The sequence below is a fragment of the Vibrio sp. 16 genome (assembly GCF_963681195.1).
Lineage (GTDB): Bacteria > Pseudomonadota > Gammaproteobacteria > Enterobacterales > Vibrionaceae > Vibrio > Vibrio sinaloensis_D.
This window is the reverse complement of the sequence record NZ_OY808997.1, coordinates 1,614,800-1,843,294: the sequence shown is the minus strand read 5'-3', so window position 1 is coordinate 1,843,294 and position 228,495 is coordinate 1,614,800. Positions and strand designations below refer to the sequence as shown.

Annotated in this window: 216 protein-coding genes, 25 tRNA genes and 1 pseudogene (2 of these 242 only partly in view); 127 read left to right on the top strand and 115 right to left on the bottom strand. The window is 46.3% G+C overall.

What is annotated here, in order from left to right:
• On the top strand, positions 1 to 711 hold the 3' portion of the coding sequence (locus tag U9J37_RS08325; RefSeq protein WP_005473487.1) for a phosphopentomutase. Its footprint begins 510 nt before the window's first position; 711 of the gene's 1,221 nt are visible here — the last part of the coding sequence; its start codon lies off the left edge, out of view; the stop codon is at positions 709 to 711.
• 90 nt (positions 712 to 801) lie between these two features.
• Complete coding sequence (gene deoD, locus U9J37_RS08320) at positions 802 to 1,521, top strand: purine-nucleoside phosphorylase (RefSeq protein WP_005473519.1); 720 nt, start codon at positions 802 to 804, stop codon at positions 1,519 to 1,521.
• Positions 1,522 to 1,609: 88 nt separating this feature from the next.
• Here deoD and U9J37_RS08315 read toward each other — a convergent pair whose 3' ends face one another.
• Positions 1,610 to 2,215 (bottom strand): YtjB family periplasmic protein, encoded by a 606-nt coding sequence (locus U9J37_RS08315; protein WP_005473490.1) that lies wholly within the window; start codon positions 2,213 to 2,215, stop codon positions 1,610 to 1,612.
• A 104-nt stretch (positions 2,216 to 2,319) separates the two neighbouring features.
• Here U9J37_RS08315 and serB point away from each other — a divergent pair, with 104 nt between their 5' ends.
• A complete protein-coding gene (gene serB, locus U9J37_RS08310; protein WP_005473585.1) occupies positions 2,320 to 3,300 on the top strand; it encodes a phosphoserine phosphatase in 981 nt (326 codons plus the stop codon).
• Positions 3,301 to 3,330: 30 nt separating this feature from the next.
• Here the strand turns inward: serB and U9J37_RS08305 are convergent, their stop codons facing one another.
• Positions 3,331 to 5,676 (bottom strand): PilZ domain-containing protein, encoded by a 2,346-nt coding sequence (locus U9J37_RS08305; protein ID WP_005473468.1) that lies wholly within the window; start codon positions 5,674 to 5,676, stop codon positions 3,331 to 3,333.
• Between the two features lie 133 nt (positions 5,677 to 5,809).
• On the opposite strand from U9J37_RS08305, the gene radA reads away from it, so the two are divergent.
• Positions 5,810 to 7,189, top strand: a complete 1,380-nt coding sequence (radA, locus tag U9J37_RS08300) for a DNA repair protein RadA (RefSeq protein WP_005473514.1) — start codon at positions 5,810 to 5,812, stop codon at positions 7,187 to 7,189.
• 62 nt (positions 7,190 to 7,251) lie between these two features.
• On the opposite strand, the gene csdA is transcribed toward radA, so the two are convergent.
• From csdA to U9J37_RS08280, 4 genes are all read right to left on the bottom strand, one after another.
• Positions 7,252 to 8,463 carry a cysteine desulfurase CsdA gene (gene csdA, locus U9J37_RS08295; protein ID WP_005473574.1) on the bottom strand — a complete coding sequence of 404 codons (1,212 nt, stop codon included), beginning with the start codon at positions 8,461 to 8,463 and terminating at the stop codon, positions 7,252 to 7,254.
• Positions 8,456 to 9,061, bottom strand: a complete 606-nt coding sequence (locus U9J37_RS08290) for a DJ-1 family glyoxalase III (protein ID WP_005473563.1) — start codon at positions 9,059 to 9,061, stop codon at positions 8,456 to 8,458. The genes csdA and U9J37_RS08290 overlap by 8 nt, the downstream gene beginning before the upstream one ends.
• The gene (gene panE / locus U9J37_RS08285; RefSeq protein ID WP_005473499.1) at positions 9,058 to 9,945 is read right to left on the bottom strand and encodes a 2-dehydropantoate 2-reductase; all 888 of its coding nucleotides are present in this window, start codon (positions 9,943 to 9,945) and stop codon (positions 9,058 to 9,060) included. Before panE ends, U9J37_RS08290 begins: the two co-directional genes overlap by 4 nt.
• Before the next feature lie 101 nt (positions 9,946 to 10,046).
• The gene (locus tag U9J37_RS08280) at positions 10,047 to 10,892 is read right to left on the bottom strand and encodes a nucleoside-specific channel-forming Tsx family protein (RefSeq protein ID WP_005473475.1); all 846 of its coding nucleotides are present in this window, start codon (positions 10,890 to 10,892) and stop codon (positions 10,047 to 10,049) included.
• Between the two features lie 344 nt (positions 10,893 to 11,236).
• Here U9J37_RS08280 and U9J37_RS08275 point away from each other — a divergent pair, with 344 nt between their 5' ends.
• The 3 genes from U9J37_RS08275 to U9J37_RS08265 are packed head-to-tail and all read left to right on the top strand — an operon-like array spanning position 11,237 to position 13,121.
• Positions 11,237 to 11,836: an LON peptidase substrate-binding domain-containing protein gene (locus U9J37_RS08275; RefSeq protein ID WP_005473596.1), complete on the top strand. Its 600-nt coding sequence runs from the start codon at positions 11,237 to 11,239 to the stop codon at positions 11,834 to 11,836.
• A 38-nt stretch (positions 11,837 to 11,874) separates the two neighbouring features.
• Positions 11,875 to 12,459, top strand: coding sequence for an RNA polymerase sigma factor (locus U9J37_RS08270; protein WP_043887142.1), 585 nt, complete (start codon positions 11,875 to 11,877; stop codon positions 12,457 to 12,459).
• Positions 12,456 to 13,121: a ChrR family anti-sigma-E factor gene (locus U9J37_RS08265; protein ID WP_005473595.1), complete on the top strand. Its 666-nt coding sequence runs from the start codon at positions 12,456 to 12,458 to the stop codon at positions 13,119 to 13,121. Before U9J37_RS08270 ends, U9J37_RS08265 begins: the two co-directional genes overlap by 4 nt.
• 51 nt (positions 13,122 to 13,172) lie before the next feature.
• On the opposite strand, the gene U9J37_RS08260 is transcribed toward U9J37_RS08265, so the two are convergent.
• From U9J37_RS08260 to U9J37_RS08245, 4 genes are all read right to left on the bottom strand, one after another.
• Positions 13,173 to 14,564 (bottom strand): AmpG family muropeptide MFS transporter, encoded by a 1,392-nt coding sequence (locus tag U9J37_RS08260; protein ID WP_043887141.1) that lies wholly within the window; start codon positions 14,562 to 14,564, stop codon positions 13,173 to 13,175.
• A 70-nt stretch (positions 14,565 to 14,634) separates the two neighbouring features.
• Positions 14,635 to 15,180: a peptidylprolyl isomerase gene (locus tag U9J37_RS08255; protein WP_005473479.1), complete on the bottom strand. Its 546-nt coding sequence runs from the start codon at positions 15,178 to 15,180 to the stop codon at positions 14,635 to 14,637.
• Positions 15,180 to 15,749: a YajG family lipoprotein gene (locus tag U9J37_RS08250; RefSeq protein WP_005473590.1), complete on the bottom strand. Its 570-nt coding sequence runs from the start codon at positions 15,747 to 15,749 to the stop codon at positions 15,180 to 15,182. The genes U9J37_RS08255 and U9J37_RS08250 overlap by 1 nt, the downstream gene beginning before the upstream one ends.
• 50 nt (positions 15,750 to 15,799) lie before the next feature.
• Positions 15,800 to 16,930: a methyltransferase gene (locus tag U9J37_RS08245; protein ID WP_005473543.1), complete on the bottom strand. Its 1,131-nt coding sequence runs from the start codon at positions 16,928 to 16,930 to the stop codon at positions 15,800 to 15,802.
• Between the two features lie 138 nt (positions 16,931 to 17,068).
• Here U9J37_RS08245 and U9J37_RS08240 point away from each other — a divergent pair, with 138 nt between their 5' ends.
• The 9 genes from U9J37_RS08240 to nqrM all read left to right on the top strand — a co-directional run bounded on the left by U9J37_RS08240 (position 17,069) and on the right by nqrM (position 25,055).
• Entirely contained in the window at positions 17,069 to 17,377 is a 309-nt protein-coding gene (locus tag U9J37_RS08240; RefSeq protein WP_005473588.1) for a BolA family protein, read from the top strand.
• Between the two features lie 432 nt (positions 17,378 to 17,809).
• Complete coding sequence (locus U9J37_RS08235) at positions 17,810 to 19,150, top strand: Na(+)-translocating NADH-quinone reductase subunit A (protein ID WP_038190760.1); 1,341 nt, start codon at positions 17,810 to 17,812, stop codon at positions 19,148 to 19,150.
• Positions 19,151 to 19,155: 5 nt separating this feature from the next.
• The gene (locus U9J37_RS08230) at positions 19,156 to 20,400 is read left to right on the top strand and encodes an NADH:ubiquinone reductase (Na(+)-transporting) subunit B (protein WP_005473496.1); all 1,245 of its coding nucleotides are present in this window, start codon (positions 19,156 to 19,158) and stop codon (positions 20,398 to 20,400) included.
• Entirely contained in the window at positions 20,390 to 21,160 is a 771-nt protein-coding gene (locus tag U9J37_RS08225) for a Na(+)-translocating NADH-quinone reductase subunit C (RefSeq protein ID WP_005473481.1), read from the top strand. The genes U9J37_RS08230 and U9J37_RS08225 overlap by 11 nt, the downstream gene beginning before the upstream one ends.
• Positions 21,160 to 21,792: an NADH:ubiquinone reductase (Na(+)-transporting) subunit D gene (locus U9J37_RS08220; RefSeq protein ID WP_005473461.1), complete on the top strand. Its 633-nt coding sequence runs from the start codon at positions 21,160 to 21,162 to the stop codon at positions 21,790 to 21,792. The genes U9J37_RS08225 and U9J37_RS08220 overlap by 1 nt, the downstream gene beginning before the upstream one ends.
• 7 nt (positions 21,793 to 21,799) lie before the next feature.
• Positions 21,800 to 22,396: an NADH:ubiquinone reductase (Na(+)-transporting) subunit E gene (nqrE, locus tag U9J37_RS08215; protein ID WP_005436652.1), complete on the top strand. Its 597-nt coding sequence runs from the start codon at positions 21,800 to 21,802 to the stop codon at positions 22,394 to 22,396.
• Between the two features lie 33 nt (positions 22,397 to 22,429).
• Complete coding sequence (gene nqrF / locus U9J37_RS08210; protein WP_005473488.1) at positions 22,430 to 23,653, top strand: NADH:ubiquinone reductase (Na(+)-transporting) subunit F; 1,224 nt, start codon at positions 22,430 to 22,432, stop codon at positions 23,651 to 23,653.
• Positions 23,654 to 23,795: 142 nt separating this feature from the next.
• Positions 23,796 to 24,800, top strand: coding sequence for an FAD:protein FMN transferase (locus U9J37_RS08205; RefSeq protein ID WP_005473575.1), 1,005 nt, complete (start codon positions 23,796 to 23,798; stop codon positions 24,798 to 24,800).
• A gap of 21 nt (positions 24,801 to 24,821) precedes the next feature.
• The gene (gene nqrM / locus U9J37_RS08200; protein WP_005473545.1) at positions 24,822 to 25,055 is read left to right on the top strand and encodes a (Na+)-NQR maturation NqrM; all 234 of its coding nucleotides are present in this window, start codon (positions 24,822 to 24,824) and stop codon (positions 25,053 to 25,055) included.
• A 64-nt stretch (positions 25,056 to 25,119) separates the two neighbouring features.
• On the opposite strand, the gene U9J37_RS08195 is transcribed toward nqrM, so the two are convergent.
• Positions 25,120 to 26,337 (bottom strand): GGDEF domain-containing response regulator, encoded by a 1,218-nt coding sequence (locus tag U9J37_RS08195; RefSeq protein WP_005473504.1) that lies wholly within the window; start codon positions 26,335 to 26,337, stop codon positions 25,120 to 25,122.
• A 159-nt stretch (positions 26,338 to 26,496) separates the two neighbouring features.
• Between U9J37_RS08195 and dinB the strand changes: the two genes are divergently transcribed.
• The gene (gene dinB, locus U9J37_RS08190) at positions 26,497 to 27,564 is read left to right on the top strand and encodes a DNA polymerase IV (protein ID WP_005473465.1); all 1,068 of its coding nucleotides are present in this window, start codon (positions 26,497 to 26,499) and stop codon (positions 27,562 to 27,564) included.
• A gap of 5 nt (positions 27,565 to 27,569) precedes the next feature.
• Here dinB and U9J37_RS08185 read toward each other — a convergent pair whose 3' ends face one another.
• The gene (locus tag U9J37_RS08185) at positions 27,570 to 29,501 is read right to left on the bottom strand and encodes a RecQ family ATP-dependent DNA helicase (protein WP_005473503.1); all 1,932 of its coding nucleotides are present in this window, start codon (positions 29,499 to 29,501) and stop codon (positions 27,570 to 27,572) included.
• A 77-nt stretch (positions 29,502 to 29,578) separates the two neighbouring features.
• Here U9J37_RS08185 and U9J37_RS08180 point away from each other — a divergent pair, with 77 nt between their 5' ends.
• The 4 genes from U9J37_RS08180 to U9J37_RS08165 all read left to right on the top strand — a co-directional run bounded on the left by U9J37_RS08180 (position 29,579) and on the right by U9J37_RS08165 (position 33,981).
• Complete coding sequence (locus U9J37_RS08180; protein WP_043887145.1) at positions 29,579 to 30,055, top strand: GreA/GreB family elongation factor; 477 nt, start codon at positions 29,579 to 29,581, stop codon at positions 30,053 to 30,055.
• A 56-nt stretch (positions 30,056 to 30,111) separates the two neighbouring features.
• Complete coding sequence (locus tag U9J37_RS08175) at positions 30,112 to 30,855, top strand: YggN family protein (RefSeq protein ID WP_038139752.1); 744 nt, start codon at positions 30,112 to 30,114, stop codon at positions 30,853 to 30,855.
• 96 nt (positions 30,856 to 30,951) lie between these two features.
• Positions 30,952 to 32,475: a sensor domain-containing diguanylate cyclase gene (locus U9J37_RS08170; RefSeq protein WP_043887140.1), complete on the top strand. Its 1,524-nt coding sequence runs from the start codon at positions 30,952 to 30,954 to the stop codon at positions 32,473 to 32,475.
• 141 nt (positions 32,476 to 32,616) lie between these two features.
• Complete coding sequence (locus tag U9J37_RS08165; RefSeq protein WP_005473500.1) at positions 32,617 to 33,981, top strand: sodium-dependent transporter; 1,365 nt, start codon at positions 32,617 to 32,619, stop codon at positions 33,979 to 33,981.
• A 70-nt stretch (positions 33,982 to 34,051) separates the two neighbouring features.
• On the opposite strand, the gene U9J37_RS08160 is transcribed toward U9J37_RS08165, so the two are convergent.
• The 4 genes from U9J37_RS08160 to U9J37_RS08145 form a co-directional block, all read right to left on the bottom strand.
• Positions 34,052 to 35,146 (bottom strand): succinylglutamate desuccinylase/aspartoacylase family protein, encoded by a 1,095-nt coding sequence (locus U9J37_RS08160; RefSeq protein WP_005473464.1) that lies wholly within the window; start codon positions 35,144 to 35,146, stop codon positions 34,052 to 34,054.
• Entirely contained in the window at positions 35,106 to 36,011 is a 906-nt protein-coding gene (gene rimK / locus U9J37_RS08155; RefSeq protein ID WP_005473485.1) for a 30S ribosomal protein S6--L-glutamate ligase, read from the bottom strand. The genes U9J37_RS08160 and rimK overlap by 41 nt, the downstream gene beginning before the upstream one ends.
• Positions 36,011 to 36,451 carry an ATP-dependent zinc protease family protein gene (locus U9J37_RS08150; RefSeq protein WP_005473502.1) on the bottom strand — a complete coding sequence of 147 codons (441 nt, stop codon included), beginning with the start codon at positions 36,449 to 36,451 and terminating at the stop codon, positions 36,011 to 36,013. The genes rimK and U9J37_RS08150 overlap by 1 nt, the downstream gene beginning before the upstream one ends.
• Before the next feature lie 280 nt (positions 36,452 to 36,731).
• Entirely contained in the window at positions 36,732 to 38,204 is a 1,473-nt protein-coding gene (locus tag U9J37_RS08145) for an aminoacyl-histidine dipeptidase (protein WP_005473505.1), read from the bottom strand.
• Between the two features lie 1,029 nt (positions 38,205 to 39,233).
• On the opposite strand from U9J37_RS08145, the gene U9J37_RS08140 reads away from it, so the two are divergent.
• The 14 genes from U9J37_RS08140 (at position 39,234) to pgpA (ending at position 51,783) form a co-directional block, all read left to right on the top strand.
• Positions 39,234 to 40,523 carry an NCS2 family permease gene (locus U9J37_RS08140; RefSeq protein WP_005473593.1) on the top strand — a complete coding sequence of 430 codons (1,290 nt, stop codon included), beginning with the start codon at positions 39,234 to 39,236 and terminating at the stop codon, positions 40,521 to 40,523.
• Positions 40,524 to 40,737: 214 nt separating this feature from the next.
• A complete protein-coding gene (tet(34), locus tag U9J37_RS08135) occupies positions 40,738 to 41,202 on the top strand; it encodes a xanthine phosphoribosyltransferase (protein ID WP_005473584.1) in 465 nt (154 codons plus the stop codon).
• A gap of 98 nt (positions 41,203 to 41,300) precedes the next feature.
• A complete protein-coding gene (gene frsA, locus U9J37_RS08130; RefSeq protein WP_005473473.1) occupies positions 41,301 to 42,548 on the top strand; it encodes an esterase FrsA in 1,248 nt (415 codons plus the stop codon).
• Between the two features lie 105 nt (positions 42,549 to 42,653).
• On the top strand, positions 42,654 to 43,043 hold the full coding sequence (gene crl / locus U9J37_RS08125; RefSeq protein WP_038190735.1) for a sigma factor-binding protein Crl: 390 nt from the start codon (positions 42,654 to 42,656) through the stop codon (positions 43,041 to 43,043).
• A 167-nt stretch (positions 43,044 to 43,210) separates the two neighbouring features.
• The gene (proB, locus tag U9J37_RS08120) at positions 43,211 to 44,344 is read left to right on the top strand and encodes a glutamate 5-kinase (protein WP_043887139.1); all 1,134 of its coding nucleotides are present in this window, start codon (positions 43,211 to 43,213) and stop codon (positions 44,342 to 44,344) included.
• A gap of 10 nt (positions 44,345 to 44,354) precedes the next feature.
• Complete coding sequence (locus tag U9J37_RS08115; RefSeq protein WP_322413791.1) at positions 44,355 to 45,605, top strand: glutamate-5-semialdehyde dehydrogenase; 1,251 nt, start codon at positions 44,355 to 44,357, stop codon at positions 45,603 to 45,605.
• Positions 45,606 to 45,709: 104 nt separating this feature from the next.
• Complete coding sequence (gene nrdR, locus U9J37_RS08110) at positions 45,710 to 46,159, top strand: transcriptional regulator NrdR (protein ID WP_038139576.1); 450 nt, start codon at positions 45,710 to 45,712, stop codon at positions 46,157 to 46,159.
• Between the two features lie 16 nt (positions 46,160 to 46,175).
• Positions 46,176 to 47,282, top strand: a complete 1,107-nt coding sequence (ribD, locus tag U9J37_RS08105; protein ID WP_005473471.1) for a bifunctional diaminohydroxyphosphoribosylaminopyrimidine deaminase/5-amino-6-(5-phosphoribosylamino)uracil reductase RibD — start codon at positions 46,176 to 46,178, stop codon at positions 47,280 to 47,282.
• Positions 47,283 to 47,284: 2 nt separating this feature from the next.
• Positions 47,285 to 47,938, top strand: coding sequence for a riboflavin synthase (locus U9J37_RS08100; protein WP_005473577.1), 654 nt, complete (start codon positions 47,285 to 47,287; stop codon positions 47,936 to 47,938).
• A gap of 60 nt (positions 47,939 to 47,998) precedes the next feature.
• Positions 47,999 to 49,108, top strand: coding sequence for a bifunctional 3,4-dihydroxy-2-butanone-4-phosphate synthase/GTP cyclohydrolase II (ribBA, locus tag U9J37_RS08095; RefSeq protein WP_005473564.1), 1,110 nt, complete (start codon positions 47,999 to 48,001; stop codon positions 49,106 to 49,108).
• 170 nt (positions 49,109 to 49,278) lie between these two features.
• Complete coding sequence (ribE, locus tag U9J37_RS08090; protein ID WP_005440184.1) at positions 49,279 to 49,749, top strand: 6,7-dimethyl-8-ribityllumazine synthase; 471 nt, start codon at positions 49,279 to 49,281, stop codon at positions 49,747 to 49,749.
• Positions 49,749 to 50,216 carry a transcription antitermination factor NusB gene (nusB, locus tag U9J37_RS08085; RefSeq protein WP_005473507.1) on the top strand — a complete coding sequence of 156 codons (468 nt, stop codon included), beginning with the start codon at positions 49,749 to 49,751 and terminating at the stop codon, positions 50,214 to 50,216. Before ribE ends, nusB begins: the two co-directional genes overlap by 1 nt.
• Positions 50,217 to 50,298: 82 nt before the next feature.
• Complete coding sequence (thiL, locus tag U9J37_RS08080) at positions 50,299 to 51,264, top strand: thiamine-phosphate kinase (RefSeq protein ID WP_005473581.1); 966 nt, start codon at positions 50,299 to 50,301, stop codon at positions 51,262 to 51,264.
• A 12-nt stretch (positions 51,265 to 51,276) separates the two neighbouring features.
• A complete protein-coding gene (gene pgpA / locus U9J37_RS08075) occupies positions 51,277 to 51,783 on the top strand; it encodes a phosphatidylglycerophosphatase A (protein WP_005473486.1) in 507 nt (168 codons plus the stop codon).
• Positions 51,784 to 51,847: 64 nt separating this feature from the next.
• Here pgpA and U9J37_RS08070 read toward each other — a convergent pair whose 3' ends face one another.
• The 3 genes from U9J37_RS08070 to map form a co-directional block, all read right to left on the bottom strand.
• Positions 51,848 to 52,231 (bottom strand): DUF3461 family protein, encoded by a 384-nt coding sequence (locus U9J37_RS08070; RefSeq protein ID WP_005473565.1) that lies wholly within the window; start codon positions 52,229 to 52,231, stop codon positions 51,848 to 51,850.
• A 161-nt stretch (positions 52,232 to 52,392) separates the two neighbouring features.
• A complete protein-coding gene (glnD, locus tag U9J37_RS08065) occupies positions 52,393 to 55,014 on the bottom strand; it encodes a bifunctional uridylyltransferase/uridylyl-removing protein GlnD (RefSeq protein ID WP_322413661.1) in 2,622 nt (873 codons plus the stop codon).
• 101 nt (positions 55,015 to 55,115) lie between these two features.
• Entirely contained in the window at positions 55,116 to 55,994 is an 879-nt protein-coding gene (map, locus tag U9J37_RS08060; RefSeq protein ID WP_005473449.1) for a type I methionyl aminopeptidase, read from the bottom strand.
• Between the two features lie 377 nt (positions 55,995 to 56,371).
• Here map and rpsB point away from each other — a divergent pair, with 377 nt between their 5' ends.
• The 21 genes from rpsB to U9J37_RS07955 all read left to right on the top strand — a co-directional run bounded on the left by rpsB (position 56,372) and on the right by U9J37_RS07955 (position 78,865).
• Entirely contained in the window at positions 56,372 to 57,100 is a 729-nt protein-coding gene (gene rpsB / locus U9J37_RS08055; RefSeq protein ID WP_005473591.1) for a 30S ribosomal protein S2, read from the top strand.
• 131 nt (positions 57,101 to 57,231) lie between these two features.
• Complete coding sequence (gene tsf / locus U9J37_RS08050) at positions 57,232 to 58,074, top strand: translation elongation factor Ts (protein WP_005473579.1); 843 nt, start codon at positions 57,232 to 57,234, stop codon at positions 58,072 to 58,074.
• A 151-nt stretch (positions 58,075 to 58,225) separates the two neighbouring features.
• Positions 58,226 to 58,957, top strand: coding sequence for a UMP kinase (gene pyrH, locus U9J37_RS08045; protein WP_038139540.1), 732 nt, complete (start codon positions 58,226 to 58,228; stop codon positions 58,955 to 58,957).
• 97 nt (positions 58,958 to 59,054) lie between these two features.
• The gene (gene frr, locus U9J37_RS08040) at positions 59,055 to 59,612 is read left to right on the top strand and encodes a ribosome recycling factor (protein WP_038139537.1); all 558 of its coding nucleotides are present in this window, start codon (positions 59,055 to 59,057) and stop codon (positions 59,610 to 59,612) included.
• 99 nt (positions 59,613 to 59,711) lie between these two features.
• Positions 59,712 to 60,467 carry a polyprenyl diphosphate synthase gene (locus U9J37_RS08035; RefSeq protein ID WP_005475343.1) on the top strand — a complete coding sequence of 252 codons (756 nt, stop codon included), beginning with the start codon at positions 59,712 to 59,714 and terminating at the stop codon, positions 60,465 to 60,467.
• A gap of 11 nt (positions 60,468 to 60,478) precedes the next feature.
• Positions 60,479 to 61,321: a phosphatidate cytidylyltransferase gene (locus U9J37_RS08030; RefSeq protein WP_043887288.1), complete on the top strand. Its 843-nt coding sequence runs from the start codon at positions 60,479 to 60,481 to the stop codon at positions 61,319 to 61,321.
• Positions 61,322 to 61,362: 41 nt separating this feature from the next.
• The gene (ispC, locus tag U9J37_RS08025; protein WP_005475284.1) at positions 61,363 to 62,571 is read left to right on the top strand and encodes a 1-deoxy-D-xylulose-5-phosphate reductoisomerase; all 1,209 of its coding nucleotides are present in this window, start codon (positions 61,363 to 61,365) and stop codon (positions 62,569 to 62,571) included.
• The gene (gene rseP / locus U9J37_RS08020) at positions 62,568 to 63,926 is read left to right on the top strand and encodes a sigma E protease regulator RseP (protein ID WP_005475346.1); all 1,359 of its coding nucleotides are present in this window, start codon (positions 62,568 to 62,570) and stop codon (positions 63,924 to 63,926) included. Before ispC ends, rseP begins: the two co-directional genes overlap by 4 nt.
• 38 nt (positions 63,927 to 63,964) lie before the next feature.
• Complete coding sequence (bamA, locus tag U9J37_RS08015; protein ID WP_005475325.1) at positions 63,965 to 66,373, top strand: outer membrane protein assembly factor BamA; 2,409 nt, start codon at positions 63,965 to 63,967, stop codon at positions 66,371 to 66,373.
• Between the two features lie 19 nt (positions 66,374 to 66,392).
• On the top strand, positions 66,393 to 66,902 hold the full coding sequence (locus U9J37_RS08010) for an OmpH family outer membrane protein (RefSeq protein ID WP_005475287.1): 510 nt from the start codon (positions 66,393 to 66,395) through the stop codon (positions 66,900 to 66,902).
• Between the two features lie 6 nt (positions 66,903 to 66,908).
• Complete coding sequence (gene lpxD, locus U9J37_RS08005) at positions 66,909 to 67,940, top strand: UDP-3-O-(3-hydroxymyristoyl)glucosamine N-acyltransferase (protein WP_005475323.1); 1,032 nt, start codon at positions 66,909 to 66,911, stop codon at positions 67,938 to 67,940.
• 96 nt (positions 67,941 to 68,036) lie between these two features.
• Complete coding sequence (fabZ, locus tag U9J37_RS08000) at positions 68,037 to 68,489, top strand: 3-hydroxyacyl-ACP dehydratase FabZ (protein WP_038139751.1); 453 nt, start codon at positions 68,037 to 68,039, stop codon at positions 68,487 to 68,489.
• A gap of 1 nt (position 68,490) precedes the next feature.
• Entirely contained in the window at positions 68,491 to 69,279 is a 789-nt protein-coding gene (gene lpxA / locus U9J37_RS07995; RefSeq protein WP_005475344.1) for an acyl-ACP--UDP-N-acetylglucosamine O-acyltransferase, read from the top strand.
• A gap of 71 nt (positions 69,280 to 69,350) precedes the next feature.
• On the top strand, positions 69,351 to 70,493 hold the full coding sequence (gene lpxB / locus U9J37_RS07990) for a lipid-A-disaccharide synthase (protein WP_005475309.1): 1,143 nt from the start codon (positions 69,351 to 69,353) through the stop codon (positions 70,491 to 70,493).
• A gap of 5 nt (positions 70,494 to 70,498) precedes the next feature.
• Positions 70,499 to 71,116 (top strand): ribonuclease HII, encoded by a 618-nt coding sequence (rnhB, locus tag U9J37_RS07985; RefSeq protein WP_005475339.1) that lies wholly within the window; start codon positions 70,499 to 70,501, stop codon positions 71,114 to 71,116.
• A 91-nt stretch (positions 71,117 to 71,207) separates the two neighbouring features.
• Positions 71,208 to 74,687, top strand: a complete 3,480-nt coding sequence (gene dnaE / locus U9J37_RS07980; protein WP_005475299.1) for a DNA polymerase III subunit alpha — start codon at positions 71,208 to 71,210, stop codon at positions 74,685 to 74,687.
• A 35-nt stretch (positions 74,688 to 74,722) separates the two neighbouring features.
• Positions 74,723 to 75,682 (top strand): acetyl-CoA carboxylase carboxyl transferase subunit alpha, encoded by a 960-nt coding sequence (gene accA / locus U9J37_RS07975; RefSeq protein WP_005475319.1) that lies wholly within the window; start codon positions 74,723 to 74,725, stop codon positions 75,680 to 75,682.
• A gap of 96 nt (positions 75,683 to 75,778) precedes the next feature.
• A complete protein-coding gene (gene tilS / locus U9J37_RS07970) occupies positions 75,779 to 77,083 on the top strand; it encodes a tRNA lysidine(34) synthetase TilS (protein WP_005475327.1) in 1,305 nt (434 codons plus the stop codon).
• A gap of 65 nt (positions 77,084 to 77,148) precedes the next feature.
• Positions 77,149 to 77,463 carry a c-type cytochrome gene (locus tag U9J37_RS07965; protein WP_005475301.1) on the top strand — a complete coding sequence of 105 codons (315 nt, stop codon included), beginning with the start codon at positions 77,149 to 77,151 and terminating at the stop codon, positions 77,461 to 77,463.
• Between the two features lie 105 nt (positions 77,464 to 77,568).
• Positions 77,569 to 77,907: a nitrogen regulatory protein P-II gene (gene glnB, locus U9J37_RS07960; protein ID WP_008077534.1), complete on the top strand. Its 339-nt coding sequence runs from the start codon at positions 77,569 to 77,571 to the stop codon at positions 77,905 to 77,907.
• 88 nt (positions 77,908 to 77,995) lie between these two features.
• A complete protein-coding gene (locus U9J37_RS07955; protein ID WP_086028725.1) occupies positions 77,996 to 78,865 on the top strand; it encodes an endonuclease/exonuclease/phosphatase family protein in 870 nt (289 codons plus the stop codon).
• On the opposite strand, the gene U9J37_RS07950 is transcribed toward U9J37_RS07955, so the two are convergent.
• The 3 genes from U9J37_RS07950 to gloB form a co-directional block, all read right to left on the bottom strand.
• The gene (locus U9J37_RS07950; RefSeq protein WP_039483413.1) at positions 78,833 to 79,519 is read right to left on the bottom strand and encodes a YIP1 family protein; all 687 of its coding nucleotides are present in this window, start codon (positions 79,517 to 79,519) and stop codon (positions 78,833 to 78,835) included. The two genes, U9J37_RS07955 and U9J37_RS07950, sit on opposite strands and share 33 nt — an antisense overlap.
• Complete coding sequence (locus U9J37_RS07945; protein ID WP_038215570.1) at positions 79,516 to 81,081, bottom strand: lytic transglycosylase; 1,566 nt, start codon at positions 81,079 to 81,081, stop codon at positions 79,516 to 79,518. Before U9J37_RS07945 ends, U9J37_RS07950 begins: the two co-directional genes overlap by 4 nt.
• Before the next feature lie 70 nt (positions 81,082 to 81,151).
• Positions 81,152 to 81,910 carry a hydroxyacylglutathione hydrolase gene (gloB, locus tag U9J37_RS07940; RefSeq protein WP_322413644.1) on the bottom strand — a complete coding sequence of 253 codons (759 nt, stop codon included), beginning with the start codon at positions 81,908 to 81,910 and terminating at the stop codon, positions 81,152 to 81,154.
• A 31-nt stretch (positions 81,911 to 81,941) separates the two neighbouring features.
• On the opposite strand from gloB, the gene U9J37_RS07935 reads away from it, so the two are divergent.
• Positions 81,942 to 82,679 carry a class I SAM-dependent methyltransferase gene (locus U9J37_RS07935; protein ID WP_005475348.1) on the top strand — a complete coding sequence of 246 codons (738 nt, stop codon included), beginning with the start codon at positions 81,942 to 81,944 and terminating at the stop codon, positions 82,677 to 82,679.
• On the opposite strand, the gene rnhA is transcribed toward U9J37_RS07935, so the two are convergent.
• Positions 82,676 to 83,140: a ribonuclease HI gene (gene rnhA, locus U9J37_RS07930; protein ID WP_005475295.1), complete on the bottom strand. Its 465-nt coding sequence runs from the start codon at positions 83,138 to 83,140 to the stop codon at positions 82,676 to 82,678. The two genes, U9J37_RS07935 and rnhA, sit on opposite strands and share 4 nt — an antisense overlap.
• Before the next feature lie 56 nt (positions 83,141 to 83,196).
• Between rnhA and dnaQ the strand changes: the two genes are divergently transcribed.
• The 4 genes from dnaQ to U9J37_RS07910 all read left to right on the top strand — a co-directional run bounded on the left by dnaQ (position 83,197) and on the right by U9J37_RS07910 (position 87,571).
• The gene (dnaQ, locus tag U9J37_RS07925; RefSeq protein ID WP_005475282.1) at positions 83,197 to 83,940 is read left to right on the top strand and encodes a DNA polymerase III subunit epsilon; all 744 of its coding nucleotides are present in this window, start codon (positions 83,197 to 83,199) and stop codon (positions 83,938 to 83,940) included.
• 8 nt (positions 83,941 to 83,948) lie between these two features.
• Positions 83,949 to 85,199, top strand: coding sequence for a TIGR03503 family protein (locus U9J37_RS07920; RefSeq protein WP_005475329.1), 1,251 nt, complete (start codon positions 83,949 to 83,951; stop codon positions 85,197 to 85,199).
• Between the two features lie 189 nt (positions 85,200 to 85,388).
• Positions 85,389 to 87,059, top strand: a complete 1,671-nt coding sequence (locus U9J37_RS07915; protein ID WP_005475337.1) for an Lcl domain-containing protein — start codon at positions 85,389 to 85,391, stop codon at positions 87,057 to 87,059.
• On the top strand, positions 87,059 to 87,571 hold the full coding sequence (locus U9J37_RS07910) for an Lcl C-terminal domain-containing protein (protein ID WP_005475307.1): 513 nt from the start codon (positions 87,059 to 87,061) through the stop codon (positions 87,569 to 87,571). The genes U9J37_RS07915 and U9J37_RS07910 overlap by 1 nt, the downstream gene beginning before the upstream one ends.
• 54 nt (positions 87,572 to 87,625) lie before the next feature.
• On the opposite strand, the gene fadE is transcribed toward U9J37_RS07910, so the two are convergent.
• Entirely contained in the window at positions 87,626 to 90,079 is a 2,454-nt protein-coding gene (gene fadE / locus U9J37_RS07905; RefSeq protein ID WP_005475288.1) for an acyl-CoA dehydrogenase FadE, read from the bottom strand.
• Between the two features lie 306 nt (positions 90,080 to 90,385).
• On the opposite strand from fadE, the gene lpcA reads away from it, so the two are divergent.
• Together lpcA and U9J37_RS07895 are read left to right on the top strand one after the other, a co-directional pair.
• Positions 90,386 to 90,967 (top strand): D-sedoheptulose 7-phosphate isomerase, encoded by a 582-nt coding sequence (gene lpcA, locus U9J37_RS07900; RefSeq protein ID WP_005475341.1) that lies wholly within the window; start codon positions 90,386 to 90,388, stop codon positions 90,965 to 90,967.
• Positions 90,968 to 91,072: 105 nt separating this feature from the next.
• Entirely contained in the window at positions 91,073 to 91,918 is an 846-nt protein-coding gene (locus U9J37_RS07895; RefSeq protein ID WP_005475305.1) for a class II glutamine amidotransferase, read from the top strand.
• 73 nt (positions 91,919 to 91,991) lie between these two features.
• Here the strand turns inward: U9J37_RS07895 and U9J37_RS07890 are convergent, their stop codons facing one another.
• Together U9J37_RS07890 and tsaA are read right to left on the bottom strand one after the other, a co-directional pair.
• Positions 91,992 to 93,707, bottom strand: a complete 1,716-nt coding sequence (locus U9J37_RS07890; protein ID WP_005475270.1) for a proline--tRNA ligase — start codon at positions 93,705 to 93,707, stop codon at positions 91,992 to 91,994.
• 111 nt (positions 93,708 to 93,818) lie between these two features.
• Positions 93,819 to 94,514, bottom strand: coding sequence for a tRNA (N6-threonylcarbamoyladenosine(37)-N6)-methyltransferase TrmO (tsaA, locus tag U9J37_RS07885; RefSeq protein ID WP_005475335.1), 696 nt, complete (start codon positions 94,512 to 94,514; stop codon positions 93,819 to 93,821).
• Positions 94,515 to 94,630: 116 nt separating this feature from the next.
• Here tsaA and U9J37_RS07880 point away from each other — a divergent pair, with 116 nt between their 5' ends.
• The 5 genes from U9J37_RS07880 (at position 94,631) to U9J37_RS07860 (ending at position 97,799) form a co-directional block, all read left to right on the top strand.
• Positions 94,631 to 94,891, top strand: a complete 261-nt coding sequence (locus U9J37_RS07880) for a type B 50S ribosomal protein L31 (protein ID WP_005475290.1) — start codon at positions 94,631 to 94,633, stop codon at positions 94,889 to 94,891.
• Positions 94,892 to 94,894: 3 nt separating this feature from the next.
• Entirely contained in the window at positions 94,895 to 95,020 is a 126-nt protein-coding gene (gene ykgO / locus U9J37_RS07875) for a type B 50S ribosomal protein L36 (protein ID WP_005380299.1), read from the top strand.
• Between the two features lie 233 nt (positions 95,021 to 95,253).
• Positions 95,254 to 96,840: an AbgT family transporter gene (locus tag U9J37_RS07870; protein ID WP_005475286.1), complete on the top strand. Its 1,587-nt coding sequence runs from the start codon at positions 95,254 to 95,256 to the stop codon at positions 96,838 to 96,840.
• Between the two features lie 162 nt (positions 96,841 to 97,002).
• Positions 97,003 to 97,617: a substrate-binding periplasmic protein gene (locus U9J37_RS07865; RefSeq protein WP_269722140.1), complete on the top strand. Its 615-nt coding sequence runs from the start codon at positions 97,003 to 97,005 to the stop codon at positions 97,615 to 97,617.
• Positions 97,618 to 97,625: 8 nt separating this feature from the next.
• A complete protein-coding gene (locus tag U9J37_RS07860) occupies positions 97,626 to 97,799 on the top strand; it encodes a transporter substrate-binding domain-containing protein (RefSeq protein ID WP_005475297.1) in 174 nt (57 codons plus the stop codon).
• A gap of 60 nt (positions 97,800 to 97,859) precedes the next feature.
• Here U9J37_RS07860 and U9J37_RS07855 read toward each other — a convergent pair whose 3' ends face one another.
• The 3 genes from U9J37_RS07855 to metN are packed head-to-tail and all read right to left on the bottom strand — an operon-like array spanning position 97,860 to position 100,402.
• Positions 97,860 to 98,669, bottom strand: a complete 810-nt coding sequence (locus tag U9J37_RS07855; RefSeq protein WP_005475289.1) for a MetQ/NlpA family lipoprotein — start codon at positions 98,667 to 98,669, stop codon at positions 97,860 to 97,862.
• Between the two features lie 31 nt (positions 98,670 to 98,700).
• Positions 98,701 to 99,378, bottom strand: a complete 678-nt coding sequence (locus tag U9J37_RS07850) for a methionine ABC transporter permease (RefSeq protein ID WP_005475331.1) — start codon at positions 99,376 to 99,378, stop codon at positions 98,701 to 98,703.
• Positions 99,368 to 100,402: a methionine ABC transporter ATP-binding protein MetN gene (gene metN / locus U9J37_RS07845; protein ID WP_005475303.1), complete on the bottom strand. Its 1,035-nt coding sequence runs from the start codon at positions 100,400 to 100,402 to the stop codon at positions 99,368 to 99,370. Before metN ends, U9J37_RS07850 begins: the two co-directional genes overlap by 11 nt.
• Before the next feature lie 246 nt (positions 100,403 to 100,648).
• On the opposite strand from metN, the gene gmhB reads away from it, so the two are divergent.
• The 5 genes from gmhB to treC all read left to right on the top strand — a co-directional run bounded on the left by gmhB (position 100,649) and on the right by treC (position 105,964).
• A complete protein-coding gene (gene gmhB, locus U9J37_RS07840; RefSeq protein WP_005475291.1) occupies positions 100,649 to 101,200 on the top strand; it encodes a D-glycero-beta-D-manno-heptose 1,7-bisphosphate 7-phosphatase in 552 nt (183 codons plus the stop codon).
• Positions 101,201 to 101,242: 42 nt separating this feature from the next.
• On the top strand, positions 101,243 to 101,590 hold the full coding sequence (locus U9J37_RS07835; RefSeq protein ID WP_005475268.1) for an MliC family protein: 348 nt from the start codon (positions 101,243 to 101,245) through the stop codon (positions 101,588 to 101,590).
• A 52-nt stretch (positions 101,591 to 101,642) separates the two neighbouring features.
• Positions 101,643 to 102,590, top strand: a complete 948-nt coding sequence (gene treR / locus U9J37_RS07830) for a trehalose operon repressor TreR (RefSeq protein ID WP_005475340.1) — start codon at positions 101,643 to 101,645, stop codon at positions 102,588 to 102,590.
• A 199-nt stretch (positions 102,591 to 102,789) separates the two neighbouring features.
• Positions 102,790 to 104,214: a PTS trehalose transporter subunit IIBC gene (gene treB / locus U9J37_RS07825; RefSeq protein ID WP_038139748.1), complete on the top strand. Its 1,425-nt coding sequence runs from the start codon at positions 102,790 to 102,792 to the stop codon at positions 104,212 to 104,214.
• 70 nt (positions 104,215 to 104,284) lie between these two features.
• Positions 104,285 to 105,964, top strand: coding sequence for an alpha,alpha-phosphotrehalase (treC, locus tag U9J37_RS07820; RefSeq protein ID WP_322414050.1), 1,680 nt, complete (start codon positions 104,285 to 104,287; stop codon positions 105,962 to 105,964).
• Between the two features lie 145 nt (positions 105,965 to 106,109).
• Here the strand turns inward: treC and U9J37_RS07815 are convergent.
• The 4 genes from U9J37_RS07815 to U9J37_RS07800 form a co-directional block, all read right to left on the bottom strand.
• Positions 106,110 to 106,194 (bottom strand) — tRNA-Tyr (locus tag U9J37_RS07815).
• 71 nt (positions 106,195 to 106,265) lie between these two features.
• A tRNA-Tyr gene (locus U9J37_RS07810) sits at positions 106,266 to 106,350 on the bottom strand.
• A 71-nt stretch (positions 106,351 to 106,421) separates the two neighbouring features.
• Positions 106,422 to 106,506 (bottom strand) — tRNA-Tyr (locus U9J37_RS07805).
• Between the two features lie 118 nt (positions 106,507 to 106,624).
• Positions 106,625 to 106,709 (bottom strand) — tRNA-Tyr (locus U9J37_RS07800).
• 268 nt (positions 106,710 to 106,977) lie between these two features.
• Between U9J37_RS07800 and U9J37_RS07795 the strand changes: the two genes are divergently transcribed.
• Positions 106,978 to 108,045 (top strand): efflux RND transporter periplasmic adaptor subunit, encoded by a 1,068-nt coding sequence (locus tag U9J37_RS07795; protein ID WP_038215746.1) that lies wholly within the window; start codon positions 106,978 to 106,980, stop codon positions 108,043 to 108,045.
• A gap of 2 nt (positions 108,046 to 108,047) precedes the next feature.
• Complete coding sequence (gene vexH / locus U9J37_RS07790; RefSeq protein WP_322413465.1) at positions 108,048 to 111,170, top strand: vibriobactin export RND transporter permease subunit VexH; 3,123 nt, start codon at positions 108,048 to 108,050, stop codon at positions 111,168 to 111,170.
• Between the two features lie 56 nt (positions 111,171 to 111,226).
• Here vexH and U9J37_RS07785 read toward each other — a convergent pair whose 3' ends face one another.
• Positions 111,227 to 111,826 (bottom strand): YitT family protein, encoded by a 600-nt coding sequence (locus U9J37_RS07785; protein ID WP_039483603.1) that lies wholly within the window; start codon positions 111,824 to 111,826, stop codon positions 111,227 to 111,229.
• Between the two features lie 364 nt (positions 111,827 to 112,190).
• Here U9J37_RS07785 and glyA point away from each other — a divergent pair, with 364 nt between their 5' ends.
• Entirely contained in the window at positions 112,191 to 113,441 is a 1,251-nt protein-coding gene (gene glyA, locus U9J37_RS07780; protein WP_038139480.1) for a serine hydroxymethyltransferase, read from the top strand.
• A gap of 257 nt (positions 113,442 to 113,698) precedes the next feature.
• Here the strand turns inward: glyA and U9J37_RS07775 are convergent, their stop codons facing one another.
• The 13 genes from U9J37_RS07775 to leuS form a co-directional block, all read right to left on the bottom strand.
• Positions 113,699 to 114,028 carry a hypothetical protein gene (locus U9J37_RS07775; RefSeq protein ID WP_005476920.1) on the bottom strand — a complete coding sequence of 110 codons (330 nt, stop codon included), beginning with the start codon at positions 114,026 to 114,028 and terminating at the stop codon, positions 113,699 to 113,701.
• A gap of 140 nt (positions 114,029 to 114,168) precedes the next feature.
• Positions 114,169 to 115,134: a lipoyl synthase gene (gene lipA, locus U9J37_RS07770; protein ID WP_005476922.1), complete on the bottom strand. Its 966-nt coding sequence runs from the start codon at positions 115,132 to 115,134 to the stop codon at positions 114,169 to 114,171.
• A 23-nt stretch (positions 115,135 to 115,157) separates the two neighbouring features.
• On the bottom strand, positions 115,158 to 115,811 hold the full coding sequence (gene lipB / locus U9J37_RS07765; protein WP_038215536.1) for a lipoyl(octanoyl) transferase LipB: 654 nt from the start codon (positions 115,809 to 115,811) through the stop codon (positions 115,158 to 115,160).
• 177 nt (positions 115,812 to 115,988) lie between these two features.
• On the bottom strand, positions 115,989 to 116,267 hold the full coding sequence (gene ybeD, locus U9J37_RS07760) for a DUF493 family protein YbeD (RefSeq protein WP_008081427.1): 279 nt from the start codon (positions 116,265 to 116,267) through the stop codon (positions 115,989 to 115,991).
• 139 nt (positions 116,268 to 116,406) lie between these two features.
• Positions 116,407 to 117,585: a serine hydrolase gene (locus tag U9J37_RS07755; protein ID WP_038139473.1), complete on the bottom strand. Its 1,179-nt coding sequence runs from the start codon at positions 117,583 to 117,585 to the stop codon at positions 116,407 to 116,409.
• An 88-nt stretch (positions 117,586 to 117,673) separates the two neighbouring features.
• Entirely contained in the window at positions 117,674 to 118,453 is a 780-nt protein-coding gene (locus tag U9J37_RS07750; protein WP_005476699.1) for a septal ring lytic transglycosylase RlpA family protein, read from the bottom strand.
• A 1-nt stretch (position 118,454) separates the two neighbouring features.
• Complete coding sequence (gene rodA / locus U9J37_RS07745; protein WP_005476702.1) at positions 118,455 to 119,576, bottom strand: rod shape-determining protein RodA; 1,122 nt, start codon at positions 119,574 to 119,576, stop codon at positions 118,455 to 118,457.
• Positions 119,576 to 121,465, bottom strand: a complete 1,890-nt coding sequence (gene mrdA / locus U9J37_RS07740; protein ID WP_322413455.1) for a penicillin-binding protein 2 — start codon at positions 121,463 to 121,465, stop codon at positions 119,576 to 119,578. Before mrdA ends, rodA begins: the two co-directional genes overlap by 1 nt.
• Positions 121,466 to 121,472: 7 nt before the next feature.
• Positions 121,473 to 121,943, bottom strand: coding sequence for a 23S rRNA (pseudouridine(1915)-N(3))-methyltransferase RlmH (rlmH, locus tag U9J37_RS07735; RefSeq protein WP_005476695.1), 471 nt, complete (start codon positions 121,941 to 121,943; stop codon positions 121,473 to 121,475).
• A 2-nt stretch (positions 121,944 to 121,945) separates the two neighbouring features.
• Complete coding sequence (gene rsfS, locus U9J37_RS07730) at positions 121,946 to 122,263, bottom strand: ribosome silencing factor (RefSeq protein WP_005476693.1); 318 nt, start codon at positions 122,261 to 122,263, stop codon at positions 121,946 to 121,948.
• A 72-nt stretch (positions 122,264 to 122,335) separates the two neighbouring features.
• Positions 122,336 to 123,349 carry a DNA polymerase III subunit delta gene (holA, locus tag U9J37_RS07725; protein WP_005476692.1) on the bottom strand — a complete coding sequence of 338 codons (1,014 nt, stop codon included), beginning with the start codon at positions 123,347 to 123,349 and terminating at the stop codon, positions 122,336 to 122,338.
• 9 nt (positions 123,350 to 123,358) lie between these two features.
• A complete protein-coding gene (lptE, locus tag U9J37_RS07720; RefSeq protein ID WP_005476696.1) occupies positions 123,359 to 123,979 on the bottom strand; it encodes an LPS-assembly lipoprotein LptE in 621 nt (206 codons plus the stop codon).
• A 162-nt stretch (positions 123,980 to 124,141) separates the two neighbouring features.
• Positions 124,142 to 126,715 carry a leucine--tRNA ligase gene (gene leuS, locus U9J37_RS07715; RefSeq protein WP_322413450.1) on the bottom strand — a complete coding sequence of 858 codons (2,574 nt, stop codon included), beginning with the start codon at positions 126,713 to 126,715 and terminating at the stop codon, positions 124,142 to 124,144.
• Positions 126,716 to 126,905: 190 nt separating this feature from the next.
• Here leuS and U9J37_RS07710 point away from each other — a divergent pair, with 190 nt between their 5' ends.
• Positions 126,906 to 127,376, top strand: coding sequence for a zinc ribbon-containing protein (locus U9J37_RS07710; protein WP_005476687.1), 471 nt, complete (start codon positions 126,906 to 126,908; stop codon positions 127,374 to 127,376).
• Positions 127,377 to 127,439: 63 nt separating this feature from the next.
• Here the strand turns inward: U9J37_RS07710 and lnt are convergent, their stop codons facing one another.
• The 5 genes from lnt to miaB all read right to left on the bottom strand — a co-directional run bounded on the left by lnt (position 127,440) and on the right by miaB (position 133,072).
• The gene (gene lnt / locus U9J37_RS07705) at positions 127,440 to 128,963 is read right to left on the bottom strand and encodes an apolipoprotein N-acyltransferase (protein ID WP_005476686.1); all 1,524 of its coding nucleotides are present in this window, start codon (positions 128,961 to 128,963) and stop codon (positions 127,440 to 127,442) included.
• A gap of 38 nt (positions 128,964 to 129,001) precedes the next feature.
• Positions 129,002 to 129,901 (bottom strand): CNNM family magnesium/cobalt transport protein CorC, encoded by a 900-nt coding sequence (corC, locus tag U9J37_RS07700; protein WP_005476694.1) that lies wholly within the window; start codon positions 129,899 to 129,901, stop codon positions 129,002 to 129,004.
• 79 nt (positions 129,902 to 129,980) lie between these two features.
• A complete protein-coding gene (gene ybeY / locus U9J37_RS07695; protein WP_005476689.1) occupies positions 129,981 to 130,445 on the bottom strand; it encodes an rRNA maturation RNase YbeY in 465 nt (154 codons plus the stop codon).
• Complete coding sequence (locus U9J37_RS07690) at positions 130,445 to 131,551, bottom strand: PhoH family protein (RefSeq protein ID WP_039626082.1); 1,107 nt, start codon at positions 131,549 to 131,551, stop codon at positions 130,445 to 130,447. The genes ybeY and U9J37_RS07690 overlap by 1 nt, the downstream gene beginning before the upstream one ends.
• Before the next feature lie 96 nt (positions 131,552 to 131,647).
• Positions 131,648 to 133,072 carry a tRNA (N6-isopentenyl adenosine(37)-C2)-methylthiotransferase MiaB gene (gene miaB / locus U9J37_RS07685; RefSeq protein ID WP_038215519.1) on the bottom strand — a complete coding sequence of 475 codons (1,425 nt, stop codon included), beginning with the start codon at positions 133,070 to 133,072 and terminating at the stop codon, positions 131,648 to 131,650.
• 289 nt (positions 133,073 to 133,361) lie between these two features.
• On the opposite strand from miaB, the gene U9J37_RS07680 reads away from it, so the two are divergent.
• Positions 133,362 to 134,540, top strand: a complete 1,179-nt coding sequence (locus U9J37_RS07680; protein WP_322414049.1) for a 2-octaprenyl-3-methyl-6-methoxy-1,4-benzoquinol hydroxylase — start codon at positions 133,362 to 133,364, stop codon at positions 134,538 to 134,540.
• Positions 134,541 to 134,611: 71 nt separating this feature from the next.
• On the opposite strand, the gene crr is transcribed toward U9J37_RS07680, so the two are convergent.
• The 5 genes from crr to cysZ form a co-directional block, all read right to left on the bottom strand.
• Positions 134,612 to 135,121: a PTS glucose transporter subunit IIA gene (gene crr, locus U9J37_RS07675; RefSeq protein ID WP_038139456.1), complete on the bottom strand. Its 510-nt coding sequence runs from the start codon at positions 135,119 to 135,121 to the stop codon at positions 134,612 to 134,614.
• Positions 135,122 to 135,226: 105 nt separating this feature from the next.
• A complete protein-coding gene (gene ptsI, locus U9J37_RS07670) occupies positions 135,227 to 136,951 on the bottom strand; it encodes a phosphoenolpyruvate-protein phosphotransferase PtsI (RefSeq protein ID WP_038139454.1) in 1,725 nt (574 codons plus the stop codon).
• Positions 136,952 to 137,090: 139 nt separating this feature from the next.
• On the bottom strand, positions 137,091 to 137,348 hold the full coding sequence (locus U9J37_RS07665; protein WP_004415108.1) for an HPr family phosphocarrier protein: 258 nt from the start codon (positions 137,346 to 137,348) through the stop codon (positions 137,091 to 137,093).
• Positions 137,349 to 137,648: 300 nt separating this feature from the next.
• Positions 137,649 to 138,617: a cysteine synthase A gene (gene cysK / locus U9J37_RS07660; protein WP_038190388.1), complete on the bottom strand. Its 969-nt coding sequence runs from the start codon at positions 138,615 to 138,617 to the stop codon at positions 137,649 to 137,651.
• Between the two features lie 197 nt (positions 138,618 to 138,814).
• Positions 138,815 to 139,552 (bottom strand): sulfate transporter CysZ, encoded by a 738-nt coding sequence (gene cysZ / locus U9J37_RS07655; RefSeq protein ID WP_039476443.1) that lies wholly within the window; start codon positions 139,550 to 139,552, stop codon positions 138,815 to 138,817.
• Positions 139,553 to 139,760: 208 nt separating this feature from the next.
• Here cysZ and zipA point away from each other — a divergent pair, with 208 nt between their 5' ends.
• The 4 genes from zipA to U9J37_RS07635 all read left to right on the top strand — a co-directional run bounded on the left by zipA (position 139,761) and on the right by U9J37_RS07635 (position 145,190).
• On the top strand, positions 139,761 to 140,636 hold the full coding sequence (gene zipA / locus U9J37_RS07650; protein ID WP_005474820.1) for a cell division protein ZipA: 876 nt from the start codon (positions 139,761 to 139,763) through the stop codon (positions 140,634 to 140,636).
• Between the two features lie 167 nt (positions 140,637 to 140,803).
• Positions 140,804 to 142,813, top strand: a complete 2,010-nt coding sequence (ligA, locus tag U9J37_RS07645; protein WP_005474818.1) for an NAD-dependent DNA ligase LigA — start codon at positions 140,804 to 140,806, stop codon at positions 142,811 to 142,813.
• Between the two features lie 493 nt (positions 142,814 to 143,306).
• Positions 143,307 to 144,743 carry a hypothetical protein gene (locus tag U9J37_RS07640; protein ID WP_005474812.1) on the top strand — a complete coding sequence of 479 codons (1,437 nt, stop codon included), beginning with the start codon at positions 143,307 to 143,309 and terminating at the stop codon, positions 144,741 to 144,743.
• Positions 144,744 to 144,827: 84 nt separating this feature from the next.
• Positions 144,828 to 145,190: a DUF2799 domain-containing protein gene (locus U9J37_RS07635; protein ID WP_005474713.1), complete on the top strand. Its 363-nt coding sequence runs from the start codon at positions 144,828 to 144,830 to the stop codon at positions 145,188 to 145,190.
• A 558-nt stretch (positions 145,191 to 145,748) separates the two neighbouring features.
• Here the strand turns inward: U9J37_RS07635 and U9J37_RS07630 are convergent.
• From U9J37_RS07630 to U9J37_RS07610, 5 genes are all read right to left on the bottom strand, one after another.
• Positions 145,749 to 146,201, bottom strand: coding sequence for an NfeD family protein (locus U9J37_RS07630; protein WP_005474709.1), 453 nt, complete (start codon positions 146,199 to 146,201; stop codon positions 145,749 to 145,751).
• An 8-nt stretch (positions 146,202 to 146,209) separates the two neighbouring features.
• Complete coding sequence (locus U9J37_RS07625) at positions 146,210 to 147,133, bottom strand: SPFH domain-containing protein (RefSeq protein ID WP_005474731.1); 924 nt, start codon at positions 147,131 to 147,133, stop codon at positions 146,210 to 146,212.
• 151 nt (positions 147,134 to 147,284) lie between these two features.
• Positions 147,285 to 148,139 carry a thioredoxin family protein gene (locus tag U9J37_RS07620; RefSeq protein WP_005474742.1) on the bottom strand — a complete coding sequence of 285 codons (855 nt, stop codon included), beginning with the start codon at positions 148,137 to 148,139 and terminating at the stop codon, positions 147,285 to 147,287.
• Between the two features lie 306 nt (positions 148,140 to 148,445).
• On the bottom strand, positions 148,446 to 149,273 hold the full coding sequence (locus U9J37_RS07615) for an SDR family oxidoreductase (RefSeq protein WP_043887250.1): 828 nt from the start codon (positions 149,271 to 149,273) through the stop codon (positions 148,446 to 148,448).
• Positions 149,274 to 149,317: 44 nt separating this feature from the next.
• Positions 149,318 to 150,232, bottom strand: a complete 915-nt coding sequence (locus U9J37_RS07610) for a TIGR01777 family oxidoreductase (protein WP_005474816.1) — start codon at positions 150,230 to 150,232, stop codon at positions 149,318 to 149,320.
• Positions 150,233 to 150,457: 225 nt separating this feature from the next.
• Between U9J37_RS07610 and U9J37_RS07605 the strand changes: the two genes are divergently transcribed.
• The 5 genes from U9J37_RS07605 to yfcE are packed head-to-tail and all read left to right on the top strand — an operon-like array spanning position 150,458 to position 153,322.
• Positions 150,458 to 151,192 (top strand): DUF1538 domain-containing protein, encoded by a 735-nt coding sequence (locus U9J37_RS07605; RefSeq protein ID WP_005474822.1) that lies wholly within the window; start codon positions 150,458 to 150,460, stop codon positions 151,190 to 151,192.
• Positions 151,189 to 151,983 carry a DUF1538 domain-containing protein gene (locus tag U9J37_RS07600; RefSeq protein WP_005474773.1) on the top strand — a complete coding sequence of 265 codons (795 nt, stop codon included), beginning with the start codon at positions 151,189 to 151,191 and terminating at the stop codon, positions 151,981 to 151,983. The genes U9J37_RS07605 and U9J37_RS07600 overlap by 4 nt, the downstream gene beginning before the upstream one ends.
• Positions 151,973 to 152,323, top strand: a complete 351-nt coding sequence (locus U9J37_RS07595) for a P-II family nitrogen regulator (protein ID WP_005474733.1) — start codon at positions 151,973 to 151,975, stop codon at positions 152,321 to 152,323. The genes U9J37_RS07600 and U9J37_RS07595 overlap by 11 nt, the downstream gene beginning before the upstream one ends.
• Positions 152,320 to 152,733: a CBS domain-containing protein gene (locus tag U9J37_RS07590; RefSeq protein WP_038139422.1), complete on the top strand. Its 414-nt coding sequence runs from the start codon at positions 152,320 to 152,322 to the stop codon at positions 152,731 to 152,733. Before U9J37_RS07595 ends, U9J37_RS07590 begins: the two co-directional genes overlap by 4 nt.
• A gap of 40 nt (positions 152,734 to 152,773) precedes the next feature.
• The gene (yfcE, locus tag U9J37_RS07585; protein ID WP_005474703.1) at positions 152,774 to 153,322 is read left to right on the top strand and encodes a phosphodiesterase; all 549 of its coding nucleotides are present in this window, start codon (positions 152,774 to 152,776) and stop codon (positions 153,320 to 153,322) included.
• A gap of 27 nt (positions 153,323 to 153,349) precedes the next feature.
• Here the strand turns inward: yfcE and U9J37_RS07580 are convergent, their stop codons facing one another.
• Genes U9J37_RS07580 through U9J37_RS07565 form a run of 4 tightly spaced genes read right to left on the bottom strand, consistent with a single transcriptional unit; the run spans position 153,350 to position 155,847 of the window.
• Positions 153,350 to 153,628, bottom strand: a complete 279-nt coding sequence (locus U9J37_RS07580) for an Rdx family protein (protein ID WP_005474717.1) — start codon at positions 153,626 to 153,628, stop codon at positions 153,350 to 153,352.
• A 12-nt stretch (positions 153,629 to 153,640) separates the two neighbouring features.
• Positions 153,641 to 154,396, bottom strand: coding sequence for a sulfite exporter TauE/SafE family protein (locus U9J37_RS07575; RefSeq protein WP_005474765.1), 756 nt, complete (start codon positions 154,394 to 154,396; stop codon positions 153,641 to 153,643).
• Between the two features lie 42 nt (positions 154,397 to 154,438).
• Positions 154,439 to 154,972, bottom strand: a complete 534-nt coding sequence (locus U9J37_RS07570) for a regulatory protein ToxS (RefSeq protein ID WP_005474725.1) — start codon at positions 154,970 to 154,972, stop codon at positions 154,439 to 154,441.
• Positions 154,973 to 154,983: 11 nt separating this feature from the next.
• The gene (locus tag U9J37_RS07565) at positions 154,984 to 155,847 is read right to left on the bottom strand and encodes a winged helix-turn-helix domain-containing protein (protein ID WP_005474711.1); all 864 of its coding nucleotides are present in this window, start codon (positions 155,845 to 155,847) and stop codon (positions 154,984 to 154,986) included.
• Between the two features lie 262 nt (positions 155,848 to 156,109).
• Between U9J37_RS07565 and htpG the strand changes: the two genes are divergently transcribed.
• The 4 genes from htpG to U9J37_RS07545 all read left to right on the top strand — a co-directional run bounded on the left by htpG (position 156,110) and on the right by U9J37_RS07545 (position 161,216).
• Entirely contained in the window at positions 156,110 to 158,014 is a 1,905-nt protein-coding gene (gene htpG / locus U9J37_RS07560) for a molecular chaperone HtpG (RefSeq protein WP_005474734.1), read from the top strand.
• A gap of 307 nt (positions 158,015 to 158,321) precedes the next feature.
• Positions 158,322 to 158,966 (top strand): adenylate kinase, encoded by a 645-nt coding sequence (adk, locus tag U9J37_RS07555; protein ID WP_005474729.1) that lies wholly within the window; start codon positions 158,322 to 158,324, stop codon positions 158,964 to 158,966.
• A 131-nt stretch (positions 158,967 to 159,097) separates the two neighbouring features.
• On the top strand, positions 159,098 to 160,054 hold the full coding sequence (hemH, locus tag U9J37_RS07550) for a ferrochelatase (RefSeq protein ID WP_005474778.1): 957 nt from the start codon (positions 159,098 to 159,100) through the stop codon (positions 160,052 to 160,054).
• 466 nt (positions 160,055 to 160,520) lie between these two features.
• Positions 160,521 to 161,216: an oligogalacturonate-specific porin KdgM family protein gene (locus U9J37_RS07545; RefSeq protein WP_005474776.1), complete on the top strand. Its 696-nt coding sequence runs from the start codon at positions 160,521 to 160,523 to the stop codon at positions 161,214 to 161,216.
• A gap of 56 nt (positions 161,217 to 161,272) precedes the next feature.
• Here the strand turns inward: U9J37_RS07545 and U9J37_RS07540 are convergent, their stop codons facing one another.
• Entirely contained in the window at positions 161,273 to 161,713 is a 441-nt protein-coding gene (locus U9J37_RS07540; RefSeq protein ID WP_043887248.1) for a DUF411 domain-containing protein, read from the bottom strand.
• 8 nt (positions 161,714 to 161,721) lie between these two features.
• Positions 161,722 to 164,427 carry a heavy metal translocating P-type ATPase gene (locus U9J37_RS07535; protein WP_005474736.1) on the bottom strand — a complete coding sequence of 902 codons (2,706 nt, stop codon included), beginning with the start codon at positions 164,425 to 164,427 and terminating at the stop codon, positions 161,722 to 161,724.
• 483 nt (positions 164,428 to 164,910) lie between these two features.
• Here U9J37_RS07535 and U9J37_RS07530 point away from each other — a divergent pair, with 483 nt between their 5' ends.
• The 4 genes from U9J37_RS07530 (at position 164,911) to U9J37_RS07515 (ending at position 169,577) form a co-directional block, all read left to right on the top strand.
• Entirely contained in the window at positions 164,911 to 165,987 is a 1,077-nt protein-coding gene (locus tag U9J37_RS07530) for a porin (protein ID WP_005474810.1), read from the top strand.
• 66 nt (positions 165,988 to 166,053) lie between these two features.
• A complete protein-coding gene (locus U9J37_RS07525; RefSeq protein ID WP_005474716.1) occupies positions 166,054 to 166,695 on the top strand; it encodes a DUF2057 family protein in 642 nt (213 codons plus the stop codon).
• 99 nt (positions 166,696 to 166,794) lie between these two features.
• Entirely contained in the window at positions 166,795 to 168,222 is a 1,428-nt protein-coding gene (gltX, locus tag U9J37_RS07520; protein WP_005474749.1) for a glutamate--tRNA ligase, read from the top strand.
• A gap of 383 nt (positions 168,223 to 168,605) precedes the next feature.
• Positions 168,606 to 169,577, top strand: coding sequence for an OmpA family protein (locus tag U9J37_RS07515; RefSeq protein ID WP_005474775.1), 972 nt, complete (start codon positions 168,606 to 168,608; stop codon positions 169,575 to 169,577).
• Between the two features lie 52 nt (positions 169,578 to 169,629).
• On the opposite strand, the gene U9J37_RS07510 is transcribed toward U9J37_RS07515, so the two are convergent.
• The 3 genes from U9J37_RS07510 to U9J37_RS07500 form a co-directional block, all read right to left on the bottom strand.
• On the bottom strand, positions 169,630 to 170,136 hold the full coding sequence (locus U9J37_RS07510; RefSeq protein WP_038139392.1) for a Fe3+-citrate ABC transporter substrate-binding protein: 507 nt from the start codon (positions 170,134 to 170,136) through the stop codon (positions 169,630 to 169,632).
• Between the two features lie 109 nt (positions 170,137 to 170,245).
• Positions 170,246 to 170,322 (bottom strand) — tRNA-Arg (locus tag U9J37_RS07505).
• A gap of 51 nt (positions 170,323 to 170,373) precedes the next feature.
• The gene (locus U9J37_RS07500) at positions 170,374 to 171,468 is read right to left on the bottom strand and encodes a flagellar assembly protein FlgT (protein WP_005474712.1); all 1,095 of its coding nucleotides are present in this window, start codon (positions 171,466 to 171,468) and stop codon (positions 170,374 to 170,376) included.
• Between the two features lie 202 nt (positions 171,469 to 171,670).
• Between U9J37_RS07500 and U9J37_RS07495 the strand changes: the two genes are divergently transcribed.
• Positions 171,671 to 172,306: a FlgO family outer membrane protein gene (locus U9J37_RS07495; RefSeq protein WP_038139387.1), complete on the top strand. Its 636-nt coding sequence runs from the start codon at positions 171,671 to 171,673 to the stop codon at positions 172,304 to 172,306.
• An 8-nt stretch (positions 172,307 to 172,314) separates the two neighbouring features.
• Positions 172,315 to 172,746: a flagellar assembly lipoprotein FlgP gene (flgP, locus tag U9J37_RS07490; protein WP_005474707.1), complete on the top strand. Its 432-nt coding sequence runs from the start codon at positions 172,315 to 172,317 to the stop codon at positions 172,744 to 172,746.
• Between the two features lie 76 nt (positions 172,747 to 172,822).
• Here flgP and U9J37_RS07485 read toward each other — a convergent pair whose 3' ends face one another.
• From U9J37_RS07485 to flgA, 3 genes are all read right to left on the bottom strand, one after another.
• Positions 172,823 to 173,248: a flagella synthesis protein FlgN gene (locus tag U9J37_RS07485; protein ID WP_005474767.1), complete on the bottom strand. Its 426-nt coding sequence runs from the start codon at positions 173,246 to 173,248 to the stop codon at positions 172,823 to 172,825.
• Between the two features lie 17 nt (positions 173,249 to 173,265).
• Entirely contained in the window at positions 173,266 to 173,580 is a 315-nt protein-coding gene (gene flgM / locus U9J37_RS07480) for a flagellar biosynthesis anti-sigma factor FlgM (RefSeq protein WP_005474802.1), read from the bottom strand.
• Between the two features lie 95 nt (positions 173,581 to 173,675).
• Positions 173,676 to 174,422, bottom strand: coding sequence for a flagellar basal body P-ring formation chaperone FlgA (gene flgA / locus U9J37_RS07475; protein ID WP_005474782.1), 747 nt, complete (start codon positions 174,420 to 174,422; stop codon positions 173,676 to 173,678).
• Between the two features lie 79 nt (positions 174,423 to 174,501).
• Here flgA and U9J37_RS07470 point away from each other — a divergent pair, with 79 nt between their 5' ends.
• The 15 genes from U9J37_RS07470 (at position 174,502) to U9J37_RS07400 (ending at position 190,444) form a co-directional block, all read left to right on the top strand.
• Entirely contained in the window at positions 174,502 to 175,428 is a 927-nt protein-coding gene (locus tag U9J37_RS07470; protein WP_005474824.1) for a chemotaxis protein CheV, read from the top strand.
• 10 nt (positions 175,429 to 175,438) lie between these two features.
• Entirely contained in the window at positions 175,439 to 176,266 is an 828-nt protein-coding gene (locus U9J37_RS07465; RefSeq protein ID WP_005474806.1) for a protein-glutamate O-methyltransferase, read from the top strand.
• A gap of 233 nt (positions 176,267 to 176,499) precedes the next feature.
• Positions 176,500 to 176,898, top strand: a complete 399-nt coding sequence (gene flgB / locus U9J37_RS07460) for a flagellar basal body rod protein FlgB (RefSeq protein ID WP_043887246.1) — start codon at positions 176,500 to 176,502, stop codon at positions 176,896 to 176,898.
• Positions 176,899 to 177,315, top strand: coding sequence for a flagellar basal body rod protein FlgC (flgC, locus tag U9J37_RS07455; protein WP_005474748.1), 417 nt, complete (start codon positions 176,899 to 176,901; stop codon positions 177,313 to 177,315).
• A 17-nt stretch (positions 177,316 to 177,332) separates the two neighbouring features.
• Positions 177,333 to 178,043: a flagellar hook assembly protein FlgD gene (gene flgD / locus U9J37_RS07450; RefSeq protein WP_005474714.1), complete on the top strand. Its 711-nt coding sequence runs from the start codon at positions 177,333 to 177,335 to the stop codon at positions 178,041 to 178,043.
• Between the two features lie 47 nt (positions 178,044 to 178,090).
• Positions 178,091 to 179,407, top strand: coding sequence for a flagellar hook protein FlgE (flgE, locus tag U9J37_RS07445; protein ID WP_005474735.1), 1,317 nt, complete (start codon positions 178,091 to 178,093; stop codon positions 179,405 to 179,407).
• Positions 179,408 to 179,621: 214 nt separating this feature from the next.
• Positions 179,622 to 180,371: a flagellar basal-body rod protein FlgF gene (flgF, locus tag U9J37_RS07440; protein WP_005474764.1), complete on the top strand. Its 750-nt coding sequence runs from the start codon at positions 179,622 to 179,624 to the stop codon at positions 180,369 to 180,371.
• Between the two features lie 20 nt (positions 180,372 to 180,391).
• The gene (gene flgG / locus U9J37_RS07435; protein ID WP_005474814.1) at positions 180,392 to 181,180 is read left to right on the top strand and encodes a flagellar basal-body rod protein FlgG; all 789 of its coding nucleotides are present in this window, start codon (positions 180,392 to 180,394) and stop codon (positions 181,178 to 181,180) included.
• A 24-nt stretch (positions 181,181 to 181,204) separates the two neighbouring features.
• On the top strand, positions 181,205 to 181,987 hold the full coding sequence (gene flgH, locus U9J37_RS07430) for a flagellar basal body L-ring protein FlgH (protein ID WP_005474785.1): 783 nt from the start codon (positions 181,205 to 181,207) through the stop codon (positions 181,985 to 181,987).
• A gap of 65 nt (positions 181,988 to 182,052) precedes the next feature.
• Entirely contained in the window at positions 182,053 to 183,144 is a 1,092-nt protein-coding gene (locus tag U9J37_RS07425) for a flagellar basal body P-ring protein FlgI (RefSeq protein ID WP_005474791.1), read from the top strand.
• A 10-nt stretch (positions 183,145 to 183,154) separates the two neighbouring features.
• Positions 183,155 to 184,069 (top strand): flagellar assembly peptidoglycan hydrolase FlgJ, encoded by a 915-nt coding sequence (flgJ, locus tag U9J37_RS07420; protein WP_005474787.1) that lies wholly within the window; start codon positions 183,155 to 183,157, stop codon positions 184,067 to 184,069.
• 124 nt (positions 184,070 to 184,193) lie between these two features.
• Entirely contained in the window at positions 184,194 to 186,068 is a 1,875-nt protein-coding gene (gene flgK, locus U9J37_RS07415; RefSeq protein WP_005474715.1) for a flagellar hook-associated protein FlgK, read from the top strand.
• Between the two features lie 9 nt (positions 186,069 to 186,077).
• Entirely contained in the window at positions 186,078 to 187,271 is a 1,194-nt protein-coding gene (gene flgL / locus U9J37_RS07410; protein WP_005474762.1) for a flagellar hook-associated protein FlgL, read from the top strand.
• A 360-nt stretch (positions 187,272 to 187,631) separates the two neighbouring features.
• On the top strand, positions 187,632 to 188,771 hold the full coding sequence (locus U9J37_RS07405; RefSeq protein ID WP_038139742.1) for a flagellin: 1,140 nt from the start codon (positions 187,632 to 187,634) through the stop codon (positions 188,769 to 188,771).
• A gap of 539 nt (positions 188,772 to 189,310) precedes the next feature.
• Entirely contained in the window at positions 189,311 to 190,444 is a 1,134-nt protein-coding gene (locus U9J37_RS07400; RefSeq protein ID WP_005474783.1) for a flagellin, read from the top strand.
• A gap of 135 nt (positions 190,445 to 190,579) precedes the next feature.
• Here the strand turns inward: U9J37_RS07400 and U9J37_RS07395 are convergent.
• From U9J37_RS07395 to lolB, 25 genes are all read right to left on the bottom strand, one after another.
• Positions 190,580 to 190,664 (bottom strand) — tRNA-Leu (locus U9J37_RS07395).
• Positions 190,665 to 190,716: 52 nt separating this feature from the next.
• Positions 190,717 to 190,793, bottom strand: a tRNA-Met gene (locus tag U9J37_RS07390).
• Positions 190,794 to 190,795: 2 nt separating this feature from the next.
• Positions 190,796 to 190,880: transfer RNA gene (locus tag U9J37_RS07385), tRNA-Leu, on the bottom strand.
• A gap of 64 nt (positions 190,881 to 190,944) precedes the next feature.
• Positions 190,945 to 191,029, bottom strand: a tRNA-Leu gene (locus U9J37_RS07380).
• 48 nt (positions 191,030 to 191,077) lie between these two features.
• A tRNA-Met gene (locus U9J37_RS07375) sits at positions 191,078 to 191,154 on the bottom strand.
• A 2-nt stretch (positions 191,155 to 191,156) separates the two neighbouring features.
• Positions 191,157 to 191,241 (bottom strand) — tRNA-Leu (locus tag U9J37_RS07370).
• A 126-nt stretch (positions 191,242 to 191,367) separates the two neighbouring features.
• Positions 191,368 to 191,442 (bottom strand) — tRNA-Gln (locus U9J37_RS07365).
• A gap of 25 nt (positions 191,443 to 191,467) precedes the next feature.
• Positions 191,468 to 191,552, bottom strand: a tRNA-Leu gene (locus U9J37_RS07360).
• 126 nt (positions 191,553 to 191,678) lie between these two features.
• A tRNA-Gln gene (locus tag U9J37_RS07355) sits at positions 191,679 to 191,753 on the bottom strand.
• A gap of 29 nt (positions 191,754 to 191,782) precedes the next feature.
• Positions 191,783 to 191,867, bottom strand: a tRNA-Leu gene (locus tag U9J37_RS07350).
• A gap of 126 nt (positions 191,868 to 191,993) precedes the next feature.
• Positions 191,994 to 192,068, bottom strand: a tRNA-Gln gene (locus U9J37_RS07345).
• A gap of 29 nt (positions 192,069 to 192,097) precedes the next feature.
• Positions 192,098 to 192,182, bottom strand: a tRNA-Leu gene (locus U9J37_RS07340).
• A 126-nt stretch (positions 192,183 to 192,308) separates the two neighbouring features.
• Positions 192,309 to 192,383 (bottom strand) — tRNA-Gln (locus tag U9J37_RS07335).
• A 29-nt stretch (positions 192,384 to 192,412) separates the two neighbouring features.
• Positions 192,413 to 192,497, bottom strand: a tRNA-Leu gene (locus U9J37_RS07330).
• A gap of 50 nt (positions 192,498 to 192,547) precedes the next feature.
• A tRNA-Gln gene (locus U9J37_RS07325) sits at positions 192,548 to 192,622 on the bottom strand.
• 25 nt (positions 192,623 to 192,647) lie between these two features.
• A tRNA-Leu gene (locus tag U9J37_RS07320) sits at positions 192,648 to 192,732 on the bottom strand.
• Between the two features lie 52 nt (positions 192,733 to 192,784).
• Positions 192,785 to 192,861, bottom strand: a tRNA-Met gene (locus U9J37_RS07315).
• Between the two features lie 78 nt (positions 192,862 to 192,939).
• Positions 192,940 to 193,014, bottom strand: a tRNA-Gln gene (locus U9J37_RS07310).
• Between the two features lie 28 nt (positions 193,015 to 193,042).
• A tRNA-Leu gene (locus U9J37_RS07305) sits at positions 193,043 to 193,127 on the bottom strand.
• A gap of 37 nt (positions 193,128 to 193,164) precedes the next feature.
• A tRNA-Met gene (locus tag U9J37_RS07300) sits at positions 193,165 to 193,241 on the bottom strand.
• A gap of 268 nt (positions 193,242 to 193,509) precedes the next feature.
• Complete coding sequence (gene ychF / locus U9J37_RS07295; protein ID WP_322413398.1) at positions 193,510 to 194,601, bottom strand: redox-regulated ATPase YchF; 1,092 nt, start codon at positions 194,599 to 194,601, stop codon at positions 193,510 to 193,512.
• 10 nt (positions 194,602 to 194,611) lie between these two features.
• The gene (gene pth / locus U9J37_RS07290; protein WP_038133790.1) at positions 194,612 to 195,202 is read right to left on the bottom strand and encodes an aminoacyl-tRNA hydrolase; all 591 of its coding nucleotides are present in this window, start codon (positions 195,200 to 195,202) and stop codon (positions 194,612 to 194,614) included.
• A gap of 146 nt (positions 195,203 to 195,348) precedes the next feature.
• Complete coding sequence (locus U9J37_RS07285) at positions 195,349 to 196,293, bottom strand: ribose-phosphate pyrophosphokinase (protein WP_038133791.1); 945 nt, start codon at positions 196,291 to 196,293, stop codon at positions 195,349 to 195,351.
• Between the two features lie 29 nt (positions 196,294 to 196,322).
• Positions 196,323 to 197,195, bottom strand: coding sequence for a 4-(cytidine 5'-diphospho)-2-C-methyl-D-erythritol kinase (gene ispE, locus U9J37_RS07280; protein ID WP_322413393.1), 873 nt, complete (start codon positions 197,193 to 197,195; stop codon positions 196,323 to 196,325).
• Entirely contained in the window at positions 197,192 to 197,809 is a 618-nt protein-coding gene (gene lolB / locus U9J37_RS07275) for a lipoprotein insertase outer membrane protein LolB (protein ID WP_038193280.1), read from the bottom strand. Before lolB ends, ispE begins: the two co-directional genes overlap by 4 nt.
• Before the next feature lie 160 nt (positions 197,810 to 197,969).
• On the opposite strand from lolB, the gene hemA reads away from it, so the two are divergent.
• From hemA to ybaK, 8 genes and pseudogenes are all read left to right on the top strand, one after another.
• On the top strand, positions 197,970 to 199,223 hold the full coding sequence (hemA, locus tag U9J37_RS07270; protein ID WP_322413390.1) for a glutamyl-tRNA reductase: 1,254 nt from the start codon (positions 197,970 to 197,972) through the stop codon (positions 199,221 to 199,223).
• 46 nt (positions 199,224 to 199,269) lie between these two features.
• The gene (gene prfA / locus U9J37_RS07265) at positions 199,270 to 200,358 is read left to right on the top strand and encodes a peptide chain release factor 1 (protein ID WP_005476361.1); all 1,089 of its coding nucleotides are present in this window, start codon (positions 199,270 to 199,272) and stop codon (positions 200,356 to 200,358) included.
• 3 nt (positions 200,359 to 200,361) lie between these two features.
• Complete coding sequence (gene prmC / locus U9J37_RS07260) at positions 200,362 to 201,222, top strand: peptide chain release factor N(5)-glutamine methyltransferase (protein ID WP_005476370.1); 861 nt, start codon at positions 200,362 to 200,364, stop codon at positions 201,220 to 201,222.
• A gap of 10 nt (positions 201,223 to 201,232) precedes the next feature.
• A complete protein-coding gene (locus tag U9J37_RS07255; RefSeq protein ID WP_038133797.1) occupies positions 201,233 to 201,616 on the top strand; it encodes a SirB2 family protein in 384 nt (127 codons plus the stop codon).
• Between the two features lie 19 nt (positions 201,617 to 201,635).
• Positions 201,636 to 202,445 (top strand): SirB1 family protein, encoded by an 810-nt coding sequence (locus U9J37_RS07250; RefSeq protein ID WP_005476357.1) that lies wholly within the window; start codon positions 201,636 to 201,638, stop codon positions 202,443 to 202,445.
• 43 nt (positions 202,446 to 202,488) lie between these two features.
• Positions 202,489 to 203,340, top strand: coding sequence for a 3-deoxy-8-phosphooctulonate synthase (kdsA, locus tag U9J37_RS07245; RefSeq protein ID WP_322413387.1), 852 nt, complete (start codon positions 202,489 to 202,491; stop codon positions 203,338 to 203,340).
• Positions 203,341 to 203,717: 377 nt separating this feature from the next.
• Positions 203,718 to 205,390 (top strand): annotated as a pseudogene (gene ushA / locus U9J37_RS07240) (bifunctional UDP-sugar hydrolase/5'-nucleotidase UshA).
• Positions 205,391 to 205,472: 82 nt separating this feature from the next.
• Positions 205,473 to 205,949, top strand: a complete 477-nt coding sequence (gene ybaK / locus U9J37_RS07235; RefSeq protein WP_005476383.1) for a Cys-tRNA(Pro) deacylase — start codon at positions 205,473 to 205,475, stop codon at positions 205,947 to 205,949.
• Positions 205,950 to 205,998: 49 nt separating this feature from the next.
• On the opposite strand, the gene U9J37_RS07230 is transcribed toward ybaK, so the two are convergent.
• Positions 205,999 to 207,243 carry a uracil-xanthine permease family protein gene (locus U9J37_RS07230; protein ID WP_005476368.1) on the bottom strand — a complete coding sequence of 415 codons (1,245 nt, stop codon included), beginning with the start codon at positions 207,241 to 207,243 and terminating at the stop codon, positions 205,999 to 206,001.
• A gap of 250 nt (positions 207,244 to 207,493) precedes the next feature.
• Between U9J37_RS07230 and U9J37_RS07225 the strand changes: the two genes are divergently transcribed.
• Positions 207,494 to 208,768: a DUF2066 domain-containing protein gene (locus tag U9J37_RS07225; protein ID WP_005476373.1), complete on the top strand. Its 1,275-nt coding sequence runs from the start codon at positions 207,494 to 207,496 to the stop codon at positions 208,766 to 208,768.
• A gap of 307 nt (positions 208,769 to 209,075) precedes the next feature.
• On the opposite strand, the gene U9J37_RS07220 is transcribed toward U9J37_RS07225, so the two are convergent.
• The 4 genes from U9J37_RS07220 to U9J37_RS07205 are packed head-to-tail and all read right to left on the bottom strand — an operon-like array spanning position 209,076 to position 211,885.
• On the bottom strand, positions 209,076 to 209,504 hold the full coding sequence (locus U9J37_RS07220; RefSeq protein WP_005476385.1) for a DUF2069 domain-containing protein: 429 nt from the start codon (positions 209,502 to 209,504) through the stop codon (positions 209,076 to 209,078).
• Between the two features lie 2 nt (positions 209,505 to 209,506).
• Positions 209,507 to 210,076 (bottom strand): NAD(P)H:quinone oxidoreductase, encoded by a 570-nt coding sequence (gene wrbA, locus U9J37_RS07215; RefSeq protein WP_005476387.1) that lies wholly within the window; start codon positions 210,074 to 210,076, stop codon positions 209,507 to 209,509.
• Entirely contained in the window at positions 210,073 to 210,417 is a 345-nt protein-coding gene (arsC, locus tag U9J37_RS07210) for an arsenate reductase (glutaredoxin) (RefSeq protein ID WP_005476375.1), read from the bottom strand. Before arsC ends, wrbA begins: the two co-directional genes overlap by 4 nt.
• A gap of 16 nt (positions 210,418 to 210,433) precedes the next feature.
• Complete coding sequence (locus U9J37_RS07205) at positions 210,434 to 211,885, bottom strand: beta-barrel assembly-enhancing protease (RefSeq protein ID WP_322413382.1); 1,452 nt, start codon at positions 211,883 to 211,885, stop codon at positions 210,434 to 210,436.
• A 235-nt stretch (positions 211,886 to 212,120) separates the two neighbouring features.
• Between U9J37_RS07205 and U9J37_RS07200 the strand changes: the two genes are divergently transcribed.
• From U9J37_RS07200 to U9J37_RS07190, 3 genes are all read left to right on the top strand, one after another.
• A complete protein-coding gene (locus U9J37_RS07200) occupies positions 212,121 to 212,354 on the top strand; it encodes a sulfurtransferase TusA family protein (protein WP_038133817.1) in 234 nt (77 codons plus the stop codon).
• Positions 212,355 to 213,425, top strand: a complete 1,071-nt coding sequence (locus U9J37_RS07195) for an AI-2E family transporter (protein WP_005476379.1) — start codon at positions 212,355 to 212,357, stop codon at positions 213,423 to 213,425.
• Between the two features lie 199 nt (positions 213,426 to 213,624).
• A complete protein-coding gene (locus U9J37_RS07190) occupies positions 213,625 to 215,496 on the top strand; it encodes a methyl-accepting chemotaxis protein (RefSeq protein ID WP_005476358.1) in 1,872 nt (623 codons plus the stop codon).
• A gap of 62 nt (positions 215,497 to 215,558) precedes the next feature.
• Here U9J37_RS07190 and bcp read toward each other — a convergent pair whose 3' ends face one another.
• Together bcp and U9J37_RS07180 are read right to left on the bottom strand one after the other, a co-directional pair.
• The gene (bcp, locus tag U9J37_RS07185) at positions 215,559 to 216,029 is read right to left on the bottom strand and encodes a thioredoxin-dependent thiol peroxidase (RefSeq protein ID WP_005476367.1); all 471 of its coding nucleotides are present in this window, start codon (positions 216,027 to 216,029) and stop codon (positions 215,559 to 215,561) included.
• 12 nt (positions 216,030 to 216,041) lie between these two features.
• Positions 216,042 to 216,584 (bottom strand): glycine cleavage system transcriptional repressor, encoded by a 543-nt coding sequence (locus U9J37_RS07180; protein ID WP_005476377.1) that lies wholly within the window; start codon positions 216,582 to 216,584, stop codon positions 216,042 to 216,044.
• Between the two features lie 286 nt (positions 216,585 to 216,870).
• Between U9J37_RS07180 and dapA the strand changes: the two genes are divergently transcribed.
• Together dapA and bamC are read left to right on the top strand one after the other, a co-directional pair.
• Positions 216,871 to 217,749: a 4-hydroxy-tetrahydrodipicolinate synthase gene (gene dapA / locus U9J37_RS07175; RefSeq protein WP_005476365.1), complete on the top strand. Its 879-nt coding sequence runs from the start codon at positions 216,871 to 216,873 to the stop codon at positions 217,747 to 217,749.
• 54 nt (positions 217,750 to 217,803) lie between these two features.
• Positions 217,804 to 218,832, top strand: a complete 1,029-nt coding sequence (gene bamC, locus U9J37_RS07170) for an outer membrane protein assembly factor BamC (RefSeq protein ID WP_038133823.1) — start codon at positions 217,804 to 217,806, stop codon at positions 218,830 to 218,832.
• Between the two features lie 73 nt (positions 218,833 to 218,905).
• On the opposite strand, the gene U9J37_RS07165 is transcribed toward bamC, so the two are convergent.
• Both U9J37_RS07165 and rnt read right to left on the bottom strand, forming a co-directional pair.
• Positions 218,906 to 220,231 (bottom strand): Na+/H+ antiporter family protein, encoded by a 1,326-nt coding sequence (locus tag U9J37_RS07165; RefSeq protein WP_005476359.1) that lies wholly within the window; start codon positions 220,229 to 220,231, stop codon positions 218,906 to 218,908.
• Positions 220,232 to 220,257: 26 nt separating this feature from the next.
• On the bottom strand, positions 220,258 to 220,917 hold the full coding sequence (gene rnt / locus U9J37_RS07160; RefSeq protein ID WP_322413372.1) for a ribonuclease T: 660 nt from the start codon (positions 220,915 to 220,917) through the stop codon (positions 220,258 to 220,260).
• 226 nt (positions 220,918 to 221,143) lie between these two features.
• Between rnt and motY the strand changes: the two genes are divergently transcribed.
• Complete coding sequence (gene motY, locus U9J37_RS07155) at positions 221,144 to 222,025, top strand: flagellar protein MotY (RefSeq protein WP_322413370.1); 882 nt, start codon at positions 221,144 to 221,146, stop codon at positions 222,023 to 222,025.
• Positions 222,026 to 222,073: 48 nt separating this feature from the next.
• On the opposite strand, the gene U9J37_RS07150 is transcribed toward motY, so the two are convergent.
• The 7 genes from U9J37_RS07150 to rsxC form a co-directional block, all read right to left on the bottom strand.
• Positions 222,074 to 222,511, bottom strand: a complete 438-nt coding sequence (locus U9J37_RS07150; RefSeq protein WP_005476910.1) for a DUF2753 domain-containing protein — start codon at positions 222,509 to 222,511, stop codon at positions 222,074 to 222,076.
• A 113-nt stretch (positions 222,512 to 222,624) separates the two neighbouring features.
• Positions 222,625 to 223,041 carry a lactoylglutathione lyase gene (gene gloA / locus U9J37_RS07145; RefSeq protein WP_005476906.1) on the bottom strand — a complete coding sequence of 139 codons (417 nt, stop codon included), beginning with the start codon at positions 223,039 to 223,041 and terminating at the stop codon, positions 222,625 to 222,627.
• 11 nt (positions 223,042 to 223,052) lie between these two features.
• Positions 223,053 to 223,694: an endonuclease III gene (gene nth / locus U9J37_RS07140; protein ID WP_005476904.1), complete on the bottom strand. Its 642-nt coding sequence runs from the start codon at positions 223,692 to 223,694 to the stop codon at positions 223,053 to 223,055.
• A gap of 29 nt (positions 223,695 to 223,723) precedes the next feature.
• Entirely contained in the window at positions 223,724 to 224,413 is a 690-nt protein-coding gene (locus tag U9J37_RS07135) for an electron transport complex subunit E (protein ID WP_005476903.1), read from the bottom strand.
• Positions 224,406 to 225,041 (bottom strand): electron transport complex subunit RsxG, encoded by a 636-nt coding sequence (gene rsxG / locus U9J37_RS07130; RefSeq protein ID WP_322413365.1) that lies wholly within the window; start codon positions 225,039 to 225,041, stop codon positions 224,406 to 224,408. The genes U9J37_RS07135 and rsxG overlap by 8 nt, the downstream gene beginning before the upstream one ends.
• 8 nt (positions 225,042 to 225,049) lie before the next feature.
• A complete protein-coding gene (gene rsxD, locus U9J37_RS07125) occupies positions 225,050 to 226,096 on the bottom strand; it encodes an electron transport complex subunit RsxD (protein WP_322413363.1) in 1,047 nt (348 codons plus the stop codon).
• A protein-coding gene (gene rsxC / locus U9J37_RS07120; protein ID WP_005476900.1) for an electron transport complex subunit RsxC crosses the window boundary here: on the bottom strand, positions 226,096 to 228,495 show its 3' portion. It continues 123 nt past the right edge of the window; the window shows 2,400 of its 2,523 coding nt (coding positions 124–2,523); its start codon lies off the right edge, out of view; its stop codon occupies positions 226,096 to 226,098. The genes rsxD and rsxC overlap by 1 nt, the downstream gene beginning before the upstream one ends.

The following is a 228,495-nucleotide window of genomic DNA, read 5'->3' as shown; positions in this document are numbered from 1 at the left end:
ACTTCTGCTGACTCTGTATTCCAAATTGCGTGTCATGAAGAAACGTTTGGTTTAGACCGCCTATTAGAGCTGTGCCAAATCGCTCGTGAAGAGCTTGAAGACTACAACATTGGCCGTGTTATCGCGCGTCCATTCATCGGCCCAGGTAAAGGTCAGTTTGAGCGTACAGGTAACCGTCGTGACCTATCCGTTGAGCCGCCATCAGCAACGATTCTTCAAAAACTAGTTGATGAGAAGGGGGGTGAAGTTCACTCAATCGGTAAGATCTCTGATATTTATGCTGGCTGTGGTATCACTAAGAAGACCAAAGCAACAGGCATTCCTGCACTATTTGATGCAACAAAAGATGCCATCAAAGAAGCGGGTGACAATACCATCGTATTCACAAACTTCGTTGATTTCGACTCAGCTTACGGTCACCGCCGCGATGTTGCGGGATACGCTGCAGCGTTAGAGTACTTTGATGGGCGTATCCATGAAGTCATGGAGCTGATGGAAGAAGATGATCTGCTAATTCTTACTGCTGACCACGGTTGTGACCCTACATGGCCAGGTACAGACCACACTCGTGAGCATATCCCAGTGATTGTTTACGGCGCTAAAGTACCAGCGGGCTCTTTAGGTCTTCGTGATACGTTTGCTGATATTGGTCAGACGTTAGCAAGCCACTTTGGTACCTCACCAATGGATTACGGTAAAAACTTCCTGTAATTCTAACTCGTTACTATCAATAGAGGGCATGCCCCTCTATTGTTTTGTTTATCGCTTACTTATATCCGATTAAGAAAAGGAAATGAAATCATGGCAACTCCACATATCAACGCAGAAATGGGTGCATTCGCTGATGTCGTTTTAATGCCGGGTGATCCACTACGTGCGAAATACATTGCAGAAACGTTCCTGGAAGATGTTGTACAGGTATGTGACGTACGCAACATGTACGGTTTCACGGGTACTTACAAAGGCCGTAAGGTATCAGTAATGGGTCACGGTATGGGTATCCCATCGTGCTCTATTTACGCGACTGAGCTAATCAAAGACTTCGGTGTGAAGAAGATTATCCGTGTCGGTAGTTGTGGTGCAGTAAGTGAAGATATTAAAGTGCGCGACGTTGTGATTGGCATGGGCGCGTGTACAGATTCTAAAGTAAACCGTATTCGTTTCAAAGGTCATGACTTTGCGGCTATCGCAGACTACAAGATGGTTCGCGCCGCAGAAGATGCAGCGAAAGCTCGTGGCATTGAAGTGAAAGTGGGTAACCTGTTCTCGGCAGAATTGTTCTACACGCCAGATCCAGAAATGTTCGACGTAATGGACAAGTACGGCATCGTAGGCGTAGAGATGGAAGCGGCGGGCATCTACGGCGTATGTGCTGAGTATGGCGCTAAAGCTTTGACTATCTGTACGGTTTCTGACCACATCAAAACAGGCGAGCAAACCACGTCAGATGAGCGTCAAACAACGTTCAACGATATGATGATCATCGCGCTAGATTCTGTGTTGCTAGGTGATGCAGAATAATCAAGCTGAGTGAAGGAGGTAGCTCCTTACCTTGATTCTCGACGATTTAATCAAACAGGGTTGGCATTGTGCCAACCCTGTTTTGTTTCTACTGCATATCTTTGAGCAGTAAGTTTTCGCTTTTCGATTTGGGTTTACGACGAATCACAATAGCTAGCAGCAAGCCTGCGATAAAGCTCATTCCCACCATGGTGTACATGTAGCGATCACTTTTTCTGTAGTAGTGATCAGAAAAGGCAGTTACACGTCCGGTCTCAAAGGTGATGCGAACAAAGCCCAGGACGACGTTATCGCGAATAATGGGTTCGACTAACTGCTGTTTACCAATGCGTGCCGTTTCAAGTGGAGTATCTAAGCCTAGGATCTGACGTACAGACTTGGCACTCTCACTTGAGGCGAGACGAATCCCTTCAGCGTCATAGATTGCCGCGTCATACACAAGTGCATCTTTAGCTAACTGGTTAGTCAACTTAAGCAAGCGCTCTTGGTCTTGAGCGACGATCATATCGCCAGCAGATAGAGAGGCTTGGGAAATCAAAATTTGGGTGAGAGTCTCCAACTGATTCTGTTGGATCTGCTCGTTCCCTTTGGTGATCTTGACGCTATTTACGCCAATAATCGCAACCATTGCCACCAAAGAGAGGATGGCAAGTGCTCGTATTGCGTTTCGAAATGAAAACAGAGATGAGTCCATTTGGCACCAAAATATCCATTAAATAAGCGGATCAACATATTGAGACTTGCGCTTTCAAATTGCAATAGGTTAACGTGTTGCAAGGTTTAATAAGGATTCTAAACATGGACAGGTTTAATACATTACCCATTCGTCGTCACATTCCTCTTATCAATCGCTTACCAGAAACTCGCCTTTCTACACGGTTTGATAAAGCCAATGCAGGTTGGGTTGTCTACAGTACACACCTTTCTGCTGCAAGCTTTGAAGATGTAGACTTCTTCACTGGATTCTACAATTCTGTGGTCGATGTCTGGAAAGTCGGTCAGTATGAAGTTGCCTTGATGGAAGGGCAGTTGACGCCGGAGCATGAAGAGATTCTCCAAGCGTTAGAGCTGGATTATGCTCGACTGCAAGACATTCCGGATCTATCCAAGCCAGGTTTGGTTGTATTCGACATGGATTCAACCGCCATTCAAATAGAGTGTATTGATGAAATTGCCAAGCTTGCCGGTGTTGGGGAAGAAGTGGCCGAAGTAACCGAACGCGCAATGCAGGGGGAACTTGATTTTGAACAAAGTCTTCGCCAGCGTGTGGGCAAACTGGCTGGCGCAGATGAAGCCATTTTGGAGCAAGTTCGTTCTGTTTTACCACTGATGCCTGACTTGCCGGAGCTGATTCAAACGCTAAAACGTTTCGGTTGGAAAACTGCTATTGCTTCCGGTGGATTTACTTACTTTTCAGATCATCTGCAAGAGATGCTTTCACTGGATCACGCTCAGTCAAATCAGTTGGAGATCGTCGATGGCAAGTTGACGGGCAACGTGATTGGTGAGGTGGTGAGTGCGCAAACCAAAGCCGACATTCTCGTTCAACTGGCAGAGCAATACGACATCGAGCCACACAATACGATTGCCGTCGGTGATGGTGCCAATGATTTAACCATGATGGCGGCAGCGGGTTTAGGCGTTGCTTACCACGCTAAACCGAAGGTTGAACAGCAGGCTCAAACAGCGATCCGTTATCATGGTTTAGGTGGGCTGATCTGCGTATTATCTGCGATATTGGTCAAGCAAAGGCGAGTAAGCTTCTCTCCACTCAAATAAACAAAAAGGCGAGGAAATCCTCGCCTTTTTCTATTGAGTCAGTTCAAGTCTTATTAAGATCTCTTCTGTAATGTCGGTGAGTTCACCGTAACCAATAATGCCGTTAATTTCTTTTTCTAAGCTGCGTGCTTTGTGCAAGCTAATTTGGGCGAGCTCTTGCAAATCTTTGCGCACTAATGCGGTCATTGGATCAAATACAGGGGCGCCACAAATTCTGATCGCATAAAACTCACCAATATTCTGCGCATTCTTGATGAACTTTATCCGCTCCTTGATTCCGCTGAAATCACTTAACAGCTTTGATTCAACAGATTGAATGCGGGTCCCAAACTTCACGGCGCTTAAGTAGAGTTCATGGTATTGAGGCTCGGCACCTTCAATGTGCTTCATGGGCTCTGCCAGCAGCGTAGCAGAACGCCCCTTGTATATAGGCTCTAGTGAATAACTTTGCCCGTTGCCCAGTTTTGCAAACAGCGTCAAATAGGCAGGGATTGGGTAGTGTACACCTATCACTTTTGGCCTCATGTTGCTGCCTTTCTTCTCGACAAAGACCGGAGCGCTTACCGCTTTGTCGAGCAAAATATCATGCAGTCCTTCCAACAAATTATTGCTTGGCAACAGCTCTTTTTTCGCTATCAACTTTTCTTGGTTGTGAGATATCAATTTGCCAAAGAACGCAATGACACGCATTGTCTGGCTCTCTTCAATTATCGCAAGTTGAAGCTGCTTGCCACCTGGACTAATGCGGATAACCTTATAAGGCACAGCATCAAGCGGCAGTTTTTTATCATAGAGCTGAAGTTCTTTGAAGTTGATATTACACAGCTCGCCCGCTTTCATGCGGCTAGGCTCTGCAAGTTGAATGCTCGCCCCATGCTTTGATAGATCTAACGTCGTGCCTTGAAGTCTCTCGCCATTTTCGCTGGTGAGCTCCACTGGCGACTTAAATTGGTACCTCGGCTCTTTTCGACGAGACTTAGCATCAAAGTACAAACAAATCGGGTTGTAGCTAGGATTACGAGCGTGGCGAAATGGATTTAATTCACTGCTTGGAAGTCGAGGCTTGTCGGTCAACAAATAATCTTGGCGACTACGATGATCGGATATCTCTTGCAGCATGCCACAATGGGTTAGGCAGTTAGGTTCTAACCCCAGCTCAGTGGAATGAGCCGATAGCTCTTGACGTTCCTCTTCCGATAGCTCAAAAACGGATAAACGGAACGCTTTCCAACTCTCTTTTTTGGCTCCAATGTGCCAAAACAACTGGCGAACCTCGCGAGAGGCTTCAGGCATCATCATAGAGAAAAACAGTTGCTGGCCTTTGTGGTCGTGCGTAAACGAGTAAAGAACGTTATTGCTGCCCTTCATCCCAGGGGTAGTGAGATTCGCCATTCGTTGACTATTGAACAGACTGCTTAACGTTTGCTGGTTTCGTTCGTCCTGCCAATATTGCCATATCGAGTGGTTATTCTCAGTCATCAAGACCAGTTTGAGTTCATCCCCACTAAAGAACACAGGCAGATTACAAGTGTGCTTAAGGTAGGTGTGCTCAAAGCCTCGCGAGCGTGCGCGGATGATTTTGTCTTGATTATCATGACGTGCTTTTTGAGCGTCACTCTTGAGGTACTGCTCAATGACGATGCTAAGTGTATTGGTATCATCGAGCTTAAGCAGTCGTAAAAATTTGACCGCATCGTTCTCGTACGATTCGTCTACACCCACAATGCGGTAAGGAATGGCATCGTGAATGCCTTCGATATCACTGTTTTTCTCTAGTTCGACAAAGCGGACATTGACGATTTCCCCAAGTTTGTAGCCAAACGCTGAGGGCACTTTGAATTTTGCGCCTGAGGGGGAGAGATCGACGGTCACCGCGTGAACAATTTGTTTGTTGGCTAGCTTTATTTCGATTTGGGAGCAAATTCTTAAGCGGTTTTCGCGACGTTTTAAGTCATATCCTAGGTTGATGGGTTCGACTTCAAACGGCGAGCTTTCTGCCGTGTTGCCGCCTTTCAGTGATTGACCGCGTTGTTTCATCACGCGGAAGTTGTTGTGCGTGTTGCACAGTGCTTCCCAAACCCCTTCGGTGTAGCCACCGAATTTTCGGGTATTCTTATGGTAGGCGTTGAACGCTACGTCATCGAGCCAGTGTTTTAGGCCATCTAATTCGTATTCTCGGCATTCGCCATTGACGCGTCCGCGTAGGTCAATACTCTTAGTGCATGGAGCCATAACGCGGTTCAGTTCCATTTTGACCAAGATTTTAACCGACGGCGGTTCGCCCTCTGTCATCTGACCAAGAAGAAACTCGAAATCGTCCGCGTGATAAGCAGGAATAAGTCTTTCTGCTATAGAAAGGATTTCAGGCTGCTGCATATTTATTGTTTGAAGTACTCCATACCTAAACTATCGACCTTGATATAAAGATCTTTAGTGATATGTTGTCGCGAATCAAGCAAAATTAAGCACAAACCAATATCTCAGTTCACAAATACAAATATGAGGCGACATGGCTAAGGCGAAAAGAGCATATGTATGCAACGACTGTGGAGCAGATTTCCCTCGTTGGCAAGGTCAATGCAATGCATGTGGGGCATGGAATACGATCAGTGAAGTGCGACTAGCGGCATCTCCAGCGGCGGCGCGCAACGAACGATTGTCGGGCTATGCGGGCAATAGCGGCGAAACTCAAGTTCAGACATTGTCAGAAATTGATCTGCAGGAAGTCCCTCGTTTTACCAGTGGGTTCAAAGAGTTTGACCGAGTATTAGGCGGCGGCGTTGTACCAGGCGCGGCGATACTGATTGGTGGTAACCCTGGCGCAGGTAAATCCACATTATTGCTTCAAACCATGTGTTATTTGGCGGCGCATATGCCGACGCTCTATGTCACCGGTGAAGAGTCGTTGCAGCAAGTTGCGATGCGAGCCTCTCGATTGGGGCTACCAAAAGATAACTTAAAGATGTTGTCGGAAACCAACGTCGACAGAATTTGCCAGATTGCCGAGAAAGAGCAGCCGAAAATTATGGTGATCGACTCTATCCAAGTGATGCATGTATCTGACGTTCAATCATCGCCGGGCAGTGTTGCTCAAGTGAGAGAGTCGGCCACCGCGCTGACGCGCTACGCCAAGCAGAACAATGTCTCTGTGTTTATTGTTGGACATGTAACGAAAGATGGCACTTTGGCAGGACCAAAGGTTCTCGAACACATAATTGACTGCTCTGTGCTTTTAGATGGCGGAACAGATAATCGCTTCAGAACCATGCGCAGCCATAAAAACCGTTTTGGTGCCGTCAATGAGTTAGGGGTTTTTGCCATGACGGGGCAAGGCCTCAAAGAAGTGAGCAATCCATCGGCGATCTTTTTGTCTCGAGGTGAGGAGGAGACTTCCGGCAGCTCCGTGATGGTCGTTTGGGAGGGTACTCGTCCACTCTTGGTTGAGATTCAAGCTTTGGTCGATTACTCCCAATTGGCAAACCCTCGTCGTGTTGCTGTGGGGTTAGAGCAAAACCGGCTGTCCCTGTTACTTGCTGTGCTGCATAAACACGGCGGTTTGCAGATGGCGGATCAAGATGTCTTTGTTAATGTGGTGGGAGGCGTCAAAGTGACCGAGACCAGTGCAGACTTAGCATTGGTGATGGCGCTACTTTCTAGCTTCAGAGACCGCCCTCTGCCGAAGGATGTCGTGGTGTTTGGTGAAGTTGGATTAGCGGGGGAAATTCGCCCAGTTCCAAGTGGTCAAGAGCGCTTAAATGAAGCGTTTAAGCATGGGTTTAAGAAAGCCATTGTACCTGCGGCCAACATGCCTAAAGGGGGAATCCCGGGCATGCAAATTCATGGAGTGAAGAAGCTTTCTGAAGCGATAGAAGCGTTTGATGAGCTATAGACGAGACATGGCGAAGTGAGGGCAAGGGTTGATGTGTCATATACATCAACCCTTATCTTGAGTTAAAGCATATCAACGGCTTTCTCAACGGCGGCGACCAAACGCTTTACATCGTCCATCGTGTTGTAGATGGCGAATGATGCTCGGATAGTCCCTTTCACGCCAAGCGCATCCATCAACGGATGCGCGCAATGGTTACCCGCTCGAACGGCAATGCCTTGTTGGTCGAGTAGGGTCGCTACATCTTGATGATGAACCCCTTCAATGACGAAAGACAGCACCGATGCGTCCGGTTGATATCCGAGAATCGTTACATCGTCGATGCTATTCAACGCTTGGTATGTCTTACTGACCAAATCATGGACATGGTGTTCGACCGTGGAATGATCGAACTGTGTATACCAATCAATTGCGGTTGCGAGGGCGATGGCACCGGCGACATTCGGCGTACCCGCTTCGAACTTCCCTGGTACTTGGGTGAAGGTGGTGCCAGAAAACGAGACTTTTTCAACCATCTTGCCTCCACCATGCCACGGCGGCATCGCTTCCAATAGCGACATCTTTCCATATAAAACACCGATTCCGGCTGGGGCATACAATTTATGGCCTGAGAAGACATAAAAATCCGCATTCAGAGCAGTCATATTTACTTGCTCATGAACTATCCCTTGAGCGCCGTCTACCACGACCACGGCGCCTACTTTATGCGCCCGCTGGATAATCGCTTCAATGGGCTGACGGGTACCCGTGACATTGGTGATATGCGCTACGGCGACAATTTTCGTCTTGCTGCTTAACTGTTTTTCGAACTCAGCCATGTCCAACTGACAGTCATTGGTCATTGGAATCTTGACGACCGTTGCACCAGTTTGTTGTGCAACAATTTGCCAAGGAACAATGTTGGCATGATGCTCCATTTCCCCGACCAGTATTTCATCACCGGGTTTAAGCGTATTTCTTCCGTAAGTTTGGGCGATCAAGTTGAGCGCTTCTGTTGCGCCGCGAGTCCATATCACTTCGTTTGGCGAGGCTGCGCCGATAAAGCGAGCAACTCTTTCGCGTGCGGCCTCAAACTGTGAGGTGGCTTCAGCTGTTAGGCGATGACTTCCGCGATGCACGTTCGCATTTTGTCGCTCATAGTATTGGCTGATGGCCTCAATCACGCACTTTGGCTTTTGAGTCGTGGCGGCGCTGTCTAAATAGACTAAGCGTTGATCGTTAATAGTTTGTGTTAAAGCCGGAAACTGCTTTGCGACAAGTTGTGCATCAAACATCTTCATCACCCAGTTTGTGATATTGCAAGGTTGGAATGGTCACCATTGGCTCTGCAACGGTCCAAGCGTGCGCTTTGCCTGAGAGGTTAATGATGATTTCCATCGCGAACTCAAGGGCCGTTCCTGGTCCTTGGCTTGTGAGCAGGTTGTGATTGATGTCGTAAGTCACGCGTTTAACACGGCGGTATTTCTCGGAAATCTGCTCTTGAAAGCTTGGGTGGCACGTCATCAAAGCTTCTGTGTAGAGGTTGTGGTGCAGCAGGACTATAGCTGGCGCCGCACAGATGGCCGCGACCAGCTTGCCTTCATACATTTGTTGACGAACAATTTCGACCAATACCGTGCTGTCGCGAAATGTTTCTGAGCCTTCAACGCCACCGGGAAGGATCACGGCATCAAACTCGTCATCGGCAACATCGACTAACTTGCACTCTGCGGTTAGGGTGACACCGCGTGAGGCTTTCATGGTTAATTGGCCATCAAAATCGGCACTCGCCACAACCACGTCATAGCCCGCTCGGACCATCATATCTATGATGGTTACCGCTTCCATCTCTTCGGTGCCGGGTGCGATAGGGATCAGTACTTTCTTGTTCATGATGTCCAACTTTTTTCGATTCGTTTGATTTGTTGATAAAGCGCTTCGTTGCTAGGTACATCCAGCTGGTGGTCGTGCGCTTTTTGTATTAAATAACCAGTAATAAAGTCGATCTCGCTTAGTCGATGATGACAAATATCTTGATGCATCGACGATCGATTTTCCGCGGTCGCCTGAATCACATTATATACGTGCGTATCGAGTTCGTTGCGGGAAAGCGTTAGCCCTTCACAAGTCATCACTTGATGTACTTCATCCAACAACTGGTGCAAGGTTGGCTTGAATGCCTCGTCTACAAGTTGGCCATTTTTGACTTGATGAATCGCGGTCAACGGGTTGATTGCGCAGTTGATCGCCAGTTTTAACCACAATGCGTCAAGAATATTCTCGTTCCAGTAGACATCGGGTAAGGCGTGAGCAAAGACCTGTTGAAGAAAATCGCATTGATTGCCTTTTGAATTATAGCCGCCTAATTGAGTGCTGCCTTGCCCCGTATGCAACACCTGATGGCGTGATTGGCGCAGAGCTCCATGTGTTGTGGTTGCCAGTACGAGAGGATTATTCGGTAGACGCGATGCGACTATCTCAGCGGTTCCCATCCCGTTATGCATCAGTACCACAATACAATCTGGGTGAAGGTCGCTTCGCAGTACATCAAGTGCGGGGATGACTTGTGGCGCTTTAACGGTCACAAGCAATACATCGGCGTTTTGAAGGCTGACTGGTTGGTTATTTGCCAGAGTAATCGGAGTGTTGCCATCAAGCTGAAGGGGGAGCTTGTCGTGCTCTTGCTTGGAGTAAAGGGCGACGGTATGCCCAGCCTGATGTAAAGAATACGCCCATAGCGAACCAATGGCACCAGGGCCTAATACTACGATATTCATCTTAATTCTCTGGCAATAGAGGGGATGGCCAAGAGGATAAAGTGATCAAAAGAGAAAGCCAATAAAAATGGCACCCGAAGGTGCCATTTGTTATGCGCTGTTTAGAACTTGTACGTGACAGCGAAGTAATGACCAACGCCAGACGATTCGAATGCGCTGCTGTCTTCGATACCGTATACATCGCTGTATAGTTTAAGACCGTAACCGACAGCGAATTGATCGTTGTGCCAGTAGAGACCGTTAAACATTGCGCCACCATGGCTAGCTGAGCTGTACTCTTCTTTCATACCAAATTGGTAATCAACGTAACCTTGGTATGAAATGAATGAGCCGTTTTCAAAGAAGTAGAATGGTTTGAACCAGTTTGTCGATACTTGGTAGCCGTTCCAGTCTTTTTGTTTTACGTCGTAGTTTGCGTAAAGGTTGAACTGCATTTTACCGAACCATGGAACCATGACATCCGAACCAATACCGATCATTGATTGGAAGCCAGGCTCTTTCTCAGCGACTAGGTTTTCGCCTGTTTTAGGGTCAGTTTTGCTTAGTTCGTAACTGTATGATGAACCACCGTCAATAACGGTGTAGTTTGCGATGTATAGCTCTTGAACTGGACCGAAAGAAAGGTCTTTGCCAGTTAGACCGTCTAGTGACATACGAGGCGCGAATTTAGCAAATAGACGATCACCGCCTGCTTTATCGCTGTCGTCATCATTCGTTAAGTTGAATACATCAATGTAACCGTATAGATCGAAAATACCTGAGCGACCACCAAACTCCATTTCAAGGTAAGTGTGGTCGATGCTGCCTGGCTTTTCATTTACCGTGTGCATCAAGTTAAACTGCAGGAACTTTGAGTCATTCTTGTGAACATCGTCTGAGTAGTCTGCTGCCATTGCTGGAGCTGACATCGCTGCCACAACACCAAGAGCTAGAAGTGATTTACGCATAGTGGAACTCTCTATGTTTGTTAATTCAATTATTCATTGGATATTTGTTTAAGTGCACACTCTTTGTTGTGCTTTATGGGGCTGCATAATATCGACAAAAATCTCAAAAACCATGTGCAACGCATGTAAAAAAATCTAAAACGAGCGATCTAGATCTCATTAACAAGTTAAAAGTTGCCATGTAACGGAACTAAATATTAGTTGCATAAAAAATGTTAGGGGTAACGATTACGCAAACGCTTCACTTTTATTTGATGGTCATCACATGTTCAATTAAATGTTTCGCTGATCTTTCTTAAATACGTTGCGTACCTGTAATTAAAATGTTTACAGGAATTAGGTTGATGCAAGAAGTAATGCTGTTCCCGCTAAGTTCTATAGTTTTACCCGAAGGTAAAATGCGCTTAAGGGTGTTTGAAGCAAGGTACAAACGGTTGGTCGTTGAGGCGTTGAAAGGCGATGGCACGTTTGGTATCTGCTTGTTCCAAAAGCAGGCGAGCGCAGAGAACAGTGAGTTGTCAGTAGTCGGTACCTTGGTAAAAATCGTCGACTTTGAGCAGCTGGTCGATGGTTTGTTGGGGATCACTGTCACTGGTCTTCATCGTTTCATGATACGAAAAGTGAGAACAGAGCACGACGGGTTGCGCTTTGCAAAGATAGAACCGTTGGCAAACTGGCCTTTAATGCCGCTTTCAAAGCAGGGTGCCTCGCTCAGTCAGCAACTGCAGCAAGTTTATGCTCAGTTTGAACAGTTAGATGAGCTGTACGACCAGAAATTTTTTGATGATGAATGTTGGGTTAGCCAGCGTTGGTTAGAAATTCTCCCCTTGTCAAATAAGCAATTTGACCTCCTTGCATTAGAGTTAGATTGTACGGTAACAATAGAGTACTTGAGCCGAGCGTTAATAAATGACGAGCAAAGTGATCTCGACACTCGGCTTTAACGTACAAAGTGAATCTTAAGGGTGCAAAGGACAGTCGAATGAGCAACGTGGACACGCAAAACTTTTCGAAATCCGATTGGGCTTCGTGTATGGAGCGCGTTAAACAACAAGACAAGCAGGCGTTTGCATTAGTTTTTAAACACTTTTCTCCTCGCTTGAAGCAGTTCACTTATCGCCATGTCGGTAATGAGCAAGTCGCGATGGAGATGGTGCAGGAAACGCTCGCCACGGTCTGGCAGAAAAGTGCTCTGTTTAACAACGAGAAAAGCTCTTTATCTACATGGATTTTTACCATAGCGAGGAATCTCTGTTTCGATATGTTACGCCGACAAAAAGGTCGCGATCAGCATATTCACTCAGAAGATATTTGGCCAAATGATTATTGCCCGCCTGATATGGTAGAGCATTACTCCCCCGAAGCTGACAGGATGAAAGAGCAGGTGGTTAAGTTCCTCGATACTTTGCCTGAAGCACAAAGAAAGGTGGTACAAGCGGTCTACCTGGAAGACTTACCCCATCAGCAAGTCGCGGACATGCTTGATATACCTTTGGGGACAGTAAAGTCACGACTTAGACTTGCTGTCGAAAAACTACGAATTTCAATAGAGGCGGATAAGTTATGAGTTATCACCCACAAAGCGATATTTTACAAGCCTACGTTGAAGGTTCGTTGGACGAGGTGACGGCGTTTACCGTCGCTATACACCTAGAGTCTTGCCCGCAGTGCAAACGCAAAGTTGCGCTTGCAGAGCAGCAGTGTGGTGAAGCACTGAGCCACGCTCCGATTGAGCAAACCCCAGACAACTTTGATGACATGTTCGCTCAAATCGTGACGTTAGAGCAAAATAGCGAGCCATTCCGTGCGCCTCAGCAAGCAAAACCGATCACTGTAAATAACAAGACGTTTATGTTGCCAAGAGCTCTAGGACGTTTTAGCGACCAGATTGGCGACTGGAAAAGCTACGGCGGTAAAGTGTTTAGTGCGCCGATTGAGATCGCAGATTCATGTCGCGTGAATTTGATGTACATCGCTGAAGACGTCCAAATTCCTCAGCACACGCACAAAGGCATTGAGTCCACTTTAGTTTTACATGGGGGCTTTAGTGATGAAGATGGTCACTACGAAGTGGGGGATTATCTGGTTAAGGATGCTTCCATCAAACACAGCCCATTTACTAAACCAGGGGAAGATTGTTTGTGCTTGGCTGTGCTCACCGAGCCGATGATATTCACTCAAGGCGTCGCGCGTCTGTTCAACATGTTTGGCAAGGGGATGTACCCGTAATCCTTTGCTACGAACAAGAAAAAGGCTTGGATAACCAAGCCTTTTTTGCGTTTATGATTCGGTTGTTTCCCTTTGCGCCGACTCTTCAGCGTCACGCTTGCGTGCTTTATCCAACATGTCGGAGAAATAGTGTCGCAGCGAGTAGAGCATTAACAAACTTGGAATGACCATTACCGCGGTCAAGATAAAGAACATTGACCAATCATTGAGGTAATCGACCAACTCACCAGAGAAAGAGGCGAGAGTCGTTCGGCCAAAGTTACCGAGTGAAGCAAGCAAGGCATACTGTGTTGCCGAGAAGGCTTGTCCTGTTACCACGGTCAGGAAGGAGACAAACGCCACGGTCGAAAATGCAGAGGTAAAGTTATCCACGATTAAGGTCGCTAAGAAGAGCTGTTCATTCGGTCCAACTTTCGCCATCCAAGCAAACATGAGATTGCTTGATGCCATTGCGATACCACCAATCATCAAACCGCGGACAATTCCGAACTTCACGTTGACCATACTGCCGATTAACGTGAATAGAATGGTGAGACCCCAGCCGATCAGTTTCGAATAGTAGCCGATTTGCTCGTTGGAGAAACCGATCTCTTTATAGAAGGTGATCGACATACGACCAAGGAATGCTTCACCAATTTTGAATAGGAAAACAAACAACAACAGAGTGAGAGCCACACGAAAACCATTTCTCTTAAAGAAATCAAGGAAAGGTTCGACAACCGTTACGGTGATCCATGCAAGCACTTTATTCCCAACAACTTGGCTATGACGTTTCTCTGCTTCCGCTTGCAGCGACGCGCGATGGGTCTTGGGTTCGCCAACCAGAAGCGTAAAGATCATCAGCAAACCAACAATGGCCGCCATGCCGTAGTAGACACCATTCCAACCGATCGCATCTGCATTAATAAAGGCGATGTAACCTGGCAGCGAATAGCCTGTCCACCATCCAACGACCGCCATGGCAGAGGCTTGGGGCAATTTTGAAGGCTCAGATTTTGGGAAACTATCGATACGAAAAGCGTCAATGGCAATATCTTGGGTCGCAGAAGAGATTGCAATGCCAAGTGCAAGCATCGACGTTAGCATCAAGTTCTGAGAAGGATCGACACCAGCAATAAAGAGTGTACAAATCAGAACGATAGATTGACACAAGAAAATCCAGCTACGACGTTGACCTAAAAAGGAGTGTAAAAGAGGTAAGCGGACACGGTCGACAAGTGGAGCCCAAAGAAAGTTAATGGCATACACGGCAAACACACTGCCAAAGTAGCCGATTGCAGCGCGAGTTAATCCGGCATCTTTCAGCCAGCCTGACATGTTTGAACCAATAAGTACCCAAGGGAAGCCACTCGAGCAGCCGAGCATAAACACCCAAAGTAGCCGCTTGTCCATATAGCTTTGAATGGTTTCTCGCCAAGTCATGGAAGGGGAGTCAGAAGACATACGCAATTCCTTTTAAGAATGTAGAGTGGATAGGCTCAAGGACTATCGAGAGCCTATCTTTTGTGAGAGCTTAACGAATGAGAGTTGCGCTGGTGATGATGATAGGTTCAACAGGTACATCACGATAACGTCCAACCGAATGAGTGCGTTTTTGGCTCATGTCTTGAATGATATTGAACCCGTCAGTGACTTTACCAAATACGGCGTAACCCGGTGGGCGTTGATCATAGTCGAGGAAGTTGTTGTCGACGAAATTAATGAAGAATTGGCGAGTGGCCGAATTTGGATCGTTGGTACGAGCCATTGCAACGGTAGCCGCTTGGTTCTTCAAACCGTTTGACGCTTCGTTTTTAATTGGTGCGTACGTTGGCACCATGTTCATCTCTTTATCAAAACCACCACCTTGAGCCATAAAGCCTGGGATAACGCGGTGGAATTGAGTACCGACATAGCTGCCATCTTCAACGTAACGAATAAAGTTCTTTACTGTAATCGGCGCACGTTCTTCGTTCAGTTCAATGGTAAACGATCCCATTGTGGTACCAAATTCGACTTTAGGGCCAGCAAACACCAAGCTGGTAAAAAGCGCTAAAGAGGCTATCGCAAATTTTCCCATTAGAAACGCTCCTGCATGTAGTTTTGCAGCTCACGATCATTCGCCACTTCTTGTAACACTAGGTTGACGACATCTGAAAGAACGACTTCGATATCTTCGTTAGACGCACTCAACGCGCCAGTACGCTTCGCAGTCCCCGTGTATGTCTTAACTAATTTGCCTTGTGGGTTTTCTGCGGTAATTTCGATCACCACTTTACCATCCATTTCGTTTTCCATGATGGTGTGTTTTACGGAAACCAACGCTTCTTGCACTTCAATTTGAATGCTGTTTTCGCTGGTTACTGTGTTTCTAAACCCTTGTGACTGGAACTGTTCGAGTAGGGCATTTTCGATCGAAATACGTACGTTCTGCTTTGAATGAATCGGTTCAATGTTAGAACGGCCACTGTCAACGAGTGCGACATATTGTGCTGAGCGAACATCCTTGCTGGTCAAGCTAAATGTCGCATCTTGAACGAGATCACCATTACTCAATACCGCTTTTGGCATAAAGTTGATTTGTTCTTGTTGAGGAGCTGCGCACGCAGTGAGAAGTGCCATTGATGCGGCTAAAACCAGTTTTCTCATTGTAATTTCCTTTATTCGAAACTCTATAATCCTAGAGTTAGGATAGTGAACTATTTAGTTGCTTGTAAAATAACAAATTTCTTGTTTGCCGCAACTTGCTTAACGTTCGACTTACCAAACAGCCTTGCTAACTTTCCATCGTAGCCGAGGTGACGGTTACCGATAACTAATAATTGCCCACCAGTACTGAGAACATGCTTTGCATCACAGAACATTTGCCAAGCGATATGATCGGTAATGGCTTGTTGTTGATGAAAAGGTGGGTTGCAAACGACAAGATCGGCGCTGTGGGCTTCAAATCCATCTAAACAGTTGTTGGTTAGACATTTGGCATTTGTGCCGTTTGGAACATTCTTATCTAGATTACGCTGCGCCGAGTGTGTCGCCATAAAGCTTTCGTCAACACAGGTCAGCGTGATGTCAGGATTGAGCTGCGCAAGCTTCACGGACAACACCCCATTGCCACAGCCGAGATCAATCACTCGCTTGTTGCCAAGTCCTGTCGGTAGATTAGGCAACATAAAACGGGCGCCGAGATCGAGACTCTCTCCGGAATAAACGTTTGGTAAGTTATCAAGCTGAATATCGTGTTCCTCGACTTGCCACGAGGTAAATGGCTCAACATCCAAAGCCTTTGGTGAATTGGCGTTGGCAAAGACTAAGCGATGTTTTTTCCAAGCGAGGGAAGTTGTCGTCGCCCCCAAATATTTCTCGAACAGTTTTAGCGTCGAGGTATGGATCTCTTTGGCTTTGTTAACCGCAATAACGGGCACATCGGCGGGTAGAGCGAGCCTTAATTGCGTTAACAGCCAGATGAGATGACGATTGCTTTTTGGCAATTGCATCAAAACAAGATCGACATCTTTAGGAATCGGATCAAACGTTGAGGCCATCGTGATTGGGTTGCATTGATTTTGTTCTAGATTGGCCAACGTTGCTTGATGAGAAATGAATGAGTCACTCATCATCGTCACCTGATGTCTTTGTGAGAACCAACAACTTAATGCGCCAAAATGATCATTAAGAATCAATACATTCTTGCCATGAGCAAGAGCTAATTCTTCAACATGATTGATGAGATATTCGTCGCCAGCATCCCATGCTTGAAGGGGTTCGTTGTTTCGTTTAGGGAATCGATGGAGAGAAAGGGTGCGCTGATGTAACGTAAGCTCAGTTTTCATAATTGAGTAATTAGCTAATAAACAGTGGTCAAATTGTCGCAGATGCTAGGCAAACAGGAAACTAAAACCTTTTGCTTTACGGTGAGTACGATTATTATCTGTTCTTTAACACTGTTCATAATTAAATGGTGACACACAATGCTGCAAGAAGTGATTGAAACCAAACTGCATACAGAATTTGAGCCTGAGTACCTTAAAGTTATTAATGAAAGCTACATGCACAATGTTGCTCCAGGTTCAGAAAGTCACTTCAAAGTGATCATCGTGAGTGAGAAATTTGAAGGCGTTCGATTGATCGGCCGTCATCGACTTGTCAACCAAGTGCTCGCAGATGAGTTAGCTAATCATATCCATGCTCTTTCGATTCACACTTACACAAGCTCTGAATGGAAAGAGCAGAACGGTTTAGCACCTGATAGCCCAATGTGCTTAGGTGGTTCAAAGTAGAGAGATAGAAGGGCAGCGAGAGCTGCCTTTTTAGTGCCTGTTCAGCGTACATGTGTTAACAATGTATAAACAAATAAACTGCCCGATTAGTTTTAATTCAAAATGTTTCACGATATGAATGGATAGAAACATTGCTCAGTTTGTGGATATTGGGGTTTGTGCGATGGCTCAAAGTTATGACTATTCCTTAGCCTTTTAAACTCAAATCCTTCGAAATATCCACCTTATTACCTGCATTGGTCATGGCATCAACTTCCCAAAAGATGCTAGACTATCGCACCTGATAAATCTCGCCGTTTTCTTGTAGCGAGGTTTTTAATAGGATGTTGCGATTTTGGTGTTTGAAACGATGCCAAAACCGGACACTAGTGTCGTGTCTAAAAGTTACGCAATCAAAGAATCTTTTTCCCGATAAAAGTAGTGCAAGTGCGTATGATTACAATAAAGAAGGGTTTGGACCTGCCTATCGCAGGAACTCCTACCCAGGTGATTAATGATGGTAAGACCATCAAAAAAGTCGCCTTGCTTGGCGAAGAGTACGTCGGCATGCGTCCTACTATGCATGTCCGCGTAGGCGATGAAGTAAAGAAAGCTCAAGTTCTTTTTGAAGACAAGAAGAATCCTGGGGTGAAATTTACTTCACCAGCAGCTGGTAAAGTGATCGAAATTAACCGTGGCGCTAAGCGTGTCCTTCAATCTGTTGTGATTGAAGTGGCAGGCGAAGAGCAGGTAACGTTCGATAAGTTTGAAGCTGGCCAACTAGCAAGTCTTGACCGTGAAGCGGTGAAAACTCAGTTAGTTGATTCAGGTCTTTGGACTGCTTTACGTACTCGTCCGTTCAGCAAGGTTCCAGCAATTGAGTCTTCTACACAGGCTATCTTCGTAACTGCTATGGATACTAATCCACTAGCGGCCCAGCCTGAGTTGATCATCAATGAACAACAAGAAGCGTTCGTTGCCGGTTTAGATGTGCTTTCAACTCTGACTGATGGCAAGGTTTACGTATGTAAATCAGGCGAAAGTCTTCCTCGTTCTTCTCAATCTAACGTTGAAGAGCATGTATTTGATGGCCCTCACCCAGCAGGTCTTGCTGGCACCCACATGCATTTCCTATACCCAGTAAATGCAGAGAATGTGGCGTGGAGCATCAACTACCAAGACGTTATCGCGTTTGGTCAGTTGTTCCTAACTGGTGAACTTTACACTGATCGCGTTGTTTCTCTGGCTGGTCCAGTAGTGAACAACCCTCGTCTTGTTCGTACGACTCTAGGTGCTAGCCTAGAAGACATTACGGACAACGAGTTGATGCCTGGTGAAGTTCGTGTGATTTCTGGTTCAGTACTAACTGGTACTCATGCAACTGGTCCTCACGCTTACCTTGGTCGTTACCACGTACAGGTTTCTGTATTGCGTGAAGGCCGTGAGAAGGAGCTGTTTGGCTGGGCAATGCCTGGTAAGAACAAGTTCTCGGTAACTCGCTCATTCCTTGGTCACATCTTTAAAGGTCAGTTGTTCAACATGACAACAACGACTAATGGTAGTGATCGTTCTATGGTTCCAATTGGCAATTACGAGCGCGTAATGCCGCTAGATATGGAACCTACTTTGCTCCTTCGCGATCTATGTGCTGGCGATACTGACAGTGCAGCGGCACTAGGTGTACTAGAGCTAGATGAAGAAGACGTAGCATTGTGTACCTTTGTTTGTCCTGGTAAGTACGAGTACGGTGAACTACTTCGTGAATGCCTAGATAAAATCGAGAAGGAAGGGTAATTTTCATGGCTCTTAAAAAGTTTCTTGAAGACATCGAGCATCACTTTGAGCCAGGCGGCAAACATGAAAAATGGTTTGCTCTGTACGAAGCTGTCGCGACAGTTTTCTACACACCTGGTCTAATTACAAAGAAGAGCTCACACGTTCGTGATAGCGTTGACCTGAAACGTATCATGATCATGGTTTGGTTCGCGGTGTTCCCAGCGATGTTCTGGGGTATGTACAACGCGGGTGGCCAAGCTATCGCAGCGCTTAACCACATGTATGCTGGTGAGCAACTTGCAGCTGTAGTTGCAGGTAACTGGCATTACTGGTTAACCGAAATGCTGGGCGGCACGTTAGGTGCAGAAGCCGGTATTGGCAGTAAAATGCTATTAGGTGCGACTTACTTCCTACCTATCTACGCAACGGTATTTATCGTTGGTGGTTTCTGGGAAGTGTTGTTCTGTATGGTGCGTAAGCACGAAGTTAACGAAGGTTTCTTTGTTACTTCTATCCTGTTTGCACTTATCGTTCCACCAACGCTACCTCTATGGCAAGCAGCACTAGGTATTACCTTCGGTGTTGTGGTTGCTAAAGAGATCTTCGGTGGTACTGGTCGTAACTTCCTTAACCCAGCACTTGCTGGTCGTGCTTTCCTATTCTTCGCTTACCCAGCGCAAATCTCGGGTGACGTAGTATGGACTGCAGCTGACGGCTTCTCTGGTGCAACGGCGCTTAGCCAATGGGCACAAGGTGGTAACGGTGCACTAGTGAATACAGTAACTGGCGCTCCAATCACTTGGATGGACGCATTCATCGGTAACATTCCTGGCTCTATTGGTGAAGTATCAACACTTGCACTTATGATTGGCGCAGCGATGATCGTTTACATGCGAATCGCTTCTTGGCGCATCATTGCAGGTGTGATGATCGGTATGATTGCAACAGCAACGCTGTTTAACGTAATCGGCTCTGATACTAACCCAATGTTCAACATGCCATGGCACTGGCACCTAGTTCTTGGTGGCTTTGCATTCGGTATGTTCTTTATGGCAACAGATCCTGTATCCGCTTCATTTACCAACAAAGGTAAGTGGTGGTATGGCGCGCTAATTGGCGTGATGTGTGTACTGATTCGTGTAGTTAACCCAGCGTATCCAGAAGGTATGATGCTGGCGATTCTATTCGCGAACCTGTTTGCACCTCTGTTCGACCATGTAGTTATCGAGAAGAACATCAAGCGGAGACAAGCACGCTATGGCAAGTAATAACGACAGCATTAAAAAGACGCTGGGTGTTGTTATCGGGTTGAGCCTTGTTTGTTCAATCATCGTTTCAACAGCAGCCGTGGGTCTACGCGATAAGCAAAAAGCTAACGCTGTACTAGATAAGCAAACTAAGATTGTTGAAGTTGCTGGCATTGACGCTGAAGGTAAGAAAGTACCTGAGCTATTTGCCCAGTACATTGAACCGCGTCTAGTTGACTTCAACACAGGTGATTTCCTTGACGGTGACGCAGCAACTTACGACCAACGTAAAGCTGCTAAAGATCCTGCTGAATCTATCAAGCTAACGGCTGAAGAAGATAAAGCGAAGATCCTACGTCGTGCAAACACTGGTGTTGTATACCTAGTGAAACAAGGCGATGAAGTATCAAAGATCATCCTTCCAGTACACGGTACTGGTCTATGGTCAATGATGTACGCTTTCGTTGCAGTTGAAACTGACGGTAACACTGTGTCTGGTATCACTTACTACGAGCAGGGTGAAACTCCTGGACTTGGTGGTGAAGTTGAGAACCCAACATGGCGTGCTCAGTGGGTTGGCAAGAAACTGTTCGATGAAAACCACAAGCCTGCAATCAAGATTGTGAAAGGTGGCGCTCCGCAAGGTTCTGAGCATGGTATCGACGGTCTTTCTGGTGCAACACTAACTGGTAACGGTGTTCAAGGCACATTTGATTTCTGGTTAGGCGATATGGGCTTTGGTCCATTCCTAGCAAAAGTTCGTGACGGAGGTCTGAACTAATGTCTAGCGCACAAAACATTAAAAAGAGCATCTTAGCGCCAGTATTGGATAACAACCCAATCGCGCTACAGGTTCTTGGTGTATGTTCTGCTCTTGCAGTAACAACTAAACTAGAGACTGCATTCGTTATGACTCTAGCGGTTATCTTCGTAACTGCGCTGTCTAACTTCTGTGTATCTCTAATCCGTAACCACATTCCTAACAGTGTGCGTATCATCGTTCAGATGGCGATCATCGCATCTCTAGTAATCGTGGTAGACCAAGTGCTAAAAGCTTACCTATACGATATCTCTAAGCAGCTATCTGTATTCGTAGGTCTGATCATCACGAACTGTATCGTAATGGGTCGTGCTGAAGCATTCGCAATGAAGTCTGCGCCACTACCATCTCTAATCGACGGTATTGGTAACGGTCTTGGTTACGGTTTCGTTCTTATCACTGTTGGTTTCTTCCGTGAACTGTTTGGCTCAGGCAAACTGTTCGGCATGGAAGTACTTCCTCTAGTGAGCAACGGTGGTTGGTACCAGCCAAACGGTCTGATGCTACTAGCACCGTCTGCATTCTTCCTAATCGGCTTCCTAATCTGGGCAATCCGTATTCTGAAACCAGAACAAGTAGAAGCGAAGGAGTAAGGACGTCATGGAACATTACATTAGCTTATTAGTTAAATCGATTTTCATCGAAAACATGGCTCTGTCTTTCTTCTTGGGTATGTGTACTTTCCTTGCAGTATCTAAGAAGGTTAAGACTTCATTTGGTCTAGGTGTAGCGGTAGTTGTTGTATTAACCATCGCTGTTCCAGTAAACAACCTAGTTTACAACCTAGTACTAAAAGAGAACGCTTTAGTTGAAGGTGTTGATCTTAGCTTCCTAAACTTCATCACCTTTATCGGTGTAATCGCGGCCCTTGTACAGATTCTAGAAATGGTTCTAGACCGCTTCTTCCCGCCTCTGTACAACGCACTAGGCATCTTCCTACCGCTGATCACAGTAAACTGTGCAATCTTCGGTGGTGTATCTTTCATGGTACAGCGTGACTACAACTTTGCTGAATCTGTTGTTTACGGTTTCGGTTCTGGTGTGGGCTGGATGCTAGCTATCGTCGCTCTTGCAGGTATCCGTGAGAAGATGAAGTACTCTGACGTACCTCCAGGTCTACGTGGTCTTGGTATCACGTTTATCACTGTAGGTCTTATGGCGTTAGGCTTTATGTCTTTCTCTGGTGTTCAACTGTAAGTCGGGTAAACCGCAACAATTAAGGAATAGTCAATGGACATTATTCTTGGTGTAGTGATGTTTACTCTGATCGTACTTGCGCTAGTACTAGTGATTCTTTTCGCTAAGTCTAAGCTTGTACCAACAGGTGACATTACAATTTCTGTGAACGGTGACGACTCGCTTGCTATCGTTACACAACCAGGCGGTAAGCTTCTGGGTGCTCTAGCTGGTGCTGGCGTATTCGTTTCTTCTGCTTGTGGTGGCGGTGGCTCTTGTGGTCAGTGTCGCGTAAAAGTTAAATCAGGTGGTGGTGACATCCTACCAACCGAGCTTGACCATATTACTAAAGGTGAAGCCCGTGAAGGTGAGCGTCTAGCGTGTCAGGTTGCAATGAAAACTGACATGGACATCGAACTTCCTGAAGAGATCTTCGGCGTTAAGAAGTGGGAATGTACAGTTATCTCTAACGATAACAAAGCGACATTCATCAAAGAGCTTAAGCTACAAATTCCAGATGGCGAATCAGTACCTTTCCGTGCTGGTGGTTACATCCAGATTGAAGCACCAGCTCACCACGTTAAGTACGCTGACTTCGATGTACCTGAAGAGTACCGTGAAGATTGGGACAAGTTTAACCTGTTCCGTTACGAGTCTAAAGTAAGTGAAGAGACTATCCGTGCTTACTCAATGGCTAACTACCCTGAAGAAGAAGGCATTATTATGCTAAACGTGCGTATCGCTACGCCGCCGCCTAATAATCCTGATGTACCACCTGGTATCATGTCTTCGTTTATCTGGTCTCTTAAAGAAGGCGACAAGTGTACTATTTCTGGTCCATTTGGTGAGTTCTTCGCGAAAGACACAGACAACGAGATGGTCTTCGTTGGTGGTGGTGCGGGTATGGCGCCAATGCGTTCGCATATCTTCGACCAACTTAAGCGTCTGAAGTCTAAGCGTAAGATGTCTTTCTGGTACGGTGCCCGTTCGAAGCGCGAAATGTTCTACGTAGAAGATTTCGATGGCCTAGCAGCTGAAAACGACAACTTCGTATGGCACTGTGCACTGTCTGACCCTATGCCAGAAGATAACTGGGATGGTTACACAGGCTTCATCCACAACGTACTGTACGAAAACTACCTGAAGGACCATGAAGCGCCTGAAGATTGTGAGTACTACATGTGTGGTCCACCGATGATGAACGCTGCTGTTATCGGCATGCTGAAAGATCTAGGTGTAGAGGATGAAAACATCCTACTGGATGACTTCGGTGGTTAATCTACCTAAGTGATTGAATCTATGGCTGGCTCGATTGAGTCAGCCATTTCTTTTTCGGTTTTCCGAATTGATAGAGGCAAGGTTGATTGGCTTCAGTCTCATTCCCTCTATCCATTTAATAAACGACAATAGGAGTTAACAAGTGAAAAAGTGGCTTGTTGCATTTGCTTCTCTATTGGTTTTAGCGGGTTGTGAAAAGCCGGCTGAACAGGTACACCTAACTGGCCCAACGATGGGTACGACTTACAATATTAAGTATATTTCTGCTGATGGCGTTCCTTCACCAGAGGTATTACAAAAAGAAGTCGATCGTTTACTGGAAGAAGTGAACGATCAAATGTCGACGTATCGTAAAGACTCAGAGCTGAGTCGCTTCAACCAGAGTCAATCTGCGGATGCCTTCGAAGTTTCGCCGCAAACCGCGACGGTAGTGAAAGAAGCAATACGTTTAAACGGTCTTACTCAAGGTGCATTAGATGTGACAGTTGGACCATTGGTGAACTTATGGGGATTTGGCCCTGAAGCTCGTCCAGAGGTCGTACCTACAGATGAAGAGCTCGCGCAGCGTAAAGCGATGACGGGCATAGAGAACCTTTCTGTAGTAGGCAACACTCTTCAAAAATCGATTCCAAATCTGTATGTGGACTTGTCTACGATAGCAAAAGGGTGGGGCGTGGATGTGGTCGCAGATTACATTCAATCTCAAGGTATCCAAAACTACATGGTTGAAGTCGGTGGTGAGATGCGTCTCAAAGGGCTAAACCGTGAAGGTGTCGCTTGGCGAATTGCAATAGAGAAACCGTCAGTGGAAGAGCGCGCTATTCAAGAGATCATTGAACCGGGTGACATGGCCATCGCGACATCAGGCGATTACCGCAACTATTTTGAGCGAGATGGAGTTCGTTATTCGCACATTATTAACCCAGCAACAGGCAAGCCTATCAACCACAAAGTGGTATCGGTTACGGTGCTCGATAAATCATCGATGACAGCCGATGGCCTAGCAACAGGGCTGATGGTGCTTGGTGAAGAGCAAGGCATGAAAGTTGCCGAAGAAAACAATATCGCCGTGTTTATGATTGTGAAAACTGATGACGGATTTAAAGAGTTAGCTTCATCCGCCTATAAACCGTACATGAACAAATAAGACCTAAGTGAGCATGTCAGTATGAATACATTTCTAATTACCTTTGGTGTGTTTATGGCAGTGATTGGCGCAATGTCAATTGGCTATATTATCCAAAAGAAAGTTGTAAAAGGGAGCTGTGGTGGCTTAGGTGCAGTTGGTATCGAAAAAGTTTGCAACTGCCCAGAACCATGTGATGCGCGTAAAAAGCGCGAAGCTCGTGAAGCAGCCCGTCAAGAAAAGCTGGCGGCGTGGGAAAAAGATCGCATTGCTTAACGAAAAACGCCCAAGTTCAACTTGGGCGTTTTTGTCTCTATGTCATAGTGGACTAAATGCATAGTCAACCGGTCGCGACAATCTGATTACGCCCTCTTTCCTTCGCGACGTAGAGGCGGTCATCGGCGATTTTAATCTGCTCGTTCAGCGAGGCTTCAAGTGAGCAGACACCGATACTTATGGTTACATTGATTTCTTGTTGGTTGTGCTTGATTGGCGTCTTTTGGAGTCGTTGACGCATCTGCTCTAGCCGAGCAATGAACTCTTTATTATCCGAACATGATTGAATGCAAAACTCTTCACCACCAAAGCGAGCAACGACATCGTCAGGGAAGTAAATTTTTAAGATATTGGCGACAGTGACGAGCGCGGCATCCCCACCATCGTGACCATAGGTGTCATTGACCTTCTTGAAATGATCAATATCCAACATTGCGATACTGCGCTTCTCACACCCTGAACAAACCTGATTGAATAAGAAACGACGATTCCAAAGCCCAGTTAAAGCATCTTGGTTGGCCATGCGGTAGAGATTATCTGTGGCTTCTTTCATATCCAGCAACTGGTGAACGCGGCAGTAAAACTCTTCATGATTAAACGGTTTATTCAGGTAATCATTGGCACCCGCTTTAAGAAATCGAGCCGTCATCGTACTGTCATCACTTCCAGAGACTCCCAGAATCGCAAGACTGTTTTTATCATACTGTTGGCGAATCTCACGAGTCATGGTGATACCATCTTTGCTAGGCATATCATGGTCAGTAATGATGAAAGTGATGTCACTGTTTTCCGCTAGCTTGTGCAGAGCGTCGCTGCCATTTACGGCTTGGGTCGTTCGAATGTACTGATGCTCGAGAAGTTGGCTGACGTGGCGACGTACAGTTTGAGAGTCATCCACGACCAAAGCGTGATGGTTGACGTTGTTGATCAGACGCTTAGCCAACGGAAGTAAGTAAGACACCGAAGCCATACTGTCTTTAAGGATGTAGTCAACAACGCCCTTTGCAAGAAAATAATCGCGGGTTTGCTCGTTAAAAGTCCCGGTAAGAACAATAACTTTTTGCTGATGCTCTAGAACAAGATCGATGACCTCCCCATCTTGAGCATCGGGCAAGCAATAATCGAGCACCGCAAAATGGAACTCACCATGAGTGTCTAACGCTTGTTGCGTCTCTTGATAAGTCTCACACCCTATGACGTGACAACCTAACGACTCCAGCTGTTGAACAAGATAATTTCGGTAAGCTCGACTATCCTCGACCACCAATACTTTGTTGCCCAAACGGTGACTCCCTATCTCTAGATTCTGTTTCCTAATAATAACTGGATATTCTGATACTTCTATAAGCACAGTACAAAAATTGGCTTTTCACCACGCTATTGGCGACAGGGGGATAAAGGTTTATACTGTTTTTATATACAGTCTTTTTGGTGCGGGTGTATGAGCGAAGAAACGATCAGAAAAATCATCCATGTGGACATGGATTGCTTTTATGCCGCAGTTGAAATGCGCGACAACCCCAGTTATCGAGGGCGCCCTCTTGCTGTTGGTGGTCATGAAAAGCAGAGGGGGGTATTGAGCACGTGCAATTACGAGGCGAGAAAATTCGGTATTCGCAGCGCTATGCCCACAGCGAGAGCGCTACAACTATGCCCTCACTTGCTGGTTGTTCCGGGGCGCATGCAAGTCTATAAACAAGTATCTCAGCACATTCGAGAGATTTTTTCTCGTTACACTTCTCTTATCGAGCCTTTGTCTCTGGATGAAGCATTTCTGGATGTCACTCACTCACAGCAATGTCGCGGTAGTGCTACCTTGATCGCAGAGGCTATTCGGCGAGACATTTTTGAAGAGCTTCAATTGACGGCATCGGCAGGCATCGCGCCCGTGAAGTTTCTGGCCAAAGTCGCATCGGATATGAATAAGCCCAATGGGCAATATGTGATCACCCCTGATCGAGTCCAAGAAGAAGTCGATAAGTTGCCACTTGAGAAAATTCCGGGTGTGGGCAAGGTGAGTTTGGAGAAACTGCATCAAGCGGGTTACTTTGTGGGCAAGGACATCAAGGAGAGTGATTATAGGGAGTTATTGCTTCGCTTTGGGCGCTTGGGTGCGTCGTTGTGGAAAAAAAGCCATGGTATTGATAATCGTGAGGTCATTGTTGAGCGTGAGCGAAAATCGGTTGGCGTAGAGAGAACATTTTCTGAAAACATTTCGAGTTACGATCAATGTTGGCGTGTGATTGAGGAGCGATTGTTCCCTGAACTCGAAAAGCGCCTGATAAAAGCTTCACCAAATAAAGCCATCATTAAGCAAGGCATCAAGCTGAAGTTTGCCGATTTCCAATTAACCACGATTGAACACATTCATTCAGAGCTCGATCTCGACCATTTTAAGCAACTGCTACGAGATATCCTCAAGCGCCAAAATGGTCGAGAAATTCGACTGTTAGGCTTGAGTGTCATGCTCAAGCCAGAACTGCAAACCAAGCAGTTAAGTTTCTTCTAGTTGGTTTACTGAGTTTGTTCAACCCACTGTTTGACCTCTTCAAATGGGGTGGTCTCATATTGCCCAAATCCAGGGAGCGTACGCGCTTTAATCTTGGTAAAAAATGGAGTGGCAATTCCACATAGAAATTTCGTTTTCAGCTGTGACGTGAGTGGTCTCCTCGCTTTCTCTTCCAACTGAGTAAGCCAACCGTCAATTAAGTGCTTGTTAGAGTTTGGTTGAGAGCATTTGGGCAATACGGCGATCTCTCCTCGACAAACGCTGCAATGTCCACACTGCGTTGGGGCGGCTTTGTCTCCAAAATAGTGTGCTAGCCTTGAGCTTAAGCACTGATCCGATTGGAAAAAATCGATTAAGTGATGAATGCGCGAAATATCGCTGCTCTCTTTTTCATGGAATAGAGTTGCTAGTTTTGACACCACAGCGCTAATATTTGGCGCTTTTTCGACATGGTAAACCTCAGTCATTAACTTACTTTCAAGCTCAATCCACCCCTTCTCATTAAAATAATCGAGCGCCGCGATAGAGCGGGCGCGATCGCCTTGAAATTGATGCCACAGCGTATCAAAGTCTACCTGGCACCAAGTTCTGGCTTGTGGAGAGCAATTAAACAACGCTTGAATGAATTGGCGACGTTCAGGATCAAAGTGGTCAATAATGCGTTGCTTGTCGAGTAAGAATTTAAATCGATAATCGGCAAAATAACTATATTTAGAACGTATCACCCCTTCCATTTCCAAATAGACCAGAAGGGTTTTTAACGGCAGTTGGCGGATATTACATTCAGAAGATAGACGGCTCAGCACGATCTCCCATTGAGGGACCGATTGTTGTGCTTGTTCAATGACGCTCTGGATTTCATCGGGTTCCGGGGTGTCGCCATAGATAAAGTTTTCAAGCGTACTGATGCCATTTTGGTTGCCGAGTAAAACACAATGAGAGAGGTTGCCGTCTCTGCCTGCTCGACCGATTTCTTGAGCATAATTTTCAATAGATTTTGGTAAGTCGTAGTGGATGACTCGACGTATGTCGGATTTGTCGACGCCCATGCCAAATGCAATCGTCGCGACAATGCAGTCTATGTCACCTTTCATAAAGTGGCTTTGAATCTGCTCTCGATCGTCATTGTTCATACCGGCGTGATAGGCATTCGCATTGATACCACTATCACGAAGTAGTGTTGCTACTTGTTCAGCGGCACTTTGTAGAGTGACATAAACGATGGTTGGCGCTTTGGGATTGGATTGAAGCAGCTTGACCAGTGTTTCGGGCTTTTGGTCATCATCACAAGGTGTGACCGAAATATCGAGGTTGGGGCGGTAGAATCCAGTGGTCACGATATGGTTTGGTTCGATGGAGAACTTTTGCTGCATATCTTGAATAACAGCCTGTGTTGCCGTGGCGGTTAAAAGTAGCACTTGCTCAATGTTGAGCTCTTTCTGGTATAGCGGCAGCTTAAGGTAGTCAGGGCGAAAGTTGTGCCCCCATTCAGAGATACAGTGGGCTTCATCAACCACCAATAATGAGATGGGAACCTGCGAGATAAATTGGCGAAAACGCTCATTTTTAAGTCGTTCTACTGAAATCATCAACACCTTTATTTGCCCTTGCTTCACGCCATCCATAACCTGTCGAGATTCCTCTTTTGTTTGGCTGGAATCAATGGATGCGGCAGGTATCTGCTTGCTTTTGAGAAACTCGAGTTGGTCTTTCATTAACGCAAGAAGGGGAGACACAACCAAGGTTAAGTGCGGCAACATCACCGCGGGCAGTTGATAGCAGAGAGATTTTCCTGACCCTGTTGGAAAGATGGCGGCTGAAGAGTGACGTTCTAGGACATGCTCGATCACTTGCTGTTGCCCCAACCTGAGTGACTCGAAGCCGAAAATGCGATTCAGGGTGTGTTGAATATCCAGTTGATGGTTTGAAGGTTCCATAGCGCCTTTGCCAGTATCTTTCCGTTGCAATGCACACTATTCTAGGAGGAATCGCAGTAATGGAACATGATTTTAGTATGAATAAGTTGGATCTAAGGCAGACTATCCTCGATTCACTTGAGCAAAAGTGGCGAGTCGCCCAGAGTTCGATGCAAAGGGCAGTGGAATCAGCAACTGATGAAGAGACCGTACCGGAGCATAAATATGATACTTTGGCGCTCGAGGCCTCGTACCTAGCCCATGGTCAAGCGGTTCGTGTACAGGAGTGCGAACGGGAAATTCGAATGTTCCGAGAACTCGAATTGCCAAAATCGCCACAACACGTTGTGCTGGGGAGCTTGGCCGCGGTCGTTGATATGAGCGATCGAACTCAATATTTTTTTGTCGCTCCTTGTGCAGGTGGTTTGAAAGTTGAGCTTGATGGTACTGAAGTGCTGGTGGTGACTTTTCAATCTCCACTTGGGCTGGCGTTGAAGGGGAAGTCTGTGGGCGATGAGTTGGAATACCAAGTGTCGTCCACGACGTTTTGTTACGAAATAGAAACCATAAGCTGACAAAATAGGTATTGAGTTTTGTTATGGTAACGATGAATCAACATAGTGAGAAGAGTATGAAAAAGGTATTACTGACGCTTCCATTGCTTTTATCTAGCCACGTTTATGCGGCTCAATGCCAAGTCGATATCAAGAACGAAATTCACTTGAGTGGGGACAAACTTGAGATTCATCAAGCAAGCGGAGAGGCAGCTGTTCTAGATAAGCAGAACAACCTGATCATTCAGGGGGAAACCATCACCTTGAACTCGGAACAAAAACAGGCGGTGAGCAACTATCGTGAGAGCCTCAATGAGTACTTACCGCGCGCGAAACAAATTGCGCAAGATGGCTTAGCGTTGGCAAACGATATAGTAGATGATGTTGCAGAGAGTTTTGATGCGCCAGAAGCTTTTGATGGCGTTAAACAATCCATGAAACAGTTCTACGCTGACATTGAAGCTCGCTACTACCAAAATGGCGATCTGATTCTCCCTGCTGAGAGCTTTGACTCGCTAGCTAAGACTTGGAATGATGATTTAGATAAAGCGATGGCCCTTTTTAATCAAGAGTTTATTACGAGTGCATTCGGGGCAATGTCTGAAAAAATGAAAGCGGAAGGCGGTCTCAACTTGACAGAAATGGCCAACTCGATGGCAGAGTTGAAAGAGCGTATCGCGAATCGAATTGCTGAGCACCAGTCTCAGGTTGAACAGCAAAGCGAGGATTTTTGTGATTCGCTTGGTGAAATTGCCGAACAAGAACAGCAACTGCATCAAAAAATACCTCAACTTAAAGACTATAAGGTCTTTACCATCTAAACTTTAAGAGCACCGATAGGGTGCTCTTTTTGTAGACAATCTCGTATGGATTGTATTTAATCCCCGCTCATTTAGGAGCAGTGTATCAAGCGTTTCGTGCAGATATCTAATTTCTCGATCAAACAACTTACGGTTATCGCCTCCATCATGATGGCGGTGACCTTTGTACTTTTCTATTTAACGTTCCGATATTTTTGGACCTACGATACCGCGGTTGAGCTGGCTATTGAGCGGCAAAATGAGGAAGTTCGTCGGGTTAAGACCCTCATACACCTACAAAAAAATGATTTAGCCAAAAGCATTTCAGATTACGCTGCATGGGATGAAGTCGTCGATTTTATCGAGGGTAACAACGACGATTTGCTGGTCGATAGCATCAACGAACATTCGTTTTCGGCATTGCAGATAAACGGTGTGTTTATTTTTGATGCCGATGTGAGCCTGATGTGGGGAAGGATGTACGATTACATCTACAAGCAAGAACTTTCCTATGATGAGATTCGCTATAAATTTGGTGCGCTCTTAGCAGAGAGCCTACGATCTCGCACGGATAGAATTACGCCGTTTGTTCGATTTCTCGTTCTTAACGAACAGCCACATTTGTTAGCGACCTCGCGAGTGTGTAATAGCGATGCTATCGACTGCGACAAAGGCTACATGATGATACTCAAACCTGTGGGAGAGACTTTCAGTCGTACGTTGCAACAAGCCACAGGGCTTCAAGTTCATATTAAAACGAAGCGAGATGACGACACAATTTTGGATCACGCTCAGGATAACATCTCCATTATTGAGAAGAATGATTATAGAAATGATGAGACGGTGTTTCTTGAAATTCACCACTCAGTAAAGTTGCCCCCGTTTATCACTTGGGGAGAGCTTTCGGCCGTGTTGGCTTTTGCCGTGTTTATGTTCGCGTTTAACTTGAGTGTGGTGCACATTATGGTTCGTCCAATCAAACGGGCTCGTAGCGCGTTGGACCAATTGATGAGTGGCGAGTCCTCGCAACTGACGCAACAAGATACGTTTATTTCTTATGAAATGCGTGATTTTGTCTACCGAGTCAATGAAGTTATAAGCCAGCTCGAAAGCAAGCAGCAAGAACTTGAATGGATCGCTCATCATGACGCGTTAACCAAAGTCGGCAATCGGCGCAGTCTCCAGCAGCATTGGCAAACGTTAGTCGAAAAACAGCCGAAGCACACGAGCTTGCTTCTCATCGATATTGATTTCTTTAAACCGTTCAATGATCACTATGGACACGTTGAAGGTGACAATGTTCTTCAGCAAGTCGCCACTGCACTTAAAGAGGCACCGACTGAAAGCTCGAAGTTTGTTGCTCGCTTTGGTGGCGAAGAGTTTTGTGTGGTCTTGAGCAATGACTCACCGCTCAATAACCGGCAAGAAGCTGAGTGGCTCAGAGCTGCAGTAGAAACACTGAAGATTCGTCACCACTATTCACCGATTGCTGCCCACCTGACGGCTTCCATTGGCGTGGCCGACTGCGGTTTACAGCCCTTAGGTGACTTACAAGATCTGTTTTTGGTGGCGGATCGCGCGCTCTATGAAGCAAAAGATGCAGGACGTAACCAAGTGGTGATTCATTTCTCTGAGCGTTAAGTTCTGTGTCATCTTTTTTTTACAGATAAAGCTGACTGTTTTTTATCCCATCGACTTTAATTAAGTTCCAATATCATTGCTGATTGTAGATTTTTCTTTTATTGTACTAGTCAACTAGTTCAATGGTGCAGGTGAAGTTGTATGGCACAAGTAGATACCTCTCAATCTCGTGAACATTTTGGTTCACGTCTTGGTTTTATTCTGGCTGCGGCAGGTGCTGCGGTTGGCCTAGGTAACATTTGGGGATTTCCAACTCAAGCAGCGAGTAATGGCGGTGGTGCGTTCTTGCTTGTTTATTTGGTGATGATTCTTGTTGTTGCCTTCCCTATGCTGGTGGTCGAGATGGCGATTGGTCGCCACGGGCAAGCTAACCCTGTTGATAGCATGCGTTCGTTGACCTCGAACCCTATTGGTAAGCGTGTTGGTGCAGCGGTAGGCTGGATTGGCTTAAGTGTCCCAAGTGCGGTACTGGCGTTTTACAGTATTGTTGGTGGTTGGTTGATTTGCTTCCTGTTAGGCGCAATCACGGATGTGTTGGGCATGGAAGCTGCGACGGCTTGGTTTAAAGGTTTCAGTGTTGAACGTAACCTTTTCGGTACCATCACTTTTTACGTTCTGACGATTTTAATTGTTCAAGGCGGGGTGAAGCAGGGCATAGAGAAATGGTCGACTCGCCTGATGCCTGCGCTGTTTGTGCTGTTTGGTCTGCTTTTTATCTACATCATGACGCAAAGCGGTGCGATGGAAGGGTTAAAGCACTACTTGATCCCAGACTTTGAGAAAGTAATGGACCGCAAGTTAATCTTAGCGGCGATGGGGCAAGGGTTCTTCTCGCTGACGATTGGCGGTTGTTCGATGCTGATTTATGGCTCTTATCTGAGTAAGAAAGAGAACTTACCGAAGATGGCGATGAACGTTACGCTCGTGGATACTGCAGTTGCATTTATTGCTGGATTGGTGGTTATGCCTGCGATGTTTGTTGCGATGCAAAAGGGCGTGCAGATTTATGCTGAAGATGGTTCGCTACTCAGCTCTGATACCTTAGTGTTCACAGTGCTGCCACTGATGTTTGACAGTTTAGGCTTGCTTGGTCAACTGTTTGCCATTGTGTTCTTCTTGCTACTAACCATTGCCGCCTTGACGTCATCTATCTCGATGCTGGAGTGTCCGGTTGCTCTGGTCAGTGAGCGCTTCAATACAAAACGTACGTCAACGAGTTGGGTACTTGGTGGCTTGATTGCGCTGTTGAGTGTCATCATCGTGTACAACTTTGGGGAGCTATTTGGATTGGTGGCGATGGTTGCTACTCAATATCTGCAGCCAGCAGCAGCTTTACTATTCTGCTTATTTGGTGGCTGGGTATGGAATCGCCATTCTAAGATTAAAGAGCTAGAGCAAGGGTGCCCGGAGTTTACTCAGGGGTGGTTTGGTAAGCTATGGCCAGCTTACGTGAAGTTTGTCTGCCCGATCCTTGTCGCGACTGTTATTTGGGCATCATTTGGTTAATTGTCTAAACCTCACCAACACAAAGAGCCCGCATAGTCATATGCGGGCTCTTTGTTTTTAGCGGTTCAGTCTACTGAGTTGGAGTGTTGATTTGACCCGTCGTCAAAGGATCAACATCAAGGTCCGTCACTTCTTCAATAAACTCTTCTACGACCTGTTCGACTTCTTCGTCATCTTGCTCAAAGTAAGCTAAGTGGAAGATAGCATCGCCTTCGTTTACCAAAGGAAGTGTCTGTTGACCGATAACAATGCCGCCTTTGCGAGCCGTGAGTTCAATTTCACTGTGACCAAGAGGGGCGCTGATGTACGCCAATACTTGGCCCTTCTCTACCTTCTCACCCAGTGTGACGACAGTACGCAAGATACCATCGCTTTCCGCACGCAACCAGCTGGTGGATTTTGCAATCACATGAGGAGGCAGCTTTTTACGGCTTGAGCGTAGCATACCAATGGCTTGCATCACGCGCTGTACACCGATGAAACCTGCACTGATACAGATTGGCTCAAAGCGCAGTGCTTCGCCCGCTTCGTACGTCAGTACAGGAATGCCCAGGCGTTCAGCTTCGCTGCGCAGAGAACCGTCTCGAAGTGGAGCATCGACGATAACTGGCGTCGCAAACGCCTGAGCAATTCTTAGGGTTTCAGGGTTACTCAGATCAGCACGGATCTGAGGCAAGTTCGTGCGATGGATCGCACCAGTATGCAAATCCAGAATGTAATCACAGCGCTTCGCTACTTGAGAGAAGAAAGTATGCGCCATTCGTGATGCAAGCGATCCTTTCTCACTGCCAGGGAAGCAGCGGTTTAAATCACGTCTATCTGGTAGATAACGCGATTTATGGATAAAGCCAAATACGTTAACAATAGGAACGGCGATAACCGTCCCTTTTAGCTTGCTTGCGTCGATGGTGTTGATGAGCTGTCTAACGATTTCGACACCGTTCAGTTCGTCACCATGGATCGCTGCATTCACCATCAAAACGGGACCCGCTAAGCGGCCGTTGATGATCTCTACAGGAATTGATAGAGGTGAGTGGGTATAAAGCTTGGCAGCTTCTAGCTCAATGACCTTACGTTCACTCGGCGAGACAAGCTCGCCGAGAAATTCAAATGCGCTATTCTTTTTAGCCTTTGCCACGAGTTTTTGTCCTTTTACTTGCCGCATTCTTCTCAATAAATTCGACAATCATTCCAGCAATGTCTTTACCAGTTGCGGCCTCAATACCTTCAAGACCTGGAGATGAGTTTACTTCCATGACCAATGGGCCACGGTCTGATCTTAATAGATCCACCCCAGCCACATTTAGACCCATTATTTTCGCTGCTGCGACGGCGGTACGGCGCTCTTCAGGAGTGATCTTGATTAAAGATGCACTACCACCACGGTGTAGGTTCGAGCGGAATTCACCCTCTGCACCTTGGCGTTTCATCGCAGCAATCACTTTGTCACCAATCACGAAACAGCGAATATCCGCGCCGCCAGCTTCCTTGATGTACTCTTGCACCATAATGTTCGCTTTTAGCCCCATGAATGCTTCAACTACGCTTTCCGCAGCTTTACGAGTTTCAGCAAGAACCACACCGATACCTTGAGTGCCTTCGAGTAGCTTAATAACTACGGGTGCACCGCCGACCATTTCAAGTAGGTCTTTGACGTCATCAGGCTTGCTTGCGAACCCAGTGATCGGCATACCAATGCCTTTACGCGATAATAGTTGCATTGAGCGCAGTTTGTCACGTGAACGAGTGATGGCGACCGACTCATTGACCGGGTATACACCCATCATTTCGAATTGGCGAAGTACCGCTGTACCATAGAAAGTCACTGATGCACCGATTCGAGGAACAATCGCATCAAAACCAGATAGCTCTTCACCTTTGAAGTGTATTTCTGGCTTCTCTGAGTTGATATTCATGTAACAACGCAGCGCATCAATCACTTTCACTTCGTGGCCACGGCTTTCTGCCGCTTCAATTAAACGCTTTGTTGAGTATAAGTTCGCGTTGCGAGACAGAATACCAATTTTCATTATTTGCTTTCCTCGAAAGGGACTAAAAACGATTCAACAGGGTCGACAATGATGCGCTCGTGCATTGCAGTGCGACCTAACAACATGCGAAAAGCCATATTTTCGCGATTAGTTAATGTAATTTCGATTGGCCAACTTTTTCCGCCAATACTCAGTTCTGATTCGATCACGTAGCGTGCTTCTTCATGGCCACCTGAATCACGAACGATACGCTCATCAATGACTTTCGCTTCACAGACTGTTTCGAATTCCGTGTCATGTTGTTTTGGGTGGATCCAAAAGCGAACCCACAGAGCTTCATCCTTTTTAAAGCTCTCTACTTTGAACGCGTGTAAGCAAGACGTCCTGGCTCCGGTATCAATTTTTGCGTTAATTTCATTAATACCTAAACCTGGCAGGCTAAGAGTTTCTCGCCAGCCGACTAATAGTTTTTCTTTCATCGCAGTAACATATTTTTAGAGAGTATTTAAGATGTTCGGGTGAAGTGAACATCCCCAACATGACCGGTCGAATTTGTGCCGAGTCTTGTGCTTGAAGAGAGTAAGAATGTACCCATAGGCGCTTCAAGGAGGGGGAATTTAGCAACCGAGGTTCGGTGTGACTAACGAAAAAAACTCACCGTCACGATAAAGAAAATTTATCGAAAGGAAAGCTGAAGTATTAAAAAAGCCAGCTAATCTGAGCTGGCTTTTTGGATAAGTTGAAGTAATGCGAAATGCTTTACGCTTTTTCTGGAATAGCTTCTAGTAGAGCGACCATTTGCTCCCAGAATAGGGCAACGGTATCAATCTTCACTTTTTCATCTGGAGAGTGAGGGAACTTGATGGTTGGACCGAAAGAGACCATATCCATGTTCGGGTAAGGTTCTTTAAATAGACCACATTCTAGGCCTGCGTGGATTACCATGATGTTTGGCTTGTGGCCGTAGATGCCTTCGTACATATCACGGAAGATAGACATGATTTCAGAATCTGCATCTGGTTTCCAGCCAGGGTAAGCGCCAGAGAACTCGATACTTGCACCTGCTAACTCAGCAACTGAAGTCAACATGCCTTCCACTTGCTGACGACCTGAGTCAATAAGAGAACGCACAAGGCAGAGAACTTGAATTTTGTCTTCTTCAGTGGTGATTACACCGACATTCAGAGAAGTTTCAACGACGCCCTCGATTTCATCGCTCATACGGATCACACCATTTGGGCATGCGTTTAGAGCGGCGATGAAGCGTTGCTGATCTGCGATGGTTAAAACTTGAGCGTCGGTGTCGATGGTTTCATTAAAAGAAACAATGTCGGTTTCGACTTTACCGAGTTCAGTTTTTAATAGGTTGGTGTAGAACTCAAATAGCTCTGCCAGTTTTGCTTCGTTTTCAGCAGGAACCGCGACAGTGACGAAAGCCTCACGAGGAATCGCATTACGTAGGCTACCACCACGGAACTCCACTAGACGAAGATCAAGCTCTTGGGCGTGACCTGCAAGGAAACGTGCAACCAATTTATTTGCGTTACCACGACCTGTATGAATATCACAACCTGAGTGACCACCTTTTAGGCCTTTTAGCACTAGCTGACGAGTCACGTAACCTGCAGGGATTGCTTCACGCTTGATATCGAAAGTCATTTCACCGTCGATACCACCCGCACAACCCATGTAGACTTCGCCTTCTTGCTCTGAGTCAGTGTTCAAAAGGATCTCACCTTCCAACCAACCTGCCTCAAGACCAAACGCGCCTGTCATGCCTGCTTCTTCATCAACCGTCAGCAGAACCTCGATTGGACCGTGCTTAATATCTGTAGAGGCAAGTACTGCGAGACACGATGCCATGCCCATGCCGTTGTCAGCACCCAGAGTCGTCCCTTTCGCTGTTACCCATTCACCATCGATATACGGTTGGATTGGATCTTTAGTGAAGTCATGATCGGTGTCTTCATTCTTCTGCGGCACCATATCGATGTGCGCTTGCAGAACGACGCCTTTCTTGTTTTCCATGCCCGGTGTTGCTGGTTTTTTAATGAACACGTTGCCTGTTGGATCACGACGAACGTCTAGACCTTGCTCTGTCGCCCAATTGACAATGTATTGGGCAAGCGCTTCTTCATGTTTAGAAGGGTGAGGGATGGAACAGATCTTATCGAAAAACTGCCATAGTGGAGCAGGTGATAAGTTGCTGATTTCAGAATGGAATTCAGACACGGATGACTCCTTATAAAGAATAATGCCAGATCTTATGACTTCAACATTTCAAATTTCAGATGATTAATCTAGATGTGGCCTATTAAGTAGACGCACAGAATAGCACTCTCCGAGATTCGGGTGTAGAGAAAGAAGTGAGGATTTGTTTCGCTGCTATCACAGAATACTGATTTTATCTGCAATGCTTATGTTACCGGACTCTTATCAGGTGTAAGAAATAAAAATAATAAATTGATATATCTGTAATTAAATTACAATATTTGTTTGATCTAAGTCAATTGGTGAACTTTTTGTGACTTTTGTCACTTTTGTGCTTGTAATTAAATTTCTTTGGGGTATATTTACACCAACTTCGAAAGCGAAGAGAAAATGCTCAAAGGATGAGTCCGATTTGTCGCCTCCAAGGAACCGAGAAATCAATAGTGTTTATTTAGTTTTCATTGATTTAGAAGGTGATAGTTATGAAAGGTTTACCAAGTGCAGCGTTCTGGCTAAACAGCTCAGTTTACACAGGCAGCTTTACTTACCCAACAAGCTTCGGATACTAATCCAAGTTTGTGACTCTCGAACAAGTTTGTTCACCCCTATATATTGGAATTTTTTTACAGCTCCTATATAGCTGACATGATTCAACCGCCACTCAAATTGAGTGGCGTTTTTTTATCCCTTTTGCTTTCCGATTAAAAAGTGCACACCGATAAAGTGTTTCTTCTATCGCTTTGAGTTCCCTGCATATTATTCGCATAAACACATATTCCCTCCGCGCTTCTTACACAAATCCAACTGGTAATTTTTCTCATAAGTATAAAAAACCACCGAACGGTGTTTTATATGGTTTGCAGTCTTAGTGATTGAATTTTATCGGGTATTTTTACGCTAGATTGGTCGGTTGATCTTAAATAGACAAACTGGTTGGTAGAAATGTTGATTAGAGTGTTAATTCTATCTGGAATTTGAAATTTTATAACTTTATAATTTCGGCCAATCGATTACGCAACCGTTTACTTTTTACCCTTTTAGGATTCGATCATGTTCGAAAAACTGTTCAAACTCAGTGAAAACGGCACGAACGTTAAAACTGAGATCATCGCGGGTGTTACCACCTTTTTAACCATGGCCTACATTATCTTTGTTAACCCAGCAATGTTGGCAGATGCAGGTATGGATAAAGGCGCTGTGTTTGTCGCTACCTGTCTTGCTGCGGCAATTGGCTGTTTCATTATGGGTTTTGTTGCGAATTATCCTATCGCGCTTGCTCCAGGTATGGGCTTAAATGCCTTCTTTACCTACGGTGTTGTTCTAGGTATGGGGCATTCATGGCAGGTTGCGCTTGGGGCTGTATTTGTCTCAGGTCTCATCTTCATGGCCTTGAGTATTTTTAAGGTTCGTGAGTGGATCATCAACTCGATCCCGATGTCTCTTCGTACTGGTATTTCTGCAGGTATCGGTTTGTTCTTGGCATTTATCGGCCTGCAAAACTCAGGCATTGTTGTCGACAATCCAGCAACTTTGGTTGGTCTTGGCCATATTACTGGTCTCCAGCCTGCTCTTGCTGCTCTTGGCTTCTTTTTGACCATTGGTCTTGTCTACCGAGGCGTTCGTGGCGCGGTCATGATTGCAATTTTGATCATTACGGTGATTGGTTTGATGTTGGGTGATGTTCAGTGGGGCGGTATTATGTCTACGCCACCAAGTGTTGCACCAACATTCATGCAAATGAATATCGCCGATGTCTTCGAAGTGGGTATGATTTCAGTGGTGTTCGCATTCCTGTTCGTTGACCTATTCGATACGGCAGGTACTCTGGTTGGCGTTGCGCAAAAAGCGGACCTTATTAAAGAAGATGGCAAACTACCGCGTTTAAGCAAAGCGTTACTGGCTGACTCTACCGCGACGTCAGTTGGTGCGATGATTGGTACATCAAGTACAACATCTTACGTTGAATCAACAGCTGGTGTGGCTGCTGGTGGTCGTACTGGTCTTACTGCTGTCGTAGTAGGGGTATTGTTCCTTCTGGCTCTTTTCTTCTCACCATTGGCGGGCATGATCCCAGCTTACGCAACAGCGGGTGCGCTATTCTACGTTGCGATCCTAATGATGTCTGGATTGGTAAGTGTTGACTGGCGTGATCTGACAGAAGCGGCTCCAGTCGTAGTGACTTGTCTTCTGATGCCGTTAACTTACTCAATTGCTGAAGGTATCGCGCTTGGCTTTATCTCTTACGCAGCGATTAAACTGTTGAGCGGCCGTGGTCGTGAAGTTTCAATCAGTGTGTGGGTTCTGTCTGCAGTCTTCATTCTGAAGTACTTGTTTGCTTAATTAGACTTACCTATCACATTTTTGAGCATCGCTATGGCTGTTTCTCTGCTGTAGCGATGTTTTTTCGTTTTGAGGAGAGGTTAATCATTGGTATTACCAGTCTCATCCGTTAAAATAAACGTTTGCGTAGCTTTTCCCCAACTTGCTAAAGCACTCCAAACCGACAGTCACGCTTTGTGGGGATGCGGATTTTTCAAATTATTAGGTTATTACAATGGCTAAGAAATTCATTATCACATGGGACCAAATGCACACATTCTGTCGCGAGTTGGCTGAGAAACAGATGCCAGCGGAGCAGTGGAAAGGTATTTGGGCAGTAAGCCGTGGTGGTTTGGTTCCAGGGGCAATTCTTGCTCGTGAGCTCGGTATTCGTCACGTTGATACGATTTGTATCTCAAGCTATGACCACGACCACCAACGTGATATGACTGTTGTAAAAGCACCTGAAGGTGACGGTGAAGGCTTCCTGATCGTGGAAGACCTAGTGGACAGTGGTGATACCGCGCGTAAGTTACGTGAAATGTACCCGAAAGCAAAATTGATTGCTGTTTGTGCAAAACCTGCTGGAGTAGAACTGCTAGACGATTACGTGGTAGACATTGCTCAAGATACATGGATTGAGCAGCCATGGGACATGTCTATCCAGTACGTTGAGCCAATCAATCGCAAACAAAAGTAATCAAAATGGCACAATGCCGCTGATTCTTGATGAATGGCCCTTTATTGGGTCATTTTTTTTTATACAATTTAGAAAAGCACATTTACTAGGTTAAGCCCATGTCTGAGGAAGTCAGCAAGAATCTCTCTGAAACGTTGTTTGCGAATCATAAGCAAGCGAAAGAAACCTCGGAACTGACTCGATATATGCCAAGTAGCCAGAGCTTCTTGGATGAAAAGCGTGAGAGTGACGGATACAAGTGGTATCGAAATTTGCGTCGAATGCAATGGACGTGGCAGGGCTTAGACCCAATCGAGATTGAAGCGGTGCTCGCCAAAATCGCAGCTTCGAAGCACTCCCGAACTCATGAAGAGTGGTTAGACACCGTCATGGGGTATCACAGTGGCAACTGGACCTACGAGTGGACGAAGCTCGGCATGCTTCACCAAAAGCGTTCATCGCAACTGAAGGGCGAAGAAGCGGCTGATGAGCTTTTTAATGCGTCACTCTGTTTTAGCATTGCCGGCTACCCGCATCTAAAAAACGATAATCTGGCGACTCAGGCGCAAGTTCTAGCAAGTTCTGCTTATACCGAAGCGACCAAGAAGACGAAGTACATCGTAAAGCGGTTAGAGATCCCTTATCAGAAAAAAAGCATAATTGCTCATCTTCACCTTACCAGTACCGAAAAGCCGCAACCTGTGGTGATTGTGAGTGCTGGGCTGGACAGTTTGCAAACCGACTTGTGGACCGTTTTCCGTGACCATCTTGCGAAGAAAAATATCGCGATGCTAACCGTCGATATGCCTTCGATCGGGCACAATACCCACTGGAATTTAACTGAAGACACGTCAGTATTGCACCAAGCTGTGCTCAATGAGTTGTACTCCATTCCTTGGGTCGATCATCACAGAGTAGGGCTGATTGGTTTTCGCTTTGGTGGTAATGCGATGGTGCGTCTTTCATTTTTGGAGCAAGATAAAATCAAGGCGTGTGTCTCGATGGGGGCACCGATCCATGATGTCTTGTCATCACCCGATAAGCTCAAGAGTATGCCGAAGATGTACCTTGATGTGCTGGCGTCACGTTTAGGCAAAAACGCAGTGGATATTCATAGCCTGTCGAGTCAACTGATGGCTTGGTCGTTGAAAGTGCAGGGGATATTGTCTAGCCGTAAAACTCGTGTCCCTATTTTGGCAATGAGCTTAGAAGGAGATCCTGTTTCCCCTTATAGCGATAATCAGATGGTTGCTTTATACAGCGACTACGGTAAAGCGAAGAAAATCAGTGCAAAAACAATTACACAAGGATATGAGCAATCCCTCGATTTAGCGATTAAGTGGCTAGAAGATGAGCTAATGAGATGACATCTCAAGTATTTTAGACGACACTGATATTAGGCTGTACCTAGACTAACAAGTCCTAAAATCAGCCTTTTATAATAATTTCAGTGATGAATATGGAGATTCATAATGTCTGATACTATAAAAAAGCCGACTCACTATCGTTTGGTTTCCGTTATGAGGGCAATTGGGCCTTATTTACGCGAATCACAGTGTGAAGAAGGGGCTTATTTGTTTGATTGCTTGTCTGTTTGTGTAGACGATAAAAAGTCACCAGAAAAAAGAGAGTTTTGGGGGTGGTGGTTAGAGCTCAATCTACAAGATGGTGTATTCCAAGCACGCTATCGCACTGGGCTTTATGATGTGACTGGAGATTGGCAAGAAAAGAGCATACCGAAAAAAGTGGTTGAGGACGTCAACCGTACTCAAGTGGCGTTCCATGACAAGCTGGTTGAAACCTTGAAAAGTCAATTTGCACTAGAGGTTCAAATGCACGAAGAATCTGTCGAATTCGTCTGATTTTCATCGTTTACCCTCTACCAACAACAAAAAGGCGCGTTTTCGCGCCTTTTCTACTTGTGAATTTACCATTTGATTGCTAAAACATCAGGTCTAATCAATCTTCAGCGTCTTGTTGTGACTGCGTCGATTGTGACGGTTTGTATTTATTTCATAGTAGAAAGGCAATGAATCAAGAAAGCGGAAAAGTACTACAGTCACAGACTGTGGTAGTGAAACTAGGTACTAGTGTATTAACTGGTGGAACGCTGGCGTTAGATCGAGCTCATATGGTTGAGTTGGTTCGTCAATGCGCCGAGCTAAAAAAACAAGGCCACTCAGTGGTGATGGTTTCGTCTGGCGCCATCGCAGCTGGTCGAGAGCACCTAGGTTACCCCGCATTGCCCAACTCTATGGCCAGCAAGCAACTGTTAGCGGCCGTGGGTCAAAGCCAGTTGATTCAAACGTGGGAATCATTGTTTGCTATCTACGGTTTGAAAATTGGTCAGATGTTACTGACGCGGGCAGATTTAGAAGATCGCGAGCGCTTCTTAAATGCTCGTGACACCATCAACGCACTGGTTGAAAACGATATTATTCCCGTTGTTAACGAAAACGATGCCGTTGCGACCAGCGAAATCAAAGTTGGTGACAATGATAACTTATCGGCATTGGTTGGTATTTTGTGTGGTGCCGACAAGCTATTGCTGCTGACCGATCAAAAAGGATTGTTTACAGCAGACCCTCGTAAAGATCCTAACGCTGAGTTAATCAAAGAAGTGAAAACCATTGATGATACACTGCGTAAAATTGCTGGTGGTAGTGGCACAACGCTAGGCACTGGCGGTATGGCGACTAAGTTACAAGCCGCTGATATCGCACGACGAGCAGGTATTGAAGTTATTATCGCCGCAGGTAGCGCTCCGAATGTTGTTTTTGACTCATTGAGTGATGAGCCACAAGGTACCCGTTTCCTGCCGTGTGAAGAAGCGCTCGAAAACCGCAAGCGTTGGATCTTGGCAGGTCCTGCAGCATCAGGCGACATTGTCATTGATGATGGCGCGGTTAATGCGGTGGTAGAGAAAGGAAGCAGCTTGCTTGCCAAAGGCTTGACGGGAGTGAGCGGTGAGTTCGCGCGAGGTGATGTTGTCCGTGTCACTGACGCTCAAGGTAAGCTGGTTGCACGTGGTATCGCCAGCTACTCAAGCCAAGATATGGCTAAAATCGTCGGCAAACACAGCAAAGATATTATCGGTATTTTAGGTTACGACTACGGCAGTGAAGTGCTTCATCGTGACGATATGGTCGTAATCCAAGAATAAGGAAAGAATTGTGGAACTGATTTCTATGGGCCAAGCTGCAAAAGAAGCAGCGTTTCAACTGGCGACAGCATCAACGGCACAAAAAAACAAAGCACTCGCTATTATCGCCGATGAGCTAGAAGCCAATGCAAAGGTTATTCTTGCCGCGAATGCGAAAGACATTGAAAAAGGGCGTGAAGCAGGGCTGACAGAGGCACTATTGGACCGTCTTCAGCTTAACGAAGAGCGCTTATCTGGCATTGCGAATGATGTGCGCAATGTCATCAGTCTTAATGATCCGGTTGGTAGTGAGTTAGACAGCAAAGTACTTGAAAACGGTATGTCCCTTTCTCGTCGCCGTGTACCACTTGGCGTCGTCGGGGTTATTTACGAAGCGCGTCCAAATGTCACCATCGATATCGCAGCCTTGTGCTTAAAAACGGGTAACGCGAGTATTCTACGCGGTGGTAAAGAGACGTTCTTTTCTAACATGGAGTTGGTTAAAGTCATTCAATCTGCGTTAGCAAAAGCGGGTCTACCTGCGGCGTCGGTTCAGTACATTGAAAAGCCTGATCGTGAACTGGTTTCGCAGCTTCTAAAACTCGATGAATACGTGGATATGATTATTCCACGCGGCGGAGCTGGCTTGCACAAAATGTGTAAAGAGAACAGCACGATTCCAGTCATCATTGGCGGTTTTGGTATCAGCCACATTTTTGTTGACGAAAGTGCCGACCTTGAAAAATCGCTGAATGTGGTTGAGAACTCGAAAGTGCAACGCCCATCAGCTTGCAACTCACTAGACACGCTACTAGTGCATGAAAAGATTGCGGCGGATTTCTTACCAATGCTTGCTGAGCGTCTGGCGGACAAAGTTGCTCTAGTTGCAGAGCCAAAAGCGAAAGCCTTGTTATCAAGCGCACAAGACTTGCGTGACGCGGTTGAGGGTGATTTTGACACCGAATGGTTGAGCTACACGCTAGGCGTTAAAGTGGTTACCGATGTCAAAGAAGCCATCGATCACATGCGTGTTCACAACGCGAGCCACTCGGATGCGATCATGACAAATAGTCTAGAGAACTCGGAATTGTTCATCAATTCAGTGGGGTCTGCGGCGGTTTATGTTAACGCATCAACACGCTTTACGGACGGTGCACAGTTTGGTTTAGGTGCAGAAGTGGCGGTCTCTACGCAGAAATTGCACGCTCGTGGTCCTATGGGCTTGGAAGAGCTGACAAGCTACAAGTGGGTCGGTAAAGCGAACTACTTGCCGCGTAGTTAACAAAACAACCTAAAGATTGATTGAAAAAGGGGCTATCTAGCCCCTTTTGCTTTTCTTGTGATCCGCAAATCCGCTACACTGTCGAACACTTATATGGAGGTGATATGCATTGTCCTTTTTGTTCTGAAAACGATACTAAGGTAATCGATTCCCGTTTGGTGGCTGACGGTCATCAAGTTCGTCGTCGCAGGCAGTGCCTCGCGTGTAGTGAGCGATTTACGACATTTGAAACCGCAGAGTTGGTCATGCCCCGAGTTATTAAGTCGAATGGCAACCGTGAACCATTCAACGAAGATAAAATGGTGGGCGGACTTCAACGAGCGCTAGAGAAAAGGCCAGTCAGTGCGGATGCGGTTGATGTATCAATCAGTTTGATTAAGTCGCAGCTTCGAGCGACGGGTGAACGAGAAGTACCGAGTGAAATGATTGGTAACTTAGTGATGGACCAGCTTAAAGAGTTGGACAAAGTCGCATACATCCGTTTTGCTTCGGTTTACCGTAGTTTTGAAGATATTCGTGAATTTGGCGAAGAAATTGCCAGACTGGAAGACTAACTGCAGGTGTAAAGGAATGCCTCAATTCACTGAAACCGATTTCAACATGATGTCGCGGGCTATATGGCTAGCAAAAGGCGGCATCTATACCACTGCGCCCAATCCAAACGTTGGCTGCGTGATCACGCAAAATGGTGACATTGTCGGAGAGGGCTTTCACTACCGAGCAGGTGAGCCTCATGCCGAAGTTCATGCCTTGCGAATGGCAGGGGACAAGTCGGTAGGAGCTACTGCGTACGTGACTCTAGAACCTTGTTCTCATTACGGGCGAACGCCGCCATGTGCTGAAGGGTTGATCAAAGCGAAAGTTGCCAAGGTGATATGTGCAATGCAAGACCCGAACCCTCAAGTCGCTGGTCGCGGTATTCAAATGCTACGTGACGCTGGGATAGAGGTAGAAGTGGGCTTGTTAGAGCAAGACGCTATCGCTCTCAATCCTTCCTTCATCAAACGAATGCAAACAGGCTTGCCTTTTGTACAGCTAAAAATGGCGGCGAGTTTGGATGGACAAACGGCATTAGCCAACGGTAAGAGTCAGTGGATTACATCAGAAGCCGCGCGTCGAGATGTACAAAGATACCGAGCCCAAAGTGGCGCTATCCTTTCGACCAGCAAAACCGTCATTGAAGACAATGCCTCTCTTAGCGTCCGCTGGAGCGACTTACCCGAGTCAGTAAAAGCTCAATACTCTGAATCTCAACTGCGTCAGCCAGTCCGTGTCATTCTTGATCGCCAGAACCAACTCACCTCCGAACTTAAGTTGTTTCAAGCTGGGGGAGAGACGTTAATTGTTGGGCCTGAAGGCGACGTTGAAATGACCCTCAATGCGGATCAGCAAATCTCACTTCAAGATACGTTTGCTACATTAGCAAGCGCGCACAATATCAATCATATCTGGGTCGAGGCTGGTGCAACCTTAGCAAGCAGTTTGCTCCAGCAAGATTTAGTCGATGAACTCGTCATTTACTTAGCGCCTAAAATCATGGGTAGCGATGGTCGTGGTTTGTTAGGAGCGCTAGGATTAGAGTCAATGAGCGACGTCATTGATCTTGATATCAAAGATGTAAGACAGGTGGGTAAAGATATTCGCATTGTTGCCACCATATTAAAGAAAGAAAATTAAGCATGTTTACAGGTATTGTTGAAGCAGTCGGCACTCTCACTGCAATTACGCCTAAAGGCGAAGATATTAGCGTTACGGTCAATGCCGGTAAGCTAGACATGGCGGATGTCAAATTAGGCGATAGCATTGCGACCAATGGTGTTTGCCTGACGGTTGTGGCATTTAGCGAAAATAGCTATACCGCTGACTTATCGCTTGAAACGCTGCAGAAAACTGGTTTTGCAGATTACCAAGCGGGTGACAAGGTCAACTTAGAAAAAGCCATGTTGCCCACAACGCGCTTTGGCGGCCACATTGTCTCTGGGCACGTGGATGGCGTAGGTGAAATCGTCGAACGTAATATGGTTGGTCGCGCGATCGAGTTTTGGGTGGCGATGCCGCAAGAAATCGCCAAATACGTCGCAGAAAAAGGCTCAATTACGGTCGATGGTATCAGTCTGACGGTGAATGCATTACGTAAGAATGCCTTTAAGCTCACGATAGTGCCGCACACAGGTGAAGAAACAACCATTGCTGACTTCAATGTGGGCCGAAAAGTGAACCTAGAAGTGGATGTATTAGCACGCTACATGGAGCGCCTTCTGACCAGTCAGCAAGAGCAACAACCAGAATCAAAAATCACCATGGAATTTTTACAACAGAACGGATTTGCTTAAGTTAACCTTGCGTTGTTAACTCACTCAATTAGCCGCTAGAAGCCAAGATAGGAATGCAAAATGCCAATTAGTACCCCGCAAGAGATTATTGAAGATATTCGCCTAGGTAAAATGGTTATCCTAATGGATGACGAAGACCGCGAAAACGAAGGTGATTTGATCATGGCGGCAGAGCACGTGACGCCAGAAGCGATCAACTTTATGGCAACTCACGGCCGCGGTTTGATTTGTTTGACGATGACGAAAGAGCGTTGTGAGCGTCTTGGCTTACCTCCGATGGTGCAAGACAACAACGCCCAATATACAACCAACTTTACCGTTTCTATTGAAGCCGCAGAGGGAGTAACAACCGGTATTTCTGCGGCAGACCGTGCGCGCACGGTACAAGCGGCGGTTGCGAAAGACGCCAAAGCTGCTGACTTGGTTCAACCTGGTCATATTTTCCCACTAGCGGCTCAAGAAGGTGGCGTGTTAACCCGCGCAGGGCATACTGAAGCTGGCTGTGATCTCGCTCGTCTTGCCGGTCTAGAGCCTGCAGGCGTGATTGTTGAAATCCTTAATGACGATGGCACCATGGCGCGTCGCCCAGATTTGGAAATCTTCGCTGAGAAGCACGGCATCAAGTTAGGCACCATCGCAGACCTTATCGAGTATCGCAATAACACCGAAACGACCATCGAACGCGTCGCGGAGTGTAAGCTTCCAACCGAATTTGGCGATTTTAATTTGGTGACTTTCCGTGACACGATTGACAACCAAATTCACTACGCATTGTGCAAAGGTGACTTGACCGGTGAAGCTCCGTTAGTACGTGTTCACTTACAAGATACCTTCACAGACTTGCTTCATAGCGATCGCAATGCTGAGCGTAGCTGGACACTCGATGCTGCAATGAAGCGTATCGGGAAAGATGGCGGGGTATTGGTTATCTTAGGCAACGAAGAATCGACGGACTTGCTGATCCACCGTGTGAAAATGTTCGAAGCGCAAGACAAGGGCGAAGCTCCGACGTTGGCTAAGAAACAAGGTACATCACGCCGTGTTGGGGTGGGCTCTCAGATCCTTGCAGACCTTGGCGTCCATGATATGCGTTTATTGTCGTCAGCAAGTAAGAAGTATCACGCCCTAGGCGGCTTCGGTCTCAATGTGGTTGAGTACGTTTGTGAGTAATCGCTAACACGCATTTTGGTGAAGAGGGCAAATGTTTCAGCATTTGCCCTCTTTGTTTTCAATCTGTTGTGAACAAGGCGGGTAATGCTAAATTTCCATTAGATATTGCTCACAGATTTGTGCTAGAATCCGGCGATTCTCACTTGATGAACATAGTTAAAGGAAGGCTTATGAAAGTGATCGAGGGTGGCTTCCCAGCGCCAAACGCAAAAATTGCTATCGTTATTTCTCGTTTCAACAGTTTTATTAACGAAAGTCTATTGTCTGGTGCAATCGATACTTTAAAACGTCATGGCCAAGTTAGCGAAGACAACATTACTGTTGTTCGTTGTCCTGGCGCTGTAGAGCTTCCTCTTGTTGCTCAACGCGTAGCAAAAACAGGCAAGTACGATGCGATCGTATCTTTAGGTACTGTTATTCGTGGCGGCACTCCACATTTCGACTATGTTTGTAGTGAATGTAACAAAGGTCTTGCGCAAGTTTCTCTGGAATACAGCCTTCCAGTTGCATTCGGCGTACTGACGGTTGATACAATTGACCAAGCAATCGAGCGCGCAGGAACCAAGGCTGGTAATAAAGGTGCAGAGGCTGCACTAAGCGCACTTGAGATGATTAACGTTCTTTCTGAAATTGATTCCTAATGGGGGCCAGTGTGAAACCAGCCGCACGTCGTAATGCACGTCGATTTGCTCTACAAGCAATCTACTCTTGGCAAATTACTAAAGAAAATGTTGCTACGATTGAGGAGCAGTTTTTGTCAGGTGGCAAGTATGATGAAGAAGAACATCATGCCTCAGAGCCTGCACTTTCTACTCCAGACACAGACGTTGCATACTTCCGTGACCTACTAACAGGTGTTGTGCTAAGTCACACAGAGCTTGATAGCAAGATTCGTCCGTATACAGCGCGTCCAATGCAAGATTTGGACATGATGGAGTTAGCATTGCTTCGTCTAGCGATGTACGAAATGACACGTCGTGAAGATGTGCCTTACAAAGTGGTGATCAACGAAGCGATTGAACTTGCAAAAGTGTTCGCTGCAGAAGAGAGCCACAAGTTCGTGAATGGTGTACTTGATAAAGCGGCACCACACGTTCGTAAGAAGTAATCGAATACAGAATATAAAAAGGTCAGCAGATGCTGACCTTTTTTATAGGTATAAAGACACCCAAAACGAAAACAAGAACGCTATGTCAGGTGAATTTAATCTCATTGAAAAATACTTCGTCGGCCGTCAAAAGCAGCGCAACGATGTTTTGCTCGCCGCTGGTGACGATTGCGCCTTAGTTCAAGTACCTCTAGGTTTGTCAGTGGCTATCAGCACAGATACCTTAGTCGCGGGAACACACTTCTTGACAGGCGCCGATCCCGCTTTGGTAGCGCATAAAGCGTTGGCTTCTAATATTAGCGATTTAGCTGCGATGGGGGCGACCCCTGCCTGGGTTTCGTTCGCATTAACCATGCCTGAGCCAGATGAGGCATGGCTCGCACCATTTTGTGAGTCGTTTTTTTCACTCGCTGACTACTTTGGTATCCAGTTGATTGGCGGTGACACAACGAAAGGCCCACTTAGCTTGACCTTAACGGTTCAAGGGCTAGTGAATCCTGAAAAAGCGCTGCGTCGCAACGGTGCTAGGGTTGGCGACCGTATCTATGTCACGGGGAATCTTGGCGACAGCAAAGCCGGACTGGATGTGATCTTGTCTGCTCAGCAGGAAGATAAGCCTTATGCATCTGAGTTAGAGCAGCGACATTACCTATCGTCTCCAAGGGTGTTAGTTGGTCAAGCTCTATTGGGGCTGGCAAGCTCAGCCATCGATATTTCGGATGGCTTAATATCCGATTTAAAACACATTTTAAAACGTTCTAATGTTGGCGCGAGTATTGACGTATCAACGCTTCCTGTTTCTAATGAGTTGGTTCAGTTTCTAGGTAGTGCTGAACAAGCGCAGCAGTACGCATTGTCGAGTGGCGAAGAATACGAACTGTGTTTTACCGTCCCTGAGCAAAACCTAGGTGCTATTGAGAGTGCACTCGCGCATTGCGGCACTCAGATTACCTGTATTGGTCAAATTCGCCCAGAAGGTATGTTTGATATTCACTCTCAAGGTAAAGCGCTCGATTGGACGCTTTCAGGTTACGATCATTTCAACTAGTTAAGCAGTATTATGGCAAACCCTTTATCTCTTATTTCTCTGAAAAATCCGTGGCATTTATTGGCGACAGGGTTTGGCAGTGGCTTATCCCCAATCATACCTGGCACTATGGGAACGTTAGCTGCGATCCCCTTTTATTTATTGCTAGTGCAACTGCCTTTACCCCTTTACCTTGTCGTTGTTGCGGCCGCTTGTGTGGTTGGCGTTAAAATTTGTCAGGTCACCTCCGACGATATGCGGGTTCATGATCATGGCTCGATTGTTTGGGATGAGTTTGCTGGCTTTTGGATTACGATGCTGGTTGTGCCACTGTTTAACCTCTCGGCGACAGACTGGAAATGGTTATTAACCGGATTTGTGTTGTTCCGTTTCTTCGATATGGTGAAGCCTTGGCCAATTGGTTGGCTCGATAAACGAGTCCACGGCGGGCTAGGGATTATGCTCGATGATATCGTTGCTGGGGTGATGGCAGGCGTTGTCCTTTACACTGTAGGCAAGTACGCAGGTTGGTTAGGGTAAGCAAGAGATTATCTGCTCTAACGAAAAAGGGTTGGCATCATAACCAACCCTTTCAATCAACTATCTACTTCAGTTTATCCAGATCCGCCTCGATCTCAGCGATCTTACTTGAAACCACCTTCTCTAGATGACGCAAGTCAGACAAGATTTTCTCTTTTACATCCAACTCTGCAGATGTTTCTGGCTTAGTGATTTTATTCAGTTCATCAATAACCAAGGTTAAGTTGCGGTTGATTTCTGTCACTTCTTTGTATTTGTGACTGCCGCTGTCAACCAAGACATTTTTCACCTGTCTCGGGTATTTAAACTTAACGCTTTTCGCAAACAGCTCTCCTTTTTGCTTACGAAAATAGATTTTCAACACATCCTTATGCGCTTCTTGACGGAGTGAATAGCGCTCAATCTGTTTAGGTTCGTGAATCCCTAAACCAGTGAGGTGTGGAAACATAGGCTACCTCTTTATTTGTGTGTTATACCAATCAAGACAATACGCAATAAAGCGTTTGGTCGGGCTTGGATTATTTACTGAACACTAAATAATGTAGCAGCCTATTCACGTTGTAGATAGTTGATTTTTCGAACAGTGTAACAACTTGTGGTCAAGATCGCTTAAGGTGCTAATTCTGCCACATTGCTCACTAATAGCTCCCTTAATTGGTTTTCTTCTTGAACGGTTAATTTTCCACCGTTTTCACTCGTAATGATGAATAAATCTTCTGCGCGTTCACCTATGGTCGTGATTTTGGCTGCGTGTAAGTGAACATGAAGGTCAGCGAAGGTTGCACCGACAGTCGCCAATAAGCCTGGAGTATCCAATGCAACAAACTCCATTAAGGTACGCTTTTTACTTTTCGTTGGCAGAAAATCGACCTGAGTTTTGACGGTAAAGTGCTGCAAATTACGAGGGACGCGGCGAGTTTTGATTTTGGTCGGGCGTCCATCTTGCAAAACGTGAGTGAGGTGTTTAATGACCGCTTTGTGGCGACTCTCGTCGACGACTTCACCATGTTGATCCAACACCATGAAAGTATCGAGAACATAACCGTCTTTGCTGGTCATAACTTGCGCATCGTGAACGTTAAAGTTACGTCTATCCAACTCAGCGACCACAGTAGCAAACAGCGCATGTTGGTCTTTGCTGTAGACGAACACTTCGGTGCCCCCACGGGTCGCTTTCTTAGAAATCAGGATGAGAGGCTGAGAGTGATCTTCGTGGCGAAGAAGATGCATACAGTGCCATGCGATCTGTTTGTGTGTGTGTCGTAGGAAGTAGTCCGCTTTGAAGCGTTGCCATAGCACTTCGATTTCACGTGCGTTGAACCCCTCTTTGCGCAGTAGAGCGGAAGCCAATTGTTGGTTGTGACGAATACGCTCACGCACATCCACAGGGTTCTCTAGTCCGCGGCGCAGCGCTCGTTGGGTTGAGTAGAAAAGTTCTGCCAATAAGGTGCGTTTCCAACTGTTCCATAACTCTGGGTTGGTGGCACAAATATCGGCGACAGTAAGGCAGACGAGGTACTCTAGATATTCTTCATCGCGAACCTGTTTGGCAAACTCTGTGATCACCTCTGGGTCGTAGATATCGCGTCTTTGCGCTGTGACGGACATTAATAAGTGATGACGTACTAGCCAAGCCACAAGCTTAGCTTCAGGTTTAGAAAGCCCGTGCTCAATGCAGAAGTCATAAGCTTCCCCTTCACCAATCACAGAGTGATCACCCCCACGCCCTTTACCGATATCATGGAAAATAGCGGCAATGATCAGCAATTCTTTCTTTTGAATTCTTGGGTAGACTTCACAGCAGATCGGATGCTTATCGTGATTTTTCGCGTAGCTAAAGGTGTTGATGTGTTTGAGTAAGCGAATACTGTGTTCATCAACCGTGTATACATGGAAGAGGTCAAACTGCATCTGGCCGACAATTTGGCTCCACTGTGGCAAGTAAGCGGCAAGGACCCCCAACTTATGCATCAAACTGAAAGCTTTGTGCAGAGCATTTGGGTGGCGGCACAGCTCTAAAAACTTTTCGCGAGCTTCGGGAATCGTATGTAGGAACTTGTTCAAACGACGCCTTGCGGTTCGAAGTTGGCGCATGGTTGGAGGCGCAACCCCTTCAATGGTTGAATCGTTGGCGATATGTAAGAACATGTCGAGAATCGTTTCAGGGCGAGCTTGGAATAGGGCAGGTTTACGCGCTTCAATCAAGTGACCTCGGCGTTGAAAGTCGTCACTTAGCACTTCTGGTTCAGCTTCGACGCCATTCTCCAAGATGGCTTGATCGAACAGCTTGAGAAGCATTTTGTTTAACTCTGCGACACGGCGTAGCGTTCGGTAGAACTCTTTCATCATCATCTCGACGCCACGATTGCCTTCGCCGCTAAAGCCTAAGCTTTCGGCCACCTGAGCCTGATGAGCGAAGGTTAGGCGGTTGTCGTAACGTTTGAGTTCGATATGCAGAGCAAAACGCACGCGCCACAAGAAATCTTGGCATTCAACCAACTCTCGGTATTCAGCATCGGTTAAAAAGCCGTAACGACTCATCTCAAGGAGTGACGTTGCGCCGAAATGTCGACGGGCAATCCAACTTAGGGTGTGGATATCGCGAAGTCCCCCTGGTGTGGATTTGATATCGGGCTCTAGGTTGTAGGTGGTGTCGTGATAGCGAGCATGACGATCTTTTTGCTCTTTAATCTTCGCTTTGTAGAAGACTTCACTTGGCCAAAACGATTCCGAGTGAATCACCATTTTTAGCTGGTGGAAGGTATCTTCACAGCCACAAAGTAAACGAGATTCTTGTAAGTTTGTGGCAACGGTTAAATCTTCCCGGCCGATAGTCGCGCACTCTTCTACACTGCGAACCGCATGACCCACTTCCAATCTAAGATCCCAAAGTAACGTAATAAACTCACTGACTTTGGCCGCAAGAGATTCTGGCAATGTTTTGCGTGACACAACCAAAATATCAATATCGGAAAGAGGATGAAGCTCTCCTCGGCCATACCCCCCGACGGCGACCAAACTGATATTAGGCAGCTCGGAAAAACCAAAATGTTGCCATAAGCGGTTGAGTAGCAGGTCAATGTACTCAGCTCGCCCTAGCACTAGATCGGTGACCGGATGATGAGTTAAAAATTCCGTTTTTTGGTAGTCAGCAAATTTTTCTAATTGGGCTTTGAGTTCACTGATGGTGATTTGCTGATCATCGAACGTCAGCGGGGATTGAAAAGGCATACAGCAAGTCCGTGCAAAATAGTCCTATCGACCAATTTAACAGAAGGGTAGATAAAAAAATATCCCCGACTGAGCGGGGATATTAAGTGTATTGGTTACAATTAAGCGTTGTTCATCATACGCGGGATTGTGTCGTCGCTACGCAGTGTGAGCACCTCGCAGCCAGTACTGGTCACCAAAATGGTGTGTTCGTACTGAGCTGACTTCTTACCGTCGCCTGTGTACACAGTCCAATCGTCTTCAGCATCAACCGTAACACCAAACTTACCCGCATTAATCATTGGTTCGATAGTGAAACACATGCCTTCTTTCAATACGCGGCGATCGTTGTTTTTGTAGTGGACGATTTGCGGCTCTTCATGGAACTCATTACCGATACCGTGACCACAGAAGTCTTTAACAATCGAGAACTTGTTGCGTGGGTTCTTCTTGTTGTTCTCTTTGATGTACTTCTCGATAGCGGTACCAATATCGCCCACTGTTGCGCCCGGCTTCACTTTACGCATACCGACGTAGAGTGCTTCTTGAGTCACCATGCAAAGGCGTTTGTCCGCAGGAGAAACATCGCCAACGAAGAACATTTTAGATGTGTCACCGTGATAACCATCTGGACGAACGCTAAGATCTGCGCCTTCTTCATTTGGGATAATCACTGTGATATCGACGTTGATAATGTCACCGTTTTTAAGTACCGCTGGCTTCAATTGACCGTTGCTACCCACTTCATCTTGAGATGCCGGGATACCATGACACACAATGTGGTTGATGGATGTACAAATAGACTTAGGAAACCCGTGGTAATCAAGAGGTGCAGAGTACGCGCCTTTTTCAATCCCATAATCGTGACAGATTTGGTTTAACTCGTCTGTCGTAACCCCTTCTTTAATATGAGGTTCAATCATCTCTAGGATCTCAGCGGCCAACGCGCCCGCTAGTCGCATACGTTCGATTTCTTCAGCTGTTTTAATCTTGATTGACATCGGCTTTCTCTATTTACTTCGCTAGCACCAGTTGGTGCGAATGGGCGCATTCTATCAGGAACAGTTGAGAATGTGTATTACTGGCAATTCCTTACTATTCGAGTGGTTGTACGCTGTTTCTCAATGATTGGATGACTTTTGCACACTACGTGTTGGTTTTTTTACTAGCCAGATAGAGCAAAAATATGGTATAAAGCGCGCCGGAAATGTGGTCAGTTCTCTTCACTTCTCATCGATGAAGCGGCGATGCTGGTCAGTTCCATATATACTTTTATCTTTAAATCACACACATTCCGACACATATTCCGGGGTGCTGGGCAGAAGCCTAGTCGGAGTTATGGGGAATGTGGAGGCCTAACCCCATAGAGGATTTTAAAATGGCAACTGTATCAATGCGCGATATGCTGAAAGCTGGTGTTCACTTCGGTCACCAAACTCGTTACTGGAACCCAAAAATGAAGCCATTCATCTTTGGTGCTCGTAACCGCGTTCACATCATCAACCTAGAAAAAACTGTACCAATGTTCAACGAAGCTCTAGCTGAACTAGCTAAAGTTGGCGAGAAGAAAGGTAAAGTTCTATTCGTAGGTACTAAGCGCGCTGCATCTGAAGCTGTTAAAGAAGCTGCTATCGCAAGCAACCAGTACTACGTAAACAACCGCTGGTTAGGCGGTATGCTTACAAACTACAAAACTGTTCGTCAGTCAATCAAGCGTCTAAAAGATCTTGAAGCTCAGTCTCAAGACGGTACTTTTGACAAACTAACTAAGAAAGAAGCTCTAATGCGTACTCGTGAAATGGAGAAGCTAGAGAAATCTCTTGGTGGTATCAAAGACATGGGCGGCCTACCAGACGCTCTATTCGTAATCGACGCTGACCACGAGCACATTGCGATTAAAGAAGCAAACAACCTAGGTATTCCAGTTTACGCTGTAGTAGATACTAACTCTAACCCAGACGGCGTTGACTACATCATCCCAGGTAACGACGACGCAATCCGCGCAGTACAACTATACCTAAACGCTGCGGCAGCTTCAGTAACTGAAGGCCGTAACAAAGACGTAGCTGTTGTTGCTGAAAAAGACGTTTTCGTAGAAGCTGAATAATAGCGGCTCCTAGTCACACTTAGACTATGTGCAACCTTGTTGTAGCATATACTGAGTTATAGTTATCAACAGGGGCCGAAAATGTAGGCCCCTGTTTTTTACCAAATCCAGAATCAACTGAGGAATAGAGAATGGCTGTTACTGCTGCTCTAGTTAAAGAACTGCGCGAACGTACTGGCGCAGGTATGATGGAATGTAAGAAAGCGCTTGTTGAAGCAAACGCTGACATCGAACTAGCAATCGAAAACATGCGTAAATCAGGTGCTGCTAAAGCTGCTAAGAAAGCAGGTAACGTAGCGGCTGAAGGCGCAATCATCATCAAAGAAGACAACGGTGTTGCTGTTCTTCTTGAAGTTAACTGCCAAACTGACTTCGTTGCTAAAGATGGTAACTTCACTGCATTCGCAGAGAAAGTTGCAGAAGCTGCTCTAGCTTCTAAAGCTACTGTTGAAGAGCTAGTTGCTCAGTTCGAAGAAGAGCGTGTTGCTCTTGTTGCGAAAATCGGCGAAAACATCAACATCCGTCGCGTTGCTTACGTTGAAGGTACTGCAATCTCTTCTTACCGTCACGGCGAGAAAATCGGTGTAGTTGTTGCTGGCGAAGGCGATGCAGAAACTCTTAAGCACGTTGCAATGCACGTTGCTGCTTCTAAGCCAGAGTACGTTAACCCAGAAGACGTACCAGCTGACGTAGTTGCTAAAGAGAAAGAAGTTCAAGTTGAAATCGCTATGAACGAAGGCAAGCCTGCTGAGATCGCAGAGAAGATGGTTGTTGGCCGCATGAAGAAATTCACAGGCGAAATCTCTCTAACTGGTCAAGCGTTCATCATGGAGCCTAAGAAATCTGTTGGCGAAATGCTGAAAGAAAAAGGCGCTTCAGTTTCTACATTCGTTCGCCTAGAAGTTGGTGAAGGTATCGAGAAAGCTGAAGAAATGAGCTTTGCTGAAGAAGTAGCTGCAGCTCAAAAAGGTTAATCCTTAGAGAAGCGCACAAAATTTAGACCGTAGCCAAGGCTGCGGTCTTTTTATGACTAGGGATGTAAACGATTAGCCGTGATGAATACAGACTGCTCAGTCTGTATTCATGACTGTTAATCAATAACTCTCTTTTTGGAAGGTAAACTCCATGACAACTAACCCTAAACCAGCGTATCAACGTATTCTGTTAAAACTGAGTGGTGAAGCTCTTCAAGGTGAAGACGGCTTTGGCATCGATCCAGCGGTACTTGACCGTATGGCACAAGAAGTAAAAGAGCTGGTTGAGCTTGGTGTTCAAGTTGGTGTGGTTATCGGTGGTGGTAACCTTTTCCGTGGTGCAGGTCTTGCGGAAGCGGGCATGAACCGCGTAGTCGGCGACCACATGGGTATGCTAGCAACAGTAATGAACGGCCTAGCGATGCGTGATGCTCTGCACCGTGCTTACGTGAATGCTCGTGTGATGTCTGCTATTCCTCTAAAAGGTGTATGTGACGATTACAACTGGGCAGATGCGATTCGCGAACTGCGCCAAGGCCGTGTTGTTATCTTCTCTGCTGGTACAGGTAACCCATTCTTTACAACCGATTCTGCGGCATGTTTACGCGGTATCGAAATCGAAGCTGACGTAGTTCTAAAAGCAACAAAAGTAGATGGCGTATTTACGGCTGACCCAGTAGCAAACCCAGACGCAGAGCTGTATGATAAGCTTTCATTTAACGCAGTTCTTGAAAAAGAACTGAAAGTAATGGATTTGGCAGCATTCACATTGGCTCGTGACCACAAAATGCCAATTCGCGTATTCAATATGAATAAACCAGGCGCACTACGTCGCGTGGTTATGGGTGAAGCAGAAGGCACGCTAATCAGCGACGCAGAGTAATTCCAATCACCGTAGCACGATTTGTGCTACGGTATTGCCTTTTGAAGACTCCCGCTTAGGCTTTCTTCGAGAAAGATTTACACATTAAGGTGATATTGTGATTAACGAAATCAAACAAGACGCTCAAGAGCGCATGGAAAAAAGCGTAGAAGCGCTAAAGAACAACCTATCTAAAGTTCGTACAGGTCGTGCACACCCAAGTCTATTGGCTGGTATTTCAGTTGAGTACTACGGTGCACCAACTCCTCTAAATCAAGTTGCTAACGTAGTAGCAGAAGACGCACGTACACTAGCAATCACAGTATTCGATAAAGAGCTGACTCAGAAAGTTGAGAAAGCGATCATGATGTCTGACCTAGGCCTGAACCCTATGTCTGCGGGTACTATCATTCGCGTTCCCCTTCCACCGCTAACAGAAGAGCGTCGTAAAGACCTTGTTAAGATTGTTCGTGGCGAAGCAGAAGGTGGTCGTGTTGCTATTCGTAACATCCGTCGTGACGCAAATGGCGAGCTAAAAGCACTGCTAAAAGACAAAGAAATCTCTGAAGATGAAGATCGTAAAGGTCAAGAAGAGATCCAAAAGCTAACGGATGCTGCTGTTAAGCAAGTCGACGAAGTGCTAGCAGCAAAAGAAAAAGAGTTGATGGAAGTCTAATTCCTCTACAAACTCTCCTTCTAAAGAGCGCTGTGCTCGCAGCACAGCGTTTTTTTATGCTACTCTCTGTCCTTTGCTGATTACCTATCAATTTCTTATATGCAAAACTCACATCTCTCTCCAGACGTTCTTCCTCAACATATTGCAATTATCATGGACGGCAATGGCCGTTGGGCTAAAGCGCAAGGTAAACCTCGCGTGTTTGGTCATAAAAATGGTGTTGCTGCTGTTAGAAAAGCGATTTCTACTTCCGCCAAACTCGGCATTAAAGCGATCACTTTATTTGCTTTCAGCAGTGAAAACTGGCGTCGCCCTGAAGAAGAAGTGGGAGTATTGATGGAGCTGTTTATCACGGTTCTTTCAACCGAGATTAAGAAGTTGCACAAAAATAACCTTCGGCTCCGAGTTATCGGCGATACGGCGCGTTTCAATGATAGGTTACGGAAGAAAATTGCTCAGGCAGAAGAGTTGACAGCGAATAATACTGGCATGGTGGTGAACATCGCCGCGAACTACGGTGGTAAGTGGGACATCATGCAAGCGACAAAGGCTCTGGCTAATAAAGTCGCAAACGGCGAATTACAAGCGGACGAGATTACTGAGGAAATGATGACTCAGCATTTAACCATGTCCGATTTGCCTGAAGTTGATCTCATGATTCGTACCAGTGGTGAGTGTCGAATCAGTAACTTCATGCTCTGGCAGATGGCCTACGCAGAAATGTATTTTACGCCTATCTATTGGCCAGAATTCGATGAAAATAGCTTAGTTGAAGCAGTGACTTGGTTTGTTAATCGAGAAAGAAGATTCGGTTGTACCGGTGAACAAATCAAGGCATTGATGGAAAGCGAATAAAGGATCCAAGTTTGAAACAAAGAATAATAACAGCGCTCATCCTTGCTCCATTAGTGATTCTAGGAATTTTTGAGTTGTCGCTTCCCTTATTTACAATAGCGATTGCTGCGGTAATGATGATCGGTTACTGGGAGTGGACGCAATTTGTTGAAGCAAAATCTCGTGTTTTGGCGCTAATCCCAGCAGTATTGGTCAGCGGGCTGAGTCTAGCGCTTGTCCCTTTTGATGCTTTTAGTTTGAACCAAATCGTAGAGCCGCACTATGCCATCCTAGCGGTTGGGTGTGTGTGGTGGCTTGTGTCTAGTACTCTCGCGATCACATACCCGAAATCGGCTTCATTATGGCAACACTCTCCTGTGCTGCGTCATCTCTTCGGTATATTAACGCTTTTACCTTTCTTTTGGAGTGTACTGCTCCTTCGTGCCGAAGGGATTGAAACCGACGCTTATCACGGTGCTAAGTTAGTGCTTTACGTTTGTTTGATTGTCTGGGCTGCTGACAGCGGCGCTTACTTTGCTGGTAAGAGCATGGGTAAGCGCAAAATGGCGCCAAATGTCAGTCCCAACAAAACCATTGAGGGCTTGATTGGCGGGATTGTTACCGCAATTATCGTCGGATGGGGAGCGGCAAGCTGGTTTGATATTGAATTTACTAGCCCGTTTATCATGATCGTGATTACGCTGATTACCGTGGTGATTTCCGTTCTGGGTGATCTGGTTGAAAGTATGTTCAAGCGCGTCTCCGGGATAAAAGACAGCAGCAATATTATTCCCGGCCACGGTGGTGTGCTTGATCGCATTGACAGCCTCACAGCGGCATTTCCTGTTTTTGCATTTCTTTACTTCATTTTTTAGGCAAGCTTCGGCTTGCCTAAGTCACAAATCGGTTTCTTGCTATGCGTAAGCTAACAATATTAGGTGCAACTGGTTCGATCGGCGCGAGCACGTTTAAAGTCATCGAACAAAACCCCGAACTGTTTTCTATTGTCGCACTTGCGGCGGGAGGAAATGTTGAGAAAATGCGTGAGTTGTGCCTGAAATGGCGACCTAAGTATGCGGTGATGGCATCGGACTCGGCGGCTTTACAGCTCAAACAGCAGTTAGTGGCACTTAAAATTGATACTGAAGTGTTGTCAGGTATTGAGGCCATGTGCGACGTATCCTCGATGGATGACGTTGATACTGTAATGGCTGCGATTGTTGGTGCTGCGGGTCTGTTACCGACGATGGCGGCAGTCAAAGCGGGTAAGCGTGTGCTGCTTGCAAACAAAGAAGCCTTGGTGATGTCTGGACAGTTGTTTATCGATGCGGTTAAGCAGTCTGGCGCTGAGCTTATGCCTGTTGATAGCGAGCACAACGCAATCTTCCAATGCTTACCAAGTGATATCCAAACCAATCTTGGTCGCTGCGATTTAGCACAGCATGGTATCTCAAACATTCTGTTAACCGGTTCTGGTGGGCCTTTCCGTTACAGTGATATCGCATCACTGAACTCAGTCACTCCTGAACAAGCCATAGCTCACCCTAACTGGTCGATGGGGCCAAAAATTTCAGTCGACTCGGCGACCATGATGAACAAAGGTCTTGAGTACATTGAAGCGAAGTGGCTGTTTAACACCACTCGAGAACAATTAAAGGTATTGATTCATCCTCAATCTGTTATCCATTCGATGGTGCAGTACAAAGATGGCTCAGTATTGGCGCAGATGGGCGAACCAGATATGGCGACGCCGATTGCGCTGACCCTGTCTTACCCTGAACGTGTTGCGGCGGGTGTGGCTCCGCTAGACTTTACTAAAGTTGGCGAGCTCACTTTCTTAGAACCTGATTACAACCGCTATCCATGTTTAAAACTCGCTATCGACGCCTGCTACGAAGGTCAGCATGCAACAACGGCACTGAATGCGGCAAATGAAATCGCGGTGGCTGCGTTCCTCGATAGACAGTTGTCATTTACAGACATATCGGTCATTAACCAGAAGGTTTTGTCAAAAGTCTGTGCTGATACCCATCAGTCGCACTGTAGTGACTTGGAAAGCATACTTGAGGTCGATAGAATGGCGAGATATTTAGCAACCAACTGGGTTAGTGAGCGTAAGCTATGACAGGTATTTTGTGGAACTTCGTATCCTTTATTGTTGCGCTGGGAATATTAGTCGCTGTCCATGAGTTCGGCCATTTCTGGGTTGCTCGCCGCTGTGGTGTAAGAGTCGAAAAATTCTCCATTGGCTTTGGTAAGGCCATTTGGAGCAAAGTAGGAAAAGATGGCACAGAATACAGCGTCTCGATGATTCCACTGGGTGGCTACGTCAAGATGCTCGACGGGCGTGTCGATGAAGTCTCTGACGCCGACCAACGTTTTGCTTTTGATAAAAAGCCACTTTGGAAGCGCAGTGCGATTGTCGCTGCAGGCCCTGTGTTCAACTTCTTATTTGCCATTATCGCCTACTGGCTTGTGTTTATGATCGGCGTTCCGGCGGTCAAGCCCGTTGTCGGCCAGGTTACCCCTTATTCTATTGCTGCCCAAGCAGGGTTGGAACAGGGAATGGAACTTAAATCCGTTTCTGGCGTCAAAACCGCAGATTGGGAATCGGTCAACATGGGGTTGATTGCTCATATTGGTGATGAACGTCTGACGATGACGGTTGCCCCTTCCGACGGCGTCGGCGTTGAGCAAACCCTCTCTTTTGATCTTACCGAGTGGAACTTTGACCCTGAAAAACAGTCTGCTATGTCAGCGCTTGGCTTTGTTCCTTTTACGCCAGAGATTTCAACCAAGCTTATCAATGTGACGCAAGGCAGCGCTGGTGAGCGTGCTGGATTAAAAGTCGGAGATACTCTGCTCGCGATTGACGGTGTCGCCATCACAGATTGGCAGCAAGTCGTTGATGCGATTCAGCAGCATCCGAATGCTTCACTGCCGCTTCAAGTTGAACGCGATGGTGAGCGTGTCTCCCTGACTATCATTCCAGACAGTCGTGAGATGAAAGGTAAAGGCGAAGTCGGTTTTGCTGGAATCGCCCCAGAGGTCGCAGAATGGCCGGAAAGTTATCGCTTCGACTTACAATTTGGTGTAATTGAATCAGTCGGGAAAGCGGTTGAAAAAACCGGACAAGTGATTGATCTGACCATCAGCATGTTGAAAAAGCTGATTGTTGGCGATGTAGGACTTAACAACTTAAGTGGACCCATTTCAATAGCGAAAGGGGCAGGGACGACCGCCGATTATGGCTTGGTTTACTTCCTTGGTTTCCTTGCTCTTATTAGTGTCAACTTAGGGATAATTAACCTTGTGCCGTTACCTATGTTAGATGGCGGACATCTATTGTTTTTTGCTATTGAGGCTGTAATAAGACGCCCAGTCCCTGAGAAAATTCAGGAAATGGGGTACCGTGTAGGCGGAGCAATTATCTTCTCTCTTATGGCAGTGGCAATTTTCAATGATTTTGCTCGTCTCTAACTGGGCAAAGGTTGTAGTAAGGAATAACTAAAACAAATATGGCGATGAAAAAGATTCTACTTGCCACAGCACTCGCAACAAGTATGAGTGCAAATGGTGCCGAAAGCTTTGTTGTCCAAGATATTCAAGTTGAAGGCTTGCAACGTGTGACACTTGGTGCTGCGTTGTTGAAAATGCCAGTCCGTATTGGCGATGCCGTCGACAATGAAGATATCTCGCAAATCATTCGAGCTCTCTACGCATCTGGCAACTTCGAAGACATTAAGGTTTTACGCCAAGACAACGTGCTCGTTGTTCAAGTAAAAGAGCGTCCTACCGTATCAAGTATCTCGTTCTCTGGTAACAAGGCGATCAAAGAAGAGCAACTGCAACAGAATCTAGATGCTTCTGGTGTCCGAGTTGGTGAAGCGCTTGACCGCACGACTTTGGCCAATATCGAGAAGGGTCTAGAAGATTTCTATTACAGTGTTGGTAAGTACAACGCGAACGTAAAAGCGGTGGTCACACCGCTCCCACGTAATCGTGCTGATTTAAAGTTTGTTTTCTCTGAGGGTGTTTCAGCCAAAATTAAGCAAATTAACTTCATTGGTAATGACGTCTTTTCTGACGATGAGCTACTTGGCCGCTTTGAGCTTAATGTGGATGTCGCTTGGTGGAACTTCCTATCCGATGACAAATACCAAAAGCAAGTTTTAGCTGGCGATATTGAAGCACTTAAGTCGTACTACTTAGACCGTGGCTACCTGAAATTTAAAGTTGATTCTACACAAGTCTCAATTTCCCCTGACAAAAAAGGGGTCTACATTACCTTAGGCTTGGAAGAAGGCCAGCCATACTCGGTCAAAGACGTGAAGTTCCGTGGTGACCGTGTTGTTGGTGAAGACGAGCTTAACGATCTCATTTCATTTGAGATGGGTGAACTCTACAACGGCTCAGCGGTGACGAGCTTAGAAGAGAACGTCAAACGTTTATTGGGTGAAGCTGGTTATGCTTACCCTCAAGTGCGCACCATTTCTGAGTTTGATGATGAGACTCAAGAAGTTTCTTTGGTGGTCAATATTGAAGCGGGTAAACGTATTTACGTGCGAGATATCCGTTTTGTGGGTAACAACTCGACCAAAGATGAAGTACTGCGCCGAGAAATGCGTCAGATGGAAGGCAGCTGGCTGAACTCTAAGGCGATTGATACTGGTAAGAGTCGACTAAATCGTCTCGGTTTCTTTGAAACGGTTGATGTACAAACTGTGCGTGTTCCGGGCAGCGAAGACCAAGTGGATTTAGTATACAGCGTAAAAGAGGCGAACTCAGGCAGCGTTAACTTCGGTATCGGCTACGGTACAGAATCTGGCGTGAGTTTCCAGGTTGGATTACAGCAGGACAACTTTATTGGTACTGGTAATCGTGTTGGTATTAACGCGATGATGAACGACTACCAAAAGAACGTGAGTTTGGACTATCGTGACCCTTACTGGAACCTTGATGGTGTCAGTCTTGGCGGTAAGATCTTCTACAACCAGTTTGAAGCGAAAGAAGCGGGTATCGTTGACTACACCAACGAAAGTTACGGCGCTAGTTTAACATGGGGCTTCCCATTCGATGAATTGAATCGCTTTGAGTTTGGTGTGGGTTATACCCATAACAAGATTGGTAACGTGCCGACTTATGACCAAGCGCAGCTGTTTGCTCAAAGTATTAATCAGCCAGATGGCGACATCATCACCAATGACTTTGACTTGAATGCGTCTTGGACACGAAACAACCTTAACCGAGGCTATTTCCCAACGGCGGGTAACTACCAACGTGCATTTGCTAAGGCAACAGTACCAAGCTCAGACGCTCAGTACTTCAAGCTACAGTATGACGTTAGACATTACATTCCGTTGACCAAAAAACACGAATTCACGTTACTTATGCGTGGTCGTTTAGGTTACGGTAATGGTTACGGCCAAACGGATGGTAACGACAACTTGTTCCCATTCTACGAAAACTACTACGCGGGTGGTTTCACCTCTCTTCGTGGCTTTAGATCGAATACCGCGGGACCAAAAGCGGTGTACACAATAAACAGCAATCCATCGTTCTGTAGTAGCTCATCGTGTGTCAACTCGACCGATGACTCAGTAGGTGGCAATGCGGTTGCTCTGGCGAGTCTTGAGCTGATTGTGCCGACGCCTTTTGCATCTGATGAAGTGCGTAACCAAATCCGCACCAGCATGTTCCTTGATGCGGCAAGCGTTTGGGACACAGAATTCGTCTATGATGAGACGATCACAGATCGTTACTACATGGACTACTCGGATCCAACCAACTACCGCGCATCATACGGTGTGGCGTTGCAATGGATGTCACCAATGGGACCTCTGGTCTTCTCAGTGGCGAAACCGATTACAATTTACGAAGGTGATGATGAAGAATTCTTCACTTTCACCATCGGCAGAACCTTCTAATTTGAAAGGAAATTATAAAGTGAACAAAACAATTAAAGCGGCTGGTATTGGCCTATTAGTAATGACGTCTTCTCTATTTGCTCACGCGGCAGAAGCTGCGCAAAAAGTAGGCTATGTAAATACCGCTCAAGTGTTCCAAGCACTACCACAACGTGAAGTTGTCCTGCAAAAAATGCAGGAAGAGTTTAAAGACAAGGCTGATGAGCTAAAGTCTATTCAAGCAGAAGCAAAAACGAAGATCGAAAAGCTAAAGCGTGATGGCGAGTTATTAGGTCAAGATGAAGTTGAGAAACTACGTATTGAAATCGGTCAGCTAGACAGCAAATACAAAATCAAAGCTCAGGCTCTAGAGCAAGCGTCAGCGCGTCGTGAAGCGCAAGAGAAGCAAAAGCTATTTAAAGTTATTCAGGATGCAGTGAAGAAAGTCGCTGAGAAAGAAGGTTATGACATTATTGTTGATATCCAGACCATGCAGTATGGCAAGCCTGAGTACAACATTTCAGAAAAAGTAATCAAACAACTAAAATAATCGTTTATGACAGCAATCTCTTTAGCCGATTTGGCAACTATTACTGGGGGAGAGCTCCATGGTGATGCAAGTGCAATGGTCACCATGGTTGCACCAATGGACAAAGCACAGGAAGGTGACGTTACTTTCCTGTCTAATCCTAAATACGCTAAGCACCTTGCTGACTGTCAAGCGACGGTAGTGATGGTAAAAGAAGCTCAACGCGAAGCGTGTAGTGGTAATGTACTTGTGGTCGATGACCCTTACGTCGCTTTTGCTAAAGTGGCACAAGCTCTCGACACTACACCTTCACCGGCAACCTCAATTGCGCCTTCAGCGGTGATCGCTGATGATGTTAAGTTGGGTGATAATGTCTCCGTTGGCGCAAATGCCGTGATTGAATCTGGGGTAGAGCTCGGAGACAACGCGGTGATCGGTGCGGGCTGCTTTATTGGCAAAAATGCGAAAATTGGTGCCAATACCAAGTTATGGTCGAATGTCAGCATTTATCATGACGTGGTATTAGGGGATGATTGTTTAGTTCAAGCGAATACAGTGATTGGCTCTGATGGCTTTGGTTATGCCAACGAGAAAGGTGAATGGATTAAAATTCCACAACTTGGCTCGGTCATTATTGGCAATCGTGTAGAAATTGGCTCTTGCACGACGATTGACCGTGGCGCGCTCGAAGATACCATTATTGAAGATAACGTTATCTTAGATAATCAGATGCAAATCGCTCACAATGTACAGATCGGATATGGTACAGCTATGGCTGGTGGTACGATTGTTGCTGGCAGTACTAAGATCGGCAAATACTGTATCATTGGCGGTGGTACGGTTATTAACGGTCACATTGAGATCGTTGATGGCGTGACTATTACTGGTATGGGCATGGTCATGCGTGGCATCTCAGAAAAAGGTATGTACTCATCTGGGATCCCATTACAGCCAAATAAAGAGTGGCGCAAAACTGCGACTCGCGTTCATCGTATTGATGAAATGAACAAGCGTCTTAAAGCGGTTGAAAAGCAGTTAGAGCAAGACTCGGAATCTTGATTCCAGTCTTGATCAAAAAGGCTCGCGAATTGCGAGTCTTTTTCGTCTATAATGCCAGCCGAAAACATATTTAGCATTCGATATAGGAATATGACTTTGACTACTGAAAAGAAAACGATGAACATCACTGAAATTCAGGAATTACTCCCTCATCGCTACCCATTCTTGCTGATTGATCGCGTGACTGACTATCAAGAAGAGAAGTACTTAACGGCGATTAAAAACGTTTCAGTGAATGAACCTCAGTTTACAGGTCATTTCCCACAACTACCTGTATTCCCTGGTGTGTTGATCCTGGAAGCAATGGCTCAGGCGACGGGCCTGTTGGCATTTAAATCATTTGGCGCGCCATCTGAAAATGAACTGTACTACTTTGCTAGCGTCGACAAAGCAAAGTTCCGCAAACCAGTTGTACCAGGTGACCAATTGGTTATAGAAGTTGAGTTTGTTAAAGAGCGTCGCGGTATTGCAGCGTTTAACGGTGTTGCAAAAGTCGACGGCGAAGTCGTATGTTCAGCAGAGCTGAAGTGCGCCCGTCGAGAGTTTTAATATGATTCACGAAACTGCTCAGATCCATCCTTCGGTTGTTATTGAGGGTGAGGTAAAAATTGCAGCCAACGTGACCGTCGGTCCATTTACTTACATCTCAGGTAATATTGAGATTGGTGAAGGAACTGAAGTGATGTCTCACGTTGTGATCAAAGGCCATACAACCATTGGCAAAGATAACCGTATTTTCCCACATGCGGTCATTGGTGAAGAGAACCAAGACAAGAAATACGGTGGTGAAGCCACGACAGTTGTAATTGGTGACCGTAACGTCATACGTGAAGCGGTACAAATCCACCGAGGCACAGCGCAAGATAAGGCAACAACCGTTATCGGTGATGACAACCTTCTTTGCGTCAACGCACACATCGCGCATGATGTGATCGTCGGAAACCATACGCACGTGGGTAATAACGCTATTCTTGGTGGACACGTTACAGTGGAAGATTACGCAGGGGTCATGGCTTTGTCTGCGATTCACCCGTTCTGTAAAGTCGGTGCGTACAGCTACATTGGTGGTTGTTCTGCTGTGGTTAAAGATGTTCCACCGTACGTTCTTGCGCAAGGCAACCACGCGACACCGTTTGGCTTAAACCTTGTTGGCTTACAGCGTAATGGCTTTGAAAAAGCAGAGCTAAGAGCGCTGCGTAATGCGTACAAAGAGTTCTATCGCTCTGGTAAAACCCAGGCAGAAGCGAAAGAAGTGCTGGAAGAAATGGCGAAAGATTGGCCATCAATTAAGCACTTTATTGAGTTTGTGGAAACCTCTGAGCGTGGCGTTATTCGCTAAGCCATCCCATGATTAATTAAAAAGATCGCAGCCATCGGTTGCGGTCTTTTTGCGTTTATAAAGTGAGTAAAATGGAAAAACCACTCAGAATTGGCATTGTTGCGGGGGAGTTGTCAGGTGACACGCTCGGGGAAGGCTTTATCAAAGCGGTCAAAGCGCAATATCCTGACGCCGAGTTTGTCGGTATTGGCGGACCCAAGATGAAAGCACTAGGCTGTGAATCTCTGTTTGACATGGAAGAACTCGCTGTCATGGGATTAGTTGAGGTACTTGGCCGATTACCGCGTTTACTCAAAGTAAAGGCGCAACTGGTGAAGTATTTTACTGACAATCCACCTGATGTTTTTGTTGGTATCGATGCGCCTGATTTCAACTTACGTCTAGAGTTGGACCTGAAACAAGCTGGCATCAAGACGGTCCACTATGTTAGTCCATCCGTATGGGCTTGGCGTCAAAAGCGCATCTTTAAAATCGAAGCCGCAACCAACTTAGTGTTAGCATTCTTGCCCTTTGAGAAAGCGTTTTACGACAAGTTTAATGTGCCTTGCGAGTTTATTGGCCATACACTGGCTGATGCCATTCCGTTGGTTTCAGAGAAAGCACCAGCTCGAGAACTATTAGGTCTTGAGCAAGATAAGAAGTGGCTTGCGGTTCTACCTGGAAGCCGCGGCAGTGAGCTAAAAATGCTCTCCCAACCATTTATTGAAACCTGTAAAAGGCTACATAAAACGCATCCTGACTTAGGATTTGTGGTGGCGCTGGTAAACCAGAAGCGTCGAGAGCAATTTGAACAAGCTTGGCAAGAGTTTGCTCCTGAGCTTGATTTTACCTTGGTCGATGATACTGCGCGTAATGTTATTACAGCGGCTGATGCGGTATTACTCGCATCGGGGACTGTTGCTCTAGAATGCATGCTGATCAAGCGCCCTATGGTGGTTGGATATAAGGTAAACGCCATCACCGCGTTTATCGCTCGTCGCCTAGTGAAAACAGATTATGTATCACTGCCAAACATTCTAGCTGAGCAAGAGATCGTCAAAGAGTATTTATTGGAAGAGTGCACTCCTGATAATTTGGCGCCCGAAGTTGAGCGTTTGCTAGGCAGTGATGGTCAGCAGATGATCGATAAGTTTACAGAGATGCATCACTGGATTCGCAAAGATGCGGATACCCAAGCTGCGAATGCAGTTCTGGCATTAATTGGTAAGAAATAGATACTATGGCAAAAGAAAAACAAGAACTTCCGCCGTTTGAGTACCCGCAAGGTTATCAACATGTGGCTGGGGTGGATGAAGTCGGTCGAGGGCCGTTGGTGGGCGACGTGGTTACGGCCGCTGTGATCTTAGACCCCAACAATCCGATTGAAGGTTTGAACGACTCCAAAAAGCTCTCAGAGAAAAAGCGTTTAGCGCTGCTGCCTGAAATCCAAGAGAAAGCGCTCGCTTGGTCCGTTGGACGTTGCACTCCTGCGGAGATTGACGAACTGAATATCTTGCAAGCGACGATGGTGGCGATGCAGCGAGCGATCGCGGGGTTAAAAGTACAACCAGATTTAGCACTGATCGATGGCAACCGCTGCCCCGCGTTGCCAATGGATGCTCAAGCGGTGGTTAAGGGGGACTTGCGCGTTGCTGAGATCAGCGCCGCATCCATTATTGCGAAAGTTGTCCGAGACCAAGAGATGGAAGAGCTCGATAAGCTACACCCAGAGTTTGGCTTTGCTAAGCACAAAGGTTATCCAACTAAGGCGCATTTTGAAGCGATTGAAGCGCATGGTGTGATTGACCAACATCGTAAAAGCTTCAAACCAGTGAAGAAAGCGCTCGGGTTAGATTAGAAACCCGAATATTATGGGGTGTATTCACGTATTACTATCACGTAAAATACCCCCATTCCTTTCCGATTAAGTACTATTTGCGGAACTATTCATGTCAGATCCTAAGTTTGTCCACCTTCGAGTTCACAGTGACTTCTCCATGGTCGATGGCCTTTCCAAAGTGCCACCTCTGGTTAAGAAAGTGGCAGAGTTGGGAATGCCTGCAATGGCACTTACCGATTTCACTAACTTATGTGGTTTGGTGAAGTTTTATGGTACCGCTCATGGTTGTGGTATCAAGCCGATCATTGGTGCCGATTTTGCTATGCAATCGGCAGCGTTTGGTGATGAACTCACTAAATTAACGGTGTTGGCCGCAGACAATACTGGCTATAAAAACCTAACGTTACTGATCTCAAAAGCGTACCTTCGTGGTCACGTTCAGCATCAGCCAGTCATCGATAAAGAGTGGCTGGTGGAGCTGTCCGAGGGCTTGATTTTGCTCTCTGGTGGTAAAAGCGGTGAAATTGGTAAAGCGCTTCTCAAGGGCAACCAAAAAACGGCTCAAGAGTGCGCAGAGTTTTACCAGACTCACTTTGCCGACCGCTTTTATCTTGAGCTGACTAGAACTGGACGCGCCGACGAAGAGAGCTACCTCCATTTTGCACTCGAATTCGCTGAGCAGTTTGAATTGCCAGTGGTTGCGACAAACGATGTCGTCTTTCTTGACGAAACCCTGTTTGATGCCCACGAGATTCGAGTGGCGATTCATGACGGCTATACCTTAGAAGATCCACGTCGACCGAAGAACTACAGCCCTCAGCAATATTTACGCACAGAAGAAGAAATGTGTGAGCTGTTTGCCGACATTCCTGAAGCGCTAGAAAACAGCGTCGAAATTGCTAAGCGTTGTAACGTCACCGTGCGTCTTGGTGAATACTTCCTACCGGCGTTCCCAACAGAAGGCATGGAAGAAACGGAATTCTTAGTCATGAAATCGGAAGAGGGGCTCGAAGAACGCCTTGAATTCTTATTCCCCGATCCGAAAGTGCGTGCAGAGCGTCGCCCTGAATATGATGAGCGATTGAGAATCGAACTCGAAGTTATCAACAACATGGGTTTCCCCGGTTACTTCTTGATCGTAATGGAGTTCATCCAGTGGTCGAAAGACAATGACATTCCTGTTGGTCCGGGGCGTGGTTCGGGGGCCGGCTCATTGGTGGCGTATGCGCTGAAAATCACAGATTTGGACCCGCTCGAGTACGACTTACTTTTCGAACGTTTCTTGAACCCAGAACGTGTTTCGATGCCCGATTTTGACGTCGACTTCTGTATGGACAAGCGTGACCAAGTGATTGACCACGTAGCAGAAATGTATGGTCGCGATGCGGTATCGCAGATCATCACCTTTGGTACCATGGCGGCGAAAGCGGTAATACGCGATGTGGGTCGTGTGCTTGGCCATCCGTTTGGTTTCGTTGATCGCATTTCGAAACTCGTCCCGCCGGATCCTGGCATGACGCTAGAGAAAGCCTTTAAAGCCGAGCCTGCACTGCCAGAGCTTTATGATGCGGATGAAGAGGTCAAAGAGCTCATCGATATGTGTCGCATCCTAGAAGGGTGTACACGTAACGCGGGTAAACACGCGGGTGGCGTTGTAATTTCACCCACCACGATCACCGATTTTGCGCCGATTTACGCGGATGCAGAAGGCCATTTCCCCGTCACTCAGTTCGATAAAAATGACGTGGAAACCGCGGGTCTGGTTAAGTTTGACTTCTTGGGGCTGCGTACCCTAACCATCATTGACTGGGCACTAGGGTTGATTAACCCTCGCTTAGCCAAAGAGGGTAAAGCCCCCGTCGCGATTGAGTCGATACCGCTTGATGACCAAGCGTCGTTTAACTTACTGCAAAACTCTGAAACTACCGCAGTGTTCCAGCTTGAATCTCGTGGTATGAAAGAGCTAATCAAACGCCTTCAACCCGACTGTTTCGAAGACATTATCGCACTGGTGGCTTTGTTCCGTCCGGGGCCGCTGCAATCAGGCATGGTAGACAACTTTATCGACCGTAAACATGGCCGAGAAGCAATTTCCTATCCTGATGAAAAGTGGCAGCACGAGTCGCTCAAAGAGATCCTCGATCCGACTTACGGCATTATCTTGTATCAAGAACAGGTCATGCAGATAGCGCAGGTGCTTTCTGGGTATACCCTTGGTGGTGCGGATATGCTTCGTCGTGCAATGGGTAAGAAAAAGCCGGAAGAGATGGCTAAACAGCGTGCCACGTTCGAAGAGGGCGCGATTGCCAATGGTGTCGATGGCGAACTCGCGATGAAGATCTTCGACTTGGTAGAGAAATTTGCGGGCTACGGCTTTAACAAATCTCACTCAGCGGCATACGCCCTGGTTTCATATCAAACCTTGTGGCTCAAAACACACTATCCTGCGGAGTTTATGGCTGCGGTAATGACCGCGGATATGGATAACACCGAAAAAGTGGTTGGTCTTGTAGACGAATGTCTACGCATGAAGCTGAAAGTGTTGCCGCCGGATATTAACTCTGGCTTGTATCGCTTCAACGTAGATGAAGATGGCGCGATTGTTTATGGCATTGGTGCGATAAAAGGTGTCGGTGAAGGCCCTATCGAGGCGATTTTAGAATCGCGCAACCGAGATGGCCATTTCAAAGACTTGTTTGACTTCTGCGCTCGCATCGATTTGAAAAAGGTCAATAAACGCGTTATCGAGAAGCTTATCTATGCCGGAGCCTTGGATCGACTGGGCCCTCATCGCGCAGCCATGATGGCTTCACTCGATGACGCGGTTAAAGCAGCCAGCCAACATCACCAAGCGGAAGCATTTGGTCAGAGCGATCTGTTTGGCGTATTGACGGAAGCGCCAGAAGAGGTAGAAAACAAATACACCAAAGTTGCGCCATGGCCTGAGAAGGTATGGTTAGAGGGAGAGCGGACAACACTCGGCCTTTATTTGACCGGACACCCAATAAATGCCTATTTGAAGGAACTTGGTAAGTACACCAGTTGTCGACTAAAAGACGCGACCCCAACTCGTCGTGACCAAAGTGTGACTGTCTCAGGGCTAGTGATTGCAGCTCGCGTCATGACCACAAAACGCGGTACACGCATCGGCTTGATGACACTCGACGATCGCAGTGGACGTATGGAAGTGATGTTGTTCTCAGATGCGTTGGATAAATACGCTGAATTGTTAGAACAAGATAAAATTTTGGTGGTTTCTGGACAGGTCAGCTTTGATGATTTCAATGGTGGTCTTAAAATGTCCGCGCGCGAGGTCATGGATCTCGGCACTGCTCGCGAAAAGTACGCGCGTGGATTATCTGTATCGATTGAAGAATCTCAAATCGATGGCCAGTTTTTTGAGCGCTTTAGTAAAATACTAGAGCCTCATCGGGCAGGAACGGTTCCTGTTCATGTATATTACCAACGGAGCGATGCGCGCGCGCGTCTAACGTTAGGTACCGAATGGCGAGTTACGCCAAGCGATGCATTATTAGATGATTTAAAACAACTGCTTGGTAATGGCCAAGTAGAACTCGAATTTAACTAAATTCGGTACAAAGCCGAATCAGAAAGGATCGATAGATGAGCCTAAACTTTTTAGAATTTGAAAAGCCGATCGCAGAACTTGAAGCAAAGATTGAAGCACTACGTGATGTATCTCGCCACGGCGGTGAGTCTGGTGTGGATCTAGAAAAAGAGATCGAACAGCTAGAAAAGAAAAGCTTAGAGCTTAAGAAAAAGACCTTTAGCGATCTAGGGGCGTGGGAAACTGCTCAACTGGCGCGTCATCCACAACGTCCTTACACGCTGGACTACATCCAGCATGTATTTACAGAATTTGAAGAGCTAGCGGGTGACCGAGCGTTTGCTGATGATAAAGCGATCGTTGGTGGTATGGCTCGCCTTGATGGTCGTCCGGTTATGATCATCGGTCACCAAAAAGGTCGTGAGACCAAAGAAAAAGTAAAACGTAACTTCGGTATGCCTAAGCCTGAAGGTTACCGTAAAGCCCTACGCCTTATGGAAATGGCAGAGCGTTTTAACATGCCAATCATCACCTTCATTGATACTGCGGGTGCATACCCTGGTGTTGGTGCAGAAGAGCGCGGCCAATCAGAGGCAATTGCGAAAAACCTAAAAGTGATGGCGGGTTTAAAAGTGCCAGTGATTTGTAACGTTGTTGGTGAAGGTGGTTCAGGCGGTGCATTGGCCATTGGTGTTGGCGATTACGTGAATATGCTTCAATACTCGACGTACTCAGTCATCTCACCAGAGGGCTGTGCATCGATTCTATGGCGTGATTCAGATAAAGCGCCTCAAGCGGCAGACGCAATGGGCCTAACGGCGCCTCGTCTTAAAGAGCTTGAGTTGATCGATGAAATTATTGAAGAGCCATTAGGTGGTGCGCACCGCGACCATGTTCAAATGGCAGCAAACATGAAAGCGAACCTACTTAAGCAGTTAGATGAGCTAGCTCAATTTGACAACGACACTCTTCTTGAGCGCCGTTACCAACGCTTAATGAGCTACGGTTACTGCTAATCAGCATCTTGTTAAATCCTAAAGGTCGAACTTAGTTCGGCCTTTTTTATTGGTGGGTGATAAACTATCGCTTATCAATTATCGAGTTATTCCGTTATGGATCTGTATCAATCATTTTCATCTGTTATTGAAGAGTATCTTGCACCGCGCAGTCGTATTGTTTTGGCCTTTAGTGGTGGTATTGACTCACGTGTATTGCTTTCATTACTTGCGCGCTATCAGCAGGAAACCCATCGTCCGACGCTGGCGGTCCATGTTCATCACGGTTTAAGTGTTAATGCTGATGAGTGGGCTAACCAGTGCCAAGAGTGGGCTGCTCAGAGTGATGTCCCCTTTATTTTAGAAAAGGTGCAACTAGATGCCAGCGGTAAGAGCATCGAGGAGTGTGCCCGAGATCAGCGTTATAAGGTGCTGGCTCAGCATGTAAATGAAAAAGATATTTTACTGACGGGTCAACATGGAGATGATCAGCTAGAAACGTTTCTTCTTGCCTTAAAGCGAGGCAGTGGGCCAAAAGGTTTGTCGGCGATGGCTGAGAGCAAGCCGTTTTCTAATGGCCGATTGGTTCGACCGCTACTTAAGGTTAGGCGCGAAGAGATCGAACAATACGCGCAGCACCATGGCTTAAATTGGGTGGAAGATGAAAGTAATCAGGATACCCGCTTCGATCGCAATTACATTCGTCGTCATATTTCGCCGGTTATTGAAGAGCGTTGGCCACATTTTACTCAATCAGTCCAGCGAAGCGCTCAACTATGTGCAGAGCAAGAGCTTCTTTTAGACGAGCTACTCCAAGATAAGCTCAGGCTCCTGGTCAACTCGGATGGTAGTTTAGCCATTCAAGGGATGGCTGATTTGAGCGCATTGATGCGGGCACGTTTGATTCGTATGTGGTTGGCCAATGCGGGTCAGCGCATGCCAAGTCGAGATCATCTGGACAAAATTTGGCATCAGGTAGCACTTGCCAAGGCAGACGCGAATCCTGTTCTGAATCTAATTTCTGCGCAAGTACGCCGTTTTAACCGACGTCTCTACTTAGTTTCCGCTCATGAGGATATTAGCGATTGGTCTCAACGCTTGGGGCTAGGTGAGGAGCTTGAACTTCCTGACAGGCTTGGTCATTTGACGCTTCAAGCGACATCGACTGGGTCATTGTCCTTGTCTGCACTGCAGCAAGCGCCATTACGTATCATCTTTAATCCCGAAGGGCTCAGCGCTCATCCAGCAGAGCGAGGGCATAGCAGAAAACTGAAAAAGCTGTTTCAAGAGTATCAAGTGCCGAGTTGGGAAAGGCGAAGAAGACCGATACTTATGTGTGGCGATAAAGTAGCGGCTATCGCGGATTTGTTTATTGATCATCACTTTATCGGTCAAGACTGTGAGCTTATCTGGAGCAAGTAAACTATCTTTGTGTCAGAATCGTATAGATAAAACACACATAAGAAGTGGACTTATAAGGAAGAGCAATGAAGAAAATCGCTATTGGAATGGTCATCGGAATGGGCCTTATGGCTGGTCAAGCTATGGCGGCAGGTGATGTAGCTGCCGGGCAAGCGAAAGCGGCGGTATGTGCGGCTTGTCATGGTGCGGATGGTATCGCTGTCATCCCAGGTTATCCAAACTTGAAAGGTCAAAACGAACAATACCTTGTCAGCTCGATCAATGCGTACAAAAACAAAGAGCGTAATGGTGGTCTAGCGGCGGTCATGCAAGCGCAAGCATCGATGCTCAGTGATGCCGACATCGCTAACCTAGCGGCATACTACGCAAGTTTGAAATAACCTTCGGTTAAGTTGTATATTAGCCTGAGCGCTTATCGCTCGGGCTTTTTATTGCCCGATGATCGTGGGATAATAAGGCAAATTGCTGAAGTTTAAGGGATGAACATGAAAAAAATTGAAGCCATCATCAAGCCGTTTAAGTTAGATGATGTTCGCGAAGCGTTAGCAGAAGTCGGCATTACCGGTATGACGGTTTCTGAGGTAAAAGGCTTTGGACGTCAAAAGGGGCATACTGAGCTATATCGTGGTGCAGAATACATGGTGGATTTCTTGCCTAAAGTGAAGCTTGAAATTGTGGTTACCGATGACGTTGCTGACCAGTGTGTTGATACGATTGTTGAGACTGCACAAACAGGCAAAATTGGTGATGGTAAGATCTTCATTACTGACGTTGAACGCATCGTACGTATTCGTACTGGTGAAGAAGACGAAGACGCTATCTAGTGTTATTGTCAGAGTGCGTGAACTGAATTCGATATTCGATAATCAAGGAAGAGCCGTAAGGCTCTTTTTTACATTTTAGGGCTTAATGATGAACAAAAAATGGTTACTAGCATTGCCTATTGGGCTCGTACTCACGGGAATGATTGGTTATCGAGTGGTGTTCACATTGCCTGAACAAGGCCAAATATCTTCGATTTCGCAAGGGAATATTGCGCCTTCGTTGAAGTGTTACCGCAGTGACTCAGCAAAACCGGTGGATCTCAATGGCGAGCTGAATGTTCTGGTGTGGAACATCTACAAGCAGAACCGACCAAACTGGCATTCTAGTTTGCAAACCTTGGTGGAGGGAAAGCAATTGGTTCTGTTACAAGAAGCCAGTATGACCCCTGAGTTACTCCATTTGATTGAGGACAATCAGTGGTTTGGTAGCCAAGTCGATGCGTTTAAAGCCTTTGATACCACCGCGGGGGTTTTGAACTTAAGCTATGATACGCCTGATCTCGCCTGTGCGTACACCGAGCTTGAGCCTTGGTTAGGGTTACCCAAATCTGCTTTATATGCGACTTACCCGCTGACGAATGGCCAGTCATTGGCGGTGGTTAATATCCATGCGGTAAATTTCACTTATGGCACCGTGGAGTATCAAAGGCAGCTTGATACGTTAGTGACGGAGCTTTTGAATCATCAGGGGCCGATCATTGTTGCTGGCGATTTTAACAGCTGGAGTGACGCGCGATTGAGTGTGATGAAACAAGCGCTCGACAAAATAGGCGTTACAGAGGTTACCTACCAAGTGGATAATCGGACTCAGTTTGTGACTGGACTGCCTTTAGATCATGTGTTTTATCGAGATTTGGTTCTTCAAAAAGCAGAGGCGCCGATAACCGACGCCTCTGATCACAACCCAATAGAGGTGAGCTTTCGTTTAAAAAATAACGATGTAGAGCGCCCAAATTAGGTAGTAAGCGAGCCAAGGTAGTGCTGAAATGACCAAGGCTTGGCCGCGCTCGAACTCCGTCCATGTACCGACTGCCGCGTAGCCCAAAGCGATATACCAAGGCAGAAGCAGAGGGAACGAGCTGGCAAACTGAGACCACTCATTGGTCAGTGGAAGCTTGAGTAGTCCGTTAAGGCTATTGAGATCCGCGGCGTAAACAAGCACTTGACCATGTTTCAGTAGAACACTCACGTAGCTTGCAAGATCGCCGATGATTGCAGGGAAAGTGATCACCGCGGCTGCGGCAAACCATTTCCAGAAACCATGTTGGTGCTGACTTGGCTTAGTGGCCAGATTGAACCAAAACGCCAGCATGAGTATGGTCAGCGTTCGACCAAATACATCGCTGATGATTTCACTGGCCATTAAGGTGTTGGCATCAAGTAACTCAAGTTGTTGCGGGTTCGTTTGCGCCAGTTGAGCGGTTAGAACTTCCTTTAGCCACTCAAAATTGACCAAATCAAAATATGCACCCCAAAACAAAAATGGCGATAAAATCAGAAAAATGTATGGCTGCCAGCCCCATGCGCCACGTTGATACAGGGCAAGGAAACAAGCGCTAGGTGAACGAAAAATATCAACTAGCATGATTAAAGGATTACTGGAGGGCGTCATACACTTACCTTAGTTACATCGACGTAGAGTTTCAGTTTTTGACCCGGCTTAAGATATTTTTGTTTGCTTAGGTCATTCCATTTCACGATGTCACGTGATTTCACTTTAAATTTGCTGGCAATACCACTGATGGTATCGCCTGAGCGAACGTTATAGAAAACGGTGCGGATTATGGCGCCATCTGAGCTGTTCTTCCAAATCACCAGTTTTTGTCCGACACGTAACGTATCTTTTGGTCCCATTCCATTCCACTTGGCAAGCGATTTATGAGAGACCTTGTTGGCTTTGGCAATGCTCCATAAGCTGTCGCCTGAGCGAACTGTGTGGGTGAGCTTGTATTGACCACGGTTTTTCGCTTGCGTCTTTTCAAGGCGGTTGGATGCGGTTAAAGCGTAGACATTCTCATCTTTTGCCGACGCTGGAATCATCAAGTACTGACCAGCGCGAATATTGCTGTTGGTCATGCCATTCGCACGCTGGATTACTTTTGTCGTGGTGTTGTATCGGTTAGCCAGAACGCTGATGGAGTCACCAGATTTCACTTTGTAGCGAACCAACTTCATTCCTTTACCGCGATTTTTTTCAACTTGGTAACGGAAACTGTCTTCTGCTTGGGCTGGAATAAGCAGTTGATGAGGGCCATCGGGTGCAGTCGACCACTGATTATAAGCAGGGTTTAAGCCTTGCAGTTCTTTGACCGAGATGCCCGCGTATTTTGCTGCAATCGCCAAGTCCAATTGTTCTTTTGGATCGATGAGGGTAACGACGGGTTTGTTCGCTATGGGTGGAATATCGATCCCGTACTTTTCTTGGTTGGCAATGATATCTGCGAGTGCTAGGAGTTTAGGAACGTAACCACTGGTCTCTTTCGGTAAATCGAGCGAGAAAAAGTCGGTGGGTTTGCCTAGCTTGGTGTTTTTACGAATTGCACTGGAAACGCGTCCACCGCCACTGTTGTATGCTGCGATGGCGTGGGTCCATTCGCCGTCAAAACGTTTATTTAGGTAAGTGAGGTAGTCGAGTGCTGCATCGGTTGCCGCAGGCACATCTCGACGCCCATCGTACCAGAAGTTTTGTTCTAAGCCGTACATCTTGCCGGTTGCAGGGACAAACTGCCATAAGCCTGCCGCACTGCCGTGAGAGTAGGCAAAGGCATCAAATGAGCTTTCTACAACGGGGAGCAGCGCAAGCTCAAGAGGTAAGTTTCGCTCTTCGATCTTTTCTGTGATCAGGTAGAGGAATGGCTCGGCGCGTTTTGAAACGGTTCTAAGATGGCTTGGGTGCTTCAAATACCAAGTTCGGTAGTAATCGACCGTCTTGTGATCCGGAATTGGCATATCCAACTGCATCGCGATTCGTTGCCAGACATCTTCTTGCGACTGAGGCGTCACCACAGGTTTTGGCTTTGATACTGGTTTGGCCGGCTGAGCGGTAGGTTCAGCCTTTTTTACCGCGGGTGGGTTATTGGTTTCCGGTGATGAGGTCTCACTAGAATCGGTAGGCTGGGTTAGTTGACATCCTGTAAGTAAGAGCGCCAAAACCCAGCTATGTGTTAATCGCATTGCACAGCCCTTTTGTTACTTGGCTGCTGATAATACTTGCCACGCACAGAAAGTGACAAGCAGCAAATCGTTAAAATTCGTTCTTCCACTCACGTAATGCACTAAAAATGGCGAGTGCGTCGGTTTGGTCGGTTCGGTTTGCAACTGAGCGAATAACCGTTTGTTGATCGGTGCGAAGGAAAGGATTGATCCATTTTTCACGGCGTAGTGTGGTGGGCAACGTGGGGCGATTCTGAGCCCGCAGACGATTGACTTCATCTCGATATTGTTGGAGCTGCTCATTGTCGGGTTCTACAGCCAAGGCAAAGGCAAGATTACTCGCGGTGTACTCGTGTGCGCAATAGACCTCAGTTTCTTCTGGTAGTGCCGCAATCTTGGTGAGTGAGGTGTACATTTGTTCCATGGTCCCCTCAAAGACACGGCCACAGCCGGCTGAGAATAGGACATCACCACAGAAGAGCTTGCCATCTCCAACATAGCCAATATGACCAAGAGTATGACCAGCGAGATCTAGCACAAAGAAGACTTCACCAAACAGCTCTATTTGGTCACCGCCCTCGACAGGATGAGTTAAGGTCGGTACGGGTTCATTGGCGGAGCCAACGACATCAATGCCAGGGTATTGTCGGACCAATTCGGCCACACCACCAATATGGTCGTTATGGTGGTGCGTGATCAAGATTGCATCTAAGCTTAGCTGGTGCTGTTTGAGGTAAGCCAGAACAGGCGTCGCATCACCAGGATCGACAACGGCACAACGCTGATCGCTATTTTGAATTAGCCAGATGTAATTATCATTAAATGCAGGTATGCTTTTGATCTCTAACATGGTTGTGTCTCCCGAGTGAAGCAGGTTAGGTATGAAACCAGCACGTAGCAATAAGAAGTTAGAAAAGCCTCATTCATGGTCGCAACTTAAAAACGGCCAATGGGTGAGTGAGTCGATTCAGACTCGGATGGATGAGTGGTGCCCAAAATTATTTGGTTACCATATGCTTAAGCTCGGTGGTCTCAGCTGCGAGTTAACCAGTTTTGCCTGCAATATTCAACATCAAGTCAACCTTGATATAAAGAATCCGTTGCATAACGTCATCGCTGACGGCTACGACTTACCCTTTTTTGAAAAAAGCTTTGATGCCGTTGTGATGGCACACCAGCTCGACTACTGCAATGATCCCCATCGAATGCTGCGTGAAGTGGACCGTGTAATGATCGATGACGGCTATTTGATTATCACAGGTTTTAACCCAATCAGTTTTACCGGGCTGGCAAGTCTGATGCCTTGGCGTAGAAACAATCTGCCGTGGAGTGGACGGATGTTCACCCCAAACCGGATCAAAGATTGGCTGAGCGTTTTGAACTATCAAGTGATTGAATGCGATAGCTATGCACTCTTCCCGATGCAGAAGTACCGAACAATGTGGACTTGGTTAGAGAACAGCTTAGGGGACTGGGCGGCGCCGATGGGCAGTTTGTACTTCATTGTTGCGCGCAAGCGAACCTATCCGCTTAAGCCAATTAAGCCTCACTGGAAGCTAAAACGAAAATTGACGCCGGTGAGCGTCAATTACAAAGTGTCGAATAAGCAGTCCCACTAGTTGGGAATATAGCCCGTATCTTCTTCGGTCGGGTTTTCGGCTGCGGTACGTGCCAACTCATCACACATTTCGTTTTCTCGATGCCCAGCATGGCCTTTAACCCAGCGCCAATCGATGTTGTGGCGCTCACTTTCGGCGTCTAAGGCTTTCCATAGGTCTGCATTCTTTACCGGTTTTTTATCTGCGGTTTTCCAGCCACGTTTTTTCCAGTTGTGAATCCACTGGGTAATGCCTTGACGCACGTACTGGCTATCGGTAGTGAGAATGACGTCACACGGCTCTTTGAGGGCTTGTAGGGCAACGATCGTCGCTAACATTTCCATTCGGTTATTGGTGGTTAGCGTGTAGCCTTTGGCGAGCGTTTTCTCGGTTTGTTTATAACGTAATACGATACCGTAGCCGCCAGGGCCAGGATTGCCTAAACAAGAACCGTCCGTGAAAATTTCCACCTGTTTCGTCATGATTTGATACTATTGGGTTAAGCTCATTATTGGCATAGTCTGACACACATTTTGTTATGAATACCAGCAACAATTCTAATCAGCACCGCATTGTCGTACTCGATACCGAAACCACGGGTATGAACCAAGAGGGCGGTCCTCATTATCTAGGTCATCGAATCATTGAGATTGGTGCCGTAGAAATCATCAACCGTAAACTGACGGGACGTCACTTCCATGTTTACATTAAGCCCGATCGCGACATTCAAGCTGAAGCGGTTCAGGTTCACGGTATCACGGATGAATTTTTGGTGGACAAGCCAGAGTATCAAGACGTCCACGCTGAGTTCTTAGAGTTCATCAAAGGTGCCGAGCTGGTGGCGCACAACGCGCCCTTCGATACCGGCTTTATGGACTACGAGTTTGAGATGCTCGACCCAAGCATTGGTAAAACCGACGATTATTGTAAGGTGACCGATACGCTGGCTATGGCGAAGAAGATCTTCCCAGGTAAGCGAAACAACCTCGATATTCTCTGTGACCGATACGGCATTGATAACTCCCATCGTACTCTCCACGGGGCATTGCTCGATGCCGAGATTTTGGCAGATGTATATCTGTTGATGACCGGTGGTCAGACGTCGCTGCAATTTAATGCAGGGAACTCTGATGGCAGCGATGTGGGAGGTGAGTCAATAAAACGGGTGGCAAGTGGTCGAAAAGCGCTAAAGGTTATCCGTGCAAGTGCCGATGAATTAGAAGCGCATCAAAATAGATTAGATATCGTCGAGAAAAGCGGAAGCTGTCTCTGGCGTCAGTAGGAGAAAGGATGTTAAGGATTTGGTTGGTTGTACTCAGCGTGTTGCTGAGCGCTGCAAACGTCGCGGCAAAAGAGTCATCAATGACTTTGCTCGATAACCGCTTTCGAGTTGATCCTTCTATCCAACAAATTACCTTTGTGATTTATCGAGCTGAAAACTCACAGCCTGTGGTGTTGGTTCGTCCTGATGGTAAAAAATATTACGCTTGGCGCAGCCCTGACAACGTCCGTTGGTATCAAGAGTCATCAATGGACATTATTTCCATAGACAACCCAATGCCAGGTCCTTGGCAAGCGGTTGGTAAAGTTACTCCCAAGAACAAGATAACGCTGATTTCACACTTAGAACTGTCAACGGATCGGCTTCCAAGCCGCCTGTACCAAGGCGAGTCGATTAAGTTTACTGCACGTTTAACGTCTGATAAGCAGCCTTTGGTTCTGCGTGACTTTCTGGATCGCGTAAAGCTCAAGGTTACTTTCACCAAGTTTGTTGAAAATGAAGATACTTTGATCAAAGAAGCGCGTCCTATCCCTGAAGTGATTGGCGAGTTTGCCGATGACGGTACTGAGCTTGATGAAGTCGCAGGGGATGGCGTGTTTACGGTGTCATTGCCCATTTCGAGCGCGCCGGGTAAATATCGAGTACGCATCACGTCGGGGAATGGGATCTTCCTTCGAGCGCAAGAGCAGGAAGTGCTGGTTTATCCTTCTCCTGTGCAAGTGACCTTCATTCAATCTCGCAGTGAGCAAGAGATGCACAAAGTGGTCTTGTCAGGTGAGCAAGGTATGGTCGAGCCAGGCTCTCTCGCCGCTTTTGTTGAACATATTGACCCAGAAGAGCGTCAAATTGATGTGCAAGGCGCTGCTCTGAAAGAGAGCAATAAACTCGAACTCAGCATTCCCTACAGTGACACTTTAGGCAACTACTCTTGGACTGGTCAGGCGTATGCGACGGAAATGGGCTCCGGCAGACCTTTAGTCTTCCCGCTGAGCGAATACACTTATAGTTTGGTTGAAGAGCTCGACATTGCAGAAACCCGTCGTTTGCAAGAAGAGGAGCGCCTGAAACAGCAAAAACTGATGGAAGAGATGCGTCAGATTGAACTTCGTGAAGAGAAGAAAACACAAGGCATGATCATGATTGCGATTGGCAATGTCGTGGTGATTATTCTGGCCTTGGTTGCTTGGTTTGTGATTGGTAAGCTTAGAGCCAGAAAGAAAGCCGTGCCGGAGATGCAACTGGAAATGCCCAAAAAATAGCAACCTCAGATTGCCGCTTTTTATCTAACCCCTAGTTTGCGATGAAGCTAGGGGTTATTTATATTTTAAACATTTATTTAACTCGAACTTATTGTACGCGATGTACTAAAGGCGGTTTTGAGCATATTTATGTGAACAAGTTTTTGATAACATTCACTTATTCATAGCGTTAAATAAGTTAGGGGTTGAATGTATCATCCGAACAAATATGGTCGAGCCAAAAATGCGCTCGCGCTCGCAGTGGCTGTCGCGTTATTTGGATGCCAGAGTGGGCATGAAAGCAGCGATGACGAATCGGCCTCGACAACCGATACCAGTTCTGGCTCTAGCGGCAGTGCCATTACGGTGAATCTTCCCGCAGCCGTGACCTTGACCGAACCTAGCTCTGGCTCGAACACCGAATCTATTACAGTTACCTTGTCAGCGGCACTGAGCCAAGACCTTGTTCTCTCTGTGGTGACAAGTGATGTGACTTCTCGCAGCGAAGGGCAATTTAAAAACTACGATCCGATCGCCGCTCAAACAGTTCGAGTGCCAGCAGGCGTCACGACGTATTCACTCCCACTTAATCTAGTACACAACAACTTGCACGAGGGCAGTAAACAGCTGCGTTACACCATTAGTGCTGCGAGTAGCTCAAGTTATACCCTTGAGAACTCAAGTTCTAACGTGACCCTTACCGACAGCGATTCTGAGCCAACCATACGCTTTACCGATGCCAGCAAAACCGTTTTGGAAGGTGACAGCGCACAGAGTTACATTGAGTTGAGCCACTATCACGCCAAAGAGGTCACTGTGAATTTAGCGCAAAGTGGTATCGCTTCCAGTGACGACGTGACGAGTTCACTAAGCTCAATGACGGTAACGATTCCTGCGGAAAGCTTACGCCATGTCGTGACTGTGTCGGCGAAAAAAGATGGCTTGATTGAAGGTGGTGAATCACTCATTTACACCATGGAGAGTAGCGGTAACACCACTATTGATTCGGACCACAGCTCACTGGCGTTTTATATACCTGGTGACCGAGAAATTAATGACACCGGATTTGCCACCTACTCTAATGGCGCCTCTCATGACCTAACCGTAGAGCCTGCGGGGTACCCTGGACAAGATGCTGATTACGGGCTTGATAAAGAGGATGGAGGCCTCCACAGTGATGGCCAACATGGCTTCAAGCTGACCAAGTTAGATTACAGCGGCAATGTATTAGTGAATGATGCCTCTTCGTGGTCATGTGTTCGTGACGAGCGAACGGGTGTCTATATTGAAGCGAAGCAGGCTCCAAGAACTTTGCCGTCACAAGGTGAGATTGAGACGTGGCTAGAGGCATTCAAGAATGATCCAGACGCCAACCCATACCCATGGGCAAGCGAGTCTGGACAGTGGCGCAGTGCTGCCTACCGTTATACTTGGTACAACTCTGACAGCAGCACCAACGGTGGAAATCTAGGGGCAGTTAACGATTTGTTACCCTCAGAGGGCCCAATATCAAGCCAATGCGCTTTCCCCGAAGAAGAGGGGGTAGAATATCGTTGTAATGCTGAAGTCTACCTCGCAACCCTCAATCGCTATGGTGTGTGTGGCGTGTCCAATTGGCGTTTGCCTTCTCCAAGTGAAGCGCGTTCAATAGTTAATTACGGTTTCGGCGTTGGCCCTACCGATCCAACTACAGAAAACTACTTTCCGTACATGAAGGGGGCTAGTATGGGCAGCTCAGCAGACACGATCTTCACCAGTGCAAGTCGTGTAACGGGGGGCGGAGCCAGTGCTTGGTGTATGCAGACTCAAACTGGGCAAGTCGAGCTCTGTAACAAGGGTACCTACCATGGTGTGATTGCCGTTAGTGAAGGGGTAGAATAATGAAGCTGAAACTTATGACTATCGCGGCTTTGATGGTTTCTACTACGAGCTTTGCGCAGACTTGTGTTGAGAATCAGCCAGTATCACAACTGGAAGGTCAGTTTATCGATCGTCAAGATGGCACCATCTTGGATGTGAAAACCAACCTGCTGTGGCAAAAATGTAACGTGGGAGAGACTTACAACAGCACGACGAATGGCTGCGACGGGACGCCAACCAGTTTCGCTTCGTGGGATTTAGCCTTACAGAGTTCTCAAGTTGGCGTCGACGGCTTTCGCCTACCCAATATTAAAGAGTTAGGGTCGATAGTGGACTATCGCTGTGCGAAGCCGGCCATCAACTTGACCTATTTTCCGACGACGACCAATGTTCCTTATTGGACAAATACCCCTGATGTTTCAGATATCAACACGGCTTATTCTGGGTTGGTTATCGACTTTACTGAGGGGCAGGAAAAAACGGTCAACGCAAGCGGGGAGATGTTTGTCCGCTTGGTCAAGCCATTTAACTAGTTGACTAGAGATATAAAAAGGGCCGCAACAAGCGGCCCTTTCTGTTCTTGTTGACTAGGCAACTTCAACCATGGTCGGCGGCGTTACCTCAAGTGGCTTTGCTGCCAGTTCTTGCGGCTCAAAGTCGTCGACATTGATCACGTATAGGCGTTGCTGCTCTGCTTCAATCAGCAAATTTGCCTCCGCTTTATCAAGAATGCCTTTCTCTAAGCCTATTTCGGCGATTGCATCTAGGCGCAAGAACGGACGACGTTCGCTAATCGCTTTACACACTTTGTCGAACAACGGCTCTGCCTCAAGAATCACCGATAGCGCGTGTTCAATTTTCCCTGCTGGGTTGAACTCACTCGCCGTCAAGTACTGGTTGCGGCCAATACGAGATCGGGTTTCTGATGGCGTTTGAAGAATGCGCGCTACTTGGCTGTCCAGTTTGTCACTTGGCGCTTTGCGTATACGACCAAAAGGCAAGATTACGACACGTAGCGCTTTGCCTAGCCACTTGTTCGGGAAGTTGGCTAAGAACTCATCGATCGCTAGTTCAGTCTGTTTCATGCTGTCTTGCAATCCCCAGTGAACCAGTGGTAAATCGTCCGCGATTCGACCATCACTTTCGTAGCGTTTCAGCGTGGCTGAGCTCAGATATAGCTGACTGAGAATATCGCCAAGTCGAGCAGACAAACGCTCTTTACGTTTGAGTGAACCACCCAGCACCGCCATTGAAATGTCCGCAAGGAAGGCAATGTTTGCACTGTAGCGGTTCAATTGCTGGTAGTAGCGCGTGGTTGCGTCTTGCGTCGGTGCCTCAGAGCCGCGTCCGTCCGTTAGACCAAGCCAGAAGCTGCGTACTAGGTTGCTCATGGTAAAGCTAACATGTCCTGCAAGTGCTTTATCAAATTTCTCAACAGCGTCGCCTGCTTCAGAGTAAGCGGCGTCCATCTCTTCCAATACGTATGGATGGCAGCGAATCGCACCCTGACCAAATATGATCATCGAACGTGTCAGAATGTTCGCACCTTCAACCGTTACCGCAATTGGCGCACCTTGGTAACCACGTGCTAAGAAGTTGGAGGGGCCCAAACAGATCCCTTTGCCGCCCACAATGTCCATCGCATCAATGATGCTCTGCTGGCCACGGTGGGTACAGTGGTACTTCACGATGGCCGAGATCACCGATGGTTTTTCTCCTAAATCAATGCCCGCAACCGTCAAGTTGCTCGCAGCATCCATCACATAGGCATTGCCCCCTAGGCGAGCCAATGGTTCCTCAACTCCTTCCATGTGGCCAATAGGTTGCTTGAATTGGCGACGAATGCGCGAGTAGGCACCCGTTGCCAGTGCGGCTGTTTTGATGCCACCTGTCGAGTTAGATGGGAGCGTGATACCACGACCGACTGACAGACATTCAACCAGCATGCGCCAACCTTGGCCTGCCATTTTCTGACCACCGATGATGAAGTCGATAGGAACAAACAGATCATTGCCGCGCGTTGGGCCATTTTGGAAAGGAACATTGAGCGGGAAGTGGCGATTACCGATCTCCACACCTTTAAGATGGGTTGGAATCAGCGCACAAGTGATGCCGAGATCTTCTTTATCACCCAGTAGTCCTTCGGGATCGCGAAGTTTAAAGGCAAGACCAAGCACCGTTGCGACCGGGGCAAGGGTAATGTAGCGTTTGTTCCAAGTTAGACGCATGCCAAGGACTTCTTTGCCTTCCCACTCGCCCTTACACACAACGCCATAATCTGGAATTGACCCCGCGTCCGAGCCTGCTTCTGGGCTAGTGAGTGCAAAACATGGAATCTCTTTGCCTTCCGCTAAGCGAGGTAAGTAGTAATCCTTTTGCTCCTCTGTACCATAATGTTGCAGAAGCTCACCTGGCCCCAATGAGTTGGGTACACCAACGGTCGATGACAGCACGCCAGAGACACCCGTCAGCTTTTGCAGTACCAAAGATTGAGCGTAGGCAGAAAACTCCAAGCCACCATATTTTTTCTTGATGATCATGGCAAAGAACTTGTTGTCTTTGAGGTATTGCCATACTTCTGGTGGAAGGTCTGCCAGTTCGTGAGTCACTTGATAGTCGTTGACCATGGCACACACTTCTTCCACTGGGCCATCCAGAAAGGCTTGTTCTTCTTGGCTCAAGCTTGGCGCTTTGATGGCATGCAGTTTGTTCCAATCAGGCTTACCCTTAAACAGCTCAGCTTCCCACCAAACTGTCCCTGCATCTAACGCTTCTTTTTCCGTTTGCGACATGGCTGGGAGTACTTGTTTGAAAAGCTTAAGTGCTTTTTTACTAATGAGAGATTGTCTTACTGCAGGGATGCCCAATATCACGACCGCGGATACATACAGTAACCAACTGATAGAACCGGCTGTGCCAACCCAAGATAAGAGAACCATAGTCGCTGTCAGTGCGGCAACTGAAGCGATCAACGAGCTTCGGCGGTATAGGCAGGTGGCCAATACAACCGTAAATCCGAGTATAGAGAGCAAGATGTCCATGTTTCGTTTTCCTTTTTGACGTATCTCAACAGTTATACGTCTTAAACTAGTAAGAGGTCATACCAGTAAAGTGTAAACAAAAGATTAATGAAATGTAAAACATGCTAATGCTCAAAAAGTGATCTAAGTAGAGTGAAAATTCTAAAAATGCTGGCTTGTGCTGTTTTTATGAGCAATGAATTGCAATAAAGGTGGATTTGTTAACCGAGAGCTATCGACACTATGCGATGTTTGAGTAAACTCATCAAATAAGTTGGGTGATGCGCAAAGCTCGCCTATCCACGAACAATAATTAGAGATAGCCCTATGTACCATGATCTGATCAAGAGCGAGTTGCTAGAAGCTGCTGACGTACTAAACAAGTTTTTGAGTGATGAGAGCAATATTGCTCAAATCGAATCGGCGGCCAAAATGATTGCGGATTCGTTTAAGCAAGGTGGCAAGGTATTGTCGTGTGGTAACGGCGGTTCACATTGTGATTCCATGCACTTTGCTGAAGAGCTGACAGGTCGTTACCGTGAAAATCGCCCAGGTTTGCCAGGTATTGCTATCTCTGATCCTAGTCATCTGTCTTGTGTCAGCAATGATTTTGGTTATGACCACGTTTTCTCTCGCTATGTAGAAGCTGTTGGTTCAAAAGGGGATGTCTTATTTGGCCTTTCGACTTCCGGTAATTCTGCAAATATCTTAAAGGCGATTGAAGCGGCCCAAGCAAAAGGCATGAAGACCATCGCGTTGACCGGTAAAGATGGCGGCAAGATGGCTGGCTTAGCGGATATCGAAATTCGTGTACCGCATTTTGGCTACGCAGACCGTATTCAAGAAATCCACATTAAGATCATTCACATCGTGATCCAGCTTATCGAAAAGGAAATGGAGAACGCGTAACGGCGTGACCATTCATCATTTAACCGGCATCAGTGTTTGCATTTTCTCTCGCTGATGTCGTTAAGTTACCAACTGCACGCAAGGATGAAGGGAGTTTAGTAGGCCATGTGTGAATTGCTCGGCATGAGCGCCAACGTACCAACAGATATCTGTTTTAGTTTTACCGGATTGATGCAGCGTGGTGGGAACACGGGTCCGCACCGAGATGGGTGGGGGATCACGTTTTACGAAGGAAAGGGGTTCCGCACATTCAAAGATCCCAACCCTAGCTGCAAATCCAAAATTGCTGAGCTAGTCCAGAACTACCCAATTAAAAGCTGCGCGGTTGTCAGCCATATTAGGCAGGCGAATCGTGGCGGAGTAAACCTCGAAAATACCCACCCATTTACTCGTGAGCTTTGGGGGCGCTATTGGACCTTTGCGCATAACGGCCAACTGAGTGATTACCAAGCTCTGCAGACCGGTCGCCATCGCCCTGTTGGACAAACTGACAGTGAGCTCTCTTTCTGTTGGCTATTAAAGCAAATGGAAGATCGATACCCAGAGCCGCCACAAGATATGGTCGGTGTGTTCCGGTTTGTTGCCGAGTGCTGCGATAGATTGCGCGAGAAAGGCGTCTTTAACATGCTGCTCTCTGATGGTGAGTACGTAATGACTTACTGTACTAATCATCTTTACTGGATTACGCGTCGCGCGCCCTTTGGCAAGGCAGCACTGATCGATGAAGATGTTGAGATCAACTTTCAAGAAGAGACGACACCCAATGACATTGTGTCAGTCATTGCTACTCAGCCACTGACCGGCAATGAGACTTGGCACCGCATGAAGCCCGGAGAGTTTGGTATCTTGCACTTTGGCGAACTGATTGATGGCAATGCTGATGAGTTGAGCCATGTTCCTTTTGCGCCGAAGAAAGTAGCGAGTCAAGCACCGACAGAGCCGCTGGAATAGCGGTGCACTCTTATCAGTTGTAAAAAAGGCCGATGTTTCCATCGGCCTTTTGTATTTCTAAGCGTCAATCAACTTAAGCAAGCTGCGCTTTAACATGCTCAACGATATCAGCCATCGCTACAGCCGTCTTCTCACCTGAGCGGCGGTTCTTGTATTCGAAGTTGCCTTCTTTCATAGAACGATCGCCAATCACGATAGTGTGAGGAATGCCGATAAGCTCCATATCAGAGAACATTACGCCTGGGCGCTCTTTGCGGTCATCGAATAGAACTTCGATACCCATAGCCGTCAGTTCCGCGTACAGCTTCTCAGCCGCTTCTTTCACTTCTTCTGACTTGTGCATGTTCATTGGCACGATAGCCACTTGGAAAGGTGCGAGTGCGTCTGGCCAGATGATGCCGTATTTGTCGTGGTTTTGCTCGATTGCAGAAGCCACAACACGTGATACACCAATACCGTAACAACCCATCTCTAGGATGACGTTCTTACCATCAGGACCAAGAACACCACAGTTCATTGCTTCAGAGTAAGTGTTACCTAGCTGGAAGATGTGACCCACTTCGATACCACGCTTAAGCATTAGCGTACCTTTACCACATGGGCTTGGATCGCCTTCAACGACGTTACGTAGATCTTCAACTTGGCCTAGTTCCACGTCACGACCCCAGTTGATGCCGAAGTAGTGCTTGTCATCAATGTTAGCGCCAGCGCCGAAGTCGCTCATTACAGCAACAGTGCGGTCAACAATGAATGGTAGTTTAAGACCAACAGGGCCAAGAGAACCAGGGCCTGCGCCGATCAGTGCGCGAATTTCTTCTTCTGTTGCCATCTCTAGAGGAGCAGCAACTTGAGGAAGGTTTTCAGCTTTCACTTCGTTTAGTTCGTGGTCGCCACGGATGATTAGCGCGATGATATCTGCGTCTACTTCATCAGATGCTTTTACGAAAAGCGTTTTCACTGTCTTCTCGATAGGCATGTCGAACTGTTCAACAAGCTCAGCGATGGTTTTTGCGTTTGGCGTATCAACCAGCGTCATCTCTTGCGTTGGCTCAGCGCGATCACCTGCAGGCGCTGCTGCTTCTGCTTTTTCAATGTTCGCTGCGTAATCAGACTCAGTAGAGAAGGCGATGAGATCTTCGCCGCTTTCAGCAAGTACGTGGAACTCTTGAGAGCCACTACCACCGATAGCGCCAGAGTCAGCCAGTACAGGGCGGTACTCAAGACCCATGCGGTCGAACGCTTTACAGTACGCATCGTGCATCGCTTGGTAAGATTTCTCTAGACCTTCTTTATCGATGTCGAAGCTGTATGCATCCATCATGCAGAATTCACGTGCACGCATTACGCCAAAACGTGGGCGACGCTCATCACGGAACTTAGTCTGGATTTGGTACAGGTTTAGCGGAAGCTGTTTGTAAGAGCTCACTTCGTTACGCACAAGGCTAGTGATCACTTCTTCAGCTGTTGGGCTAAGAACAAACGGACGAGTGTGACGGTCAGTAAAGCGAAGTAGCTCAGGACCCATCTTCTCGCTGCGGCCTGTCTCTTCCCATAGTTCAAACGGCTGAACAACGGGCATCAATGTTTCGACTGCGCCTGCATTGTCGATCTCTTGACGAACGATGTTTTCGACTTTACGCAGTACACGTAGACCAGTAGGTAGCCAGGTGTAAAGACCTGAAGCCAGCTTACGGATCATACCTGCACGTAGCATGAGCTGGTGGCTCACTACTTCTGCGTCGTTTGGAGTCTCCTTCAGAGTAGAAAGAAGATAATTACTGGTACGCATTTAACTTATCCGTTTATTAAAGTTAGATACTCAAGCCGGAATGGACAGGAGTATGGAAGTCCCCAGAGGGGAAAATGGTTAGCCGCTTATAATATCAGCCAATTGCCTTCGTCAAAAGCACTCAATGACGGTAACCGTTATTAAGTTGTCGTTAGCGGTGAACTTAACGTTCAAATCGAACAAATTTACCGCATATTCTTTACTGTCGGGTTTGTTCTTTTTGTATGCAGGGCGAGGGTCTTGCGCTAGAACTTGTTTGATCACCTCACTTTCCATTGCCCCCTGCGTGCGCTTGATGAGCGTGGCTTGCGCAGATTCACTAAAGATAACATCCATGGTTTGAGGGGCTTGCTCTGCGTAGCCTCCCGTCGCATCTGGGATCGAATCCGAGTAGGGAATGTAAGGCTTAATATCAAGAATAGGCGTACCATCGACCAAGTCGACATTACCAAGGTTCAAATACATTTGGTCACCGTGCTTATCGATTCCTTTCACTTCGACAGCAGACATTCCAATCCCGTTGGGTCTAAAGGTTGAGCGAGAAGCAAATACACCAACACGTTCGTTCCCACCAAGCCGTGGAGGTCTCACCGTTGGCTTCCATCCTGCGGCTAAATTTTGGTCAAATAAGAATAATAGCCAGACGTGGGAAAATTGCTCCAACCCTCTTACCGCTTCAGGTGTGTTTGCCTCACCAATTAATCTTAAGCGAGACGTCGCCCCGCTTACTAAACGAGGTTGGCGAGGAACCGCAAATTTCTCTTTATATGGGCTTTCGATGTAGCCAATGGGCGTTACAGAGTACATGTGTCTCTCTCTAAATGGTGAACGAGCAAAAAATATCACAAAAATGGCTAGCAAAACGGGTTGATAATAATTATCATTTATAATGTTATAACATAACAATTAAAGTGAGAGTATTTATGCAACCTAACATCCACCCTGAATATAGAACGGTCGTCTTTCATGACACGAGTATCGATGAATACTTCTTGATAGGCTCGACGCTAAAAACCGATCGCACCATCGAGTGGGAAGATGGCAAAACCTACCCATACTTTACGATTGAAGTGTCCTCTAAATCTCACCCGTTTTACACCGGCAAGCAGCGAGTCATTCATCAGGAAGGGCGCGTGGCGAACTTCAAACGTCGCTTTGGTCAATTTACAAAAGAGAAGGAGTAATCAATGAAAGTGGTAAAGTCTTTAAAAAGTGCAAAAAGCCGTCACCCGGATTGTCAAATCGTTAAACGAAGAGGGCGTCTCTATGTGATCTGTAAAACGAACCCTCGATTTAAAGCAGTACAAAAATAGCGTACGAAAAATAAACAGAACGCATGTATTTATATGAATTATAATGCTGTTTTATGTTTTTGGTTTGGTGTTAATTGCTAATATTTTGTTCGAAATGCGTTAAATATTGTGCATTGTAACACAATTTGTAACATTTTAGATTTTATATCGTACACCTTGTCTAGTAACCTGCGCGGGCTTTGTTGACATCTTTGTCACAAAAAAGCGCAGGAATAACTACAAGGAGGGAACAGATGAGTTCATCTGCTTCGATTAAACAAAACTCGCCAAAAAAGCCGCTGTTCACGCGCTTTTTAGATACAGTTGAATATTTGGGGAACCTATTACCCCACCCAATCACTCTATTTGCACTTTTCTGTGTTGCTATCTTAGTGACATCTGGAATCGCAGGTTACTTTGAAGTCTCTGTTATGGACCCTCGCCCTGAAGGTGCGAAAGGTCGCGCAGCTGATGGCATGATCCATGTCGTGAGCTTGTTAAATGCAGAAGGCTTACAGCTGATCGTTACTAACTTAGTGAAGAACTTTGTTGGTTTTGCCCCGCTAGGCACGGTACTTGTGGCTATGCTAGGTGTTGCGATTGCTGAACATTCCGGTCTCTTATCTGCTGCGATGCGTGGCATGGTAATGGGAGCGTCTCAGCGTATGGTGACGGTTACCGTCGTGTTTGCTGGTATCATTTCAAATACAGCGTCTGAGCTAGGTTACGTGGTTCTTATTCCACTAGCGGCGATGTTGTTCCACTCTTTAGGTCGTCACCCACTTGCTGGTCTTGCTGCGGCATTTGCCGGTGTATCAGGTGGCTACTCAGCAAACCTTCTTATCGGTACGGTTGACCCGCTGCTTTCTGGTATCACAGAAACCGCCGCGCAAATGATTGATCCATCTTACACTGTTGGCCCAGAAGTTAACTGGTACTTCATGTTTGTGTCTACCTTCTTCATTGCCATTACAGGTGCGTTCGTAACGGAGAAAATCGTTGAGCCAAAACTTGGCAAATACAATGATGAAGAAGCGTCTGAAGACTTATCTAACGACTCAATGGGTAAGCTTACCGATATTGAGAAGAAAGGTCTGAAACTGGCAGGTCTGGCGGTTGTTGCGGTATCCGCGCTTCTTGCTTGGACAATCGTGCCTGAAGATGGCGTTCTACGTTCGGCGACAGGTACAGTGGCAGGTTCGCCATTCCTGAAAAGTATCGTCGCGTTTATCTTCGTCTTCTTCGCAATCCCAGGTTTTGTTTACGGTAAAGTAACAGGCTCAATGAAGACTGACCGTGACGTGATTGATGCAATGGCGAAGTCGATGTCGTCAATGGGTATGTACATCGTACTTGTGTTCTTTGCTGCTCAGTTTGTTGCCTTCTTCAAGTGGACTAACTTTGGTCAGGTATTCGCAGTCGCGGGTGCAAGCTTCCTACAGGAAATCGGTCTAACTGGCCCAATGCTGTTCTTCGCATTCATCCTGATGTGTGGCTTCATTAACCTAATGATCGGTTCAGCTTCTGCTCAGTGGGCGGTAACTGCGCCAATCTTTGTTCCAATGCTAATGTTGGTTGGTTACGCGCCAGAAACGATTCAGGCGGCTTACCGTATCGGTGATTCAACGACTAACATCATCACACCAATGATGAGCTACTTCGGTCTAATTCTTGCGGTAGCGACGCGTTACATGAAGAATCTGGGTATCGGTACGCTGATCGCAACCATGCTGCCTTACTCTATCTGCTTTATCGTAGGTTGGAGTCTACTGTTCTACCTATGGGTATTCGTATTTGGTCTACCTGTTGGTCCGGGTGCTGCAACGTACTACACACCTTAAGCCATACAATTGATTATACGTTGAGCCGGAGTTTTTACTCCGGCTTTTTTGTAGGCAAATCGGTTTGACAAGATAGGGTTGTGAACTTTACTTATAGAATACATATTTAGGAGGGCAGGCTTGCAGTATTTGGAGCGATTAAATACAGAGACTGTGTAACGAATGCCTGTTCGTATAAGTATGAAGCGATTGACTCATATCCTAATTTCCCTGGTCTACTTCAGCAGTTTTTATCTTGGTGCGAGCTCGACGCTACAGTTAGTGACTTTGGAGTACCCACCGTATATTGAACATCATAACGATAAGATTTCTGGTGTGGCGGTTGAGTTGGTCAAGGAAATCTTTGCTGAACTCAAACAACCCATCAGTATCCAAGTTCTGCCGTGGGCGAGGGCACTAAATAACATTCAACATGGTCGCTCAGATGCCATCTTCACCGCATTCAAAAACCAAGAACGGGAACAATTTGCGGACTATAGCCAGCAAGTTTTGTTTACCCAGAATATTAGCTTGATTACCTTGATTGATAGTGAGTTAAGCAGTATCGACTTTTTCCAACGTGACTTGAGCTCGCTCTCTATTTGTGTGGTCAACAGAGTGAGTTATGGTAAACGAATGGACGACTTGCTCGATACCGGCGTGTTTAAAGTGATTTTTAAACGCAATAAAACTGAGGACTGTGCTCATCTTGTCAGAGCAAAGCGTGCTGATGTGTGGGTCAATAATGAGTTTGGGGCGCGCAGTATTATGGTGCGAATGGGCTCGACCAATCGCTGAAGATTCTGGTGCCTTCATTAGAAGCTACGCCAAGTTACATTGCTTTTTCAAAACTTCGCCAGCACCACGATCTAAAGAATGAGTTTGATGCCGAGCTCGCTGCTATGAAGCGTGACGGTCGATATCAAGCGCTGATTGAACGGTACTTTGATAGCTTGAGAGTTGAGCTGAGTGGAGAATAAAAAAGGGCTGACGCATTCACGTCAGCCCTATTCATTTTGCTTGGCTAGATAAAGTGGTGATTACCAGCCTTTAACCACGCCACCTTGGAAGATTTCTGATGCTGCTGCGTAAACTTCTTCTGTCTGGTAAGACTTCACGAAGTTCTGAACGTTTTCAGCATTTAGGTTCTCTTCACGAGAAACGATTAGGTTTACGTATGGAGACTCTTTGTCTTCAACAAACACGCCATCTTTTTGTGGAGTTAGGTTGATAGAGCTTGCGTAAGTTGTGTTGATGATAGATAGCGCTACATCGTCTAGAGAACGAGGAAGTTGCGCAGCATCTAGCTCAACGATTGAGATGTTTTTCGGGTTTGCCGTGATGTCACGAACCGTTGCTAGTAGACCTGCACCTTCACGAAGTTCGATCAGACCTTGCTGCTCAAGAAGTAGCAGTGAACGACCTAGGTTAGTTGGATCGTTTGGAACAGCGATGCGCGCGCCTTCTTGGATCTCATCCACAGATTTTACTTGCTTAGAGTAACCAGCGATTGGGTAAACGAACGTGTTACCTGCGATAGTCAGTTTGTAACCACGATCTGCCACTTGCTGATCTAGGTATGGCTTGTGCTGGAATGCGTTGATATCGATTGAACCGTCATCCAATGCAGCGTTAGGCGTTACGTAGTCAGTGAAAGTAACAAGCTCAACATCTAGGCCGTATTGCTCTTTTGCTACTTTTGCAGCAACTTCAGCAACTTGTGCTTCAGCACCTGCCATAACACCTACTTTGATTTTGCTGTTGTCAGCGGCTTTTTCGCCACAGCCAGATAACACTAATGCTGATGCAGCAGCGGCAATTGCCAAAAGACCTTTAAGATTGAATTTCATGACTATCTCCTTGTAATAAATCGAATAATTTTTATCTGTGATCGACGCGGCGCACAATGGCATCGCCGATAGATTGAATAATTTGCACTAAAATAATCAGCATCACGACCGTTACTGCCATTATGACCACATCATAGCGATGGAAGCCGTAACGGATGGCGACGTCACCTAGACCACCGCCACCTACCGTTCCTGCCATTGCTGAGTAGCTGACTAGCGTAACCAATGTAATGGTGACTGAGTTGACGATGGTCGGTAGTGCTTCAGGAAGCAATACCTTAGAAATGATTTGTACCGGTGTTGCGCCCATCGATTGTGCTGCTTCTACCAGACCTGTTGGTACTTCAAGCAAGGCACCTTCGATCAAACGAGCGACAAATGGAATTGCGCCGATGGTGAGCGGTACGATAGCGGCTGTAGTACCGATAAAGGTGCCGACTAAAATTTTTGTCACAGGGATTATGGCAACCATCAATACCAAGAATGGCACAGAGCGACCGATGTTCACGATGGCACCAAGTATGCTATTAAGCTTGGTGTTTTCGAGTAGACCACCTTTTTTCGTGGTATGGAGAATAACACCAAGTGGAATGCCCACGGCAAATCCAACAATTCCGGCAACCGCGACCATGTAAAGGGTTTCCCAAGTGGCGCCAATCAGCAAGTTGCCATTAAGGTTTAGCCATTCTGATACTGTATTAAAGGACATAACCCAATACCTCTACTTTTACGTTATGTTCACGGAGGAATTCGATAGCAGCATTGTCATCCTGCTCATTACCAAACAGTTCAGCGACCATCATGCCGAACTTTACGCCACCTGCGTAATCAAGATCAGAGCTCAAAATGCTGACGTCGATATTGAACTTGCGTGCAATTTGCGTCATCAGTGGGGCGTCTACTGTTGCTCCGGTAAACTCTAAGCGAACCAGTGGGTAGCTGCCTTCAACTCGAGTTTCTTGCAAGCGAACTTGGTAATCCTCAGGGATGGAGAGATCCAGCGTTGAGCGAATGAACTCATGGGCCAGTTCCGTTTTCGGGTGGGCAAAAATTTCGCCGACCGTGCCTTTTTCAACGAGCTCGCCACCACCAATAATGGCCACCTCATGACAGATGCTTTTCACTACGTCCATTTCGTGAGTGATCAGCAGCATTGTGATATTCAGCTTACGATTGATCTCTTTAAGTAGCTCAAGAATAGATTGAGTGGTCGCTGGATCGAGGGCGCTGGTGGCTTCGTCACACAGCAGCACTTTTGGATCCGATGCCAGCGCACGAGCAATCGCAACACGCTGCTTCTGGCCGCCACTTAGGTTAGATGGGTAGCTTTCATGCTTGTCTGCTAGGCCAACCAGTTTTAATAGCTCTGTAACCTTGGTGCTGATTTTTTCTTTTTCGGCGCCAGCCAACTCAAGTGGAAGCGCAACATTATCGAATACAGTGCGAGAAGAAAGCAGATTAAAGTGCTGAAAAATCATGCCGATGTTGCGGCGTGTTTTGCTCAGTTCAGACTTTGATAATTTAGTGAGGTCCACGCCGTCAACAATGATAGAGCCACTTGTTGGGGCTTCCAGCATGTTTACACAGCGAATAAGCGTACTTTTCCCTGCTCCAGATGAGCCGATTACACCGAAAATCGTTCCTTGAGGAATGTGTAGATTGATGTCTTTAAGGGCATTGATTTCCTTTTTGCCCTGATAAAACACCTTATTAACTTGATTAATTTCAATCATCGAGAAACTCGCTAATCCGATTACCTTGGGAGCAGTAGATAATTTTGAACTACATCTCATTTAGTAGACGATGCTATGGTCTCGCGTGTTTTCTGTCAATAGATATTTTTACGTCTAGACGTCTAAATGGTTATTTTGCTCAATCGTTTGGTAATTAGATAGTGATGAAAGAAATAAAGCGTGCAATAATTCTTACTACAACTGGGTGATTCACCCCAAAGAAAGTAACGGATAGAGAAGCATATTTTGGCTAAACCAGCAGTCTTTTTAGATCGTGATGGCGTGATTAACGTCGACCATGGTTACGTACATGATGAGCATGATTTTGAATTTATCGAAGGCGTGTTTGAAGCGACGAAGAAACTGAAAGAGATGGGCTACTTGCTTGTCTTGGTGACTAACCAGTCTGGCATTGCTCGTGGTAAGTTTAGTGAAGATCGCTTCCTAGACTTAACTCAGTGGATGGACTGGAATTTTGTTGATAATGGCGTTGAGTTTGATGGTTTTTACTACTGTCCTCACCATGCTGAACATGGACAAGGTAAATACAAAGAAGAGTGTAATTGCCGCAAACCCAAGCCTGGTATGTTTATCTCAGCACGCGACTTTTTGAAAATTGACATGGCAAACTCTGTCATGGTTGGTGACAAAGCGGAAGATATGATGGCAGCGGATGCTGCTGGCGTAGGAACCAAAATTCTCGTTCGTACAGGTAAGCCAGTCACTGACAAAGGTGAGGCGCTTGCCTCTGTGGTGCTAGACAGTATTAAAGACGTGCCAGCTTATCTCACTAAATAGCATTAAAGGGTCGCTTTGGCGGCCCTTGTTTGTTTGGAGGTCATGATGAAAAAAGGACGATTTATCGTGATGATGGGTGTAGCCTTAACTGGTTGCTCCCAATCAGCGTCACAATCAGACAACACCTTTCAAGGGGACTGGATTCAGTACCAATGTGACGCGGGGCAGGCATTTGAGGTTGGCTATTTACCAGAGCAAGAAAAAGCTTGGCTGAAAGTGGATCAGCAAGAGTTCCCTTTGATACAAGTCCCGTCAGGCTCTGGAACCAAATACATACTGGATGATGGTACTGCCGCAACCGCTAACCCTATCGTGTTGCATACAAAAGGTACGAATGCGCGATTGGAAGTTGCACGCACCATATACAAAAATTGTCAGTTCGACGAGTAACACAGACTTCGCGATTCGTTAAGCATAAGACTAGGAAGCTAACTATCCCCCTATGAGTAAAAAACTAACCATTCTTGATATTGCTAAGTTATCGGGCGTCGGTAAGTCGACCGTATCTCGAGTATTGACCAATGATCCGAAAGTAAAGCCTGCGACGCGGGCGAAAGTCGAACAAGTGATTCAAGAATCCGGTTACGTACCTTCCAAGTCTGCGCAAACCATGCGTGGTGGAAGTCAAAAAGTCGTTGGGGTGATCATTTCACGCTTGGACTCTCCATCAGAGAATAAAGCGGTAGGGAGCATGCTCAATACGCTTTATGCCGCGGGGTATGACGTGGTGATCATGGAAAGCCAGTTTGATCGTGACAAGACTAATGCCCACCTCGATGTACTGAAAAAGCGCAATGTCGACGGAGTTATCGTGTTTGGCTTCAGTGATTTTGATGTGACCAAACTGGGCAGTTGGCAAAACCGTACCGTGGTGATTGCCATGGATACGGATCAAGTCTCTTCAATCAACTACGATAACGAGCAAGTGATCATCAAAGCGCTCGAGTATCTGCAGCAAAAATCGCTCAGCCGTATTGCCTTTATTGGAGTGGACCCGAGTGACAAAACAACGGGTAAGCTGCGTCTGGATGCTTACTTAACTTGGTGTCGCGCTCATGCACTAAAGGCTTGCTACCAAACCGGTCAGTTGAATCATGAAAGTGCCTACCTACTTGTCGATAAAGTCCTCAAACCCGAGACACAAGCCATCGTCTGTGCCAGTGATACTCTGGCGCTAGGTGTCATCAAGCGCCTCCAAGAACTCGACCGTGAAGACGTTGTGGTGACAGGTGTCGGCGGTAATGAATTGCTTTCATTCCTCTTTCCTAAAGTATTTAGCATCGACCCCGGTTATTCATTAGCGGGTGAAAAAGCAGCTAACCTACTGATATCCCAAATAAATGGCGATGTGGGGACGGTTCATCTCACTCAACAGCCTCTGACTCTCTAAGCCATTATTTTCAAAGTGATTTAAAATTATACTGTGATCTCATTCAATTAATGGGACTGTTCCCATTTTTATCTTTTATCAGATCTGACAATATAATGAGCACAAATGGGAACATTCCCAAAACAACAAAAAATAAGTCAGTTAATAGTCTGATGTTGATTCAGACATGAATGAGAATCCAATTAGGGTGGACATGGATATGAGTAAGATTGCGAAACACGAAGTGGAGCGTCTGATTGAGTTGGTCGGTGGCAGCGATAACATCGCAAGTGTGAGCCACTGCTTAACGCGCCTTCGCTTTGTACTAAACGATACCGAGAAAGCAAAAGAAAAAGAGCTAGAAGCTCTGCCAATGGTGAAAGGTTGTTTTACCAACGCAGGTCAGTTCCAAGTCGTTATTGGCACTGAAGTTGATGAAGTCTATAAAGTGCTGATTGAACTGACAGGGCAAACGGCAGCATCGAAGGATGAAGCCAAGCTTGCTGCTCGTCAAAACATGAACATTTTAGAGCGCGGGATCTCCCATTTAGCCGAAATTTTTGTCCCGCTGCTGCCTGCCATTATCACCGGTGGTTTGATTCTAGGTTTCCGTAACGTTATTGGCGACATTAAGATGTTTGATGGTCAATCTCTAACGGAAATCAGCCAATTCTGGGCAACAGTCCATAGCTTCTTGTGGTTGATTGGCGAAGCGATTTTCTTCTTCCTACCGGTTGGTGTGTGTTGGTCAACGGTGAAAAAACTGGGTGGTACACCAATTCTGGGTATCACGCTAGGTGTTACCTTGGTCTCTCCGCAGCTTATGAACGCTTACTTGATTGGTAAGCAGGTGCCGGAGGCTTGGGACTTTGGTCTGTTTGTCATAGAGAAAGTTGGTTACCAAGCACAGGTCATTCCAGCAATGCTGGCAGGTGTTGCCTTAGCCTTTATTGAAACGAATCTAAAGCGCATCGTCCCATCCTACTTGTACCTAGTCGTTGTGCCGTTTGTTTCAATCATCCTTTCTGTTGTGCTTGCTCACTCATTGATTGGCCCATTTGGTCGAGTACTTGGCGACGGTGTTGCGTTTGCGGCGAAAGCGGCGATGACAGGTGACTTCGCGGTGATTGGTTCAATGGTGTTTGGTTTCTTGTACGCACCTCTTGTGATTACAGGTATCCACCACACGACTAACGCGGTTGACCTACAGCTAATGCAAGACCTAGGTGGCACGCCAATCTGGCCTCTGATTGCACTTTCTAACATTGCTCAAGCATCGGCTGTTGTGGGTATCATCATCATTAGCAAGAAGCATGGCGAACGCGATATCTCGGTTCCTGCGGCAATCTCTGCCTACCTTGGTGTAACAGAGCCTGCGATGTACGGTATCAACCTTAAGTACAAATTCCCTATGTTGAGCGCAATGATCGGTAGTGCGATTGCCGCTGCGATTTGTGGTAGCGCAGGTGTGATGGCAAACGGCATCGGTGTTGGTGGTCTGCCTGGTATCTTGTCAATCCAGCCACAATTCTGGGGCATCTACGGAATTGCGATGCTTGTTGCGATTGCGGTTCCTGCGGCACTGACACTCTTCTTCTACAAGCGCGCACAAATGAAAGGCGAGTTAGAGCCTGTAAGCGCATAAGCATTTCTTATGGAGCGGCCGTCGCTGCTCCATCTTCAACGATTTCTATTTTTGGTAAGTGAGCTCAATGATGTCTGTAATCACAAATGATGCAAACTGGTGGAAAACCGCCTCGATATATCAAATTTACCCAAAGAGTTTTTGTGATAGTGGCAGTAAAGGGACAGGTGATATCCAAGGCATTATCTCTAAGTTGGACTATTTGCAGCGATTGGGAATTGACGCAATTTGGTTAACTCCGGTTTACCAGTCGCCAATGATCGATAATGGCTACGACATTTCTGATTATTACGCGATTAACCCAGACTTTGGCAGTATGGACGATTTTGACCAACTGCTTGCAGAGGCGCATCAGCGTGGGATTCGCATTATTATGGATATCGTAGTCAACCATACGTCGACGCAACATCATTGGTTTCAATCGGCTTTGGGGGATAAAAATAGCCCATACCGAGATTACTACATCTGGAAAGATCCTGTAGATGGCGGGATCCCGAACAACTGGCAATCCAAATTTGGTGGCAGTGCGTGGGAGTTTGATGAGAAAACAGGTCAATACTTCCTTCACTTATTTGCCAAAGAGCAAGCAGACTTAAACTGGGAAAATCCTCAAGTCCGTGCAGAAGTGAAAGAGGTGATCAGCTTTTGGGCGGAGAAGGGCGTTGATGGTTTCCGCTTAGACGTGATTAATCTCATCTCTAAACAGCAAGACTTTCCCAATGATGATCAGGGAGATGGCCGCCGATTCTACACAGATGGACCTCGTGTGCATGAATACTTGCAAGAGATCAGTGAAGCGGTATTTCAACAATATGGCAGCGTGACGGTGGGAGAGATGTCTTCGACGACGCTGGAGCATTGCCAGCAGTACTCTTCACTGGATAACAAAGAACTCTCAATGGTGTTTAATTTCCACCATTTAAAAGTGGATTATCCAAATGGTGAAAAGTGGACCAAAGCGCCATTTGATTTCATCCAACTCAAGCAGATTTTCAACCACTGGCAAACCGGTTTAAATGGCAAAGGGTGGGGAGCTCTATTCTGGTGTAACCATGATCAGCCACGTGTGGTGAGTCGATTGGGAGATGATAAACACTTCCGTGTCGAGTCGGCGAAAATGCTCGGAGCTTCGGTACACATGATGCAAGGTACGCCGTATATCTATCAGGGTGAAGAAATCGGCATGACCAATCCGGGCTACACGTCGATAGAGCAATATCGTGATGTGGAAAGTACCAATATGTACGACATCATGGTCAATGAACAAGGTGTTCCTCATGACGAGATGATGGCGATCCTTGCGCAGAAGTCTCGTGACAATTCACGTACCCCGATGCAGTGGAATCATCAGGAGTACGCAGGCTTCTCCAAAGGCCAGCCTTGGTTGCAAGTCGCGAACAATTATACGGAAATCAACGCAGAACAAGCCGTTGCAGACACTAACTCTGTGTTCTACTTCTACCAGCAACTGATCAAGTTACGTAAAGAAGTGGAAGTGATTACGACTGGGGATTATACCGATCTCTATCCTTCACACACGGCTATCTTCGGCTATCAGCGCCAGTCGCAGCATCAGACCTTGATCTGCTTGAATAACTACTATGGTGATGAGTCGGAGTGCAAGTTGCCTAGCGATTTAGATTTATCGACAGCAACGTATTTACTTGGCAACTACCCGTTGCAAGGCGAGGTTTCTCAGCGTCAGGTACTTAAACCCTATGAAACGCGCATTATTCTTTTCCAAAGCTAACACCCCCTATAGTGTTTGCTTCGTTAGAACTGAAAAGTTCTAGTATTTGCCCCGCAATGTCGGGGCTTTTTTATGTCTGGAGGAAAAGCACGTTGAGAAACAATAGATACAAAAAAACCAGCTCAATGAGCTGGTTTCTTGAATATGGTGGAGGGGGACGGATTCGAACCATCGAAGGCAGTGCCAGCAGATTTACAGTCTGATCCCTTTGGCCACTCGGGAACCCCTCCAGGGTGTTTTTATCCTTAATTGATGTTTTCCCAACACGTCAATCAAGCTGCTCTCTATCTTAGAGAAAATATGGTGGAGGGGGACGGATTCGAACCATCGAAGGCAGTGCCAGCAGATTTACAGTCTGATCCCTTTGGCCACTCGGGAACCCCTCCAGGGTGTTTTTATCCTTGATTGATGTTTTCCCAACACGTCAATCAAGCTGCTCTCTATCATAGAGAAAATATGGTGGAGGGGGACGGATTCGAACCATCGAAGGCAGTGCCAGCAGATTTACAGTCTGATCCCTTTGGCCACTCGGGAACCCCTCCAGGGTGTTTTCTATTCTTTTTACAGAATAGCTTGACTAATGTTTTCCCAACACGTTAATCAAGTGTTTCTCACAACTTATTAAAAGGTTATTCACCTAAAAAGTCACAAGAATAAATATGGTGGAGGGGGACGGATTCGAACCATCGAAGGCAGTGCCAGCAGATTTACAGTCTGATCCCTTTGGCCACTCGGGAACCCCTCCAGGGTATTTTTATACTTAAGTTTTGTTTTCCCAACACAACTCTCAAGTGCGGAGCGAATCATAGCAAACTCGCTCAAGCTGTAAAGCGTTTTCTTATAATTTTGAATCGAATGGTGCCTTTTTGGGCAAAGGTGGTAGGAAATGACCATTAAGCTCAAACAATCAACGGCTTTGCTTACATAATATTTATTCCTCTTTACATTACTTGACGTTCCAGTTGCGTATAAAGGGATACAATAAACAGAGTTAATTTATGCAGAATACCAACATGAAAAACAAAATTGTTCTGAGTCTATTATCCTTGTCGATTATCGCCGCCTCTCCTTCTGTGATGGCCAACAGACAAGGACCATCGAGTGTCACCGTAGTGACTGAGCAAGTGAAAACGCATCAAGTTTCTCAATCTCTTTCCCTTGTCGGCAAATTAGCCGCGGATCAGTCGGTGATTATCGCACCAGAAACTTCCGGAAAGGTTGACGTGATTGCCGTTAAAGCGAATCAAAATGTCCAAAAAGGTCAGCTTTTGATCCAACTTGATGATGATAAAGCGCGAGCGGCTGTCGCAGAGGCGCAAGCGTATCTCAAAGATGAGCAACGTAAACTGAAAGAATTTGAGCGTCTGGTGAAGCGTAACGCCATTACCCAAACCGAAATTGATGCGCAAAAAGCGAGTGTGGACATCGCCAAAGCAAGATTGGATGCCGCCAACGCCAGTTTGAAAGACCTTCACATCAGCGCACCTTTCGCCGGAACGGTGGGTTTTATTGATTTTAGCCGCGGAAAGCTTGTTAGCGCTGGTTCTGAGCTGCTGTCGCTTGATGACTTGTCTGTGATGCAGCTCGATCTGCAAGTGCCAGAGCGCTATTTGTCTCAGTTGAGCAAAGGGATGCAAGTAAAAGCCACCACAGCAGCATGGCCAGGTCAGGTTTTTGAAGGTGAAGTGGTAGGGATTGACTCTCGAATCAATCAAGAAACGCTCAACTTGCGCGTTCGTATTCACTTCGAAAACGTCGCGCAAAAGCTAAAGCCGGGGATGTTAGTGTCTGCGGATATGGATTTCCCAGCGATTGAAGCGCCTATTATTCCTGTTCAGGCGCTTGAGTACTCTGGAACCAAGCGTTACGTCTACGTTGTTGGTGAAGACAACAAAGCGGTTCGAACCCAAGTCGTTTTGGGCGCTCGCGTTGATAACCTAGTTGTGATTGAAGACGGATTATCTATCGGTGACAAGATTGTTGTTCAAGGCATTGTAAACATGCGAAACGGTGTGACGGTCGCCGAGCTAGGCAGTGATGGACGTCCTAAAGGCGAGCCAAATAATCAAGAGGGCAAATAGTCATGTTGCTCTCTGATGTGTCTGTGAAAAGACCAGTCGCTGCACTGGTGCTTAGCTTACTGCTGTGCGTGTTTGGTATTGTGTCGTTCAGTAAGTTGGCTGTACGTGAGATGCCTGACATTGAAAGCCCAGTCGTCTCGATCAGTACCCGCTATGAAGGGGCATCTGCCACCATCATCGAAAGCCAAATCACCTCGGTGCTGGAAGATCAGTTATCGGGGATAAGCGGTATCGATGAAATCTCCTCGACCACCCGCAACAGCATGTCTAGGATTACCATCACCTTCGATTTAGGTTACGACTTAAATACCGGTGTCAGTGATGTCCGTGATGCCGTTGCTCGTGCCCAGCGATCGTTACCTGATGAAGCTGATGATCCCGTTGTGTTTAAGAATAATGGTTCGGGTGAGGCTTCTCTCTATATCAATTTAAGCTCTTCTGAAATGGACCGCACTCAGCTTACCGATTATGTTGAGCGTGTCTTGATGGATCGCTTTAGCTTGATCTCAGGTGTGAGCTCGGTGGACATTTCGGGCGGTTTGTACAAAGTGATGTACGTTAAGCTCAAGCCTGAACAAATGGCTGGTCGCGGCGTCACTACCTCTGACATAACTTCAGCGCTGCGCAGCGAAAATATTGAAAGCCCAGGTGGTGAAGTACGCAACGATCAGATTGTGATGTCGGTACGCACGGCGCGCAGCTATAACCAAGCCGAAGATTTCGAATACTTGGTGGTTAAACGTGCCAGTGATAACTCGCCAATCTATTTAAGAGATGTCGCAGACGTTTACATCGGTGCAGAAAACGAAAACTCCACTTTCAAAAGTGACGGCGTAGTCAATGTGAGTATGGGAATTGTGCCTCAATCCGATGCTAACCCACTGGAAGTTGCAGACCGAGTCCATACCGAAGTCGAGAACATTCAACAATTTTTGCCAGAAGGAACGCGTTTAGCCATTGATTACGACTCAACCGTATTCATTGAGCGCTCGATTGCTGAAGTATATAGCACGCTCTTTATTACCGGCGGATTGGTGATCCTTGTTCTGTACATCTTTATTGGTCAGGCTAGGGCAACCCTTATTCCTGCTGTGACTGTGCCAGTATCCTTGATTTCTTCCTTTATTGCCGCGTATTACTTTGGCTTTTCCATCAACCTTATCACCCTGATGGCGTTGATTCTGTCGATTGGTCTGGTTGTCGATGATGCAATCGTTGTGGTCGAGAACATTTTCCACCACATCGAAAATGGTGAAAAGCCGCTACTCGCTGCGTACAAAGGTACCCGTGAGGTAGGCTTTGCTGTAATCGCAACCACCTTGGTACTTGTCATGGTTTTCCTGCCTATCTCCTTTATGGATGGCATGGTCGGTCTGCTATTTACTGAGTTTTCCGTATTGCTGGCAATGTCGGTGATCTTCTCATCTTTGATTGCCTTGACGCTAACTCCGGTTCTGGGGAGCAAGCTTCTAAAAGCTAACGTAAAACCGAACCGCTTCAACCTATTTATTGACCGTATGTTTGGTCATCTGGAATCTGGTTATCGTAAGGTTCTTCGATCGGCACTAAATTGGAAATGGGCAGCACCGCTTGTCATCCTCGCTTGTATGGGCGGCAGTTGGGGGTTAATGCAGCAGGTGCCTGCACAGCTCACACCATCTGAAGACCGCGGGGTAATCTTTGCTTTTGTTCGTGGCGCCGATGCCACCAGTTATAACCGCATGTCGGCCAATATGGATATTGTTGAAGAGCGTTTAATGCCTTTGCTTGGTCAAGGTTTCTTGAAGTCGTTCAGTATTCAATCGCCTGCCTTTGGGGGGAACGCTGGTGACCAAACGGGCTTCGTGATCATGATCTTAGAGGACTGGAATGACCGTGATGTCACCGCGCAGCAGGCGCTTGGCCAAGTCCGGAAGGCGTTGACTGGTATCCCAGATGTGCGCGTCTTCCCATTTATGCCTGGATTCCGAGGTGGATCGAGTGAGCCGGTTCAATTTGTACTAGGCGGCAGTGATTACCCAGAGTTAAAACAGTGGGCGGAAAAATTAGAGCGTTTAGCGGAAGAGTCGCCTTACATGGAAGGTGCAGACATCAATTACTCCGAAAAAACGCCTGAGTTAGTTGTCACAGTGGATAAGCAGCGTGCAGCAGAGCTTGGTATTCGAGTCTCGGATATTTCTGACACGCTTGAGATTATGCTTGGTGGTAAGAGTGAAACTACGTTTGTCGAACGCGGTGAAGAGTACGATGTTTACTTGCGAGGCGACGAAGACAGCTTTAACAACGCTGCGGATTTAAGCCAAATCTACATGCGCACTGCTTCTGGCGAATTAGTTACTCTTGATGCCGTGACCAAAATTGAAGAGGTGGCTTCGTCGATTCGCCTGTCGCACTACAACAAGCAAAAGGCGATTACGATTACGGCCAACTTATCCGATGGCTACACGCTGGGCGAAGCGCTCGACTTTTTAGATCAACAAGCGATTGAGTTACTTCCGGGGGATATTTCCGTGAGTTACTCGGGAGAATCGAAAGATTACAAAGAGAATCAATCGAGTACCTTAGTGGTCTTTGCCTTGGCTTTGCTGGTGGCGTATTTGGTTCTTGCTGCTCAATTTGAGAGCTTTATTAACCCGCTGGTGGTGATGTTCACGGTGCCTATGGGCGTGTTTGGTGGATTCCTTGGATTATTCTTGATGGGGCAGGGGCTCAACATCTATAGCCAAATCGGTATGATCATGCTGATCGGCATGGTGACCAAAAACGGTATCTTAATCGTTGAGTTTGCTAACCAGCTTCGAGACAGAGGGATCGAGTTTGAAAAAGCTATTTTGGATGCGTCGGCTCGCCGTTTACGTCCAATCATGATGACTGCATTTACGACGCTTGCTGGAGCGATTCCTTTAATTGTTTCGACGGGCGCGGGCTATGAAAGCCGAGTGGCTGTCGGTACGGTTATTTTCTTCGGTATGGCTTTTGCGACGCTCGTAACCTTGTTTGTGATTCCAGCTATGTACCGATTGATTTCGGCAGGTACACAGGCTCCGGGACACGTAGAGGCAGAGCTTAACCGAGAACTTAGCCATGATGTGAAAGCTCGAAGCTCCCATGGTGAGCTGAACTAAAAAAGAAAAAGGGTTGATGCGGATGCATCAACCCTTAATTTTATGAAGCGTGGTAATTAACCGTAATTCACAGAGTAGCGAGTTGGCTTATGGTTCATTGCTAGTACAAGGTTTAGAGCAATAGCGCCAAGAATCGATAGGCCAATGACTTCGATTGATACAAAGAAGCAAGAGGCAATTAAGATACAAAAGTCGATAGCAAGCTGAGATTTACCCACCGAGATGCCAAACTTGTCTTGAATAAAGAGACACAAGACATTGAATCCCCCAAGGCTTGAGCGATGACGGAACAAAATCAACATGCCTAATCCCATCAGCAGTCCACCCGCTACCGCGCAGTACACCTCATTGATCGTGTCTAAGCTAATCACCAAGTAGAGGTGGTCAGCAAAAATCGAAACCAAAGCGCCAGAAATAGCACTGTTGAACGCGAATCGAGCGCCAAATCGTTTCCACGCCAATAAGTAGAATGGGCAGTTAGCAATAAAATAGAGCGTACCAAATGAAATCGATACAAATTGGCTAACTAATAACGCTAAGCCAGTGGTTCCGCCAGTCAGTAACGAAGCGGATTGCAGGAAGAAGACGCCCTGAGCAACTAAAAACGTGCCAGTTAAAATTGCGACCCAGTCTTCCTTTCTTGAGTGTTTTTCCATCAATTTGAAATTTAACCAGTAAATAATGGCGTGCATACTATTTAAAAAATAAGGATTTCGGTAGCTTGAGAGGGAAATTTAAGGTAAACCTATGTAATCATCGTTTTACGGGGTGTAAAGGATAGATTTGACACTTAGCTCAGTACGAGCCGTAAAAAGTGCCAACATGACGATTCTCGTAAATCATTATGAAAAAACTGCATGAGAAAAATTTGAATTTTCTCTTTATGACCTAGATCAAATTATGTAGAATGCGCGTCATTAGCTTAATGCAAACGTTTGCGTCAGGTAAAAACGTCGGTATTTAGGTCAGAAATCAGTTTTTTTGCAATTTTAAAGTCTTAATCTGAGTCAGGAGATACAGATGCTAAAGCGTGATATGAACATCGCAGATTACGATGCGGAACTGTTCGCAGCAATCCAAGAAGAAACTCTTCGCCAGGAAGAACACATTGAACTTATCGCTTCAGAAAACTACACCAGCCCACGTGTAATGGAAGCTCAAGGTTCTCAGCTAACAAACAAGTACGCTGAAGGTTACCCAGGCAAGCGCTACTATGGTGGTTGTGAGTACGTTGATAAAGCAGAAGCTCTTGCTATCGATCGTGCATGTGAGCTTTTCGGTTGTGAATACGCAAACGTACAGCCACACTCTGGTTCTCAAGCAAACAGCGCTGTTTACATGGCTCTTCTGAATCCAGGCGATACAGTTCTAGGTATGAGCCTAGCGCACGGTGGTCACCTGACTCACGGTTCACCAGTAAACTTCTCTGGTAAGCACTACAACGTTATTCCTTATGGTATCGATGAAGCTGGCCAAATCAACTACGATGAAATGGAGCAACTTGCTCTAGAGCACAAACCAAAGATGATCATCGGTGGTTTCTCAGCTTACTCTCAAATCGTAGATTGGGCTCGCATGCGTGAAATCGCAGACAAAGCAGGTGCTTGGCTATTCGTAGATATGGCGCACGTTGCTGGCCTTATCGCTGCAGGTGTTTACCCAACGCCAGTACCACACGCGCACGTTGTGACTACAACAACACACAAAACACTAGCGGGTCCACGTGGTGGTCTAATCCTGTCTAACGCTGGCGAAGAGATGTACAAGAAGCTGAACTCAGCGGTATTCCCTGGCGGTCAAGGTGGTCCACTAATGCACGTAATCGCTGGTAAAGCGGTAGCGTTCAAAGAAGCAATGGAACCTGAGTTCAAAGAGTACCAAGCTCGCGTAGTGAAGAACGCAAAAGCGATGGTGGCTCAGTTCCAAGAGCGTGGTTACAAAATCGTTTCTAACGGTACTGAAAACCACCTGTTCCTAGTTGACCTAATCGACAAAGACATCACTGGTAAAGATGCAGACGCAGCACTAGGCGCGGCAAACATCACTGTAAACAAGAACTCAGTACCAAACGATCCACGTAGCCCATTCGTTACGTCTGGTATCCGCGTAGGTTCTCCAGCAATTACTCGCCGTGGTTTCACTGAAGCAGACGCAACTGAACTAGCAAACTGGATGTGTGACGTGCTAGATAACATCGGCAACGAGGAAGTTATCGAAGCAACGAAAGCTAAAGTGCTAGAGATCTGTAAGCGTCTACCAGTTTACGCGTAATTTTTCTTCGTAGAGTGAACGAACTTCTGTGTCGCACATACTCATTTGCTAGCGCAAACTCCGTGTGAGCTCCTTGAATTTCGTCCATCTACTTTGAAAACTATGTTGAAAGGGCTCATTGAGCCCTTTTTTGATCTTGGGTTTTTGTCATTCCATAGAGTGACGAAGGAGCGAGTAGGGAATCTCTTGAAGAGGACGCATAAAACAAAAAGGGCTGATGTTTTTACATCAACCCTTTCAGTAACGGTGTTCCGAGCTTATTTTGAAATGCTCAGTAATGTTCCTGATTTACACTTGAACGAGTAGTATTTTCTGCTCTCGTTAAACTTACCGAGACCTTCGCCGTCACAGTAGTCGATATTAATATCGCGCATGGTTTCTAGCGTCTCTTCACTGTTTAAGGCGAACTTAGAACCGTCTGAACAGACAATTCTTACGCGGCCATCATCACTTACTGAATAGATATCAACTTCTGTATTACAAAGTTCGAAAGAGGCTTCACGGAAATTGTCTTGCTTAGTATTTGAAGCACAGCCAGCGGTTAATGCCGCTAGTACGATAGCAGCAGCTAATCCCAATTTTTTCATATTAGATCCTTGGCGAAGTTACCTGAGACAGGTTTATCATGTTTGTAGAGTAAGCCTATAGAAGTGCGCTGTCTCATTCAAGGGACGATAAAAAAAAGCTGACCTATTCAGTCAGCTTTTCAATCAATCTAGCTTCTAGATTAGCTAATTTCTACACCTTGCGCTTGAAGGTCAGCGTGGTAAGAGGAGCGGACAAATGGACCACAAGCGGCGTGAGTAAAGCCAAGTTCGAGTGCGATCTCTTTTAGCTCATCAAACTCTGAAGGCGGCACGTAGCGCTCAACCGGTAGGTGGTGGCGACTTGGTGCAAGGTACTGACCTAGTGTCAGCATAGTAACGCCGTGTTCGCGAAGATCTTTCAGTACTTCAATGATCTCTTCTTTGGTCTCACCAAGACCCATCATGATGCCAGACTTAGTCGGAATATCAGGGTGCTGCTCTTTAAATTTCTTCAGTAGATCCAAAGACCATTTGTAGTTCGCACCAGGGCGAGCTTTGCGGTACAGACGAGGAGCGGTTTCTAGGTTGTGGTTAAAGACATCTGGTGGATTGTCTTTTAGTAGCTCTAGCGCCACATCCATACGACCACGGAAATCAGGAACCAGAGTTTCGATCTTAATGTTCGGGTTTAGCTTACGGATTTCACGGTTACAGTCAGCAAAGTGCTGCGCACCACCATCACGAAGGTCGTCACGGTCAACAGAAGTGATTACCACGTATTTCAACTTCATGTCTTGGATGGTTTTCGCCAGTTTCTTCGGCTCTTCCGCTTCTGGTGCCAGTGGGCGACCGTGGGCAACGTCACAGAAAGGACAGCGACGAGTACAGATCGCACCTAAAATCATAAAGGTAGCAGTACCGTGGTTGAAACATTCAGCAAGGTTAGGGCATGAGGCTTCTTCACAAACTGAGTGCAGGTTGTTTTTACGCATTGCGGACTTAATATCTTGAATGCGCTGACTATCTGCTGGTAGCTTGATCTTCATCCAGTCGGGTTTGCGCAGAACTTCTTTCTGCTCGGTAGGCATATTTTTTACAGGAATTAATGCCATCTTATCAGCGTCGCGGTACTTGACGCCTTTTTCCATTTGGATTGGTTTACTCATGCTTCTTTGCTTCTCTTTACTTCTTATCGTACAGAAGGAGCTTCTGTGCTGAATTCAACTTGCTCGTAACCTAGCAAAGTTACCAGTTCATCGACTAAGGTTCTTTCAACGTGCTCTATATCTTCTGGTCCACCTAATTGGCTGACTTGAACCATTTCCATTCCGGCATAACCACATGGGTTGATGCGCAGAAATGGGCTCAAATCCATATTGACGTTTAGAGCGAGACCATGGAATGAGCAGCCTTTACGGATTCGTAAACCCAAAGAGCAGATTTTCTTACCGTCAACGTAGACGCCTGGGGCGTCAGGTCGTGCTGCTGATTCAATATTGTAGTGTTTTAGGGTGTTGATCACTAGGTTCTCTATATGAGTAACCAAATCTCGAACCCCTAATTTTTTACGACGAAGGTTTATCAAAAAATAGGCCACAAGTTGGCCTGGACCATGGTAGGTCACTTGACCACCGCGGTCACTTTGAACGACCGGAATATCACCTGTATTCAAAAGGTGCTCTGCTTTACCTGCTTGGCCTTGAGTGAAGACTGGGTTGTGCTCTACAAGCCAAACTTCATCAGGCGTTTCGTCAGTGCGAGTATCAGTGAAATCATGCATGGCTTGCCAGATTGGTTGATAATCTTGTCGGCCGAGATACTTGACTACAAGCTGGTTTTGCATCGCTGATCCTATCGTCGATTCATAAAGTGGGGGAGATTATAAACTGGATCAACAGAATCAACTATATACCAGTAACACATTTTTAACCCTAGAGATTTTGCAGGATTATTATCTACTTGATATCTAAAAAGAAAGCAGCTTTCGCTGCTTTCAAAAAAAATTGAAGTTCTCAAATAATTATAGAACCATGCGAACAATATCGATTTCACCCAGTTCTTTGTAAAGGGTTTCAACTTGCTCGATCGACGTGGCAGTGATGTTTACTGACACGGAATGGTAATTGCCTTTTGCGCTTGGTTTTACAACTGGGCTGTAATCACCTGGAGCATGGCGTTGGATCACTTCAAGAACCTTTTCTGGCAGTTCTGGTTTTGCATAGCCCATAACCTTGTAGGTGAATGAGCATGGGAACTCGAGCAGGTCTTTCAGTTTTGCGTCTGAGTTAATAGTCAGCATAGGACACTCCAAGTTGAACAGGTTTCTTCGCAGCGCGGAATAGTACTGCTAATAACGTTAAATCTCAATACATCAGCCATGAGGCTAATGTGATAAAAAAAGCCGCATTGAGCGGCTTTTTCGATGAATTCATCAAGAATTACAAGAAGCTCTTGAATAGCATAACAATGTAATCCCAAAGACGGCTAAATAGACTACCTTCTTCTACATCTTCAAGTGCAAGAAGCGGGTACTCAGCAACATCATTGCCTTCTAGTTGATAGTATAGCTTACCAACAACATCACCCTTACTAATTGGGGCTTGTAGCTCTTTTTCAAGTACGAAGCTGGCTTTTAGGTTTTTCGCTTGGCCGCGAGGTAGCGTGACATAGGTGTCTTGATCAAGACCTAAGGCAACCATGTCTTTGTCACCCATCCAGATTTTTTCTTCGACGAAGGTTTCGCCTGCTTTGTGTGGTGCCACTGTTTCAAAGAAGCGGAAGCCGTAACTCAGTAACTTTTTGCTTTCTGATTTACGAGCATTGGCATTCTTAGTGCCCATCACAACCGCAACAAGACGCATTTTGCCTTCCGTTGCTGAGCTCACTAGGCTGTAACCGGCATTACTTGTGTGGCCAGTTTTAATGCCGTCAACGTTCATGCTCTTATCCCAAAGCAGACCATTGCGGTTGTATTGGGTGATGCCGTTGTAGGTGTATTTCTTTTCTGAGTAGATGCGGTACTCGTCTGGCACATCACGGATAAGCGCGCTACCAAGCAACGCCATGTCGTAAGGCGTTGAGTAAAGATCTGGGTTGTCTAGACCATGCACATTGGCAAAGTGGGTGTCTTTCATGCCAATGGTGTCTGCCCATGCGTTCATCAAATCAACAAAGGCATCTTCAGAGCCAGCAATGTGCTCAGCCATTGCGACACAAGCATCGTTCCCCGATTGAATGATGATGCCACGGTTCAGGTCTTCAACCTTGACTGTGGTACCGACTTCAATGAACATTTTCGAAGAATCTGGGAAGTTTTTCGCCCAAGCATTTTTGCTGATAGTCACATCGTCTTGCAGTGAGATGTTACCGCGCTCAAGCTCTTGGCCGATGACGTAACTGGTCATCATTTTGGTTAAGCTAGCTGGAGACAGCTTGGTATTCATCTCTTTCTCAGCCAAGACTTTGCCTGAATGGAAGTCCATTAGCACGTAGCCTTTAGCGGCGATCTGAGGGGCGTCTGGCACAACAATAGGTGTTGCGATGGCAGAAGTTGCGAAGGTTGCAGAAAGCGCAATAGAAGACGCAAAAACGGATTTAATTAGCGTTGTTTTTTTCATATTGACTACAGGTTTATCTTTAACTGTCCATATCTTAACAGAATCACTCTCTCAAGCTAGTGTCGTCTAGTGGCTTGGAGAATTAACTCTACAAGGATTTAATAAATGCACTCGAATAACCAAGTGTTTTTACTTGTTCTAAGGTTTTTTGAGTTTGCATATAGTCATTAAATGGTCCTAAAAGTACTCGATGGACGTCATTTTCAGACCCTACATAACTCTCAACCGCAAGTTTTTGCCCCAGCTCTTGTGCCAAAGTTTGGACGCGCTGTGAATGCTGTGATGAAGCAACTTGCACAACAAACTTTGGCAACGCTTGTTGTTTGTGGGCTTCGGTTGGTTTGTCGACCTTGATGACTCGAATCGACACATTCGCTGTCCCCGTTTTGATGACATCGAGTTTAGTGGCGGCGGCGTAGCTTAAATCTATGATGCGTCCAGGGTGAAAAGGACCTCGGTCATTGACACGGACGATGGCTTTTTTGCCATTGTCTTGATTGGTCACTTCCACATAGCTTGGCAAAGGTAAGGTCTTATGTGCCGCTGTCATGGAATACATGTCATAGATCTCACCATTCGAAGTCAGGTGGCCATGGAATTTTTTTCCGTACCAAGAAGAGATGCCTTGCTCGGTGAAGCCTGTGCTGTCTTTGATGATGGTGTAGTGGTTTCCGCGCAGCGTGTAATCTTTGTTCCCACCTAAACTGTAGGGTTCATATTGCGGTACAGCATCTTCAATATGATCAACAGAGATAGGTTTCTCAGGTGCGACGTCATCATCTAGGGAGTAGCGTTTAGACGGAGCAGAAGAACAGCCTACCAATAGAATGCTCGTGCAAGCCAATGCCAGCAGTGTTTTGTTTGTCATACTATGTTGCCTTCGAAAACGCTTTTCTGTGTGTGTGAATCGACATCAAAATACCAAAGCCTGCCATGAGCGTCACCATTGAGGTGCCACCATAACTGATCAGAGGAAGAGGGACGCCCACAACCGGTAAAATCCCGCTTACCATGCCAATGTTTACAAAAACATAAACAAAGAAACTTAGCACGATACTGCCAGCCATCATGCGTCCAAAGGCGGTTTGGGCCTTGCTCGCGAGGTAGAGTCCGCGTCCGATGATGTAGAGGTAGATACTGAGCAACGCAAGAATACCGATCAGTCCCCATTCTTCTGCGATTACGGCAAAAATAAAGTCGGTGTGGCGCTCTGGGAGAAATTCCAATTGAGATTGTGTTCCTTGCATCCAACCTTTACCGGAGATCCCCCCCGAGCCAATCGCGATTTTACTTTGGATAATGTGGTAGCCCGCCCCCAAAGGATCTGATTCTGGGTTAAACAGCGTTCTTACACGGACTTTTTGGTATTCGCGCATCAAGAAGAACCACAAAATGGGTAAGAAGGCGCCAAGACCACACGCAGCAGCGAAGATGATTCTCCAACTGATTCCCGCAAGGAAAATCACGAAGATGCCCGAGGCTGCAATCAAAATTGAAGTGCCTAAGTCGGGTTGCTTGGCGATTAATATGGTCGGGACAAACACCATCACCAAAGAAATTACCAGGGTTTGGAATGTCGGCGGCAGGGCTCGTTTACCAATGTAGCGGGCGATCATAAGCGGAACCGCGAGCTTCAAAAGTTCCGACGGTTGAAAACGAACAAAGCCTAGGTTCAGCCAGCGCTGCGCCCCTTTAGAAGCTTCGCCAAAAAAGAGTACCCCGAGTAGCAAAAGAATACCGCCAGCAAACATAAGTGGCGCCAAGGTCTCATAGGTTCTAGGTGGTATCTGAGCCAAAATAAGCATCACGCCAAGGGCTAAGCCCATGCGCATTGCTTGGCGATCCATCATCGCAAGGCTTTGGCCACTTGCACTGTACATAACGATTAGGCCAAAGCCCATAAGTACCAATATGCCTAGTAGCAATGGTAAATCGATATGGAAACGCTCGAACAGAGCGCGGTTTTGGCCAGTTGAAGGATCAAAATCCATTATTTTTCAGCCTCTTTTTTCTCTACGAGCACGTGATCAAATACTTGGCGTACCACAGGACCACCGTTGCTTGAGCCACCACCTGCGTTTTCAAGGACAATCGTCACGACAATTTCAGGATCGTCAATAGGGGCGAAGCCAGTAAAGAGCGCATGGTCGCGCAGGTGCTCGGCAATTTCGTCTGCGTTGTATTTTTCATCTTCGCCCAAGCCAAATACCTGAGCTGTACCTGATTTACCAGCGCTGACATACTCGGTATTGTAGAAGGCTCGGCGAGCCGTTCCTTTTTTACCATGGTTTACGAGACGCATTCCCTCTATCGCAAGATCCCAGTACTTTTCTTTGACCCCTTCGATTGGAGGGTAGGTATAAGTCTCAAGCCCTGAAAGCTCCTGTTTCTCAAAACGCTCACCGTTAACGATGGTCGCTCTTAAAAGGTGTGGAGCAATACGTTTGCCTCGGTTAACCAGTACCGAGGTCGCTTTGGCAATTTGCATTGGCGTTGCTGTCCAGTAACCTTGGCCGATGCCAACAGGGATAGTGTCCCCTTGATACCAAGGCACGCGATGACGAGCCATTTTCCAGTCGCGGGTTGGCATATTCGCTTTGCTCTCTTCACGAATATCTAGCCCAGTGTAATCACCAAAGCCAAACATCATCATCCAATTGGATATACGATCAATCCCCATGTCATACGCGACTTGGTAGAAGAAGGTATCCACGGATTCTTCAATTGATTTGACGATATCTACCTTGCCATGCCCCCACGGGAGCCAATCTCGGAATGGTCGAGTTTTCGAGTTTGGAATTCGCCAGTAGCCAGGGTCGTTACGAGTAGTATTCGGCGTGATGACACCTTCTTGAAGCGCAGCCACCGCCATAAAGGGTTTAATCGTCGACGCTGGAGGATAGATGCCTAACGTGGCACGGTTCACCAGCGGACGATTCTTGTCATTAAGTAGTGCTCGATAGTCTTTGCCAGAAATACCATGTACGAAGGCATTCGGGTCGTAGCTTGGGCTTGACACCATTGCCAATACACCATTGTCTTTAGGATCGAGTACCACGGCACTACCGCGTCGGTCTGCTAAGAGATCATGGATGTAGAGTTGTAAGTCGATATCGAGGTTTAAGACAATATCTTTACCCGGCTCAGGTGGAACGTATTTCAGCGTGCGTATGATGCGACCACGACTGTTGACCTCAACCTCTTGGTAACCTGCTGTTCCGTGCAGCAAATCTTCGTAGTAGCGTTCGATACCCAGCTTACCGATGTCACGAGTGGCTTGATAGTTTGCGTCTTTCTCTTCGCGGACGAGACGCTGCATATCACGGTCATTGATTCGCGAAACGTAGCCAATTACGTGGGTTAACACCTCGCCATAAGGGTAATGGCGTTTCAAAGCCGCGTTGACAGATACCCCAGGAAATTTGTGCTGATTGACTGAAAACTTCGCCACCTGCTCAGGTGTTAATTGAGTCAAAATAGGCACAGATTTAAAGCGACGTGTCTGGCGGCGCTCTTTTTGAAAGCGTTCAATCTGGTCAGGGGTGATGGTAAGGATTTGTTGAAGGCTGGCAATGGTTGCCTCCATATCCTCGATTTTCTCTGGCGTGATCTCAAGGCTAAATACTGGACGGTTTTCAGCCAGTAATTTACCGTTACGATCATAAATAAGCCCGCGGTTTGGTGCGATTGGGACGACCTTGATTCGGTTGTCGTTTGAGCGGGTTTTGTAATCTTGAAACTGATTAACTTGTATGTTGTACAAGTTCGTCACCAAAAGTCCCATCATGGCAACGATGCCTATAAAAGCGACAATAGCACGACTTTTAAACAGTCGTGCTTCTTCTTGATAGTCCCTTATTTGGGAGCGCTTTCGTAACATGAATCGATTATTCTCGGTGGTAAGGGTGGTTTGCGGTAATGCTCCACGCTCGGTACAAACTTTCCGCCATGACGATACGGACAAGTGGATGAGGCAAGGTTAGTGCTGATAGAGACCAACTTTGATCCGCGGCTGCTTTACAAGCGGGTGCGAGTCCTTCTGGACCACCAATCAAAATGGATACATCTCGACCATCTAACTTCCAGCTCTCAAGCTGCTCGGCCAATTGAGGCGTATCCCATTTTTTACCAGGAATATCTAGCGTAACAATTCGATTGCCTTTTGGCACGGCAGCAAGCATGGCTTCGCCTTCTTTTTGCAGAATTCTTGCAATGTCGGCGTTTTTACCGCGTTTGCCCGCTGGAATTTCAATCAGCTCTAGTGGCATGTCGTGAGGAAAACGGCGTTTATACTCCTGAAACCCTTCTTCGACCCATTTCGGCATTTTGGTACCAACGGCAATCAATTGTAATTTCATGGTTAGCCCCAAAGCTTCTCGAGTTGGTAAAGTTCGCGTTGCTCTTCTTGCATGACGTGTACGATAGTTGTGCCCATATCCAGTACAACCCATTCGCCTTCCGCTTCGCCATCAATACCCAGAGGGGTAAGGCCGGCCAGTTTGGATTCTTTAGCAACGTGATCGGCAATCGATGCAACGTGACGTTTTGAAGTGCCAGTACAGATAATCATGTAGTCCGTAATGCTAGATTTACCTTGAACATCAATAGTTTTGATATCTTGGGCTTTCATATCATCGGCTTTATCTACTAAGAAATCATTCAGTTCTTCAAGTTGCAAGGTGTTGTCCTCGTTATGTCAATTCTGTTCACAAGTGGGTGCCCAAAGGGCGGCGCAGTATATCACGCTTTTTTAAAGCTTCACCTGAGGCAGGCACATCTGCGCACTTAACTGGTGTAATAGTGGCCAACTGGATTGGTCGTACTGAGTTTTGGTTAGGATCTCGATTTTTGCCAAAAGCTGCAGCAGTGTTTTTACATTGGCAATAGAGAGCCTAGTCAGTGCGGCTGAATAGAGTGGCCGCTTGGACTGCCAGATTCGATACGACTCAAACACTCGGCCAATGGGCTCGGTCTGCATCATTTGCAACATGGCCAACAGTTGTTGAAGCTCTTTTTGAATGGTGCGTGCCAGTATCACCATTTCCACGCCTTCTGCTTCAAGTTGGCGCATGATTCGCTGAGCGCGATTAGCTTTGCCTGCCAGCAGTGCATCAATCCAGTGGAAAGCGGTGAAGTGGTTGTGTCGGCTGAGTGACTCTTCCAATCGAATCAAGTTCAATTGGCCGTCAGGGTAGAGAAGCACGAGCTTTTCCAAACTTTGTGTCAAGGCAAATAGGTTGCCTTCATGCCAGTGTGCCAGCATTTGGGTTGCTTCTGGATCCGGCTTTAGGTTAAGCGCACGACAGCGAGCTTGAACGAACTGAGGTAGACGCTGAACATCAGGTGTTAGGCAATTTACCCAGAAGCCATTCGTTGAGAGGGCTTTAAACCACTTTGCATTTTCTTGCGCTTTCGTCAGTTTGGTGCCGATAACGACAAGTAGCACGTCTTGATGCAGCATGTCAGCAAGGGCCAAAAGCTCCTTCGCGATGGCCGCATTAACGCCGGATTCTGGCAGTTCCAATTCGATGATTTGTCGAGCTGAGAATAAGCTCATGGCTTGGCAACAGTCGTAGACAAGGTTCCAATCGAAGCTGCTGTCTATTGCAAAGCGATGTCGTTCTTCGAACCCTTGGCTTAGCGCCGCTTTTTGTATTGCCTGACGTGACTCCTGCAGTAGCAATGGTTCATTGCCAAAGAGAAGGTACGTAGGGTGGAGCTGCTTGTTGACTTGCTCTAACAGTCGGTCGGCAAAAATGCGCATGAAAACCTCTTACTGACCTGATTTATCCGTAGAGTAAGTTTTTATGCGATATTGTTCATCGTCGTCTTTGAGTGAAATTTCTTCAGCATCGTCATTGAGTTCATCGTGTGCGATGTCTGCTCGTAAACGCGCCATTTGACGAACAATTTGAGTGGCGGCCAGTTTACGCATTTCATCTTCAATCATGTCTCGTTCGACCGATTTTGCCAGCGCGCTGAGAGGGTTATCAAGGTAGCTTCGAGTCACGCTTGTCGAATAGGTTTTCGTGCCCACATCGGGTACCGTCACTCGGTAAGAGGCGCGGAAGGTGATCTCTTTTTCCGCCGCACGGGTGTTCTGATACAAAGATAATGTACGCTCGCCAACGCCTTCACTAACAAGGTGTAGATTTGGCACGTTAGCAGCGGGTGGCACAATATCCACCTCACTCAGGCGCAATTGGCCTTTCATCATGCGAGTAAAGGTGCTGTATGGGTCATAACTGGTAAGAGATAAGGTGTTTAATTCGTCAGGTACCGAGTAATCTCCACGCAGGTGGAAACCACAACCAGCCAGTAGGCTTGCCATGAGTACAGCAGAAGTGAGCTTTACAGTTGAATCAGATAACAGGCGCGATACACGGCGAAACATAGATTAATGGCTCTCGTTTATGGATTTACTTATCTTACGGCTCTATTTAACCCAAACGGGCTAGAGCTTTAAGATAAATAAAGCAGGGCGACACTCTAGTTCAATAAACTAAAGTTACCCTGCTTAAGACTTATTTATCTGCGATTAGTTCGCAACACTTTCTTAGTTCGCAACGATGTTCAGAAGTTTACCTGGTACGTAGATAACTTTACGTACTGTTTTGCCTTCTGTGAACTTAGTAACGTTCTCATCGTTTAGACCTAGTGCTTCGATATCTTCTTTAGAGATATCTGCTGGTACGGTGAGTTTCGCACGTAGCTTACCGTTTACTTGAACGATGATTAGCTTCTCGTCTTCAACCAGTGCTTTCTCGTCGAACGTTGGCCATACAGCGTTATCGATGTCGGCTTCACCTAGCGCAGCCCATAGTTCGTATGAGATGTGCGGAGTGATTGGGTATAGCATAGCAACTACCGCTTTCAGCGCTTCATCAAGGATTGCACGATCTTGCGCAGATTCTTGAGGCGCTTTCGCTAGCTTGTTCATCAGTTCCATGATTGCAGCGATAGCCGTGTTGAACGTTTGACGGCGAGCGATATCGTCAGTCACTTTTGCAATAGTCTTGTGAACGTCACGACGAAGTGCTTTTTGGTCACCAGAAAGTGCAGATGTATCGACTGCTTCTGCGGCACCTTTTGATGTGTGCTCGTTTACTAGTTTCCAAACACGTTTCAGGAAGCGGTTAGCCCCTTCTACGCCAGACTCTTGCCACTCAAGTGTCATGTCTGCAGGAGATGCGAACATCATGAATAGACGTACTGTGTCAGCACCGTACTTGTCTACCATCTCTTGTGGGTCGATACCGTTGTTTTTCGACTTAGACATTTTGATCATGCCTGAGTGGGTAACATCGCGGCCTTCAGTGTCTTTCGCTGAAGTGATGCGGCCTTTGCCGTCACGCTCAACAGCAACATCTGTTGGTGCAACCCACTCTTTACCGCCTTTCTCGTTCTCGAAGTAGAACGCGTCTGCTAGTACCATGCCTTGACACAGTAGTTGCTTGAACGGTTCGTCAGACGTTACGTAACCAGCGTCACGTAGCAATTTGTGGAAGAAACGAGAGTACAGTAGGTGCATACAAGCGTGCTCGATACCACCGATGTACTGGTCTACTGGTAGCCAGTAGTTTGCTTTTTCTGGATCTAGAATGTCGTCAGCTTGTGGTGAACAGTAACGTGCGTAGTACCAAGAAGATTCCATGAAGGTATCGAATGTATCTGTCTCACGTAGAGCAGGTTCGCCGTTGAACGTTGTCTTCGCCCATTCTTTGTCAGCTTTGATTGGGCTAGTTACGCCGTCCATTACTACGTCTTCTGGAAGGATTACTGGTAGTTGGTCTGCTGGTACTGGGTGAACTTCACCGTCTTCAGTGGTTACCATAGGGATTGGAGCTCCCCAGTAACGCTGACGAGATACGCCCCAGTCACGTAGACGGAAGTTAACTGTCTTAGTACCTTTGCCTTCTGCTTCTAGCTTGGCTGCGATTGCATCGAACGCCGCTTGGAATTCAAGGCCGTCGAATTCACCTGAATCGAAGAGTACACCTTTCTCTGTGTAGGCAGCTTCAGATACGTCTAACTCGCTGCCGTCAACTGGCTTGATAACAGGCACGATGTCTAGACCGTACTTAGTTGCGAACTCGTAGTCACGTTGGTCGTGTGCAGGTACTGCCATTACAGCGCCTGTACCGTAGTCCATCAGTACGAAGTTAGCCACGTATACTGGTACTTCACGGCCGTTCAATGGGTGAATAGCAGTAAGGCCTGTTGCCATGCCTTTCTTCTCCATTGTCGCAAGCTCAGCTTCTGCAACTTTGTTGTTCTTACACTCGTCGATGAAGGCTGCGAGCTCAGGGTTGTTCTCTGCTGCTACTGCTGCTAGAGGGTGACCTGCTGCGATACCCACGTAAGTCACACCCATTAGTGTGTCTGGACGTGTTGTGTAAACTTCTAGGTCTTGTTGACCTTTCACTTCAAACTTAAGTTCTACACCTTCAGAGCGACCGATCCAGTTGCGCTGCATGGTCTTAACCATTTCAGGCCAGCCGTCTAGGTTATCTAGATCGTCTAGTAGCTCTTGAGCGTATTCAGTGATCTTGATGAACCACTGTGGAATTTCTTTTTGCTCTACTGGCGTGTCACAACGCCAGCAGCAGCCGTCTTCAACCTGCTCGTTTGCCAGTACCGTTTGGTCGTTTGGACACCAGTTAACAGAAGAAGTCTTCTTGTACACTAGACCTTTGTTGTAAAGCTTAGTGAAGAACTCTTGTTCCCAACGGTAGTACTCAGGCGTACACGTTGCGAACTCACGGTTCCAGTCGTAACCAAAGCCTAGCAGCTTAAGCTGGTTCTTCATGTACTCGATGTTTTCGTAAGTCCAAGGTGCAGGTGCAGTGTTGTTTTTTACCGCTGCGTTTTCTGCAGGAAGACCAAACGCATCCCAACCGATTGGCTGCATGACGTTTTTGCCTTGTAGACGTTGGAAACGAGATACCACATCACCGATAGTGTAGTTACGCACGTGACCCATGTGCAGTCGGCCACTTGGGTATGGGAACATAGAGAGACAGTAGAATTTTTCTTTGTTTGGGTCTTCACTTACAACAAAGGTCTTGTTGTTATCCCAGTGCTGTTGAACTTTTTGTTCAATATCTTGCGGGTTATATTGTTCTTGCATCGATGATATCCGGTTATCTTGGAATTTGTGAGTTCGGTTAGAACAGACATTAATAGATCGTCATAGAATACCTAAAGGAGAGGGGCACAACAATAGCCAATACCCACTCAAATCACGTAAAGATGGTGATGTTTATTGCCTTTAACAGGCTTTATGAATGTGCATCAGTGAATCGAAAAGGAGGTTAGCGATGCCAAAACGCAAAACAGGTTATGAGGAGATGTTTGAAGATGTGGTCGAAGCTCTCAAACGTAGTCCTGACGAAGTTAACCACGTTTTAGAAACCTCGGGTAAAGTGGTTGATGCCGCCAATGATTTAACCAAAGATGAGCTGGCTTTGGTTTCTGCTTACGTTAAGTCAGATTTGAAAGAGTTTGCTGACAACTATGAAGACTCCAAAAACGGTCCGTTTTATTTGATGATTGCCGATTCCATTTGGCAAGGTCTACTGGAGATCACCGATCGCACGAAAGTCGAATGGGTTGAACTGTTCGAAGATCTAGAACATCAGGGCTTGTATGAAGCAGGAGAGGTGATCGGCCTTGGCGCTTTAGTGTGTGATAAATGTGGCCACAAAACTGAGTACAATCATCCGACGATTATCATCCCATGCACCAAGTGTGGCTGCAAAGGTTTTAGCCGCCAAGCGCTGAAACCCTAATCGAAACACCGCCTTGAAGCAAAATGAAAAGGGCTGACGCATTGGCGTCAGCCCTTTTTCTATTTAGTCATTAGACTGTTTGGTTCTCCAACGCCAGCCTATCGCTAAGCTCAGTATCGTCCACAGATAGAGTGGCCAAGTCCCAAGTTGGCGGTAGGGTGTCTGGCCTTCGGTCGAGACAATTTCTGCTCTTAAAACGCCAGTTTCAAACTGCGGCAACTGAGCAACGATATGGCCTTGATAATCGGTCACCGCTGTGACGCCATTATTGGTAGAACGAATCACAGGTTTACCCAGCTCTAAAGCACGCATTCGCGCGATTTCCATGTGTTGCAGCGGGCCAATCGAGCTGCCAAACCATGCGTCGTTTGAGAGCGTAAGGATAAAGTCTGTATCGTCGTTAACGTTTTGGCGTACTTGCTCATTAAAGATGATTTCGTAGCACAGTGCTGGCGCCATCTGTTTACCATTTGCATCGATATTGGCTTGCACAAACTCACCGCGACTGAAAGAGGACATCGGCAAATTAAAGAACGGCGCCAGTGGCCTTAGTATGGTTTCAAACGGGACGAACTCACCAAAAGGCAATAGATGATGTTTGTGATAGCGCTGACTCATATCGAAGCGGTAATCGCCGTATGCGGTCTCACCGACAGTCAAAATACTGTTGTAGAACTTTCTATTTTCCCCTTGGTTGACAACCCCCGTGATGACCGCGCTGTGGTTGAGTTTAGCGGCAGAGTCGAGATTGCTTAGAAAGGAGGATATTTCAAATTCAAAAGCAGGAATGGCGGCTTCTGGCCAAATAATTATATCGGCATCCCAGTTTTCTCTAGTCAGATCGGTGTACTTCATAATGGTTGGCCAACGCTCGCTAGGCAGCCATTTGAGCTCTTGAGCGATATTGCCTTGAATCAGAGCCAGTTTAGTCGTGCTGTCTGGATTAGGCGTGACCCAAATTGCCGATTTGAGCCCAAACCCTGCCGATAAGATAATTGCTGGAATGAGCAGTTGAAGCCATTGGCGGTGAAGAAAGGCATACGCAATCGCGCCCGAGCTGACAATGCTTAGAAAGGTGAGCAGTTCAACACCACCAAGAGGTGCAAAGTGCGCGAGTGGACTCTCTATCTGGCTGTAGCCGATCCACAGCCAAGGGAAGCCTGTCATTACCCAGCCGCGTAACCAATCGGCGATGAGCCATAGTACGGGAGCGATCAGCAGAAGACGAATTCGGTTGGATTGCGGGAAAAAGCGATTGAGTGTCCATGTAAACAAGGCGCTATACATCGCCAGATAGCCAATGAGCAGTGTCATTAGGAACACACTGGCAATCTTTGGCATGCCACCAAAATTATCGATACTGATATGGACCCAGCTGATGCCAGTAGCAAACTGACCTAAACCCCATGCGTAGCCAATCCACAAGGCACGCTTGGCACTTTGCTGGTGGATTAAGAGCAAAAGAATCGCGGGAGAAATAATGGCTAGCGGCCAAAGTTGATAGGGAGCAAAGGCTAGTGTGGTTATCGCGCCAACAAAAACGGCCGCGAACGGCCGTTTTAGGCGATGCAAAATAGGATTTAACATCGTTATCTTTTCTGAATATCCCCTGAGGGAAATTAGCGTTACTCTTCGGTTGGTTCCGGAAGAGACTCTTCGTCAGGAATGGTGACTTGAAGTTGTAGCACTCGACGGTTGTCTGCAGAGGTGACTTTGAAGCTGTACTGCTCAATCTCGACCACTTCCCCACGCGAAGGAAGATGACCAAAAGCAGTCATGACCATGCCACCTACCGTATCGACTTCGTCATCGCTGAACGACGTATTGAAGGTTTCGTTGAACTCTTCAATGGTCGTGAGCGCTTTCACGGCAAACGTATGTTTGCTGAGCTTGCGAATGTCTAGTTGTTCTTCATCATCAAATTCATCTTCGATATCACCAACGATTTCTTCGAGGATATCTTCGATAGTGACAAGACCAGATACACCGCCAAACTCATCGACCACAATCGCCATATGATAGCGTTCCTCTCGGAACTCCTTGAGTAAACGATCGACACGCTTACTTTCAGGAACAACCACCGCAGGGCGGATAACTTGTTCGATATCAAACGGCGCACTTTGAGAGCCTAAATATTTAAGTAAGTCCTTCGCTAACAGAATACCTTCTACATGGTCTTTGTCTTCGCTGATGACTGGGTAGCGCGAGTGTTGCGCATCAGTAATCAGGTTAACTAGAGCGTCTAAATCGTCGCTTCGGTCAACGGTGACCATTTGCGAGCGTGGGATCATGATGTCACGCACTCGCATTTCAGAAATCTCCATCACACCTTCGAGCATATCGCGAGTGTCATGGTCGATTAGGTCATTCTCTTCAGAGTCGCGGAACACTTCCACGAGCTCTTGGCGATCTTTTGGTTCACCTTGGAAAAGTTGACCTAGGCGTCCGAAGAAGGACTTTCTACTCGGACCTTCAGATTTTTCTTTCTTACCTTCTAGAGAAGAGGGCGAATTATCTTCGTTCATTGTTTCTCATTTAAGTAACGCTATCAGAAGTGTGATAGCACACGTTCGTAACATAGAGCGATGTTGAAGTGGCGCTATGTTACTGTTTCTCAGCTAAGTATGGGTCTTCAAAGCCCATCTCTTGCATGATTTCGGTTTCGAGTGACTCCATCTCTTCGGCTTCGTCATCCTCGATATGATCATAACCTAGCAGATGCAGACTGCCATGTACAACCATATGCGCCCAGTGAGCAAGCAGAGGTTTATTTTGCTCTTGTGCTTCACGCTCGACGACTTGCTTACAAATAATCAGGTCACCCAACAGATTTATCTCAATGCCTGGTGGCACTTCGAAAGGAAAAGAGAGCACATTGGTTGGTTTATCTTTTCCACGATACTCGTGGTTAAGTTGATGGCTTTCTTCTTCGTCTACAATCCTGATCGTAAGCTCTGCATCCTGTTGAAATGGGATGATGGTCTTGTCTAGCCAGGTTTGAAAGTCCTGCTCTGTTGGGAGGCCTTCATTGCTTTCGACTGCAAATTGTAAGTCGAGTTCAATAGTCATTATTTACCTTCCGATACTTCGGCTTGAACTTGCTTCGAGAGCTCCGCTTTTGCGGTTTCTAGTAGCTTCGCTTCTCGCTCTTCACGACGCTTTTTCTCGAACTCTTTACGTTCTTTTTGGTCTTGCGCTTCCCACTTTTCGTAGGCGTTTACAATTCGTGCCACAACAGGGTGACGCACGACATCGTCAGCTTGGAAGAAGTTGAAGCTTATATCATCCACTTCACTTAATACTTCGATAGCGTGACGAAGACCTGATTTTGCGCCTCGCGGTAAATCGATCTGAGTGATGTCACCAGTAATGACCGCACGTGAGTTAAAGCCGATACGCGTTAAGAACATCTTCATCTGTTCAACAGTGGTGTTCTGGCTCTCGTCCAAGATGATAAAGGCATCGTTAAGAGTTCGACCGCGCATGTAGGCGAGCGGTGCCACTTCAATCACGTTACGTTCAATCAGTTTCTCTACTTTTTCGAAGCCTAGCATTTCAAATAAGGCGTCGTATAGTGGACGAAGGTATGGGTCTACCTTTTGGCTCAAATCACCGGGCAGGAAACCGAGTTTTTCACCCGCCTCAACCGCTGGGCGAGTCAAGAGGATTCGGCGAATTTCTTGTCGCTCTAATGCGTCAACGGCTGCTGCGACAGCAAGGTAAGTTTTACCTGTACCGGCAGGACCAATACCGAAAGAGATGTCATGAGTGACCATGTTCATCAGGTACTGACCTTGGTTCGGTGTCCGTGGCTTAATGACGCCTTTCTTTGTTTTGATGAACACTTCTTTACCGTGTTCAAACTCAGATTCGGTGTTTTGTTCTAATACGCCTGTTTCTTTGATCGCTAGATGGATTTCATCGGGTTCGATATCAGGAATATTACCGCGAACAGGCGCCGTATTGACGTAAAGCGTTTTGATGATTTCGAGTGCAGCAGCAGAAGTATGCGGTTTACCTACGATGGTAAAGAAGTTACCGCGATAGCTAATTTCAACACCGAGACGGCGCTCAAGATGTTTGATGTTGTCGTCGAATGGGCCGCAAAGACTGGCTAGGCGACGGTTATCAGAAGGTTCTAGATTAATTTCTAAAGTAACAATTTTATTGCTCAAAGTTGCCTCTCATTTATGGCAGCCCGATTGAGACCGGACTGCCAATGATCATATATACCTTATCTAAGATGGTCACTTAGAAAGGCATTTTCAAGCCTAAGGCGTAAAGGTTGCTACACCTAGCTCGTCTTCTCGCTTGGTTTTCGCCATCATTTGTGTTGGTGAAATGATGCTGCGCAGATCCATGTCTTTCTCTGTACGAACCAATTCGCCACGTAATGAGTTGGCAAACACGTCTGTGATTTTCACATCAACAAATTGACCGATGAGGTCAGCGCTGCCTTCGAAGTTAACCACGCGGTTGTTCTCTGTACGAGCGCGAAGCTCCATTAGATTCTTTTTCGATGGACCTTCGACCAGTACGCGCTGTTCGGTGCCTAACATTAGGCGAGAGTAACGCATTGCTTGTGCGTTGATGGTTTGTTGAAGCTCGTATAGGCGCTCTTTTTTCTCTTGCTCTGGCACGTCACATGGGTAGTCTGCCGCTGGCGTACCTGGACGTGGTGAGAAGATAAAGCTGAAGCTCATATCGAAATCAACGTCTTTGATTAGCTTCATTGTGTCTTGGTGATCTTTTGCCGTTTCACCTGGGAAGCCCACAATGAAGTCAGAGCTGATTTGAATATCAGGGCGCGCTTTACGTAGCTTACGAATGATCGATTTGTATTCGATGGCTGTGTGTGGACGCTTCATCATCGTAAGAATACGGTCACTACCACTTTGTACTGGTAGGTGCAGGAAGCTCACTAGCTCTGGCGTATCTTCGTAGACGGCAATGATGTCGTCAGTAAACTCAAGCGGGTGGCTAGTTGTGAAGCGAATACGATCAATACCATCAATAGACGCTACTAAGCGAAGCAGTTCAGCAAAGCTACAGATGTCACCATCATGCATAGGACCACGGTATGCGTTTACGTTTTGACCTAGTAGGTTAACTTCACGTACGCCTTGCTCTGCTAGTTGAGCAATCTCGAACAGGACGTCATCCATTGGACGGCTAACTTCTTCACCGCGAGTGTAAGGTACCACGCAGTAAGTACAGTATTTAGAACAGCCTTCCATGATAGAAACGAATGCGGTAGCCCCTTCAGCACGAGGCTCTGGCAGGCGGTCAAACTTTTCGATCTCTGGGAAAGAGATGTCCATTACAGGCGCTTCGTCTGATTGAGACTGTTTGATCATCTCAGGAAGACGGTGAAGAGTTTGGGGGCCGAAGATTACGTCGACAAACGGTGCTCGTTCACGAATGTGATCGCCTTCTTGGGTGGCAACACAACCACCAACGCCGATAACAACGCCTGGCTTTTTATCTTTAAGAGTTTTCCAACGACCTAGCTGATGGAATACCTTCTCTTGTGCTTTTTCGCGGATAGAACAGGTATTCAGTAGTAGTACGTCTGCTTCTTCTGGTTCTTCTGTAAGCTCGTAGCCATTAGCCGCGTTCATTAGATCTGCCATTTTCGATGAATCGTATTCGTTCATCTGGCAACCCCAGGTTTTAATTAGCAGTTTTTTACTCATGTTGTTCGCTCGATCGTTAGTTTAAATTAAGGGAGCAAATCGCCCAATGTTTCCAGTAAATCATCAAAACATGGTCGGTTTTGTGACTGTTTTTTAGCCGCCCTCACGGCGGTAAGCGGCGTATTGTACTGCTTTCAAAACCACCTGACTAGTGCTGGCTTGAAATCAGTTAAACCCCATATTGTACAAGGGGTTTACCCAGATAGAGGGTGAGGTTTTTAGTTACATTTTAGTAATGAAAACGTACAATGAAAAACAGTCAATGAATCAATCAATTGAAGTGCGAAATATGAGCAAGTTTGATGTTGCCGTTATCGGTGGAGGCATGGTGGGGGCCGCTATCGCTATTGGTTTTGCTAAGCAGGGCAGGCAAGTGGCCGTAGTGGAAGGTGCTGCGCCCAAGTCATTTTCTCCTGAGCAGCCGCTTGATATACGCGTCTCGGCAATTTCCGAGCATTCTGTTTCTATATTGGAGCAGCTTGGAGCGTGGGATGCGATCAAACAGATGCGCGTTTGCCCTTATCGCCGACTGGAAACGTGGGAGCACCCAGAGTGCCGAACGCGTTTCCATGCAGACTCATTAGAGATGGATCAGTTAGGGTTTATCATCGAGAATCGATTGATTCAACTTGGCCTTTGGCAGCAATTGGAGCAGTATCAGAACATTACTTTGTATTGCCCTGATAGGCTCGATGATATTGAGTTTGGTGATACGAATCGGATCAAACTGGCATCTGGCACCGAGTTGAGTGCTGATTTGACGGTGGGTGCCGATGGCGCGAACTCAAAAGTGCGTCAGCTTGCGGGTATTGGTGTGACTGCTTGGGATTATCGTCAGCATTGCATGCTCATTAATGTGGAGACGCAATTACCACAGCAAGACATTACCTGGCAGCAGTTTACTCCATCAGGTCCTCGCTCTTTTTTGCCTCTTGCTTCGTTGAAGAACGAAAGAGGTGAGACACCTCAAGGGTCGCTTGTTTGGTATGACTCACCAGGCCGGATTAAGCGCTTGGCGGCAATGTCTTTAGATAAGCTTCGTGATGAAGTACTCGCCCATTTCCCTCAAGAATTGGGGGATATTAAGGTGCTTCAATCTGGTTCATTTCCGTTAACTCGCCGTCATGCTCAATGCTACTCGGCGAATCGGTGTGTGCTGGTTGGTGATTCGGCTCATACCATCAACCCACTAGCGGGGCAGGGTGTAAACCTTGGCTTTAAAGATGTGGAAGTACTGCTTGAGGTGACGCAAGGGAAAGAGGCTTTGTCAGATGAGCTACTTCGCTTATATGAACGAAAGCGTCGTCCGGATAACTTGCTGATGCAATCTGGTATGGATTTCTTCTACAAAAGCTTTAGTAACGACATTACGCCACTAAAATTGGTTCGCAATGCGGCTTTAAAGATTGCCGAAAATGCAGGACCACTTAAAGCGCAAGTGTTAAGGTACGCTCTGGGCCTAAAGTGACTTTTGCCTGAATCACAGCCAATAAAAAACGCAGCCATGAGCTGCGTTTTTTGGTGTTTGCTAAGTGATAATTACTTAGTTACACGTAGAACTGGAGTTTCACCAACAGTTACAGAACCAGAAAGCTTGTTCAGCTCTTTGATTTCGTCCATGTTAGAGATAACAACTGGAGTAAGAGTCGATTTTGCCTTCTCTTCTAGAAGAGCTAGATCGAATTCGATGATAGTGTCGCCAGCTTTAACAGTTTGACCTTCTTCAGCGATACGCTTGAAGCCTTCGCCTTTTAGCTCAACTGTGTCGATACCGAAGTGAACGAATAGCTCAACGCCGTCGTCAGATTCGATAGAAAACGCGTGGTTAGTCTCGAAGATCTTACCGATAGTACCGTTTACAGGAGCTACCATTTTGTTACCAGCAGGTTTGATAGCAATACCATCACCAACGATTTTCTCAGCGAAAACAACATCTGGCACATCTTCGATGTTTACGATTTCACCAGATAGAGGTGCGATAATTTCGATTGCACCCGCGTCAGCGCTGTCGTCAGATACTAGCTTCTTAAGTTTGTCAAACAGACCCATTGTGTCATGCTCCTAACGTTTTTATTTAATTCTGTCGAATTATAGTATACCAATCTTACGAGATAGACGACTTTTTTTACCGTCTATCTCATTGGAATTCGTCGATTATTGAGTTTTCTCAGCGATGAATTTTTCTACAACAGCTTCGATTTCTGCCGCTGTTGGTAGAGAAAGCGCTTCTTCTGCCATCGCTTTCACTTCTGCGAAGTTAGAGTTACGGATAACTTTCTTCACTTTAGGGATAGAGATGCCGCTCATAGAGAACTCATCTAGACCCATACCTAGAAGTAGAAGCGTTGCGCGCTCGTCGCCTGCTAGCTCACCACACATACCTGTCCATTTGCCTTCCGCGTGAGATGCATCGATAACCTGCTTGATTACCGTCAGCACTGCTGGAGATAGTGGGTTGTATAGGTGAGAAATCATCTCGTTACCACGGTCTACTGCCAGCGTGTACTGAGTCAGGTCGTTAGTACCGATAGAGAAGAAGGCTACTTCTTTCGCTAGGTGGTGCGCAATTGCAGCAGCTGCTGGAGTCTCAACCATTACACCGATTTCGATGTTCTCGTCGAATGCGTGGCCTTCTGCGCGAAGTTCAGCTTTGTACTCTTCGATTGCTTTCTTCAGTTCACGGATTTCCTCAACAGAGATGATCATTGGGAACATGATGCGAAGCTTACCGTGTGCAGATGCACGTAGGATACCGCGTAGCTGGTCACGAAGAATTTCACGACGATCTAAGCTGATACGTACAGCGCGCCAGCCTAGGAATGGGTTCATCTCTTGTGGAAGATCCATGTATGGAAGATCTTTGTCACCACCGATGTCCATTGTACGGATGATTACTGATTCACCGTTCATTGCTTCTGCAACTTCTTTGTACGCTTGGTACTGCTCGTCTTCAGTAGGTAGAGCATCACGGTCCATGAATAGGAATTCAGTACGGTACAGACCAACGCCTTCGCCGCCGTTACGGATGATACCGTCACAGTCTTTTACTGTACCGATGTTACCGCAAACTTCTACACGGTGACCGTCTAGAGTTTCTGCGTGAAGATCTTTCAGCTTAGCTAGCTCTTCTTTTTCAGCAACGAATGCCGCTTTAACTGCTTTCGCTTCTTCTAGCTCTGCTTCAGATGGGTTGATAACGATCTTGTTGTTCATCGCATCAAGAATCAGCATATCGCCATTCTTAACTTGCTTAGTGATGTCGTTAGTACCAACGATAGCTGGAAGCTCAAGAGAGCGAGCCATGATTGAAGTGTGAGAAGTACGACCGCCGATGTCACAAGCAAAACCAAGAACGTAGTCTAGGTTGATCTGTGCAGTTTCAGATGGCGTTAGGTCGTAAGCCACTAGGATAACTTCTTCATTGATATCGCTTAGAGAAACAATGTTGATGCCTAGTGCGTTTTTAACAAAGCGCGTGCCGATATCGCGGATATCTGTTGCACGTTCTTTTAGGTATTCGTCGTCAAGAGACTCAAGAGCAGACGCTTGCTCTTCGATCACTGTGTGAATCGCGTGATCAGCGGTCATCTTGTCGTTTTTGATTAGTGCTAGGATTTCTTCCTCTAGCTCTTCGTCTTCAAGAAGCATGATGTGACCTTCAAAGATCGCTTCTTTTTCTTCACCGAAGGTTTCAAGTGCTTTCTGTTTAACAGTTTCTAGCTGTGCAGCAGATTTGTTGCGTGCGTCAAAGAAACGCTGAACTTCTGCTTCAACTTGATCATCAGAAATGGTGTTTGTGTTTAGGACAATTTCATCTTCTTGAAGTAGTAGTGCTTTACCAATTGCAATACCAGGAGATGCTAGGATGCCTGAAATCATAGCCTTACCTTAAGTTGGTCAACTTTAAAAACGGGAGAAATAATGGATGCGCTAACGATAATTTGTAGCTCAAATTTTGCTCTATTTCCAACAAAGCCATTTTGCTTTCACAAAATGGCTTTGAAAATAGAAGACCGGATTAGTGTAGTTGGTCCATTAGAGCAACTAGGTGGTCTACAGCTTGCTGAGCTTGTGGGCCCTCAGCTGAGATAGAAACTACTGTACCTTTAACTAGGCCTAGAGTTTGTAGTTTGAATAGGCTCTTTGCGCTAGCGCTTTTGCCGTTAGAAGTCACAGTGATGTCCGCGTCGAATGCTTTAGCTTCTTTAACGAACTGTGCAGCTGGACGAGTGTGAAGACCGTTTTCTGCAGTGATTTCTACTTGCTTCTCGTACATGTTATATACCCCAATTGATTTATATTTTGATAGTTTCTTAACCAGACTAGCTTAACCGTAAATGTCCTATTCTGCTAGGCGCACAACGTTCATTTCGTGTCAGAACTGATACTGGTTGTAAATTTTCCGTTTGTGATTTGAATCTGTGTTCAATCTCACGAACGACATAAATACGTAGTTAGCTTTTTTATTTTGAAGCTAAAAATAAAACTGCCCTGATATTACCAAAGGTGTGGCGAGGATCAACAAAAAAGCCCCTAAATGGGGCTTTTTTGGACGAAAAATTGATTTGACAACATATTACTGCTGGTTTTCTTTCTCGGTAAAGATACCTGCAAACAGTGCTGTACTTAGGTAACGTTCACCAGAGCTTGGTAGAACGGTAACAATTGTTTTTCCTTCAAATTCAGGTAGTTCCGCTAGGCGGTTCGCCGCAACGACAGCAGCGCCTGAAGAAATACCTGCAAGAATACCTTCCTCTTCCATTAGGCGTCTTGCCATAGCAATGGCTTCTTCAGAAGTCACTGCTTCAACTCGGTCAATAAGCTCTAAATCTAGGTTGCCAGGAATGAAACCTGCACCAATACCTTGGATTTTGTGAGGAGCTGGCTGGATTTCTTCGCCTGCTAGCGCCTGTGCGATAACCGGTGATTCAGCAGGTTCAACCGCAACAGAAACAATGTTTTTGCCTTTCTCGCCTTTAATAAAGCGGCTTGTTCCTGTCAATGTACCACCTGTACCTACACCTGCTACGAATACATCCACTTCACCGTCAGTCGCTTCCCAAATTTCAGGACCAGTAGTTTTCTCGTGAATCTGTGGGTTAGCTGGGTTATTGAACTGTTGTAGCAATAGGTATTTTTCTGGGTTGCTAGCTACGATTTCTTCAGCCTTAGCAATTGCGCCTTTCATACCTTTCGCAGCTTCTGTTAGTTCAAGATTAGCACCAAGTGCTTTGAGTAGCTTACGACGCTCTAAGCTCATTGATTCAGGCATAGTAAGAGTCAGTTTGTAACCACGAGCCGCTGCAACGAACGCAAGCGCAACACCGGTGTTACCACTTGTTGGCTCGACAAGTTCTACGCCTGGCTTAAGAGTGCCAGCTTTTTCCGCTTCCCAAATCATGTTTGCGCCAATACGACACTTAACGCTGAAGCTTGGGTTGCGTGCTTCAACTTTAGCCAGAACCTTACCGTTGCTGACTTTGTTCAGGCGAACAAGAGGTGTGTTGCCGATAGTTTGCGAGTTATCTTCGTAGATTTTGCTCATGATGTGATCCTTCATCTCTTTGGTGGCGCTGAACAATGAGATTCAGCAAAGCCATGTTGTTCTTTGTAATTTGACTGGGTAGAGATTAGGACAGCTGAAAAAACTAGAAAAGGATTAAAAAGTTATATGATATGAACTTGTACTGAGCAAAAAGAGAATAACGGGGCAAATGATGCGCATTCGCCCCCTTGAGTTTATTACTTTTTGAACTCTGCAACCCACATTGCGGTAGCACCACAGACGGCAACAGGCATCACAATAAGATTTAGAATAGGGATTGTCGTAAAAATACTAACCAAGGCACCAAATGAATACGCTTTGCCTTGTTTTTGTTTCAAATTGTTACGCATGTCGTTGAAGCTTATCTTGTGATTATCGAACGGGTAATCACAATACTGAATGGCCAATATCCAAGCCGTAAAAGCAAACCAAAGAAAGGGGCCAATAGTTTGACCGAGCGCAGGGATTAGCAGCAGTAAAAAAAGCCCGATTGCTTTTGGCAATACGTAGACGAGCTTTCGCCATTCACGAGCGAGGATTCTTGGTGTGTCCTTTATAGTGGAGAGCAAGCCATCCTCATTCACTTTTTGTTGAGTTAAGTGTTCTTCAACTTTTTCAGCCAGCAAGCCGTTAAACGGTGCCGCAACAAAGTTTGCGAGGGTGCTAAAGAAATAAGAGAACGTCGCCAGTATGGTGAGAACCAATAACGGCCACAATAAGTAGCTAAGCCAAGACAGAAACTCAGGAAGCTGACCAATGAGGTGTTCGATCCAAATGTCTAAATGCGAAAAAAGATAAAAAAGCGCACCGCCGACTAGAATAACATTGGCCAAAAGTGGCAGTAGCACGAACTGTCGAATGCCAGGTCGCATGGCGAGATTGAGGCCATAAAAAAAGTAACCAAATCCACTGCGTTGGTGTTGAGAGTAATCCATAGTTGAGTGTCACTTACTGTTTTAAAAACGAACGTTAGCTATCTTAACAAGAAAAAAGCGTGTTCAAAATCACAACATTCTCGGAACTTCTAACATTAAGTTGTTCTAAAACAGGGTGGAGTTTTGGTAGAGTTACTGAAGTTTAGATATAACCCAATTCAATATTGATGCCCCTAGAGCGTTTTTATTGAAGAATTGAGAGCTAAAAATGCAGGAACTGCGATTCGTACTGATAATTGTTGGAGCTTTAGCGATTGCCGCTTTATTGTTCCACGGTTTGTGGACAAGCAAAAAAGAAGGGTCGACAAAGTTTGGCAATAAGCCAATGCGTAAGCTAGATGTCGAAGGTGATGAAGAGTCTGATGCACTGCCTGAGCGAGGCTTTGCACCTGAAGATGACTTTGAAATTATCCGCAAGGAACGCAAAGAGCCTGAGTTCGCGCCAGAACCTGTGTTGGCTGACCCATTGATTGATAGCTATCAAGACGAAGTGGATACGACACCCCAAACCCGTCACCTCGATGAAGTAGAGTTGGACGTTCCTTCTATTTCTACTCAATCACTTGATGAGGTTGAAGAGAGCGTTGAACCAGTGACGAATGTTGAGCCTGAGGTCGAATCGACGTCTAGCCCCGCAGCGCCAGAGCCCCAAAGCGAACCAGAAATGGAAGTGATTGTACTGAACGTTCACTGTGCTGGTGATGAACCATTTATCGGAACCAAACTTTTTGACAGCATGCAGCAAAATGGGTTGCTTTACGGAGAGATGGATATCTTCCATCGTCATTCTGATTTGTCAGGTACCGGAAAAGTGCTATTCAGTGTCGCCAATATGATGCAGCCTGGAACGCTGAAGCATGATGATCCCGCTGAGTTTACGACCAAAGGTATCTCTTTCTTTATGACGCTACCTTGTTACGGTGAGCCAGATCAGAACTTCAAGTTGATGCTGAAAACAGCGCAACAGATTGCTGATGATTTAGGTGCCAATGTGCTTGATGATGCCCGTAACCTAATGACACCTAATCGTATCGATGGATACAAAGCGCAAATTCAGAAGTTTAAATCGGCAACCACTGCTTAGAATACCTATTTTCTTTCTGTAAAGGCTCCGATTCGGGGCCTTTATTATTTCTGGCGTGCTCAAGATGATTGATAACTTTAGCACGCCTCGCCATACTAGATGGTCAAACATTTCACCGCTTTGCAATGCGGTACATGATTCCAACCTATTTATAATCAGAGTTAGTTATGTCGCAACAGATTCAAGAAAAACTCAATCAGTTACGTGAGAGCCTGCATTATCACGGTATTAAGTACTACGTCGAGGATGCTCCGGAAATCCCCGACGCGGAATACGACCGTTTGATGAGAGAGTTGATTGAGCTAGAAGCGCAAAACCCTAATCTGATCTCAGTTGATTCTCCAAGTCAGCGAGTGGGGGGAGCTCCGTTGGACGGTTTTACCCCTGTGGCTCACGAAATCCCGATGCTGTCTCTCGATAATGCTTTTGATGATGATGAATTGAACGCTTTCCACAAGCGTATGCTGGACCGCGTAGCGGGCAGCTCGGTTGAGGCATTTTGTTGTGAGCCTAAACTTGATGGTCTTGCGGTGAGCTTACTCTATGAAAATGGCGTTTTGGTCCAAGCGGCGACTCGAGGTGATGGCGCAACAGGTGAAAACATCACAGAAAACGTGCGAACCATTAAAGCGATTCCTTTGAAATTATGTGGTGAAGGGTGGCCAGCGCGTATTGAAGTGCGTGGTGAAGTTTTTATGCCTAAGGCGGGGTTTGAAAAGCTAAACGAACACGCTCTGAAAAAAGGTGAAAAAGTGTTTGTGAACCCGCGTAACGCCGCTGCGGGCAGTTTACGTCAGCTCGATTCCAGAATTACTGCGAAACGACCGCTTAGCTTTTATGCGTACAGTGTGGGCGTTGTTGAAGGCGCGGCATTGTCCGAAAGTCACTATGAGCGTTTTTTGCAGTTGAAATCTTGGGGGCTACCAATGTGTCCTGAAACTCGTCAGGTTGAGAGTTTGGATGATGTTAAAGCTTACTACAAAGACATATTGCAGCGTCGTGACCAACTCGCCTACGAAATTGACGGCGTGGTTATCAAAGTAGATTCGATTGAACTTCAAGAGCGCCTTGGCTTTGTTGCGAGAGCGCCTCGCTGGGCCATTGCGTATAAATTTCCTGCGCAAGAAGAAATTACTCTACTGAACGATGTCGAATTTCAAGTCGGCCGTACAGGCGCAATAACACCAGTGGCGAAACTGGAGCCAGTGTTTGTAGGTGGTGTGACGGTAAGTAATGCCACGCTGCACAATGCGGATGAAATTGCTCGCCTAGGCGTGAAAATTGGAGACAGTGTCGTCATACGCCGAGCGGGTGACGTTATCCCACAGATAGTTTCTGTTGTTGCTGAGCGTCGTCCTGATGACGCGAGAGAGATTGTGTTTCCTTCGCAGTGCCCAGTGTGTAATTCGCAAGTAGAGCGCGTTGAGGGTGAGGCTGTTGCACGATGCTCGGGTGGTCTTGTCTGCCAGGCGCAACGCAAAGAAGCGTTGAAGCATTTTGTTTCGCGAAAAGCGTTGGACGTTGATGGACTAGGGGTCAAGGTCATTGAGCAGTTGGTAGACCGAGAGATGGTCGAGACACCTGCTGATTTATTCAAGCTCTCGGCGGGCATTATCACTGTACTTGACCGTATGGGGCCGAAGTCTGCACAGAATGTGGTTGATGCCCTAGCAAAAGCGAAACAGACCACATTGGCACGCTTTTTATACTCGCTGGGTATTCGTGAAGTTGGTGAAGCGACGGCTGCAAACTTGGCGCTGCACTTTAAAACGCTCGACGCGATCAAAGCGGCAAGTCATGAGCAGTTGATTGCGGTTCCTGATATTGGCGATATTGTGGCGAGTCACATCACGGCCTTTTTTGCCCAAGATAACAACCAGAGTGTTATTGACGATCTAATTGCACAGGGAATATGTTGGCCTGATATTGAAGAGAAAGGCGAGGATGTTCCTCAGCCTCTCGCTGGAAAAACAGTAGTATTAACAGGTAGTCTTTCTCAGTTGTCTCGAAATGATGCCAAAGCGGCTCTACAAAATTTAGGAGCAAAAGTGACTGGCAGTGTGTCGAAAAAAACAGACATTCTTTTCGCAGGCGAAAATGCAGGCTCAAAGCTGTCGAAGGCTCAAGAATTGGGCGTGGAAATTCGAACGGAACAGGACCTTATTGACCTGTTATAAATATGAAAAATGACGTGAAAGCCACCATTTGGTGGCTTTTTTTTGTCTTGAAATAACTAGCGTTTTAGCCCTTTAAAAATGAGATTTATCGTCAGTGATCATCTTCAAATAAAATTAAATTCGAGCTTCTAACTTAATAAAGTGCGATGCACTTCAATATGATTTTAGTTATTTTTATTTTTAATTCATTGTATTTAAAGTGTTTTTTGTTTTATTGGGTCTCTCGTTCTGTTTAATGGAGATCACGATCACTAAGGCTATAAAAATTTGTAGCGGGTCATATTTTTTTAGATGAAAAGAAAGTTCTCATTGATGTTTTGCTTCGCGAAGTTAGTCTAAGTGCATGGATACACAGTGTGTATGCAGGAAATAGAAAATCAAAGATTAAGGTTAATTTGCGGTTTTCAACATAGGAAATGAGTTCTCCCTTCGGCGGCCAACTTAAGGTGAGAAAAAAGAAAAAACAGCTATATCCATTTTTAGGAGTTTTTCCATGGACAAAATGTTTAAAGTATCTGCAATTACAGCAGCACTAGTAGGAGCAATCGCAGCGGCTCCAGCTATGGCTAACCAAGATAACTTGGGTCCAGATTACGCAGGTGCGGTTTCAGAATTTTTCGGTGAGTCAGCAATTAGCGGTAACGTGAACTTCTTCATGCGTGATCGTGTTCGCGGCAATGTTGACGCAAATGGTTCTGATACTAAGAAAACAGCTAACTTAGACCACGGTTCTGTGTTTGCAAACCTTGGTTTTAATTCTGGTTACGTTGCTGACACTGTGGGTGCAGACTTTGTTATCTACAGCACGTTCGATATGTGGCAAAACGCGAGCCCAGACCACGAAATGAACTTCTGGGACGTAAGCAGCCCTTACGGTGACGGTAAAGTGGGTGACTGTAAGAAACTTGCGGAAGACCCTGACAACCCTGGTCAAGTAACAAACAACAACTCTAAGTGGAACTCTAACTGTAACAGCAACGGTGTATCGTTCGCGACTGCAGCCGCGAAATTCAAGTTTGGTGATACGGCTACCGCTAAGCTAGGTTACTTCCAACCTTCTGTACCAAGTTCTCTAGGCGTTAACTGGTCCTTTGCTCCTGGTACATACCTAGGTGGTGAAGTGGGCGCGAAAGTTGGTGGTTTCGACCTTGGTCTAGTTGTTGCTGAAGAGTACAAAGCTCCTTGGTTCAAGCGTACTTACACTTTCCAAACGACTGATGGCGAAGATGCAGGTGCATTATACTCTCTAGGTGGTCGTTACACGTTCGATAACGATATCCTTGTTGATGTTGGTTACGGTGCATTGACTGGTGGTGAGCGTAAGAACTTCCACGTTAAAGTTAAAGGCACTACTGATGGCGGCGTTTACTGGTCTCCACAACTTTACATCGTAGACGATGAAGAGCAGTACGATAGCACTGCATTCCAGTTAGCGATGCTGACCTCTTTCGCTTCAGGCCAATACTCTTACCGTGCGGAAGCAACGTACACGTCAGCTGAGTCTAATGTTGATGGCGCATCAGGCAACATGGCTTACCGTCTAACAAGCGCTTACGGTGGCTCAAACGGTGCATACGACATCTGGTGGAACAACCGTTCTGACTTTAACCACGACGGCGAATTCGCAGGTTTCCTATCTGCATCTCGTGACTTCTCTGATATCGGCGGTAAAGGCTTTAGCGCAGGTGTAAGTGGTGCATTCGGTTTCGGTGCAGAAGCTGAAGGCTACAAAGACCTTAAAGAGTACGCGTACAGCTTCTTTGCGAACTATGCAATCCAAGCTGGTGCTCTGAAAGATGCGAACATCTCGTTCTACTACACTGAGTACTTCAATGATACAGATGCTCCAAACTGGACTGGTTACACTAACTTGTTCCAAGACGAGACTGATTTCAAACTTATGCTAACTATTCCTTTCGCAGTTAAGTAATAAGTATCTGAACCAGTAATCTAATCTACTGTCTAAAAGCTGAGCGTAATGCTCAGCTTTTTTCGTTTCAATCTGGAGGCTAAAATGACAAAAATATGGTTTGTTCCCTTTGTACTTATCGCATTACAAGCATGTACTAGCCAACCAAAAACAGCTGCAGAGTATTGGTATGGTCAGGGCGAACGTTTCGGTTCTCGGGGGTTCCAATATGATAATGATGTGCTCGCTGATTTAAAGGAAAAAGTCTCTTTCGATCAAGTGGCTTATGAAAGCGGATATAAGGCGGGCAAAGAAATCTATTGTGACCCTTTTAAAGCCTTTGAAAAAGGGATTACAGGAACGCGTTACACGAATCAGTGTGACGGGCAACCTCAAGAAGTAATGATTAAAGCTGAGTGGCAAAGAGGGTGGGGCGCTTTCTTGGGGGCGGACTTTTACAAGTTTTAACCAACCTAGGCTACGAAGCCAACATAGGATTTAGCTTCGTAGCGTTTCCAGCGTGTTAATTGGACTCTCCTCCATATGCTTTACATAACTCACGTGGAAGATGTTTGACGCTTCCGTCGCTAAACGTGCAATCAATGCCTGCACCAAAGACATGCCCGGCATTTTGAGATGCGTGAGATAGAACCGGACTTATTGCTAATATTGCAGCGAACAAAATTGATACGAATTTCATAACAGACCTCTAGTCAATTAGTTTAGTAGAGCAAGGTTCGTCAATAAGTATGGTGAGAATTCAGTTAAGATCAAAAATAATTGAAAAATTCAATTTTTTCGACAATAAATAACCTAGTAGCTCTGCTGCGAATTGCGCTCTAAGTTTATGAAATAATCTGTTTGGAAAGGGTAGATGGTATTCTGTCTTTCTAATTGGTGGAAAATATAGCGTACTTAATTTGTGCTGATTTCGTTGTAAGTTTTTCTTAGTAGAGTAAAAAAGAAAAAAGCGAGGCATTTGCCGCGCTTTTTACGTTGCTTTTTACGTTTAGTGTGTTTAAAAGCTCAATTTTTTTGCTTAATAGTAAGCACGATTCCGTCTACATCGGTAACTACAACTTGGGTGCCTGCTTGCAGAGGGGTCTCTGATCTGGCAGTCCAAGTCGTATCTCCTAGCTTGATTCGACCTTTCCCTGAAGGAAAGTCTTCACTGAGTGTAACGACTTCACCGATTAGCTGCTTTTCTTTTTGGTTGAGTTGGCGTCGGGAATCACTGCGTTTGTCCTGTGATAACTGCCTACGCCACCATAACCAAGTCGTGATTAAAGAGAAAGCGCCGAATGAGGTCCATTGAAGTTGCCAACTCATCGGCACAACCGTTAAAACAGCACCAACAATTAATGCTGACAAACCCAGCCAGAGGAAATATCCTGCGGTACCGAGCAGTTCAACTGCGAGAAGTGCTAGACCAAATGCCAACCAGTGCCAATGATTAATTGAATCAAGTAACTCGAACAAAATCGCCTCTACTTATCTTGTTTAGACTGATGCTTGAACATCTCCGCAATACCGGCCACTGAGCCCATCAAACCGGATGCTTCAAGAGGAAGCATGATGATCTTACCATTTTCAGCTTGCCCAATGGATTTAAGTGCATCGGTATAGCCCTGTGCGATAAAGTAGTTCACTGCTTGCATATCACCTTTTGAAATTGCCTCAGAAACCATCGCGGTTGCTTTCGCTTCTGCTTCTGCAGCGCGTTCACGAGCTTCTGCTTGAAGTATAGCGGCTTGCTTATCCCCTTCCGCTTTTAATATCTCGGACTGTTTGTGGCCTTCCGCTTTAAGGATTTCAGCTTGTCGAACGCCTTCAGCTTCCAAAATATCAGCACGCTTATTACGCTCTGCTTTCATTTGTGCATTCATCGCAGCAGTGAGGTCTGCTGGGGGCTGAACATCTTTGATTTCAATTCGAGTCACTTTCACGCCCCATGGGTTTGTCGCATCGTCAACAATGGTCAATAAGCGACTGTTTATGAGGTCACGCTGGCTGAGCATTTCATCAAGCTCCATAGAGCCCAATACGGTACGAATGTTAGTTAGTGTTAAGTTTCGGATGGCATGTTCTAAGTCATTAACTTCATAGGCCGCTTTTGGCGCGTCAATGACTTGAACAAAACACACGGCGTCGATGGTCACGTTCGCGTTGTCCTTTGAAATGACCTCTTGTGCTGGAATATCGAGAACCCGCTCCATCATATTGACCTTATGACCAATCCCATCGATGAAGGGGATAATCATATTGAGGCCGGGACGAAGTGTATGCGTATAGCGCCCGAAGCGTTCCACTGTCCAATGGTTGCCCTGAGGGACCGTTTTCACGGCAGCAATGATGAGTGCAATGATAACGAAGAGCAGTACACCGATGGTAATCAACGAATCAATAGCCATTTTGAGTTCCTTATATCAGTATCTATGTCGATTGTTGCCTATTTAACCACTTGAAACAATGACAGAAATGAGAACTAAAGCTAAGTTTCGATAGAATAAAAGCCGGATAAACCGGCTTTAACTGCATGATTTAGAAGGTGCTAATGGACGACTAGTAAAGAATGGAGTAGAGCTGTCGGCGGTATTTCCCCGCAATTGGGTTACCTTGCCCAAGTGCCGCCAGAATATCCATAAATGATTTTTTGACTTCACCGTCGAGCGCGTTGAGGTTAGTCTTTAGGTAACTCCAAAGTAACTCTAGCGCCTCTTCATCACGGTTCACTTGATGGTACGCGAGTGCTAATTTGTTTGCGATGTCTGCGTCCTCAGGCGCTTGACTAAGAGACGCTTCTAACGATTGGATCTCTGGGCTATTCGCCGCTTGAGCATGCAGCTCTAGTTTAGCGATGAGGCCTTTGTAGAAATTGTCTTGATACTCAAGTGGGATGTGCTCAAGTAGCGCTTTCGCTTGGTCAAATTTCTGGGTTTCTAGATAACAACTGGCTAACGCGAGTTTCACGTCACCTTTTTGTTTAACGGTGTCATCTAAACCTTCTAGCAAAGGTAAAGCTTGTGCGTGGTCACCAGCTTGGATGAGTTCACTTGCTTGCTTTAAGATCATTTCATCTTGACTAGGTAGGTGCTTGGTAAGCATCTCTTTAATGGTTTCGATAGCTTGAGGGCCGCCCATGCCATCAACGGCTTGGCCATTAACGAACAGTGCGATGGTTGGAATGGCTTGAACGCCAAACTGGCTCGCTATCACTTGCTCTTGTTCGCAGTTAAGCAACGCGAGTGTAAAGGCACCGTTGTATTGCTGTGCAAGCATCTGCAGATCAGGGATCACTTGAGCACTCTCTTGGCTCATTGGTGCCCAGAAATGCACCAGTACGGGAGTTTGCATTGAGCCTTCAAGCACTTGGCGGAAGTTCTGTTCATTAAGCTCGACAATAAAAGGTGATTGCATGTAAAGAGTCCTTGCACTTTGTTCGTACAAAGAAAGATATGGGCACAGCAGAGAGACTTCAAGGTAAGGGGCTGAATAATACAAAAACACCGCCAATTTGGCGGTGTTTTTGCGACTAAATTGCAAGCGAAGGTGTTTATAGAACGATAAACAGAGTTAGCGCAACACCCACACCGATCCAGTTGAGTTGGTTAAGTGTCATGTTATTTTACCGAATGTAACGCTTTAATTATGTGGAAGAGCAATCTTCAGTGACTAAGATAACGTCCAATTATTACGATAAAATTACATCGACTCGTTATTTTTTTATGCTGCTCGTCGCAATATCTGATCGAGCACTCGGGTTGGTAGTAGACGCTTTAACAAGGCGAAGACTTTTGTCGGTGTCGTAACGCGATAGCGTATCTTGGGTGTTGATGCTTCCAGGGCATGAATGAGCGGAGCAACACAAGATTCGGCTGGCAGCACGAATGCGTTGTTGGACGATTCGTTTTCAAGCCTTTGCAATTGAGATTGATATTCTGCTTTATGACAACTGTTTTCGGTATCTACCCATTTAAGAAAGGCATTCTTCGCATTGGCTCTGAATTGAGTTTCAATTGGCCCCGGTTCTATCAGACTAATATGAATATCTGTCTCACAAAGCTCTAATCTCAAGGTATCGGTCCAACCTTCTAAAGCAAACTTGGAGGCATTGTAAGCGCCACGATATTTCATGGCTGCAAACCCTAGAACAGAACTATTTTGTACAATGCGTCCGTGACCTTTTTTACGCATGATAGGTAATACTTGGGTTACCAACTCATGCCAACCAAAGAAATTCGTTTCAAACTGAGTTCTTAGCGCTTGCGTGGGTAAATCTTCAAGGGCTCCCGGTTGCCCATATGCGCCATTGTTAAATAGAGCGTCTAGCTTGCCGCCTGTTATCGCTAACGCCGCTTGCAGACCATTAGAGATGCTCTCGCTGTCGGATAGGTCGAGTTGTACACAATGGAGTCCTTCCTCTTTTAGCCGTTGTACATCTTTTAGCTGTCGGCATGACGCAATCACTTGGTATCCACGTTGATGTAATGCGTGAGCACAAACGTACCCGATTCCAGTCGAACAACCGGTGATTAAAATGGTCTTCATCAGTTTCTCTTACTCTACTTATCCTTGATCTTGGATAGAGTAAAAGATTAGTCATGATGTTGTAACAAGTTTTTTAACGCGGGTTCAATTCGTGAGTAACTGAAGCGAAAGCCGAGTTCTGTCAGATTTTTGGGTTTTGCCCTAAGGCTATCAAACAGAAGCGTTGAGCTTTCTCCCATCGCTAGCTTGAGCACCCATTTCGGCGTAAACAAAAAATGAGGGCGCTTTAACGACTTGGCAAGCGTTTTACTAAACTGGGCGTTGGTGACAGGGTGAGGGGCACAGAGGTTGAACTCTCCGTCTGCGTGTTCTGTTTTCAGCAAATAGACGATGGCTCTCACCATGTCTAACATGTGTATCCACGGCATGTACTGCTTGCCACTACCAATAGGGCCACCTAATCCGCACTTGTAAGGCAGCAGCATTTTGTTTAACGCCCCACCTTCAGGTGCCAGTACGATCCCAGTGCGTAAGATACACACTCGGGTTGACTCGGAGCGAGCACGGTTTGCGATGGTCTCCCATTTGGCGCATACGTGATGCGGAAAACTGTCATTATGGACATGCAACGCTTCATCAAACGGATGCTCCTGTTGATCGCCGTAGTAGCCGACCGCAGAGCCGCTGATAAACACTGATGGTGGAGATGTACTCGCGTGAATGAGATCAACGATTTTTTCGGTTAACGTCCAACGGCTATCACAAATCTCTTGCTTCTGTTTTTTACTCCAACGCTTATCGGCAATCGGTTCTCCAGCAAGGTTAATGACGGCATCAAACTCATTTAAATCGTGGTACGCATCGAGGCTCGATATGTAAGAGACATTTCCCATATCAGCGAAATAGACAATGGATTTTGCAGTTTGTGGGGAGCGAGTGAGTAACACTACGTCGTGCGTGGTGAAGTGTTTAAGTAACTCTTTGCCAATAAAACCTGTACCACCGGTTAGTAGTATTTTCATCCATCTCTCCTTTTCCTCCTATGCTGACCAATAGGAACGCGATTTATTACTAATGCTAATAATTATAGCGAGTTAGCACAAAATAGGATCACCAATTGATGCGGCACAACGATTATCACAAAATTAACATTTTGTTACGTTTATTGATTTCCGCGTAATGTAAGTCACACCAAAGCACGGTTTCATTTGCCATCATTGATGAAAGATTCGGGATAGGGATTCACGATGGAAGCAATGACAGCGCTCATTAAAGCGTTTCTTGGAAGTTTGAGGGATTTACTTCCCATAATTGCAGTGATTGCTTTTTTTCAGCTATTGGTTCTTCAAGAGCCGTTGCCAAACTTGTTGTCTATTTTGGTTGGGCTGCTGTTGGTTGTTTCAGGTTTGACGCTATTTATATTTGGCCTTGAGATGGGATTGTTTCCAATTGGTGAGTCCATGGCTCAGTCGTTCGCTCGTAAGGGCAGCGTTTTTTGGCTTATGCTGTTCGCCTTTTGCCTTGGCTTTGGCACAACTGTCGCAGAGCCCGCATTGACAGCGGTCGCCGATGAAGCGGCTGAAGTTGCCGCAGAAGGCGGAATGATAGAGCACAGCTCCAATGCGATGGAGCAGTATGCAGACGGCTTGCGATTTACTGTGGCTTTGTCCGTGGGTTTCGCGATCATGCTCGGCGTACTTCGCATCTTAAAAGGTTGGTCGATTCAATACATGATCATCGGCGGCTACATTGGTGTCGTTATTCTCACCATGTTTGCGCCAGAAAGTATTATCGGAGTGGCATATGACTCAGGGGGCGTCACGACATCGACCATTACAGTCCCTTTGGTGACGGCATTGGGAGTAGGGCTTGCCTCTGCAATCAAAGGGCGTAATCCCATGATTGACGGCTTTGGCTTGATTGCGTTTGCCTCCCTGTTACCGATGATGTTTGTCATGATCTATGGAATGGTGATCGCATGATAGATGTTTCCCAGTTTATCGACACCTTCATCGGTACGGTTCGCGATGTATTCCCGATCGCTACCATCATCTTTGGCTTTCAATTTGTGGTTTTACGCAAGCCCGTCAACAACCTCGCCAAAGTGCTTTTGGGCTTTCTCTATGTGATTCTGGGTTTGTCTCTGTTTCTGATTGGGCTTGAGATGGCACTGTTTCCACTTGGCGAAACTATGGCAGTGCAGCTGACAGCGCCCGAATTTTTGTCTCAGTTTAAGATATCAGAGAGTAGCGGCGTTAGTTGGCCTGACTATTACTGGGTCTACTTGTTTGCCTTTTGCATAGGTTTTAGTACCACGATTGCCGAGCCGTCACTTATTGCTGTCGCCATCAAGGCGAATCAAGTGTCTGGTGGGGCGATTAGTGTTAATGGCTTGCGGATCGCGGTGGCGCTTGGCGTGGCCATCGGGATTTCTCTTGGCAGTTATCGTATTGTCGCGGGGGATCCTATCCATTACTACATAATTGCTGGCTACATCGTGGTTGTGATTCAAACCTTTTATGCTCCCAAATTTATCGTGCCGCTGGCTTATGATTCTGGCGGCGTCACAACGTCCACTGTCACGGTTCCTTTAGTTGCCGCTCTTGGGTTGGGGTTGGCATCGACGGTTCCGGGGCGAAGTCCTATGATTGATGGCTTTGGCTTGATTGCCTTTGCAAGCCTTTTTCCAATGATTTCCGTGATGGGCTATGCCCAGTTAACTCGTCGACTGGATCAAAAGTCGGTGAAAGAGGAGAGCGATGATGCGCTTTAAATTGATTCTAGCTTTTGTTGAAGACAGTAAAACCGACAAGGTCTTGGATGCGGCGAGAGATGCCGGAGCGACGGGAGCAACGGTGATTAATAATGCCAGAGGAGAGGGGTTGAATAAGAAGCGCACCTTCTTTGGTTTAACGCTAGAAGTGCAAAGAGATGTGTTGCTGTTTGTGGTCGAAGAGCATTTGTCTCGGCATATTCTTGAAACAATCAACGATGTGGGGGAGTTCGATCAGGAGTCGGGGCAAGGTATTGCAGTCCAGATTGATATAGAAGACGCGGTCGGTGTCGCACATCAAGTCGAGCAATTAACAAAAGTGGTTGAGGATGAGTTATGAGTAGTCATGAGAAGATCCGAGTTAGAGACGTAATGGCAAACAATTATGTCATGATTGACGGCCTCAGGACGGTAAGTGAAGGCATTGATTTAGCCAGAGAACATCGGGTTAAGGCGCTGGTGGTCAATAAGCGAAATGATGACGATGAATATGGTTTGGTATTGATGAACGACATTGCGAAAAAAGTATTGGCAAAGAACCGTTCACCGGAAAGAACCAATCTATACGAAATCATGACAAAGCCTGCGCTCAGCGTCTCTCCGGACATGAATGTGAAGTATTGTGCAAGGCTGTTTGAGCGATTTGGCATTAGCCGCGCGCCTGTGATTGATAACGGTGAAGTCATCGGCATGGTCAGCTACAACAACATTGTGATTAACGGCATGGCTAGGATGACGGAGAACCGCTAATTACGTACAATGCCCTCATTATTTTTGAGGAGACTGTGTTGTGAAGCTGTTTTTTGCCTCTGATTTGCATGGCTGTTTGCCTGCAACTGATAAGATGTTAGCGGAGTTTGAACGTTCTGGTGCACAAACTTTGGTTCTGTTGGGTGATGTATTGAATCATGGCCCAAGGAACCCTGTTCCAGAAGGGTACAATCCACCACAAGTTGCTGAGCGATTAAACCAGTATGCAGATCGTATTATCGCTGTGCGCGGCAACTGTGATAGCGAAGTGGATCAAATGCTACTCTCGTTTCCGATGATGATGGACTATGCATGGGTGCTTCTCGAGTCGGGGCAACGCCTGTTTCTGACTCATGGACATCTTTATAACGCCGCTAAACGCCCAGCATTGCGCAGTGGTGATGCAATCGTCCATGGCCATAGCCACGTTCCTGTTGCGATGCGAGATGGCGAGCAATTTATCTTTAATCCAGGTTCAGTGACGTTTCCTCGTGAAGGATATGTCGCGAGCTTTGGGGTGTTGGAGAACGATACGCTCTCTGTTGTCGCTTTTGGCGGAGAAAAAATCGCGTCGGTATCGTTGCGCTGATGTTGATTAAGGCAGCGTTGGGCTGCCTTATTTACTGTCTGAGTGACCTAAATCTCGCTCGGGATCGATAAGGTCTCGAACTCGCTGCTTTAACACTTTGGCTTCTGGAAAGCCGCCATCTCGTTTCCTCTCCCAAATCAACTGGCCATTGCAGTGGATCTCGAACCGACCGCCAGTATCGGGATGGAGAGAGACGGATTCGATCTCTTCACTGAATGTATGCAGCAACTCCTGTGATAGCCATGTCGATCTCAACATCCAGTTACACTGGCGGCAATAAAATATGTCGATAATGGCTTTGTCCATCTCTCTCTCCATCTAAAGTAGTAATTTGATGCCTATGGCAAACGTCAACAGCTCGAAGCAAACTTTAATAAACTGATTGGTATAGCGAGTTGTTAAATAGGCTCCCAAGCTACCGCCGGCAAAAGAGCCGAGCAGCAGTACAGGTAGCCAAGGCCAATATATTGGTGCACCAGCCTGAACAATGGCCAGTCCGCCAATTCCATTCCAAAACAAACCGACACATATTAAGGTTAACGCAACGGCTTGTTTGTAGCTGTAGCCAAACCAGCGCACCAGAAATATGGTTACCAATAAGCCTGACCCAGCGGTTAATGAGCCATTGATTATGCCAATGATCATTAATCCTAATCCACCTATAAACCAACCTGTCCGGGTTCGATGAATCGGCGTTTCTTGCTGGCCAAGCTGCTTCTTGAACCGTGAATAAATACCAATCGCCAATATCATCACCCCGAGGAGCGTCTCGGCGATGTTTGTGGGAATCAAAAGGACGATGTTTGCTCCGATAACGGCCCCAATGCTGCCAACAGCAACAACATACAGGGCGACACGGTAGTCAAAAGTACGGTTTCTTATGTGGGTAAAAGCCGCGCCGATACCCAATGCTACGCTAGCCACTTTATGTGTTGCTAAAGCTACGGAGAATGGGAGCCCCAAAAATATCAGGAGAGGAAATTGCAGTAAACCCGCGCCTCCACCAGAGAGTGAGGCAAGTGTATTGGCGAGAAAAGAGCCCCAAAAAAGGCCAAAGGTGTTTATCCAGTCCATTAGGTTTACACAAAAAGGGGCGTCCTGCCCCTTGGTTGGTTATTAGTTTGAGAAAAGAACCGTGGAGCCGTGGCTCAAGCTAGTCAATAGTAATGTTTTATTATTGACGATGTCGATGCGTCTGCTTTGCTGGGCGTCCATTTTGAAAAGCTGAGTAATAAGCTCTAGCTGCTGCGGCGTGAACTCTTTGCTTTGAGCGGCAGAGATGTCTTTAAACTCTATTGGATTCACCAACAAATAGTTGTCACTGATATCCCACTCTCCGGTTTCAGAAATATTGATCACGACGTCGTTTTCTTCTATGTCGCTATCGTCTGCAAACAGGCGAACGGTTGAAACGCGGATGTAAGTTTGGTTAGGAAGGTACTTCACATTAGATGTCACATCCGCTTTTCGCAGAGGTCCAACAGACTCTTCTTGCTGTTCTTGAAGCGGGGTTGCAATCACGGTCACCATTTTTGACTGCCACTCTTTAGAAGTCAGAACTTGTTCAACTTTGAGGTCGCTTCCCCAGTAAAGCCAACTGCTAAAAAGAGCGGAAACAACCAGTAGGCCTGCGGCTAATTTTTGATTCATCGTCATATATCCTATTGGCAAACTTTACCGAGATCTTTTTGCTCAGCGAAAATACGCAGTGTGATGTTTTCACCTGAATGTTCAAGTGAGTGAATGTAATTCAACACCAACTGGTTGTTTTGACCGCCAGTTGCAATCACTTCAATCGGTGCAAGTGCTTCTGTATGAGTCTCGTTGTATCTTTTGACACATTGCTCAATCGACGGATACCAACTGGTTAGGTCAGGATGGTTAATCGGCGTCTTTATCGTGGTGTTGTCAAACACGGCAATTTGGCGGAATTTGGACTCTGCTGGATTGGTCAGTAATACCACGCTGAGCGGCAAAAACAGCGCCAATAGGATGATAATACGACTGATGAGTTTGTTTTTCGGTGTCACAGTAGGTGCAGTTGCCGCAGGAGGCGTGACACTGTTTTCTTCCGCAACGGTTAGACTCTCTTGAAGTGTTGACTCTTCAACCGCTTCTAAATCAACGTCTGTTGACTCTGGGGGGAGAGTCTCGGCTTGGTTTTCGCCACTCATCAACGGAGTGGTTCGCTCGACACTTGTGATCAATTGGTAGCCGCGTTTTGGCACGGTTTTCACATACTGGGGAGATTTAGTCGAGTCTTTTAGCAGTTTACGCAGTGTGGATATCGCCTGAGTTAGGCTCGAATCATCCACTTCAAAACCTTGTCTGCGCCATACAAAGTCATGCAGGTCGTTGCGAGAGATCACTTCATTGGGTTTCTCGCACAGTAGAAGCAGAATTCTACTTTCGTTACTGCCTAAGCGAATGAGCTCGTCTTCACACTCTCTATCGATAAGAGAATTAGTATTTGGATCGAACGTGAATCGGTTCGCTAAATTGAACTTAGTACCTATATTGCTCATCAATTTCGGCCATTATTATTGAAGTTTCAGGTAAGTAATTTCACCGTTGGGGCGGTGTACAAGTCGATAGTATGACTGATTTTTAGTTTTTTTGATTTTTTCGGGGTACAAGGATAGTCAAGTTTGAAGTAAAAAAACACTGTTTTTATCTGTTTTGACCTTGAATTTACATTTGTCACCCTCATGTTAACTTGCAGATTAACTTTGTCAAAACCTCTCCAAGACCGAGAGGGTTGATTGGTATAGGTGTAATGGAGCGAACATGAGCGAAACAGCAACACAAAACAAAGAAACTCGTGGTTTTCAATCTGAAGTCAAACAGTTACTTCACCTGATGATTCATTCTCTTTACTCAAACAAAGAGATTTTCCTACGTGAGTTGATTTCTAACGCATCGGATGCATCCGACAAGCTGCGTTTTCAAGCCTTATCTAACCCTGAGCTTTACCAAGGTGATGCAGACCTAGGCGTAAAGCTGTCTTTTGATGAAGATGCCAACACGCTAACCATCTCCGACAACGGCATAGGCATGAGCCGTGAAGACGTCATTGAACATTTGGGCACAATTGCTAAATCTGGTACGGCGGAGTTCTTCTCAAAGCTATCTGAAGACCAATCGAAAGACTCGCAACTTATCGGTCAATTCGGTGTTGGTTTTTACTCTGCGTTCATCGTTGCGGATGCGGTAACTGTCCGCACACGCGCTGCAGGTCTTGAGGCTGAGCAAGGTGTTCAGTGGCACTCGGCGGGTGAAGGTGAATACACCATCGAAGATATTTCCAAAGCGTCTCGTGGTACTGACATCATCCTGCACATGCGCGAAGAGGGCAAAGAGTTCCTGAATGAGTGGCGCCTACGTGAAGTGATCAGCAAATACTCAGATCACATTGGTATCCCGGTTTCCATCCAAACAGCAGAGCGCGATGACGAAGGCAAAGAAACGGGTGAGAAAAAGTGGGAGCAAATCAACAAGGCTCAAGCGCTTTGGACTCGCAATAAGTCAGACATTACTGACGAAGAATACCAAGAGTTCTATAAGCATGTTTCTCATGATTTTGCCGATCCGCTAGTGTGGAGCCACAACCGCGTAGAAGGTAAAAACGACTACACCAGCCTACTGTACATCCCATCGAAAGCACCGTGGGATATGATGAACCGCGATCATAAATCGGGTCTTAAATTGTACGTTCAGCGTGTGTTTATTTTGGACGACGCTGAGCAGTTTATGCCGTCATACTTGCGTTTTGTTCGTGGTTTGATTGATTCAAACGATCTACCGCTGAACGTTTCGCGTGAGATTCTACAAGACAACAAAGTCACACAGTCCTTACGTAACGCGTGTACTAAGCGCGTACTGACGATGCTAGAGCGTATGGCGAAGAATGATGAAGAGAAGTATCAATCATTCTGGAAAGAGTTCGGGCTTGTACTAAAAGAAGGCCCAGCAGAAGACATGGCTAACAAAGAAAAAGTGGCTGGTCTACTGCGTTTCGCTTCTACAGAGGTAGACTCTGCAGAGCAAACCGTGAGCCTTGCGTCTTATGTTGAGCGCATGAAAGAAGGTCAAGACAAGATCTACTACCTCACAGCAGACAGTTACGCGGCGGCGAAGAATAGTCCTCACTTGGAGCAATTCAAAGCCAAAGGCATCGAAGTAGTTCTAATGTTTGATCGCATCGATGAGTGGTTGATGAATTACCTGACTGAGTTTGACGGCAAGCAGTTCCAGTCGATCACGAAAGCGGGTCTTGATCTCAGCAAGTTCGAAGACGAAGCGGAAAAAGAAAAGCAGAAAGAGACGGAAGAAGAGTTTAAATCCGTTGTTGAACGCACGAAAGCGTACTTGGGCGATCGTGTGAAAGAAGTTCGTACGACGTTCAAGCTTGCGTCAACACCTGCTGTGGTTGTCACCGATGACTTTGAAATGGGAACGCAAATGGCGAAGCTTCTTGAAGCTGCAGGTCAAGCTGCCCCAGAAGTGAAGTACATTTTCGAGATTAACCCAGAGCATGCGCTGGTTAAGCAAATGGCGGACGAAGCGGATGAAGAGGCCTTCGGTCGTTGGGTGGAAGTGCTGCTTGGTCAAGCTATGCTCGCTGAGCGTGGCTCGATGGCCGATCCATCTCAGTTCTTAGGTGCAATCAACTCGCTTTTGACTAAGGGCTAACACGCTAAAATCAATGAAAAGCTCGCAACTTGCGGGCTTTTTGATTTATTTGCGCTTATCGTGAATAAAACGCTTATAAATCGCCATTAAGTGTGAGTGTTTAAGCATTCTTTAGTCTAAATTCACGCTTCGACAAAGTATTGTATGATAGAATGCAATCTTGAAACGAAGCGAACGGGCGTGTAATGTGCACGCCTGTTTTATTGTTAAACGTTTGAACCGTTATACCGAAACTTACCTTGAAGCGTGACAAAGTCAGTCATAGTGAGCTTCGGTATAAATCATCATTTTCTTAAGAGGATTCAACATGCGCATCATTCTTCTAGGTGCTCCAGGTGCAGGTAAAGGCACACAAGCTAATTTCATCATGGAAAAATACGGTATTCCGCAAATCTCTACTGGTGACATGCTGCGTGCTGCTATCAAAGCAGGTACAGAACTTGGCAAACAAGCTAAAGCTGTAATCGATGCTGGTCAGCTAGTTTCTGATGAAATTATCCTTGGTCTAATCAAAGAGCGTATTGCTCAAGATGACTGTGAAAAAGGTTTCTTGCTAGATGGCTTCCCACGCACAATCCCTCAGGCTGATGGTCTAAAAGAGATGGGCGTTGATGTAGACTACGTGATTGAATTCGATGTCGCTGATGACGTGATTGTTGAGCGTATGGCGGGTCGTCGTGCTCACTTGGCTTCAGGCCGTACTTACCACATTGTTTACAACCCACCTAAAGTGGAAGGTAAAGATGACGTGACTGGCGAAGATCTTGTTGTTCGTGATGACGACAAAGAAGAAACTGTTCGCGCTCGTCTAGGTGTATACCACGAGCAAACTGCTCCACTTATCAACTACTACGGTAAAGAAGCAGAAGCAGGCAACACCAAGTACTTGAAATTTGACGGCACTAAGCAAGTTGCAGAAGTTAGTGCAGATATCGAGAAAGCACTAGCATAAATTGCTATCCGCGATTTTTGAAAATTTGTTATAGTGAAGGCGGCCCAATAGGGTCGCTTTTTTTTGCTTATTAGGTTGATCTTTAACGATCTTCTTTCCGTAAAGAACCATTTAAGTGTAGATAGGAAGTTATGCAGAACAATAAAAAACAAGGTGTGCTGTTGGTCAATTTAGGCACGCCAGATGAACCTACAGCTCCTGCAGTGAAACGCTTTTTAAGTCAGTTTTTGCATGACCATCGTGTGGTTGATATGACTCGTTGGTTGTGGTGTCCGATTCTGCACGGAGTGATATTGCCAATACGCTCACCAAAAGTTGCGAAACTGTACCAAACGGTTTGGATGGACGAGGGTTCTCCTTTGATGGTTTATTCCCAACGTCAGGCTAGTAAGCTAGAAAAGCAACTCGATATACCTGTTGAGCTTGGGATGACTTACGGAAGTCCAAGTTTGCAGACTGGCGTAGAAGCTTTGCTTGCGCGCGGCGTAGAGGAAATCACGGTATTGCCACTCTACCCGCAATATTCTGGAACAACCACGGCTGCGGTTTCCGATGGTTTAACCAAAGCGTTCAAGGCCATTCCGGTTATGCCTCAATACCGTTTTGTTCGTGACTATCACGACCATCCTTTATACATCAAGGCACTGGCGGAGAGCGTAAAGCGTTCGTGGGAGAAAAATGGCCAAGGGGATTACTTGCTGTGCTCTTATCATGGTATTCCGAAGCGCTATGCTGACAACGGTGATATTTACCCTCAGCACTGTGAGCGCACGACGGAGCTACTCGGGAAAGAGCTAGGTCTAAGCAGTGAACAAATTGGTATGACCTACCAGTCACGTTTTGGACGAGAAGAGTGGTTGCAGCCTTATACAGATAAAACACTGGAGAAGCTTCCTGCCAAAGGCGTTAAGAAGCTCGATATCATGGCGCCAGCATTTTCTTCGGACTGCTTAGAAACGCTAGAAGAGATTTCGGAACAATGTTTGGAGATTTTTACCGAACATGGTGGCGAGCGCTTTACTTATATTCCATGTCTGAATGATGATGACCGACATATTGAGATGATGTCAGATTTAGTCTCTCGCTAATTCTATTGTTATCAACGAGAAGCTGCCTAAAAGGCAGCTTTTTTTGTTATTGAGCCGTCTAGATACGTTGAAATGTTTGTCCAAGTCCAAATTAACGCGCCAAATCAGCTATTGATAGACGTGATTATTCAGTGATCGAGATCGAATTATTATTATTGAAAATTAAGTGAAAGCTAAATTCGGTGTGCCGCAGATAACGAATTTTGATCACTAACCACCTAAATGCGTGACTCGAATCACTATAGGTTTATTTAGGAGTTTTTAAGTGAGTGAATTATAGGTGTTAAATTAGTTTTTTATTTTTGACAGTGAAGCAGATCGCACAAAGTTTTGATTTATTTTTTATCGTAAATTTAATCCGCCAAGATACCCATCAAGCCAGGGAGGCAACTCTTCTTTGCGGTCCGAGGTGATGAATTACCCAAATAAGAACCGCGGCTAACTTTAATGATTAAGGCAGATTTTCATGAAAAAACTATTTACTTTAAGTGCGCTTTCTCTTGCTTTCGCTTCTACTGCATTCGCGGGTTCTTCATATGTAACAGGTAACGTACAGTTTCATTCCGATGATCTTCATGGCTCAGATGTGACATCTACATTAGAAGCAGGTCATACGTTTGATAACTCGATTGGTGGTTTTACGGTTTACACCGAATTCGATGGCATTCAGTTAGGGGACTTATCAACTGAGCGTGAAAATGTGGGCACAGCCGACAACCCAATTTACACCAATGGTAGCTCTTCGAGCGCTTATGTCACCATTGGTGGTGAGCAGTCGTACAATATTACCGATAACTTGTGGGTAGCAGCAGGTTACCAGCATCTCTTGTCTGAAGGTGAGAGTGTTCAATACCGCCCGCTAGTTAAAATTGGCTACAACTTTGACAACGGTCTATCGATTAGCAACCGTACCCGTGCTCATATCGATGCAACGAATGCGGATAACGATACTGATTTCCGCATGGACAACCGCATTGCTTACACGGTGAATGAAGAGCTGGCGCTTAGCTACAATAACGTTTACATGATTGACGCGTCCGTTATGGACCACGAGCTTCGCGCAACATGGACGCGTAAAGGTGTCCAACCGTATTTTGAGTACCGCAATCAAGCAGACAATGACAACAATGCTTTTGTTTTCGGTGCTTCATACGGCTTCTAAAGAACTTTAATACTGTCCTTTAACAAAAAGCCCAGCAGTCACGCTGGGCTTTGCTGTTAGTTCCCTTTGTAGTGGCGATACTCAAAGACTTGGCCTTTCTCATTGAATGCGTAGACAGAGTACTCGTCTTTCTTATCTCCGTACTCCATACCCGGTGATCCCATTGGCATTCCGGGTACCGCCAAGCCTTTTGCATTTTTCGGCGGGTTGTCGAGGAAAGCTTTGATATCGTCTGCTGGAATATGGCCTTCAAACACAAAGCCATTAATTTCGGCTGTATGGCAAGACGCCAGTTCCGGTTTTACCCCTAAATTCTGTTTAATAGGGTTCATGTTTTCATGCAGTTTTTCTTCGACATTAAACCCAGCTTCTTGCATATGTTTTGTCCACTCAGTACAGCAACCGCAGTACGGAGACTTATGGTTGAGCACATCGGCCGCGAGAACGTGGCCAGACATTAGAGCAAGAGTGGTAAGAGCAATTAGTTTTCTTTTCATAGTAACCTCTACAAGCGAGAAGACGCTTTAAATAATCTTAGACGATTTGCATTGCTGACAACGGTAATCGAAGACATTGCCATGGCAGCTCCAGCGACAACGGGGCTAAGTAAAAAGCCAAACGCTGGGTAAAGCACACCTGCAGCGACAGGGATGCCAAGGGAGTTATAAACAAAGGCGCCAAACAAGTTTTGTTTCATGTTTTTCACCGTGGCTTTTGATAATTCAATCGCATTGACCACAGCAAATGGTGAAGAGTTGAGCAGAGTCATCTGTGCGCTTTCAATGGCGACGTCACTTCCGCTTCCCATTGCGATACCGATATCGGCCAACGCCAAGGCTGGTGCATCGTTGACACCGTCGCCGATCATAGCAACACGCTTACCTTGTGCTTGTAAATCAGCGATATGCTGCGCTTTCTCATCAGGTAATACTTGCGAGATCACTTGCTCAATCCCTAACTGATTGGCTATCGCAGTTGCAACGTGGTGATTGTCGCCTGTCAGCATCACAGGCGTTATCTGGATGCTTTTCAATGCTTGGATTGCAGCTGCCGCGTCCTCTTTGATTGGATCTGAAATTGCGATCAATCCAAGGACCTGCTCATCTAAGGAAACAATGATTGGTGTCCAGGCTTTCGAGTTGCACTCGACAATGGATGTCTCACATTGAGTTAAATCCCAACCCTGTTGCTGTGCCACCGGTAAAGATACCGCCGACAACTTCTGACCTTTTAGTTGAGCCATAACGCCTTTACCGCGCAGGTTGTGAAAGTTATCGACTTCCTCAAATTGAAGGTTTCTACTCGTTGCTTCGTGGACGATCGCTTTCGCTAGAGGGTGCTCGGAGTGTCTTTCCAGTGAGCCTGCGAGTGAGAGTAACCACTCACTGTCATTGTTAGTAGCAAAGACATGTTGAACCGTCGGCTTTCCTTGCGTCAATGTCCCTGTTTTATCGAATACCACAGTATTGATTTGGCTTGCGGACTGAAGGACATCAGCATCTTTGATTAAAATTCCTAACTCGGCCGCTTTGCCCACACCGACGGTCACCGACAGTGGTGTTGCCAATCCTAGGGCGCATGGGCATGCGATGATCAATACGGTTGTTGCGACGACAAGCATATAGCTGGCTTTCGGATCAGGACCGACAAAATACCAAATGGCCGCTGATACCAAAGCGATGGCAACGACGACAGGTACAAAGATTGAAGAGATTTGGTCTGCCAGCTTAGCGATGGCAGGTTTACTGCTTTGTGCTTCTCTCACCATTGAAATGATTCGAGATAGCATGGTGCTACTGCCGACACTGTTTGCTTCTATAAGTAGTGTTCCATCTTGGTTAATGGTTCCCGCAGAGACGAACTGCCCTTTGTCTTTATGGCAAGGAATCGGTTCTCCTGTCAGCATCGATTCATCAACGTATGACTCGCCAGACACAACTGTGCCATCGACAGGTACTTTCTCGCCGGGCTTAATGCGCAACATCATTCCTGCGGTAATATTTTTGATCGAAATGACAGCATCTCCGTTTTCGGTGACGACTGTCGCTTCATTAGATTGAAGGTTAATCAGCGCTTGCAATGACTGCGTGGTTTTCGCTTTTGCTTTCGCTTCAATATAGTGGCCTAGAGAGATGAGACCAACGATCATCGCACTGGCTTCAAAATAGACATGGCGTGATGATGCTGGGAACCAACTTGGGACGAGCACGACCAACATAGAAAATAGCCAAGCTGCTCCAGTACCCAATGCAACCAGAGTGTCCATCGTTGCGCGCTTGTGGGTCAGAGCTTGCCAAGCGTTAGTAAAAAAGCTACGTCCTGCCGTTGCCAGCAACCATAGGCAAACAACCCCGACGATTGCCCAAGCGAATTGATCCTGACTATTGCGGATCATCATATTGCCACCGAACACTCCCCATAGCATCAGTGGGGCGCCGATCAGCATGCCATGCCAGGCATTCTTTTTGTGGTGGGTTTTTAACGCTTCTTGCTGTTCTATCTGCTTTTGCTGCTGTACATCTAGATCTTCAATGATTTCGGCTTGATAGCCGGCGAGTGTCACTGAGGTGATCAACTGCGCGTTCAGTTCCTCACTGCGACGAGTTGCCATTACCAAAGCACTTTGCTCTGCGAGGTTTATCTGCGCTTTGGTCACACCGTCTACGGCCAGCAATGCTTTTTCGACCGATGCGACACAACTAGCGCAGGTCATCCCATTGATAAGCAGGTGGGTTGTGAATGTGTTCTGTGCTTCCGGTGAGGTCTCTTCAGAATAGGTAGAAGAAGAGGAATCGATCGCGACGTGTTGTTCTTCCTCTATAGTCTCTTCCCATTGCTGTGCCTGATAGCCTAACTGTTTAACCAACTCAATGACATCTGATTGAGTCAAGGCGGTGTGAAGGGTCAGCTCCGTTTTGTTTGCAGAGAATGTAGCCACGAGCGGGTGTTCACAGAGCGCGGCCTCAAGCTTGGCAACACACTTACCGCAGTTGAGGCCACTTAAAGAAAGGTGGTGGTGATAGCCAGAACGATAGGATAGGGCTTCAATCGATTGATTCACCTCATCAAACGAGCTGTCACTTTCAAACTCGACTCGATGAGGGGAGAGATCGGTGATCACTGCTTTATGTTGTTCAACCAAAGCCTTCTCTACTTTTCTGGCGCAGCCCATACAGTTGAGCCCATGCAGCGGAATATCAAATCGAAGCATAATTTTATTCTCTAAACCATCAACGTTTACTGAGAATAAACCTTACCGCAAGGGGAAGGTCAAGTATTCAGTTCCTCCATTAAAAACGTCAATTTTGCTTCAAGCTGTGAAAGAGTTGACTTATTTTTATGCGAGCAATTTCAAAGATTTATTCTGTGTTTTCTAAAGTTCCGTAAAACAACAAAAAAGTTGCGTGATCGCCATAACGAATTCGTCTGACTGCGTGCTTATTTAATCGCTAGTAATCTAAATTGACGTTTTTGTCGAAAAAATAAATCCTCCTAACTATCTGTATATAAAGGTTTTTTGTTTATTGTTCTTTTTTGATTTTGAACTAGAGCAGACTATTTTTGCTTTGATTTCTTAACGCGAAAAAAGTTTGCCAACATTCTCCCCGTCCATAAATAGTCCCCTGCAAAATCAGTGAGTTAGCGATTTTACAAGGGAAAGGAAATTAAAATTCTTAAATAGGGGTTAAATCTTATGTCTCATTTCAAAAAGACTCTACTAGGCGCAGTGATTGCAGCAACTACCATGGCCGCTGGTACTGCGCATGCATATATGATTGGTGATCCAAACGATGCAAACGTAGAAGTGTACGGTGTAGTGTCTATTTCAGCTGTGGATTACAACGCGAAAAAGTTTGACGCTACCGGTAAAGAAGTTGATGGCGACGGAATGGTACTAGAGAACGAATCTCGAGTAGGTTTCCGCGCAGCAAAAACCATGAATGATAGTTTAGAAGCATTCGTGCAAATTGAATCGGGCTGGGTATTGGATGACGGTGCTAAGCTTGGTAACCGTGATACGTTCGTGGGTTTCCGTGGTGATGATTGGGGTTCAGTGCGCTTTGGTCGCATGTTAACGCCAATGTATGAGCTAGTCGATTGGCCGTACTCAGCGTCGAACATGGGGACAACATTTGACCGTGGTTGGAGAGCTGGCGAGCGTTTTAACTTTGACCGTAAGAGCCAAATGGGACGTTACGATTCACCAATGTTTGGTGACATGGTGAAGTTTAGCTTAGCGGGTGGTAACGGTAGCTCAAACTCTGCTGACTCAATGTTTGTTGGTGGCTCTGTTTCTGTTACGCCTATCGACCGACTCACAGTTCATGCGGCATTCGAAGCGGCAAATGAAACTGAGTTTGATACTGATCTAATTGGTGATACAAGCGCATTCTTCGGTGGCTTCCAATTCAATCTAATGGATAACTGGAACGTTGCTGGTGCATACAAAACGGCTGGTTTTGAAGCTGACAAGAAAGGTGGCGCTTATGAAGAACGTGAAATCGACGCATTCTCTTTGCAAACCAACTACTTTATGGGTGATTTCAACTTCCGTTTAGGTTACGCAAACCAAACTGGCGACACAGATAGCAAGTCTGATAAAGAACTTGATTTTACAACAGTAACGGGTGAAGTTGGCTACTCAATGAATTCTGTTTACACCTTCGTTCGTATCGCACAGCATAGCGGCACATACCGCAGCGACACTGAACTAGCGGGTAAAGAGTACGATGATCTTATGATCCGTGTGGGTACTGAGTGGACATTCTAATCATTTGATTAAGACTTGGCGGGCAATGTTGTCCGCCTTTTTCCGTTTGTGCTAGAGAGATAAATAATGATGAAGAAGAGTTTAGCTGTTGTATTGATGGCTTTTGTAACCAGTTTGGCCAACGCTCAAGTTACGATTCAAACGGATAATCGCGTTGAGATTTTGGCGGTTAATCAGAACATCAACCAGATACCAAATCGTGGAAAAGGTGATTTGAAAATTGCCAACGGAGAGAACCAACTACTACTAAGAGTTACTGCGCTCGTCGATGGCAATGGGGGGAAAAGCAAGTTTAATTCATTGCCAATGGTAGTGAAGTTTACTGCCAATGACGAAACGTTGAAGTTTGAAACGCCCTTTGCGATTCGTGATGAGCGAGCGGTTCGTAACTTTGAAAAACAACCCAGTGTAAAAGTGACTCGTAACGGTCAACAGGTGGATGTCACAACGGACATCATTTTTGATCAGACTTTCGCGCTGATAAAAGACTATGACGAAATGCTCGCTGGTTACAATCAAGCTGGTGGCAAAGCGGCGATTCAAGAGAATACGGTTCGAAATCAAGTGGTGTTGGATAAACCGCTAAACTCAGACACGAGTTCGACCAAGTTAGCATCCACCAGCGCGCTTCAAAGTGATTTCTTGTCTATGTCGCCACAACAGCGCCAAGAGTTTATCGCTTGGGCGGTAAAACATATCAACGATTGATTGTAGATTTGCATATCGGTGCTAAAATAACGCGCAATTTTGGCACTGCCCTCGATAAGTTAGGGCGTGCGGTCATCTAGACAATCAAGGTATTTATACATGACGGTTAAAACTCGTTTTGCTCCTAGCCCAACAGGCTACCTTCACGTTGGTGGTGCGCGTACTGCACTTTACTCATGGCTATACGCTAAAGCTCAAGGCGGTGAATTCGTTCTACGTATCGAAGACACTGACTTAGAACGTAACTCTCAGGAAGCGGTTGATGCGATCCTTGAAGGTATGCAGTGGATGGGACTTGAGTGGGATGAAGGTCCTTACTTCCAATCAAAGCGTTTTGACCGTTACAACGAAATGATTGACAAGCTGCTCGCTGAAGACAAAGCATACAAGTGTTATGCGTCTAAAGAGCTGCTTGAAGAAATCCGCGCAGAGCAAGAAGCGGCGAAAGAAATGCCACGTTACGATGCTAATCACCCTAAAGTCGTGGCGGCAAATGCAGCGGCGAAAGAAGGCGACGCATTTGTGGTTCGTTTCCGTAACCCGAAAGAAGGCAGCGTAGTATTTGATGACCAAATTCGCGGTCGTATTGAAATATCTAACAGCCAGCTGGACGATTTAATCATTCGTCGTACCGACGGTGCGCCAACTTACAACTTTGTTGTTGTTGCCGATGACTGGGATATGGGCATCACGCATGTTGTTCGCGGTGAAGACCACATCAACAACACGCCTCGTCAAATCAACATCTATGAAGCTCTGGGTGCTCCGGTTCCAACTTTCGCTCACTGTGCAATGATCTTGGGTGATGATGGTGCCAAGCTATCTAAGCGCCATGGCGCTGTTTCAGTGATGCAATACCGCGATGAAGGTTACCTACCAAATGCTCTTAATAACTACTTAGTGCGTCTAGGTTGGTCTCATGGCGACCAAGAAATCTTCTCTCGCGAAGAAATGATCAATCTGTTTACGCTCAATGCTATTTCTAAATCTGCATCGGCGTTTAACACCGACAAGTTGCTTTGGTTGAACAACCACTACATCAAGACCTCAGAACCAGAATATGTTGCAGAGCATTTGCAGTGGCATTTAGATAATCAGAACCTAAATATTGAAAACGGTCCTGCAATTACAGAAGTGATCAAACTGGTTGGTGAGCGTTGTAACACTCTTGTTGAGTTGGCTGAGCAAATTCGTTACTTCTACGAAGATTTTTCTGAGTTTGAAGCCGGTGCGGCGAAGAAGCACCTACGCGGCGTTGCTAAAGAGCCTCTAGAGCTTGCTCTTGCTAAAGCGGAAGCGTTAGCAGAGTGGACAACGGCAAACATTAAAGAAGGGGTTATTGCCGCTGTTTGTGAAGAGCTAGAAATCGGCATGGGTAAAATTGGTATGCCATTGCGCGTTGCAGTAACGGGTGGTGGTCAGTCTCCATCTGTTGATGCAGTTATGGAGCAGATTGGTAAAGAGCGTTGTGTTGCTCGTATCAAGATGGCGCTTGAATTCATCGCTGAGCGTGAAGCAAACGCATAACAACACCGATAAGGTTGAGCCGCAGTGTAAATACTGCGGCTTTTTTTTGCGCGCAGTTCTATTTACGGTGTAAGGAGGTTTCTGCCACCAGCGTATTCGCATGATTATTATGTTGAGCAACGAGAAGGGCTACTTGGTTGAGATCAGATTTAGTACATCATTGAAAATACAACAGTTAATAACCTCCCAACTTGCTCTAGTTTTGTGTTTCAAAAGTGAGAATGTGTACAGGATTGTCGATAAACGTTAATTATGTTGTCATTCGATTTGTACTAATAATGAGATAAGGTATATCTTATTAACTGTTCATACCGTAACAGTTTGTTATTGAGTGTGAGATAAATTACGTAATGTATATTTTGCGTATCAATAAGGAAATAATAATGAAAAAGTTAGCAGCGGTAATATCAACAACTCTTCTTGTAGCTTCGGCGTCGGCGAATGCTCAATTCTACCTAGGCGCAAAAGCGGGTGTGTCTTGGTTGAACAACTTATGTACTTCTTCTTCTAGCTCATGTGATGAAGATTCATGGGCACTAGGTTCATTCCTAGGCTATGAAGTGGATGAGTACGTTGCCATTGAAGGTGGACTGGAAACGCTTGGTGAAACAACGGGTGCAGGCTACAAAGACGCAGGTCTTACGGCTTACACGATTGCACCACGTCTTTCATTCCCAATGAACGAAGACATTGATCTGTTTGTAAAAGCAGGTGCGGCGTTTGTTAAGTACGGCAACAAAGATGATGAAAATCTATTTGGTGCTGTTGGTTTGAACTATAGCCTGTTTGAAAACATCGACATTCAAGCAGAGTACCAACACATCAACGACATCGATATCGATGTATCTTCTTTCCACGCGAACTCATTCACTCTTGGTTTCCGTACTAAGTTTGGTGGTAGCTCAGAGCCAACACCAGAGCCAGTACAAGAGGTGATGGTTGTTGAAGAAACAGTGGTAGAAGAAGTGGTTGTCGCAGCGCCTGTGATGAAATCATTCAATACTCAACTTGTAGGCTCAGGTAACTTTGAGTTGAACAGCTCTAAGCTAAAACCAGAAAGCACTCAGAAATTGAACGAGCTTGTTGCGTTCATGAACCAATACCCACAATCGACAGTAGAGGTGGTTGGTTACACTGACTCAACAGGTGCAGCAGCATACAACCAGAAGCTTTCTGAGAAGCGCGCTCAAGCAGTCGCTAACGAGCTAGAAGCGCAAGGCATTGATGCTTCACGTATCACGGTTAGTGGTCAAGGTGAAAACAATCCTGTGGCTTCAAATGAGACCAAAGAAGGCCGTATGATGAACCGCCGTGTAGAAATGACAGTTCCAGGTTTCGAGTACGAAGAGAAATAAGCAATAAACTCTTCTTCATAATGAAAAAGCCTTGGTATCCACCAAGGCTTTTTTACTTCAAGTCAATGCTATTTAAGCGTCCCATATATTCCAGTATTTCAAGATTCTCTTTGTTCGCTTCAAGTAAGGCTTTTTTGGTTTTAGTGTATGCCGCCAAACGTCCATGCTTTTTGATGGAGCAAACAACACTCTGATAGATCAATTTGCCGTTTTCATCATAGTTTCGCCAAGCCGCGATATAGCATTCGTCTTTGGCATCTGGATGTGCCTTCGTTGGGCGCGGCTTAAAAATAATTTTGGGCTCTAATGAGTGGGGAAGACGCGTCATCAAATAAGGGTCTTTGAGGATTCTTCGCCAAAACTTGCCCCACATCTCGGCACCAAGTTCATTGCGAAGCTTGATTGCTTTTTTAAGTCCCTTTTTTTCACCAATTCGAATGTAGCCCACAGAGCGATGGAGCACTTTATCATCGGGGGTATGAATGTGAATCTTAAACGCGGTTTTGGCTTTTGAAATAAAGCGGTGACCCGTATTGGTGATTAGATTGCTCTTTTTCATCTGCTATTATCGATAACTTTGTTAATAGTCATTCTAGATGAAAGGAGAGAGTTGTTGAAGTTCAGATATGAAAAAGGGCAGAAAGAAAAATAGCTTTCTGCCCTAAATATGGCGCTCCCGACAGGATTCGAACCTGTGACCTATCCCTTAGGAGGGGATCGCGCTATCCAGCTGTGCCACGGGAGCATGCACTAATTCTAATAAAAATTGCGCTCGTTTTACAAATAAGGTTTTGATTTACAGTAATTTATGCATCACATCGCCAATTTGTATGCTGGTGGCCATTTCAGGTTGGTCAACAATAAGCTCAGCTTCATTTTCGTAGACTCGTGATACGGTCAGCGTAATATCCGTTTCTGTAACCTTGTTGCGCGGCAAACCACGTTGATCAATAAAGGAACCCGTATGCCAAAGTTGCAGCTTATCGCCCATTTCTACGCCGTGTATGCGCCCTAAATCCATAGTAATGGTATTCCCCCATTTCGCGACCACTTCTGGCAGAGTGATTTTGCATGAAACTTCCGACTCGAGATCCAGCATGATATTACGGCTGATTCTTAGCATCATATCGCCGTAGGTTGATGCCCAAAAGCGCGCGCTCTTGGTATCGACCTGACTGGTTTTTGGAAACGGCCAACGGGCGACTTCACGATAGTTGCGGTTATAGACCTCATTGCCGGTCTTGCCGTCAAAGATGGTCATTTCTAAAGCAAACTGGCGATTAATGACATCATCTTTCAATAGGTTTTGTTCAATTGTTGCTGTCAGATCTGAAATCTTTCCGCCAATAATGTATTGAGCCCCAGTATCCTCGGCAATCATTTTCAAGCGCTCTGGGTGACGTTTATCAATCTCATAGTCAGTGGTACCAACGGACACGAAGCTTTCAGATTCTTGGTCTAACTGTCTGTTAATAACATTGGCGAAGTCGTCACCGATGTTATAGACCTGTCCCATTACGGCTTGTTGAGGAGAAAGAAGATCAATATTGCCGACCAGGAAGGTTTTTTTGTATTGATCGACGTGGCAACCTGTTGCCGAAGGATAAATATCGATTCTTGCTTTTACTACCATGACGCCGCGTCGAATCTTCTGCTCATCGACCAAGATATAACGGACTTCACTGTTACTAAACTGATACTCCTTGCGATCGCTTTCCAGCATAGGACGCAGGTTTGAAATGCTGCCAATGTCTGCCCCAGAATATTTGAACGCTTTATACAGAGCATCTTCTAAAGCGTGTACACGGGCGACTTCCTCCGAAGATACCACCGTTGCCGTCCCCGTTACTTCGTACCAGCCAGCAGAGGCAATATGAGTGAAAGTACTCATAAATAGGCTAACTATAGCTAGGAGAAATGTTCTTTTCATATCTGTGTACCAAGTTGGTTCATTTTTTGCTTGTTAATATTTAGCTAATTTTGGTGACGCTTTTCTTAATCGTTGCACAGTTGAGGAAAGCAAAGAGCGTTCCACTTTTAGAAGAGAGCTAAAAGATCACTCGCTCGAGCCATAATGTATCGGAGATTAGAGAATGAAAAGATGGTTAATGTTAGTGCCGGTGGTGTTTTTGACCGCATGTGCCTATGCGCCAATATACAACGGTAAAGAACCTTATCCAGGTTCCCAGTTTATGTTGATGGAGAGTCCGCGTCATACTCTTGACTTTTTTATTGAAAGTATGACGGAAGACTTAATGATTTCGAATACCAGTGTGTCTGCCCGCACGCCTATTGCGGTCACCTCATTTGTTGACTTGCAAAATATGGACGCGACGAACTGGCTAGGAAACTCGGTATCCGAAGGTTTTATCCATCAGTTTCAGAGACGTGGATTCAAAGTCGTTGATTTTAAAACGACAGGGTCGATTCAAGTGACTCATCAAGGTGATTTTGCCTTTAGTCGTGATTGGAAAGATTTGGCTCAAGAGCAAGACATTCAGTATGTTTTGACAGGCACTATGCTCCGCCAAGAAGGTGGTGTTCTCGTGAATGCTCGAGTTGTGGGAATGCAGTCACGAGTGGTTGTGGCAACAGCGCAAGGGTTCTTACCTGCTGATCGCATTGGTCGCGATTTGGATACGCTTAATAGCATCCGTACGCAAGATGGGGTGCTTATCCGCTCCGATCCAACCATTACTCAACCATACACCGTAATTCTACGTCCATAGGAGCTAATATGAAGAAGGTATTTCTACTCGCGATTGTGATGATGATGGTTGGTTGCCAGCCGTTGGGCACCATGCGAGCTGAAGATTGGCTTACGGCGGTCGGTTATGCCAGCATTAGTGAGCAAAAAGGGCGCAACGAAGAAGAGAAGCAAGTACGTGCTATGCGGGCATCCAAAATTGATGCTTACCGAGAGTTGGCTGAGCAAGTCTATGGAATGCGCGTTAGCGGGCGTGCTGATCTTAAAGATCAACGATTAGGTACTGAACTTACTTCGGGAGCGGTTGATGGCGTTATCCGTGGTGCAGAGGTTGTGCGAAGCTATAAAGTTGGAGACAGCTATGTAACAGAGCTTCGTTTGGATATCCAAAAAATGAATAAACTGCGCGATTACGGCGAAGTCCAACAAGTTCCAGAAAAAAGGCAGCAAACCTTGTTCTAAAACTCTCTACCTCTCCGATCAAAAAAGCGGCAATTTTTGCCGCTTTTACTTTTAATGTTTGGAAGCTGTGTGGAAATCAGGCTTTAATATTGGTACCCAGCGTCGATACATTTCTCGTTTGACCTTCCGCTGTGTACGTCATCCCAAGTTTTCCCTGCGATTGCTGCATCAAATTATTGAGTTTGTTGAAGCTAAGCTGCGCTCGTTGTAGCGCTTCACCATTAATGGCATTGGCTTGCTGACACTCAGTGATTGTCTGACGGATTTTTTCTACCAGAGGGCTCAACTCTGGATTGGTCGACAGGCTTTCAACGTCTGGGTGCTTTGCGATTCGCTCATCAGTCGAGCGTAGTTGCTCGATCAACGTTATTTTCTGCTTGGCAATCCGTTCAATATCTTTAGAGATTCTATTGGTAATGGCGACTTTCTCCTTCCCAAGAAGTTGAGAAAGCTCTTCCGCGTTTTTGAGTTGAAATTCAACTAATCCTTGCAGTGCTGCCATAAAAGAAAATCTCTAGATTACAAACCACCGAGTTCTTTTTCGAACTTCATCATATTGTCAGCGAGTTTTTCAGGATCAACGGTGTAAGACCCATTTGCAATCGCTTCTTTAATCGCCGCTACCTTCGCTTTATCAAAGCTAGGCTGACTGGCCATTTGTGAGTGCATCTCTCCAACTGCTTTGCCCTGTGTACTTAATGAAACAGAGTCTTGGGCAACGGTGGATTTTTTTGCCGATTCGGTATCTGAAGTGGGTTTGTCATTTCGTACTGCACTTCGACTTGTCGACGTTGTCATCGTTTGACCAGAACGAATATTATCTATGCCTGCCATATTTGAGCCTTTTCAATATTAAAAACCTGTACCGTCCATATCGACTTTACGGGAAATAACTTTAGCGTTTTTTTAAGGATGTTAGGGAAATAACGCTAGAATACAACAGTGACTTCAGATATTCCGGTTACGCGTCCTTCTATTATACGATTTGATTTGCTGTTTTTCACTCTAATCTGTTCGCCATGAGATCCATCTGTCAGTGCGACCCCTTTTGTCGTGATCACCATTCCTGACTTGACCGCTTTGATGGTGACCGTTTCATTTCGGCAGACGACACAAATATCATTTTCTTCAATTACTTCGCCGCTACGCAGATTTTTTTTTGTTTTTGCACCAATTACGGCATCTAGAGTGGAAAAGCCTTGCCGCCTATAGCGTTGCAAGTCTACCATACTAATAGTGACATCAGTGGAAGCAATGATTTGCCCCCTTGAGAGTGGCGTGGTCAAGGTTACTTGCGGCCCAGTTCTTGTGAGGCGCACTGGCACATAGACTCGCCAGTTATCGTTTTGGCATTCGACCAAAACCGTAATATTGCTGGCATTTGGATTTGTCGATGTAGAAGAGGTTTGCAAACCAGCCGGGCAATCTGTGGCAAAGATCCTACTATCTATAGAGGCGGCTTTTGCATTTAGATTGCCGCCAACCGGGCTCTCTATGTTATCCAAGATATGTTGCTCGGCGGCTTGTTGAATGAGAGAAATTTGACTTTCTGTTGCTGATGTCGCTGAAAAACTCAAGAAAAAGAATAAAAAGCCGATAGACTTATAAAACTTTTTATAGAAAGCTCTACAATTAGTTATGGAAAAAGAGCACAAGTGTGATTTTGAATACATCATTCTGTTTCTCTGGTTTTTTTCATGGTCTTCAGTAGACTACCATTTTTTTAGCATGAAAGTTTGAGATGGAGATGAGCTTATGACGGGTATTCTTGATTCCGTGAATCAGCGTACACAACTCGTCGGTCAAAACCGATTGGAACTGCTAACGTTTCGTCTAATGGGGCGTCAGCGTTACGGTATTAACGTATTTAAAGTAAAAGAGGTACTTCAGTGCCCTAAGCTTACTTCAATGCCAAACTTACACCCTCTTGTAAAAGGTGTTGCTCATATACGTGGCCATACGGTATCAGTTATTGATTTAAGTTTAGCCATTGGCGGTCGTCCTACAACAGACGTAGACAAAGCATTTGTCGTTATTGCCGAGTTTAACCGTACCATCCAAGCGTTTCTTGTGACCTCTGTTGAACGTATCATCAACATGCACTGGGAAGCGATTCTTCCACCGCCTGATGGTGCGGGTAAAGCCAACTACCTAACGGCAGTGACCAATATTGACAACGAACTTGTCGAAATTCTTGACGTTGAAAAAATCCTTGCAGAAATCGCACCAGTTGACGAGACCATGGATTCAGCGATCAGCGAAGAAATTGCTCAAGTTGAAACCGAGAAAGAGATTGTTCGTCGTATTCTTATTGCGGATGACTCGACGGTAGCAAGAAAACAAGTTGAGCGTGCAATTACCTCGTTAGGTTTCGAAGTTGTTGCCGTGAAAGATGGCAAAGAAGCGTACGAAAAATTGGTCGAGATGGCCGCTGAAGGCAGCATTTACGATCAAATCTCTTTGGTAATTTCTGATATTGAGATGCCAGAGATGGATGGTTACACATTGACTGCAGAAATTCGTCGCCATGCGGATTTAAAGAATCTATATGTTATCCTGCACTCATCATTGAGTGGTGTATTTAACCAAGCGATGGTCGAGCGGGTAGGCGCGAACTCTTTCATCGCCAAATTTAACCCGGATGAGCTTGGTAATGCAGTGAAAACTGCGCTGACAGAATAAAGAGAAATTAATGACAGCGATAACTATAAGCGATCAAGAATATCGTGATTTCAGCCGTTTTTTAGAGTCTCAATGTGGCATCGTATTGGGTGATAGCAAACAGTACCTAGTGAGAAGTCGTTTGAGCCCGTTAGTGACTAAGTTCAAATTGGGCTCATTGTCTGACTTGTTACGAGATGTCGTGACGGGACGTAATCGAGAGTTACGCGTTGCTGCCGTTGACGCAATGACGACTAACGAGACGCTTTGGTTCCGTGATACTTATCCTTTTGAAGTGCTTGCGAATAAGCTATTACCGGAAGTTGCGGCTAATAAGCGCCCAATCAAAATCTGGTCTGCGGCAAGTTCTTCTGGTCAAGAGCCGTACTCAATGGCGATGACTATTTTGGAGACCCAACAGCGCAAACCTGGCATGTTGCCGAGCACGTCGATAACGGCAACCGACATCTCTGCCAGTATGTTGGACATGTGTCGAGCGGGGATCTACGACAACCTTGCACTAGGTCGCGGCCTTTCACCTGAGCGCCGTCGCAACTTCTTTGAAGACGCAGGCGATGGTCGAATGAAAGTAAAAGATAACGTCAAGCGTTTGGTGAACTTCCGTCCTCAAAACCTGATGGATAGTTACGCTTTGCTTGGCAAGTTCGATATTATCTTTTGTCGAAACGTGTTGATTTACTTTTCGCCAGACATGAAGTCTAAGGTACTCAATCAGATGGCTAATAGCCTCAACCCAGGTGGTTACTTGTTGCTTGGTGCTTCTGAGTCATTGACCGGGCTGACTGATCGTTTTGAAATGGTTCGCTGCAACCCAGGTATCATTTACAAGCTCAAATAAACCGACATGCAAAATTATTAAGCCCAGCCTCACGTGCTGGGCTTTTTTGTTGCTGTCGATAAATAACTTGTATACTCAATGATGACATTCCAATCTTTTAGCAATCTAAACTTGGCGTATTTTTTGCTGGATTACTTGTCGAGATCGAAGTGAAGTATCTTGTTCCTTAAAGTTGGTACGCTACTTGCTTTGTATTTCATTAGTAACGGTCAGTTCTTTATGTAGAGGTTAACATGGCTATTTCATTCGATAATGCTTTAGGTATTCACCAACACACTGTTGGGCTTCGTGAGCGCAATGCTGAGGTTATTTCAACCAATATTGCTCAAGCGAATACGCCTGGGTATAAGTCGAAAGGAATGGACTTCCAAAGGGCTTTGCAGGCGGCAACATCAGAGGCAAGCGTTGGTCTTAGCCGTACTGATAGTCGGCATATTCCTGCCTCTACTCGCGTGACAGGGGAAGTGATGTATCGTCTTCCAACCCAACCTGACACAGGTGATGGCAATACTGTGGATGTTGATTTGGAGCGTAATCTATTTATGCAAAACCAAATAAGACACCAAGCCTCACTTGACTTCCTAGGAAGTAAATTCAAGAACTTAACGAAAGCTTTAAAAGGGAGTAACTAGATGAGCTTATTCAACGTCTTCAATGTTACTGGCTCTGCCATGAGCGCTGAGTCTGTTCGTCTAAATACGACTTCAAGTAACTTAGCCAACGCAGACAGCGTGTCTAGCTCGGCCAAAGATACTTACAAAGCGCGCCACGCTGTATTTGGTGCAGAGTTAAGTAAGGCTAAGTATGGCAATGATCATACAGTGCCAGTCAAGGTTATGGGTATCGTGGAAAGCGATAAACCGCTCAGTGCGGAGTACAACCCAGATCACCCGCTCGCAAATGACGAAGGCTATATCTACAAGCCTAATGTCAATGTGATGGAAGAAATGGCAAACATGATTTCTGCTTCTCGCTCGTACCAAACGAACGTGCAAGTGGCAGATGCAAGTAAACAAATGCTGCTGCGTACGCTGCAGATGGGTCAATAGGGATAAGGGGGTAACATATGGCCGATGGCATTAACAATGTTGGTCAAAGCAGCTTGTCCTATATCGACCAGCTTAAACAGCTTCAGGACAAGAATAAGCCAAATGAGACCACGGGTAAGCAGGATCTTAAACAAGAAGACTTCTTATCTTTGCTCACGAAGCAACTTTCTCAACAGGATCCGTTTAAGCCGGTCAGCAATGACCAGATGATTGCACAAATGGCGTCATTCGCGACAGTAGACGGCATCGGCAAAATGAATAACCAGTTTGAAAGTTTGAATGCTTCGATGACTTCAAATCAAGCGCTTCAAGCCTCTTCCTTGGTTGGACGTGATGTGTTGATTCCGGGTGCTGCTGGTGTGAAAAAAGATGACGGCAGTATGGCTGCCATGGTTAAGCTACCTCAAGCCGTTGATAACTTGATGGTTCGAATAGAAGACCAAATGGGGCAGCTCGTTCGTACCTTTGATGCGGGGTCTAAGCCTTCGGGTGATAGCCGCGTCGAATGGGACGGCAAAGATTCAAACGGTAATCCATTGCCGGCAGGTAAGTACAAAGTGAGAGCTGCGGGCTTACTTGATGGAGAAAGCAAAGAGTTTGAAGTTTCGACTTATGCAAACGTCAACAGCGTTCTTCTGGGTAAAGGTGATGGTAACGTACTGCTCAATCTGGCTGGCTTTGAGTCGCCAGTTCGACTTGCTGAAGTACTAGAAGTTGGTAAAGCGTAAGTAACGCTTGTAAAAGCGACTATGCTAGCTAGATAGGAGAATTTGGAATGTCTTATGTTGCATTAAGCGGTATTTCCGCTGCTCAATTAGATTTGAATACAACCAGTAACAACATCGCAAACGCGAACACATTCGGCTTTAAAGAGTCGCGTGCAGAGTTTGGTGATGTTTACTCTAACTCACTGTTTACAAACGCTAAAACAACACCAGGTGGTGGTGTCCAAGCGCAAAAAGTAGCTCAGCAATTCCACGAAGGGTCGAGCGTTTACACGAACAACCCAATGGATTTGCGTATCAGCGGTACAGGTTTCTTTGCGGTAGCAAAAGATCGTTTAACACCGACGACTAATGAGTTAACGCGAAACGGTGCGTTTCACCTGAACAAAGATAACTACATGGTAACAGCGAACGATGAATACCTGTTAGGTTATCAAGTGAATGGCGATACGGGTGACGTTCTCTCATATGAGCCTTCGCCAATTAACATTCCAAAAGAATTCGGCAAACCAAAGCAAACGTCCAATATTGAAGTCGGTGTAAACTTGCCAGCGGGTGGAGATTTAAAAGATCCAGCTCTGTTTGACTACTCCGATCCTGAAACGTACAACCGTTCAACTTCATCGACAATTTACGACTCTATGGGTCAGTCGTATAAGTTGACAACCTACTACTTGAAGGATCAAACACAAGCGAACACGTGGCAAACCTACTACACCGTGACCGACAGTGCGGGTGAAAAGCCTGTTAACATTCTTGGTGGTGATGCGACAACGCCAACAGGTCATGTGGGTCACACAATGAAGTTCAACAACGATGGTACATTAGCCAGTCTTAACAGCGGCAATAATATCGTTTCTGGTCCATTAGGAGGTACAGGTCCTGATGATCCAAATGCGATTAACCTAAATGGTGCTGATGTTAGTCAAACATTGTCCTTCGGCCTTGATAGTGCGACACAATTTGCCGCTCCTTTCGAGCTAACCAAGTTTGATGAAGATGGTGCAACCACGGGTTTCTTAACCAAAGTGGATTTTGATGAAAATGGTAGCGTCCTTGGCACATACTCGAATGGTGAAAATATCACCTTGGGCCGTGTCGCTATGGTTCGCGTTGCGAATGAGCAAGGTCTTGATAAGAAAGGTGGCACTCAGTGGGATTCTACTCAGTTCTCTGGTGACAAGATCTGGGGTGAGTCTAACAAAGGCTCTTTCGGTTCTATCAACAGTGGTACGTTGGAGCAATCCAACATTGATATGACCCAAGAGCTCGTGGATCTCATTACAGCTCAACGTAACTTCCAAGCGAACTCACGTTCACTTGAAGTGCATAACCAAACGCAACAAAACATCCTGCAGATTCGATAATTTCAGCGAATCTAACAAGGCTGCATCGTGCAATAATCTGAATGGCAAGCTGGTGGCAATCATCAGCTTGTTATTATTGCCGCATACCGCCATCCCTCTCTTTTTTTGCCTCCTTTCTCCTTGTTATTCATGTAAATTATTGACTTTAAAGCAAAATTAAAGTTGGCATTGCAATTGCATTTATTGATCCGAATTGTGATTTTTGGAGCAAATTATGGATCGCGCACTCTATCTTGCTATGAGCGGAGCCAAGCAAAATATGCAGGCTTTGCAGCTTAGAGCAAACAACTTGGCAAACGTCAGTACCACGGGTTTCCGTGCTGATTTGGCGCAAGCTCGTTCGATGCAAGCATACGGAGAAGGACTACCGACTCGAGTATTTAGCATGACAGAGCGCCCTGGGCATAATTTCCAACAAGGCAGTGTTATTACGACAGGACGAGATCTCGATGTAACGATTGAAGGCAATGGCTGGATATCGGTGCTCGATAAAACGGGCAAAGAGGGCCTGACTCGTGATGGCAACCTAAAGATTGATGTGAACGGCTTACTTGTCAGTGGTAATGGCAACTTAGTGCTAGGGGAAACAGGCGCTCCAATCACCCTGCCTATTCCTCTTAGTAAAGTTGAGATCGGCACAGATGGCACGATTTCGGTCGTACCCCAAGGTGCACCAGCGGATGCCATCGAAGTTGTCGATCGCATCAAGCTGACAAATACCGACAATCAATCACTATTCAAAGATGTTAATGGCTTATTCCGAGCTAAAGATCCTAATGCGGCATACGAAGCAGATGCCGGTGTAAAACTGCTCACAGGCGCAATTGAAGGTAGTAACGTGAATGCTATCGGTGAAATGACCAGCCTGATTGACTTGCAACGCCAGTTCGAAATGCAAGTGAAGATGATGAGCACAGCAGAAGAGATGGACAAATCGTCAGATTCTCTGCTTCGTATGAGCTAATAGAGATTTAGGAGAAGATTATGCATCCGGCATTATGGGTAAGTAAAACGGGCTTAGATGCTCAGCAAACCAACATTTCAACCATTTCGAACAACCTAGCAAACGCCTCAACCGTTGGTTACAAGAAAAGCCGTGCGGTGTTTGAAGATCTGTTCTACCAAAACATCAATCAACCGGGTGGTCAGTCATCGCAAAATACCGAACTGCCATCGGGTTTGATGCTAGGCGCAGGTTCGAAAGTTGTCGCGACACAAAAAGTGCACACTCAAGGTAACACGCAAACAACCAATAACAGCCTAGACATGATGATCGAAGGGGATGGCTTTTTCCAGATCCTCATGCCTGATGGAAACATTGGTTATACACGTAATGGTCAGTTTACCGTCAATGACGAAGGTGCCATCGTGACTTCAGGCTCGGGCTACAATTTACAGCCTGAAATTGTGATTCCAGAAGATGCCATCAGTATTACGGTGGGCACAGACGGTGAAGTCTCAGTGCGTGTTCGTGGTGAGCAAAACAACGTGGTGGTTGGGCAGATTACCACGGTTGATTTTATTAACCCAGGCGGCCTTGAGCCAGTAGGTCAGAACCTTTACTTACCGACGGGTGCAAGTGGTGACCCACAAGAAGGCGTTCCTGGGTTTGATGGATTTGGTGACATTCGTCAATCGATGCTTGAAACATCAAACGTCAATGTGACAGAAGAGTTGGTTAATATGATTGAAGCTCAACGTGTCTACGAGATGAACTCAAAAGTCATCTCGGCAGTCGACAAGATGATGAGCTTTGTGAACCAACAACTTTAATCTTTGACGCGAGAGGTAATTAGCATGAACCGTTTATTTGCTTTGTTCGTTGTGACTGTGATGTCTGGTTGTACGATGTTAGAGCCACCTGTTGAAACGCCGGATGTGATTGGTGGTACAACGACCGTAGATGCTGTTGAGGGGGACAAATCTGGTGATGACCAAAGCGGCATTGTGGATACTCTGCGTGGCAGAAATGATCCGGTTGCCGGAGACCCTGCGTGGGCACCAATCCACCCTAAACACAAACGTGAACATTACGCTGCAGAGACAGGTTCGCTGTTTAACTCCGCAAGTACAAGCAGTTTGTATGATGATTCAAAGCCGCGCGGCGTAGGTGACATCATTACCGTCACGCTCGATGAAAAAACCAAAGCGGCAAAAAGTGCCAATGCGGACATGTCGAAAAAGAACGATTCCTCTATGGAGCCTCTATTTGTCGGTGGCCAGGAGCTGAAAGTTGGCGGCGACTACAATTTTTCATATGACCTAAACAACACCAATACCTTTGCGGGTGATGCCAGTGCCAACCAAAGCAATAGCCTATCGGGTTCAATTACGGTGGAAGTGATTGAAGTATTGGGCAACGGTAACTTGGTGATTCGTGGTGAAAAATGGCTAACTCTCAACACCGGTGATGAATACATTCGTCTTAGCGGAACAATTCGACCTGATGATATTTCGTTTGACAACACCATCGCCTCTAACCGTGTTTCCAACGCTAGAATCCAGTATTCAGGCACTGGTACACAACAAGATATGCAAGAACCTGGCTTTTTGGCACGATTCTTCAATGTATCACTTTAATCTCGCTTAACGACGCTTTTCTGGCATCGACAAGAGCGTAACCCGAGTTAAGGTAAAGGTATCCCATGAAGACGTTGATTCTACTTATCACCAGCTTAACGTTGCTATCAACGCAGGCTTATGCAGCGCGTATCAAAGACGTCGCGCAAGTTGCCGGTGTTCGAAGCAACCAATTGGTAGGCTATGGCTTAGTCACAGGTCTGCCGGGTACAGGTGAGTCTACGCCTTTTACCGATCAAAGTTTTAATGCGATGCTGCAAAGTTTTGGCATTCAGTTGCCACCTGGCACAAAGCCTAAAACCAAAAATGTCGCAGCCGTGATTGTAACGGCTGAATTGCCGGCTTTCTCGAAGCAAGGTCAAACCATTGATGTGACGGTATCTTCTATCGGTTCGGCAAAAAGCCTTAGAGGCGGCACACTGATGCAGACCATGATGAAAGGTCTTGATGGTCAGGTGTATGCGGTGGCGCAAGGTAACCTTGTAGTGAGTGGCTTTAGCGCAACGGGTGCCGACGGGTCGAAAATCGTCGGTAACAACCCAACCGCGGGGATGATTTCAAATGGTGCGATGGTTGAGCGAGAAATCCCAACCCCCTTTGGTCGTGGCGATTACATCACCTTTAACTTACTAGAATCGGACTTTACTACGGCCCAACGCATGGCGGATGCGGTCAACAATTTCTTGGGCCCTCAAATGGCTTCTCCTGTGGATGCAACCTCGGTTAAAGTCCGTGCTCCTCGTGACATTTCTCAACGAGTGGCTTTCCTATCGGCAATTGAAAACCTAGAGTTCAACCCAGCCGAAGGTTCAGCAAAAATTATTGTTAACTCGCGAACTGGTACGATCGTTGTCGGTAAGCATGTCCGCTTGAAGCCTGCTGCAGTGACACATGGTGGAATGACGGTGGCGATCAAAGAAAACTTAAACGTCAGTCAACCGAACGCATTCGGCGGTGGTGAAACGGTCGTGGTTCCCGATACCGATATTCAAGTGACGGAAGAGCAAGGCAAAATGTTTAAGTTTGAGCCAGGTCTGACGTTGGATGATCTCGTTCGAGCGGTTAATGAAGTCGGCGCAGCACCATCGGATCTTATGGCCATTTTGCAAGCACTTAAGCAAGCCGGAGCCATTGAAGGCCAGCTGATCATTATCTAAGGAGCTGAGCATGATTAATAACGGCAATGACATTGGCTTCATTCACGACATCGCAGGGCTGGATAAGCTTCGTAAACAAGCGGTTGAAGGGGATGAAGGCGGCGAAAAAGCCGCATTGACCGCCGCGGCGAAACAGTTTGAAGCGATCTTTACTTCGATGCTCTTCAAATCCATGCGTGATGCAAACGCGAGTTTTGAATCTGGTCTAATGGACAGCCAAAATCAGCAGTTTTATCGCCAAATGATGGATGAGCAGATGTCGAGTGAGTTGAGCTCATCAGGCTCGCTAGGTCTTGCGGACATGATCGTTGCTCAGCTGTCGTCGGGTAGTGTTGAAAACCAGACGGCAGCGAACAAACACGTTGATTTTGAAGCTATGATGCAAAAAGTGGATCAGGTCAGAGAGTCACGTGCCAACGATGCAATGACAACCGTATCAGTTACACGTGCTCAGCCTAAGCATTCATTTGATAGTCCTGAATCGTTTGTTGATTCAATGCGACCATACGCTGAAAAAGCGGCACGTGCATTGGGCGTTGATTCGTCACTGTTACTTGCTCAAGCTGCTCTGGAAACAGGTTGGGGACAGAAGCTAGTGAGCAACAGCCGCGGCAGCAGTAACAACCTCTTCAATATCAAAGCAGATAAAAGTTGGGGCGGTGATAAAGTGGCCACTCAGACGCTGGAATACCATCAAGGTGTGCCGGTTAAAGAGAACGCGGCTTTCCGTTCTTACAACAGTTTTGAAGAAAGCTTTAACGACTACGTTCGCTTCCTCAATCAAAACCCACGCTATACCACCGCTTTGCGCCATGGCGGCAATGATGAACAGTTTATTCGTGGGATTCATCAAGCTGGCTACGCCACAGACCCTTACTACGCAGATAAAGTCTTGAGGGTAAAAGCGAAAATCGACCAAATGTAAACAGCTCACCTTCGGGTGAGCTTTTTAATCTCTATTATCTACAATCTCAAAATGGCACATATATTGCTTTTAAATCATTAGATGTTCAGTTAACACTGATTTTTAAAGGTTTCTTGGGGGCAATATGGCGTCTGATCTACTGAGTTTAGGTTCACAAAGTGTCCTTACGGCTCAGAGACAACTCAACACTACTGGCCATAACATCTCTAATGCAAATACAGAGGGTTACAGCCGTCAGTCTGTGGTGCAGGGGACAAATATACCGCGTCAATACGGTGGGGAAACCTACGGTATGGGTGTCCACGTGGAAAAAGTTCGCCGCTCATGGGATCAGTTTGCCGTTAACGAACTCAATATGTCCACCACGAACCATGCCCACAAACTGGATGATGAAGCTAATCTAGAGATGCTGTCAAACATGCTCTCTTCCGTTTCTTCGAAAAAGATTCCTGAAAACATCAATGAGTGGTTTGATGCGGTTAAGTCATTGGCCGATTCACCGAACGATGTGGGTGCGCGTAAAGTGGTGCTTGAGAAATCAACGCTGATCACCCAAAACCTCAATGACTTCCACGAAACTGTTCGCCGCCAATCAGACGTAACGAATAAAAAGCTTGATTTGGGTATTGAGCGAATCAACCAGCTTGCGCTTGAGATCCGTGATATCCACCGCTTAATGATGCGTACACCTGGGCCTCATAACGACTTTATGGACCAACATGAAAAGCTCATCAACGAGCTTTCTGAATACACCAAAGTCACGGTCACGCCTCGTAAAAATGCAGAGGGGTTCAATGTCCACATTGGCAATGGTCACACGCTCGTTTCGGGAACGGAAGCCAGTAAATTAACCATGATTGATGGTTATCCTGATGTCCATGAACGTCGCCTAGCAATGATTGAAGGTAAAGGTATCAAGGCCATTACCTCAAAAGACATTGATGGAAAACTGGGTGCGATGCTAACCATGAGGGATGAAAAAATTCCTCAGCTGATGGATGAGCTCGGCAAGATGGCCGCCGCTTTTTCATACGACATCAACAAACTACAGTCGCAAGGTTTAGATCTTCGCGGTGACATTGGTGGCCTTATTTTTACTGATGTGAACTCGGATATTATTGCTGAGTCTCGTGTCGTGACATCGTCAAAATCTCAGGCTGACCTTGCGGTGTATATCGAAGACCCCAGTCAGCTTGTGGCGGGTGAATACTCACTGCAGTACAGCGGTGGTGACTACTACATAACTCGACCAAGTGGTGAGCAGTTTGTGGTTCCGGTCGTCGATGATGCCATCACTTTAGATGGGATTCGGATTGATATTCGTCAAGACCTGGCTGCGGGGGAACGCGTACTGATTCGTCCTACCCGTAACTCAGCGGCGCAAATCAAAATGGAAACCAACGACCCATCGCATATTGCCGCTCAAAGCTATGAAGCCTCGACAACGTTTGCTCAAGGTAGCGCAAAGTTTCGTATTGATGAGGTGGGGGATTTGCGTGAGTTCGAGGTTATCGTTTCACCCGATGGGAAGCAGTTTGCCGTTACTGACACGAAAGGCAAAATTCTCATGCAGCCGCAAGACTATCCGCCTTCTGGCCCTGTGACGGTTCAAAACACCACCTTTGAACTCACCGGTGGCGCGTTGCCGAACGATAAGTTTACGGCAAACCTTGTCCCATCTGAGGGTGACAACGGCAACTTGCTAAAAATGCAAAATATCCAGACAGAGAAAAAACTCAATGATGGCGAGTCGACCATTCTGGATATTTACCACAACTTAAATACCGATGTGGGCTTGCAGATGTCGACGGCATCACGACTAACGGACGTATCACGCTTGGAGAAAGAGGCTGCGCAGGAGCGTGTCGCATCAATCTCTGGCGTAAACCTAGATGAAGAAGCGGCAAACATGATGAAGTTCCAACAAGCTTATATGGCTTCTTCACGCATCATGCAGGCGGCAAACGACACCTTTAATACCATTTTGGCGTTGAGATAGGAGGGGTAAATGTTGAATCGTATTTCCAGTTTTCATAACTACCAATCCGTGCAAAACGATTTGCGCCGCCAAGAAGGTAAGGTGCATCACAATCAAGCGCAGCTAGCATCGGGTAAAAAGTTAATGAAAGCGAGCGATGATCCGCTTGCGACGCATTACATCCAGAATATTGGCCAACAAAAAGAGCAGCTTCGCCAATACAGTGATGCCATTGTGTTAACTCGTAATCGCCTTGAACACCATGAAGTGATCATCTCTAACGCAGAAGAGTTTGCGGATGAAGCTAAGCGTACGGTTATGGAAATGATCAACGGTGCCTTATCTCCGGAAGACCGCTTTGCTAAACGTCGTGAGATTGAAGAGATAGCAAACAACTTCCTCAATTTGGTGAATGTTCAGGATGAGTCGGGTAACTACATTTTTGCCGGGACTAAGCCGAAGAATCAGCCATTTTTCCGCGATAAAGATGCGGAAGTGGTTTACGCCGGTGATGACTATCAGCGCAAAATGAAGATTTCAAACAGTCTTGAAATGCCAATCAATGACCCAGGCAGCAAGCTGTTCATGGAGATCGATAATCCCTTTGGTGATTTCTCTCCAAAGTACGACTTACAAGAAGCCTCTGAACTATTGCTAGAGCGCGCGATTAATTTGAACCCCGATGATCAGTCTACTTACAAAGTGACGTTCGTTGATATGCCAAATGGCAAGTATGGTTATCAGCTTGAGCGTGATGGCTCGGTTGTACAAGCCGACACGTTTGACCCGAGTAAGGGGATCAAATATGAAGATGTTACGATTCAAGTGAAAGGGCAGATTACGAAAGGGGATGCGATCGAGTTAGAGCCGCGTCGTACCTACAGTATTTTTGAAACCTTCAAAGAGGCGATGGACTTGTCGTCTGGTTCGGTCTCTGACTCATCGAACACAGCACAGCTTCATCAAGTGACTCAAGAATTCCACGCGGCGTTCATTCATTTGAACAAAGCGAGAACCGATGTGGGTGCTCGATTGAATACGCTTGATATTCAAGAAGAGCAACACGCGGACTTTGAAATGACGCTGGCCAAGTCGAAAAGTAACTTTGAAGACTTGGACTATGCGGCTGCGATTATCGAGTTCAATGAAAACTCGCGAGCTTTGCAAGCGTCACAACAAGCGTTTGGTAAAACAAAAGACCTAACCTTGTTCAACTACATCTAGTGTGGTTGAGCGCCTTAAGTGCAATGCCTTAAGCGCAATAGCCAACCCTGAGGAGTACGGAGCGTTCGCTACGGCAATCAGGTGGCAAGTGAGCGGCAAAACCATTGCCGTTCAGAATGGACAAAAAACAAACTAAAGAACTAGTCGTATTTGAGTTGCTTTAAGTTGTTGATTAAACGTAATTAAATAAATTTATCGCTGTTTTTCTAAACTTGGCACACAACTTGAATTGTTCTGAGTAGAGTGAAAAACACGTTTTAAGCAGTTGTCTGCTTAGCAAGGCATTTACGGTCAGTGCTTCCAAATGAGATTAAGCTGGCCGCTTCGCAAGCACTTGCGAACTCACTAGGAGAGCAAATTATGACCATAACAGTAAATACTAACGTATCGGCAATGACCGCACAGCGTTATTTGAACAAAGCGACAGGTGACTTGAATACTTCAATGGAACGCTTGTCGTCAGGCCAACAGATCAACAGTGCGAAAGATGATGCGGCGGGTCTGCAAATCTCCAACCGCTTAACAGCACAGTCTCGTGGTCTGGATGTTGCGATGCGTAACGCCAACGATGGTATCTCGATTGCGCAAACGGCTGAAGGTGCGATGAATGAATCGACAGCCATCCTGCAACGTATGCGTGACCTATCGCTACAATCTGCCAATGGTACTAACTCAGATTCTGAACGTACTGCGATCAATGAAGAGGTGTCGGCGCTACAAGACGAGCTAAACCGTATCGCGGAAACCACATCTTTCGGTGGTCGTAAGCTACTTAACGGTACGTTTGGTGAGGCGTCATTCCAAATCGGTGCGAGTTCTGGTGAGGCAATCATCATGGGCTTAACAAGCATTCGTGCTGATGATTTCCGTATGGGCGGTCAAAGCTTTATCTCTGAGCAAGGGAAAGGCAAAGACTGGGGCGTACCGGCAAATGCGCGAGACCTCAAGCTTGAGTTCACAGGTAAAGATGGTGATCTGGTTACTATCGATATCTTGGCGAAAGACGGTGACGATATCGAAGAGTTGGCCACTTACATTAACGGTCAGACTGATCTGGTAAAAGCGTCTGTCGATGAGGAAGGTAAACTGCAACTCTTCGCATCTCAAGCTGAGCTTAAGAGTGACCTAAGTATCTCTGGTGGTCTAGCGGGTGAGTTGGGTCTCAATGGTGGTCCTGGTGTTCAAACTACCGTTCAGAGTATTGATGTAAGAAGCGTGGGTGGCGCGCAAAATGCGGTTGGTATTATCGACTCGGCGCTACAGTATGTTGATTCTCAGCGTGCTGACCTGGGTGCGAAACAAAACCGACTAAGCCACAGTATCAACAACCTGGCTAACATCCAGGAAAACGTAGAGGCATCAAACAGCCGAATTCGCGATACAGACTTCGCGAAAGAAACAACGGCGATGACCAAAGCACAAATTCTGCAACAAGCTGGTACTTCGATATTGGCTCAAGCAAAACAGTTGCCGAACTCTGCAATGTCACTATTGCAGTAGTAGCAATATGCTTCACTAGCGTAATCCCAGACGTGGGGCTAGTGAGGAAATTGCGGCAAGCATAGGTTAGCGTTTAAGAGGCTCTCTCTCACACCCTGTCTCTCAATCGTGATGCCTATGTGACAAATAGCCAAGCTATGATCATTTCTCTCGATCTCCACATTGCATGGCTACCCTCTAGCCCCGGTTCTCTCAAAGGAAAAGGGGCTTTTCTTTACCTGTAATCTACGTTCTTAGTGCTGTTCCCATCACTTTCCGCACCAGCACCGAGAGCTGTTGCGGTCATCTCCACCCTGTCTTGTTCGATAATGTCACCCGACCAATTTGGGCAAAACTTTAGCATCAAATTTCATATTTATTTATTCGATCATACTTTCAATGATATAGACCGAAATTGCCTATTTAATCTGCTTTTTGCTCTAAAGTTGAACAATTAATTGTCGCTATAGAAGTTACTTTGAGAGAACTCATTGGTTTTCCGAGACGTCGGAAAGCTTGACCGAAGTTCCGGTAACGGAAAATCAATAGGAGAGACCACTATGGCGGTTAATGTAAATACCAACGTTGCAGCGATGACAGCACAAAGACACTTGAATGCCGCGTCCAATGCTCAACAAACTTCAATGGAAAGACTATCTTCTGGATTTAAGATCAACAGCGCAAAAGATGATGCTGCAGGTCTACAGATCTCCAACCGATTGAACGTTCAAAGCCGAGGTTTAGATGTTGCCGTTCGAAATGCTAATGATGGTATTTCGATGGCGCAAACAGCGGAAGGTGCGATGAACGAGACAACGAACATACTTCAACGTATGCGTGACTTGTCACTTCAATCTGCTAACGGCTCAAACTCCAAGTCTGAACGTGTCGCGATCCAAGAAGAGATCACCGCTCTAAATGACGAGCTCAATCGTATTGCTGAAACCACGTCGTTTGGTGGCAATAAATTGCTTAACGGTACCTTCGCAACCAAATCGTTCCAGATTGGTGCGGACAATGGTGAAGCTGTGATGTTGACAATGAAAAACATGCGTAGCGACAACACCATGATGGGCGGCAATAGTTATGTTGCCGCAAATGGACAAGATGCCGACTGGGCAGTTCAAAGTGGTGCTAACGACTTGACCATCACGTTAACGGACAAATTTGGTGAAGAGCAAAATATCGAGATCAATGCAAAAGCGGGTGATGATATTGAAGAGCTTGCCACTTATATCAACGGTCAAACCGACTTTGTGAAAGCGTCTGTTGACGAAGATGGCCAACTGCAGTTGTTTACCGATAACAACAAAGTAGAGGGTGCTGCGACGTTTGGAGGCAGCTTAGCGGGCGATCTTGACATTGGTGCGGCACAGGCAGTCACCGTGGATACCATTGATGTGAGAAGCGTTGGTGGCGCTCAGCAGTCTGTGGCGATTGTTGATGCAGCACTGAAATTTGTTGATAGCCATCGCGCAGAGCTCGGTGCTTTCCAAAACCGATTTAATCATGCGATCAATAACTTAGATAACATTAACGAAAATGTGAACGCGTCTAAGAGCCGAATCAAAGATACCGATTTTGCTAAAGAGACAACGGCACTGACCAAGTCTCAGATCTTGACTCAAGCATCAAGTTCAGTGTTAGCTCAAGCAAAGCAAGCGCCCAACTCAGCGTTGGGGCTTTTAGGCTAAGGAAATAACCTTTAGCAATCTAAAGTCATGACTCTAAAATACAAAACCAGCTTCGGCTGGTTTTTTTCGATATAGAGTAATTCCCAAAGCTCAAATAAGCGAAAACCCAGCTAAAAAGCTGGGTTTTCTCAGTAATGGTGCGGAAGGAGAGACTTGAACTCTCACACCTTGCGGCGCCAGAACCTAAATCTGGTGCGTCTACCAATTCCGCCACTTCCGCAACAAATTTGTATTCATAGAGCTAATTGGTAAAAGCAGTATGAAATTGTAAATGGTGGCTACGACGGGATTCGAACCTGTGACCCCATCATTATGAGTGATGTGCTCTAACCAGCTGAGCTACGTAGCCAATGGTGCGGAAGGAGAGACTTGAACTCTCACACCTTGCGGCGCCAGAACCTAAATCTGGTGCGTCTACCAATTCCGCCACTTCCGCACAAATTTGTATTCATAATGCTAATTGGTAAAAGCAGTATGAAGTTGTCTAATAGTATTCAAGATGGTGCGGAAGGAGAGACTTGAACTCTCACACCTTGCGGCGCCAGAACCTAAATCTGGTGCGTCTACCAATTCCGCCACTTCCGCATCTTGAAACTACTTGGTGATCAGCAAAAAGCTAAAAACCGAAATTAATGGTGGCTACGACGGGATTCGAACCTGTGACCCCATCATTATGAGTGATGTGCTCTAACCAGCTGAGCTACGTAGCCAATGGTGCGGAAGGAGAGACTTGAACTCTCACACCTTGCGGCGCCAGAACCTAAATCTGGTGCGTCTACCAATTCCGCCACTTCCGCATCAATTTGTATTCATATCGCTAATTGGTAAAAGCGCTATGAAGTTGTAATGGCAGGCTACTTATAGCCGAACCAGGGACAATGGAGGAGGCATCAAAAGATGTTATCCACTGAACCTATAAATAATGGCAGGGCTACCTGGATTCGAACCAGGGAATGGCGGCATCAAAAGCCGCTGCCTTACCGCTTGGCGATAGCCCTACAAGATTCTAACGAATCAAAATAATGGTGCGGAAGGAGAGACTTGAACTCTCACACCTTGCGGCGCCAGAACCTAAATCTGGTGCGTCTACCAATTCCGCCACTTCCGCATCAATTTGTATTCATATCGCTAATTGGTAAAAGCGCTATGAAGTTGTAATGGTAGGCTACTTAGAGCCGAACCAGGGCCAATGGAGGAGGCATCAAAAGATGTTATCCACTGAACCTACAAATAATGGCAGGTCTACCTGGATTCGAACCAGGGAATGGCGGCATCAAAAGCCGCTGCCTTACCGCTTGGCGATAGACCTGCAGTGCTCTATTTCTAGAGGCTTAATAATGGTGCGGAAGGAGAGACTTGAACTCTCACACCTTGCGGCGCCAGAACCTAAATCTGGTGCGTCTACCAATTCCGCCACTTCCGCATCAATTTGTATTCATATCGCTAATTGGTAAAAGCGCTATGAAGTTGTAATGGCAGGCTACTTAGAGCCGAACCAGGGACAATGGAAGAGGCATCAAAAGATGTTATCCACTGAACCTATAAATAATGGCAGGTCTACCTGGATTCGAACCAGGGAATGGCGGCATCAAAAGCCGCTGCCTTACCGCTTGGCGATAGACCTGCAGTGCTCTATTTCTAGAGACTTAATAATGGTGCGGAAGGAGAGACTTGAACTCTCACACCTTGCGGCGCCAGAACCTAAATCTGGTGCGTCTACCAATTCCGCCACTTCCGCATCAATTTGTATTCATATCGCTAATTGGTAAAAGCGCTATGAAGTTGTAATGGCAGGCTACTTAGAGCCGAACCAGGGACAATGGAAGAGGCATCAAAAGATGTTATCCACTGAACCTATAAATAATGGCAGGTCTACCTGGATTCGAACCAGGGAATGGCGGCATCAAAAGCCGCTGCCTTACCGCTTGGCGATAGACCTGCAGTGCTCTATTTCTAGAGACTTAATAATGGTGCGGAAGGAGAGACTTGAACTCTCACACCTTGCGGCGCCAGAACCTAAATCTGGTGCGTCTACCAATTCCGCCACTTCCGCATCAATTTGTATTCATATCGCTAATTGGTAAAAGCGTTATGAAGTTGTAATGGCAGGGCTACCTGGATTCGAACCAGGGAATGGCGGCATCAAAAGCCGCTGCCTTACCGCTTGGCGATAGCCCTACAAGATTCTAACGAATCAAAATAATGGTGCGGAAGGAGAGACTTGAACTCTCACACCTTGCGGCGCCAGAACCTAAATCTGGTGCGTCTACCAATTCCGCCACTTCCGCAACAAATCTGTATTCATAGTGCTAATTGGTAAAAGCAGTATGAAATTGTAAATGGTGGCTACGACGGGATTCGAACCTGTGACCCCATCATTATGAGTGATGTGCTCTAACCAGCTGAGCTACGTAGCCACTCGTGAGCGAGACAATATAAACTGTTGCGCTCGTAGTGACAAGCCATTTTTATAATAGGCTTAACACTATCAATAATGGCAGGTCTACCTGGATTCGAACCAGGGAATGGCGGCATCAAAAGCCGCTGCCTTACCGCTTGGCGATAGACCTGCAGCATAGTCATCGAGACTATAAAACATGGTGCGGAAGGAGAGACTTGAACTCTCACACCTTGCGGCGCCAGAACCTAAATCTGGTGCGTCTACCAATTCCGCCACTTCCGCATCTATTCCTAATCATTTTCGTAAAAATGTTTAGGAATGGTGGCTACGACGGGATTCGAACCTGTGACCCCATCATTATGAGTGATGTGCTCTAACCAGCTGAGCTACGTAGCCATACCATGTTGTGGTTCCTTTCAATCCGTAGTCGTCTTGTTGGGAACGGGGCGCATTATGCGAAGTTGAACCAATCACGTCAATAGTTTTTTTGAATAAATCGAGATAAACGGACTGTTCGATTTCTTTTTAAACAAAGAGGCGCGTTAATCATCGAAAACTGATAACAAAATGACAGCAGAACGAACACTTTATTGATGGAATATCTGAAGGAATAAAAAAAGCCAGCATAAGTGCTGGCTTTTAAACTCAATGACTTGAGCGAATATTATACGTTGAAACGGAAGTGAATCACATCACCGTCTTTTACGATGTATTCTTTACCTTCCAAACGCCATTTACCTGCGTCTTTCGCGCCGCTTTCACCGTTAAACTGGATAAAGTCATCGTAGCCAACAACTTCCGCACGAATGAAGCCTTTTTCAAAGTCTGTGTGGATCTTACCCGCCGCTTGTGGTGCTGTCGCGCCTACTGGGATCGTCCATGCACGTACTTCTTTTACACCCGCAGTGAAGTAAGTTTGAAGAGTAAGCAGATCGTAACCTGAGCGGATTACTCGGTTTAGGCCTGGTTCTTCAATCCCCATATCCGCCAAGAATTCTTCACGGTCTTCATCATCGAGTTCAGACAGCTCAGATTCGATTGCAGCACAAACTGCTACAACCACGTTGTTTTCTTTTTCTGCGTATTCGCGCACAGCATCTAGGTAAGGGTTGTTTTCAAAACCATCTTCATTCACGTTTGCGATGTACATAGTTGGTTTCAGCGTTAGGAAGTTTAGGTAACCAATCGCCGCCTGCTCTTCTTTCGCTAGTTCAACCGTACGAGCCATGCCGCCTTCTGTTAATACAGGGAGCAGTTTCTCCAACACCGTCAGTTCAAACTTGGCGTCTTTATCGCCACCTTTTGCTTTCTTTGCATTACGCTGAATGGCGCGCTCACAAGAGTCTAGGTCGGCCATTGCAAGCTCTAGGTTGATAACCTCGATGTCTTCGATTGGCGAAACTTTACCAGCAACGTGGACGATGTTTTCGTTTTCAAAACAACGAACAACGTGACCAATCGCGTCTGTTTCACGGATGTTTGCTAGGAACTTGTTCCCTAGGCCTTCACCGCGAGATGCACCCGCTACCAGACCAGCAATGTCAACGAATTCCATTGTTGTTGGTAGAATTTTTTGTGGGTTAACGATTTTCGCTAGCGCGTCCAGACGGAGATCTGGCACAGGCACAACACCAGTGTTTGGCTCGATAGTACAGAACGGGAAGTTAGCTGCTTCGATGCCCGCTTTAGTTAGTGCGTTGAACAGAGTTGATTTACCAACGTTTGGTAGACCAACGATGCCACATTTAAAACCCATGATAATAACCTTATTCAGCTTTGAACGTGTGTAGACGATTTTGTGCTTTTGATAAGCCATCCTTAATTAGGATGTCGAGGCAACGGACGGATTCGTCAGCGGCCGCATCAAGAAGCTCTTGTTCTTTCGCAGGTGCTTTACCTAACACAAAACCTGCTACTTTATCTTTGTGTCCAGGATGGCCGATACCAATCCTTAAACGATAAAAATCTTTGCAATTGCCAAGTTTACTTATGGTATCGCGAAGGCCGTTGTGACCACCGTGACCACCGCCTTTCTTGAATTTAGCAACACCAGGAGGTAAATCCAGCTCATCGTGGGCAACCATGATCTCTTCTGGTTTGATTTGGTAAAACTTCGCGATGGCTGCGATCGATTTTCCAGAAAGGTTCATAAACGTGGTTGGGATAAGCAGGCGAAGGTCCTGACCGTTCATCATGATGCGTCCCGTTAGCCCAAAAAACTTTGCTTCATTCTTTAGAGTAATGTTGTGGACGCGCGCCAGTTCTTCTACTACCCAAGCCCCTGCATTATGGCGGGTTCTAGCGTATTCTGGCCCTGGATTTGCCAGGCCGACAAGAAGTTTGATCTGTTGACTCAAGGTTAGGATCTCTCTTGGAATCTCAAAAAGCGCCGTATGATAGCACAGATATCTCTCATCGGGCGAGATACGGATACTTTCATTGCGGCAAATAAAAAACACCCCAAAGAGGGGTGTTTTTAAATGTTTGACTAACTTGAACTAAATTAGTTGAACATCGCAGAGATTGACTCTTCGTTGCTGATACGACGGATCGCTTCTGCCAGCATGCGAGATAGGCTTAGGCAAGTGACTTTACCTGTTGCTTCCATCTCTTTTGGTAGCGTGATTGAATCGGTTACGATCACTTGGTCAAGAACAGAGTTGCCAATGTTTTGCGCTGCGTTGCCTGAGAAAACAGCGTGAGTCGCGTAAGCAAACACTCGTTTAGCTCCGCGCTCTTTTAGCGCTTCTGCCGCCTTACATAGTGTGCCACCTGTATCGATCATGTCATCAACGATGACACAATCACGTCCTTCAACGTCACCGATGAGGTTCATAACTTCAGAGACGTTTGCGCGTGGACGACGCTTGTCAACGATTGCGATATCGATATCACCAAGTGCTTTTGCTGTTGCGCGAGCACGAACAACACCACCAAGGTCTGGAGAAACCACAACCGGGTTCTCTAGGCCGCGAGCCTGCATATCTTCAAGTAGTACAGGTGTACCGAAGATGTTGTCTACAGGAACATCGAAGAAGCCTTGGATTTGTTCTGCGTGAAGGTCGATAGTTAGAACGCGGTCAACGCCAACGTTTGAAAGGAAATCTGCAACAACTTTAGCAGTGATTGGTACACGAGCAGAGCGTACGCGACGGTCTTGACGAGCGTATCCAAAATAAGGGATAACTGCTGTAATACGGCCCGCTGAAGCGCGGCGCATTGCGTCAATCATCACTACAAGTTCCATTAGGTTGTCGTTAGTTGGTGCACACGTTGATTGGATGATGAAAACATCACTACCACGAACGTTTTCGTTGATTTGTACAGCGACTTCGCCGTCAGAAAAACGAGAAACAGTTGCATCACCAAGAGAGATGTATAGACGATCAGCAATACGTTGGGCTAGTTCAGGTGTAGCGTTACCAGCAAATAGCTTCATATCAGGCACGGTGGAAACCTCAGGGTTGCGTCCAGTTTTTAGATAGATTGTGTGTGGGCCAAGCGGTACTTAGCCAGCGTCTCATGTAGAGGGGAGATGTTTCGCCCTTTAGCTACGAAAGCAGAGACGTTGTCAGGAAGTTTTTGGTAGATGGCTTTCGCTTCGTTTTCGCTGGAAAATTCAGCAAAAACGCACGATCCGGTCCCCGTCAATCTTGACGGCGCGTATTGTAGCAGCCATGAAAGTTGCTTATCAACCTCTTGGTACAGCATTCGAACAATTTTTTCGCAATCGTTTCCGTAATCATGGTTAAGAAGCGTTGTCAGGTCTCGTTTCTGTGTATTTCGAGTCAATTTCGGATGAGTAAATATGTCTACGGTTGCAATGCTCACATTTGGCCTCACGACCAAGTACCATTTCTCGCTCGGAGAGGCTTGAGTCAGTTGCTCACCAACTCCCTCAGCAAAGGCGGCAAAGCCGCGCACAAATACAGGGACATCGGCTCCGAGGTGAAGTCCGATGCTCGCCAGTTCGTCATCGGACAATCCGGTTTTCCACAAATGGTTCAGTGCGACGAGCACGGTTGCTGCGTTGGAAGAGCCTCCACCGATACCACCGCCCATCGGTAAGATTTTATTTAATTGAATATCCGCACCAAATGTACAATCGGCAGCTTCTTGCAGTGCCCGAGCGGCTTTCCAAATGAGGTTATCTTCTAAAGCAACCCCTGGAATACCAGGTGTCAATGTGATTTCGCCGCTGGAGTTTGCAGTGATGCTTAAGCTGTCACCATGGTCGAGAAACTGAAATAGAGTCTGCAATTCGTGGTAGCCATTCTCACGGCGGCCGGTGATGTAGAGAAAAAGATTCAATTTAGCCGGTGAAGGCCAATGTGTCGTTTCCGTGATCATTCGTTTATTTTCCACTTAGATATCACAATATTGATCGAGGTGTCATTTTGAGTCAGTTTGAGTTTTTGTGGCAGTGGCAATGGAACGCCATCTACTTGTACATCACGATAGTTTAAGTAAGAAAGCTGCCATTGTTGGCCGTTGATTTTTTTCGTCAGTGATAACACGGTGTTGGTGTCGCTGAGTTGGTAGTGGTCTGCCGCGGTGGGTTTGCCCAAAAGCCAATCATTTAATTGCTCAACAGGAAGCGTTAAGCCAGTCAGTTGATAGATCAAGGCTTCTGCACTCGGAGAGGAAAAACTCTGATCATCGTAGGTTTCGACAAACGCACCAGAGGGCGTAATTTTTAAGTTTAAGGCTGTTTGACCAAGGAAGGTGGTCAATCGCAATTGGCTGGATTGAGCGGCGTGTTGCCATTGAAAATTGAGCGATTGACGTTGCTCTGGAGAGATATAGCCCAGTTTCCCACTGGATTGGTACTGTTCGATGGCTGCGAGTCGTTGCTGGTGAGTTTGCCATTCAACATTGGTACTGCTGGTTTCAATACTGGCACAGCCGGATAATACGACAGCGCTCAGCAAACAAATCCAAAGAGGGCGAAATTTCGTCATCATGCGGGTCTTTTGTCCAATTTAAGCCTTGCGTTGGGCGCCACTATATCACTGAAATCACGAACTAATGAAAACATATCCCTAATACCCTTTAATTAAATTGGGCCATCAAGTAAAATTCCGTCCTTATTTGTCCACATCTGATTCAGAGAACTCGCGATACATGTCTTTGCTTGCTATAGGTATCAATCACAACACGGCCTCGGTAGAACTGCGTGAAAAAGTTGCTTTTGGGCCGGAGAAGTTACCTGAAGCACTTAAACAGCTCAGTGAAAACCCTGCAGTGAACGGCAGTGTCATTTTATCGACCTGTAACCGCACTGAGATTTATTGCGATGTCAAAGGTGCGGGAAAGAGTAAGCTCATCGACTGGCTGTCTCAGTTCCATGAGGTCAGCCCAGAAGCATTGAAGCCGAGTATTTATACGCATGAAGAGCAAGCGGCGATTCGCCATCTGATGCGTGTCTCATGTGGATTGGATTCTCTGGTTCTTGGTGAACCGCAGATTCTTGGCCAAGTTAAACAAGCCTATTCAGACGCGCGTGATGGCAAAGCCGTTGACTCTGCGATGGAGAAGTTGTTCCAAAAGACATTCTCAGTAGCAAAACGTGTTCGTACAGAGACTGACATTGGTGGCAATGCGGTATCAGTTGCTTATGCCGCTTGTACGCTAGCAAAACACATTTTTGAGTCGCTGGAAGATTCTACCGTGTTGCTTGTCGGTGCTGGTGAGACGATCGAGCTTGTTGCTAAGCATTTGTCAGCCAATGGCTGTCGAAAAATGATCGTCGCCAACCGAACCAAGGAGCGCGCGATGCCGCTTGCCGAAGAGTTTGGTGCGCAGATTATAGGGTTGCCAGACATTCCCGAGTTTTTGCCTCAAGCGGATATTGTCATCAGTTCAACCGCGAGTCCATTGCCTATCATTGGTAAAGGTATGGTGGAGAGCGCGCTTAAATCTCGCCGTTACCAACCGATGTTATTGGTCGATATCGCGGTCCCACGTGATATCGAGTCACAGGTGGGGGAGTTAAACGACGCCTATCTGTATACCGTTGATGATCTGCAATCGATCGTCGACAACAACATCGAACAACGCAAAGTCGAAGCCATTCAAGCGGAGGCGATAGTTAGTGAAGAGAGCGCGGCGTTTATGTCGTGGCTTCGTTCATTACAAGCGGTCGATAGTATTCGCGATTATCGCCGCAGCGCCAACGACATTCGAACTGAGCTATTAAACAAAAGTATTCAGTCTCTTGCTGCCGGAGCTGATCCAGAGAAGGTCCTTCTGGAGCTGAGCAATAAGCTCACCAACAAGCTCATTCACGCACCTACACGTGCGTTGCAAAGCGCAGCAGAGCGCGGCGAGCCAGCAAAGCTCGCTATCATTAGACAAAGTTTAGGTCTGGAAGATTGATAATCTCCCCAAGACTATTCATTACGAACCTGAGTTAAATAAAACTATGAAAGCCTCGATTCTAACTAAGCTAGAAACACTGGTTGAACGTTACGAAGAAGTTCAACACCTGCTTGGTGATCCCGATATTATCGGCGACCAAGATAAATTCCGCGCCTTGTCAAAAGAGTACTCTCAGCTAGAGGAAGTGACTAAGTGTTTCCAAGCTTACCAACAAGCTCAAGAGGATCTTGTTGCCGCTGAAGAGATGGCGAAAGAAGACGATGAAGAGATGCGCGAAATGGCGCAAGAAGAGATCAAAGAAGCGAAAGAAACCATCGAACGCTTGACCGACGAACTTCAAATTCTTCTACTACCGAAAGATCCAAACGATGACCGCAACTGTTTCCTAGAGATTCGTGCGGGTGCAGGCGGTGATGAAGCGGGCATCTTTGCAGGTGACCTGTTCCGCATGTACAGCAAGTTCGCTGAAAAACAAGGTTGGCGCGTGGAAGTGATGTCTTCAAACGAATCAGAACACGGCGGTTACAAAGAGATGATCGCGAAAGTATCTGGTGATGGTGCTTACGGCGTGCTTAAGTTTGAGTCAGGCGGCCACCGAGTACAGCGTGTTCCGGCTACTGAATCTCAAGGCCGTGTTCATACCTCTGCGTGTACCGTTGCTGTGATGGCGGAAATTCCAGAAGCGGAAATTCCAGAAATCAAAGCGGCTGATCTTAAGATCGACACATTCCGTGCGTCTGGCGCAGGTGGTCAGCACGTTAACACCACTGACTCAGCAATCCGTATTACTCACTTGCCAACCGGTACTGTGGTTGAGTGTCAGGATGAGCGTTCACAGCATAAGAACAAAGCGAAAGCGATGGCGGTCCTTGCTGCACGTATCATTCAGGCGGAAGAAGCGAAACGTGCGGCGGAAGAGTCGGACACGCGTCGTAACCTACTAGGCTCGGGTGACCGTAGTGACCGTATTCGTACCTATAACTACCCACAAGGCCGTGTTTCAGACCATCGCATCAACCTGACTATCTACCGTCTTAACGAAGTAATGGAAGGTGATCTGGCAAGTTTGGTCGACCCTGTTATCCAAGAGCACCAAGCGGATCAACTAGCGGCGCTTGCAGAGAACAACTGATCGATGTCGACGGAACACAGTGTTGAAAACACACTAAAAAACGCCGTTGTTAGGCTTCAAGAGAGCGGCAGTGATTCGCCCTCTCTTGACGCTGCGGTGCTACTTTGCCATGCCCTCGACAAACCACGCTCCTTTTTACTCACCTGGCCCGACAAACTTCTAGACGCAGAACAACTTGCGCAGTTTGCTTCATTGTTGGAACGTCGTCTTGGCGGTGAGCCTGTCGCCTATATCGTGGGAGAGCGCGAATTTTGGTCGTTGCCGCTTGATGTGGCACCCAGCACGTTAATTCCGCGTCCCGACACGGAAAGACTGGTTGAGATTGCGCTGGATAAAGCGTCCGACAGTGAAGGGGACATCCTTGATTTGGGGACAGGCACAGGGGCAATAGCTTTAGCTTTGGCTTCTGAGTTACCTAATCGCAGGGTGTGGGGCGTTGATTTAAAAGAAGACGCTCGGCAGCTTGCCTCATCCAACGCTAAGAAGCTCAATATTCCAAACTGTGAGTTTCGTTCAGGTAGTTGGTTTGACCCGATTGAATCTGGTACGCAGTTTGCTTTGATCGTATCGAATCCACCTTATATTGAGAAAAGTGACCCTCACCTTTCCCAAGGTGATGTTCGATTCGAACCGTTGAGCGCGCTGGTGGCAGAGGACAACGGATTAGCCGATATCAAATACATCTCTGAGGTTGCCCGGTCTCATTTACAGCCGGGCGGTTGGCTGATGTTTGAACATGGCTATGATCAGGGAATCGCCGTTCGAGATCTATTAGCATCGCTTGGTTATGACCAGGTGGAAACATTCAAGGATTACGGTAACAACGACCGAGTAACCATCGGATTGTGGCCGAAAAAGAAATAAGAGAAACAACATGTACGAAGGATTAAAGCATTTTCATCTTCTGACCGTCGCTCTAAGTGCGACTTTATTATCGGTAAGATATGCGTTGATGATGGCAAATTCCAAATTGCTCGACAAAAAGTTTTTTAAAGTTTTCCCTCATATCAATGATACGTTTTTATTAATTTCAGGTATCTACCTAATTGTGGTTACCGGTTTTATTCCGTTTACTGCCGCTGCCCCTTGGTTAACGGAAAAGATCACCTGTGTGCTTGCGTACATTGCACTTGGCTTTTTTGCACTAAAGCTTGGTAAAAACAAACTCCTACGAACGTTTTCTTTCTTTGGTGCTTTGGGGTGGTTAGCGATGGCCGGTAAAATTGCCATCACTAAAACGCCTATTCTGTTTGGTTAATACTTTTAGGTAGTCATTAATGCTTGAGTTGTTTGACGAAGACTTTGACGCAATGGAACTTGTAGAAGGTGCATTGGCATTGAATAAAGCCGTGAACCCCGCTACCGACGTGCATTGGGCTGAGAATGAGTTGCATAGACTACTGCAAGAAGCAGAGCTTTCATTAGCTCATGAGACCAATGAGCGGCAGAGATTTGATGCGTTATTGCGACTCTTCTACCATGAGTGGGGATTTCAGGGCGACCAAGATGCCTATTTTGACTCTTCAAACGGCTTCATTGATAAAGTACTTGAACGCCGTAAAGGTATCCCAGTTAGCTTAGGCGCGCTTCTGCTTTACTTTGGGCGTAAACTTGGCTTTCCGGTGAAAGGCATCACGTTTCCGACCCAGTTTTTAATCAAGATTGATTGGTTCGATGAGACTTCCCAATACATCAATCCATTTAACGGTGAATACGTTTCTGAACATACGCTTGGTGCTTGGTTGATTGGTCACAGCGGCCCATTGGCGAAACTCAAACCGAGTCATTTGAAAGAAACAGACAATCCGACGGTGATTGGTCGTTGGTTGGCTCTACTGAAAAGTGCGCTGTTGCGTGAGCAACGCTATACGTTGGCTCTAAGGTGCACGGATTTAGCCCTGACGTTTGTCCCCGATGACCCATATGAGATTCGCGATCGCGGTTTTATCTACCAACAGCTAGATTGCCATCAAATAGCATTGACCGATTATCAATATTTTATTGATCAATGCCCAGATGACCCAGCATCCGAATTGCTAAAGAATCAAGTAAACGCCATGAGTTCGACTCAGGTTGTCTTACACTAAGTCTATTCACAATGAATAGAATCAAAATTTAAGAGAGAAGAAAATGGAACAGAAAATCGTTCACGTTGGTGATATCCCTGTTGCAAACGACAAACCTTTCACCCTATTTGCTGGTATGAACGTGCTTGAGTCTCGCGACCTTGCAATGCAGATCTGTGAGCACTACGTAAAAGTGACCGAGAAACTGGGCATTCCATACGTGTTCAAGGCTTCTTTCGACAAAGCAAACCGCAGCTCTGTCCATTCATACCGTGGTCCAGGTTTGGAAGAGGGCATGAAAATCTTCCAAGAATTGAAAGATACCTTCGGCGTAAAAATCATCACAGATGTTCATACCGAAGCGCAAGCTCAGCCAGTTGCGGACGTTGTCGATGTGATTCAGCTGCCTGCATTTTTGGCACGCCAAACGGACTTGGTTGAAGCAATGGCTAAGACTGGTGCCGTTATCAACGTTAAGAAGCCTCAGTTTATGAGCCCAGGTCAAGTTGGTAACATCGTTGATAAGTTCAGCGAGTGTGGCAATGACAACATTATTTTGTGTGAGCGTGGCTCATGTCATGGTTACGACAACCTTGTGGTTGATATGCTTGGTTTTGGTGTGATGAAAAAAACATCAAACGGTAGCCCAATTATCTTTGACGTGACTCACTCGCTACAGATGCGTGACCCATCGGGTGCGGCATCAGGCGGTCGTCGTGAACAAACGGTTGAGCTTGCGAAAGCGGGTCTGGCAACAGGAATTGCAGGTCTGTTCATTGAAGCGCATCCAAATCCAGATCAAGCACGTTGTGACGGCCCTTCAGCGCTTCCTCTCGACAAGCTAGAACCGTTCTTGTCACAGATGAAAGCACTTGATGATTTGATCAAAGGTTTTGACCATATCGAAATTAAGTAACAGTACATTTATTGTTCAAGAAAAAAAGTTGGCCAAGTGCCAACTTTTTTGGTTTTTAAGGGGCATGTTTTCGTTCTTTGTTGAGTAAACGCTCACTGTCTCAAATGCAAGGTCTAGAGCGTACTTCACACCCAAACGTTTGCTTGTGATCGTTTGATAAATGAAGTGCAAACTTGGCGGTTTGTTACACATTTAAACGTTTATTTAGGTGATCAATACGACATAAATATGAAAACTCGCTGTTAGGTAATTTTGGTTAATTTAAACTAGTTCAAGTTTTATTGCTCTTGCGGTGCATTTTCACCGAGCGAGTCTATTCATTAAGAGCAGTAAGAAAAAGCAGTGGAAATCCCCAAAAAAGTTCAAAAGGTATGACAATGAAGCAAGGCCTGATCGTAAAAAGCGCAATTAGCGCAGCAATCCTGGCAACTCTAGCTGGTTGTGCAACGGCACCACAGCATGAGTGGGAAGCAGACAAAACCTATAAGCTAACCGTTCTTCACACGAACGATCACCACGGTCGTTTCTGGCAGAACAAATACGGCGAGTACGGCATGGGTACGGCATGGCTGCACGTAAAACGCTAATTGATCAGCTGCGCGCTGAAATTGCTGCAGAAGGTGGTAGCTCGCTACTACTATCGGGTGGTGATATCAACACTGGCGTACCTGAGTCAGATCTACAAGACGCTGAACCAGATTTTAAAGGTATGAGCAAAATTGGTTACGATGCAATGGCACTGGGTAACCACGAGTTCGATAATCCTCTAGACGTTCTAGAAAAACAGATTGAGTGGGCTAACTTCCCAATGCTTTCTGCAAACATTTACGACAAGAAGACTGGCGAGCGCATGTTCCAGCCTTACGAAATGTTTGACCTACAAGGCATCAAAGTTGCGGTTATCGGTCTAACGACAGAAGACACGCAAAAAATCGGTAACCCAGAATTCATTGGTGGCATCGAGTTCCGTGACCCTAAAGAAGAAGCGAAAAAGCTGATCGCTGAACTTGAGAAGACTGAAAAACCTGATCTTATCTTTGCTGTGACGCACATGGGTCACTACGAAGATGGTAATCGTGGTGTGAATGCACCTGGTGATGTTGCGCTAGCTCGTTACCTAGACGAAGGTTCTCTAGATATGATCGTTGGTGGTCACTCTCAAGAGCCAGTATGTATGGAAGCGCCTAACATTGTTAAGAAAAACTTCAAGCCTTCTGACGAGTGTAAGCCAGATGTACAAAACGGCACTTATATCGTTCAGGCTCACGAATGGGGTAAATACGTAGGCCGTGCTGATTACGAATTCCGTAATGGCGAGCTAGAAATGGTGAGCTACGATCTTATCCCTGTGAACCTTAAGAAGAAAATCAAGGTTGATGGTAAGAGCCAACGCGTGCTAATCGAAGATGAAATCAAGCAAGATGAAGCTCTGCTAGAATTCCTACGTCCATACCAAGAGCAAGGTCAAGCGCAGCTTAACGTTAAGATTGCAGAAACCAATGGCAAGCTTGAAGGTGACCGTAACGTGGTTCGCTTCCAGCAAACTAACCTAGGCCGTTTAATCGCAACGGCTCACATGGAGCGTGCAAAAGCAGACTTCGCAGTGATGAACTCTGGTGGTGTACGTGATTCGATTGAAGCGGGTGACGTAACATACAAAGACGTTCTAACGGTACAGCCATTTGCGAACATCCTGACTTACACAGATATGTCTGGCCAAGAAGTACTTGACTACCTAAACGTTGTTGCAACTAAGCCAGTTGACTCTGGTGCATACGCTCAGTTTGCAGGTATCTCTATGACAGTGGCAAACGGTGAAGTCTCTAACGTATTCATCGGTGGTAAACAGCTTCGCCTAGACGAAACTTACCGCTTCACAGTGCCAAGCTACAACGCAGCGGGTGGTGACGGTTACCCTAAACTAACAGGTCACCCAGGTCACGTGAACACTGGCTTCGTAGATGCTGAAGTACTAAAAGAGTACCTAGAAGCAAACAGCCCAGTTGACGTAAACAAATACGCTCCATCAGGTGAGATGGTATACAAGTAAGTTGACTCCAACTTATAAATCTCATTAAGCTAAAACGCCACTCAGTTGAGTGGCGTTTTTTGTTGCTAATTTGGGAGGGAGTATGACTCCTGCTATTAATCTCGCTAAGAAGAAAAAAGTTCCTCATGTTATCCATCAGTATGAACATGACCCGCGTGCTGACAGTTATGGGTTAGAAGCGGCGGAAGTGTTAGGTCAAGATCCCGCGAAAGTCTTTAAAACTTTGTTGTTTAGCGTAAATGGTGATGCAAAAAACCTAGCGGTTGCGATCATTCCAGTTGCCCAGAAGTTGAACCTAAAGCAGGCAGCCAAAGCAGCAAAAGCGAAAAAAGCGGAAATGGCGAACCCTGATATTGCCCAGAAAACGACCGGCTATGTGGTGGGAGGAATTAGCCCACTTGGGCAGAAGAAAGCCTTGCCAACGTTTATCCACAATAGCGCAGAAGCGTTAGAAACCATGTGCGTCAGTGCGGGCAAGCGCGGGTTAGAAATCGAATTGGCCCCAAAAGATTTAGCGGCGCTCACTCGGGCTCAGTTTTGCGAGTTGTGTCTGGATTAAAAAAGGGTTGGCGTAGTGCCAACCCTTTTTGCTATTAAACAAAGAGAAACTATTTCGCTTCTTCTTCCATTTGGGCGTTATCAACAACGTGGTTTTCGCCAAGTTCTTTTGGCAGGATAAGGTTGAGCATAATCGCCACGATGCCACATAGGCTCACACCTTGTAGACTAAACTCACCAATACCAAATGCCATGCCGCCAATGCCAAATACAAGCGTGATCGCAACAATCACTAGGTTGCGAGATTTGTGTAGGTCAACATTGTTTTTGATCAGAGTATTTAAACCCACCGTCGCAATGGAACCAAACAGCAAAATCATAATGCCGCCCATGACCGGCATTGGAATGGTTTGCAGTATCGCACCAAGTTTACCTACCAAAGCCAGGACGATGGCAGTAACCGCAGCCCAAGTCATAATCACTGGGTTGAATGCTTTCGTCAGCATGACGGCACCAGTAACTTCTGAGTAAGTGGTATTTGGCGGTGCACCGACCATAGAAGCGGCAATGGTCGCCACACCGTCACCGGTAATAGTGCGATGTAAGCCTGGTTTCTTGATGTAGTTTTTACCCGTCACGTTCGAAATAGCCAACATATCGCCCACATGTTCTACCGCTGGCGCGATTGCGACCGGAATCATAAATAGAATCGCGTTGATGTTGAACTCAGGCATGGTGAAGTTTGGTAGAGCAAACCATGCTGCTTCTTTTACTGGAGTAAAATCAACGATGCCGTAGCCCAAACTTAGGCAGTAACCCACAACAATACCGCCAAGAATTGGCGTCAGTTTCAAAAAGCCTTTTGCAAACACGCTCAGTACGATGGTCGTAAGCAGTGATGCGACAGAGATAACCAGCGACGCATCAGCATCAATCACTTGTGCGCCATCGACTTTACCCAAAGCCATGTTGACCGCGACCGGAGCTAAACCAAGGCCGATTACCATAATTACCGGACCAACCACGACGGGTGGCAACAGCTTATGAATAATCTCCACACCACGCACTTTGATTAATGCTCCCATCGCCACATAGACGAAGCCTGCAGCCATCAAACCACCCATGGTCGCAGGAATGCCCCATGTTTGAACACCATAAAGAATAGGAGCAATGAAAGCGAAAGATGAGGCAAGGAAGATTGGAACGGTGCGGCGAGTAACAAATTGGAAAAGAAGAGTACCGATACCAGCGCCGAACAGGGCAACACTTGGGTCGAGGCCAGTTAACAATGGCACAAGAACGAGGGCACCAAATGCGACGAACAGCATTTGAGCGCCTTGGATGGCATTTTTCATATCGTTATTCCTTTGGGTGGCGGTAAGTAGTAATTACTCTACAAAAATAAAATTCGCGGGATTTTATCACCGTGCCAAACGATTGCAATCTGAACTGGATCAAATATTTTGGTTTTTATTCATAGATGACCAAAATGCAAGCGAGTCTTGGTGATTACGTAGGACTGGATTACAGAGAGCTTTAGTTGCTCCATTATCAATAGTTGCTTATCATCGACGTTTAAAGTGAAAACTGGATCCTAGGAAGAGTATGCGTCATTTAGCTTTATTGGCTTTAAGTTTGGTCGGATTGCCTGCAATGGCTTTAACCACTGTTGATTTGTACCGTTCAGAAGTGATTCTGGACCAAGCGGTGGACAATGCCGACGCCAAAGCACGTGTGGAAGGCATGAAAGAGGTCATTGTTAAGGCCTCTGGCGATCGTAATGCCATCAGCAATCAGGTTGTACAAAAAGCCTTGAAACAAAACGGTCAATACCTGACTCAGATCAGCTATGGTGACTTGAATGGTTCGCAAACACTTAAAATGGGTTTCAGTGCACCACATATCCGCTCTTTGTTAAGTCAAGCGCAGCTACCCGTTTGGCCAGCAGATCGCGCTAACTTGTTGGTCTGGTTGGTTGAAGAAGGACAAGCAGAGCGCAATATTGTGTGGGAGCATGCTGATTCTTCCGTCTTGACTCAGATGAAGCAAGAAGCCGATAAACGCGGACTGCCTTTGACGGTTCCTGTTGGCGATTTTGATGATATTACCGGTTTGAGCGTGTCTGATTTATGGGGAGGTTTTGCCTTACCTGTGGGTCAAGCCAGTCAGCGCTATCCGGTTGATGCTGTGTTGGTGGTGAAAGCGCAAGGCAACAGCGTCAGATGGACCTTGTATGATCAAAAGCCTGCGACTGTGGGTGTAACGCGTCAAGCGCCTATTACAGGCTCGAACAATGGTGCGGATGCGGCGAGTAAAATGGTCAATCAAATCAGCGATTACTACGCTAAGAAAAGTGCCGTTGTTGTGGCGAGTGAATCGTCCGAAACCCTGAAAGTACGCTTTACAGAGCTCAACGATGCGGTTGGCTTTTTTACGCTGGAGAACAAGCTAAAAGGGCTCAGCTCAGTGGCTGCGATTGATATTTTGAAGATTCAAGGCAATCAAGTGACGTTCAACATTCATTTGCTCTCATCTCAAGCGGAGTTCGAACAAGAAGTCAAACGTGTTGCCCCTGTTGTGCAATTAGAAAACGCCATTGAACGTGAGGTTGTGCCGCCAGTAACGGTGGAGACTGACCTCTCTCGTTCTGAAGATGTAGCGGTTGTGAATGCTGAATTAAACGACGCAGAAGCGATTCAACCTGTCACAGTCGAGAGCTTGCCAGAAGTGGCCCCTGCGGAGTCTATTTTGCAGTTCGAGTGGCAAGGCAAGCCGTATGTCTACACTGCGCCGGTTGAGGTTCTACCTGAAGATGCGAACGACGTATCGAGCGACATTGAAGGGGAAGTCTTGGATAGCTCAACGACTTCCAACGGCTAATAAAAACGAGATAGGGCTGCATTTGCAGCCCTAATTGTTTCAGATGATATTAGGGTCTGGTGACCTTTCTCGGTTAAATTTTGTTCGAGATAAAATCGTTTTAGACGCGGCAAGGGGTGTGTAGCCTAGTCATTCTAAGTAAATACCCCTTAACAAAGCATATTAGCCGAACCCTTCGGGCAGCGTTTGTGGTTCATTTCTACTGCGTTATCGGCTTTTCATGTAGGCTAGCTACACTTCAAAGCCTCTGCCTTGTATAAATTTCCCACAAACTGCTGCAAAAATCAGCTCGAAAGATCAACAGACCCTAGTTGTCTGATTCGAAACGCGCTTTTTCTTCTTTCTCAACTTTTGATAGTCTTTTTAACTTCAAGCCTAACTCTTTTCCTCGTGCTCTGGCGTAGAGAATATTGCCAAAAAACGCACTTGTCGCAAGAAGCAGTTCTACAACAGCTAGCCAGCGCTCTCCACCATCGACATACAGGATGGTCAAACCGTGTAGAAAGTAAAACATGAGAATGAAGTTCGCCCAAGCATGGGTATAAGGTTTTCCTGCCAAAATCCCGGGTAGCGGCAGTAACAGTGGGATAGCCCAAGCGATCGCAAGTGTGGTGCTACTGATGTGCGGGTGCGGAGATAAACTCAGTTGCCACAAGGCAATCCAAGCGAGTAACGCCAAATTGCCAAACAGAGCAAGCATACGAAACCGCTTAGTTTGAGGCTGCATCTCGTGCATGGTTATGATTCCTTCATTTTCAGTGCCGTCGAGGCGAGGCGTTTTCCAAGCTGTTGCGCCAGTTCGATTTCATCTGCGGTCAGTCCCGCAGTACCGGAACTGACGGTTGTTGCACCATAGGGTGTTCCGCCACTTGTCGTGGTGTGCAGCTTTGGTTGTGAATAGGGGATACCCAATATCATCATCCCATGATGCAATAATGGCAGCATCATAGTCTGCAGCGTTGTTTCTTGTCCGCCGTGTAGGCTTGAAGACGCGGTGAAGAGGCATGCAGGCTTATCTATCAGATCACCTGATACCCAAAGCGCGGTGCTCTTATCCCAGAAATGCTTTAAAGGAGCTGCCATGTTGCCAAACCATACTGGGCTACCCATGGCTAAACCGTGGCACTGCTTAAGTTCATTGAGCGTAATTATTGGGTCGTCTGTTTGGTCCGAACCGTCAATCTCTTCAACGGTTCTCAGCAATGCCTCGCAACCTTCGACAGATTCAATACCGCGTGCAATTTGCCTCGCCACCGCTCGCGTAGAGCCGTGGCGACTGTAATAAAGAACAATGATTTGGCAGATCATAGAATCTCAAGTACTTGCTCTGGCGGGCGACCATGACGCGCTTGACCGTTATTCACAACGATAGGGCGCTCGATGAGTTTTGGATTGTTCGCCATCGCTGAGAACAGTGTTTCGTCATCAGCCTCTGCTAAATCGAGCTCTTTGTAGAGCGCCTCTTTGGTGCGCATCATGGCACGAACATTCTCAACACCCAGTTGAGTGTAGAGCGTTTTTAGTTCTTCAATACTCAGTGGTGTATCTAGGTATTTAACTACTTCCGGTTCAATACCTTTTTCTTCAAGTAGAGCAAGGGTTTGGCGACTTTTAGAGCAGCGTGGGTTATGAATAATCACGACTGACATAGGTGAACTCCTGTTTTTATTGTAATGCTAAGAAACGCTCTCGTTGGACCATAAGCTGATCAATACGAGCATCGTATCTGGCTTGTTTTAAACTTCCTAACTCCGCGAGTTGGCTCGCTTGAGTGTAATATTGAATGGCTTTGTTCCAGTTTGCTTTTAGGGCGAGAATTTCGGCGCGCGCCGCTAAATCTTCATCACTACGACCAAGATGAATGTTGGCTTCGGAAAGCAGATGCCAGCCATTTACGTCATTTGGATAGTCGTGTGTATAACGCTGCAACACTCGAATCGCTTCTTCGTTTTTCTCTCGTTTGATCAATACGTTGGCATAATTGATGGTGATCACCGCATTGTTTGGTGTTGCGGCCATCGCTTTTTCAAGCATCGACTGTGCGAGCTCTGGCTTCTTCTGTGCGATATAGAGATCGGACATCGCGTCCAGATAAAAGTGATTGTTGCGATCGCGGCTTAGCAGTTCTTGTAAGATTTTATCCGCTTCTTCAAGCTCGTTGTTATCGAGGTGGACCAGTGCTTTCCCGTATTGAAACGCGACTTTGATGCTTGGGTCTGCTTTCTTTTCCGTACGCTCAAACCAGTCTTGAGCGGCTTTGGCTTGTATCCCTGCATATCGAGCGACGATTCGCGCGCGCGCGAGGTTGTAATCGAGCGAGGGCTGAACGCGAGGTTCAGGGTAGTTTTGTGCTCTTGCTCGGCTATCGGTGATGCGGTCTTCAGGGAGCGGGTGAGTCAGCAACATCGGCGGCGGTGTGCTAGCGTAGCGATACTCATCTGCGAGTCGGCCAAAAAACCTTGGCATGGCTTTCGGTTCAAACCCTGCCTTGGCTAAGGTGGCGATCCCGAAGCGATCGGCTTCTTTTTCATTGCTACGAGTGTAGTTAATTGTCCCTTGCATACTACCAGCTGTCGTTGCCGTGATAGCTGCCATCCCAGCTTGTGGGGACGCGATGGCGAGCAATAATGAACCTGCCAGTGCGGCTAAGGTTGCAGGAGATCGCCGTGCTTGATCTTCCATGCTTCGCGCAAGGTGGCGCTGCGTGACGTGGGCAATCTCGTGGGCGACAACTGAGGCGAGTTCACTCTCGCTTTGTGCATGCAAAAATAGACCAGAATGGAGCGCAATGTAACCGCCAAAAAATGCGAAAGCATTGATGTTTCTGTCACGAATCATGAAAAAAGTAAATGGGGTTTTTACGTCGTCCGCGTTCGCAACTAATCGGTGGCCTAAGTTACTCACGTATTCGTTTAAAACAGGGTCATTGACGATGGGCTGACTCGAGCGCAGCATCCGCATGTAAGCGTCACCGTAGATGAGCTCTTGATCAATTGTGAGAGTGCTACTGGCCGTCGTGCCGATGTCTGGAAGCTCGATACTGTTTGCACTAATCGAAGGTGCAACGAGTGCGGCAGAAACACAGAGGCAGACCAAAGAACGCGTACGTTTTAACATAGATTTCAGATGATACTCCATTGATAACATTGTCAGATGTTGGATTTGATTGACTGACAGGTACCTTTTTGACACTTCATCATTGAGATGGTTTCGTCACGCAATCCAACTCTTATATTGGACTGTAGGTCTGCTAAGTCAGCGGCGTGTGAAAGATCTTCGTCGCTAACTTTTTACACTGACGCGTTTAAAAAAACACTATACAATGCTTCCATGATAAGCATCGAGCGAAAGAATGGAACCTAATATTTTGGATTTACGCCAAGAGCGGTGTCCGCTGGCACTGTTACTTGCTAAGCGTCACACTAATCTATTAAAGGTTGGTGACTCCTGCTGCATTCTTATTCGCGAATCGAGCTCTAAAAGTGATATTCAAAAATTTCTTCAAAAGCAATCTTTTGACCTGTTGATTGAAGAGATGGATGACCACTTCCGAATCCACGTGAACAGAACTAAGGAAATGTGTTGAATGTTTGAAATGGTAAGCCGTTGGTATAAGAGACGTTTTTCAGACCCGCATGCGGTGAGTCTTGTTGCCATTCTCCTATTTGGTTTTATTACCATCTATTTCTTCGGCAATCTAATCGCACCTTTGTTAGTTGCCATTGTTCTTGCTTACTTGCTGGAGTGGCCAGTTTCTCAACTGTCTCGTTTAGGTGTTCCTCGTACGTTAGCGGTCATACTGGTGATACTTGGATTCAGTAGCTTGATGCTGGTGGCCGTATTCGGCTTAGTACCGACCATCTGGCAACAAGTCGGAAACCTAATTAATGACATACCAACCATGTATGTCGGTTTGCAGAGTTTCATCGCTGAACTTCCTCATCGTTATCCTGAACTCGAAAACTTCCAAATCGTCGAATCTTTGGTGACGAATGCGAAAAACCAAGCCATCGGCATGGGCGAAACGGTTGTAAAAGGATCATTGGCATCTTTGGTTAGTCTTGCAACCTTGGCTGTGTATCTAATCTTGGTGCCGCTGCTTGTTTTCTTCCTGCTGAAAGACAAACAAGAAATGATTGAAATGGCGAGCGGCGTGTTACCTCGTAATCGCCGTTTAGCGAACAAAGTGTGGCATGAGATGAACGAGCAAATCTCAAACTACATCCGCGGCAAGGTGATGGAGATTCTCATTGTTGGTGGTGTTAGCTATGTGACTTTTGCCATTCTTGACTTGCGTTATTCGGTATTACTTGCCGTTGCGGTTGGTCTGTCTGTGCTGATTCCCTATATTGGTGCGGCGGCAGTTACGGTTCCTGTGGCGATGGTAGGTCTGTTTCAATGGGGGCTCACCCCGCAGTTTTACTGGCTATTGATTGCTTATGGCATTATCCAAGCGCTAGACGGCAACGTGTTAGTACCAGTCCTGTTTTCTGAGGCAGTTAATTTGCACCCTGTTGCAATTATCGTCGCGGTGTTGGTATTTGGTGGCTTGTGGGGCTTTTGGGGGGTGTTCTTCGCCATTCCTTTAGCAACCTTGGTAAAAGCTGTATGGAATGCACTGCCTAGCCACGACGAGGAGGTGCACCCAAGCACATAACATCACTTGTTCCTCTCGCTTATAGATAAAGCCTCAAACAAAAGTTTGGGGCTTTTTTTGTCGGTTTTTGCAATCTTCTCGTAAAATTACATTTACACACGTAAGTTTTTGTAAGAAATTTCTTAAGTAAACGTTAGTCAGGGCGATAACAAGAATATTACAACAACTATAATTATTACTGACAAATTTGAGGGAAGATATGAAATTTAGCCAGAAGATCGTTGCGGCCTCATCTGGATTGCTGCTAGTGACTGTTGCTCTGTTGTCTATTCAGCAGTTGAGCACGGTTAAAGAAGAGGTTGAAGCACTCGTCGATACCAGCCTGACTGAGATGGTAAACGGGGTCAAAAATACCGTTGTCTCAGAGATGGAAAGTAAAAAAGGTCTAGCAAAATCGATGACAGAAGTGATTGAGCTAGCACCAAACGACCAAGTTTACGTTAAAAATATTCTTGAGAAACCAACACTGAAAAGCAGCTTTCTCGCAGTAGGTTTTGGTTATGAGAGCAATGGTTTCGTGATTGAAAATGATGATGGCTGGGAAGCTGGACCAGATTACGATCCGCGTGTCCGTCCTTGGTTTATTGATGCCAAATCGAAAGGGCAATTGGTGGTTACTGCCCCTTATGTTGACGTCTCCTCTAAAAAAGTGATTATCTCCATCGGTACACCGGTCAAAGAAAACGGTCGTTTTATTGCGGGCATGTTCTATGACTTAGAACTTGGTGGTCTTGCTGACTTGGTCAACAGTGTTAACTTACTTGACGCAGGTTACTTATTTATTGTCACCGCAGACGGCACGACGATCGCGCACCCAGATGCTAAAAACAACGGCGAAAACCTCTCTTCATATCTGCCTAAAGCCACGGTGAGCGAAGGCAATCAACGCTTTGAAAAAGACGGTGTGAACTACCTTGTCCACTTTACCAAAGTGCCATCTGAAAATTGGTATATTGGTGCGATTGTTGACGAAGACATTGCGTTTGCTGCCATCGATTCTATGCGCAGTAGCTCGATGATTTACGGCATTATCGGCGTCGTATTGAGCGTTCTGATTTTGACCTTCTTGATTCGTGTGTTGATGCGCCCTCTAGATGTACTCAACGCGGCGATTCAAGATGTTGCGTCTGGACAGGGGGACTTAACTAAGCGCCTTGACACGAACACGGACAAAGAATTTGCTCAGCTAGCAGAAGGCTTCAACACCTTTACCGAAACGCTACAAAAGCAAATTCAGCAGTCTAAAGCGATTGGCGCGGAAATTCTTCGTGGTACAGAAATGACGGTCCAAGGGTCGCATGAATCAGCAGAAGCAATGCGTAGCCAGTTGCAAGAGCTTGAACAGCTTGCCACGGCAATGAACGAAATGGCGGTCACTGCAACGGAAGTCGCGAACAATGCGCAAGGCGCTGCTGCAGCCGCTCGTGAGGCAGATGAAGCTACTCAAGATGGTTCATCGGTTGTGAGCGATACCACGATGTCAATCGACACCTTGTCTGCTCGTATCGATCAAGCGGTTGAAGAAGTGCAAGGTCTTGAATCAGCGACGGCGAACATTGAAACCATTTTGAAAGTAATTAACGATATCGCTGACCAAACAAACTTGCTGGCATTGAATGCGGCGATTGAGGCGGCGCGAGCAGGGGAGTCTGGTCGTGGATTTGCGGTGGTAGCTGATGAAGTTCGTACATTGGCTCAGCGCACACAAGAATCAACCACTGAAATCCGCAGTATGATCGAACAGTTGCAATCGGGCGCAAGCTCAGTCTCTGCCGCAATGAACGAGAGTAAAAATACGGCGGTTGACGCAGTAGATAAAGCTCAAGCGGCAGATGGTGCGCTGCAACGTATTCGTGATGCAATCCAACGTATTACCGATATGAACATGCAGATAGCTTCTGCGGCAGAAGAGCAAAGCTTGGTGGCGGAAGAGATTAACGCCAACACGGTTAAAATTAAGGATCTGTCGACTCAGGTAGCGGATGCGGCTGAAAACGCCAACATCGCGATGCAGGTTCAAACTGAAAATGTTCGAGAGCAAGACAACATCTTGAACAAGTTTATTGTTTAATCAGAGTAAAACAAAACGCCAGCGAAGTCGCTGGCGTTTTTTTATTCGTTTGGAGCTATCGCTTATTTGTTTTCGTTTAGATAATCCAATACCACCTCGTGGTGTGTTTTGGTTTTAAACTTATTGAACACGTGCTCTATAACGCCTTCTTCATTAATCAAAAAACTGATTCGGTGCAGTCCATCATAGACCTTGCCCATAAACTTCTTCTCGCCCCACACACCAAACTGCTCTGCAACTGCGTGGTCTTCATCAGAGAGTAGGGTGAAGTTTAGCTCGTCACGTTCGATGAACTTACCTAGGCGCTTTACAGGGTCGATACTTACACCCAATACCACGACATTGTGCGCATCGAGTTCGGCTTTGACATCACGAAGTCCTTGGGCTTGTACCGTACAACCTGGTGTCATCGCTTTTGGGTAGAAGTAAAACAGCACTTTTTTGCCAGCAAAGTCACCGAGTGACACGGTGTTGCCATCTTGATCCAATAATGAAAATGCGGGTGCTGGCGAGCCTGCAGTTAAAGTGTTCATTGTTCTTCCTTTTTATAGACTGTTTTTAATGAAATTAAGTGAGCCTTGTACGGCTAATTTCTGGCAAAGTTCATCAAACTCTTCTTGTAATTGCATGATATTGCGTTCGGAATCGACACTGGCCGTAATAGCGATATGGAACTGATTAGATTCACTGCCCACTTTTTCTTTGCTAATGGTTTGAGCGCTCAATGAAGCAAGTCCAATCTCTTTCTCGGCAAAAAATTGCGTGAAGTGCTCTGTCAATCCTGGCTTGTCTTCAGACTCAACAAACACTTCCATCGTGTAAGAGGTATCAAGCGGCGCATGAGTTGAGGTGCGCTTCATGATGGTGATGAGGTTATGCTCTTGACCAAGCAAAGGTAATGTCGTTTCGACGCGAGTGACGGCTGCATTGTTGCCAGAGAGCAGCATGATTAGGGTGAACTCATTGCCAAAAAGTGCAATGCGACTGTCAACAATGTTGCATCCAGACTGAGTGACCAGGTGAACAACTTGGTTGCACACACCTGGGCGATCGGTTCCGACCGCAGTAATCACCAAATGTTGAGTCATAGTCTCACTTATTATCTTGTTAGGATTATTAATTCGATAGCTTAGCACAGATGGCGGTGATAGAAATGCTAGTGCTTCGCTTTAGAATTAATTTTATACAATTGAATCGATGGTTTGATTTTCCTTACTCGATACTGACATTAAGACAAATAAAAGGCGTAATTTGCCAAATATCTAACATCTGATAAATATTCATTCATTTAGGTGATTTAAGCGCAGTTAATCGCTTGTCTTTTTCAATCGCCTTACAGTACCATGCAGAAAGTAACAAATGAGGGAGAAGGACATGTTTTCAGGAAGTATCGTAGCGTTAATTACACCGTTTAATCATGATGGCGAAGTCGACTATGTCAGCTTAAAGAAGCTTGTTGACTACCATGTAGCCGCGGGTACCAATGGTATCGTTGCTGTCGGCACCACAGGTGAGTCTGCAACGCTAACTATTGAAGAGCATGTCAAAGTCGTGTTGAAGACGGTGGAGTTTGCCGATGGCCGTATTCCTGTGATTGCAGGTACGGGTGCCAATGCAACCCATGAGTCTGTCACGTTTAGCCGCTTGCTAAATAACTCTGGCATTGTTGGCTGCTTAAGTGTCACTCCTTACTACAACAAGCCAACTCAAGAAGGGCTTTTCCAGCACTATAAGGCGATAGCTGAAGAGAGCGACGTTCCTCAGATCCTATATAATGTTCCAGGTCGCACTGCGGTAGATTTAAAGCCAGAGACAGTTGCACGCCTAGCGGAAATCGATAACATCGTGGCATTGAAAGATGCAACGGGCGATCTTGGACGAATTGCAATTCATCGTGAACTTTGTGGCGAAGATTTTATCTTACTAAGTGGCGATGATGCGACGGGTCTTGAATTCGTTAAGCAAGGCGGCCAAGGCGTGATTTCTGTCACGAACAACATTGCCGCTGAAGATATGGCGACCATGTTCCGATTGGCCAAAGAAGGCAAGTTTGACGAAGCGGAAATCATTAATCAGCGATTAATGGCTCTTCACAAAAACTTGTTTATTGAGTCTAGCCCGATTCCAGTGAAGTGGGCCGCGCACAAACTTGGTCTTATCGCAAACGGTGATTTACGCCTTCCTCTGACCGAATTGTCAGAAAGTGCGCGCCCGATTGTGGCTCAAGCAATGACAGAAGCCTGCATCTACTAATTTAAGAAAAATTGCCGAAGACCACTCTTCGGCATTTACTTATCAGGAGTTTCAATGAAATTGTCTCACCAGCTAGTTCTCAGTTCGCTAGCTGTTTTTGTTTTAACAGCATGTTCTGGTAACGCGACTCAACGCCGTCAGGCGAAAGATGACTTTGAGTATCTTGATACTCCAGCGTTAGAAGAATGGAAGATGGCTGAAGGTGCGGAGCCTCAGTTTTATACCAACTATCAAATTCCTCAAGGTGATTACGCTGGTGGCATCGGAAAAGAGGTCGACATTCGCCCACCTCAGCAAGTGCTAGAGCTAATCCCAGGTGCTCGAGCAGAACGTAAGCAAGGTGAAACAACCCTATGGTTGCTCCGAGAGAGTGAGCTCGACACTGTTTGGGCGACGGCGATGAAAATGCTTCAAGAGCAAAACATCGGTATTCGTGAGCAAACCGCGACACGTGTCGAGACCGATTGGGTGACGTGGTCATCGGAAGATGAAGACGTTGAACTTGGTGCTCGCTATGAAATCGATAGAGTGAAAGCGGGCGGACGCCACGGCTTTAAAATTGCTCTAATCGACTGGAAAGAAGCAGGCAAAGAGATGCCTGTCACTGCGCTAAATAAAGAACGTTACAATGCCTTGATGACTAACTTGGTGACGGCGCGTTACGATCTTGACCTTCGTGAAGAAGCACAGCGCAAAGCGCAAGAATTGGTTAAGCATATTCCAATTACCATGGGCTCCGACCGAAGCGGTTTCCCTGTGATTATTGCTCGAACGCCTTATAACGTGCTTTGGCAACGCTTGCCGCGATTACTGCCAAATATGGGCTTTACGATTGAAGAGCGTAATCAGTCTCAAGGTACGATAAAAGCGAAGTATGCTTCGCCAGACGATGAGTTTTGGACAGAAATCGGCGTTAAGCCAATTGGTTTAAGTTCAGGTACTTACACCTTCTTGTTTGGTGACTTGGGTAACCGTACGTCAATTAACGTAACGGATTCCTCAGGTAAGCCAGTGGAAGAAGAATTACTGAAAGATATGGTACCTGTATTGAGCGCTGTAGCTGGTAAAAACAACCAAGAGTAATTTACCGTTACGCTGAGATAATAAAAAAGCTGACTTATCACTAAGTCAGCTTTTTTTCGTTTCTAGGTGGACGCTACAGAATCATTGCGGCAATCCAGCCAAAAATGATGAGAGGGATGTTGTAGTGCACAAAGGTGGGCACGACGGTTTCCCAAATATGTTCATGCTGGCCATCCGCGTTAAGCCCTGATGTTGGACCTAAGGTTGAATCTGATGCTGGTGAACCTGCGTCACCAAGTGCCGCCGCTGTGCCCACAAGCGCAATGGTTGCCATTGGTGAGAAACCAAATGCCGCCGCCAAAGGAACGTAAATCGTTGCGAGAATTGGAATCGTAGAGAACGAAGAGCCAATGCCCATAGTCACCAACAAGCCTACAACCAGCATCAATAGCGCTGCCATTGGTTTGTTGTCACCAATGCTGGTTGATAATGCTTCAACCAAAGATTCGACACCGCCTGTCTGCTTCATTACTGCGGCAAAGCCTGCTGCGGCAATCATGATAAAGCCTATCATAGCCATCATGTGAACGCCCTTGGTAAACACGTCGTGCGTCTCTTTCCATGCAATCACACCACCGAAGGTAAAGACCATAAAGCCAGCCAAACCGCCGATAATCATCGATCCTGTTGTCAGCTGAACCGACAACGCCGCAACAATACCCACGGCAGCAACCCAGATGTTCTTTTTGTTGATGCCTTTAGGGGATTCTTCGACGTGCGTAAGTTCTGTTTCTTCATAGACACGAGGCTTACGGTAGCTAAAGAAAATCGCCGTCAACAAACCGAAGATCATCCCCGCAGCGGGTAGAAGCATGGCAACAGGAACCTGACTAGCAACGACATTTTCTAAACCGTTGTCATGAAGGTTTTTGAGCAGAATATTATTAAGGAAAATACCGCCAAAGCCGACAGGTAGCACCATGTAGGGGGTCACTAAGCCGAAGGTGAGTACACACGCAATCATGCGGCGGTCTAGCTTCAGTTTTGCGAACACGCCCAATAGAGGTGGAATCAAAATGGGAATAAAGGCGATATGGACAGGCACAATGTTTTGTGAAGACATGGTCACAAGCACTAAGGCGACAAGCACGGCGTACTTAAGACCTGTCGATGCAGAGCCATTCTCTTGGCCGTGAATGCGTTTGATAACACTGTTGGCAAGAAGGTCTGTGATACCAGACTTAGAGATCGCAACAGCAAATGTACCGAGCATCGCATAGCTAAGTGCAATTGTTGCACCGCCCCCAAGGCCGCTTTCAAAAGCAGCAATCGCGTCATTCAAGCTCATGCCTGCAACTAAACCACCGACAATCGCACTGAATGTCAGGGCAACCACGACATTCACGCGCATCAGTGCTAGGAGCAGCATGATACATACGGAAATAACAACAGGATTCATAGTTTTCTCTTTGTTGTGTTTACTTATTAATTATTGTTCTCGGCATCAGCGTCAATGAGTGGCCAACCCCCTAGGGCTTTCCATTTATTGACGATGCCGCAAAAAAGCTCTGCTGTTTTTTTTGTGTCATAGAGAGCAGAGTGGGCTTCTTTGTTGTCAAATTCCATCCCAGCAGCTTTACACGCTTTGGCTAACACAGTTTGCCCGTAAGCGAGGCCGCTTAGCGTTGCGGTGTCGAAGGTTGCGAAGGGATGGAAAGGGACTCGTTTAAGCTTGCTACGGTCACTGGCTTCCATGACGAAGCTGTGATCAAACTGAGCATTGTGCGCGACGATGATGGCACGACTGCAATCGGCCGCTTTTTGCTCTTTGCGTACTAGCTTGTAAATTTCTTTGAGTGCTTCTGACTCGGGAATTGCGCCACGAAGTGGGCTAAATGGGTCACGAAGACCGATAAAGTCGAGCGCCTCTTTTTCGATATTGGCGCCTTCGAATGGCTCAACATGAAAGTGAATGGTCGATGCGGGTTGGAGATCGCCGCTGTCATCCATTTTTAAAGTAACGGCACAAATTTCCAAAAGTGCATCGGTTTTGGCGTTGAACCCTGCAGTTTCAACATCGATAACTACGGGGAAATAGCCGCGAAAGCGTTTTTTAAGCGTCAATGCTTCGTTTTCTACAGTCATGTTGGCTTATAATTGTGTGACAAGGGCAGCATTATTGCAGATTCTTTGATCAAGAAAAACCGCATTGTCGAATTTAAAGTCAATCGTAATTGATAGTTTTATTTTTCCTTGTGTGATGTAGAAGGAATGCCACCTTGGCGAGATTTTTGCATTGTATCTACTGTCTCAACTGAGCGCGGCAATATTCCGCCTCAGCCCATGCTGTCATTAAGAGAAGTAACACACTATGAAGAAGCGGTTTGCAACAGGACTGACACTCGCCTTAGCGACGATTGCACACAACAGTTGGGCAATGGATGTGCGCTACGTGGCTTCGCCACAACAGTCCCAGTGGCAAATGATCACCAATACACCGCTGGAGTGTCGTTTGGTTCATCCCATTCCGAATTATGGCGATGCTGTGTTTTCTTCTTTTGCCAGCAAAAAGATCAATCTTGATTTTGAGTTAAAAATGAAGCGCCCAATGGGGAAAACACGTGATGTTTCCTTAACGTCTATGCCACCGGCGTGGCGTCCGGGGGAAGGAGCTAACCGAATCACCAACATCCGATTTTTCCAGCAGTTTGACGGCTATGTCGGCGGGCAAACGGCGTGGAGTATACTCAGCGAGTTGGAAAAAGGGCGTTATCCAACGTTTAGTTATCAAGAGTGGCAAAGTCGTGATGAGCGTGTGGAAGTCGCGTTGTCATCAGTACTGTTCCAGAATTCCTACAATGCGTTTAGTGACTGTATCTCGAATTTATTGCCGTATAGCTTTGAAGATATCGCCTTTACGATTCTTCACTATGACCGAACCAGTGTTGAGTTAAACAAGCAATCACAGAAGCGTTTAGCGCAAATCGCGGAGTATATTCGTCATAATCAAGATATTGATTTGGTGTTGGTGTCCACTTACACCGATGCAGAAGACAGCAAGAGCGCCAGTCAAAATCTTTCAGAACGACGAGCTGAAGTGCTGCAAGATTACTTTAAGTCGTTAGGTTTACCTGAAGATCGCATTCGAGTGCAGGGCTATGGCAAACGACGCCCTGTGGATGATAACGCATCACCGATCGGAAAAGACCGAAACCGAAGGGTGGTGATTTCTCTGGGGCGAACTCAGGTCTAAAACGAAAATAGCCAGCATGTCGCTGGCTATTTTGATCAGAATCGGTGATTAGTTTAAACGGAACTTAGCAATAAGATTGCAGTTGGTCGCGGTGTCGATATCTTGCACTAGCTGGGCAATTTTCGGATTGGGATGGCGCTTCATAAACTCGATCAACGCTTTTTTACAACACCCCATCGAATCGATAAAGGCGTCACAATCACTGTTTGGACATTGTGGAACCAAGGTTAAAACTTTTTCAGATGCGAGTTGAAGGTATTTAAGCTCGTAGGGTACATCACCCATCTGGCGCCAGAACATCGCCATATTGTGACAAGATATCACCGAAATCATTAAGCGATCTTCGACGTCAACGTCATCGGCATCTCCGATACGCTCACTGAGTGTTAATGCTTGTTGATAGTGAAGAATACTCCGTAAGTGATCCTCTTCATTCATTGCCATGTCTGCGAGCAATGTATGTTTCTCCCACTCTGCAATACCCATGATCTCATTCTCCTCGTGATTAGTAGAGTGAGATTAAATGATAATTATTATCAAGTAAAGGTTAAAAAATAAGACAGCGTGTTGCTGCCTTATTCCATACTTGATTCGGTCGTTTAACCTTCTAGCCCCGCTGTGGCCGATTTGTTCTGAATAAGCTCGATCATGTAGCCATCAGGGTCTTTCACAAAGGCAATATGTGTTGAACCACCTTTTACTGGGCCTGGCTCTCGGGTCACGTTGCCACCTGCCGCTTTGATTGCGTCACAAGTGGTGTAGATGTCGTCGACACCTATTGCGATATGGCCAAATGCGGTACCAAGGTCGTACTCACTCGTACCCCAGTTGTAAGTTAACTCAATCACGGCACCTTGCGATTCATCACCATAACCTAAGAATGCAAGCGTGTATTCGTACTGCTTGTTTTCATTGGTGCGAAGTAGAGTCATTCCCATGACTTCGGTGTAAAACTGGATTGATTTATCAAGATCACCTACGCGAAGCATAGTGTGCAGAATGCGTCCGTTTGACATTGTTCACTCTCCTAACTTTCTGGATAGACTTTTTCTTTGAATTCACACAGGTCTTCAATAATACAGCTTCCGCAGCGCGGCTTGCGCGCCACACAAGTATAGCGGCCATGAAGAATGAGCCAGTGATGGACATCCAATTTGAATTCTTTGGGTACGACCTTAAGCAATTTCTCTTCAACTTGGTCGACATTTTTGCCCATAGCAAATTTAGTGCGATTGGATACACGGTAGATGTGGGTATCGACGGCAATGGTAGGCCAACCAAAGGCCGTATTGAGCACCACATTCGCCGTTTTACGCCCGACACCCGGCAAGGCTTCTAGTGCCTCGCGATCTTCTGGTACTTCACCATTGTGTTTTTCCAATAAGATCTGACACGTTTTAATCACGTTCTCAGCTTTCGAGTTAAACAAGCCGATGGTCTTAATGTACTCTTTGACACCATCCACCCCTAAATCAAACAATCCCTGAGGGGTGTTGGCAACAGGGTAGAGCTTATCCGTTGCTTTGTTGACACTGACATCGGTGGCTTGCGCTGAAAGCAGGACCGCAATCAACAACTCAAAAGGGGTGCTCCAGTTGAGCTCGGTTTGCGGGTTTGGGTTGTCTGCTCTCAGCCGTTCTAATATTTGACGGCGTTTATCTTTGTTCATTTGAGGCTGCTTTCCAGTGTTTTTTATTGTTAGTTTGTTACTCGCGCTCGTTCTATCGTTGGTTTTTCTTGTTTTGGTTGGCGAGCTTCAAGTTGTTTATCGATGATATTTTTGACGGCAATGAGTAGCCCCACACCAATAAAGGCACCCGGAGGGAGAAGGGCAAGCAAGAAGCTGTTATCAAACTGAAAGACTTCGATTCTCAACGCTTTGGCCCATTCACCAAGTAGTAAGTCTGCACCATCAAATAAAGTGCCATTGCCTATCACTTCACGCATTGCACCGAGAACGACTAACACGCTTGTCATGCCCATTCCCATCCAAAAACCATCTTGCGCAGACGGTAAAACATCATTTTTAGATGCGAAGGCTTCTGCGCGGCCAATGATGATGCAGTTGGTTACGATCAGTGGAATGAAAATCCCAAGCGACAGGTACAAACCATAGGCGTATGCGTTCATTAATAGCTGAACACAGGTCACCAGTGCGGCAATGATCATTACAAACACTGGGATACGCACTTCTTTTGGTACGTAGTCGCGTACTAGAGAAACGGTGACGTTGGATCCGACGAGAACCAACAGCGTGGCGATACCCAGTCCAAGTGCGTTGGTGACAGTGGAAGAGACCGCCAACAGTGGACAAAGCCCGAGGAGCTGCACCAGTGCGGGGTTGTTGTCCCACATGCCATTTTTAATCAGTGCTTTGTGTTCACTCATTGTTGCCTCCGCAGTTTAGAGGTTGGTTGAGAATTTGCTCACGATGTGTGTTGACGTAAGAGACGGTATTCTTGACGGCTTTTACGACAGCACGCGGTGTAATGGTTGCCCCAGTAAACTGATCGAATTGCCCGCCATCTTTACGCACTTTCCAGGTTGATTGGTTTTCTTCAGTTACCGTTTTGCCCGAAAAACTCAACATCCAATCGCTGACACGCAGGTCAATCTTGTCACCTAAGCCAGGTGTTTCTTGATGGCTTAGAATACGTGAACCAAGAACTTTTCCGTTTTGTGCAATGCCAACAATCAATTTGATCGCGCCATTGTAGCCATCAGGTGCAATGGCTTCGATGGCCAATGCAGAGGGTTGTCCTGAGATCGATGCCATGTAAACCGGCATAGGTTGTTCGGTGCCTAAAGCAGAGTCACTGACAAGTGTGCAGGCTTGATATAGATCGTTGTCATGCAACTCTTGAGGAATCACTTGGTTGAGTACTGACAACAGCTGAGCTTGCTCTTGCTGGTGGATCTGGTCTTTGGTTAAGTAGTGCGTCAACGCGACTAAGCCTGTGGAAGCACAAGCAAATGCGGCAAGGACAACACCATTTTTACGAATTGCGTTTAACATGCTGCTCCTTAGTGTCCATAGGTACGTGGCTTAGTGTAATAGTCGATCAGAGGGACGCACATATTGCCTAAAAGAACGGCAAAAGCGACACCGTCTGGGAAGCCGCCCCAGCTTCGAATAATAAACACCATCACACCTATGAAAGCACCGAATATCAAACGTCCCTTAACCGTGGTTGACGCAGAGACTGGGTCAGTTGCGATAAAAAACGCGCCTAGCATGGTTGCCCCAGAGAGCAGGTGCAGTATTGGTGAAGCGGTTTCACCCGGAGCCAATAATAGGAACAGGCCACTTGCCGCCGTTAGACCCAGTAAAAAGCTGACGGGAATATGCCAACTAATGACGCGAAGTTTAATTAACGCAAGACCGCCAATCAGATACGCTAAGTTCACCCATTCCCAGCCAATGCCAGCAAGAGCGCCAAATTGTGGCTGAGACATCGCTTCGCTCGCGGTATTTCCGGTAAGAAGGGCTGTCTTAAACGCATCCAGTGGCGTTGCCATCGTAACCCCATCGATACCTGTGCGAATTTGTTGCAGCGATAGACCATCTAAGTTGAATCCGGTAAAGATGAGCGAGAATGCATCCCCCATTGAGATAGATGTCGCTTGCAGCTCATTCGGTGATACCCAGCTTGTCATCTGGACAGGGAAAGAGATGAGCAAGACGACATAAGCGACCATGGCAGGATTGAATAGGTTCTGTCCTATGCCGCCATACAAGTGCTTCGCGATGACAATGGCAAAAATAAGACCGATGACAACAATCCACCAAGGAGAGAATGGTGGAATGGCGATCGCAAGCAACCAAGCGGTTACTACGGCGCTGTTGTCACGCAGTGCCGACATCGGAGAGCGCTTGCGGCAAACCATCACTAACGCTTCTAGGCTTAAGCCGACAGCTAAAGCGAGTATTAGCTGAATTAGGGTTCCCCAACCAAAGAAGTAGGTTTGTGCTGCCAAGCCTGGTAGTGCACATAAGGCAACCCACTTCATTAGGTCAGGAGTGCTTCTGCGACTGTGCGCATGGGGTGAGCTGGCAATAAAAAAGGCCACTACTCTTTCTCCTCAGAATTTTGTTGTTCTTTTGCTTGTTGTTGCGCAGCTTTGCGCGCTTTGGCTCGTGCAATGGCAGCAGCAACAGCAACTTTTTTCGGATCGTCCGCTTGAGCAGGCTCAGTCTCGGCTTCCTCAACTTGCGGCTTCGCTTCTGGTTGAGCTTGCTCTGCTTCTTGCGCAGCTTTACGCGCTTTTGCTCGTGCAATGGCAGCAGCGACAGCGGCTTTTTTCGGATCGTCCGCTTGAGCAGGTTCAGCCTCGGCTTCCTCAACTTGCGGCTTAGTTTCCGGTTGAGTTTCCTCTGCTCCTTGCGCGGCTTTACGCGCTTTAGCTCGTGCAATGGCAGCAGCAACGGCGGCTTTTTTCGGATCGTCTGCTTGCGCAGGCTCAACCTCGGTTTCCTCAATTTGAGGCTTCGCTTCTGGTTGAGCTTGATCTGTTTGTTGCGCGGCTTTGCGCGCTTTTGCTCGTGCAATGGCAGCTGCTACAGCGGCTTTTTTCGGATCGTCCGCCTGTACAGGCTCAGCTTCGGTTTCCTCAACTTGCGGCTTAGTTTCCGGTTGAGTTTGCTCTGCTCCTTGTGCAGCTTTACGCGCTTTTGCTCGTGCAATAGCTGCAGCTACAGCGGCTTTTTTCGGGTCTCCCGCTTGAGCAGGTTCAGCTTCGGCTGCCTCAACTTGAGGCTTAGCTTCCGGTTGAGCTTCCTCTGCTCCTTGCGCGGCTTTGCGCGCTTTTGCTCGTGCGATGGCAGCAGCAACAGCGTCTTTTTTGTCTGAGCTGTCAGCACTATGCTCTGAAGGCGATTGTTGAGCTTTTTGTGCTTTTCGCTCACGAGCTTGGCGTTTACGTTCCTCACGCAACTTCATCATTTCGGAATTGTCGGGTTCGCTACTGCCTGAATGTTGCGCAGCAGCCTGCTTCGCCTTCGCTTTGGCAATGGCAGCGGCAACCGCAGGTTTCACCTCATTTTCAGCAGCTGCATTATCCGATTTTTGCGCTTTTACGCGTGCGATAGCGGCGGCGATCGCATCATCACTGCCAGAGTTTTTCATCTCTTTGCGACGATCGTCGGCCGCTTTCTTGAAGCGATTTTCTCGTTCGGCTTTATCTCGCTCCATGCGCGCTTTTTTCTCTTCAAAGCGTATTTTCGCGCGCTCTGCCGCTTCCGCTTCTTCTTTACGAGTGCGAATTTCTGCTTTTGCTTGGCGGTAGTATTGAACAAGTGGAATTTCACTCGGGCAGACAAACGCACACGCCCCACATTCAATACAGTCTTTTAGGTTTAGCTCTTCACACTTATCGAACTCTTCAGCTTTGGCGTGCCACTGGAGTTGTTGAGGAAGCAATGACGCGGGGCAGACTTCTGCACACTGACCGCAACGAATACACGCCATCTCATAGTGGTCTGGTGAGATCTCTTTGCGAGTCGGTGCGAGGATGCAGTTTGCGGTTTTGGTGATGGGCACATTGGCATGTGGCAAGGTGAACCCCATCATAGGGCCGCCCATAATTAGGCGAGGCAGTTTTTTATCGGCTTTGTAGCCAAATTCATCGAGCAGCGCTTGCACAGGAGTACCGATTCGCGCCCAAACGTTTCTTGGCTGCTTAAAGGTATCGCCTGTTAAAGTAACGATGCGCTCGATAAGTGGTTCGCCGTCGCAAACCGCGCGCTTGATAGCCTGTAGCGAGCCGACATTTTGCACCAGCAAACCAATATCTGCAGGTATCCCATTTGCTGGCACTTCTTTATTGGTAAGAATTTTGATGAGCTGTTTCTCACCACCAGAAGGGTATTTGGTCGGAATCACTCGGATGACAATGTCTTTATTCAGTGCCGCGTGTTGTAGAGCCGCGACCGCGTTTGGTTTATTGTCTTCAATGCCAATGATGGTCAGTTTCGGCTTGAGAATATGCTCAACAATTTCGATACCTTGGATGATTTCGTCGGCATGTTCTTGCATCAACATGTCATCTGCGGTGATGTACGGTTCACACTCCGCCGCGTTGACGATTAATATCTCAGTACGTGCTAAGCCAGATTGAATCTTCTTCGCCGTCGGGAAGCCTGCGCCACCCATGCCTGAAATACCCGCTTGGCGGATAATTTCAATTAGTTCATCAGGGGAGGATTGGCGATAGTCTTCCACGCATGCGCGATCTATCCAGGTCTCTTCGCCATCTGGATGAATGACAATGCACAGCTCAGATAATCCTGAAGGGTGAGCGGTTGTTCTATGCTCTATCGCTACAACCTTGCCGGAGGTTGGAGCGTGGATAGGTAGCATAAAGCTGGTGTCGTACTTGGTTAGGGCTTCGCCTTTTTTGACCTCGTCACCCACATTCACGGTTATCGTACCCGGTTTGCCAATGTGCTGTTTGACAGGCAAGACAATCTC

Excerpts from the sequence above, each read along its gene's own strand:
- deoD (WP_005473519.1), top strand. The coding sequence starts at position 802 with ATGGCAACTCCACATATCAACGCAGAAATGGGTGCATTCGCTGATGTC.
- U9J37_RS08315 (WP_005473490.1), bottom strand. The coding sequence starts at position 2,215 with ATGGACTCATCTCTGTTTTCATTTCGAAACGCAATACGAGCACTTGCC.
- serB (WP_005473585.1), top strand. The coding sequence starts at position 2,320 with ATGGACAGGTTTAATACATTACCCATTCGTCGTCACATTCCTCTTATC.
- U9J37_RS08305 (WP_005473468.1), bottom strand. The coding sequence starts at position 5,676 with ATGCAGCAGCCTGAAATCCTTTCTATAGCAGAAAGACTTATTCCTGCT.
- radA (WP_005473514.1), top strand. The coding sequence starts at position 5,810 with ATGGCTAAGGCGAAAAGAGCATATGTATGCAACGACTGTGGAGCAGAT.
- csdA (WP_005473574.1), bottom strand. The coding sequence starts at position 8,463 with ATGTTTGATGCACAACTTGTCGCAAAGCAGTTTCCGGCTTTAACACAA.
- U9J37_RS08290 (WP_005473563.1), bottom strand. The coding sequence starts at position 9,061 with ATGAACAAGAAAGTACTGATCCCTATCGCACCCGGCACCGAAGAGATG.
- panE (WP_005473499.1), bottom strand. The coding sequence starts at position 9,945 with ATGAATATCGTAGTATTAGGCCCTGGTGCCATTGGTTCGCTATGGGCG.
- U9J37_RS08280 (WP_005473475.1), bottom strand. The coding sequence starts at position 10,892 with ATGCGTAAATCACTTCTAGCTCTTGGTGTTGTGGCAGCGATGTCAGCT.
- U9J37_RS08275 (WP_005473596.1), top strand. The coding sequence starts at position 11,237 with ATGCAAGAAGTAATGCTGTTCCCGCTAAGTTCTATAGTTTTACCCGAA.
- U9J37_RS08270 (WP_043887142.1), top strand. The coding sequence starts at position 11,875 with ATGAGCAACGTGGACACGCAAAACTTTTCGAAATCCGATTGGGCTTCG.
- U9J37_RS08265 (WP_005473595.1), top strand. The coding sequence starts at position 12,456 with ATGAGTTATCACCCACAAAGCGATATTTTACAAGCCTACGTTGAAGGT.
- U9J37_RS08260 (WP_043887141.1), bottom strand. The coding sequence starts at position 14,564 with ATGTCTTCTGACTCCCCTTCCATGACTTGGCGAGAAACCATTCAAAGC.
- U9J37_RS08255 (WP_005473479.1), bottom strand. The coding sequence starts at position 15,180 with ATGGGAAAATTTGCGATAGCCTCTTTAGCGCTTTTTACCAGCTTGGTG.
- U9J37_RS08250 (WP_005473590.1), bottom strand. The coding sequence starts at position 15,749 with ATGAGAAAACTGGTTTTAGCCGCATCAATGGCACTTCTCACTGCGTGC.
- U9J37_RS08245 (WP_005473543.1), bottom strand. The coding sequence starts at position 16,930 with ATGAAAACTGAGCTTACGTTACATCAGCGCACCCTTTCTCTCCATCGA.
- U9J37_RS08240 (WP_005473588.1), top strand. The coding sequence starts at position 17,069 with ATGCTGCAAGAAGTGATTGAAACCAAACTGCATACAGAATTTGAGCCT.
- U9J37_RS08235 (WP_038190760.1), top strand. The coding sequence starts at position 17,810 with ATGATTACAATAAAGAAGGGTTTGGACCTGCCTATCGCAGGAACTCCT.
- U9J37_RS08230 (WP_005473496.1), top strand. The coding sequence starts at position 19,156 with ATGGCTCTTAAAAAGTTTCTTGAAGACATCGAGCATCACTTTGAGCCA.
- U9J37_RS08225 (WP_005473481.1), top strand. The coding sequence starts at position 20,390 with ATGGCAAGTAATAACGACAGCATTAAAAAGACGCTGGGTGTTGTTATC.
- U9J37_RS08220 (WP_005473461.1), top strand. The coding sequence starts at position 21,160 with ATGTCTAGCGCACAAAACATTAAAAAGAGCATCTTAGCGCCAGTATTG.
- nqrE (WP_005436652.1), top strand. The coding sequence starts at position 21,800 with ATGGAACATTACATTAGCTTATTAGTTAAATCGATTTTCATCGAAAAC.
- nqrF (WP_005473488.1), top strand. The coding sequence starts at position 22,430 with ATGGACATTATTCTTGGTGTAGTGATGTTTACTCTGATCGTACTTGCG.
- nqrM (WP_005473545.1), top strand. The coding sequence starts at position 24,822 with ATGAATACATTTCTAATTACCTTTGGTGTGTTTATGGCAGTGATTGGC.
- dinB (WP_005473465.1), top strand. The coding sequence starts at position 26,497 with ATGAGCGAAGAAACGATCAGAAAAATCATCCATGTGGACATGGATTGC.
- U9J37_RS08185 (WP_005473503.1), bottom strand. The coding sequence starts at position 29,501 with ATGGAACCTTCAAACCATCAACTGGATATTCAACACACCCTGAATCGC.
- U9J37_RS08180 (WP_043887145.1), top strand. The coding sequence starts at position 29,579 with ATGAATAAGTTGGATCTAAGGCAGACTATCCTCGATTCACTTGAGCAA.
- U9J37_RS08175 (WP_038139752.1), top strand. The coding sequence starts at position 30,112 with ATGAAAAAGGTATTACTGACGCTTCCATTGCTTTTATCTAGCCACGTT.
- U9J37_RS08165 (WP_005473500.1), top strand. The coding sequence starts at position 32,617 with ATGGCACAAGTAGATACCTCTCAATCTCGTGAACATTTTGGTTCACGT.
- U9J37_RS08160 (WP_005473464.1), bottom strand. The coding sequence starts at position 35,146 with ATGCGGCAAGTAAAAGGACAAAAACTCGTGGCAAAGGCTAAAAAGAAT.
- rimK (WP_005473485.1), bottom strand. The coding sequence starts at position 36,011 with ATGAAAATTGGTATTCTGTCTCGCAACGCGAACTTATACTCAACAAAG.
- U9J37_RS08150 (WP_005473502.1), bottom strand. The coding sequence starts at position 36,451 with ATGAAAGAAAAACTATTAGTCGGCTGGCGAGAAACTCTTAGCCTGCCA.
- U9J37_RS08140 (WP_005473593.1), top strand. The coding sequence starts at position 39,234 with ATGTTCGAAAAACTGTTCAAACTCAGTGAAAACGGCACGAACGTTAAA.
- frsA (WP_005473473.1), top strand. The coding sequence starts at position 41,301 with ATGTCTGAGGAAGTCAGCAAGAATCTCTCTGAAACGTTGTTTGCGAAT.
- crl (WP_038190735.1), top strand. The coding sequence starts at position 42,654 with ATGTCTGATACTATAAAAAAGCCGACTCACTATCGTTTGGTTTCCGTT.
- proB (WP_043887139.1), top strand. The coding sequence starts at position 43,211 with ATGAATCAAGAAAGCGGAAAAGTACTACAGTCACAGACTGTGGTAGTG.
- nrdR (WP_038139576.1), top strand. The coding sequence starts at position 45,710 with ATGCATTGTCCTTTTTGTTCTGAAAACGATACTAAGGTAATCGATTCC.
- ribD (WP_005473471.1), top strand. The coding sequence starts at position 46,176 with ATGCCTCAATTCACTGAAACCGATTTCAACATGATGTCGCGGGCTATA.
- U9J37_RS08100 (WP_005473577.1), top strand. The coding sequence starts at position 47,285 with ATGTTTACAGGTATTGTTGAAGCAGTCGGCACTCTCACTGCAATTACG.
- ribBA (WP_005473564.1), top strand. The coding sequence starts at position 47,999 with ATGCCAATTAGTACCCCGCAAGAGATTATTGAAGATATTCGCCTAGGT.
- ribE (WP_005440184.1), top strand. The coding sequence starts at position 49,279 with ATGAAAGTGATCGAGGGTGGCTTCCCAGCGCCAAACGCAAAAATTGCT.
- nusB (WP_005473507.1), top strand. The coding sequence starts at position 49,749 with ATGGGGGCCAGTGTGAAACCAGCCGCACGTCGTAATGCACGTCGATTT.
- thiL (WP_005473581.1), top strand. The coding sequence starts at position 50,299 with ATGTCAGGTGAATTTAATCTCATTGAAAAATACTTCGTCGGCCGTCAA.
- pgpA (WP_005473486.1), top strand. The coding sequence starts at position 51,277 with ATGGCAAACCCTTTATCTCTTATTTCTCTGAAAAATCCGTGGCATTTA.
- U9J37_RS08070 (WP_005473565.1), bottom strand. The coding sequence starts at position 52,231 with ATGTTTCCACACCTCACTGGTTTAGGGATTCACGAACCTAAACAGATT.
- glnD (WP_322413661.1), bottom strand. The coding sequence starts at position 55,014 with ATGCCTTTTCAATCCCCGCTGACGTTCGATGATCAGCAAATCACCATC.
- map (WP_005473449.1), bottom strand. The coding sequence starts at position 55,994 with ATGTCAATCAAGATTAAAACAGCTGAAGAAATCGAACGTATGCGACTA.
- rpsB (WP_005473591.1), top strand. The coding sequence starts at position 56,372 with ATGGCAACTGTATCAATGCGCGATATGCTGAAAGCTGGTGTTCACTTC.
- tsf (WP_005473579.1), top strand. The coding sequence starts at position 57,232 with ATGGCTGTTACTGCTGCTCTAGTTAAAGAACTGCGCGAACGTACTGGC.
- pyrH (WP_038139540.1), top strand. The coding sequence starts at position 58,226 with ATGACAACTAACCCTAAACCAGCGTATCAACGTATTCTGTTAAAACTG.
- U9J37_RS08035 (WP_005475343.1), top strand. The coding sequence starts at position 59,712 with ATGCAAAACTCACATCTCTCTCCAGACGTTCTTCCTCAACATATTGCA.
- ispC (WP_005475284.1), top strand. The coding sequence starts at position 61,363 with ATGCGTAAGCTAACAATATTAGGTGCAACTGGTTCGATCGGCGCGAGC.
- rseP (WP_005475346.1), top strand. The coding sequence starts at position 62,568 with ATGACAGGTATTTTGTGGAACTTCGTATCCTTTATTGTTGCGCTGGGA.
- bamA (WP_005475325.1), top strand. The coding sequence starts at position 63,965 with ATGGCGATGAAAAAGATTCTACTTGCCACAGCACTCGCAACAAGTATG.
- lpxD (WP_005475323.1), top strand. The coding sequence starts at position 66,909 with ATGACAGCAATCTCTTTAGCCGATTTGGCAACTATTACTGGGGGAGAG.
- lpxA (WP_005475344.1), top strand. The coding sequence starts at position 68,491 with ATGATTCACGAAACTGCTCAGATCCATCCTTCGGTTGTTATTGAGGGT.
- lpxB (WP_005475309.1), top strand. The coding sequence starts at position 69,351 with ATGGAAAAACCACTCAGAATTGGCATTGTTGCGGGGGAGTTGTCAGGT.
- rnhB (WP_005475339.1), top strand. The coding sequence starts at position 70,499 with ATGGCAAAAGAAAAACAAGAACTTCCGCCGTTTGAGTACCCGCAAGGT.
- dnaE (WP_005475299.1), top strand. The coding sequence starts at position 71,208 with ATGTCAGATCCTAAGTTTGTCCACCTTCGAGTTCACAGTGACTTCTCC.
- accA (WP_005475319.1), top strand. The coding sequence starts at position 74,723 with ATGAGCCTAAACTTTTTAGAATTTGAAAAGCCGATCGCAGAACTTGAA.
- tilS (WP_005475327.1), top strand. The coding sequence starts at position 75,779 with ATGGATCTGTATCAATCATTTTCATCTGTTATTGAAGAGTATCTTGCA.
- U9J37_RS07965 (WP_005475301.1), top strand. The coding sequence starts at position 77,149 with ATGAAGAAAATCGCTATTGGAATGGTCATCGGAATGGGCCTTATGGCT.
- glnB (WP_008077534.1), top strand. The coding sequence starts at position 77,569 with ATGAAAAAAATTGAAGCCATCATCAAGCCGTTTAAGTTAGATGATGTT.
- U9J37_RS07955 (WP_086028725.1), top strand. The coding sequence starts at position 77,996 with ATGAACAAAAAATGGTTACTAGCATTGCCTATTGGGCTCGTACTCACG.
- U9J37_RS07950 (WP_039483413.1), bottom strand. The coding sequence starts at position 79,519 with ATGACGCCCTCCAGTAATCCTTTAATCATGCTAGTTGATATTTTTCGT.
- U9J37_RS07945 (WP_038215570.1), bottom strand. The coding sequence starts at position 81,081 with ATGCGATTAACACATAGCTGGGTTTTGGCGCTCTTACTTACAGGATGT.
- gloB (WP_322413644.1), bottom strand. The coding sequence starts at position 81,910 with ATGTTAGAGATCAAAAGCATACCTGCATTTAATGATAATTACATCTGG.
- U9J37_RS07935 (WP_005475348.1), top strand. The coding sequence starts at position 81,942 with ATGAAACCAGCACGTAGCAATAAGAAGTTAGAAAAGCCTCATTCATGG.
- rnhA (WP_005475295.1), bottom strand. The coding sequence starts at position 83,140 with ATGACGAAACAGGTGGAAATTTTCACGGACGGTTCTTGTTTAGGCAAT.
- dnaQ (WP_005475282.1), top strand. The coding sequence starts at position 83,197 with ATGAATACCAGCAACAATTCTAATCAGCACCGCATTGTCGTACTCGAT.
- U9J37_RS07920 (WP_005475329.1), top strand. The coding sequence starts at position 83,949 with ATGTTAAGGATTTGGTTGGTTGTACTCAGCGTGTTGCTGAGCGCTGCA.
- U9J37_RS07915 (WP_005475337.1), top strand. The coding sequence starts at position 85,389 with ATGTATCATCCGAACAAATATGGTCGAGCCAAAAATGCGCTCGCGCTC.
- U9J37_RS07910 (WP_005475307.1), top strand. The coding sequence starts at position 87,059 with ATGAAGCTGAAACTTATGACTATCGCGGCTTTGATGGTTTCTACTACG.
- fadE (WP_005475288.1), bottom strand. The coding sequence starts at position 90,079 with ATGGACATCTTGCTCTCTATACTCGGATTTACGGTTGTATTGGCCACC.
- lpcA (WP_005475341.1), top strand. The coding sequence starts at position 90,386 with ATGTACCATGATCTGATCAAGAGCGAGTTGCTAGAAGCTGCTGACGTA.
- U9J37_RS07895 (WP_005475305.1), top strand. The coding sequence starts at position 91,073 with ATGTGTGAATTGCTCGGCATGAGCGCCAACGTACCAACAGATATCTGT.
- U9J37_RS07890 (WP_005475270.1), bottom strand. The coding sequence starts at position 93,707 with ATGCGTACCAGTAATTATCTTCTTTCTACTCTGAAGGAGACTCCAAAC.
- tsaA (WP_005475335.1), bottom strand. The coding sequence starts at position 94,514 with ATGTACTCTGTAACGCCCATTGGCTACATCGAAAGCCCATATAAAGAG.
- U9J37_RS07880 (WP_005475290.1), top strand. The coding sequence starts at position 94,631 with ATGCAACCTAACATCCACCCTGAATATAGAACGGTCGTCTTTCATGAC.
- ykgO (WP_005380299.1), top strand. The coding sequence starts at position 94,895 with ATGAAAGTGGTAAAGTCTTTAAAAAGTGCAAAAAGCCGTCACCCGGAT.
- U9J37_RS07870 (WP_005475286.1), top strand. The coding sequence starts at position 95,254 with ATGAGTTCATCTGCTTCGATTAAACAAAACTCGCCAAAAAAGCCGCTG.
- U9J37_RS07865 (WP_269722140.1), top strand. The coding sequence starts at position 97,003 with ATGCCTGTTCGTATAAGTATGAAGCGATTGACTCATATCCTAATTTCC.
- U9J37_RS07855 (WP_005475289.1), bottom strand. The coding sequence starts at position 98,669 with ATGAAATTCAATCTTAAAGGTCTTTTGGCAATTGCCGCTGCTGCATCA.
- U9J37_RS07850 (WP_005475331.1), bottom strand. The coding sequence starts at position 99,378 with ATGTCCTTTAATACAGTATCAGAATGGCTAAACCTTAATGGCAACTTG.
- metN (WP_005475303.1), bottom strand. The coding sequence starts at position 100,402 with ATGATTGAAATTAATCAAGTTAATAAGGTGTTTTATCAGGGCAAAAAG.
- U9J37_RS07835 (WP_005475268.1), top strand. The coding sequence starts at position 101,243 with ATGATGAAAAAAGGACGATTTATCGTGATGATGGGTGTAGCCTTAACT.
- treR (WP_005475340.1), top strand. The coding sequence starts at position 101,643 with ATGAGTAAAAAACTAACCATTCTTGATATTGCTAAGTTATCGGGCGTC.
- treB (WP_038139748.1), top strand. The coding sequence starts at position 102,790 with ATGAGTAAGATTGCGAAACACGAAGTGGAGCGTCTGATTGAGTTGGTC.
- treC (WP_322414050.1), top strand. The coding sequence starts at position 104,285 with ATGTCTGTAATCACAAATGATGCAAACTGGTGGAAAACCGCCTCGATA.
- U9J37_RS07795 (WP_038215746.1), top strand. The coding sequence starts at position 106,978 with ATGAAAAACAAAATTGTTCTGAGTCTATTATCCTTGTCGATTATCGCC.
- vexH (WP_322413465.1), top strand. The coding sequence starts at position 108,048 with ATGTTGCTCTCTGATGTGTCTGTGAAAAGACCAGTCGCTGCACTGGTG.
- U9J37_RS07785 (WP_039483603.1), bottom strand. The coding sequence starts at position 111,826 with ATGGAAAAACACTCAAGAAAGGAAGACTGGGTCGCAATTTTAACTGGC.
- glyA (WP_038139480.1), top strand. The coding sequence starts at position 112,191 with ATGCTAAAGCGTGATATGAACATCGCAGATTACGATGCGGAACTGTTC.
- U9J37_RS07775 (WP_005476920.1), bottom strand. The coding sequence starts at position 114,028 with ATGAAAAAATTGGGATTAGCTGCTGCTATCGTACTAGCGGCATTAACC.
- lipA (WP_005476922.1), bottom strand. The coding sequence starts at position 115,134 with ATGAGTAAACCAATCCAAATGGAAAAAGGCGTCAAGTACCGCGACGCT.
- lipB (WP_038215536.1), bottom strand. The coding sequence starts at position 115,811 with ATGCAAAACCAGCTTGTAGTCAAGTATCTCGGCCGACAAGATTATCAA.
- ybeD (WP_008081427.1), bottom strand. The coding sequence starts at position 116,267 with ATGCTGACTATTAACTCAGACGCAAAACTGAAAGACCTGCTCGAGTTC.
- U9J37_RS07755 (WP_038139473.1), bottom strand. The coding sequence starts at position 117,585 with ATGAAAAAAACAACGCTAATTAAATCCGTTTTTGCGTCTTCTATTGCG.
- U9J37_RS07750 (WP_005476699.1), bottom strand. The coding sequence starts at position 118,453 with ATGACAAACAAAACACTGCTGGCATTGGCTTGCACGAGCATTCTATTG.
- rodA (WP_005476702.1), bottom strand. The coding sequence starts at position 119,576 with ATGGATTTTGATCCTTCAACTGGCCAAAACCGCGCTCTGTTCGAGCGT.
- mrdA (WP_322413455.1), bottom strand. The coding sequence starts at position 121,465 with ATGTTACGAAAGCGCTCCCAAATAAGGGACTATCAAGAAGAAGCACGA.
- rlmH (WP_005476695.1), bottom strand. The coding sequence starts at position 121,943 with ATGAAATTACAATTGATTGCCGTTGGTACCAAAATGCCGAAATGGGTC.
- holA (WP_005476692.1), bottom strand. The coding sequence starts at position 123,349 with ATGCGCATTTTTGCCGACCGACTGTTAGAGCAAGTCAACAAGCAGCTC.
- lptE (WP_005476696.1), bottom strand. The coding sequence starts at position 123,979 with ATGTTTCGCCGTGTATCGCGCCTGTTATCTGATTCAACTGTAAAGCTC.
- leuS (WP_322413450.1), bottom strand. The coding sequence starts at position 126,715 with ATGCAAGAACAATATAACCCGCAAGATATTGAACAAAAAGTTCAACAG.
- U9J37_RS07710 (WP_005476687.1), top strand. The coding sequence starts at position 126,906 with ATGCCAAAACGCAAAACAGGTTATGAGGAGATGTTTGAAGATGTGGTC.
- lnt (WP_005476686.1), bottom strand. The coding sequence starts at position 128,963 with ATGTTAAATCCTATTTTGCATCGCCTAAAACGGCCGTTCGCGGCCGTT.
- corC (WP_005476694.1), bottom strand. The coding sequence starts at position 129,901 with ATGAACGAAGATAATTCGCCCTCTTCTCTAGAAGGTAAGAAAGAAAAA.
- ybeY (WP_005476689.1), bottom strand. The coding sequence starts at position 130,445 with ATGACTATTGAACTCGACTTACAATTTGCAGTCGAAAGCAATGAAGGC.
- miaB (WP_038215519.1), bottom strand. The coding sequence starts at position 133,072 with ATGAGTAAAAAACTGCTAATTAAAACCTGGGGTTGCCAGATGAACGAA.
- U9J37_RS07680 (WP_322414049.1), top strand. The coding sequence starts at position 133,362 with ATGAGCAAGTTTGATGTTGCCGTTATCGGTGGAGGCATGGTGGGGGCC.
- crr (WP_038139456.1), bottom strand. The coding sequence starts at position 135,121 with ATGGGTCTGTTTGACAAACTTAAGAAGCTAGTATCTGACGACAGCGCT.
- ptsI (WP_038139454.1), bottom strand. The coding sequence starts at position 136,951 with ATGATTTCAGGCATCCTAGCATCTCCTGGTATTGCAATTGGTAAAGCA.
- U9J37_RS07665 (WP_004415108.1), bottom strand. The coding sequence starts at position 137,348 with ATGTACGAGAAGCAAGTAGAAATCACTGCAGAAAACGGTCTTCACACT.
- cysK (WP_038190388.1), bottom strand. The coding sequence starts at position 138,617 with ATGAGCAAAATCTACGAAGATAACTCGCAAACTATCGGCAACACACCT.
- cysZ (WP_039476443.1), bottom strand. The coding sequence starts at position 139,552 with ATGGATTACTCTCAACACCAACGCAGTGGATTTGGTTACTTTTTTTAT.
- zipA (WP_005474820.1), top strand. The coding sequence starts at position 139,761 with ATGCAGGAACTGCGATTCGTACTGATAATTGTTGGAGCTTTAGCGATT.
- ligA (WP_005474818.1), top strand. The coding sequence starts at position 140,804 with ATGTCGCAACAGATTCAAGAAAAACTCAATCAGTTACGTGAGAGCCTG.
- U9J37_RS07640 (WP_005474812.1), top strand. The coding sequence starts at position 143,307 with ATGGACAAAATGTTTAAAGTATCTGCAATTACAGCAGCACTAGTAGGA.
- U9J37_RS07635 (WP_005474713.1), top strand. The coding sequence starts at position 144,828 with ATGACAAAAATATGGTTTGTTCCCTTTGTACTTATCGCATTACAAGCA.
- U9J37_RS07625 (WP_005474731.1), bottom strand. The coding sequence starts at position 147,133 with ATGGCTATTGATTCGTTGATTACCATCGGTGTACTGCTCTTCGTTATC.
- U9J37_RS07620 (WP_005474742.1), bottom strand. The coding sequence starts at position 148,139 with ATGCAATCACCTTTTATTGTCGAGCTTAATGAACAGAACTTCCGCCAA.
- U9J37_RS07610 (WP_005474816.1), bottom strand. The coding sequence starts at position 150,232 with ATGAAAATACTACTAACCGGTGGTACAGGTTTTATTGGCAAAGAGTTA.
- U9J37_RS07605 (WP_005474822.1), top strand. The coding sequence starts at position 150,458 with ATGGAAGCAATGACAGCGCTCATTAAAGCGTTTCTTGGAAGTTTGAGG.
- U9J37_RS07600 (WP_005474773.1), top strand. The coding sequence starts at position 151,189 with ATGATAGATGTTTCCCAGTTTATCGACACCTTCATCGGTACGGTTCGC.
- U9J37_RS07595 (WP_005474733.1), top strand. The coding sequence starts at position 151,973 with ATGCGCTTTAAATTGATTCTAGCTTTTGTTGAAGACAGTAAAACCGAC.
- U9J37_RS07590 (WP_038139422.1), top strand. The coding sequence starts at position 152,320 with ATGAGTAGTCATGAGAAGATCCGAGTTAGAGACGTAATGGCAAACAAT.
- U9J37_RS07580 (WP_005474717.1), bottom strand. The coding sequence starts at position 153,628 with ATGGACAAAGCCATTATCGACATATTTTATTGCCGCCAGTGTAACTGG.
- U9J37_RS07575 (WP_005474765.1), bottom strand. The coding sequence starts at position 154,396 with ATGGACTGGATAAACACCTTTGGCCTTTTTTGGGGCTCTTTTCTCGCC.
- U9J37_RS07570 (WP_005474725.1), bottom strand. The coding sequence starts at position 154,972 with ATGAATCAAAAATTAGCCGCAGGCCTACTGGTTGTTTCCGCTCTTTTT.
- U9J37_RS07565 (WP_005474711.1), bottom strand. The coding sequence starts at position 155,847 with ATGAGCAATATAGGTACTAAGTTCAATTTAGCGAACCGATTCACGTTC.
- htpG (WP_005474734.1), top strand. The coding sequence starts at position 156,110 with ATGAGCGAAACAGCAACACAAAACAAAGAAACTCGTGGTTTTCAATCT.
- adk (WP_005474729.1), top strand. The coding sequence starts at position 158,322 with ATGCGCATCATTCTTCTAGGTGCTCCAGGTGCAGGTAAAGGCACACAA.
- hemH (WP_005474778.1), top strand. The coding sequence starts at position 159,098 with ATGCAGAACAATAAAAAACAAGGTGTGCTGTTGGTCAATTTAGGCACG.
- U9J37_RS07545 (WP_005474776.1), top strand. The coding sequence starts at position 160,521 with ATGAAAAAACTATTTACTTTAAGTGCGCTTTCTCTTGCTTTCGCTTCT.
- U9J37_RS07540 (WP_043887248.1), bottom strand. The coding sequence starts at position 161,713 with ATGAAAAGAAAACTAATTGCTCTTACCACTCTTGCTCTAATGTCTGGC.
- U9J37_RS07535 (WP_005474736.1), bottom strand. The coding sequence starts at position 164,427 with ATGCTTCGATTTGATATTCCGCTGCATGGGCTCAACTGTATGGGCTGC.
- U9J37_RS07530 (WP_005474810.1), top strand. The coding sequence starts at position 164,911 with ATGTCTCATTTCAAAAAGACTCTACTAGGCGCAGTGATTGCAGCAACT.
- U9J37_RS07525 (WP_005474716.1), top strand. The coding sequence starts at position 166,054 with ATGATGAAGAAGAGTTTAGCTGTTGTATTGATGGCTTTTGTAACCAGT.
- gltX (WP_005474749.1), top strand. The coding sequence starts at position 166,795 with ATGACGGTTAAAACTCGTTTTGCTCCTAGCCCAACAGGCTACCTTCAC.
- U9J37_RS07515 (WP_005474775.1), top strand. The coding sequence starts at position 168,606 with ATGAAAAAGTTAGCAGCGGTAATATCAACAACTCTTCTTGTAGCTTCG.
- U9J37_RS07510 (WP_038139392.1), bottom strand. The coding sequence starts at position 170,136 with ATGAAAAAGAGCAATCTAATCACCAATACGGGTCACCGCTTTATTTCA.
- U9J37_RS07500 (WP_005474712.1), bottom strand. The coding sequence starts at position 171,468 with ATGAGTACTTTCACTCATATTGCCTCTGCTGGCTGGTACGAAGTAACG.
- U9J37_RS07495 (WP_038139387.1), top strand. The coding sequence starts at position 171,671 with ATGAAAAGATGGTTAATGTTAGTGCCGGTGGTGTTTTTGACCGCATGT.
- flgP (WP_005474707.1), top strand. The coding sequence starts at position 172,315 with ATGAAGAAGGTATTTCTACTCGCGATTGTGATGATGATGGTTGGTTGC.
- U9J37_RS07485 (WP_005474767.1), bottom strand. The coding sequence starts at position 173,248 with ATGGCAGCACTGCAAGGATTAGTTGAATTTCAACTCAAAAACGCGGAA.
- flgM (WP_005474802.1), bottom strand. The coding sequence starts at position 173,580 with ATGGCAGGCATAGATAATATTCGTTCTGGTCAAACGATGACAACGTCG.
- flgA (WP_005474782.1), bottom strand. The coding sequence starts at position 174,422 with ATGATGTATTCAAAATCACACTTGTGCTCTTTTTCCATAACTAATTGT.
- U9J37_RS07470 (WP_005474824.1), top strand. The coding sequence starts at position 174,502 with ATGACGGGTATTCTTGATTCCGTGAATCAGCGTACACAACTCGTCGGT.
- U9J37_RS07465 (WP_005474806.1), top strand. The coding sequence starts at position 175,439 with ATGACAGCGATAACTATAAGCGATCAAGAATATCGTGATTTCAGCCGT.
- flgB (WP_043887246.1), top strand. The coding sequence starts at position 176,500 with ATGGCTATTTCATTCGATAATGCTTTAGGTATTCACCAACACACTGTT.
- flgC (WP_005474748.1), top strand. The coding sequence starts at position 176,899 with ATGAGCTTATTCAACGTCTTCAATGTTACTGGCTCTGCCATGAGCGCT.
- flgD (WP_005474714.1), top strand. The coding sequence starts at position 177,333 with ATGGCCGATGGCATTAACAATGTTGGTCAAAGCAGCTTGTCCTATATC.
- flgE (WP_005474735.1), top strand. The coding sequence starts at position 178,091 with ATGTCTTATGTTGCATTAAGCGGTATTTCCGCTGCTCAATTAGATTTG.
- flgF (WP_005474764.1), top strand. The coding sequence starts at position 179,622 with ATGGATCGCGCACTCTATCTTGCTATGAGCGGAGCCAAGCAAAATATG.
- flgG (WP_005474814.1), top strand. The coding sequence starts at position 180,392 with ATGCATCCGGCATTATGGGTAAGTAAAACGGGCTTAGATGCTCAGCAA.
- flgH (WP_005474785.1), top strand. The coding sequence starts at position 181,205 with ATGAACCGTTTATTTGCTTTGTTCGTTGTGACTGTGATGTCTGGTTGT.
- U9J37_RS07425 (WP_005474791.1), top strand. The coding sequence starts at position 182,053 with ATGAAGACGTTGATTCTACTTATCACCAGCTTAACGTTGCTATCAACG.
- flgJ (WP_005474787.1), top strand. The coding sequence starts at position 183,155 with ATGATTAATAACGGCAATGACATTGGCTTCATTCACGACATCGCAGGG.
- flgK (WP_005474715.1), top strand. The coding sequence starts at position 184,194 with ATGGCGTCTGATCTACTGAGTTTAGGTTCACAAAGTGTCCTTACGGCT.
- flgL (WP_005474762.1), top strand. The coding sequence starts at position 186,078 with ATGTTGAATCGTATTTCCAGTTTTCATAACTACCAATCCGTGCAAAAC.
- U9J37_RS07405 (WP_038139742.1), top strand. The coding sequence starts at position 187,632 with ATGACCATAACAGTAAATACTAACGTATCGGCAATGACCGCACAGCGT.
- U9J37_RS07400 (WP_005474783.1), top strand. The coding sequence starts at position 189,311 with ATGGCGGTTAATGTAAATACCAACGTTGCAGCGATGACAGCACAAAGA.
- ychF (WP_322413398.1), bottom strand. The coding sequence starts at position 194,601 with ATGGGTTTTAAATGTGGCATCGTTGGTCTACCAAACGTTGGTAAATCA.
- ispE (WP_322413393.1), bottom strand. The coding sequence starts at position 197,195 with ATGATCACGGAAACGACACATTGGCCTTCACCGGCTAAATTGAATCTT.
- lolB (WP_038193280.1), bottom strand. The coding sequence starts at position 197,809 with ATGATGACGAAATTTCGCCCTCTTTGGATTTGTTTGCTGAGCGCTGTC.
- hemA (WP_322413390.1), top strand. The coding sequence starts at position 197,970 with ATGTCTTTGCTTGCTATAGGTATCAATCACAACACGGCCTCGGTAGAA.
- prfA (WP_005476361.1), top strand. The coding sequence starts at position 199,270 with ATGAAAGCCTCGATTCTAACTAAGCTAGAAACACTGGTTGAACGTTAC.
- prmC (WP_005476370.1), top strand. The coding sequence starts at position 200,362 with ATGTCGACGGAACACAGTGTTGAAAACACACTAAAAAACGCCGTTGTT.
- U9J37_RS07255 (WP_038133797.1), top strand. The coding sequence starts at position 201,233 with ATGTACGAAGGATTAAAGCATTTTCATCTTCTGACCGTCGCTCTAAGT.
- U9J37_RS07250 (WP_005476357.1), top strand. The coding sequence starts at position 201,636 with ATGCTTGAGTTGTTTGACGAAGACTTTGACGCAATGGAACTTGTAGAA.
- kdsA (WP_322413387.1), top strand. The coding sequence starts at position 202,489 with ATGGAACAGAAAATCGTTCACGTTGGTGATATCCCTGTTGCAAACGAC.
- ybaK (WP_005476383.1), top strand. The coding sequence starts at position 205,473 with ATGACTCCTGCTATTAATCTCGCTAAGAAGAAAAAAGTTCCTCATGTT.
- U9J37_RS07230 (WP_005476368.1), bottom strand. The coding sequence starts at position 207,243 with ATGAAAAATGCCATCCAAGGCGCTCAAATGCTGTTCGTCGCATTTGGT.
- U9J37_RS07225 (WP_005476373.1), top strand. The coding sequence starts at position 207,494 with ATGCGTCATTTAGCTTTATTGGCTTTAAGTTTGGTCGGATTGCCTGCA.
- U9J37_RS07220 (WP_005476385.1), bottom strand. The coding sequence starts at position 209,504 with ATGCACGAGATGCAGCCTCAAACTAAGCGGTTTCGTATGCTTGCTCTG.
- wrbA (WP_005476387.1), bottom strand. The coding sequence starts at position 210,076 with ATGATCTGCCAAATCATTGTTCTTTATTACAGTCGCCACGGCTCTACG.
- arsC (WP_005476375.1), bottom strand. The coding sequence starts at position 210,417 with ATGTCAGTCGTGATTATTCATAACCCACGCTGCTCTAAAAGTCGCCAA.
- U9J37_RS07205 (WP_322413382.1), bottom strand. The coding sequence starts at position 211,885 with ATGTTAAAACGTACGCGTTCTTTGGTCTGCCTCTGTGTTTCTGCCGCA.
- U9J37_RS07200 (WP_038133817.1), top strand. The coding sequence starts at position 212,121 with ATGGAACCTAATATTTTGGATTTACGCCAAGAGCGGTGTCCGCTGGCA.
- U9J37_RS07195 (WP_005476379.1), top strand. The coding sequence starts at position 212,355 with ATGTTTGAAATGGTAAGCCGTTGGTATAAGAGACGTTTTTCAGACCCG.
- U9J37_RS07190 (WP_005476358.1), top strand. The coding sequence starts at position 213,625 with ATGAAATTTAGCCAGAAGATCGTTGCGGCCTCATCTGGATTGCTGCTA.
- bcp (WP_005476367.1), bottom strand. The coding sequence starts at position 216,029 with ATGAACACTTTAACTGCAGGCTCGCCAGCACCCGCATTTTCATTATTG.
- U9J37_RS07180 (WP_005476377.1), bottom strand. The coding sequence starts at position 216,584 with ATGACTCAACATTTGGTGATTACTGCGGTCGGAACCGATCGCCCAGGT.
- dapA (WP_005476365.1), top strand. The coding sequence starts at position 216,871 with ATGTTTTCAGGAAGTATCGTAGCGTTAATTACACCGTTTAATCATGAT.
- bamC (WP_038133823.1), top strand. The coding sequence starts at position 217,804 with ATGAAATTGTCTCACCAGCTAGTTCTCAGTTCGCTAGCTGTTTTTGTT.
- U9J37_RS07165 (WP_005476359.1), bottom strand. The coding sequence starts at position 220,231 with ATGAATCCTGTTGTTATTTCCGTATGTATCATGCTGCTCCTAGCACTG.
- rnt (WP_322413372.1), bottom strand. The coding sequence starts at position 220,917 with ATGACTGTAGAAAACGAAGCATTGACGCTTAAAAAACGCTTTCGCGGC.
- motY (WP_322413370.1), top strand. The coding sequence starts at position 221,144 with ATGAAGAAGCGGTTTGCAACAGGACTGACACTCGCCTTAGCGACGATT.
- U9J37_RS07150 (WP_005476910.1), bottom strand. The coding sequence starts at position 222,511 with ATGGGTATTGCAGAGTGGGAGAAACATACATTGCTCGCAGACATGGCA.
- gloA (WP_005476906.1), bottom strand. The coding sequence starts at position 223,041 with ATGTCAAACGGACGCATTCTGCACACTATGCTTCGCGTAGGTGATCTT.
- nth (WP_005476904.1), bottom strand. The coding sequence starts at position 223,694 with ATGAACAAAGATAAACGCCGTCAAATATTAGAACGGCTGAGAGCAGAC.
- U9J37_RS07135 (WP_005476903.1), bottom strand. The coding sequence starts at position 224,413 with ATGAGTGAACACAAAGCACTGATTAAAAATGGCATGTGGGACAACAAC.
- rsxG (WP_322413365.1), bottom strand. The coding sequence starts at position 225,041 with ATGTTAAACGCAATTCGTAAAAATGGTGTTGTCCTTGCCGCATTTGCT.